221 protein-coding genes and 1 tRNA gene (1 of these 222 only partly in view) are annotated in these 228945 nt (G+C 59.1%); 88 read left to right on the forward strand and 134 right to left on the reverse strand.

Annotation, left to right across the window (positions count from 1 at the left end; translation table 11 throughout):
* Positions 1–183 precede the first annotated feature (183 nt).
* Positions 184–558, reverse strand: a complete 375-nt coding sequence (locus ACR0C3_RS12790) for a hypothetical protein (RefSeq protein ID WP_480758788.1) — start codon at positions 556–558, stop codon at positions 184–186.
* 89 nt (positions 559–647) lie between these two features.
* On the opposite strand from ACR0C3_RS12790, the gene ACR0C3_RS12795 reads away from it, so the two are divergent.
* Positions 648–1406: an alpha/beta fold hydrolase gene (locus ACR0C3_RS12795; RefSeq protein ID WP_170691305.1), complete on the forward strand. Its 759-nt coding sequence runs from the start codon at positions 648–650 to the stop codon at positions 1404–1406.
* A gap of 9 nt (positions 1407–1415) precedes the next feature.
* Here ACR0C3_RS12795 and ACR0C3_RS12800 read toward each other — a convergent pair whose 3' ends face one another.
* From ACR0C3_RS12800 to ACR0C3_RS12820, 5 genes are all read right to left on the reverse strand, one after another.
* Entirely contained in the window at positions 1416–1793 is a 378-nt protein-coding gene (locus tag ACR0C3_RS12800; protein WP_480758790.1) for a rhodanese-like domain-containing protein, read from the reverse strand.
* Between the two features lie 73 nt (positions 1794–1866).
* Entirely contained in the window at positions 1867–3219 is a 1353-nt protein-coding gene (locus ACR0C3_RS12805) for an HlyD family type I secretion periplasmic adaptor subunit (RefSeq protein ID WP_170378100.1), read from the reverse strand.
* A 2-nt stretch (positions 3220–3221) separates the two neighbouring features.
* The gene (locus tag ACR0C3_RS12810) at positions 3222–5438 is read right to left on the reverse strand and encodes a type I secretion system permease/ATPase (RefSeq protein ID WP_480758791.1); all 2217 of its coding nucleotides are present in this window, start codon (positions 5436–5438) and stop codon (positions 3222–3224) included.
* Between the two features lie 38 nt (positions 5439–5476).
* A complete protein-coding gene (locus tag ACR0C3_RS12815) occupies positions 5477–7408 on the reverse strand; it encodes a type I secretion protein (RefSeq protein ID WP_480758792.1) in 1932 nt (643 codons plus the stop codon).
* A 132-nt stretch (positions 7409–7540) separates the two neighbouring features.
* Positions 7541–10123, reverse strand: a complete 2583-nt coding sequence (locus tag ACR0C3_RS12820) for a hypothetical protein (RefSeq protein WP_170554455.1) — start codon at positions 10121–10123, stop codon at positions 7541–7543.
* 569 nt (positions 10124–10692) lie between these two features.
* On the opposite strand from ACR0C3_RS12820, the gene ACR0C3_RS12825 reads away from it, so the two are divergent.
* Together ACR0C3_RS12825 and ACR0C3_RS12830 are read left to right on the forward strand one after the other, a co-directional pair.
* Positions 10693–11478, forward strand: a complete 786-nt coding sequence (locus tag ACR0C3_RS12825) for a response regulator transcription factor (protein ID WP_480758793.1) — start codon at positions 10693–10695, stop codon at positions 11476–11478.
* Positions 11453–11968, forward strand: coding sequence for a hypothetical protein (locus tag ACR0C3_RS12830; protein WP_170691295.1), 516 nt, complete (start codon positions 11453–11455; stop codon positions 11966–11968). The genes ACR0C3_RS12825 and ACR0C3_RS12830 overlap by 26 nt, the downstream gene beginning before the upstream one ends.
* 11 nt (positions 11969–11979) lie before the next feature.
* Here ACR0C3_RS12830 and ACR0C3_RS12835 read toward each other — a convergent pair.
* The 5 genes from ACR0C3_RS12835 to ACR0C3_RS12855 all read right to left on the reverse strand — a co-directional run bounded on the left by ACR0C3_RS12835 (position 11980) and on the right by ACR0C3_RS12855 (position 15894).
* A tRNA-Leu gene (locus ACR0C3_RS12835) sits at positions 11980–12065 on the reverse strand.
* A 120-nt stretch (positions 12066–12185) separates the two neighbouring features.
* Positions 12186–13304: an alanine racemase gene (locus ACR0C3_RS12840; protein ID WP_480758795.1), complete on the reverse strand. Its 1119-nt coding sequence runs from the start codon at positions 13302–13304 to the stop codon at positions 12186–12188.
* A complete protein-coding gene (locus tag ACR0C3_RS12845; protein ID WP_480758796.1) occupies positions 13301–14548 on the reverse strand; it encodes a D-arabinono-1,4-lactone oxidase in 1248 nt (415 codons plus the stop codon). The genes ACR0C3_RS12840 and ACR0C3_RS12845 overlap by 4 nt, the downstream gene beginning before the upstream one ends.
* 88 nt (positions 14549–14636) lie before the next feature.
* Positions 14637–15158, reverse strand: a complete 522-nt coding sequence (locus ACR0C3_RS12850; protein ID WP_480758798.1) for a DUF2478 domain-containing protein — start codon at positions 15156–15158, stop codon at positions 14637–14639.
* A gap of 70 nt (positions 15159–15228) precedes the next feature.
* Complete coding sequence (locus tag ACR0C3_RS12855) at positions 15229–15894, reverse strand: NnrU family protein (protein WP_480758799.1); 666 nt, start codon at positions 15892–15894, stop codon at positions 15229–15231.
* Between the two features lie 141 nt (positions 15895–16035).
* Between ACR0C3_RS12855 and ACR0C3_RS12860 the strand changes: the two genes are divergently transcribed.
* Positions 16036–16722: a hypothetical protein gene (locus ACR0C3_RS12860; protein ID WP_480758800.1), complete on the forward strand. Its 687-nt coding sequence runs from the start codon at positions 16036–16038 to the stop codon at positions 16720–16722.
* A 4-nt stretch (positions 16723–16726) separates the two neighbouring features.
* On the opposite strand, the gene ACR0C3_RS12865 is transcribed toward ACR0C3_RS12860, so the two are convergent.
* Entirely contained in the window at positions 16727–17131 is a 405-nt protein-coding gene (locus ACR0C3_RS12865) for a c-type cytochrome (RefSeq protein WP_480758801.1), read from the reverse strand.
* A gap of 98 nt (positions 17132–17229) precedes the next feature.
* On the opposite strand from ACR0C3_RS12865, the gene ACR0C3_RS12870 reads away from it, so the two are divergent.
* Positions 17230–17667 carry a DMT family transporter gene (locus ACR0C3_RS12870; RefSeq protein WP_480758802.1) on the forward strand — a complete coding sequence of 146 codons (438 nt, stop codon included), beginning with the start codon at positions 17230–17232 and terminating at the stop codon, positions 17665–17667.
* On the opposite strand, the gene ACR0C3_RS12875 is transcribed toward ACR0C3_RS12870, so the two are convergent.
* The 3 genes from ACR0C3_RS12875 to ACR0C3_RS12885 form a co-directional block, all read right to left on the reverse strand.
* Positions 17651–18337 (reverse strand): ABC transporter ATP-binding protein, encoded by a 687-nt coding sequence (locus tag ACR0C3_RS12875; RefSeq protein ID WP_480758803.1) that lies wholly within the window; start codon positions 18335–18337, stop codon positions 17651–17653. The two genes, ACR0C3_RS12870 and ACR0C3_RS12875, sit on opposite strands and share 17 nt — an antisense overlap.
* Positions 18330–19625: a lipoprotein-releasing ABC transporter permease subunit gene (locus tag ACR0C3_RS12880; RefSeq protein ID WP_480758804.1), complete on the reverse strand. Its 1296-nt coding sequence runs from the start codon at positions 19623–19625 to the stop codon at positions 18330–18332. The genes ACR0C3_RS12875 and ACR0C3_RS12880 overlap by 8 nt, the downstream gene beginning before the upstream one ends.
* A gap of 79 nt (positions 19626–19704) precedes the next feature.
* Positions 19705–20781, reverse strand: coding sequence for a DUF6492 family protein (locus ACR0C3_RS12885; protein WP_480758805.1), 1077 nt, complete (start codon positions 20779–20781; stop codon positions 19705–19707).
* Between the two features lie 241 nt (positions 20782–21022).
* Between ACR0C3_RS12885 and ACR0C3_RS12890 the strand changes: the two genes are divergently transcribed.
* Positions 21023–21379 carry a hypothetical protein gene (locus ACR0C3_RS12890; protein WP_480758807.1) on the forward strand — a complete coding sequence of 119 codons (357 nt, stop codon included), beginning with the start codon at positions 21023–21025 and terminating at the stop codon, positions 21377–21379.
* Here ACR0C3_RS12890 and ACR0C3_RS12895 read toward each other — a convergent pair.
* Positions 21376–22257, reverse strand: coding sequence for a glycosyltransferase family 2 protein (locus ACR0C3_RS12895; RefSeq protein WP_480758808.1), 882 nt, complete (start codon positions 22255–22257; stop codon positions 21376–21378). The two genes, ACR0C3_RS12890 and ACR0C3_RS12895, sit on opposite strands and share 4 nt — an antisense overlap.
* Positions 22241–23581, reverse strand: coding sequence for a proline--tRNA ligase (gene proS, locus ACR0C3_RS12900; protein WP_480758809.1), 1341 nt, complete (start codon positions 23579–23581; stop codon positions 22241–22243). Before proS ends, ACR0C3_RS12895 begins: the two co-directional genes overlap by 17 nt.
* A 168-nt stretch (positions 23582–23749) precedes the next feature.
* Between proS and ACR0C3_RS12905 the strand changes: the two genes are divergently transcribed.
* The 5 genes from ACR0C3_RS12905 (at position 23750) to ACR0C3_RS12925 (ending at position 29535) form a co-directional block, all read left to right on the forward strand.
* Entirely contained in the window at positions 23750–25114 is a 1365-nt protein-coding gene (locus tag ACR0C3_RS12905) for an FAD-dependent oxidoreductase (protein ID WP_480758810.1), read from the forward strand.
* Positions 25114–26088, forward strand: a complete 975-nt coding sequence (locus ACR0C3_RS12910) for an isopenicillin N synthase family dioxygenase (RefSeq protein ID WP_480758811.1) — start codon at positions 25114–25116, stop codon at positions 26086–26088. Before ACR0C3_RS12905 ends, ACR0C3_RS12910 begins: the two co-directional genes overlap by 1 nt.
* Before the next feature lie 89 nt (positions 26089–26177).
* A complete protein-coding gene (locus ACR0C3_RS12915; protein ID WP_170378059.1) occupies positions 26178–27251 on the forward strand; it encodes an AI-2E family transporter in 1074 nt (357 codons plus the stop codon).
* On the forward strand, positions 27252–27941 hold the full coding sequence (locus ACR0C3_RS12920) for a P-loop NTPase family protein (RefSeq protein WP_480758812.1): 690 nt from the start codon (positions 27252–27254) through the stop codon (positions 27939–27941). It begins immediately after the preceding gene.
* A 49-nt stretch (positions 27942–27990) separates the two neighbouring features.
* A complete protein-coding gene (locus tag ACR0C3_RS12925; RefSeq protein WP_480758813.1) occupies positions 27991–29535 on the forward strand; it encodes a Ppx/GppA family phosphatase in 1545 nt (514 codons plus the stop codon).
* A gap of 7 nt (positions 29536–29542) precedes the next feature.
* On the opposite strand, the gene ACR0C3_RS12930 is transcribed toward ACR0C3_RS12925, so the two are convergent.
* The 6 genes from ACR0C3_RS12930 to scpA all read right to left on the reverse strand — a co-directional run bounded on the left by ACR0C3_RS12930 (position 29543) and on the right by scpA (position 35028).
* Positions 29543–29917 carry a hypothetical protein gene (locus tag ACR0C3_RS12930; RefSeq protein ID WP_480758814.1) on the reverse strand — a complete coding sequence of 125 codons (375 nt, stop codon included), beginning with the start codon at positions 29915–29917 and terminating at the stop codon, positions 29543–29545.
* Between the two features lie 37 nt (positions 29918–29954).
* Positions 29955–30947: an endonuclease/exonuclease/phosphatase family protein gene (locus ACR0C3_RS12935; RefSeq protein WP_480758815.1), complete on the reverse strand. Its 993-nt coding sequence runs from the start codon at positions 30945–30947 to the stop codon at positions 29955–29957.
* A 3-nt stretch (positions 30948–30950) separates the two neighbouring features.
* The gene (locus ACR0C3_RS12940) at positions 30951–31631 is read right to left on the reverse strand and encodes a TerB family tellurite resistance protein (RefSeq protein WP_170677212.1); all 681 of its coding nucleotides are present in this window, start codon (positions 31629–31631) and stop codon (positions 30951–30953) included.
* Between the two features lie 9 nt (positions 31632–31640).
* Entirely contained in the window at positions 31641–32165 is a 525-nt protein-coding gene (locus ACR0C3_RS12945; RefSeq protein WP_480758817.1) for an N-acetyltransferase family protein, read from the reverse strand.
* Positions 32162–32764: a VOC family protein gene (locus ACR0C3_RS12950; RefSeq protein ID WP_170554499.1), complete on the reverse strand. Its 603-nt coding sequence runs from the start codon at positions 32762–32764 to the stop codon at positions 32162–32164. The genes ACR0C3_RS12945 and ACR0C3_RS12950 overlap by 4 nt, the downstream gene beginning before the upstream one ends.
* A gap of 137 nt (positions 32765–32901) precedes the next feature.
* Complete coding sequence (scpA, locus tag ACR0C3_RS12955; protein WP_480758818.1) at positions 32902–35028, reverse strand: methylmalonyl-CoA mutase; 2127 nt, start codon at positions 35026–35028, stop codon at positions 32902–32904.
* Positions 35029–35193: 165 nt separating this feature from the next.
* Here scpA and ACR0C3_RS12960 point away from each other — a divergent pair, with 165 nt between their 5' ends.
* The gene (locus ACR0C3_RS12960) at positions 35194–35640 is read left to right on the forward strand and encodes a DUF4174 domain-containing protein (RefSeq protein WP_480758819.1); all 447 of its coding nucleotides are present in this window, start codon (positions 35194–35196) and stop codon (positions 35638–35640) included.
* Between the two features lie 76 nt (positions 35641–35716).
* Here the strand turns inward: ACR0C3_RS12960 and ACR0C3_RS12965 are convergent, their stop codons facing one another.
* Together ACR0C3_RS12965 and ACR0C3_RS12970 are read right to left on the reverse strand one after the other, a co-directional pair.
* Positions 35717–37762 (reverse strand): acetyl-CoA carboxylase biotin carboxylase subunit, encoded by a 2046-nt coding sequence (locus tag ACR0C3_RS12965; protein WP_480758820.1) that lies wholly within the window; start codon positions 37760–37762, stop codon positions 35717–35719.
* Between the two features lie 116 nt (positions 37763–37878).
* A complete protein-coding gene (locus ACR0C3_RS12970) occupies positions 37879–38082 on the reverse strand; it encodes a hypothetical protein (protein ID WP_170640259.1) in 204 nt (67 codons plus the stop codon).
* A 701-nt stretch (positions 38083–38783) separates the two neighbouring features.
* Between ACR0C3_RS12970 and ACR0C3_RS12975 the strand changes: the two genes are divergently transcribed.
* Positions 38784–39905, forward strand: coding sequence for a DcaP family trimeric outer membrane transporter (locus ACR0C3_RS12975; protein ID WP_480758821.1), 1122 nt, complete (start codon positions 38784–38786; stop codon positions 39903–39905).
* Positions 39906–39986: 81 nt separating this feature from the next.
* Here the strand turns inward: ACR0C3_RS12975 and ACR0C3_RS12980 are convergent, their stop codons facing one another.
* The 3 genes from ACR0C3_RS12980 to ACR0C3_RS12990 all read right to left on the reverse strand — a co-directional run bounded on the left by ACR0C3_RS12980 (position 39987) and on the right by ACR0C3_RS12990 (position 42591).
* Positions 39987–40337: a hypothetical protein gene (locus ACR0C3_RS12980; RefSeq protein ID WP_170378032.1), complete on the reverse strand. Its 351-nt coding sequence runs from the start codon at positions 40335–40337 to the stop codon at positions 39987–39989.
* Positions 40338–40467: 130 nt separating this feature from the next.
* Positions 40468–40953, reverse strand: coding sequence for a DUF6497 family protein (locus ACR0C3_RS12985; RefSeq protein ID WP_170378030.1), 486 nt, complete (start codon positions 40951–40953; stop codon positions 40468–40470).
* 105 nt (positions 40954–41058) lie between these two features.
* A complete protein-coding gene (locus ACR0C3_RS12990) occupies positions 41059–42591 on the reverse strand; it encodes an acyl-CoA carboxylase subunit beta (RefSeq protein ID WP_170378028.1) in 1533 nt (510 codons plus the stop codon).
* A 181-nt stretch (positions 42592–42772) separates the two neighbouring features.
* On the opposite strand from ACR0C3_RS12990, the gene ACR0C3_RS12995 reads away from it, so the two are divergent.
* Together ACR0C3_RS12995 and ACR0C3_RS13000 are read left to right on the forward strand one after the other, a co-directional pair.
* Positions 42773–43978, forward strand: a complete 1206-nt coding sequence (locus ACR0C3_RS12995; protein ID WP_480758822.1) for a multidrug effflux MFS transporter — start codon at positions 42773–42775, stop codon at positions 43976–43978.
* A gap of 66 nt (positions 43979–44044) precedes the next feature.
* Positions 44045–45445, forward strand: coding sequence for a helix-turn-helix domain-containing protein (locus ACR0C3_RS13000; RefSeq protein WP_480758823.1), 1401 nt, complete (start codon positions 44045–44047; stop codon positions 45443–45445).
* 57 nt (positions 45446–45502) lie between these two features.
* Here the strand turns inward: ACR0C3_RS13000 and ACR0C3_RS13005 are convergent, their stop codons facing one another.
* The 6 genes from ACR0C3_RS13005 to ACR0C3_RS13030 form a co-directional block, all read right to left on the reverse strand.
* Positions 45503–45742: an HP1242/YdcH family protein gene (locus tag ACR0C3_RS13005; RefSeq protein WP_170471799.1), complete on the reverse strand. Its 240-nt coding sequence runs from the start codon at positions 45740–45742 to the stop codon at positions 45503–45505.
* A 79-nt stretch (positions 45743–45821) separates the two neighbouring features.
* Complete coding sequence (gene betA, locus ACR0C3_RS13010) at positions 45822–47480, reverse strand: choline dehydrogenase (RefSeq protein WP_480758825.1); 1659 nt, start codon at positions 47478–47480, stop codon at positions 45822–45824.
* Between the two features lie 82 nt (positions 47481–47562).
* Positions 47563–49071 (reverse strand): choline-sulfatase, encoded by a 1509-nt coding sequence (gene betC, locus ACR0C3_RS13015; protein WP_480758826.1) that lies wholly within the window; start codon positions 49069–49071, stop codon positions 47563–47565.
* Positions 49068–49640, reverse strand: a complete 573-nt coding sequence (gene betI, locus ACR0C3_RS13020) for a choline-binding transcriptional repressor BetI (RefSeq protein WP_170378015.1) — start codon at positions 49638–49640, stop codon at positions 49068–49070. Before betI ends, betC begins: the two co-directional genes overlap by 4 nt.
* A gap of 87 nt (positions 49641–49727) precedes the next feature.
* A complete protein-coding gene (locus tag ACR0C3_RS13025) occupies positions 49728–50636 on the reverse strand; it encodes a DMT family transporter (protein WP_170691254.1) in 909 nt (302 codons plus the stop codon).
* A 40-nt stretch (positions 50637–50676) separates the two neighbouring features.
* Complete coding sequence (locus ACR0C3_RS13030; protein ID WP_480525201.1) at positions 50677–51276, reverse strand: LysE/ArgO family amino acid transporter; 600 nt, start codon at positions 51274–51276, stop codon at positions 50677–50679.
* An 86-nt stretch (positions 51277–51362) separates the two neighbouring features.
* Between ACR0C3_RS13030 and ACR0C3_RS13035 the strand changes: the two genes are divergently transcribed.
* Together ACR0C3_RS13035 and ACR0C3_RS13040 are read left to right on the forward strand one after the other, a co-directional pair.
* Positions 51363–52280, forward strand: a complete 918-nt coding sequence (locus ACR0C3_RS13035) for a LysR family transcriptional regulator ArgP (protein ID WP_480525203.1) — start codon at positions 51363–51365, stop codon at positions 52278–52280.
* 4 nt (positions 52281–52284) lie between these two features.
* Positions 52285–52974, forward strand: a complete 690-nt coding sequence (locus tag ACR0C3_RS13040; RefSeq protein WP_480758827.1) for a nitroreductase family protein — start codon at positions 52285–52287, stop codon at positions 52972–52974.
* A 17-nt stretch (positions 52975–52991) separates the two neighbouring features.
* Here the strand turns inward: ACR0C3_RS13040 and ACR0C3_RS13045 are convergent, their stop codons facing one another.
* A complete protein-coding gene (locus ACR0C3_RS13045; protein WP_480758828.1) occupies positions 52992–54272 on the reverse strand; it encodes an MFS transporter in 1281 nt (426 codons plus the stop codon).
* A 157-nt stretch (positions 54273–54429) separates the two neighbouring features.
* Entirely contained in the window at positions 54430–55170 is a 741-nt protein-coding gene (locus ACR0C3_RS13050) for a YebC/PmpR family DNA-binding transcriptional regulator (protein ID WP_170352472.1), read from the reverse strand.
* A gap of 110 nt (positions 55171–55280) precedes the next feature.
* Between ACR0C3_RS13050 and ACR0C3_RS13055 the strand changes: the two genes are divergently transcribed.
* The 4 genes from ACR0C3_RS13055 to ACR0C3_RS13070 all read left to right on the forward strand — a co-directional run bounded on the left by ACR0C3_RS13055 (position 55281) and on the right by ACR0C3_RS13070 (position 60408).
* Complete coding sequence (locus tag ACR0C3_RS13055) at positions 55281–57053, forward strand: SLC13 family permease (protein ID WP_170462052.1); 1773 nt, start codon at positions 55281–55283, stop codon at positions 57051–57053.
* Between the two features lie 16 nt (positions 57054–57069).
* Positions 57070–57804 carry a glutamine amidotransferase gene (locus ACR0C3_RS13060; protein ID WP_480758830.1) on the forward strand — a complete coding sequence of 245 codons (735 nt, stop codon included), beginning with the start codon at positions 57070–57072 and terminating at the stop codon, positions 57802–57804.
* Between the two features lie 73 nt (positions 57805–57877).
* Positions 57878–58735 (forward strand): bile acid:sodium symporter family protein, encoded by an 858-nt coding sequence (locus ACR0C3_RS13065; protein WP_480758831.1) that lies wholly within the window; start codon positions 57878–57880, stop codon positions 58733–58735.
* An 11-nt stretch (positions 58736–58746) separates the two neighbouring features.
* Entirely contained in the window at positions 58747–60408 is a 1662-nt protein-coding gene (locus tag ACR0C3_RS13070; RefSeq protein ID WP_480758833.1) for an FAD-binding dehydrogenase, read from the forward strand.
* Positions 60409–60412: 4 nt separating this feature from the next.
* On the opposite strand, the gene ACR0C3_RS13075 is transcribed toward ACR0C3_RS13070, so the two are convergent.
* The 3 genes from ACR0C3_RS13075 to ACR0C3_RS13085 all read right to left on the reverse strand — a co-directional run bounded on the left by ACR0C3_RS13075 (position 60413) and on the right by ACR0C3_RS13085 (position 63914).
* Positions 60413–61147, reverse strand: a complete 735-nt coding sequence (locus ACR0C3_RS13075) for a YbaY family lipoprotein (RefSeq protein WP_480758834.1) — start codon at positions 61145–61147, stop codon at positions 60413–60415.
* 98 nt (positions 61148–61245) lie between these two features.
* Complete coding sequence (locus tag ACR0C3_RS13080; protein WP_480758835.1) at positions 61246–63024, reverse strand: SLC13 family permease; 1779 nt, start codon at positions 63022–63024, stop codon at positions 61246–61248.
* A 77-nt stretch (positions 63025–63101) separates the two neighbouring features.
* Positions 63102–63914 (reverse strand): TIGR00282 family metallophosphoesterase, encoded by an 813-nt coding sequence (locus ACR0C3_RS13085; protein ID WP_170377991.1) that lies wholly within the window; start codon positions 63912–63914, stop codon positions 63102–63104.
* A gap of 89 nt (positions 63915–64003) precedes the next feature.
* On the opposite strand from ACR0C3_RS13085, the gene ACR0C3_RS13090 reads away from it, so the two are divergent.
* Positions 64004–64237 (forward strand): putative hemolysin, encoded by a 234-nt coding sequence (locus tag ACR0C3_RS13090; RefSeq protein ID WP_480758837.1) that lies wholly within the window; start codon positions 64004–64006, stop codon positions 64235–64237.
* Between the two features lie 10 nt (positions 64238–64247).
* Here the strand turns inward: ACR0C3_RS13090 and ACR0C3_RS13095 are convergent, their stop codons facing one another.
* The gene (locus tag ACR0C3_RS13095; protein WP_480758838.1) at positions 64248–64805 is read right to left on the reverse strand and encodes a 5-formyltetrahydrofolate cyclo-ligase; all 558 of its coding nucleotides are present in this window, start codon (positions 64803–64805) and stop codon (positions 64248–64250) included.
* Complete coding sequence (mgtE, locus tag ACR0C3_RS13100) at positions 64802–66193, reverse strand: magnesium transporter (RefSeq protein ID WP_475220304.1); 1392 nt, start codon at positions 66191–66193, stop codon at positions 64802–64804. The genes ACR0C3_RS13095 and mgtE overlap by 4 nt, the downstream gene beginning before the upstream one ends.
* 143 nt (positions 66194–66336) lie before the next feature.
* Here mgtE and guaD point away from each other — a divergent pair, with 143 nt between their 5' ends.
* Positions 66337–67626: a guanine deaminase gene (gene guaD, locus ACR0C3_RS13105; RefSeq protein WP_480758839.1), complete on the forward strand. Its 1290-nt coding sequence runs from the start codon at positions 66337–66339 to the stop codon at positions 67624–67626.
* A gap of 61 nt (positions 67627–67687) precedes the next feature.
* Here the strand turns inward: guaD and ACR0C3_RS13110 are convergent, their stop codons facing one another.
* The 3 genes from ACR0C3_RS13110 to ACR0C3_RS13120 form a co-directional block, all read right to left on the reverse strand.
* On the reverse strand, positions 67688–69025 hold the full coding sequence (locus ACR0C3_RS13110; RefSeq protein WP_480758841.1) for an 8-oxoguanine deaminase: 1338 nt from the start codon (positions 69023–69025) through the stop codon (positions 67688–67690).
* Between the two features lie 114 nt (positions 69026–69139).
* On the reverse strand, positions 69140–69931 hold the full coding sequence (gene hisN / locus ACR0C3_RS13115) for a histidinol-phosphatase (protein ID WP_480758842.1): 792 nt from the start codon (positions 69929–69931) through the stop codon (positions 69140–69142).
* Between the two features lie 45 nt (positions 69932–69976).
* Positions 69977–70348 (reverse strand): helix-turn-helix domain-containing protein, encoded by a 372-nt coding sequence (locus tag ACR0C3_RS13120; protein WP_170377978.1) that lies wholly within the window; start codon positions 70346–70348, stop codon positions 69977–69979.
* A 326-nt stretch (positions 70349–70674) separates the two neighbouring features.
* Between ACR0C3_RS13120 and ACR0C3_RS13125 the strand changes: the two genes are divergently transcribed.
* The gene (locus ACR0C3_RS13125) at positions 70675–71631 is read left to right on the forward strand and encodes an NADPH:quinone oxidoreductase family protein (RefSeq protein ID WP_480758843.1); all 957 of its coding nucleotides are present in this window, start codon (positions 70675–70677) and stop codon (positions 71629–71631) included.
* Here the strand turns inward: ACR0C3_RS13125 and ACR0C3_RS13130 are convergent.
* Positions 71628–72509 (reverse strand): LysR family transcriptional regulator, encoded by an 882-nt coding sequence (locus ACR0C3_RS13130; protein WP_170665615.1) that lies wholly within the window; start codon positions 72507–72509, stop codon positions 71628–71630. The genes ACR0C3_RS13125 and ACR0C3_RS13130 overlap by 4 nt on opposite strands.
* Positions 72510–72632: 123 nt before the next feature.
* Between ACR0C3_RS13130 and ACR0C3_RS13135 the strand changes: the two genes are divergently transcribed.
* Positions 72633–72848, forward strand: coding sequence for a DUF1127 domain-containing protein (locus tag ACR0C3_RS13135; protein ID WP_480758845.1), 216 nt, complete (start codon positions 72633–72635; stop codon positions 72846–72848).
* A gap of 178 nt (positions 72849–73026) precedes the next feature.
* Positions 73027–73803, forward strand: a complete 777-nt coding sequence (locus ACR0C3_RS13140; RefSeq protein ID WP_170377970.1) for a Bax inhibitor-1/YccA family protein — start codon at positions 73027–73029, stop codon at positions 73801–73803.
* A gap of 114 nt (positions 73804–73917) precedes the next feature.
* Here ACR0C3_RS13140 and ACR0C3_RS13145 read toward each other — a convergent pair whose 3' ends face one another.
* From ACR0C3_RS13145 to lepA, 3 genes are all read right to left on the reverse strand, one after another.
* Positions 73918–74097, reverse strand: coding sequence for a CTP synthetase (locus tag ACR0C3_RS13145; RefSeq protein ID WP_170477313.1), 180 nt, complete (start codon positions 74095–74097; stop codon positions 73918–73920).
* 441 nt (positions 74098–74538) lie between these two features.
* Positions 74539–75864: a hypothetical protein gene (locus ACR0C3_RS13150; RefSeq protein ID WP_480758846.1), complete on the reverse strand. Its 1326-nt coding sequence runs from the start codon at positions 75862–75864 to the stop codon at positions 74539–74541.
* 4 nt (positions 75865–75868) lie between these two features.
* A complete protein-coding gene (lepA, locus tag ACR0C3_RS13155) occupies positions 75869–77668 on the reverse strand; it encodes a translation elongation factor 4 (protein WP_170766078.1) in 1800 nt (599 codons plus the stop codon).
* A 162-nt stretch (positions 77669–77830) separates the two neighbouring features.
* On the opposite strand from lepA, the gene ACR0C3_RS13160 reads away from it, so the two are divergent.
* The 3 genes from ACR0C3_RS13160 (at position 77831) to ACR0C3_RS13170 (ending at position 80262) form a co-directional block, all read left to right on the forward strand.
* On the forward strand, positions 77831–78931 hold the full coding sequence (locus ACR0C3_RS13160) for a Hint domain-containing protein (protein ID WP_480758848.1): 1101 nt from the start codon (positions 77831–77833) through the stop codon (positions 78929–78931).
* A gap of 2 nt (positions 78932–78933) precedes the next feature.
* Complete coding sequence (locus ACR0C3_RS13165; RefSeq protein WP_480758849.1) at positions 78934–79242, forward strand: hypothetical protein; 309 nt, start codon at positions 78934–78936, stop codon at positions 79240–79242.
* Between the two features lie 66 nt (positions 79243–79308).
* Complete coding sequence (locus ACR0C3_RS13170) at positions 79309–80262, forward strand: LysR family transcriptional regulator (protein WP_480758850.1); 954 nt, start codon at positions 79309–79311, stop codon at positions 80260–80262.
* Here the strand turns inward: ACR0C3_RS13170 and ACR0C3_RS13175 are convergent.
* A complete protein-coding gene (locus ACR0C3_RS13175) occupies positions 80259–80702 on the reverse strand; it encodes a low molecular weight protein-tyrosine-phosphatase (RefSeq protein WP_480758851.1) in 444 nt (147 codons plus the stop codon). The two genes, ACR0C3_RS13170 and ACR0C3_RS13175, sit on opposite strands and share 4 nt — an antisense overlap.
* A 28-nt stretch (positions 80703–80730) precedes the next feature.
* Between ACR0C3_RS13175 and ACR0C3_RS13180 the strand changes: the two genes are divergently transcribed.
* Both ACR0C3_RS13180 and ACR0C3_RS13185 read left to right on the forward strand, forming a co-directional pair.
* Positions 80731–81423 carry an NAD-dependent deacylase gene (locus ACR0C3_RS13180; protein WP_480759072.1) on the forward strand — a complete coding sequence of 231 codons (693 nt, stop codon included), beginning with the start codon at positions 80731–80733 and terminating at the stop codon, positions 81421–81423.
* Between the two features lie 63 nt (positions 81424–81486).
* Positions 81487–82095, forward strand: a complete 609-nt coding sequence (locus ACR0C3_RS13185; RefSeq protein WP_480758853.1) for an HdeD family acid-resistance protein — start codon at positions 81487–81489, stop codon at positions 82093–82095.
* Positions 82096–82192: 97 nt separating this feature from the next.
* On the opposite strand, the gene ACR0C3_RS13190 is transcribed toward ACR0C3_RS13185, so the two are convergent.
* From ACR0C3_RS13190 to meaB, 4 genes are all read right to left on the reverse strand, one after another.
* Positions 82193–82675 (reverse strand): copper chaperone PCu(A)C, encoded by a 483-nt coding sequence (locus ACR0C3_RS13190; protein WP_480758854.1) that lies wholly within the window; start codon positions 82673–82675, stop codon positions 82193–82195.
* Positions 82676–82720: 45 nt separating this feature from the next.
* A complete protein-coding gene (locus ACR0C3_RS13195; protein WP_170766087.1) occupies positions 82721–83071 on the reverse strand; it encodes a hypothetical protein in 351 nt (116 codons plus the stop codon).
* 397 nt (positions 83072–83468) lie between these two features.
* On the reverse strand, positions 83469–83756 hold the full coding sequence (gene rpmB / locus ACR0C3_RS13200; RefSeq protein ID WP_085794823.1) for a 50S ribosomal protein L28: 288 nt from the start codon (positions 83754–83756) through the stop codon (positions 83469–83471).
* Positions 83757–83977: 221 nt separating this feature from the next.
* Entirely contained in the window at positions 83978–84949 is a 972-nt protein-coding gene (gene meaB / locus ACR0C3_RS13205) for a methylmalonyl Co-A mutase-associated GTPase MeaB (RefSeq protein WP_480758855.1), read from the reverse strand.
* A gap of 120 nt (positions 84950–85069) precedes the next feature.
* Here meaB and hrpB point away from each other — a divergent pair, with 120 nt between their 5' ends.
* From hrpB to ACR0C3_RS13220, 3 genes are all read left to right on the forward strand, one after another.
* Positions 85070–87520, forward strand: coding sequence for an ATP-dependent helicase HrpB (gene hrpB, locus ACR0C3_RS13210; RefSeq protein WP_480758857.1), 2451 nt, complete (start codon positions 85070–85072; stop codon positions 87518–87520).
* Between the two features lie 163 nt (positions 87521–87683).
* Positions 87684–88142 carry an NUDIX hydrolase gene (locus ACR0C3_RS13215; protein ID WP_170471870.1) on the forward strand — a complete coding sequence of 153 codons (459 nt, stop codon included), beginning with the start codon at positions 87684–87686 and terminating at the stop codon, positions 88140–88142.
* An 81-nt stretch (positions 88143–88223) separates the two neighbouring features.
* Positions 88224–89702, forward strand: coding sequence for an inorganic phosphate transporter (locus ACR0C3_RS13220; RefSeq protein WP_480758858.1), 1479 nt, complete (start codon positions 88224–88226; stop codon positions 89700–89702).
* 62 nt (positions 89703–89764) lie between these two features.
* On the opposite strand, the gene ACR0C3_RS13225 is transcribed toward ACR0C3_RS13220, so the two are convergent.
* Positions 89765–90739 (reverse strand): 2-dehydropantoate 2-reductase, encoded by a 975-nt coding sequence (locus tag ACR0C3_RS13225; protein ID WP_480758859.1) that lies wholly within the window; start codon positions 90737–90739, stop codon positions 89765–89767.
* Positions 90740–90813: 74 nt separating this feature from the next.
* Entirely contained in the window at positions 90814–91776 is a 963-nt protein-coding gene (locus ACR0C3_RS13230; RefSeq protein WP_480758860.1) for a pirin family protein, read from the reverse strand.
* A 283-nt stretch (positions 91777–92059) separates the two neighbouring features.
* On the opposite strand from ACR0C3_RS13230, the gene ACR0C3_RS13235 reads away from it, so the two are divergent.
* Positions 92060–92539 carry a twin-arginine translocation pathway signal gene (locus ACR0C3_RS13235; protein WP_480758862.1) on the forward strand — a complete coding sequence of 160 codons (480 nt, stop codon included), beginning with the start codon at positions 92060–92062 and terminating at the stop codon, positions 92537–92539.
* An 8-nt stretch (positions 92540–92547) separates the two neighbouring features.
* The gene (locus ACR0C3_RS13240; RefSeq protein ID WP_480759073.1) at positions 92548–93144 is read left to right on the forward strand and encodes a ferric reductase-like transmembrane domain-containing protein; all 597 of its coding nucleotides are present in this window, start codon (positions 92548–92550) and stop codon (positions 93142–93144) included.
* Here the strand turns inward: ACR0C3_RS13240 and argF are convergent.
* A complete protein-coding gene (gene argF / locus ACR0C3_RS13245; protein WP_170471881.1) occupies positions 93141–94067 on the reverse strand; it encodes an ornithine carbamoyltransferase in 927 nt (308 codons plus the stop codon). The two genes, ACR0C3_RS13240 and argF, sit on opposite strands and share 4 nt — an antisense overlap.
* 68 nt (positions 94068–94135) lie before the next feature.
* Positions 94136–95323 (reverse strand): aspartate aminotransferase family protein, encoded by a 1188-nt coding sequence (locus tag ACR0C3_RS13250; RefSeq protein ID WP_170659990.1) that lies wholly within the window; start codon positions 95321–95323, stop codon positions 94136–94138.
* Between the two features lie 302 nt (positions 95324–95625).
* Here ACR0C3_RS13250 and ACR0C3_RS13255 point away from each other — a divergent pair, with 302 nt between their 5' ends.
* Positions 95626–96516 carry a DMT family transporter gene (locus tag ACR0C3_RS13255; protein WP_480758863.1) on the forward strand — a complete coding sequence of 297 codons (891 nt, stop codon included), beginning with the start codon at positions 95626–95628 and terminating at the stop codon, positions 96514–96516.
* On the opposite strand, the gene ACR0C3_RS13260 is transcribed toward ACR0C3_RS13255, so the two are convergent.
* Positions 96498–97301, reverse strand: a complete 804-nt coding sequence (locus tag ACR0C3_RS13260) for an ABC transporter permease (protein WP_480758864.1) — start codon at positions 97299–97301, stop codon at positions 96498–96500. The two genes, ACR0C3_RS13255 and ACR0C3_RS13260, sit on opposite strands and share 19 nt — an antisense overlap.
* A 125-nt stretch (positions 97302–97426) precedes the next feature.
* On the opposite strand from ACR0C3_RS13260, the gene ACR0C3_RS13265 reads away from it, so the two are divergent.
* Complete coding sequence (locus ACR0C3_RS13265) at positions 97427–98002, forward strand: GcrA family cell cycle regulator (protein WP_170719371.1); 576 nt, start codon at positions 97427–97429, stop codon at positions 98000–98002.
* 288 nt (positions 98003–98290) lie between these two features.
* Here the strand turns inward: ACR0C3_RS13265 and ACR0C3_RS13270 are convergent, their stop codons facing one another.
* Positions 98291–98797: a hypothetical protein gene (locus tag ACR0C3_RS13270; protein WP_480758865.1), complete on the reverse strand. Its 507-nt coding sequence runs from the start codon at positions 98795–98797 to the stop codon at positions 98291–98293.
* 298 nt (positions 98798–99095) lie between these two features.
* Positions 99096–100172, reverse strand: a complete 1077-nt coding sequence (locus tag ACR0C3_RS13275) for a DUF2235 domain-containing protein (RefSeq protein ID WP_480758866.1) — start codon at positions 100170–100172, stop codon at positions 99096–99098.
* A 590-nt stretch (positions 100173–100762) separates the two neighbouring features.
* Between ACR0C3_RS13275 and ACR0C3_RS13280 the strand changes: the two genes are divergently transcribed.
* The 3 genes from ACR0C3_RS13280 to ACR0C3_RS13290 all read left to right on the forward strand — a co-directional run bounded on the left by ACR0C3_RS13280 (position 100763) and on the right by ACR0C3_RS13290 (position 105603).
* The gene (locus tag ACR0C3_RS13280) at positions 100763–103924 is read left to right on the forward strand and encodes a valine--tRNA ligase (protein WP_480758868.1); all 3162 of its coding nucleotides are present in this window, start codon (positions 100763–100765) and stop codon (positions 103922–103924) included.
* A 143-nt stretch (positions 103925–104067) separates the two neighbouring features.
* Complete coding sequence (locus ACR0C3_RS13285) at positions 104068–105231, forward strand: benzoate/H(+) symporter BenE family transporter (protein WP_480758869.1); 1164 nt, start codon at positions 104068–104070, stop codon at positions 105229–105231.
* 39 nt (positions 105232–105270) lie between these two features.
* Positions 105271–105603 (forward strand): DnaJ family domain-containing protein, encoded by a 333-nt coding sequence (locus tag ACR0C3_RS13290; RefSeq protein WP_170471894.1) that lies wholly within the window; start codon positions 105271–105273, stop codon positions 105601–105603.
* Here the strand turns inward: ACR0C3_RS13290 and ACR0C3_RS13295 are convergent, their stop codons facing one another.
* A complete protein-coding gene (locus ACR0C3_RS13295; protein ID WP_170377914.1) occupies positions 105604–106386 on the reverse strand; it encodes a crotonase/enoyl-CoA hydratase family protein in 783 nt (260 codons plus the stop codon).
* A gap of 125 nt (positions 106387–106511) precedes the next feature.
* Here ACR0C3_RS13295 and ACR0C3_RS13300 point away from each other — a divergent pair, with 125 nt between their 5' ends.
* Entirely contained in the window at positions 106512–107621 is a 1110-nt protein-coding gene (locus ACR0C3_RS13300; protein ID WP_480758871.1) for a pyridoxal phosphate-dependent aminotransferase, read from the forward strand.
* Between the two features lie 65 nt (positions 107622–107686).
* Here the strand turns inward: ACR0C3_RS13300 and ACR0C3_RS13305 are convergent, their stop codons facing one another.
* The 6 genes from ACR0C3_RS13305 to ACR0C3_RS13330 all read right to left on the reverse strand — a co-directional run bounded on the left by ACR0C3_RS13305 (position 107687) and on the right by ACR0C3_RS13330 (position 116508).
* Positions 107687–108877: a pyridoxal-phosphate-dependent aminotransferase family protein gene (locus ACR0C3_RS13305; RefSeq protein WP_480758872.1), complete on the reverse strand. Its 1191-nt coding sequence runs from the start codon at positions 108875–108877 to the stop codon at positions 107687–107689.
* A gap of 51 nt (positions 108878–108928) precedes the next feature.
* Complete coding sequence (locus ACR0C3_RS13310) at positions 108929–109561, reverse strand: bifunctional 4-hydroxy-2-oxoglutarate aldolase/2-dehydro-3-deoxy-phosphogluconate aldolase (RefSeq protein ID WP_480758873.1); 633 nt, start codon at positions 109559–109561, stop codon at positions 108929–108931.
* Positions 109562–109564: 3 nt separating this feature from the next.
* A complete protein-coding gene (edd, locus tag ACR0C3_RS13315; protein WP_480758875.1) occupies positions 109565–111370 on the reverse strand; it encodes a phosphogluconate dehydratase in 1806 nt (601 codons plus the stop codon).
* 2 nt (positions 111371–111372) lie between these two features.
* Positions 111373–112818: a glucose-6-phosphate dehydrogenase gene (zwf, locus tag ACR0C3_RS13320; protein WP_480758876.1), complete on the reverse strand. Its 1446-nt coding sequence runs from the start codon at positions 112816–112818 to the stop codon at positions 111373–111375.
* Positions 112819–112979: 161 nt separating this feature from the next.
* A complete protein-coding gene (gene ptsP / locus ACR0C3_RS13325) occupies positions 112980–115223 on the reverse strand; it encodes a phosphoenolpyruvate--protein phosphotransferase (protein ID WP_480540011.1) in 2244 nt (747 codons plus the stop codon).
* A gap of 46 nt (positions 115224–115269) precedes the next feature.
* Positions 115270–116508: an aspartate kinase gene (locus ACR0C3_RS13330; RefSeq protein ID WP_480758877.1), complete on the reverse strand. Its 1239-nt coding sequence runs from the start codon at positions 116506–116508 to the stop codon at positions 115270–115272.
* A 165-nt stretch (positions 116509–116673) separates the two neighbouring features.
* On the opposite strand from ACR0C3_RS13330, the gene ACR0C3_RS13335 reads away from it, so the two are divergent.
* A complete protein-coding gene (locus tag ACR0C3_RS13335; protein ID WP_170640361.1) occupies positions 116674–117030 on the forward strand; it encodes a hypothetical protein in 357 nt (118 codons plus the stop codon).
* Here ACR0C3_RS13335 and ACR0C3_RS13340 read toward each other — a convergent pair.
* From ACR0C3_RS13340 to ACR0C3_RS13360, 5 genes are all read right to left on the reverse strand, one after another.
* On the reverse strand, positions 117024–117662 hold the full coding sequence (locus ACR0C3_RS13340; protein ID WP_480758878.1) for an SDR family NAD(P)-dependent oxidoreductase: 639 nt from the start codon (positions 117660–117662) through the stop codon (positions 117024–117026). The two genes, ACR0C3_RS13335 and ACR0C3_RS13340, sit on opposite strands and share 7 nt — an antisense overlap.
* Positions 117663–117665: 3 nt before the next feature.
* A complete protein-coding gene (locus ACR0C3_RS13345; protein ID WP_480758880.1) occupies positions 117666–118121 on the reverse strand; it encodes a DUF1178 family protein in 456 nt (151 codons plus the stop codon).
* A gap of 72 nt (positions 118122–118193) precedes the next feature.
* Positions 118194–118655: an NUDIX hydrolase gene (locus tag ACR0C3_RS13350; RefSeq protein ID WP_480758881.1), complete on the reverse strand. Its 462-nt coding sequence runs from the start codon at positions 118653–118655 to the stop codon at positions 118194–118196.
* A gap of 121 nt (positions 118656–118776) precedes the next feature.
* A complete protein-coding gene (locus ACR0C3_RS13355) occupies positions 118777–119520 on the reverse strand; it encodes an EcsC family protein (RefSeq protein ID WP_480758882.1) in 744 nt (247 codons plus the stop codon).
* A 53-nt stretch (positions 119521–119573) separates the two neighbouring features.
* Positions 119574–120068, reverse strand: coding sequence for a GNAT family N-acetyltransferase (locus ACR0C3_RS13360; protein ID WP_480525268.1), 495 nt, complete (start codon positions 120066–120068; stop codon positions 119574–119576).
* Between the two features lie 72 nt (positions 120069–120140).
* Between ACR0C3_RS13360 and ACR0C3_RS13365 the strand changes: the two genes are divergently transcribed.
* A complete protein-coding gene (locus tag ACR0C3_RS13365) occupies positions 120141–120746 on the forward strand; it encodes a flavin reductase family protein (RefSeq protein ID WP_170377900.1) in 606 nt (201 codons plus the stop codon).
* A gap of 140 nt (positions 120747–120886) precedes the next feature.
* Here ACR0C3_RS13365 and ACR0C3_RS13370 read toward each other — a convergent pair whose 3' ends face one another.
* Complete coding sequence (locus tag ACR0C3_RS13370) at positions 120887–122521, reverse strand: SulP family inorganic anion transporter (protein ID WP_170377898.1); 1635 nt, start codon at positions 122519–122521, stop codon at positions 120887–120889.
* A gap of 218 nt (positions 122522–122739) precedes the next feature.
* On the opposite strand from ACR0C3_RS13370, the gene ACR0C3_RS13375 reads away from it, so the two are divergent.
* Positions 122740–123612, forward strand: a complete 873-nt coding sequence (locus ACR0C3_RS13375) for an S-methyl-5'-thioadenosine phosphorylase (RefSeq protein WP_480758884.1) — start codon at positions 122740–122742, stop codon at positions 123610–123612.
* Positions 123613–123614: 2 nt separating this feature from the next.
* On the opposite strand, the gene ACR0C3_RS13380 is transcribed toward ACR0C3_RS13375, so the two are convergent.
* Positions 123615–124451 (reverse strand): alpha/beta hydrolase, encoded by an 837-nt coding sequence (locus tag ACR0C3_RS13380; RefSeq protein ID WP_480758885.1) that lies wholly within the window; start codon positions 124449–124451, stop codon positions 123615–123617.
* A gap of 167 nt (positions 124452–124618) precedes the next feature.
* Here ACR0C3_RS13380 and ACR0C3_RS13385 point away from each other — a divergent pair, with 167 nt between their 5' ends.
* On the forward strand, positions 124619–125248 hold the full coding sequence (locus tag ACR0C3_RS13385) for a LysE family translocator (protein WP_480758886.1): 630 nt from the start codon (positions 124619–124621) through the stop codon (positions 125246–125248).
* On the opposite strand, the gene ACR0C3_RS13390 is transcribed toward ACR0C3_RS13385, so the two are convergent.
* Positions 125245–125418: a hypothetical protein gene (locus ACR0C3_RS13390; RefSeq protein ID WP_170659968.1), complete on the reverse strand. Its 174-nt coding sequence runs from the start codon at positions 125416–125418 to the stop codon at positions 125245–125247. The two genes, ACR0C3_RS13385 and ACR0C3_RS13390, sit on opposite strands and share 4 nt — an antisense overlap.
* 323 nt (positions 125419–125741) lie before the next feature.
* Between ACR0C3_RS13390 and ACR0C3_RS13395 the strand changes: the two genes are divergently transcribed.
* Both ACR0C3_RS13395 and ACR0C3_RS13400 read left to right on the forward strand, forming a co-directional pair.
* Complete coding sequence (locus ACR0C3_RS13395) at positions 125742–126281, forward strand: adenine phosphoribosyltransferase (protein WP_170477435.1); 540 nt, start codon at positions 125742–125744, stop codon at positions 126279–126281.
* 169 nt (positions 126282–126450) lie between these two features.
* Complete coding sequence (locus tag ACR0C3_RS13400) at positions 126451–126933, forward strand: fasciclin domain-containing protein (protein WP_170377886.1); 483 nt, start codon at positions 126451–126453, stop codon at positions 126931–126933.
* 36 nt (positions 126934–126969) lie between these two features.
* Here ACR0C3_RS13400 and ACR0C3_RS13405 read toward each other — a convergent pair whose 3' ends face one another.
* The 11 genes from ACR0C3_RS13405 to coxB form a co-directional block, all read right to left on the reverse strand.
* Positions 126970–128385 carry an FAD-binding oxidoreductase gene (locus tag ACR0C3_RS13405; protein ID WP_480758888.1) on the reverse strand — a complete coding sequence of 472 codons (1416 nt, stop codon included), beginning with the start codon at positions 128383–128385 and terminating at the stop codon, positions 126970–126972.
* Positions 128386–128423: 38 nt separating this feature from the next.
* Positions 128424–129242 (reverse strand): MBL fold metallo-hydrolase, encoded by an 819-nt coding sequence (locus ACR0C3_RS13410; RefSeq protein ID WP_480758889.1) that lies wholly within the window; start codon positions 129240–129242, stop codon positions 128424–128426.
* A 103-nt stretch (positions 129243–129345) separates the two neighbouring features.
* Positions 129346–129930, reverse strand: a complete 585-nt coding sequence (locus tag ACR0C3_RS13415) for a GNAT family N-acetyltransferase (RefSeq protein ID WP_170378135.1) — start codon at positions 129928–129930, stop codon at positions 129346–129348.
* Entirely contained in the window at positions 129930–131192 is a 1263-nt protein-coding gene (locus tag ACR0C3_RS13420) for a M16 family metallopeptidase (RefSeq protein WP_480758890.1), read from the reverse strand. The genes ACR0C3_RS13415 and ACR0C3_RS13420 overlap by 1 nt, the downstream gene beginning before the upstream one ends.
* Positions 131189–132577 carry a threonine synthase gene (thrC, locus tag ACR0C3_RS13425; RefSeq protein ID WP_480758892.1) on the reverse strand — a complete coding sequence of 463 codons (1389 nt, stop codon included), beginning with the start codon at positions 132575–132577 and terminating at the stop codon, positions 131189–131191. The genes ACR0C3_RS13420 and thrC overlap by 4 nt, the downstream gene beginning before the upstream one ends.
* A complete protein-coding gene (locus ACR0C3_RS13430; protein WP_480758893.1) occupies positions 132574–133251 on the reverse strand; it encodes an SURF1 family protein in 678 nt (225 codons plus the stop codon). Before ACR0C3_RS13430 ends, thrC begins: the two co-directional genes overlap by 4 nt.
* Before the next feature lie 155 nt (positions 133252–133406).
* Positions 133407–134222 carry a cytochrome c oxidase subunit 3 gene (locus ACR0C3_RS13435; protein WP_170377876.1) on the reverse strand — a complete coding sequence of 272 codons (816 nt, stop codon included), beginning with the start codon at positions 134220–134222 and terminating at the stop codon, positions 133407–133409.
* A 22-nt stretch (positions 134223–134244) separates the two neighbouring features.
* On the reverse strand, positions 134245–134820 hold the full coding sequence (locus ACR0C3_RS13440; protein ID WP_170377874.1) for a cytochrome c oxidase assembly protein: 576 nt from the start codon (positions 134818–134820) through the stop codon (positions 134245–134247).
* Positions 134820–134981, reverse strand: coding sequence for a hypothetical protein (locus tag ACR0C3_RS13445; protein WP_170377873.1), 162 nt, complete (start codon positions 134979–134981; stop codon positions 134820–134822). The genes ACR0C3_RS13440 and ACR0C3_RS13445 overlap by 1 nt, the downstream gene beginning before the upstream one ends.
* Positions 134981–135934 carry a heme o synthase gene (cyoE, locus tag ACR0C3_RS13450; protein ID WP_480758895.1) on the reverse strand — a complete coding sequence of 318 codons (954 nt, stop codon included), beginning with the start codon at positions 135932–135934 and terminating at the stop codon, positions 134981–134983. Before cyoE ends, ACR0C3_RS13445 begins: the two co-directional genes overlap by 1 nt.
* Positions 135935–136015: 81 nt before the next feature.
* On the reverse strand, positions 136016–136927 hold the full coding sequence (coxB, locus tag ACR0C3_RS13455; RefSeq protein WP_170471948.1) for a cytochrome c oxidase subunit II: 912 nt from the start codon (positions 136925–136927) through the stop codon (positions 136016–136018).
* A 176-nt stretch (positions 136928–137103) separates the two neighbouring features.
* Here coxB and tldD point away from each other — a divergent pair, with 176 nt between their 5' ends.
* From tldD to ACR0C3_RS13480, 5 genes are all read left to right on the forward strand, one after another.
* A complete protein-coding gene (gene tldD, locus ACR0C3_RS13460) occupies positions 137104–138525 on the forward strand; it encodes a metalloprotease TldD (RefSeq protein WP_480758896.1) in 1422 nt (473 codons plus the stop codon).
* Positions 138526–138764: 239 nt separating this feature from the next.
* On the forward strand, positions 138765–139889 hold the full coding sequence (dprA, locus tag ACR0C3_RS13465) for a DNA-processing protein DprA (RefSeq protein WP_480758898.1): 1125 nt from the start codon (positions 138765–138767) through the stop codon (positions 139887–139889).
* Positions 139890–140069: 180 nt separating this feature from the next.
* Positions 140070–142721: a type I DNA topoisomerase gene (topA, locus tag ACR0C3_RS13470; RefSeq protein WP_480758899.1), complete on the forward strand. Its 2652-nt coding sequence runs from the start codon at positions 140070–140072 to the stop codon at positions 142719–142721.
* Positions 142722–142822: 101 nt separating this feature from the next.
* Complete coding sequence (locus tag ACR0C3_RS13475) at positions 142823–143527, forward strand: CoA transferase subunit A (RefSeq protein ID WP_480758900.1); 705 nt, start codon at positions 142823–142825, stop codon at positions 143525–143527.
* Positions 143527–144153: a CoA transferase subunit B gene (locus ACR0C3_RS13480; protein ID WP_170554670.1), complete on the forward strand. Its 627-nt coding sequence runs from the start codon at positions 143527–143529 to the stop codon at positions 144151–144153. Before ACR0C3_RS13475 ends, ACR0C3_RS13480 begins: the two co-directional genes overlap by 1 nt.
* A 33-nt stretch (positions 144154–144186) precedes the next feature.
* On the opposite strand, the gene ACR0C3_RS13485 is transcribed toward ACR0C3_RS13480, so the two are convergent.
* On the reverse strand, positions 144187–145053 hold the full coding sequence (locus ACR0C3_RS13485) for a lytic transglycosylase domain-containing protein (RefSeq protein WP_170377853.1): 867 nt from the start codon (positions 145051–145053) through the stop codon (positions 144187–144189).
* A gap of 353 nt (positions 145054–145406) precedes the next feature.
* Here ACR0C3_RS13485 and ACR0C3_RS13490 point away from each other — a divergent pair, with 353 nt between their 5' ends.
* The 15 genes from ACR0C3_RS13490 to pdeM all read left to right on the forward strand — a co-directional run bounded on the left by ACR0C3_RS13490 (position 145407) and on the right by pdeM (position 161048).
* Positions 145407–145640: a hypothetical protein gene (locus ACR0C3_RS13490; protein WP_170377851.1), complete on the forward strand. Its 234-nt coding sequence runs from the start codon at positions 145407–145409 to the stop codon at positions 145638–145640.
* A 305-nt stretch (positions 145641–145945) separates the two neighbouring features.
* Positions 145946–146185 carry a pilus assembly protein gene (locus ACR0C3_RS13495; protein ID WP_170378134.1) on the forward strand — a complete coding sequence of 80 codons (240 nt, stop codon included), beginning with the start codon at positions 145946–145948 and terminating at the stop codon, positions 146183–146185.
* A gap of 248 nt (positions 146186–146433) precedes the next feature.
* Positions 146434–147342 (forward strand): Flp pilus assembly protein CpaB, encoded by a 909-nt coding sequence (gene cpaB / locus ACR0C3_RS13500; RefSeq protein ID WP_170719414.1) that lies wholly within the window; start codon positions 146434–146436, stop codon positions 147340–147342.
* 193 nt (positions 147343–147535) lie between these two features.
* The gene (locus ACR0C3_RS13505) at positions 147536–148942 is read left to right on the forward strand and encodes a type II and III secretion system protein family protein (protein WP_170377847.1); all 1407 of its coding nucleotides are present in this window, start codon (positions 147536–147538) and stop codon (positions 148940–148942) included.
* A 17-nt stretch (positions 148943–148959) separates the two neighbouring features.
* The gene (locus ACR0C3_RS13510; protein WP_170377845.1) at positions 148960–149589 is read left to right on the forward strand and encodes an OmpA family protein; all 630 of its coding nucleotides are present in this window, start codon (positions 148960–148962) and stop codon (positions 149587–149589) included.
* Positions 149590–149788: 199 nt separating this feature from the next.
* A complete protein-coding gene (locus ACR0C3_RS13515) occupies positions 149789–151024 on the forward strand; it encodes an AAA family ATPase (protein ID WP_170691136.1) in 1236 nt (411 codons plus the stop codon).
* Between the two features lie 24 nt (positions 151025–151048).
* Complete coding sequence (locus ACR0C3_RS13520; protein ID WP_170377841.1) at positions 151049–152479, forward strand: TadA family conjugal transfer-associated ATPase; 1431 nt, start codon at positions 151049–151051, stop codon at positions 152477–152479.
* Between the two features lie 11 nt (positions 152480–152490).
* The gene (locus tag ACR0C3_RS13525) at positions 152491–153459 is read left to right on the forward strand and encodes a type II secretion system F family protein (protein ID WP_170377839.1); all 969 of its coding nucleotides are present in this window, start codon (positions 152491–152493) and stop codon (positions 153457–153459) included.
* Between the two features lie 10 nt (positions 153460–153469).
* Positions 153470–154444, forward strand: a complete 975-nt coding sequence (locus ACR0C3_RS13530; protein WP_170691135.1) for a type II secretion system F family protein — start codon at positions 153470–153472, stop codon at positions 154442–154444.
* A 67-nt stretch (positions 154445–154511) separates the two neighbouring features.
* Complete coding sequence (locus ACR0C3_RS13535) at positions 154512–155036, forward strand: tetratricopeptide repeat protein (RefSeq protein ID WP_170472275.1); 525 nt, start codon at positions 154512–154514, stop codon at positions 155034–155036.
* A 30-nt stretch (positions 155037–155066) separates the two neighbouring features.
* Complete coding sequence (locus tag ACR0C3_RS13540) at positions 155067–155918, forward strand: tetratricopeptide repeat protein (RefSeq protein ID WP_170471977.1); 852 nt, start codon at positions 155067–155069, stop codon at positions 155916–155918.
* Positions 155919–155921: 3 nt separating this feature from the next.
* Entirely contained in the window at positions 155922–156467 is a 546-nt protein-coding gene (locus ACR0C3_RS13545; protein ID WP_480758903.1) for a prepilin peptidase, read from the forward strand.
* Between the two features lie 117 nt (positions 156468–156584).
* Positions 156585–157892 carry an ATPase gene (locus tag ACR0C3_RS13550; protein ID WP_170377831.1) on the forward strand — a complete coding sequence of 436 codons (1308 nt, stop codon included), beginning with the start codon at positions 156585–156587 and terminating at the stop codon, positions 157890–157892.
* A gap of 40 nt (positions 157893–157932) precedes the next feature.
* Entirely contained in the window at positions 157933–160344 is a 2412-nt protein-coding gene (locus ACR0C3_RS13555) for a ligase-associated DNA damage response DEXH box helicase (protein ID WP_480758904.1), read from the forward strand.
* Positions 160345–160385: 41 nt separating this feature from the next.
* Positions 160386–161048, forward strand: a complete 663-nt coding sequence (gene pdeM / locus ACR0C3_RS13560) for a ligase-associated DNA damage response endonuclease PdeM (protein ID WP_480758905.1) — start codon at positions 160386–160388, stop codon at positions 161046–161048.
* Between the two features lie 24 nt (positions 161049–161072).
* Here pdeM and ACR0C3_RS13565 read toward each other — a convergent pair whose 3' ends face one another.
* From ACR0C3_RS13565 to ruvC, 18 genes are all read right to left on the reverse strand, one after another.
* Positions 161073–161711, reverse strand: coding sequence for a LytTR family DNA-binding domain-containing protein (locus ACR0C3_RS13565; RefSeq protein WP_480758907.1), 639 nt, complete (start codon positions 161709–161711; stop codon positions 161073–161075).
* Positions 161712–162028: 317 nt separating this feature from the next.
* A complete protein-coding gene (gene folD, locus ACR0C3_RS13570) occupies positions 162029–162919 on the reverse strand; it encodes a bifunctional methylenetetrahydrofolate dehydrogenase/methenyltetrahydrofolate cyclohydrolase FolD (protein WP_480758908.1) in 891 nt (296 codons plus the stop codon).
* Positions 162920–162970: 51 nt separating this feature from the next.
* Positions 162971–163276, reverse strand: coding sequence for a chorismate mutase (locus ACR0C3_RS13575; RefSeq protein ID WP_170377821.1), 306 nt, complete (start codon positions 163274–163276; stop codon positions 162971–162973).
* Positions 163277–163336: 60 nt separating this feature from the next.
* Positions 163337–165013 (reverse strand): formate--tetrahydrofolate ligase, encoded by a 1677-nt coding sequence (locus ACR0C3_RS13580; RefSeq protein ID WP_480758909.1) that lies wholly within the window; start codon positions 165011–165013, stop codon positions 163337–163339.
* Positions 165014–165178: 165 nt separating this feature from the next.
* On the reverse strand, positions 165179–165754 hold the full coding sequence (locus ACR0C3_RS13585; RefSeq protein ID WP_480759074.1) for an MOSC domain-containing protein: 576 nt from the start codon (positions 165752–165754) through the stop codon (positions 165179–165181).
* 95 nt (positions 165755–165849) lie between these two features.
* Positions 165850–167766: an ATP-dependent zinc metalloprotease FtsH gene (gene ftsH / locus ACR0C3_RS13590; protein ID WP_170639309.1), complete on the reverse strand. Its 1917-nt coding sequence runs from the start codon at positions 167764–167766 to the stop codon at positions 165850–165852.
* Between the two features lie 76 nt (positions 167767–167842).
* Entirely contained in the window at positions 167843–169102 is a 1260-nt protein-coding gene (gene tilS, locus ACR0C3_RS13595; RefSeq protein WP_480758911.1) for a tRNA lysidine(34) synthetase TilS, read from the reverse strand.
* A complete protein-coding gene (gene ybgF / locus ACR0C3_RS13600; protein ID WP_480758912.1) occupies positions 169093–169917 on the reverse strand; it encodes a tol-pal system protein YbgF in 825 nt (274 codons plus the stop codon). Before ybgF ends, tilS begins: the two co-directional genes overlap by 10 nt.
* A gap of 4 nt (positions 169918–169921) precedes the next feature.
* Positions 169922–170428, reverse strand: coding sequence for a peptidoglycan-associated lipoprotein Pal (gene pal / locus ACR0C3_RS13605; RefSeq protein ID WP_170462258.1), 507 nt, complete (start codon positions 170426–170428; stop codon positions 169922–169924).
* Positions 170429–170512: 84 nt separating this feature from the next.
* Positions 170513–171832, reverse strand: coding sequence for a Tol-Pal system beta propeller repeat protein TolB (gene tolB, locus ACR0C3_RS13610; RefSeq protein ID WP_480758913.1), 1320 nt, complete (start codon positions 171830–171832; stop codon positions 170513–170515).
* Positions 171829–172932 (reverse strand): energy transducer TonB, encoded by a 1104-nt coding sequence (locus tag ACR0C3_RS13615; RefSeq protein WP_480758914.1) that lies wholly within the window; start codon positions 172930–172932, stop codon positions 171829–171831. Before ACR0C3_RS13615 ends, tolB begins: the two co-directional genes overlap by 4 nt.
* Before the next feature lie 15 nt (positions 172933–172947).
* On the reverse strand, positions 172948–173418 hold the full coding sequence (gene tolR, locus ACR0C3_RS13620; protein WP_170472004.1) for a protein TolR: 471 nt from the start codon (positions 173416–173418) through the stop codon (positions 172948–172950).
* Positions 173419–173421: 3 nt separating this feature from the next.
* Entirely contained in the window at positions 173422–174117 is a 696-nt protein-coding gene (tolQ, locus tag ACR0C3_RS13625; RefSeq protein WP_480758916.1) for a protein TolQ, read from the reverse strand.
* Between the two features lie 107 nt (positions 174118–174224).
* Positions 174225–174608 (reverse strand): tol-pal system-associated acyl-CoA thioesterase, encoded by a 384-nt coding sequence (gene ybgC / locus ACR0C3_RS13630; RefSeq protein WP_480758917.1) that lies wholly within the window; start codon positions 174606–174608, stop codon positions 174225–174227.
* Positions 174605–175228 (reverse strand): hypothetical protein, encoded by a 624-nt coding sequence (locus tag ACR0C3_RS13635; RefSeq protein ID WP_480758919.1) that lies wholly within the window; start codon positions 175226–175228, stop codon positions 174605–174607. The genes ybgC and ACR0C3_RS13635 overlap by 4 nt, the downstream gene beginning before the upstream one ends.
* 63 nt (positions 175229–175291) lie before the next feature.
* Complete coding sequence (ruvB, locus tag ACR0C3_RS13640; protein ID WP_480758920.1) at positions 175292–176311, reverse strand: Holliday junction branch migration DNA helicase RuvB; 1020 nt, start codon at positions 176309–176311, stop codon at positions 175292–175294.
* 4 nt (positions 176312–176315) lie between these two features.
* Positions 176316–176993 (reverse strand): Holliday junction branch migration protein RuvA, encoded by a 678-nt coding sequence (ruvA, locus tag ACR0C3_RS13645; RefSeq protein WP_480758921.1) that lies wholly within the window; start codon positions 176991–176993, stop codon positions 176316–176318.
* Entirely contained in the window at positions 176990–177487 is a 498-nt protein-coding gene (gene ruvC / locus ACR0C3_RS13650; protein WP_480758922.1) for a crossover junction endodeoxyribonuclease RuvC, read from the reverse strand. The genes ruvA and ruvC overlap by 4 nt, the downstream gene beginning before the upstream one ends.
* A 332-nt stretch (positions 177488–177819) precedes the next feature.
* Between ruvC and ACR0C3_RS13655 the strand changes: the two genes are divergently transcribed.
* Entirely contained in the window at positions 177820–178035 is a 216-nt protein-coding gene (locus ACR0C3_RS13655) for a DUF1127 domain-containing protein (RefSeq protein ID WP_170472013.1), read from the forward strand.
* A 98-nt stretch (positions 178036–178133) separates the two neighbouring features.
* On the opposite strand, the gene ACR0C3_RS13660 is transcribed toward ACR0C3_RS13655, so the two are convergent.
* The 4 genes from ACR0C3_RS13660 to ACR0C3_RS13675 form a co-directional block, all read right to left on the reverse strand.
* On the reverse strand, positions 178134–178478 hold the full coding sequence (locus ACR0C3_RS13660) for a hypothetical protein (protein WP_170472014.1): 345 nt from the start codon (positions 178476–178478) through the stop codon (positions 178134–178136).
* A gap of 108 nt (positions 178479–178586) precedes the next feature.
* Entirely contained in the window at positions 178587–179459 is an 873-nt protein-coding gene (locus ACR0C3_RS13665; RefSeq protein WP_170766257.1) for a 50S ribosomal protein L11 methyltransferase, read from the reverse strand.
* A 66-nt stretch (positions 179460–179525) separates the two neighbouring features.
* Positions 179526–180758, reverse strand: coding sequence for an MFS transporter (locus ACR0C3_RS13670; RefSeq protein WP_170766259.1), 1233 nt, complete (start codon positions 180756–180758; stop codon positions 179526–179528).
* A gap of 80 nt (positions 180759–180838) precedes the next feature.
* Complete coding sequence (locus ACR0C3_RS13675; RefSeq protein WP_480758923.1) at positions 180839–183034, reverse strand: primosomal protein N'; 2196 nt, start codon at positions 183032–183034, stop codon at positions 180839–180841.
* Positions 183035–183122: 88 nt separating this feature from the next.
* On the opposite strand from ACR0C3_RS13675, the gene fsa reads away from it, so the two are divergent.
* The 4 genes from fsa (at position 183123) to ACR0C3_RS13695 (ending at position 186401) form a co-directional block, all read left to right on the forward strand.
* The gene (gene fsa / locus ACR0C3_RS13680) at positions 183123–183776 is read left to right on the forward strand and encodes a fructose-6-phosphate aldolase (protein WP_480758924.1); all 654 of its coding nucleotides are present in this window, start codon (positions 183123–183125) and stop codon (positions 183774–183776) included.
* Between the two features lie 198 nt (positions 183777–183974).
* Complete coding sequence (locus tag ACR0C3_RS13685) at positions 183975–184682, forward strand: DUF484 family protein (RefSeq protein ID WP_170719443.1); 708 nt, start codon at positions 183975–183977, stop codon at positions 184680–184682.
* Positions 184679–185599: a tyrosine recombinase XerC gene (locus ACR0C3_RS13690; protein WP_480758926.1), complete on the forward strand. Its 921-nt coding sequence runs from the start codon at positions 184679–184681 to the stop codon at positions 185597–185599. Before ACR0C3_RS13685 ends, ACR0C3_RS13690 begins: the two co-directional genes overlap by 4 nt.
* 88 nt (positions 185600–185687) lie before the next feature.
* The gene (locus ACR0C3_RS13695) at positions 185688–186401 is read left to right on the forward strand and encodes a CDP-alcohol phosphatidyltransferase family protein (RefSeq protein ID WP_170377777.1); all 714 of its coding nucleotides are present in this window, start codon (positions 185688–185690) and stop codon (positions 186399–186401) included.
* On the opposite strand, the gene ACR0C3_RS13700 is transcribed toward ACR0C3_RS13695, so the two are convergent.
* The 7 genes from ACR0C3_RS13700 to ACR0C3_RS13730 all read right to left on the reverse strand — a co-directional run bounded on the left by ACR0C3_RS13700 (position 186386) and on the right by ACR0C3_RS13730 (position 194271).
* The gene (locus tag ACR0C3_RS13700) at positions 186386–186853 is read right to left on the reverse strand and encodes a hypothetical protein (protein WP_170377775.1); all 468 of its coding nucleotides are present in this window, start codon (positions 186851–186853) and stop codon (positions 186386–186388) included. The genes ACR0C3_RS13695 and ACR0C3_RS13700 overlap by 16 nt on opposite strands.
* Positions 186854–186929: 76 nt before the next feature.
* Complete coding sequence (locus tag ACR0C3_RS13705; protein WP_480758927.1) at positions 186930–187385, reverse strand: methylated-DNA--[protein]-cysteine S-methyltransferase; 456 nt, start codon at positions 187383–187385, stop codon at positions 186930–186932.
* A gap of 137 nt (positions 187386–187522) precedes the next feature.
* The gene (ileS, locus tag ACR0C3_RS13710) at positions 187523–190435 is read right to left on the reverse strand and encodes an isoleucine--tRNA ligase (RefSeq protein ID WP_480758928.1); all 2913 of its coding nucleotides are present in this window, start codon (positions 190433–190435) and stop codon (positions 187523–187525) included.
* A 216-nt stretch (positions 190436–190651) separates the two neighbouring features.
* Positions 190652–191362: a VIT1/CCC1 transporter family protein gene (locus ACR0C3_RS13715; protein ID WP_480758930.1), complete on the reverse strand. Its 711-nt coding sequence runs from the start codon at positions 191360–191362 to the stop codon at positions 190652–190654.
* A gap of 59 nt (positions 191363–191421) precedes the next feature.
* On the reverse strand, positions 191422–192411 hold the full coding sequence (locus tag ACR0C3_RS13720; RefSeq protein ID WP_480758931.1) for a YcjF family protein: 990 nt from the start codon (positions 192409–192411) through the stop codon (positions 191422–191424).
* Positions 192404–192859 (reverse strand): N-acetyltransferase family protein, encoded by a 456-nt coding sequence (locus tag ACR0C3_RS13725; RefSeq protein ID WP_480758932.1) that lies wholly within the window; start codon positions 192857–192859, stop codon positions 192404–192406. Before ACR0C3_RS13725 ends, ACR0C3_RS13720 begins: the two co-directional genes overlap by 8 nt.
* The gene (locus ACR0C3_RS13730; protein WP_480758934.1) at positions 192856–194271 is read right to left on the reverse strand and encodes a YcjX family GTP-binding protein; all 1416 of its coding nucleotides are present in this window, start codon (positions 194269–194271) and stop codon (positions 192856–192858) included. The genes ACR0C3_RS13725 and ACR0C3_RS13730 overlap by 4 nt, the downstream gene beginning before the upstream one ends.
* Positions 194272–194378: 107 nt before the next feature.
* On the opposite strand from ACR0C3_RS13730, the gene truA reads away from it, so the two are divergent.
* Positions 194379–195143: a tRNA pseudouridine(38-40) synthase TruA gene (truA, locus tag ACR0C3_RS13735; protein WP_480758935.1), complete on the forward strand. Its 765-nt coding sequence runs from the start codon at positions 194379–194381 to the stop codon at positions 195141–195143.
* Between the two features lie 6 nt (positions 195144–195149).
* Here truA and ACR0C3_RS13740 read toward each other — a convergent pair whose 3' ends face one another.
* From ACR0C3_RS13740 to ACR0C3_RS13755, 4 genes are all read right to left on the reverse strand, one after another.
* On the reverse strand, positions 195150–196112 hold the full coding sequence (locus ACR0C3_RS13740; RefSeq protein WP_480758936.1) for a nickel/cobalt transporter: 963 nt from the start codon (positions 196110–196112) through the stop codon (positions 195150–195152).
* Positions 196097–196744, reverse strand: coding sequence for a DUF1007 family protein (locus ACR0C3_RS13745; RefSeq protein WP_170640439.1), 648 nt, complete (start codon positions 196742–196744; stop codon positions 196097–196099). Before ACR0C3_RS13745 ends, ACR0C3_RS13740 begins: the two co-directional genes overlap by 16 nt.
* A gap of 73 nt (positions 196745–196817) precedes the next feature.
* Positions 196818–197621, reverse strand: a complete 804-nt coding sequence (locus tag ACR0C3_RS13750; protein WP_480758937.1) for a thioesterase family protein — start codon at positions 197619–197621, stop codon at positions 196818–196820.
* Positions 197622–197629: 8 nt separating this feature from the next.
* Positions 197630–198865 carry an acyl-CoA dehydrogenase family protein gene (locus ACR0C3_RS13755; RefSeq protein WP_480758938.1) on the reverse strand — a complete coding sequence of 412 codons (1236 nt, stop codon included), beginning with the start codon at positions 198863–198865 and terminating at the stop codon, positions 197630–197632.
* A 126-nt stretch (positions 198866–198991) separates the two neighbouring features.
* Here ACR0C3_RS13755 and ACR0C3_RS13760 point away from each other — a divergent pair, with 126 nt between their 5' ends.
* The gene (locus ACR0C3_RS13760) at positions 198992–199927 is read left to right on the forward strand and encodes a 2-hydroxyacid dehydrogenase (protein ID WP_480758940.1); all 936 of its coding nucleotides are present in this window, start codon (positions 198992–198994) and stop codon (positions 199925–199927) included.
* Between the two features lie 6 nt (positions 199928–199933).
* On the opposite strand, the gene ACR0C3_RS13765 is transcribed toward ACR0C3_RS13760, so the two are convergent.
* Positions 199934–200284 carry a hypothetical protein gene (locus ACR0C3_RS13765; protein ID WP_480758941.1) on the reverse strand — a complete coding sequence of 117 codons (351 nt, stop codon included), beginning with the start codon at positions 200282–200284 and terminating at the stop codon, positions 199934–199936.
* A 210-nt stretch (positions 200285–200494) separates the two neighbouring features.
* Between ACR0C3_RS13765 and ACR0C3_RS13770 the strand changes: the two genes are divergently transcribed.
* The 4 genes from ACR0C3_RS13770 (at position 200495) to ACR0C3_RS13785 (ending at position 207994) form a co-directional block, all read left to right on the forward strand.
* Entirely contained in the window at positions 200495–200818 is a 324-nt protein-coding gene (locus ACR0C3_RS13770) for a hypothetical protein (RefSeq protein ID WP_480673934.1), read from the forward strand.
* A 54-nt stretch (positions 200819–200872) separates the two neighbouring features.
* A complete protein-coding gene (locus tag ACR0C3_RS13775; protein ID WP_480758943.1) occupies positions 200873–201859 on the forward strand; it encodes a type I glyceraldehyde-3-phosphate dehydrogenase in 987 nt (328 codons plus the stop codon).
* A 253-nt stretch (positions 201860–202112) separates the two neighbouring features.
* Positions 202113–203918 carry an autotransporter assembly complex protein TamA gene (locus tag ACR0C3_RS13780; protein WP_480758945.1) on the forward strand — a complete coding sequence of 602 codons (1806 nt, stop codon included), beginning with the start codon at positions 202113–202115 and terminating at the stop codon, positions 203916–203918.
* Positions 203915–207994 (forward strand): translocation/assembly module TamB domain-containing protein, encoded by a 4080-nt coding sequence (locus ACR0C3_RS13785; protein ID WP_480758946.1) that lies wholly within the window; start codon positions 203915–203917, stop codon positions 207992–207994. The genes ACR0C3_RS13780 and ACR0C3_RS13785 overlap by 4 nt, the downstream gene beginning before the upstream one ends.
* A gap of 4 nt (positions 207995–207998) precedes the next feature.
* Here the strand turns inward: ACR0C3_RS13785 and ACR0C3_RS13790 are convergent, their stop codons facing one another.
* From ACR0C3_RS13790 to ACR0C3_RS13810, 5 genes are all read right to left on the reverse strand, one after another.
* Entirely contained in the window at positions 207999–208520 is a 522-nt protein-coding gene (locus ACR0C3_RS13790) for a thioesterase family protein (RefSeq protein WP_480758947.1), read from the reverse strand.
* A gap of 11 nt (positions 208521–208531) precedes the next feature.
* Positions 208532–209317, reverse strand: a complete 786-nt coding sequence (locus ACR0C3_RS13795) for a cyclase family protein (protein WP_170691092.1) — start codon at positions 209315–209317, stop codon at positions 208532–208534.
* A gap of 111 nt (positions 209318–209428) precedes the next feature.
* Positions 209429–212215 (reverse strand): formate dehydrogenase subunit alpha, encoded by a 2787-nt coding sequence (gene fdhF / locus ACR0C3_RS13800; RefSeq protein WP_480758948.1) that lies wholly within the window; start codon positions 212213–212215, stop codon positions 209429–209431.
* A gap of 14 nt (positions 212216–212229) precedes the next feature.
* Positions 212230–213933, reverse strand: a complete 1704-nt coding sequence (locus tag ACR0C3_RS13805; protein ID WP_480758949.1) for an NAD(P)H-dependent oxidoreductase subunit E — start codon at positions 213931–213933, stop codon at positions 212230–212232.
* Positions 213934–214018: 85 nt separating this feature from the next.
* Positions 214019–214900 carry a LysR family transcriptional regulator gene (locus ACR0C3_RS13810; protein ID WP_480759076.1) on the reverse strand — a complete coding sequence of 294 codons (882 nt, stop codon included), beginning with the start codon at positions 214898–214900 and terminating at the stop codon, positions 214019–214021.
* Between the two features lie 159 nt (positions 214901–215059).
* Between ACR0C3_RS13810 and ACR0C3_RS13815 the strand changes: the two genes are divergently transcribed.
* A complete protein-coding gene (locus ACR0C3_RS13815; RefSeq protein ID WP_480758951.1) occupies positions 215060–215416 on the forward strand; it encodes a YybH family protein in 357 nt (118 codons plus the stop codon).
* A 22-nt stretch (positions 215417–215438) separates the two neighbouring features.
* Here ACR0C3_RS13815 and ychF read toward each other — a convergent pair whose 3' ends face one another.
* On the reverse strand, positions 215439–216536 hold the full coding sequence (gene ychF, locus ACR0C3_RS13820) for a redox-regulated ATPase YchF (RefSeq protein ID WP_480758952.1): 1098 nt from the start codon (positions 216534–216536) through the stop codon (positions 215439–215441).
* 199 nt (positions 216537–216735) lie between these two features.
* On the opposite strand from ychF, the gene ACR0C3_RS13825 reads away from it, so the two are divergent.
* From ACR0C3_RS13825 to ACR0C3_RS13860, 8 genes are all read left to right on the forward strand, one after another.
* A complete protein-coding gene (locus tag ACR0C3_RS13825; protein WP_170640459.1) occupies positions 216736–217224 on the forward strand; it encodes an acyloxyacyl hydrolase in 489 nt (162 codons plus the stop codon).
* Between the two features lie 79 nt (positions 217225–217303).
* A complete protein-coding gene (gene trpA, locus ACR0C3_RS13830; protein ID WP_480758953.1) occupies positions 217304–218095 on the forward strand; it encodes a tryptophan synthase subunit alpha in 792 nt (263 codons plus the stop codon).
* 133 nt (positions 218096–218228) lie between these two features.
* Entirely contained in the window at positions 218229–219395 is a 1167-nt protein-coding gene (locus ACR0C3_RS13835; RefSeq protein ID WP_480758954.1) for an alpha-hydroxy acid oxidase, read from the forward strand.
* Between the two features lie 236 nt (positions 219396–219631).
* Positions 219632–220285: a 50S ribosomal protein L25/general stress protein Ctc gene (locus ACR0C3_RS13840; RefSeq protein ID WP_170472082.1), complete on the forward strand. Its 654-nt coding sequence runs from the start codon at positions 219632–219634 to the stop codon at positions 220283–220285.
* Between the two features lie 137 nt (positions 220286–220422).
* Entirely contained in the window at positions 220423–221106 is a 684-nt protein-coding gene (gene pth / locus ACR0C3_RS13845; protein ID WP_480758955.1) for an aminoacyl-tRNA hydrolase, read from the forward strand.
* A gap of 81 nt (positions 221107–221187) precedes the next feature.
* Complete coding sequence (locus ACR0C3_RS13850; protein ID WP_480758956.1) at positions 221188–222351, forward strand: serine hydrolase domain-containing protein; 1164 nt, start codon at positions 221188–221190, stop codon at positions 222349–222351.
* A 10-nt stretch (positions 222352–222361) separates the two neighbouring features.
* On the forward strand, positions 222362–222739 hold the full coding sequence (locus ACR0C3_RS13855; RefSeq protein WP_170659902.1) for a DUF2237 domain-containing protein: 378 nt from the start codon (positions 222362–222364) through the stop codon (positions 222737–222739).
* A gap of 84 nt (positions 222740–222823) precedes the next feature.
* Positions 222824–223036 carry an antibiotic biosynthesis monooxygenase family protein gene (locus tag ACR0C3_RS13860; protein ID WP_480758958.1) on the forward strand — a complete coding sequence of 71 codons (213 nt, stop codon included), beginning with the start codon at positions 222824–222826 and terminating at the stop codon, positions 223034–223036.
* Positions 223037–223192: 156 nt separating this feature from the next.
* Here the strand turns inward: ACR0C3_RS13860 and trpB are convergent, their stop codons facing one another.
* From trpB to ACR0C3_RS13895, 7 genes are all read right to left on the reverse strand, one after another.
* Entirely contained in the window at positions 223193–224440 is a 1248-nt protein-coding gene (gene trpB, locus ACR0C3_RS13865) for a tryptophan synthase subunit beta (RefSeq protein WP_480758959.1), read from the reverse strand.
* A gap of 68 nt (positions 224441–224508) precedes the next feature.
* Positions 224509–224844 carry a hypothetical protein gene (locus ACR0C3_RS13870; RefSeq protein WP_480758960.1) on the reverse strand — a complete coding sequence of 112 codons (336 nt, stop codon included), beginning with the start codon at positions 224842–224844 and terminating at the stop codon, positions 224509–224511.
* Between the two features lie 47 nt (positions 224845–224891).
* Positions 224892–225533, reverse strand: a complete 642-nt coding sequence (locus tag ACR0C3_RS13875) for a phosphoribosylanthranilate isomerase (RefSeq protein ID WP_480758962.1) — start codon at positions 225531–225533, stop codon at positions 224892–224894.
* Positions 225534–225542: 9 nt separating this feature from the next.
* Positions 225543–225893, reverse strand: a complete 351-nt coding sequence (locus ACR0C3_RS13880) for a lipopolysaccharide assembly protein LapA domain-containing protein (RefSeq protein WP_170378121.1) — start codon at positions 225891–225893, stop codon at positions 225543–225545.
* 7 nt (positions 225894–225900) lie between these two features.
* Positions 225901–226185: an integration host factor subunit beta gene (ihfB, locus tag ACR0C3_RS13885; RefSeq protein WP_008758048.1), complete on the reverse strand. Its 285-nt coding sequence runs from the start codon at positions 226183–226185 to the stop codon at positions 225901–225903.
* 269 nt (positions 226186–226454) lie between these two features.
* Positions 226455–228131: a 30S ribosomal protein S1 gene (rpsA, locus tag ACR0C3_RS13890; RefSeq protein WP_170377709.1), complete on the reverse strand. Its 1677-nt coding sequence runs from the start codon at positions 228129–228131 to the stop codon at positions 226455–226457.
* Between the two features lie 278 nt (positions 228132–228409).
* Positions 228410–228945, reverse strand: the end of a protein-coding gene (locus ACR0C3_RS13895) for a tryptophan halogenase family protein (RefSeq protein WP_170377706.1). It continues 1150 nt past the right edge of the window; only the last 536 of its 1686 coding nucleotides appear in the window; its start codon lies beyond the right edge, outside the window; it ends in the stop codon at positions 228410–228412.

The following is a 228945-nucleotide window of genomic DNA, read 5'->3' on the forward strand; positions in this document are numbered from 1 at the left end:
GTCGACGGTCTCGCCGCCAATGGCGAAGACGGCAATGCCGAGGTCGAAGCCAAGGTCAAAGCCGAAGTCGCAGACCTCTGCGCCCGCTTCCCGATCTATCCGAACCTGTAATTCTTACCGGAAACCGAAAAAGAAAACGGCGCCAGAAAAATGGCGCCGTTTTTATTTGCAATATCGTTTTGGTCAGATGTACCCGCGCCAGCGCAGCACAATCATCGCCAATGCCGCCAAAGCGATCAGGCCCAACGCGACCGAGCCAAGAAAGCTCAGAAACCAACCCAATCGACGGTCCGCCAAATTGATAGCGTTCAGATGGCTCTGCACTTCATCCGAGGCTTTCTCAAGCTTCGGCCCGTCCAGAACCAGACGCAGTTTCGGATGTTCTGCCATCTGCTCGGCCTGCGCCAACACCATGGCCTGCTTGTAGACTTTGCGTGGCAAACGCCGCTTGGCGCGGCGGACCGAGGCGATCAGCGTCTTGTCCTTGACCCCCAGTTTCTTGCGCAGCAACTGAATGGTCTGCGCGATCTGGGTCTGGATATCTGTTTCCTGGGTCATCTGCGCCTCCTGACGGGACAACTTAACCGCCCTGCACTGGGGCGACAATGGGGCTGGTTGTTCGGTGCAGTCGCGCGTATCACAAGACTATGCTGAATACGATCATCCATGGCGACCCGACGGACACCCCTCCTCTGTTGATTGCACACGGGCTTTATGGCTCGGCCCGCAACTGGGGCGTCATCGCGCGGCGTCTTTCCGACGAGCGGCAGGTGATTGCTGTCGACATGCGCAACCACTCGCAGAGCCTGTGGAGCGACCAGCACGACTATCCCGATCTCGCGTCCGATCTGGCGGAAGTGATCGATAGCCTTGGTCGATCAGCCGATGTGGTGGGGCATTCGATGGGGGGCAAGGCGGCCATGATGCTGGCTTTGCAGCATGGAGGTCTGGTCCGCAAACTGGTGGTCGCTGATATTGCGCCGGTGACCTACAGCCATAGCCAGATCCAGTTCATCGAGGCGATGCGCGCAGTCGATTTCTCGCGGGTTACGCGCCGGTCGGACGCGGCGGAGCAGCTGGCAGAGCAAGGGGTTGATCCGGCGTTGCAGAGCTTCTTTACCCAATCGCTGGATATCGAGGGGAAACGCTGGCTTTTGAACCTTGATGCCCTAGCGTCCGAGATGCCCAAGATCATGGGGTTCCCTGAGGTGGACGCCCAGTGGGACGGCCCAGCGCTGTTTCTGGCCGGGGCCAATTCCGATTATGTTCTGCCCGAACACCGCGACAAGATCAAAACTCTGTTTCCCGCCGCGCGTTTTGCCAAAATCCCCGGGGCCGGGCATTGGCTGCATGCCGAAAAGCCCCGTGAATTTGAGGCCGCCGTCCGGGCGTTCCTGAACGCATAACCTGCGCCTTCAGGCGGACTCGGTGTCGCCGCCGCCATTGACCCAATCCGCCAGGCCGCCAAGGTTATAGACCTCGTCATAGCCCATATCCCTAAGGAGCTTCCCTGCCAGCGCCGCGCGCCCTCCGGCAGCGCAGTAGAGGATCACAGCCCGGTCTTTGCGCAGCTCGGGGTCATGGGATTTCAGCGTGTCATCGGCACGGAACTCAAGCATGCCGCGTGGGATGTGATGCGCGCCGGTTGCGCGACCCGACTGCTGAAGCTCGACCATGTCGCGGACATCCAGCAGAAGCGCTCCGCCCTCGATCAGCGCCTTGGCCCGATCCACTTCGATGCGCGCGACCACCGCATTGGCCGCCTCCATCATGTCCTTCACTGTTAGTGGCATTTACACCGCCCCCCATTTTGCCTACACATGCGAGGATTAGCATGCGACGACGGGTTGGTGTAGCCAAATCAAACTATTGCTCGCGAAATGCCCGAGACATGCTGTCTGAGACTGGTTTGGCGATATAGGCGGCAAAAGTGCGTTCTTCGGTCTGGATCATGATCTCGGCCGGCATGCCCGGAGTGGGTACAAACCCCCTGACACGTTTTAGCTCTTCAGGTGTTAGAGAGATGCGCGCCAAATAGACCTCTTGCGGGACGCCCTGGGAGTCCTCGACCAGCGCGTCGGCTGAGACATAGAAGACCTGCCCGCTCAGAACCGGGGTTGTGCGCTGATTGAGCGCAATCAGGCGCACGGTCGCGTCCTGTCCGGTGACGACGCTGTCGATCTCGGTGCGGGGAATTTGCGCTTCGATGATCAGCGGAGCGTCGGCGGGCAGGATCTCGGCGATGGGCTCGCCGGTTTCGATCACGCCGCCGGGTGTGTGGTAGTGCAGGCGCACGACGGTTCCAGTGACGGGCGCGCGCACGACCGCGCGGGCCAGAACGCTGCGGGCTTGTCGGGATTTCTCGCGCACACTTTCAAGGTCGGCTTCGATCACACCCAACTCGTCCAGCGCGGCCTCACGATAGGCGGAACGGGTGCGTGAGATCTGTTCCTCGTATTTCAACAGCATCTGGTTGATCTCGGCGGCTTCGGCCTGCAGGCGGGCCTGCTGACCATCGGCTTCGGCCTGAACGCGGCGGATCGTGTTGAGATCGCCTTTGCGCACCAATCCTTTTTCGAACAAGGCTTCTTTTGTCTCGAACTCTTCTTGCAGGATCTCCGAGCGTCTCTGCATGCTTTTCAACTGAGCCTCAAACCCGCTGGCGCGGATTCTTAAGGCCTCCATGTTGCGCGCCAGAAGCGCGACATCGTTCAGCAGCGTTTTGCGCGAGACATCAAAGCTGAGACGTTGGCCATCGAGGATCGTCATCACCTCAACATCATTTGATGCCTCGATCAGATCGGGGGAGAAGTTGAGCTTTTCGCGCTCGCCATATTCCGCCAGCAATCGCTCGGTCATGGCTTGCAGGCGGATTTTGCGGATAAACAGCTCTCTCTCATTGGCCTCGGCCGAGGTCTGATCCAGCGTCATCAGGACCTGACCGGCCTGCACGGCCTCACCTTCCGAGACTTTGATATCCTCGATTATCCCCCCCTCAAGGTGTTGGACGATCTTGTTGCGGCCGGTGGCAACAAAGCTGCCCTGCGCGATGACGGCCGCCGCCAACGGCGCGCTGAAGGCCCAGACGCCGAAGCCACCGAAACACACGACAAGCATCACAAACCCCACCACGATCAGACGGTTGATTGAGCGCGGAACCTCGGAATACCAGACGGTTGGCTCGGAAGGAGACGTGTTGACGGGTACGATATCGTTCATGATCAGCCCCCCTGCTGGCCTTCAATGCCGGGTTGTTTTCGTGGCGCATTCAGTTGCTGCAGCACCTGTTCACGCTGGCCGAACAAGGCGACGCGCCCGTCGGTCAGCAGCATGATCTTGTCCACCACATTCAGAAGTGTTGGCTTTTGCGTGATCACTACGACTGTGATCTTGCTGTCTTTGGCCTGCGCAATCGCCCGTGCCAGCGCCTGATCCCCCGCCACGTCGAGGTTCGAGTTCGGCTCGTCCAACACCACCAGACGCGGGTTGCCAAAGAAGGCGCGCGCCAAAGCAATACGCTGTTTCTGCCCGCCCGACAGGGGCGATCCGTCAGCGGCGACCACGGTTTCATAACCCTGCGGCAAGGTTGCGATCATGTTGTGGACATCGGCCAGAACGGCAGCGTCGTGGATTTGTTCGTCCGTCGCATCCTCTCGCATCCGGCCGATATTGTCCTTGATGGTGCCGGGGAACAGCTGCACGTCCTGCGGCAGGTAGCCGATGCTTTCACCAAACTGGCGCGGGTCCCAGTTGCGGATATCCATCAGGTCCAGCCGCACACTGCCCGAGGTCGGCAGGATCGAGCCCACAAGCGTCTTGCCCAGCGTCGTCTTGCCCGCGCCGGAATTGCCGATGATCGCCAGCGTCTCACCGGGATTGAGCGCGAAGGTGATCCCGTTCAGCACGACGCGTTTGGTCCCGCCCGGCACATAGAGAAGGCGTTCAACATCCAGCCGCCCTTCGGGACGCGGCAGACGCAGCTTTTCGAACTGAAGCGCGGAGTTAGACAGCAGTGCGTTGATCCGCCCGTAAGCCCCGCGGGTCAGAAGGAAGCCGTTCCACCCCTCAATCGAGCCTTCAATCGGTGCAAATGCACGCCCGGCGATAATCGAGGCTGCAATGACCATGCCTCCGGTGATCTCACCTTGCAGGGCCAGAAATGCGCCCCACCCAAGGATCGCGATCTGGGTCAGCAGACGTACGGCCCGCGAAATAGCAGCAAAGATCACATTGCGATCCTGCGCACGCACCTGCCATGTCAGAGATTGCGCGGTGTCGCGGCCCCAAATCCGAACGGCCTCAGGAATCATCGCCAGCGCATTGATGATCTGGCTATTGCGCGACATCGAATCCAGATGCTGGTTCGCCATGGACTGGGCTTTGTTCGCCTCGGCAAACGGTTTGGCGGTCGTTTTCTGGTTGATCAAGGCAATCGTCATCAGCAGTAGGGCCGTCACGACCACGATCATTCCAAGTTGTGGATGTACCAAGAAGATCATCAGGATGAAAAGCGGTGCAAAGGGCACATCCAGAAATGAGATCAGCGTGCCCGAGACCAAAAACCCGCGCACCTGCTGCAGATCCCCAAGGGTCTGATACTCGCGACCGTTGCCGTGCAATGAGGCATGGGCCGCAGCACTCAGCACAGGGGCGCCCAGCCGCGCGGCCACTTCGACCGCCGTGCGCATCAGCATGAACCGACGGACCGCATCAAAGGCCGCCTGAAAAATCACCGCTCCGGCAACGATCGTGGTCAGCATGATCAGCGTATCCAGGGATCGGCTGGTCAGGACCCGGTCACTGATCTGAAAAAGGTAGATCGGAATGGCGAGGATCAGAATATTGGTGGCACAAGTCAGCACCAGAACGAACACCAGATTGCGGTAGATCGCGCGCATCGAGACCCGCAACGTGCGCCGGAAATCCTCGGGCGGGGTTCGCTTGTGAAAGGTGTGGGGTGGCCCATTGCCGTCACCACCGCCAGATTTGGTCGGCGGCAACGGCTCGTTTGCCTTGGCCTCAATCGTAGTGCCTATGCGATCCCCACCATCTGTGCGCGCAGAGGGGGTCTTACGCGCTTTGGGTATATTGGTGTCAACAGGATCAGAGGCCTCGGTTTCGGCCACCCCAGCGCCGCCACCTTCAGGAGTCGTATCTTGCGAAGGTTGCGGCTGTTCGCGCCGAAGGGGAGAATCGGCGCGGTGAGTGTTCTTCGGTTCTGCAGTACAGTTTTCAGCTGCTACTTTCTCCTTGTGTTTCAAGGCTTCAGGCGTATCGACGCGCAGCGCATCATGTAGCAGAAGCAGGGCTGAATCTTTGGGTTCTTTCGGCGTATTCGATCCCTTTTCGGTACGCGGCGCTTCGGACACGGCAACGCCGCCATTTCGATCCAAAGGGCTGGAACAGATGGAGCGGCGCGACGAAAACACAATCGACATAAACTAACCTTCCGGTCACTCGCTAAAATTACAGGAAATCAGGCCAGCATGGTCTGCAGGCCATCGTCAGCGCCCGCCAGCTCGGTCGGGGCTGTTTGTTTGGCGACGGTTTCGTGGATCTTGGCCAGTTCGCTATTGGCCTCTTCCATCAACACAGCGATGGCATCATTTGTCAGATCCGAGACGCCCTCCTGATCCGGCACATCATACAGGCTGGCCTGATGCAGAAGCAGGTCCGAATAGGTCTCCTCAGCCGCCATCACCACCGAGTCGACCCCGGCCTTGGCAACATTTGCCGCATTCAGCAGGGCATTGCTGCCCGCGATGATTTCCGTTTCGGCAGCCTTGGGCCCGGACACATGCACATCGTCCTGATCCAGCAGCATGGTAACCTGTTCCATGATGTTGACCTGTAGCAGATCGCCCTCAATTTTCAGGGCACGTATCTGCTCCATCCCAGCGAACATGGGATCGTTAAGCAATGCGTCTTCAAGCGCGTCCATGTCTGCTTCACCCAGCGCCATGGCATTGGCCATATCCTGGTGCAGCACCTTGTGGCTGTCCTCGCCCGTTTTCGAAACGGAGGCCTCGTTCATGACAAGGTTTTCATCACCCTGCGCCGAGATCGAGCCGCCCGATACGATATCGTCATCCATTAACACGTTGGTCTGGAAAAGCATATCGACGGATATCATGTTGCCGCCGATCATGATCACATCATAGTAGCTGCCCAGCTGGACAATATCGGTGACATTGACCATCTGATTGTCGCCCATCGCATAAAGCGTCGTGCTGGCCGAGATTTCGGCCTGGATGTGGTCGATATCCGTGGCGTCGATCTCTTGCTTGATGAAATTCGCAACGACCAGATCGCCACTGATCCAATCGACCGAGGCAAAGGCGGGTTGTCCTTCGGCCCCCTCAGCCTGGTTCAGCCAATAGGCGGCTTTCGCCTCAACGCCGACCGAGGCTGACTGCACCACCTTGGTTCCGCTGCTCCCGCCTTGTTCGATCTGGTCCCAATCGGAAATCACAGCGACCTGGCTGATCACAGTCAAATCCATCGCCTTGCCGCCTACGGCTATGTAGGGCGCATCAATCCAGGCAATCGTTGCCGCCACTTCGTTGACCGCAAGATTTCCGCCCGCGATGACCATATGGCCGTCGGCAAATTCTTCATCATCCGAGCGATCCCATTCTGCGGGCAGCATATCCGGCGTTTCGGTTTCCTCATCTGGTTGGTGATAGGCCGGAAGCAGGTCGTCCCATTCCAAAGCCTCTTCAACCTTTTCGCCGTTTATGATCACACCAACGGCGTCTTCGCCGTGGAATTGGTGAACCGTGACACCTTCGATCTCGGAGTTCATCGGGTTCACAATCTGCTCGGCAATCTCAGAGAGCAGTTCAAGCGAAGCATAGTCGGCCAACGCAAAGGACGGCGCCGCCACCGCATGGAATGTCAGGGCGGTCTCGAGCATGTCCTGCCCTGCACTGATCAGGGCGTCGACATCGCGGAACTCCCCTTCTCCGACGACGTCATTGTCGCGCAGGAACAGTGTCTGGAACGTGTAGGTGACTGCTGATCCAATCAGTTCGTTCTGAAACTGGAACAGCATCAAAGGCGGTGCTTCCGACGGACCCAATGCCGCCTCGCGCACCGCCTCAGAAGGACCCTCTGGTGGGTCGAGGAAAATGTTTGTCTCATAGTTCGGGCCGTTTGCCGGGGGTGGTGGCGGCAACTCGGCCGGAGGTGTGTTGAATTTGAAAGGGATCGGGGCATAGTTACCCGGATCGGCCTTCAACGTGGCCTTGACCTCAATTCTTGTGGGGTCTGACAGATCTTCAAGTTCGACTTTCCGCCGCAGCGCGGTGAACTCTTCATACTGGTCTCTCAATCGTCCTTGTTCGATTGTCAGCTCAAAAGTTCCAACAAAATGTGCAATCGTTTCAGTAATACTGTCGAGGGACATATTAAGGTTCCTTGTCACCCGCTACGGCCGAAAATTTCCGCTTTGGGTTTGCTAAGCCGGGGCCACGTGGCGCGCCCCCGGCGGTTTTGAAAAAAGCTCGGGCTCTGAAAATGGCAGAGCCCGAAACGGGTCTTAGACCTCGGTATCGTCGCTGGCGTAGGATGACGTCATCGAGCCGCCCACCATGGTCGTATCGACCGAGTTACCAAGGACGTTTGCGCCCATGACGATCGACTGGTTGAACGCCGCCGTATCCACAACAGCCGCAGCCGAGGCATAGGATTCGCCGTTCACGATGCCATCGCCACCGTTGTCAGAGCCCCAGGTACCGGCGTTTCCGCCTGCACCACCTGCGCCAGAATTGGCGCCCGAGGCCTCGCCACCGGTATTGGTTGCACCGTTTGTCATGCCGCCGGTCGAGCTTCCCATGACCGCGCCGCTGGTGCCGCCAGCCGCTGTGGCCGCTCCACCATAGCCGCCATCACCGGACATGGCCGAACCTGTCGCGCTGCCGGTACCGGTTGAGGTCGCATCATTGTCAGCCGACCCTGCACCGCCATATCCGGCAATCGCTTCGGCCAGACTGTCAGCGGTTCCATCGGTGTCAGCTTCTGCAAACACCTCGTTGTCACCACCATCGCCAGCTGTGTTGGTCGCATCCGCAGATCCAGCGCCACTACCGGCCGAGCTCGATGTGGGCGAGGTCATGCCACCTGCGCCGCCAGTACCTTCGGCAGTCGATTCACCAGTTCCGGTTGCTTCGGCCGTGCCATCGGTCGCATTGCTGCCACCGGCGCCGCCCGATCCATCCGGAGTTTGCAGGTTGTTGGTCGCACCGGTCACATCACCCGGGCTTTGCGAGATGTCAGGACCTGTCGCAGACTGGTCGCCAACGCCTTGCGCGTCCGAACTTGTGTCAACGCGGCCACCGCCTGCACCACCAGCACCTGCACCGCCGGGACCATTCCCGCCCATGCCTGTGCCACCAGTGCCTGCACCGCCCGGACCATTGCCGCCCGAACCCGCACCGCCAGGACCATTGCCGCCGGCACCTGTGCCGCCCGGACCGTTGCCGCCAGAGCCTGCGCCACCGGGGCCATTGCCGCCAGAGCCTGCTCCGCCAGATCCGGCGCCACCGGTTCCAGTTGCATCTCCGGCTGTGCCGCCACCGCCCGTTGTCGGATCAGGATCGGCCAGATTCAGACCAAGACCAAGATTCTGCTGGTTCAGCGCAGAAAGTGCGCCCTCGGCTGTTCCAGAGGCTCCGCCAGAGCCTGTGCCACCTGGGCCAGCACCACCCGGACCATTACCGCCGGAACCTGTGCCGCCTGGTCCGTTACCACCGGTGCCCGAACCACCCGGTCCGTCACCACCAGTGCCGGATCCGCCCGGTCCGTTACCGCCGGTCCCGTCACCACCCGGCCCATTACCACCAGTCCCAGTACCACCGGAGCCGCTACCGCCCGGACCATTGCCGCCATCTGCGTCATTGGCCCCCATAGCGCCAGCACCCGCGATCCCAGCAGCATTGTTGCTGCCAGCGGTCGCGCCGTTGGCCTGGTTGCTGCCAGAGCTTGTGTTGTCGGCACTACCGCTGGATTGTGCATTGCCGTCGCCAGCGTTCGAGCCTTGTGCAGACGCATCAGTGCCCGCCAGACCAAGGCCAGTTCCCATCGAATCGGAGGTATTGTCGCCGCCATCCGCATTGCCGCTCGCGTTCGACCCGGACAGACCAAGACCAACACCAAGACCCAGAGATCCAGCCGCGCCGCCTTCTCCACCATCGCCAGAGCTGCTTGCACTGGACGTTCCGGAGTTCGTCGCGTTCGAGGTGCTGTTGGCGTTGCCGCCAGCGGCGCCAGTACCGTCACCATCCGACTGCGCCCCTGACAGGCCTAGACCGATGCTGCCGTTATTCGCTTCGCCCGAGCTTGCGCCCGCTCCACCGGTTGCCGCGCCGTTCGCATCTCCGGAGTGGCCACCGAGGGCCATCGAAGTGCTGCCATGGGTATCACCCCACGCATCACCGCCATGGCTGGTGCCACCGCTGCCAGACGCTCCACCATCGGACGATGTGTCGATACCCTCTTCTGCAGTCGCGGTGCCGCCATTGGCATCACCATTCTGTTCGAAGGTACCGGAGTTGGACACGGTCGCACCGTTCAGCGTGTCATTGTCCGTCAGGCTGGCATACTGGTTGTTGAACGAGGCCATGTCATTGCCTTCGCCGTTCAACGAAATATCCAGATTCAGATCGTCACCGGGATCATAGTTCACGTCGTCTCCGGCCGTGATCACGTCACCGGTCGAGGCATCGTCGCCGATGTCCACGTCGACCTTGTCATCGTCGCGCGGAATCCACTCGCCTTCACCAAAGTCGATATCGACCCGGTTCACGTTGTCATTGGTGCTGTTGCCATTGTCGCGAACGGTATTGCTGTCGTTACCACCATTGGTGTTGCTGTCATTACCACCGTTCGTGTTGCTGTCGTTTCCGCCATTGGTGTTACTGTCGTTGCCACCATTGGTGTTGCTGTCGTCACCGCCGTTTGTGTTGTCGACAGACTGTTGTTGTTGCTGTTGCTGCTGTTGGGCGTTTTCAGCCATCTCCAATTCAGGATCTTCAACACCCGGGTCTTCAACGACCGGGTCCATATCTTCAACATCAATTTCTTCGACGGTTGTGACTGGGGATAGAATTCTACGGTCAGACATATTGCTTTCCACTCTATTGGCGCACCTGACCACCATTCATCTCAAAGGTGGTTACTCGTGCGGTTGAAACAAAAATCCGCGCGGTATGCCTGAACGCATAACCCTGCGGTCTGTTGGTTCCGAGCTTTCTGCACCTCCTTTCCCGGCTAAGCCGACGTCCCCGCTGAAAAGAGATTCGCGAAAATGCGCGAAAAGCGGGCGTTAAAGGAAAAACCTTCGCAATCTGAAGTAGGGGAAGCGTCGCAGCCTTTGACAAAGCTGCCTAGCTATCGAAAAGCTCTAGAACGGCTAGCCTGTTGATATCCGGGGATATTGCGGGAGTGGTCGGAGTTTTCGTTAAATTACCCGACCTAAAACCCTACCGATTGGGCCTAGACGAAAGAAGCCTTTGAATTCCCTCTACTTACCCGAAATCACCGGAACACAACCCTAATCAATGGTTCTAGGACCAAGTATCAAATCCGAATATCCGGTTGCTGACCCCCTTCATTTCATCTACAATAAGTCTATATTTTTAAGACTATTTCGGCTTTCGAACTGCCCGAATTACTTGTGTGAAAAACTGCGAATTGCAGTTCGGTTTTTTAGTGGGGGGGACAGTAATGATTGACTCGTCTGAGCGAGGCTACGCCTACCAGAATATCAAGACCGAAGACCTTTCAATTCACTTCATTGGTCGAGAGCTTTTTCTCTCCAATCAAACCCTCAGAAGCGTCCAGAACGAGTTTGACGTTCGCGCATCTCGTTTCGATTCACTGGACGACCTAACATCTACCAAAGCAAAGGCTAGCCGCGTTCTCGTCGTAGATCAGGTCATGCTGGAGGATCTGCTGGAACGGCCAAGTAAATACGCGGCACAGGTTCCGTTTGGATGCCTCGCGTTTTCTTATCGCAAGGACGCCGCAGCACGGCATCTGTTTGAACGCTGGGATCGCGGCCGGTACGGCGAGATCGGCTTTCTGCCTATGAACGTCGCCCCTGACGTGTGGCGATCAATCTTGAGGCTGCTGATGCATGAGCAGCTTCACCTGCCCAGCTTCCTCGCGGATTGTGTCGCGGGCCCCCAAGCGAACCCCTGCAAGGCACCGGCATCATCTGTAACGCCCAAGCCCGCCGACACACAACAGGTTGAACTCTTCGGCAGGCTGACAAAACGGGAAAAAGAAGTCCTCAGGTTGGTGTCTCAAGGTCAGAGCAACAAGGTCATTGCCGCCGGGTTGGGGATAACGGAACATACCGTCAAGTTGCATATGCACAATGTGGTCGGCAAAATCGGGGTCAGCAACCGGACCGCCGCCGCTCACTTCTATTTCGAGGTTGCGCCTTTTGATGCGCAAAGCCCCCGTGTTGGCTGATCTCGTGGAAGAACGGTTTGACCGGCTTATCCTTTTGGTGGGGCGGTTAAATTATATGTGGACCAACACCGAAAGCCTGTTGATCCACCTGATTGCCGGTCTGGCTGGAACCAGCAAAGACTCTGCCGTTATCATCTTTCTGACCCTGAACACGACCCGCGCCCGGATTGATCTGGTTGAGCGGCTCGCGAAAATGGATGGCCGCCCCGAGGGCATTCGGGACCCGATCCTGGAGCACACAAAACGGCTTGGGAAACTATCCGGCATTCGCAACCGGTTCAATCACTGCATTTATTCGTTTGACCCAGAAAGCGGCAACCCCAAGACCATTCTGATGCGCATTGCGGACCGGAAAACAGACATCAAAATGGGTCGCACGGATACTCTAGATGGTGAGGCCCTGCGCGAGATCGAACAGGTTGTCGAAGACCTGTCCACTCTGAACCGAGATATCTGGCAGCTGATCACAAGGCTCGACTACCCGGTCTAAGGAGCTGTGTGTGGTACCCGCGGCCGGACTCGAACCGGCACGGCCTTCCGGCCCAGAGATTTTAAGTCTCTTGTGTCTACCATTCCACCACGCGGGCAAGCTGTGTCGACACGCGGTCGGCACGCGTTGAGACCTACGCCCATAGCCTTGCGAATTCAATGCGCTTCGCGCTGAAAAACGGTCGAAAAATTGCACAAGTATCGCTGTGCTATCGGAGTCAATTCGGCAAGCATGGCCATTCCGCGATCACCTGCCCCTCTCGCACCGCCAAAACCGATCCGAACAAGTTCAGAACAGCCTCGCTCTGGCTCGGTCGGATCAACGCGATGTCACCGGGTTTGACGGCATGGCTAGAGCGGCCGGTCCAAACCTCCTGATTGCTCGACCGCCCGAAGACCGAGGAATAGGTGAACCCGCCGGGGTGAACGGGTTGGCCGGGGAAATACCCTCCGAAGATCGCGATATGGGTTTTGCGCTGGGGCAGGAACTCCAATCCGGGCAACGGGTTCGCGTGCATGGACTTGAGAACAGGGCTGGCCAGAAACGCCGCCGGTTTAAAGCCAATGGTGCTCGCGTGGTCGAAATCGGATGGCTTCAGGAGGATCGATCCAAACGCAACCTCGGTGGCTGGGCCAGGTGCGCGGTAGCTCTGAAAGGTCAAGCTACCGCCGGTGTTCAAGCAATACCCCGCGCCTTCTGGCAACGCAGCCACGGCATGTTCAAACGCTTTGGCGCTGGCCTTCGTTGCCCGCGACTTCAGGACACCGGGCAGCTTCGCCAAATGCGCCTCATACCCCATAAGCCCGCTTAAACGAGCGTTTGGATGCGCCGAGATAGCTCGCGCGAGTTCGGCAACCTGATCCACCTTCAACCCACCGCGATGCAGGCCGATATCCACCTCAAGCGACAAACGCAGAGCCGTTTGGCTTGTCTCCGCCAAAGCCAGATACTCGCGCAGGCGTTCTGGGGTGTCAATCAGCCATTGCACCCGATCTGCCGCGTCCGGGCAGGTCTGCAAAACACGCGCGGCAGAGGTGACGGGCAGCGGTTTTCCGATCAGATGGTTCGTGTCTTGTTCCGCTTGCAGTAGCTCCATTAGCATCGGTTCGGAGAAGCTCATCAGGCCTGAGCTGGGGATCAGCCCGCGGATGTGATTCAGCAACGGTAAGCAAGGCAGGGATTTTGCGACCAAGCGCCGGTCCAGTCCGGGGTCAGCTACGGCCCGAGCCGTCCGGCAATTTGCCTCGACCCGGTCCAGATCTATTGCGACGACCGGCTGGTCGACCCCGTGGGTGCGCAGAGTCTCTGATAGTTGGGTGAAGTAGGGATCGCTCATGGCCGGAACAACCGAGCCAAGGCGGGCGTCAGGAATTTGCCCTGCGGATCCAATTCCTCACGCAGAGCGCAGAACTGGTCGAAATCCGGGTACAGGCCGGACAAGTCTTTGTATGAAAGACTGTGCATTTTGCCCCAATGCGGGCGCCCTCCGGCCTCAAGAAACAGCGGCTCCAGCGCGTTAAAATAGCGGCTGTGATCTTCGCCCGCATCCGTGTGCAGCGCGATCGAGATCCGTGGGCCACCCTGAAACGGCGACAGGCAGGCCGTGTCACCTGCCGTCTGGCGCACTTCGATCGGGAAATAGATGTCCTTGTGGTCACGCTCCAAACGGCGAAAGACCTCGGCCAACACATCACCGGCAACGTCAGCTGGCAGATGATACTCCATCTCCTTGAACCGAATATGTCTGTCGCTGCACAGCACCCGCCAGCTTTCGCCGACGTAATCCTCATCCGATTGGGCCAGCGTAAGCAGGCTCAGCAGCAGCTTGCGCAGACCGGGACTTAAGCGTCCCGCGTTGCGGGCAAGTTTCAGTACCTTGACCGCCAGCATATCCAGATCGCGCGGTGCTTTGCTTTCGGGGGCATCGGTGAGCGCGTGGCGTAGTTCGACCGCTTTGCCGGTGAAGGGGATGTAGAAGAACTCAAAATTTCGGTTCTCGGCCCAATTCTGATGCATGTTGGCCAAGACATCCGGCAGATCGGTCAGCGTGACTTGACGGCGCAGATTGTATTTCGGCACGACATTGATCCGCGCCTCGGTCAGAATACCCAATAGGCCCAGCGTCACCTGCGCCATCTCCAGCGGGATTTGCGAGGTGGTCAGTATATCCCCGGTCGCACCGATGAACTTGGCATCTGTAATCTCGGCCGCAAGACAGGGCAGAGTGCGCCCAGTGCCGTGGGTGGCCGTGGATGCAGCCCCGGCCAAAGACTGCGTGTTGATGTCACCCAGATTGCGAAACGCCACACCCTGCTCGGCCAAAGCGGGCGAAAGATCACGCAGACGCGCGTTAGCATTGACCCAGACCTGCCCATCTTTCACCGGCCCAACCGTAGGCAAATGCAACTGTGACAGATCCAATATCCGCTCGGCGCCACCTACGATTGGGGTAAAGGAATGCCCGGCCCCGACGACCCGCAGGTTTTCAGGTTCCGCAACCGCTGCCCGCAGCTGATCCAACCCCAAAGGGCGCGCAATCGGAACGGTGGCGGTTTCGTTCCCGGCCCAGTTTGTCCACATGCCTATCATCCTCCCTGAACGAGGATTGCAGCCAAGGCACCGCCAAACAAGTCAGGATATCAGTGCATTACGCTACGTGAGGCTGCCTTCAGGCGGCATCCGCCCGCTGGGCTGAGACCTTTTCGAACCAGCTGACAATCGCCTCAAGATCCGGGGATAGCTGTTCTGCCGCGCCGCCCGTGAAGGCCTGAAACTTCTCATCATTCAACCCGTTGACGCCCAGCAAAACGGGGATGTCCTGCGCCAGCGCCTCGGCGATGACAGGACGGAAACCGCGCCCGTCGGCCTCATGCTTGCCGAATTTGTTGATGATCATCAACTGCGGGTCATTTGCAAGCGTTGCCGTGACCTGTCCCACAGCCTGCTCGAGCGCCGCAGGGTCCAGACGGCAGCCGCGCGCATGCTCGCCTAAGGATTGCGAGATACGGATGGTCTCGCCATCGGGTAGTACCTGCACATCCATATCGCATTTGCTGCTATCGGTGCATTCCGTGTTGGTCTGCACGACCCCCGCCAGTTTGGCACCACGCGCCAGCAGGTGTGCGGCGACGGCGCTTAACAAGCGGTCGGTCGCGCCGCGATCGGTGGTGGTAACATAGGCCAGATGCATTTTTGGACCTCGTAAGTCAAACTTCAGCGTATCAGATAGCACGGTACTCGCGGGTCGACCACTCCTTGCTTCACGGAAGTGGAGAGACACCGATCACAGCACCGTGCAAACCGATCAGAACGGCAAAGACGGCAAACGAGGCAAGCCACACGTGAAGGGGCGGCCACGGTGAGGGCGCGCGCAGCGAAAACCGCGCCGTATTACGCGATAGCTGCGGCCAATCTGCTCCCAAAGACCGGGTCGTGCGGCGGTCGATCAGCGCCATGCCCAGTGCGGCAAAACCGGCGAACAGGCCAAATAGGATCACATGAGACAAACTGCCATTCGCCAGAAGGTGCGCCCCGGCCCACAGCATCAGCGCCGCCAGAAGCGGATGGCGGGTGGTGCGCAGAATACCGGGGCGGTCCGGATCAAAAGCCGCCATTCCAAGCCCACCAAAGGAAAACGGGTTGGTGATGGTCAGTCCGGCCACAGCCAGCCAGCACACAACCGGCATCACGACCATCGGCACCCAGCGCAGCACCGGCCACGGGGGGATGACCTCGACATAGGGTGCGTTCGCTGCGGCCACGATCAGCCATGCAAGGACAATGAGAGACAACAGCGAATACGCCAGCAGATACCCGCTTTGCCCCAAAACCGTGATCAATCTGGCCCGCACCGGTGCCCGCGCGGGAATGGCGTGACTTAGGAAAAACGCTGTCAAAGCCGATATGAATGGCACCCAACTGGACATGGACTCTCCGATAGATGTTTAGACTCGTGTAGCGGTATCGTGCCGATTTGGTCTTGCGCTGAATCAAGTACCGGCTGCGGCCCGGCAACGTCTACGTGAAATCGGCTTGCGCAACGCAAGTGAAGCTCTAGGGTTGATCTCATGGCCTTGCGCATTCTTTTTTTGCTCCTTTTGCTTCTGTCCTCCTGCGGGCGTCCCCTGACCGAGCAGGAGCGTGGCTTTGCAAGCGCGGTGCAGGGCACGACGTTGGATCTGGATAGCGTTCGGCTGGTAAAAGGGGCGCCTGTCGTGCCGGTTACCTATTTCCGCGAAGCCCGACCGCGTGAGGCCTGCCGGGAAAGCATCCTGCCCCCTGTCGAGGCTGGGGTAGTCACCGGAAAACCGGCCGCCGTTGCCTTGTTCAACAAAGTCTATTTCGCGCGCGATTGGTATCTTGAGGACTACATGTCCGACTATCCAGAAGAGATGAACCTGATCGCCGCGATGCTGCTGGCGCACGAACTGACCCATATCTGGCAATGGCAGAACCGCGAGACCACAGGCTATCACCCCTTGCGCGCCGCAGCGGAACATGGCGGGCGCAAAGATCCGTATCTGTTCGATCTGGAAACCTCACCCGATTTCCTGTCCTACGGGTTCGAACAGCAGGGCGCGATTGTCGAGGAATACGTTTGCTGCCGCGCACTGGACCCTCAGGCGCAGCGCACCAAACGGTTGCACGATATGCTGGGCGAACATTTCGATCTGTCCCCGTTGCCACAGACCGGCCGCGAGCGTGACATCGCAATCCCATGGAGCGAGGCAAAGATAGAAGGCATTTGCAGCTGAACGCTTAGCCGTCCTGCAAGGTTTTCAGATATTCCACCAGATCGACAATGGGCTGGCTGGTCAGTATCGGTTGCCCATCGGGCGTTTCGATCGCGGTGTCCTGCCCTTCGAAATACGGGCCATAAACTGGCATCGGACTGCCGTGGCTCACCAACGGATCACGCCCGTCAATCCGCCCCACCACGCGGGCCGTAGGGAAAACACCATCTGCATTTGCCAGTGTCTTCAGGTTGGTCGGCTGAATGACAAGCACTCCGGCCATCGGCCCATGGCCGGTCGCATCAATCCCATGGCAGGTGGCGCAATAGTACTGGTAAAGCTCGGCGCCTTTCTCCGCATCCTGCGCCGAGACGGGGGCAGACATGGCAATCAGAGCTGACGCCGTTGCAAAACAAAGCTTTGTGATCATCGCATCCTCCTACCACAATTGCTGTCAACAGGCTTGCCCGCTGCGCGGCTTGGCGCAATGATCCAGATCAACGAATACGGGTAAAGAGGGTTCGGGCTATGACACAATACGCAGCCATCATGTTGGCCGCCGGGATCGGAGTCCCAATCCTTGCAGCTTTGAACGCGGCGCTCGGCAAGCTTATCGGCTCGCCAACCACAGCGGCTGTGATCCTGTTTGCCATCGCCTTCGGGTCTTCCGCGCTGGTGATGATGGTCTTTCCCGGTTCTGAGGCGCTGTCAAAAGTGGCGCAAGCCCCAAAACACCTGTTGCTGGCGGGCGTTCTGATCGCTTTCTACGTCCTGTCAATCACCCATGTCGCGCCGCATTTCGGCGTCGGCAATGCTGTGTTCTTTGTCCTATTGGGACAATTGATCAGCACTGCCGCCATCGACCATTTCGGCCTGTTCGGCGCGCAGGTCACACCACTTACCCTGATGCGCGCGGGTGGGATAGCGGTGATGGCGATTGGAGTGGCGATCACTCAACTGGCTTGAGCACTCCACCTTCCAACCTGACAATCCGGTCCATCCGTGCAGCCAGGTCCAGATTATGCGTGGCGATCAGCGCCGACAGGCCCTGGTCGCGAACCAGGGTCATCAGAGCCTCGAACACTTGATCCGATGTATCCGGGTCAAGGTTACCTGTCGGTTCATCCGCCAGCAGAACGCGCGGTGCGTTGGCCAGAGCGCGACAGAACGCAACCCGTTGCTGCTCGCCCCCGGACAGCGCCGCTGGACGGTGATCGGCGCGTTGGGCGACACCGACGCGGTCCAACAGGGACATCGCCCTGTCCTGCGCATCCCGCTCGGACACACCGTTGGCGAGTTGTGGCAGGGTGATGTTCTCCAACGCTGTGAACTCGGGCAGCAGATGGTGGAACTGGTAGACGAACCCGACATCCTGACGCCGCACAGAGGTGCGCGTGCGGTCGCCTTTTCCTGCAAGATCCTGACCCGCAATCTCAACGTTGCCGCTGTCCGGCGTGTCCAGCAGCCCGGCGATATGCAAAAGGGTCGACTTGCCCGCACCCGATGGCGCAACAAGCGCGACGGCCTCCCCCGGCTGCAACTCCAGATCAATCCCGCGCAAAACCTGCACCTCACCCGGAGTGCCCTGCAGGTAGGTTTTCGTCAGGCCGTTCAGCCGCAAGCTCACATCATTCATAGCGCAGCGCCTCAACCGGGTTCAGCCGCGCGGCGCGGCGGGCAGGGAAATAGGTGACGAGGAAAGACAGGCCCAGAGACAGGCCAATCGCCTTGAGTACGTCACTGAGGTGAAGTTCGGCGGGCAAGGCGTAGATCCCACGAATGGACGGATCCCAGACACCGCCGCCCATGGCGTAGTTCACAAACGAAAAGATGGGGTCGATATAAAGCGCGAACAGGCAACCCAGGATCACACCCATGACCGTGCCGATGATGCCCGTGAAAGCGCCGCAGATGAAAAACACCCGCAGGACCGAGCCCTCGCTGAGACCAATGGTACGCAGGATACCGATGTCTCGGCCCTTGTTTTTGACCAGCATGATCAGGCCCGAGACGATGTTCATCGCCGCAATGAGGACAAGGATCGACAGGATGATGAACATCACGTTGTCCTCGACCTCCAGTGCCCTCAAGAACCCGCCCGAGGCATCCTGCCACGTCCAGATTTGGCTGCGCTCACCTGCGGCCTCAAGGATCGGAATTAGGATTGGATCGAGGTTTTCGGGGCGTTCGACCATGACCTCGATCTCGTCGGCGACGCCCTCACGATTGAAAAAACTCTGCGCCTGCGAGAACGGCATGTAGACCCGCGTGCGGTCGATATCGTAGCGCCCGGCCGAGAACACGTAGACAACGCGATAGGCGTTTACCCGTGGTGAGGTTCCAAAGGCCGTCTTGACCCCGTTGGGCGAGGTCAGCTTGACGGTGTCGCCAACCGTGGCGCCAATGCTGCGTGCTACGCCGGAGCCGATGGCGATGACGTCTTCACCCGTCTGGAACTGAGCCAGATCGCCAACCGCTTCCTCACTTTCCGCAATACCCGGCAAATCGCGCAGATCGTCCGGTCGCATCCCGAAGACCTGAACCCCACTGCTGCGGTCGCGATTGGTGATCAGCACCTGCCCTTTGACCAAGGGGGCGACCCGTTCAACGCCGGGAACCTGCGCCAAACGCGCAGTACGCTCCTCAAAATCTGCAATGGTCCGGTCAACCCGTCCCTGCGCGTCGATCTCACCCGAGGAATAGACCGTCACATGTGCGTTAGCCCCCAGAATGGTGCCAACGAATTCAGCCCGGAACCCCGAGCGCACCGCTAGGGTCGCAATCAGAGCAAAAACAGCCAGCGTGATCCCGATCAGCGAGATCCAGGTCATCACGCTGACGCCACCCTCGGCCCGACGCGCGCGCAGGTAGCGCCAGGCGATCTTCCATTCAAAAGGGGCGAAAGGCGGGGGTGTTTTGGCCATGCCTGCTCCGGGTTATTTTCTGGTTTGGCGCGACCCTTTCGGCATTTCGCCCGAGGGTCAAGCCGCTTGTCCTTATGGGTCAGCTCGAAAGCGCGGAAGTTTGCTGCAGAACCTCCTTCGTCACCTGGCGATCGCAGATGCCGCGCGTTTCAAGGGCCGCATAGACTTGCCCGCGCAAATCCTCTGGTAAGTTTGCAACCGCCCTGTTGTGCAGCCCGAGGGTCAGCGATCTGTCGTCCTGCAGCCGCGCGACCAGCTTAGCCAGTTCATCCGTGGAATAAGTCGGCCACATCCCAATATGCGCAGGGTCAGCGGGTTCGAACCAGGGCGCATAGCCATCACGTGACTTCAGACAGAACGCGTTCATCAACATGAACTCCGATGGCCGCCGTTTAGACGCGAAAAGCGCCTGAACCGAGCCGTAGCGTGTATTGATCTCATCAAGCAGCGAAAGGATCAGCGTCCGGCGTACCGGAAAGGGCGTTGAAAACGTCGTGGTACGCAGGTCGTCCGTCAGCGTTTGTTCAACACCCAAAGCTTCAAGGCTCTGGAGCAACCATTTGCGGTGATAGTCGCTGTGAACTGGCATGAACTGAATGCGGGCTGGTCCTTGGAGGGAGAAGAACTCGCCTTCTTCGAACGACCGCAGGAACAGGTTCTTGGTGTCGAGAATGACGATGTTCTCGGCCTCTGCCACCCGCGCCACGCCCAGTTTCAGCACCTGCTGCATGCGGTAACCATTGTTGCCTCTCCATCCACCTTTGCGGATCAGGGGAAAGCGATAACGGTTTTCGATCAAGATCCGATCATTTAGCGGTCGTCGAGCAGTGTGCCCCTCGTCCAGCAACACCTGTTCGCCCTTCAGAATCCGCACTTTAGGACGCAGCGGGCCATAGTGCTGAAGTATCGGTTCGATCTTCGCTGCCAACCCGGCCTCATCTACATCGTTCAGAACGACATGGATCGAGGCAACCTGATCCGGTGCAACAAACCGGGCCATAGACATCGCCTGAAGCCTCAGCAGCGGATAATCCTTTGAATAGACAATAGTGGCGAAACTCAGCACGAACCTGCGGCCTTTCTCTGGGGCGTGCCCTCGTCTATCAGCAAATCTGCCGAGGTCAAATTGCACTGCCTCAAGATCGAAACGAATCACTTGCTGGTTCTTTGGCAGGGTAAAAGTAGTCTTACCCGCCAATTGGTTACACCAGAGGTTGTGACGACCTTCACAGACAGGCCGCTATTGTTTCAGCTATGAAGTCAATATCGGCATTGTGTGAGGCACTGAACTCAAAATGCCACAACAATTAAGCAATTTTATTTCGCTTTTTGCTTAATATCAGAAACTTTGTCACCCTGACTTTGGGGGAACACATTTGAAAGAGCGGGGGTCGCTCATGAATATTCAAAATAATACACTTGGGACGGGCCCGATTTTGGCCCACAAACCTTCATCAGATTTGGATTGTGAGACTGCGGCACTGCTTCGTGCGGCGATCCGTCCGATCTTTGCAAGCGCAGTTAGCTGGAACAATTTGGCCGAGGTCCTGAGGGACAAAGGCTATCGCCTTGCCTTTCGCGAAGGGCGTCTTTGCGTAACCGACCGCGACACCGGCGCACGCATCTGCGGGATCCGGTTTCTGGGCTTTGAGCTTCGGGAGCTGGTACGTCGCATGGGGCGTCCGATCGTTGTGGCCCGCGGGAACGATGCAGACGGAGACATTCTGACTGCGCGTCCGATCGTACGGGCCTAGTAGCTACGCCAGAATTGAACGGACCGGCGCAGGGTTTTTGCCAGACTGTGGCGCGCGGCGGTCTTGATCGGCTCGGGTGTTTCGGGTCGCCGTAACAGCTCCCAGATCAGACGAGCAGGCATGTGCCCGCGTTGATAGAACCCGGCGAAATCATCCAGACTGAGGGCTTTTGCGGATTTGAATCCCGCGTAGTAGTTCATCCAGACCCGAGCGTAATCCTTGCCGGTCGCATCCTGATCACTGGTCGCGCCACGATCCCAGAATAGTGAGATCGGCTCATCCATACGCTCACCCTGATAGCCCGAGCCAATCAGGCGCAGCATCAGGTCATAGTCGGCAGCAATACGGAACTGGCTATCGTGCCCGCCCAGCGCCTGAAACACATCACGACGAATGAAAACCGAGTTGTGGCAGAACGGCATGCGCTGCAGAATGGCTTTCAGCGACATCCGCTTTTCCATCGTTTCGCCGCCATCCTTATAGCGGCGCAGCGTTGAGCCATATAGGAAGTCAGGCTTGGTCGCCTCCAGCCGCTCTACGGCTTGGTTGAGAATATCATCCGAGGCCAACGAGTCGTCTGAGTTCAGGAACAAAAGGTACTCACCCTTTGCCGCCTGCGCGCCCTTGTTCATCGCGTCATACAAACCGCCATCCGGTTCACTGATCACAGTCGTGCGCGGCATCCCTTCGGTCAACTCGTGCAGCAGAGCGACGGTGCCGTCGGTTGAGGCCCCGTCTTGAATGATATGCTCGGCCCGTGCGCAATTTTGGCGCTGCATGCAATCAACAACGCCTTTGAAACTGTCCTGCCGCCCTTGAGACAGCAGGTTGTAGGTCGCGGTGATGACCGAGATGAGCGGATCAGGCGATCTGCTCATAAATCCCGGCGATTTTGGTGACGGCGGCTTCGGGGCTCAGCTCTTCACTTTCGCCTGTGCGGCGGCAGGTCAGCTCGACCACACCGTTTTTCAGGCCGCGCGGTCCGACAGTGATGCGCCATGGCAAGCCGATCAGGTCCATGGTGGCGAACTTGCCCCCTGCCCGCTCATTACGGTCGTCGTAAAGCGGCTCAAGACCCAGAGCGGTCAGGGCGCCATAGAGCTTGTCACAAGCAGCATCCGCCTCTTCATCACCTTGCTTCAAGTTGACAATACCGCAATGGAACGGCGTCACACCCTCGGGCCAGATGATGCCTTTGCCATCGTGGCTGGCCTCGATGATCGCGCCGATCAGGCGGCTGACACCAATACCGTGGCTGCCCATGTGAACCGGGGTCGGCTTGCCATCGGGGCCTTGAACGGTCGCGCCCATGGCTTCTGAATACTTGGTGCCGAAGTAGAAGATCTGACCCACTTCGATCCCGCGCGCCACGCGGCGGCGCTCTTCAGGGATCTGGTTGAACAGCGCCTCATCGTGGGTTTCGTCCGTGCGCGCGTATTTTGAGGTGAACTCCTCCAAGATCGCCTGACATTGCGCGCGGTCATCGTAATCGATCTGACGGTCGCCGAAGGTCAGGTCGGTGACGGCGCTGTCATAGAAGACCTCGGACTCGCCGGTTTCGGCCAGTACGAGGAATTCGTGGGTGTCATCGCCACCAATCGGGCCAGAATCTGCACGCATCGGGATCGCCTGCAGGCCCATGCGTTCGTAAGTGCGCAGGTAGCTCACCAGATGGCGGTTATATGCGTGCAGCGCGTCTTCCTTGGTCAGGTCGAAATTGTAGCCATCCTTCATGTAGAATTCGCGCCCCCGCATCACGCCGAAACGCGGGCGGATTTCATCGCGGAATTTCCACTGGATTTGATAGAGGGTCAGCGGCAGGTCCTTGTAGCTGCTGACATGGCCACGGAAGATGTCGGTCACCAGCTCCTCAGCCGTCGGCGTATACAGCATGTCGCGACCATGGCGGTCCTGCATCCGCAGCATCTCTTGGCCGTAGTCATCATAGCGGCCGGACTCGCGCCACAGGTCCGCCGATTGCAGGATTGGCATCTGGATCGCGATATGGCCTGCCCGCGCCTGTTCCTCATGTACAATGTTTTCAAGCTTGCGCAGGACTTTGAAGCCCAACGGCAGCCAGGAATAGATCCCGGCAGCAGCCTGCTTGATCATCCCGGCGCGCAGCATCAGCCGGTGGCTGACGATCTGGGCCTCGGAGGGGTTTTCCTTGAGAACGGGCAGAAAGTAACGGCTAAGGCGCATTGGGTGACCTTCAAAGGTGGATTTGAGCTTTTCAAGGTGATTATGCCAAACCCCCGCCGGGGGCAATCGGCCATTGGTGATTTTGCGACCTCAGGTCCGTCGCATTTTTTATTGACCCGCCAATCAGGAACATAAAGTGTGACGGAAATGTAAAATCATGAGGCACCGATGCAGACAATCTCGGAACCCGCCCGTCAAATCCCTGTTGTTCACCAGACAGATGTTCTGGTCGTCGGCTCCGGCCCCGCCGGGCTGGCGGCAGCCTTGGCTGCTGCACGAGCGGGGGCCGAAGTGTCGCTCGTTGATCGTTTCGGCTGCATGGGTGGAAATATCACCGCCGTGGGGGTCGAAGGATTCGCCTGGTATCGCCACGAACAAACGGTCGAGGCTGGTGGTATCGGCATGGAGTTCGAGACCCGAGCGAAAGACATGGGCGCCGCAGTGCCGGAAAGCCAGTCGCTCAGCTATGAGCTGGACAGCGAAGGGTTCAAGCTAGTGGCCGACAAGTTGGTCGAAGAAGCGGGTGTGCATCCGATGCTGCACCGTCAGTTCGTGGCCCCGATCATGGAGGGGGACCGGATCACCGGCATCATCACCGAATCCAAAGCCGGGCGCGAGGCAATTCTGGCCAAGGTCGTAATAGACGCGACCGGAGACGCAGATGTCGCCCACCGAGCGGGTGCCCCCACCCACAAGACCGCACGCGAGGAAATGATGGCCGCCTCGGTCATGTTCCACTTGGCCGGTGTCGACAAACGCGCCTTTATGGAAGGAGTCAAAGCCGACCCGCAGACCTATAAAGACTGGGGTGGCGGTGGCGAGTGGAACATCGAAACCTCGGGCAAAGAGGACGACATGTTCTCGCCTTTCGTTCACAAGCCTTTCCAGCAGGCAATTGATGAGGGGTTGATCCCGCCTCATCTGAACACGATCGCAGGCACCTGGGGTGCGATGCACGACACGGGTGAGCTTACCTATATGAACCTCATCCATCTGGCTGAAATCGACGGCACCGACCCTGACAGCCTCACAAAGGGTGAGATCGAAGGCCGGCGTCAATCCATGCTCGCCATCGAGGCGCTGCGTCGCTTCATGCCCGGTTGCGAAAACGCTCGGCTGCGGAATTTCGGGATGACCATCGGCATCCGCGACACGCGCAAGATCGACGCGGTCTACAACATGACCGAAGAGGACGCGCGCCATCAGGGCCGGTTCGAGGACACAATAGGCATTTATCCCGAGTTTATCGACGGCTACGGCATCCTGATCCTGCCAACCACTGGCCGCTATATGCAGGTGCCCTACCGCTCGATGCTGCCCAAAGGGATCAAGGGGCTTTTGGTTGCCGGACGTTCGCACGGGGCCGACAAGGTGGCCCATGCGGCCACGCGCAACATGGCGTGCTGCGCGGTCATGGGACAAGGGGCCGGCATTGCGGCGGCCTTGTCATTGAAAAGCAATCAGGAGCTGCACAGCATGAACCTAGCCCCGGTCCACGCTGAATTGGACCGACAAGGCGTCAGGATTCACTGATGGACTACATTCCGACAATCGACCTCAGCCCTCTGCGCGACGCCACGCATCCCGACCGGGACCAAACCGTGCAGCAGATCATGGAAGCCTGCACGGAGATCGGATTTCTGTCCATCACGGGCACTGGCATTCCCCAGGCAAATGTTGACGCGGTGCGCGCTATGGCGCGCGCGATCTTTGCGGTCGAAGAGGCCTCTAAATGGCAACAAGCCATCACCCGCGAGAACTATCGCGGGTTTATCCCAATGGGGTTCTTCACGCCAAATGACGGCTCGGGCAAAGCCGACAAATACGAAGGCTACAAGCTGCATCACGAAGTCGACGCTGATGCTGCGATCCGTCAGGACTGCGGGCTGTACGGCCCAAACATCTGGCCAGTCGAAGTACCGGGGTCGCGCGATGTCATACTGACCTACTGGTCGATGCTGGACGACGTGGCAGACCTTCTGCTCGCAGCGCTCGAAACCGGGCTGGACTTGCCGGAACGCCAATTGCGCGACGCGTTCCGCGATCCGATGACCAACATGACCCTGCTGCACTACCCTCCGCAGGCACCGAATGAGGGCGGCTATGGCATCCACCCGCACAAGGATACGGATGCCCTGACCATCATCGCCCCCGATCCCGTCGGAGGGCTGGAGGTACAAACCCGCACCGGAGACTGGATCACACCCGACTGCCCGCCCGGAGGCTTCGTCGTCAATATCGGCGACATGCTGGAACTGTGGTCGGGTGGTCGATTGAAATCCACGCCGCACCGCGTGGTCAATCGGTCGGGGCGCGAGCGGTACTCGTTCCCCTATTTCGCCGTTCCGCGCCATGATGTTGTTGTTGAGCCTCTGCTACCCGCCCTGCCCGGCTTTGATCGCCCCGCCGTGCATTGCGGCCATTGGTCCGCTGAAATCTGGCGCACCAACTGGCCGGACGAGACCGCGACAGGGGATACTCCGGAACTGGGCACGCTGACCGACTGATACGCAGAAACCGAGGCCCATGAACCGCTTGCATCGCCGCGCGTCATGGGCCAAGAACATGGCAACGCTGTGCAACAAAGGGATGCGCCATGGCTTTGCCGGTGAAGGATCAGCTGAGATACTGGGGCATCGCCACGGTTGTCTTTGTCGTGATCCTGTGGGCCTTGGGCGATGTGCTTTTGCCCTTCGTGATCGGCGGCGCAATTGCTTATTTCCTCGACCCTGTCGCCGATCGGTTGGAAAAGCTGGGGCTGTCGCGGATGGCTGCCACCGGGATCATCACCGTGGTCGGCGTCCTTGGATTTGTGCTTGCGATTCTGATGGTTGTGCCAGCTCTGGTCACACAGTTGATCGACCTGGTTGACATAGTGCCCAGCCTGTTCCAAGAGCTGCGCGCCTTCATCGAGAAGCAATTCCCTTCGATTCTAGACCGCGAATCCAGCTCGCACCAATTCCTTGTCGGGCTGGGTGAGACGCTGAAATCCAAGACCGGGGATGTGTTAGAATCCGTTGTGGCCTCTCTTGGCTCGGCAATCAACGTGGTAGTGCTGCTTGTCATCGTGCCTGTGGTCTCGGTCTACCTGCTGCTGGATTGGGACCGTATGGTCGCCCGGATCGGAGAGCTGCTGCCCCGCGACCACGCCCCTACCATCAAACGTCTTGCCGGTGAGATCGACAACGTACTGGCCTCATTCGTGCGGGGCATGGGCACGGTCTGCCTGATCCTTGGCACCTACTATGCGGTTGCCTTGATGCTGGTCGGGCTGCAATTCGGCCTGATCGTCGGATTCATTGCCGGGCTGGTGACCTTTATCCCCTATCTGGGCGCGTTGATTGGCGGCACGTTGGCTATCGGCCTGGCGTTGTTCCAGTTCTGGGGGGATTGGGCGCATATCGGGCTGGTCGCAGGTATCTTTGCACTGGGACAAGTGACCGAGGGCAACTTCCTGACGCCCAAACTGGTCGGCGACTCGGTCGGATTGCATCCGGTCTGGCTGTTGTTGGCCTTGTCGGTCTTTGGTGCACTTTTCGGCTTTGTCGGGATGCTGGTCGCCGTTCCGGTTGCCGCAGCTTTGGGTGTGCTGGCACGGTTCGGCACGTCGGTTTATCTGGATAGCCGCCTTTATACCGGCCTCGAAAGCCAGGATCAGGACAACGCGTAAATGGCCCGACAATTAAGCTTCGATTTGCCCGCCAAAACCGCGCTGGGGCGTGAGGACTTCTTTGTTTCCCCGGCGAATGCGCTTGCGGTTGCGATGATTTCGGCCACCTCATGGCCCGGCAACAAACTGGTGCTGAGTGGCCCGGCAGGAGCAGGTAAGACCCACCTGGCCCATGTCTGGGCGGCTGAAACCGGCGGGCGCATAATCAAAGCCGAGGCACTTCGGTACGAGGACGTGCCCGATCTCGCGCGCAGCCCGATTGCGGTTGAAGACGTTCCGATGATCGCAGGTGATATCGAGCAGCAGAAAGTGCTGTTTCACCTGCACAACCTCGTTCTGGCCGAGGGCCACGCCCTGCTGATGACGGGTCGTCTGGCGCCGAAATTCTGGCAATTGCCGCTGGCGGATCTGCAAAGCCGGGTCGAGGGCGCGCATCACGTCGCGCTCGATCCACCGGATGACGCGCTGCTCTGCGCGGTGCTTGCAAAACTGTTTGTAGACCGGCAGCTGAACCCCGGCCCCGAGGTGATTGCCTATCTGGTCAAGCACATGGATCGACGCTTTGAGACCGCCGCCGATGTGGTCGCACAGCTGGACGATTTTGCATTGTCCGAGAAACGGGATATCACGCGCGCATTGGCGATCCGCGTCTTGAAAATGGACACGGACGAAGGCGAACCGAATGATTGACCCAAGCGCGCCAATTGCGCATTCTGACAGCGAAATTTCTGGGTAAGACATGGACCAGACCGTCGAAACCGACATTCCTGATTGGGGGCCTTTCGGAAGACCTCTGTTCGACGACCCCGGCACAAGGGCGCTGTCACGTGTGGGCGTGGTCGATGTCGGATCGAACTCGGTCCGAATGGTGGTCTTTGATGGCGCGGCGCGGTCACCTGCCTATTTCTACAACGAAAAGGTCATGTGCGAGCTGGGCGCGGGACTGTCCGAGACCGGCCACCTGAATCCCCTAGGGCGTGAGAGGGCGATGGCCGCCCTGCAGCGCTTTCAGCGGATCGCAGAGGATCTCGGCCTGCCGGGGCTGCATGTCGTAGCCACCGCCGCCGTGCGTGAGGCGAAAGACGGGCCTGAATTCTGTCAGGACGTGAAAGCAAAAACCGGGCTGCATGTGGCTGTGATCGACGGTCAGGAAGAGGCGCGACTGTCGGCCCAGGGCGTTATGCTGGGCTGGCCCGGTGCCTACGGTTTGATCTGCGACATAGGCGGCTCGTCCATGGAATTGGCCGAGATCGGAGGTGGCGATGTTGGCCGCCGCGTGACCTCGGCCCTTGGTCCGCTGAAGCTGCGCGATATCAAGGGCGGGCGTCGTGCGCGCAAGGCCCATATCAAATCCACCATGGAAGAACTGCACAGCCAGATGGGCCAGCAGCGCGACCGGCTTTTTCTGGTCGGAGGCAGCTGGCGAGCTTTTGCACGGCTGGACATGCTGCGGCGGGGCTATCCGCTGAACGTCCTACACGAATACCGCATGACCACTAAACAAGTGCGCGAAACGATCAAGTTCATCGACGCGAACGATCATGACAAACTACGCAGTCAGGCTGGGGTCTCAAGTTCTCGAATGGCGCTGATCCCTTATGCGATGGATGTACTTGCACGGCTGATCCGTACCTTCAAACCCAAGGATATCGCGATCTCAAGCTATGGTATCCGGGAAGGCCTGCTGTACGAACAGATGTCGCAGGAACAGCGTGACCGCGATCCCCTCATTGAGGCCAGCCGTTTTTCAGAGGCGAAAGACGCCCGCCTGCCCGGCATGGGCCGCACGCTGTTCGATTTTGTGATGCCTCTGTTCAAATCTGCGCCTGCGACGCAGGTCCGTCTGATCAAGGCCGCCTGCCTTTTGCACGACGTCAGTTGGCGCGCGCATCCCGACTACCGCGCCGAAGTCTGTTTCGACTATGTCACCCGCGCCAATCTCGGGGGGCTGAAACACTCCGAACGCGTTTTCATCGGCCTTGCGCTGCAACATCGCTATCGCAACAAACGCGAAGGCAACCGATTTGCGCCGCTCTACGAGCTGCTGGATGAAAAGGACCAAAAACAGGCCGAGATTCTGGGCAAGGCTATGCGGTTCGGCGCTATGTTGTGCATGGACAGCGACGCACATGTGGGCAAGCTGCGCTTCTATCCCAAGAAGCGTGAGCTTGATCTGGTGCTGCCCGAATCCGTACGGCCCCTGTTCAACGAAGTGGCCGAGTCCCGCTTGAATTCACTTGCAAATGCTCTGAAATCCGAAGTGCGTGTGGTCATCAAGGGCTGAGCTGCCCCTAGATGTCCGTGGCGCCGTCCGGGGCCTCTGGCAAAGCTTCGGGTGTTTCAGGCGCATCTTCGGTCTGTTTCTTGCGGATAATGATGTCGCCATTGGGCAGGATTTCGGGCATCTCGTAGACGCTCCAATCCTTTACCTCGGCGGCAAGCTCTGCCAGCGCAGGTCCCATTTCCTGCATGAAGGATCGCATCGCGGGACCAAATTGATCGGCAAGGCCCAGCAAATCATCCAAAGCCGGCTCCATCTCGCGGCGCAGGCCCTCAAAAAACAACTCGGCCCCCTGCTCCATCAGCGTTGGGGCATCTTCTTCCTCGGCTGTTGCAGGCAGCGCAAAAGCGGCTGTCATCGCGCCGATCATCAGAATATGTTTCATATGCTGAATGTAGGCCTTTCCGCGCCCGGTTGAAAGGTTACAGCTCAAAATCCAGCGTGACCGGAAAGTGATCTGAAGCGGTCAGAAGGGCCTCGCGCAGGTCAGTTTTGGACCAGCAGGTAGCATCCCGAAACGGATGCCAGATGCGCCAGACAGGTCGCCGGGACTGCAAATCCTCGCTGATCATGATGTAGTCCAGCAACGCCTCAAGGAACGTGCCGTTCTCGGGTCGCGCAAACCGCGCGGTCGCGGGCACAGCTCCGGGACGCGGCCCATACGCCGTAGCCGCATGGGGATCATAGAGACCCGCCTGCAACAGAATCTCGACCGAGGAGCGCCCGAACAGATGTTCGAACTCATCCAGACCGGGCCCGTCATTTAAGTCACCCAACAGGATCACTGGATCATCCTCAGCCAAGTGATGCGCGACCCGACGAGACAACCAGATTGCCTGTGCCAACTGCTTGCGGCGGTTGGCGATCGAGATACGGATCGCCTCATCCCGTGACCCCGCCCCATGCGGAGCCTTGGATTTCAGATGCGCGCCGATCAGGCGAAACTCAAACCCCGCTTTGGTCTGGACCGACAGCTCCATTGGCGGCTTGGAGAACTGTACCACGTCCTGTGTCGCATCCACGTCCAGATCTATTTGAAAATCCGCGTCAAAGCGCGGGGCGTCATCTGCCGCCCGTGGGTCATGGCGCACCGATAGAACGTCTGGATCGTAGAGAAGCGCCAGCTCCTGATGCGTATCATTGGGAAATCCCATGATCGCCTGCGAGGTGCGAAGGTCAAAAACCTCGGCAAATGCCTGCAACGCGCGCACCGTGTTCTGCCGTTTGCCCGTATTCGGCGCTTCGACGACAAGAACCGCATCCGCGTCAATCGCGGTGAGAACCTTGGCGATCGCCTCGACCTGCTGGGCTTTGGTCACGTCATGACGACCGGACCAGCTGTCATCGACGATCAGTCTGTCATTGCGATCAAACAGGTTGGCAAACCACTCGATATTGTAGGTCGCCAGACGCATCGCCTAAACCGTCGCGCCGTTGATCTCGTCCCAGGCACGGTTGATGTCGATCATCTTCTTCTCGGCCAGACGGATCGCCTCCTCCGGGACTCCGCGCGACATCATCGCATCGGGGTGGGTTTCGCGCACCAGCTTGCGCCAGACCTTCCTGATCTCAGCAATAGACATATCGCGCGAGACGCCCAGAACCACATAAGGGTCGTTCGGCGCGTCCGGAACGAACCGCGCACGCAGGGCCAGAAACTGCGCATCCGTCTGTCCGAAGATTCGGCTGACCTCTTCCAGAAACTCGTTCTCATTCGGGTGATAGAACCCGTCGGCCATGGCGATATGGAACAGCCCCTCCATAAGATCGCACAGGGTGGTGCTGTCCTCCGAGAACATCCGCGCGATCTTGCGGGCATAGTCCTGATAGCCCGCCACATCGGTGCGGGCCATGTTGAAGACACGGGCCGCACCCTCTTCATCTTCGCGCGCAATCTGGAACACGTCGCGGAAGGCCGTCACCTCATCCCGTGTCACCTGTCCATCGGCCTTGGCCATCTTGGCCCCCAGCGCGATCACTGCAATTGTAAACGCGACCGAGCGTTCGGGCGGCGAGCGCAGCTTTTCGAAAACAGCGGTCAGGCTCTCACCTTGGGCAAGGGCGCTTAGCGCATCGGATATGCGGGTCCAGATCGACATGGGCGTACACTAGCGTCCCATTGCAGGACTGTCAGGTGCGATAGATCCTTCGGGCGAAAGAATTTTCTGCATCAGCACAAGGTCCAGATACTGACCCCATTTGTGCCCAACTTCAGGCATGTGCCCCACCTTTGAAAACCCCAGCGTTGAATGAAAGGGGATCGCCCCCGGATTGGCCGACGAGATCCCGGCCACCAGAACATGCACCCCTTCGCTGCGGGCCACTTGCTGCAACCGCTCCATAAGGGCGCGCCCAACGCCACGGCCCCGTGCATTGTCTGCCAGCTGAATCGAATGCTCACGGCACTTGGCATAGCCCGGCCCGGATCGGAACGGGGCATAGGTTGCGAAACCAATGACCTGCCTCTGATCCTCAGCCACCAGAAACGCCGCTCCGCGCGCCTGGATATCTCTGGCAATCGACTCTGCGTTCCGTTCATCGGTAGTGAAGGTCACCAATGTGTCGCGAATAATCGCGTTGGTGATCAAAGCGATCTCTGCTGCATCCGCTGGTTGGGCCTGACGGACCCTCATCGCAAAATACGTACCCCATGAGGTGTTTCGATCTCGGCCTGCATAGACGCTGGTCCCGTGTCAAAAACAACCGGATCAAGCGGACCCAGTTGTTCTGCCAAGCGCAGCGCATCCGGGTGATAGACAACCAGACGTCTCAGGTGGCACCCATGATCCTCCAACATACGCGCGGGATGAAGATCCCCCTGCCACTGGATCAGCGCCGGAAACAAGTTGTCGAAGGGCAAACGCCCGTTTGGCGGAACCGCCATCCGCCACCGCAATGCCCCCCGGGCCAAATCAATCGGCGACCCCACACCATCGGGAAACACGGACAGGGAGGCCTCGATATCGGGTACGCGGCATATCCAGTTGGTCAGACGTGGCGCACCCTCGAACCGGTCCAGATCGAACCACCGCGTCCTGTCGGGACGAGGCGCATCCGGATCGATGGCAATCGCCTCCAGATACAGCCCGTCCTTCAGGCCAAGCAACCGATTATGCGTGCCAAATGACTCATGTTTGCCACCGGCCTGAAGACTGACACCCAGCGCATCTTCCACATGCGCCGTGGCCTCTTCCAACGTGGCACCCGCCACCGCAATATGATCCAACTCCATCGCGCCCTCCAAGATGACACCCTACGCACACAACAAAAGGGCGCAAGCCAAACCCGCGCCCTTCTTCTGTTTGAAAATACCTTCGGGGGTGAATTTGCCGTCAGGCAAAGAGGGGGCAGACAGCCCCCTGCCCCGCCTCAGTCCCGCGCGTCGCGGATCAGGCGCAAGATGTCCTGCGCAGCGTCGGGAATATTCGTTCCCGGGCCAAAGATCGCCTTGACCCCGTTGTCATAAAGGAACTGATAATCCTGCTGCGGGATCACCCCACCGCAAATCACGATGATGTCCTCTGCCCCGGCTTTGTTGAGCTCTTCTACAAGTTGCGGTGCCAGCGTCTTGTGCCCTGCAGCCTGAGACGAGATACCTACCACATGCACGTCATTGTCCACGGCGTCCTGCGCGGCCTCGGCCGGGGTCTGGAACAGTGGGCCAACGTCCACGTCAAACCCGATATCAGCAAAGGCGGTTGCGATTACCTTGGCGCCCCGGTCGTGACCGTCCTGACCCATCTTGACCACCAACAGACGGGGGCGACGCCCCTCGACCTCGGCAAAGTCTTCGATGGACTTTTGGATTGCAGCAAAGCCCTCGTCACCCTCATAGGCAGCGCCATAAACGCCCGCCAGAGTCTTCACTTCGGCGCGGTGGCGGCCGAACTCTTTCTCCATAGCCATACTGATCTCTCCTACCGATGCGCGGGCGCGGGCGGCCTCGACCGCAGCAGCCAGCAGGTTTCCGCCTTCTTGTGCGGCCTTGGTCAGCGCGTCCAACGCGGCCTGACAGGCGGCCTCGTCACGAGTGGCGCGTATCTCTTCCAACCGCGCGACCTGAGATTCGCGCACGGCCACGTTGTCGACGTCCAGAATGTCGATCGGGTCTTCTTGTTCTTTGCGGTATTTGTTGACCCCAACGATCACCTCATCGCCCCGGTCGATCATCGCCTGACGCCGTGCGGCGCTTTCCTCGATCCGCAGCTTGGGCATGCCCGAGGCGACGGCTTTGGTCATGCCACCCATTTCCTCGACCTCTTCCATCAGGGCCCAGGCTTTTTCGATCAAGTCGTTGGTCAGGCTTTCCACGTAGTAAGAGCCCGCCAGCGGATCGACCACGTCGGTCACGCCGGTCTCTTCCTGCAAGACCAACTGCGTGTTCCGCGCAATGCGGGCCGAGAAATCGGTTGGTAGGGCAATCGCCTCGTCCAGAGCGTTGGTGTGCAGTGACTGGGTGCCGCCCAGAACTGCGCTCATCGCCTCATACGCGGTGCGGATCACATTGTTATAAGGGTCCTGCTCCTGCAGCGAGACACCTGAGGTCTGGCAGTGTGTCCGCAGCATCTTGGAGCGTTCGGACTTCGCCCCGAACTCGGTCATCACGCGATGCCACAGGGTCCGCGCGGCGCGCAGTTTCGCAATCTCCATAAAGAAATTCATGCCGATGGCAAAGAAGAACGACAAACGGCCTGCGAACTTGTCCACATCCATGCCCGCATCCAGAGCAGCCCGCACATATTCGCGCCCGTCTGCGATAGTATAGGCCAACTCCTGCACGAGGTTCGCGCCGGCCTCTTGCATGTGATATCCCGAGATTGAGATCGAGTTGAACTTGGGCATCTCGTTCGACGTGTACTCGATAATGTCCGAGATGATCTTCATCGACGGTTCAGGCGGGTAGATGTAGGTGTTGCGCACCATGAACTCTTTCAGAATGTCATTCTGAATGGTGCCGGACAGGACCGATTTGTCGTGCCCCTGCTCTTCGCCCGCCACGATAAAGCTGGCCAGAACCGGGATCACCGCGCCGTTCATGGTCATCGAGACCGAGACTTTGTCGAGCGGGATACCGTCGAACAGGATTTTCATATCCTCAACGCTGTCAATCGCCACACCGGCCTTACCGACATCGCCGACAACGCGCGGGTGGTCGCTGTCATAACCGCGGTGCGTCGCCAGATCGAAGGCGACCGAGACACCCTGCTGTCCCGCAGCCAGATTGCGTCGGTAGAAAGCGTTCGACTCCTCGGCGGTCGAGAACCCGGCATATTGGCGGATGGTCCAAGGCCGCCCGGCATACATCGTCGCCTTCACACCGCGCGTGAACGGGCCAAACCCCGGCAGAGTGCCCATATGCGGCAAATCGGAGGTGTCGTCCTGTGTGTAAAGCGGTTTGACGCTGATGCCTTCCAGCGTTTCCTTGGTCAGATCGTCCAGTGGCCGTCCGCGCAATTCTTTCTCGGCCAGCGCGCGCCAGTCATTCTTATCGGTCATCGAGGTGTCCTCTCGTCAGTTCGGCCTGCAGCAGCCTGCAATCCGTGCGTATCGTGGTTCAGCAGATGCCGGGCATGGCCCACGCGCGACAAATTGAGCGTCTTGTGCAAATCGCCGGTCGCATTCGCGCGCGCAGAGGCTATATTCAACGGGACAGGAGGCCCCATGAACAAAACGCTTGCCCTTGTTTTCTCGGCACTTATCCCGCTGGCTGCCTTGGCGGCCGACGGAACAACACCTGCTGATGATGAATATGTTCGCCCTGTTGGCGACAGTGAGTTGAGCGATTTCATGTGGACCCACCGGCCCATTGTCGTCTTCGCCGATACTCCCGCCGATCCCCGTTTCCAGCAGCAGATCGACATGTTGCTGGACGGCGAGGACGCAATGCGGGAACGGGATGTTGTGGTGCTAACGGATACCGATCCGTCCGCACGATCCGCGATCCGGTCCAAGCTGCGCCCGCGCGGGTTCCAGATGGTTTTTGTTGACAAGGACGGCGTGGTCAAACTGCGCAAACCGTCCCCGTGGAGCGTGCGCGAGATCGGCCGCTCGATCGACAAAACCCCCTTACGCGAACGCGAAATCCGCGAACGGCGCGAAGGCGGCTGAACGCTTTTGCCACGCCCCAAACCACCGGCGCAGAACGCCGGTGAGACCTGAGGATATGCCAAAAGCGCGGTCATGATCATTCGAACTCGATGATCACTTCGTCCACGGCAAGGCTGTCGCCCGGACCTGCGTTGATCTTGGCAACGGTGCCCTTCTTCTCGGCGCGCAGGATGTTTTCCATCTTCATCGCCTCGATGGTGCACAGCGCCTGACCCTCCTGGACCTCCTGACCGACTTCCACGTCGATCTTCACGATCAGACCCGGCATCGGGCAGAGCAGCATTTTTGATGTGTCCGGCGGGAGTTTCTCAGGCATCAGCTTGGCCAACTCAGCCTGACGCGGACGGCGCACATGGACCTTCAGGTCCGCGCCCCGGTTGCGAATGCGGAACCCGCCCGAAACCTTACCTACCTTCAGAACCAGAGGGCTTCCATCCACATCCAGCACCGCAAGCTGATCGCCCGGGGTCCAGTCAGATGCAACGCGAACGGTCGAGCCGTCTTCGAATTTGACGGTCGCGCCTTCCTTGTCGGCGTTTACCTGAACGGCCAGCTCGTGGCCCTCCAACGAAACGACCCAGCGCTTGCCGACCTTGCGTTCGTGGTTGTCCATCCGACCCGAAACACGAGTACGGCGAATCTCGGCCACCCGGTGCATTGCCGCGCAAGAGGCCGCGATCCGACGCAGGTCGTCTTCGGGCAGCGTCACGCCTTCGAACCCGTCTGGGTATTCTTCGGCGATAAAGGCAGTGGTCATGTCACCGCTGACGAATTTCGGGTGATCCATCACCGCCGACAGGAACGGTAGGTTGTGGCCAATCCCTTCAACCTCGAAGCTGTCCAGCGCTACGCGCATCGCCTCAATCGCGGCTTCGCGGGTCGGAGCCCATGTGCAAAGCTTGGCGATCATCGGGTCGTAATACATGCTGATTTCGCCGCCCTCATAGACGCCAGTATCATTGCGCACGGCAGCCTCACCCTCGGGCGCGTCGCCTTGCCATTTGCCATTGACCAGCATCGGACCGGCAGCGGTTTCCTGCGGCGGGCGATAGCGGGTCAGACGACCGATCGAGGGCAGAAAGTTGCGATAGGGATCTTCTGCATAGAGGCGGTTCTCGATCGCCCAACCCGTCAGCGTTACGTCATCCTGCGTGATGGTCAGCTTTTCTCCATTCGCCACACGGATCATCTGTTCCACCAGATCGACACCGGTTATCAGTTCCGTGACAGGGTGTTCCACCTGAAGACGGGTGTTCATCTCAAGGAAGTAGAAGTTCTTTTCGCCGTCGACGATGAACTCCACCGTACCCGCGCTGGAATAGCCCACAGCCTTGGCCAGTGCGACGGCCTGTTCGCCCATGGCTTTGCGGGTCTCAGGATCCAAGAAGGGCGACGGGGCCTCTTCCACCACTTTTTGGTTTCGACGCTGGATCGAGCATTCGCGTTCGCCCAGATAGATGCCGTTGCCATGGCTATCGCAGAGAACCTGAATTTCGATGTGACGCGGTTGGGTCACAAATTTCTCGATAAAAATCCGGTCATCGCCAAACGAGTTCGCAGCCTCGTTCTTGGACGATTGGAACCCCTCGCGGGCCTCTTCGTCATTCCAAGCGATCCGCATGCCCTTGCCACCGCCGCCGGCGCTGGCTTTGATCATGACGGGGTAACCGATGTCGTTCGAGATCTTGACCGCCTCATCGGCGTCTTCGATCAGGCCCATATAGCCGGGTACGGTGGAAACACCGGCCTCCTGCGCGATCTTTTTCGAGGTGATCTTGTCCCCCATGCTTTCAATCGCACCAACCGGGGGGCCGACGAATGCCACGCCTTCGGCGTCGAGCGCCTCGGCGAATTTGGCATTCTCCGACAGGAAGCCATAGCCGGGGTGAACAGCCTGTGCGCCGCACTGGCGGACGGCGTCCATGACCTTGTCGATCACGATATACGACTGGTTGGCAGGCGGTGGGCCGATATGGACAGCCTCATCCGCCATCGACACGTGCAGAGCGTTCTTGTCCGCGTCCGAATAGATGGCAACGGTGCCGATACCCATTTTGCGGGCGGTCTTGATAACCCGGCAGGCGATCTCGCCCCGGTTGGCGATCAGGATCTTATTGAACATGGAACGTCCTTTGGCTTGGTGTTCTGGAAACGCAAAAAGCCGCCGCAGGGAGGGCATCCCCACGTCGGCGCAATGCGTGACGACGGACGGGGCGGCTTGCGCCCCGAAAATTCGCGTTAGTTACAGGTGTTCTGCGTCTTACAGTACAGCACGTTGCCTGCGGCCCCGACGGCCGCACCGACCAACGGATCGGCACTGAGAACGGCTGCCCCGACAGCGCCCGCGCCGCCGCCCAGGATGGCCTGTTCGCCGAGAGTATCGCCGCAGGCCGAGAGGCCCGCAAAGGTTGCCAGTGCAAGGAACACTTTTGAAATACGCATGATGTCTGCCTCGTGGTTTTTTGTATTGCTCTTAGAGGCAGATGCAGGAACTCAGCACCGTAATTCAATAACAACGAGGTAAACTCAGCGTTTTGCGCAGGTTTACGCCCATTCAGGCCAGTTTTTTGTGCAAAGAAAAACGCGGACAGGACGATGTGGGGAACACAAGCCTGCCCGCGCAAGGAAGGGGTACGGAATAGTAGGTGCATGTGCGACGCAGGCAAAGTAGTGTCGCACGGCTGGATCAAGATGCACTGCACAATCTTGTCTGCAAACAAGTTATTGTTTCCACCCAAGATTCCGGCCAGAATCTGCCAAACAGGCGAAACTCCGCGCAAATTCATGCCGACATGAGCTGTGCGGTTTTCCTGTGCTGAAGCCGCCCAAACCGTCACAGTTTCGTTACATTCCACTGCCGCTGGCCTGATTTCTGCACCCGCAATATCACGGGCGATCACTCCCGTTCGCAGATTATTTTTGCGCATATGCTGTGGGTTAACCGATCTGTTCACCCTGCCGTGAATCACGACCTTACTTTCAGCACAAATACTTGAGCAAAAACGCGTTTTCCGTCCCTTTTTCGTGATTTCCCTGATCGCTGGGCGCGTGGAACTTTGGCCATGCACACTCGCAAACAAGGAAACACCCACATGTTTACAAAGAGAAAAAAGGCAATCCTGCTCGCTGCCACTGCGTTTAGTGTGACCAGCACGCTTGCCTTTGCTCAGGACGCTCAAACTCAGGCCGAGCTTGACGCTCTGCGCGCTCGGGTCGAAGCGCTCGAGGCCTCCAGCGCCGGTCCTGCGAATGGCGATTTCCGCCTTGGGAACACCAGTCTGGACATTTACGGCTACATCAAGGCAGACTTCTTTTATGATTTCGACTTCGACCAGGGCGACACCGCGTTCGTGAACGTCATCGGCGAGCCGTCGACCGCAACCAGTGGTACCTTCGGCAGCACCGTACGCCAGTCGCGCATAGGACTGCGCACCAGCACACCCAGCGCTCTTGGTGATATCGGCGGTCAGTTGGAGTTGGACCTGTTCGCGTCCAACGGCACGGCCGAACTGCGCCTGCGTCACGCCAACATTACCATTGGTGACAATTGGCTGATCGGTCAGTACTGGACCAACTTCCAGCCGCTGGACACCTACCCTACGTCGGTTGAATTCAACGGCCCGGTTGGCATCGCCTTCGCCCGTCAGCCGCAAATCCGCTACACCAACAGCTTCGGCGCGAACACTGAGTTCAGCGTATCGCTCGAGGAAAACGTCAGCGGCTCCAACTCGAACGACCCGGTTCTGACCGCGGCGGCTGAATACAACGACGGTACCTACGTCGCGCGTATCTCGGGCCTCTACGGTAAAGCCGAAACCAGCGATGGTGCCACCGAAGTGGACCAGTGGGGCGTGACCCTGTCGGGATCGGTTCGCCCATGGGAGGGCGGTCTGTTCCAAGTCAACTACGTGACTGGTCAGGCGATCGGCCCTTACCTGATCGGTCTTGGCAACGCCATCGTCAACGGTGAGGCCAATGACGTCGACGGCTACACGATCGAGCTCCGTCAGGATCTGGGTGAGAAATGGAATGTCGGCATCGCCTATGGTCGGGAAGACTATGATCTGGCGACCAACAGCTTCTCGGACGGCAGCGGATCCCTCAACTTCACCGAGTTGGAAACTATCCACGTCAACGCCTTCTACGAGGCCACCGACAGCCTGACGCTGAGCGCCGAGTACATATATGGGGAGCGCAACGATGCCACGACCGGTGACACCTTCGACGGTAGCCGCGTTCAGGTCGCCGCGCAACTGAACTTCTGACGCCACATACCCGCCCTGCCCGTCTTCGGGCAGGGTTTTGCCCATGCGGGCAAGGATATGAGGCACAGGGTGGATCACTGCTCAGCCCGCTCCGAAGATTTCGGGAAAAGACGCACGTGCCGCGTCCAGATCAATTACCAACAACGCGTCGTAGCTAGCCGGGTCGAACGGGTCTTCGGCTGGCACGACCTCACGCTCAAATAGCCAGCTCAAACGTCCTGCATCCAGATTGCCGCGCTCAAAGGGCTGATCCCCGAAGTTCTGCCAAAGCGCCTCCATAAAGGCGACATCCGCACGACGGTCCGCTGGTTTGCGGTCACGGAACCGTTCTCGCCGGGTGATCGGCGTCACGCCCTTGGGGTTAGCACGGCGGATGGTGAATTGAAAATCCGTACCCGGCAGACGGCCCGGAAAGCCCCGATGTTTCAACATCCTGGCACCTCATTGACCGCTGTCATCGGGAATAAGAATTCGCACCCGAAAGGGGGAAAAGTCATAACGCGCACCTCCAAAGCCGCATCCGTTGTCTGAGACGCTCTGCTATCATGACGACAGATCATGGTCAGAGCCCTTCCCAGATACACCGGGACTGTTCCAGCCGGTAGGCTTCGAAAAACTGAGTTGCATCGGGGGCGGCATCGCCGAATTGGATCGGACGGTCGGACAGTGAAATCACCACCAGGGCCGGGTCCAAATCATGCTGGGAGACATAGGCAACCGCCAGCGTCTGGCACAGATGCTCCATATCGTTCGACGCTACGTCATAGCCGATCCGTCCCACCGTCGCGCCGATCTTCGGGGCAATGAACCGGAACCGCACCCACAGCTCACCGGGGTTGTTGTCCAACAGAACGTCGCTCAGATGCACAGGTTGGCCTGAGGGTACGGGCAGAGAGGTTTCGCCCACTGAAATGCTTGGCAGAGATAGGATGCTAAACATCAGACCCAAGGCGCGACCCCGGACCCGCCAGCGGCAGGCTCCTCCTTCCGGGATCGCGCGCGCAGTGCTATGTGCCCGCGCGGTTCTATGTCTGATGGATCGGATCATTTGACGATTTTTCGCTCGTTGTCAATTCTGCCTTGATTTCGGGCAAATTGCGGAGGAGTACCGCAATTTTCAGCGGATTGGGGTGGGCCGCCCCACCCCGCACGCTCAGAGAGGGATGTTGTCGTGCTTTTTCCACGGGTTTTTCAACTGCTTGCCGCGCAAGCTGGCAAAAGCCCGTGAGACACGACGGCGCGTTGATTGCGGCATGATCACCTCATCCACAAAGCCGCGTTCAGCCGCCACGAATGGGTTGGCGAAACGGTCTTCGTAGTCGGCAACGTGCTGCGCGGTCTTCTCAGCGTCGCTGAGGTCAGCACGGTGGATAATCTCGGTCGCGCCTTTCGCACCCATCACCGCGATCTCAGCCGTGGGCCACGCATAGTTGAAATCGCCACGCAGGTGCTTCGAGGCCATCACAACATAAGCACCACCATAGGCCTTACGGGTAATCACAGTCACCTTTGGCACAGTCGCTTCGCCGTACGCATAAAGCAGCTTGGCACCATGCTTGATCACGCCGCTATATTCCTGCTGCGTTCCGGGCAAGAAGCCGGGCACGTCCACCAGCGTCAGAATCGGGATCTCGAAACAGTCGCAGAAGCGCACGAAACGCGCCGCCTTGCGTGAGCTGTCGATATCCAGACACCCAGCCAGAACCATGGGCTGGTTCGCCACAACACCCACAGTCTGTCCTTCCAGACGGATGAAGCCAGTGACGATGTTCTTGGCGAAGTCTTCCTGAATCTCGTAGAAATCGCCTTCATCCGCAATCTTCGTGATCAGTTCCTTCATGTCGTACGGTGTGTTTGGATTGTCCGGTACCAATGTATCCAATGAGGTTTCGACACGGTTGGGATCGTCAAAGAAAGGCCGAACCGGAGGTTTTTCCTGGTTGTTGAGCGGCAGGAAGTCGACCAGTCGGCGCACCTCGGCCAAAGCTTCGACATCGTTTTCAAAAGCGCCATCCGCGACCGAAGACTTTTTGGTATGCGTAGAAGCTCCACCCAGTTCCTCAGCTGTAACGACCTCATTCGTCACGGTCTTCACCACGTCAGGGCCAGTAACGAACATGTAAGACGAGTCCTTCACCATGAAGATAAAGTCCGTCATCGCCGGGCTGTATACCGCGCCACCCGCACAGGGGCCCATGATCACGCTGATCTGAGGTACCACGCCGGACGCGGTGATGTTGCGCTGGAACACTTCGGCATAACCCGCGAGCGAGGCGACGCCTTCCTGGATTCGCGCACCACCCGAGTCGTTGATCCCGATGATCGGCGCGCCGTTCTGCACGGCCATATCCATGATCTTGCAGATTTTCTGCGCGTGCGTTTCCGACAGCGAGCCACCAAACACAGTGAAATCCTGGCTGAACACATAGACCATACGGCCATTGATCGTGCCCCAGCCGGTGACCACACCATCCCCGGCAGGCTTTTGTTTTTCCATCCCGAATTCGGTGCAACGGTGGCTGACAAACATGTCGAATTCTTCAAAACTGCCTTCGTCCAGCAGCAGCTCGATCCGCTCGCGCGCGGTCAGCTTGCCCCGCCCATGCTGCGCGTCGATTCGCTTTTGCCCACCACCCAGACGGGCCGCGTTGCGGCGTTCTTCAAGCTCGGAAAGGATGTCTTTCATGGCGATAGTCCCCTGTGAAATCTGACCGGACCCTACAGTGAGCTACCCTTCAGCCAAAGATATTTTCGGCAAATTTGCAAAGTTTTGAAAATCTCGTTTGCTCAAACTGTAAATTTGCGAATTTTTACCAACAGCATCAAGCGTCTGGCCTTTGCCTACTCAACAGCTATACAAGCGAACCATGCAGTTCAGAACGTCGTCGGCTTATCGCACACCACCCACAATCGGCACCTTGGTTCTTCTCTCGGGACTGTCGGCGCTGAGCATGAACCTGTTCCTGCCAAGCCTGCCGAACATGGCCCTGCATTTCGACACGCATTACAAGGTCATGCAACTGTCGATCGCCCTTTACCTGCTGGTAAACGCGGTCCTGCAGATCATCATCGGACCAATTGCAGACAAAGCGGGACGGCGCCCGGTTTTGCTTTGGGGACTCGCACTCTTTCTGCTGGCGACACTTGGCTGCATCTACGCACCAACAGCCGAGGTGTTCCTACTTTTCCGCATGTGTCAGGCGGTCGTGGTGGTCGGGATGGTCCTCAGCCGGGCCGCGGTGCGGGACATGTATGATCAGGATCAGGCGGCCTCGATGATCGGCTATGTCACCATGGGAATGGCCGTAGTCCCGATGATTGGCCCGGCCATAGGCGGGTTTCTGGAAGAGAGCTTTGGCTGGAAAGCCAATTTCTGGCTGCCTTTCGCTTTGGGCGCCTTGACCCTTGCCTTGACTTATCTCGATTTCGGGGAAACCTCAGCCAAAAGCGGCAAAACTCTTTTGCAGCAATTTCGCGAATACCCCGAGCTGCTGATGTCTCCCCGGTTCTGGGGCTATTCGCTGTCCTCTGCCTGCTCATCAGGCGCGTTCTTTGCCTATCTGGGCGGTGCGCCCTTTATCGGAACCGAAGTCTTTGGCATGAGCGCGGCCGAAGTCGGGATCTATTTCGGCGCACCTGCTTTGGGCTATTTTCTGGGGAACTTCTTCAGCGGGCGCTATTCGGTCAGGTTCGGCATCAACCGCATGGTGCTTTGGGGCACCTGGTTGAACGCCGCCGGCGTCGCCCTTTCTGCCGCATTGTTCCTGACAGGCTTCGGGACAGCGCTCAGCTTCTTCGGCTTCATGACGTTCGTCGGATTGGGCAATGGTATGACGATCCCAAACGCAACATCTGGCGCCCTGTCCGTGCGGCCACATCTGGCCGCCACCGCCTCAGGCCTCAGCGGCGCAATCATGCTGGGCGGAGGGGCAGGCCTGAGCGCACTGGCCGGAGCCTTACTGACCGTCGAAACAGGCGCAATGCCCCTGCTCTGGCTTATGCTGGTCACCGCGATCCTTGCCATCGCGGCCATTTCCTCGGTCATTTGGCGCGAGCGGCAATTGGGCCTCTGAGACGCCTTGCCCAAGGGGGTTTGCAAAGCTAACGTGCCGAAATAGAAAAGTTGCAAAGGCACGCCCATGGCCACCCAAAAACTCTATGCCGGCGCCAAACTGCGCGAAATGCGCACACGCCTGACGCTGACCCAAAAGGAATTTGCCACAAAACTAGGTGTTTCCCTGCCCTACCTCAACCAAATGGAGAACAACAACCGGCCGATCTCGACCACGGTTGTTCTGGCGTTGGCGCAGGAATTCGGCATGGACGTGACCGAATTGAGCACAGGCGACAGTGAGCGGCTGGTCTCGGATATGCGTGAGGCGCTGGCCGATCCGGTCTTTGCCGACGAAATCCCCCCTCTGGCCGATCTGCGCCTGACCGCCTCAAACGCCCCAGCCCTTGCCCGTGCCTTTATCGAGCTGCACCGAAGCTATCGCCAAACCCACGAACGCCTCGCCTCACTAGACGAAGCGCTAGGCCGCGAAGACTCCCGCACCCAAGCCAGCCCGTGGGAGGAAGTTCGCGACTTCTTCCACTATTGCGACAACTATATCGACGCGGTTGACCGCGCAGCCGAACTGTTCGCAAAACGCGCCGACGGCCCAGGTGGCATCCGCCAGGCCGCGCTGCAAAGCCTGGAAGAGCGCGGTATTCAAGTGATCTTTTCAGACATCAACCCGCTGCGTAGCTACGACAAGGAAAGCAGAACCCTGCGCCTATCCTCACGTGCTGCACCGCAAACGCAGGTCTTTCAGCTGCTGCTTCAGGTTGCCCTGATCAGTCAGGACAAGCTGTTGGAGGCGACGCTCGATTTCGCCAAGTTCCAGAGTGAAGAGGCCCGCGCCATCGCCAAAATCGGCCTTGCCAACTACTTCGCCGGCGCGTCCCTGATGCCCTACAGCGCGTTTCTGGCCGCCGCGCAAGAGGATCGTCATGATCTGGAAATGCTGAGCAACCGCTTTGGCGCTTCAATCGAACAGGTCGCGCACCGCCTGTCCACTTTGCAGCGGCCCGGCGCAAAAGGCATCCCGTTCTTCTTCGTCCGCGTAGATCAGGCCGGAACGATTACCAAGCGCCACTCGGCCACTCGGCTGCAATTTGCCCGCTTTGGCGGTGCCTGCCCGTTGTGGAACGTCCACCGCGCCTTTGAAACACCGGGGCATTTCCTGCGGCAACTGGCGGAAACACCCGATGGTGTCCGTTACATTTCGCTGGCAAGGGATGTCTCAAAACCCGGTGGCTCATTCGGCGCGCCGGTGCGCCGCTATGCCATCGCACTGGGTTGCGAAACCCGCCACGCCGAAGCCTTGGTCTATGCAGACAATCTGGATATCAACAACGCCAGCGCCTATGAACCGATCGGCATTTCCTGCCGCATCTGCGAGCGTGCAAATTGCCACCAACGCTCGGTTCCGCCACTGGAACGGCGGCTGGCCATCGACACTCATACCCGAGGCACACTGCCCTACGAGGTCACTTGATCTTCATCTGGCCAAAAATGTCCCGGGGGTGCGGGGGCAGAGCCCCCGCTGTTGCCTTTAAGCCTTGGACACGATCGCCCAAATCTCATCCTTAAGCGCGGCGCGTTTCTTTCGCATCTCGCCCTCGGCCAGTTCTTCCACCGGCTCGATATTGGTTTCGGCGCGGTGAACGCGGCGGTTGATTTCGTGATACTCTTCAGCCAGCCGCGCAAAATGAGCATCCGTCTGCTTGAGCTGGCTCATCACCTCAACTTTGTCCGGAAACTCTTCGGCCAGTTCATGCGGGGTGTGGGACATTCCTGTTCGCTCCTGAATAAATGTCGTTGCGATTCAGGTTTATCGGATGCCGCCCCACCCCACTTTGACGCGGATCAAATCAGCGCTGCGCCACCTCCCATTGCGGGTGAATCCACGGGCGGTCATTGGCCTTCGGTAGAGCATCCTTGCCCAGTATGTGATCTGACATCTTCTCACCCACCATGATCGACGGCGCGTTGAGGTTGCCATTGGTGATCTGCGGGAAGATCGAGCTGTCAGCCACACGCAAACCATCCACGCCGATAACACGTCCTTCGGGGTCGACCACGGCGTTTTTGTCATCCGCGCGCCCCATCCGGCAGGTGCCACAGGGATGATAGGCGCTCTCGGCATGCTCTGCGATGAAGGCATTCAGCTCCTCATCCGTCTGCACTGAGGCGCCGGGCTGAATCTCTTTGCCCGCATAGGGCTTGAAGGCGTCCTGACCAAAGATCTCACGGGTGAGGCGGATGCATTTGCGGAAGTCTTCCCAGTCTTTTTCATGGCTCATGTAGTTGAACCGGATTACCGGCGCGTCTTCAGCCTTGCTCGACCGCAAAGTCACAGCCCCACGCGACGGAGACCGCATCGGCCCCACATGTGCCTGGAACCCATGCCCCTCGGCCGCAGCCTGCCCGTCATAGCGCACTGCAATAGGCAGGAAGTGGTACTGGATGTCGGGGTATTCGACACCCGGGTTCGACCGGATGAACGCCGCGCTCTCGAACTGGTTCGAGGCCCCAAGACCAGTTTTGGTGAACAGCCACTGCGCGCCAATCAGACCTTTGCTAAACAGGTTCCAGTGCTTGTACAGCGTGATCGGCTGCAGCGAGGCTTGCTGGATATACAGCTCCAGATGGTCCTGCAGGTTCGCACCCACGCCGGGGCGATCAGCGATCACATCAATGCCGTGCTCTGCCAGATGCGACGCCGACCCGATCCCCGAGAGCATCAGCAGTTTGGGCGAGTTGATCGACGAGGCCGCCAGAATAACCTCGCGGCGGGCCCGAATGACCTCTTTCTTGCCGCCACGCACCAGTTCCACACCAACCGCGCGACCCTCTTCCATCACAACGCGCGACGCCAACCCCTTGACGAGGTCGCAGTTGGGACGTTTCAGAGCAGGTCGCAGATAAGCATTTGCCGCCGACCAGCGCCGTCCTTTCCAGACGGTCTGCTCCATCGGGCCAAAGCCTTCTTGCTTCTCGCCGTTATAGTCGCCCGTGACTTCATAGCCCGCTTGCTGACCTGCATCGACGAAGGCTTGGAACAACGGGTTTTTGCGCGGACCGCGTGACACATGCAGTGGACCATCCTTGCCGCGCCATTCCGGGTCACCGCCATGGCCGCCATCATGCCAGTTTTCCATGCGTTTGTAGTAGGGCAGCACATCCGCGTAGGACCACCCATCCGCACCCATATCAGCCCAGGTATCAAAATCCCGCGCGTGGCCGCGCACATAGACCATTCCGTTAATCGAGGACGATCCACCGATCACCTTGCCGCGCGGACAGGCCATCCGGCGGTTGTTCATGTTGGGTTCGGGTTCCGAGCTGAATCCCCAGTCATAAAGCGACATATTCATCGGATAGCTCAGCGCCGCGGGCATCTGAATAAATGGCCCGGCATCCGTGCCCCCATGTTCGATCACCAGAACCGAGGCCCCGGCCTCGCTCAGGCGATAGGCCATCGCACAGCCGGCAGAGCCAGCACCCACAATGACAAAATCTGCTTCCATTTCACGTCTCCATAGATCCGCCGCGACAGGTTTCGAAACCTGCTCTGCCTCCGGCGGGCGTATTTTCAAAAAGATGAAGAGGTCACTCGCCGCGCGGGAACCGCTGGCTTTCCTCGACGATATTCAAGTCCATGTGGTTGCGCATGTAGCGCTCGGATGCCTTTTGCAGCGGCTGGTAGTCCCACGGGTAGTACCCACCCTGCCGCAACGCCTCATAGACAACCCAGCGGCGCGCCTGACTGGCGCGGACATCCGCATCAAACCGGTCCAGATCCCAGCGCGCCTCGGACTTGGCGCGCAGGGTTTGCAAGGTTCCGGCATGCGCGGGATCATCGGCGAGGTTGTTCTGTTCATGCGGGTCGGCCTCAAGATCAAACAGCTGATCGGGATCCAGCGCGCAACGATTGTATTTCCACTTGCCATAGCGCAACGAGACCAGCGGCGCATAAGAGGCCTCGGCCGCGTATTCCATCGCTACAGGGGCTGTCCGCTCCTGCCCTTTGGCCAGAGGCACGAGGTCTTCGCCATCCGTCCATGGGGCAATCTCGGCCATATCAACACCGGCCAGCGCGCCCAGCGTCGGGGTCACGTCGATGGTCGACACAGGTGTTTCGATCAGGCCTGCAGGCAAATCCGGCGCCGAGATCATCAACGGCACGCGCGACGAGCCCTCGAAGAACGTCATCTTGAACCACAAGCCACGTTCACCCAGCATGTCGCCATGGTCCGAGACAAACATGATGATCGCCTCTTGGCGTGTCGTCTCCAGCACTTCGATGATCTCGCCGATCTTGTCGTCCAGGTACGAGATATTGGCGAAATACGCGCGGCGGGACTTGCGGATATCTTCTTCTGTGATGTCGAAGCTGCGCCAGTCGTTGGCGTCGAAAATACGCTTGGAATGCGGGTCCTGATTGTCATAGCCAAGATCAGCGATCTCGGGCAGCAGATGTTCGCAATCCTCATAAAGATCCCAGTATTTGCGGCGCGCGACATAGGGGTCATGAGGATGCGTGAAGCTGACGGTCATAGCCCACGGACGGTCGTCCTTGCCGCGCGCCAGATCATAGAGCTTGGCCTTGGCGTGGTAAGCGACCTCGTCGTCATATTCCATCTGGTTCGAGATTTCAGCAACACCCGCGCCGGTGACGGAACCCATGTTGTGATACCACCAGTCGATCCGCTCACCCGGTTTGCGGTAATCCGGAGTCCAGCCAAAGTCGGCGGGGTAGATATCGGTGGTCAGGCGGTCTTCGAACCCGTGCAACTGGTCGGGACCAACAAAATGCATCTTGCCCGACAGACAGGTGTAGTACCCCGCGCGGCGCAGATGGTGGGCATAGGTCGGGATGTCGCTGCGGAACTCGGCCGCGTTGTCGTAAACCCCCGTGCGTGAGGGCAACTGGCCCGACATGAAGCTCGCCCGTCCCGGTGCGCAAAGCGGCGAGGCCGTATAGGCATTGGCAAAACGGGTGGAGCGTTTGGCCAGTTTCTTCAGGTTCGGCGCGTGCAACCAGTCGGCCGGACCGTCGGGAAACAAGGTGCCGTTCAGCTGATCCACCATCAGGATCAGAATGTTTGGTTTTGTCATTTTTCGCCCTCGAGCAGTGTATTCAGGACGCGCAAGGCGTGATTGGCAGCCAGCTGAGGTTCTTCCGGGGCGCTCAGCGCCGAGTGGATATACAGCCCGTCGATCAAGGCAATCATGGTCTCGGCCGCGTTGATCGGTTCGGCAATTTGGGGGCGCAGCGCATGGATCAGGTTCGAGCGGATGCGCGCCTGATAGACCTTCCACAGCCGCAGAGCATCATCGTTTGTCTGCGCGAGGACATAGAATGTCATCCACGCGGCAATCACGTCCGGGGTGAAGCATGAATGGGCGAAACAGGCGCGGATGATGGCTTGCGCCCGTTGGTCAGGGGCTGCGGCGGCCAGCTCGGTCCGGGCTTCCTTGCCGAAATCCGTCAGGATTTGCCGCATGGCGGCCAGAAAGATCTGATCCTTACCGCCAAAATAATGGTGCGCCAGCGCGCTGGACATGCCCGCGCGTTTGGCGATCTGGCTGACGGTCACATCCAGAGATTTCTGTACGCCCAATTCGGCAATCGTCGCACGAACGATCGCATCACGGCGTATAGGCTCCATTCCGACTTTTGGCATCGCGTCCCCCTGGGCAACAGGATTTCCCGACGACGCTAGGCGCTTTTTATTGACTCGTCAATCAATCTCGTTTTCGGACGCATGTTTTCATGCTTTGGGTGCAAAAGCCGATGGTGTCACATCGCGTTTGTTCAGCACCGCTTCGCGCCAGGAAATGAAGCTGACGGCGGTCAGGATCAGCGTACCGCCAGCCACGACCCAGATGTCAACGCTTTCGTGGAACACCAAGGCTCCGACAGTCGTCGCCCAGATAAGCTGCAGGAAGGTGACCGGCTGGGTCACCGCAACCGGCGCGGCCTGCAGCGCTAGCGTCATGAAATAGTGCCCTGCCGTTGCAAAGCTTGCGACCAGAAACAGTACCCCGATGTCCCGCAGAGTAGGCGGCGACCAGACTGCAATTGCAAAGGGGATCAAAGCCAGCGTCACCCAGATCGACAGATGGGCCACCACGACCGAGGGCGGGATATCCCGCACCAACAGTTTGGCGAGCAGGTAGGACCCACCTAGCGTTAGCGCCGTTCCCAGCATGGCGAGATGCCCACTGGACACCTCGCGAAATCCGGGGCGCAGAATGATCAGTACGCCGATTAGGGCGACCAGAATGGCGGCCAACCGGCGAAAGGCCAGCTTCTCACCCAGAAACAGGGCCGCGCCAAGTGTGACATAGACCGGGGTCATGTAGTTCATGGCCGTCACTTCGGCCAAAGGAATGCGAGTCATCGCGTAAAACCACAGCATGACCGCCACCCCGTGGATGACCCCTCTTAGCCCAAACAGAGAGAGATCGCGCTTGCTCAACCGTGTTGCCAGGATCGACCGCAAGGCAGGCAACAGAAACACCAACCCAAGAACGTAGCGCAAAAACGCGGCCTGAATCGGGTCCATAGTCGAGCCGAGTGATTTCACCAGCGCCGTCATCACCACAAAGGCCAGACCCGCAGCGAACATCCAGAACATTCCCACTACGGGGCGCGAAGGGGCGGAAGCTGTTGTCATGGTCCCGGTTGAACACCGAATTCACCGGCAGAACAACCCGTCACATGACAAGTAACTTCCACGCAATTCCCAGCATCACAATCCCAATCAGCGCGTCCAGCACCTGCCATGCGCGTGGGCGTGCGAAAAACGGCGATAGTATCCTGGCCCCGTAGCCCAGCGTGAAGAAGAAAACAAAGCTTGAGGTCACGGCCCCAATGGCAAAGCTGAACCGGTCGTCATACTGGGCCGAGATCGAGCCGATTAGCACCACGGTATCCAGATAGACATGCGGGTTCAGCCAGGTGAAGGCCAGCACGGTCAGCATCGCCGAGCGCAGGCTTGTGCGTTGGCTCTCGCCCAGTTCCATCGCCGCCCCGCCCTGCCAGGCTGACCGCAGGCTGCGCAATCCGTACCATGTCAGAAACGCGGCGCCGCCATAGCGCATCACCTTCTCAAACCAAGGCGCGGCCTGTGCCAACGTGCCAAACCCGGCGATCCCGGCGGTAATCAGGATCGCGTCCGAAACAGCGCAGGTCAGGCACAAGACAAACACGTGCTCGCGCCGCAAACCCTGCCGTAAGATGAACGCATTCTGCGCACCAATGGCCAGAATCAGACTGAAGCTAAGGACAAAGCCAGCGATGAGGGGGGCGGACATGAAACCTCCTGTCGTTTGAAGGTTTGACTACCGACTTCATCTCGGCCTATCAAATTAAAGATACTGAGTAGGATTAAGTTTGTCTAATGCTGATAGATCCACATCACCTGAACACGCTGGCCGCGATTCTGCGGCATGGGAGCTTTGACGCCGCCGCCTCTGAGCTGTCCGTCACGCCCTCGGCAATTTCGCAGCGGATCAAAGCGTTGGAGGATCGCATCGGCACCAGCCTGATCAATCGCGGCTCCCCCTGCACCGCCACGCCTGCAGGGCTGCGGATTGCCAAACATGCCGAGGATATCGGGCTGCTGGAGTCCCAACTTGCCCGCGAACTGACCTTGGAGAGCGGCCCCGGTCCGGCGCGGGTGCGCATCGCCCTTCCGGCCGATGTTCTGGCCGCGTGGTTCATCGATGTGATGACGCAGGTGCCGGACCTGTTGTTCGATCTGGTGATCGACGATCAGGAGCATTCGGCAGACTGGCTGCGCCGGGGCGAGGTTAGCGCCGCAATCACCGTCGGAGGGCAACCGGTCACCGGATGTGATACGCATGCCCTTGGCGCGATGCGGTATCTCGCGACGGCAAGCCCGGAATTCACCAAGCGCTGGTTCAGTGAGGGATTGACCGCACGGTCGCTGGCAAAAGCGCCCTGCCTTGTCTTCAATCGCAAGGACAGCCTTCAGCGGGTCTGGATGGCGGCCCAAACCGGGCAGAGACTCTCACCGCCTTCGCATTTCGTCCCCTCATCCCATGGGTTTGTCGATGCCGCTATTGCAGGATTGGGCTGGGGCATGAATCCCGAACCCTTGGTGCGCGACGCTTTGCAGGACGGCAGACTTTGCGAAGTCGCGCCAGACGCGCCTTTGGACGTGCCCCTCAATTGGCAGGTTGGTCGCGTGTTGGCATCGACTCTGACCCCCTTGACCAAGGCCGTAAAACGGGGCGCTGCAAATGCCTTGATCCCGGATGCCGACCGCCAGATAAACAGCAAAAATCCGGAGTAAGACAATGTTCTCACGCGATGCGCTCAGCTATGATCCGATCCCTCTGCCCGACCGGTGCGAGATGAGCGATGCCGAGATGCAGCAGTCCGCGCAGGCATTCTACGACAAGATGCGACAGCGCCATACCGTTCGAGATTTCATCGACCGCCCCGTTGATCGCGAAGTAATTGAGACCTGCTTGCGGACCGCAGGCACCGCGCCATCCGGGGCCAACCACCAGCCATGGCATTTTGCCGCCATCGCTGACCCGGCTTTGAAACAGCGCATCCGTGAAGAAGCCGAAGAAGAAGAACGTCGTTTCTATGCTGGCGGCGCAGGGGATGAATGGATCAAAGCGCTAGAGCCCATCGGGACCAACGCGGTCAAAGAACACCTGACCATTGCCCCCTGGCTGATCGTGGTTTTCGCCCAGCGCTGGGGTGAGTTCGAGGATGGAACGCGGTACAAAAACTACTACGTCCCCGAAAGCGTCAATATTGCGACTGGCTTTCTGCTCGCTGCCCTTCATCACGCCGGGCTTTCGACACTGACGCACACGCCGAACCCGATGAAATTCCTGAATGACGCGCTGGAGCGCCCAGCATCGGAAAAGCCCACAATGATTATCGCCGTTGGTCACCCATCAGAGGCCGCGACTGTCCCCTCCGTTGCCAAGATGAAGAAACCTCTGGACGAGATTTCGTCGTTCTTCTGATTGGGCTTCTGGTGACTTCAGTCGCCCTGCAAATCAGGTGTCGCTGGCTTGGGCAAGACAACCATGTAACAGGCCGCGGCTGCGACCAGACTGCACAGCACAATGAACGCAACCGCCAGCGAAACCTCATGCATATGCGCGACCGCTGCCAAAGCCGCTGACATGGCAACGGCGGTCAGGCGTGCGACGCTTTTGATCGCGGCAGAGGCCTGAACCCGCTGCTCTTTCGGAGCGACGTCCAGAAAGTAGAGCTTGCGCGCGCTGCTGATCCCCGTGACGGCAACCGTTGCGATGAACAGGGCAATCGCATGCAGGTGCACTTCGTGGTCGATGCCCAGATAGTGAAACGCCAAAAGGACGATCCCCGTGATCGCCACCATCAAAGTCCCTGCGACCATGACGGTACGATGGGATTTCATGTTTAACAGCTGCCACAGCGGGGCCGAGACCAGATAGCCAGACGCCGAAGACACAATCATCGCGGTCAGTCCCTTGGCCGAGCTATGATGCGCCTCGGCCGCAATCAGAGCGAAAAACGGCACCGACAAGGACACCACGACAAGCGGCATACGCATGACCAGGTAACGGCGAAACCAAGCATGTTCGAACATGCTGAAAATGGACATGATATTGGCCTTCAAAGACAGCCCTAAGTGTTTGGCTTCATTGGATTCTGAACTATTGGCCTTGCGGATTTCAAACATCGCCAGGATCGACAGGGCAGACAGTAAAAAGAACGTGGCGGACACCGCGATGACGACCGAGTGGCGCGAAAACGGCGGCTTGTCTTTGGTCAGTTCATGCAGCAAAAGCGCCAACCCTATGGCGCCCAGCCCACCGGCCCCCAATTGCAAATACTGCATCATCATTCGCGATTTCGAGTGCACATGATCGCCCAGTAGATCGGTTAACATGAGGTTCTGCACCTCATCGATAAGCCCGATCAGGAAAAAGACTGCGATGAAGGCAATGGCGATCAGCGGCACGATGCCTGTGGCGGCTACCCCCATGGCGACCAAAAGGCAGGTTCCGATTGCAATTTCGGTCATCGCGATCCCGCGTTTCTTCTCGCGCCGCGCGGCAATCGAACGCGCCAGAAAGAAATCCGCGATCATGCTGCCGACCATGCGAACCGAGACCAACGCCCCGGCGATGAACATCGGCAACTCGAACGAGACCGCCAGAAACGGTAAAACCACCGACGGGCTGCCTAAGGTCCACGCGACCTGAGACAGAATGCTCTGCCCGGCCAGGACCGGGACATTGCGTTTTGCCAGATCTGACGGGTCACGCGCCATGTATCACTCTGGCATCAAAGCCAGCCTTTTTGTTTTCTCGCCCACATTTCAAAGAGTAATCGCTTGAGTCGGATCAGCCAAGCTACACTTCAGAAGCTGAAATAACAAAAGCCCGACCAAACGGGCCGGGCTTTCAGGTACCAGTTGTCGAGTGCAATCAGAGCTGCGCCATGACCTCATCAGTCGCTTCGAAATTGGTTGTTACACGCTGAACGTCATCGTCATCTTCCAGCGCATCGACCAGCTTCATCAGCTTTTGCATGTCTTCCAGACCCAACTCTGTGGTCGTGGTGGGTTTCCAGACCAGCTTGGTGGATTCGGACTCTCCAAGCGCCTCTTCCAGCGCATTCGATACATCGTTCAGATCGGTATCGGCGCACCAGATGATGTGACCATCTTCCGAGCTTTCGACATCCTCAGCACCCGCCTCGATCGCAGCTTCAAAGATAGTATCCGCATCGCCTGCATCCGCCTGATAGACCACCTCACCCTTGCGGTCGAACATGAACCCGACCGAGCCGGTTTCGCCCAGGTTTCCACCGTTCTTGGAAAAGGTCGAGCGCACGGTCGAGGCCGTCCGGTTGCGGTTATCCGTCATGGTCTCGACGATCACGGCCACACCGTTAGGGCCGTAACCCTCGTACCGGATTTCTTCGTACTCGTCGCCTTCTCCTGCAACCGATTTCTTGATCGCGCGGTCGATCACGTCCTTCGGGACCGAGTTTGACTTGGCCTCTTTCACCGCCAGACGCAGGCGCGGGTTCTTGTCGGGATCGGGGTCGCCCATCTTGGCGGCCACGGTGATCTCTTTCGACAGTTTGGAAAACAGTTTGGACCGCGCGGCGTCCTGACGTCCCTTGCGGTGCTGGATATTGGCCCATTTGGAGTGGCCTGCCATGGTGCGTCCTCGTCATCATGTTAGCGTATTCGGCGCTCATATAGACGTTTGCGGGGCAAAGGATCAAGAGAGCGGCTTGCGAGACGCCCATCTGAGGGTAAGGTGGCCGCATGACGACCGATCAAATCATTCTGTTTGCGCTTTTCATTACAGTCTTTGGAATGCTCCTTTGGGGCCGTTTCCGGTATGACCTTGTGGCTTTCACAGCCCTTATGATCGGGGTCACGCTGGGTGTTGTGCCAGTCGACAACGCCTTTGCCGGGTTCGGGCATCCTGCAACAATCATCGTTGCCTTGGTGCTGGTAGTTTCGGCTGGGCTGGTCCGATCCGGGGCCGTATTCCTGATCACGCGCACCCTCGTGGATGCCTCGCGCGGTCTTGGCGCCCATATCGCACTGATGGGCGGGATCGGCGCAGTTCTGTCGGCGTTCATGAACAACGTCGCCGCACTGGCCCTTCTGATGCCGGTTGACATACAGACTGCGCGCAAAGCGGGGCGCGCTGTGGGGCTGACGCTCATGCCGCTCAGTTTTGCGACGATCCTGGGTGGCATGGCGACCCTGATCGGGACACCGCCAAACATCATCATCGCCTCGATCCGGGCCGAGACCTTGGGCGAGCCGTTCAAGATGTTCGACTTCGCCCCCGTCGGCGGAATCGCGGCCATCGCCGGTTTGGCTTTCGTCTCGCTGATCGGCTGGCGGCTGATCCCAAACCGAGGCGCGCAGGAAGAAGCCTCGGAAGCGCTGGCCGAGTACATCGCCGAACTCACCCTGCCCTCCGAGTCACCCCATATCGGCAAGCGCGTCAGCGAGCTATACGAGGATGCCGAGAAGTCCGACGTGGCAATCATTGGCCTGATCCGCGACGGCAAACGGCGCTATGGCCGATCTGCCCACGCTACTCTGAAAGAGGGCGACGCGCTGGTACTGGAAGCGCGGCCCGAAGCGCTGGATGAATTCCGCGCAGCGCTAAAGCTGGATTTCTCGGACACTCGCCGGCAAGAGATGCTGACGGCAGAAGGCGACGGGCTTGAGGTGATCGAAGTGGTCGCCACGGAAAGCGCGCGCATCACCGGCCGCACCGCGCAGGGGCTGGGTCTTGCTTGGCGACAAAGCACAGTTCTGATGGGCATCTCGCGCCAGGGTCGCCGCATCACCGAACAGGTCCGTAAGACCGAGGTCGAGGCCGGCGACATCCTGCTTCTGCTCTGCCCCCGCGACCGGGGTGCCGACGTGACAGAATGGCTGGGCTGCCTGCCATTGGCGCAGCGGGGCCTAAACGTAACAGCCAACGAAAAAGCCTGGCTCGCCATCGGCCTGTTCGCCACTGCGGTTTTGGCGGCCAGCATAGGGTTGATCTACCTGCCCATCGCGCTGGGTTTTGTTGTCGTGGCCTACGTTCTGACTAAAATCATGCCGATCAGTGACATCTATAATCACATCGAATGGCCTGTTGTGGTGCTGCTCGGCTCGATGATCCCTTTGGGCAGCGCGCTGGAGACCTCAGGCGGCACCGAATTGATCGCCAATGCCCTGATCCAGCTGACAAATGGCCTGCCCGCCTGGGCCATCCTCACCGTTCTGATGGTTGTGACGATGACGCTGTCGGACGTACTGAACAACACGGCCACGGCCATTGTCGCCGCCCCCGTGGGCATCCAGATGGCCCGCACGCTCGAGGTCTCTCCCGATCCGTTCCTGATGACGGTGGCCGTTGCCGCCTCGGCCGCGTTCCTCACGCCGATCGGGCACAAGAACAACACGCTGGTTCTGGGGCCCGGAGGCTATCGGTTCGGTGACTATTGGCGCATGGGTCTGCCGCTTGAAATCCTGATCATCGCGGTCTCGATCCCCGCGATCCTTGTCTTCTGGCCGCTTTGACAGGTAAAGCCCCACTATGAAACGCTTTCTGATCCTCCAATTGCGCCCCGAGGCTGATGCATCGGACGCCGAATATGCCTCGATCCTCGACAAAACCGGCCTGACGCCCGAGCAAACTCACCGCATAAGGCTGGATTGCGAGGATCTGCCCAAAGGCTTGAATGTCACCGACTATGCGGGTGTCATCGTTGGCGGAGGCCCTGGCTGCGTCAGCGACGATCCGGCAACGAAATCCGAGTTGGACACAAAGATCGAAAACGCGGTCATGGGGCTGATGCCGCAGATCACGGAACAGGATCATCCCTTTATGGGCTGCTGCTATGGCTTAGGCGTTCTGGCCGCGCATTTGGGCGGCGACGTCGGCAAAGCCCGTTTCGGCGAGCCGGTCGGCCCCTCGGCCTGCCGCCTGACAGAGGACGGCGCCGCTGATCCCTTGACTGCAGGCCTTGCGCCCAAGTTCGACGCCTTCGTCGGCCACAAAGAAGCCGTCCAGACTCTGCCCGATGGATGCTTGCATCTTGTCGCCTCGGACCCCTGCCCATTTCAGATGATCCGCTGGGGGCAGAACGTCTATGCAACGCAGTTCCATCCGGAGGCCGATGCCAAAGACTTTGAACAGCGTATCAACATCTACAAGCATCACGGCTATTTCCCGCCCGAGGACGCCCAGCGCCTGATCGACATCTGCAACGCCGCAGACGTCACTCAGCCCGGCGAAATCCTGCGCCGGTTTGTAGAACGCTATAGATGACCTAACGACGCGGTTGCCTGACGGTTTCCCCCTCGCTTAGTCTGCATTCAAACGACTTTGGGAGGAGTTGTTCTTGGATTTTCTAATCAATGTCGGCCTGCCTGTTTCGCTCGCCATCATCATGCTGTCTTTGGGTATCGGGCTTGAGATCGCCGATTTCCGGCGTGTCCTTACCCGCAAATACCCGTTTGCAATTGGTGCGCTCTGTCAGGTCGTGCTGCTGCCAATCGCCGCGTTTGCAACCGTCAAACTGCTAGGTCTGCCGCCGGAGATTGCCGTCGGTTTCATGCTGCTCAGCTTTTGTCCGGGTGGTGTGACCAGCAACATCCTAACAAAATTTGCCAAGGGCGATGTGGCGCTTTCGGTCAGCCTTACCGCGGTGATCAGTATCCTGTCGATCCTGACTGTGCCGATCCTGGCTGCCTGGACCATCGCGCATTTCATGGGCGAAGACGCGCCCGAAGTGTCCATCACTGGGCTGGCGATCGCCATGTTCCTGATCACGACCCTGCCCGTCGCCATCGGCATCACGGTTCGCAGGTTTGCGACGGGGTTTGCAAACCGGATCGAGGGCGGGTTGTCCAAACTGGCTGGCGCTCTGTTCGTGCTGATCGTCATCGCCGCCGTGGCCGGGAACTGGCAGCTCTTTATTGAGAACCTTGGCATCATGGGTACCGGGCTGGTGTCTCTGAATATCGCGCTGCTTCTGATCGGTCTGGGTGTCTCGCGCGCCGCGAACCTGTCCTGGGCCGAGTGTAAAAGCATCTCGATTGACACCGGCATCCAGAACTCGACCCTCGGGCTGACCTTGGCGGCATTGATCACGGGAACCGAGACCGGGTTCAGCACTCTGGCTTTGCCCTCGGCGGTTTATGGCGTCACTATGTATGTCGTTGTGTTCCCCTTCCTCCTTTGGTTTCGCAAACGCTGAAAGGACCTGACATGGCCAATAACACGGCAGATGCGATCGTCGTCGGAGGCGGACTGGCCGGGCTGGCGGCTGCGGCCGAGCTGGGTGACCGGGGCAAGACGGTGATCGTTGTGGATCAGGAACCCGAGAGCTTCTTGGGCGGACAAGCGTTCTGGAGCCTCGGCGGCCTCTTCATGGTCGACACGCCCGAGCAGCGCCGGATGGGCATCAAAGACAGCCACGATCTTGCGCTACGCGACTGGATGGGCAGTGCGCAGTTTGATCGCGACGACGATCTGTGGCCCCGGAAATGGGCCGAGGCCTATGTCGAGTTCGCCGCAGGGGAAATGCGTCCTTGGCTGCATGACATGGGTCTGCGCTGGTTCCCGGTGGTCGGTTGGGCCGAGCGTGGAGGCTCCTATGCGAACGGGCATGGCAACTCGGTCCCGCGGTTTCACATCACTTGGGGCACCGGCCCCGGCGTGCTGGAACACTTCATCCGCCGCGTGAAGGAACATGTCAGCGCCGGGCTGGTCCAGCTGAAGTTCCGCCATCAGGTCAGCCACATCATCATGCAAAACGGCTGCGCCAAAGGTGTCTCGGGCGAAGTTCTGGCCGAGGATACAGCCCAACGCGGCGCCAAAACCAACCGCGAAGAGCTGGGCGAGTTCGAATATTACGCCCCTTCGGTCATCGTCACTTCGGGCGGGATCGGCGGGAATTTTGAGATGGTTCGAAAGAACTGGCCCCGCGACCGTCTGGGCGAGCCTCCGCAAGACATGGTTGCAGGCGTCCCGTTTCACGTCGATGGGCGCATGATCGCGATCAGCGAAAAGGCGGGCGGCCATGTGATCAACGGCGACCGCATGTGGCATTATACGGAAGGCGTCCGAAACTGGGATCCGATCTGGCCCGCACACGGAATTCGGATCCTGCCCGGTCCAAGCTCGATGTGGTTCGATGCCAAGGGCAACCGCTTGCAACCGCCCTGCTTGCCTGGGTTCGACACGCTAGGGACGCTGCGCGAAATTCTGAAAACAGGACACGAGTACAGCTGGTTCGTTCTGACTCAGAAGATCATCAAAAAGGAATTCGCTCTGTCGGGGTCGGAACAGAACCCCGATTTCACCTCGGGCAGTTGGAAAGAGGTCATCCGCCAGCGCATCCTGTCGGGCAGTAAAGCCACAGCCCCTGTTGAGGCTTTCAAGGAAAAGGGTGAGGACTTCATCGTCGCGAACACTCTGACCGAGCTGGTCAGCGGCATGAACCAGTTGGGCGGAGGTCTGATTGATGAGGCCCATCTGAGGGCGCAGATCGAGGCGCGGGACTCTCAGGTCGACAATCCGTTCTCGAAAGACGCTCAGATGATGGCGATTCTGGCGGCACGCAACTACCGCGGTGACAAGCTGATCCGGACGGCCAAACCGCACAAGTTCCTCGATCCCTCAAACGGCCCGCTGATTGCGGTCAAGCTGCACGTGCTCACCCGCAAGACACTTGGCGGGCTGCAAACCAATCTGGACAGTCAGATGATCGGAGAGGACGGGCAAGTGGTGTCCGGCCTGTTTGCTGCCGGCGAGGTCGCCGGTTTCGGCGGCGGAGGCTATCATGGCTACAACGCGCTTGAAGGCACCTTCCTTGGCGGCTGCATCTTCTCAGGCCGCAACGCAGGGCGATCCCGCGCTGTGGCCTGATGCGTCACTGCTTGCGGACGAGTTTGATGACCGGCTCGCCCGCCTTATCCAGAAGGGCCAACGCATCGCCCTGCACGGCGAAGGTGGTGACGCTCTGCATTGTTTTCAGGAAGGCGCGTTCGATCTCGTCCAAAGGTGGCGGGCAAGCCATGAGGGTGGCCGCCATATTGTCGGGAAACTCGATGCGGTTGCCTGAGATCTCGGCCTGACCGGTGAACCGATTGCATCCGCCGGTGCCCGAGAACGCGCCACCTTGGCCAAAGATCAGCTCCGGCCGTCTCTCCGTTTCGATGGGCTCACCGTTTAGCGATGCAGCGATCCAATCCGAATTCTCCAGCATTGTAGCCCCCTGCGCCTGAACTTGCACGAGCATCAAATCGACGGAGTTCCCGGTCTCATCAGAGATAACCGGATAGACCGTGTCCGTCGTAAAAAGCAGCTTTTGCCCCTGAGTAATTGTCGCCCTTACAGAGTACTGTTGCCCGTCCTTGATCAGGGCGTCGTCATAGCTCAGCTTGAACGGAGCAGGAACGGCTGACAGAGCGTAGCGCTGCGCCGCCAGCGTCACGGCTGGCGCATCAGCAAGCGAAACATCCTGCAGCTCAACAAACAGGGTTGCATCGGGCGGAACGGCGATCCTTTCGCGATAGCTGGCCGAGCCTTCGACTGTTCCGGCAAAGCCAGTGCTCGCCATCATCGCGCAGGCGATCGCGGCAATTGCGGTTCCTTTTGCAGGCATGATCCAATCCTCTTGTCGCAAAATACATTCATAAAGCTTTGTGTATCGGCCAAGATTTGCAAGAGGCACCGCAAAATGACGGCGGGTCAGCGCCGATCTTACAGAGGCCAGAACAACGGAATGAGAAGTGATGCCAACAGTCCAACGGTCAGGTTCAGCGGAATACCCACTTTCATGAAATCCGTGAACCTATAGCCGCCGGGGCCATATACCATCATGTTGGTCTGATACCCGATCGGCGTCGCGAAAGAAGCCGAAGCCGCAACCATGACAGCAACCACAAGTGGACGCGGGTCTATCCCAACGGCTTGCGCCAGACCAATTGCAATCGGCGTGACAACTACGGCGACCGCGTTGTTTGAGACCAGCTCGGTCAGAACCGAGGTCAGCAGGTACACCGCCCAGATGATCAGGAACGGAGGCAAAACACTCAGCGACGGCGCGACCGCTTCGACAATCAGGGACACCGCACCCGACGCGTCCAAGGCGGCCCCGATGGCCAGCATGGCAAAGATCAGCGCCAGCAGGCGACCCTCGACAAAGGAAAACGCTTCATCCGCGTCGATGCAGCGCGCCAGAAGGACTGCAGCGACAGCTAGGATGGACAGCAGCAAGATCGGCGCAATGCCGAGAGCCGCCAGAACCACGATCCCGACCAGAGAACCAATCGCAATCGGCGCATGACTTCGTCGGAAGGCCCGCGCTGACGGTTGGGTGACATCGACCATATCCATATCGGCGGCCAGCTTCTGAATGTCAGCCGGCGACCCTTCGAGCAGCAGAGTATCCCCCACCCGCACCACAAGTTCATCGAGCTGCAATCCGATATTCTGGTTCCGCCGATGCACTGCCAGAACATAGACACCATAGCGGCGGCGCAGACGCATTGTTCCCAGCGCACGCCCCACCATACGACAGCCCGGAGTGATCAGAACCTCGACCGTTTTGGTCTCAACAGCCGAAAGCTGATCAACCCGCTTGAGCTCCTTGTTGCTCTGCAGGCTCAGCAGCTCAGTCATTTCGGTGCGCAGAACCACCCGGTCGCCGACATTCAGCGTCACCCCTTTGAGGTTTCGCCGCAAGGAATCGTCGCCGCGCAGCACGTCGATCAGGCGCACACCCGGGCGCTTGAATAGCTGTACGCCGGTGACCTCGCGCCCGATCAGGTTACTTTCCGGGGGAATGACGGCCTCGGTAAAGAATTTCATCTTGGACCGGTCGCTCAACATCGAGGCCATGCTGTCCCGTTCCGGCAAAAGGCGCGGCGCGATGAAGCGCAGGTAAAACATGCCATAGATCACCAGCACGATACCCAGCGGCGTGACTTCGAAAATCGTGAATGCCTGCATGCCCTGCGCCCGGGCCACACCATCCACCAGCAAGTTGGTCGAGGTCCCGATCAGGGTCAGCGTGCCGCCCAGAATGGCCGCGTAGCTTAGTGGGATCAGCAGCTTCGACGCAGGCACGTTCAGCGTGCGGGCGATCTGAACAAAAACCGGGATCATCACAACGACCACCGGCGTATTCGACACCACCGCGGACGCCACCACCACAAACCCCATCAGCAAGGCAATCGCTATGCGCGGGTTCACCTGTGCTTGCTTTTGGGCCGTCGAGGTGAATGCATCCAGCGCTCCGGTCCGCACCAACGCCCCCATGATGATGAACATCGCGGCAATCGTCCAAGGCGCGGGGTTCGACAGTACGGCCAGTGCGCTTTGGTACGGCAGAATGCCCGTCACAAGCATCAATGCGACGCCACCAATGGCCACGACCTCGGTCGGGTAGACCTCGCGCAGGAACATCACGAACATGCCCGCGACCACCAAAAGCGCCAGTATCGCGCTACCCGTGTCTGTCAGTGAGAGGAATTGCATTCGTGGTTTTCAGTCCGAACCCTAGGCCCAAGCGCCTTACACCCAGTTTCCCGCATTGCGATGATCAGGGCAAGCATTTACGGCCCAGCCTGCTCCAGCCGACCGCCCACGCGGACCATGCGCACTGATTTTGCGCTGCCATCCTGATCATTGGTCTCGACGAACACTCCGCTGAGGGTTGCCTCGCCATTGGCCGGGGAAAAGCGCGCCTTGGGCATACCAGTGATGAACCGACGCATCGGCTCGACCTTGTCCATGCCGATGACCGAGTCATAGTCACCGCACATCCCTGCGTCCGTCAGATAAGCCGTACCGCCGGGCAGAATCTGCGAATCCGCCGTCGGAACGTGCGTATGCGTGCCCACCACAAGGCTGGCACGCTTGTCGCAATAGTGGCCCATCGCCATTTTCTCAGAGGTCGCTTCGCAATGCATATCCACGATGATGGCATTGGCCTGTCCGCCGCGCGGGTGAGACTTCAGGATCGGCTCGACCGCCGAGAACGGATCATCAAAGGGTCGCTTCATGAAAACCTGGCCCAGAACCTGAACCACCAGAACCTTGCGCCCTCCGGGTGCGTTGAACAGGCGATGACCCCGCCCCGGCGCGCCTTTGGCAAAGTTCACCGGGCGCACGATGCGCGACTCTTTCTCGATGTGTTGCAGCATGTCTTTCTGGTCGAAGGCATGATCGCCCAGCGTCACGCAATCCGCGCCCGCATCAAGCAGCAGTTTGGCATGATCCCCGGACAGCCCCATCCCGTTCGAGGCGTTTTCGCCATTGACCACAACAAAATCCAACCGCCATTCGTCGCGCAGACGCGGCAGATGCTGTTGGATGGCCGTGCGTCCCGCGCGGCCCATGACGTCACCCAGAAAAAGTATCCTCATCCCATTGGTCGTAAGTCTGGTCAACGCGAAGCACAAGTGGTTATGCTGCCGTAATAAACCGTCAAAGCCCTTTAGATCGGAGAAACTTGATGTCGCGTATCCTATTGTCTGCCCTTGGCCTCACTGCGCTTGCCGCTTGCGATCAGGCGGGAACGAGCAACTCCAACACGCAGATTGCGAACCCTGCGGCCACATTCTGCGTGGAAAGCGGTGGCAAATATGAAATTCGCGACGGTGCCGACGGGCAAACAGGCGTTTGCATATTGGCCAGCGGCCGCGAGGTAGACGCTTGGGAATACTTCCGCGAAAACCACTCGATCTAACGAGGCAGCCTTAGAACGTCAGAATCCGGCTTTCCGTGATTACCATATCCAGCGACTGATCGGTGGGCTCCAACGGCAGTCTTTCGGCCTCTTGCGCATCGAAGGCAAAGCCGATCGCCAGGGTTGGGCGTTTGGCGCGCAGCCCTTCCAACGTGCGGTCGTAGAACCCGCCGCCATAGCCCAGACGGCCACCCTTGGCGTCAAAAGCCACCAACGGAACAATCAGGATTTCGGGATCGAAGTAGTCATCGATCTCGGGCACTTTCGCCCCGAACGGCCCGTCCTTCAAAGAGCCCTCAGGCGTCCAACGCGAGAATTTCAGTGGCTGCCCCGCGGCCTGAATCACCGGCACACCAACGGGACCGTAAGCTGTGGCCTCAGCCATTGCAGGCAGCGGGTCAATCTCGGTCCGAATTGGCATGTAGCCGGACATGGGCACGCCCCGATGGCCTGCCAGTATCTCGGACAAACGGCCCGCAGCACCCGGCACAGAAGCGTCAAACGCCGCTTTGCGACGGGCAAACGCCGCTTTGCGTGCCATCGCCTTGATTTCAGTCAGATCGGTCACAGAAGCACCACGCTGGCAAGTCCCAAGAAGATGAAGAAGCCCATGACATCCGTTGTGGTTGTCACAAACGTCCCCGATGCCAGCGCCGGGTCAATGCCCATTCTGTCCAGCAAGACCGGTACTACCGTACCTGCAAAGCCCGCGATGATCATGTTCACGACCAAAGCAGACCCGATCACGACCCCAAGCAGCGGCGAATCGAACCAGAGCATCCCCACGGTGCCCAGAACGATCGCAAAACACAGGCCGTTCAGCATGCCCACCAACAGCTCTCGCCGGATCACACGCATTACGTTCGAGGCGGTCAGGTCGCGCGTGGCCAATGCCCGCACCGCAACCGTTAGCGATTGCGTCCCCGCATTGCCACCCATCGAGGCGACAATCGGCATCAGGATCGCAAGCGCCACCAGCTGATCAATCGCAGCCTCGAATTGTGAAATCACCAGCGAGGCACAGATCGCCGTACACAGATTCACGGCAAGCCACGGCAAACGCCGACGGCTGGTCGCTGCGACGCTGTCCGAAATCGAGCTTTCGTCGCTCACACCCGCCAGGCGCAGAATGTCTTCCTCATGTTCTTCGTCCAGAACCACCATGGCGTCATCGATGGTGATGACACCGACCAAACGGCCATCGGCATCGACCACTGGGGCCGAGATCAGGTGGTACTGGTTGAAAGCATAGGCCACATCCTCTTCGTCCTGATCGACGGGGATGATGTGGAATTCCTCTTCCGCCAGGTCTTTCAGCGGCACTTCGCGCCGCGCGGCCATCAGCTTGCCCAAGGTGATCTGCGCAACAGGCTTCAGGCGCGGATCTACCAGTACGACGTGATAGAACTGTTCCGGCAGGTCATCATTGGCGCGCATGAAATCAATGGCCTGCCCCACCGTCCAATGCTCGGGGGCCATGACGACCTCACGCTGCATCAAACGACCAGCCGAGTTTTCGGGATAGGAGAGCGCCTGCTCTGCCGCGACCCGTTCGGAGTCCTCAAGCGCGTCCAGAATCGTCTCCTGTTGCGGCTCTTCAAGATCCTCCAGCAGGTCAACGACATCGTCGCTGTCCATGTCCCGAACCGCTTCGGCCAGAACGTCGGGTTTCAAGACACCAATGACCTCTTCCCGGACGGCCTCATCCAATTCCGACAGGATGTCGCCGTCGAACTCTTTGTCATAGAGACGGATCAGGCGGGCGCGGTCATAGGGATTGATCTGTTCCAGAAGGTCGGCGATGTCGGCGGCGTGCAGCGGCTCCATCAACTCGACCAACTTGTCGCGATCATCCACGTCTACGGCAAACAGGATCGCTGCAACGGTGCGGCGGTCCAGCGCGTAGACGTCTTCGTCAGCGGAGTCGGTTACGGGATCATCAATGCCTGTGGTCATGTGCTGCTCCCGTTCTTAGTCATGCCATTGGCCCCTAATTAGAAGAAGCAGCTACCGGAAAACAATGACAATGCGCCGATTTACCCTCATCTTTCGCACGCATATGCTGATGAACGGGCTCAAACAGCTAAGGAACAAGGCGAATGGCGCAAAAGACGCTTTTGAAAGGGCGCGTTCTGAGTTTTGACGGCTCCCCTTTTGAGGGAGAGCCAACGGATTGCACCAAACTCGATGAAGCGGTCGTGATCGAGAATGGGCGTGTTCGGGCCGTTGGTGCGCTGGATCGCTTGCGTGCCGTGCATCCGGATGCTGAGGTTACGGACTACGGCAAGCACCTGATCATGGCCGGGTTCGTTGACCCGCATGTGCATTTCCCTCAGACCGCCATGATCGCGAGCTGGGGCAAGCGGCTGATCGACTGGCTGAACACCTATACCTTCCCCGAAGAGATGAAGTTCGGCGATATCGATTACGCCACCGAGATCGCCAACCGGTACCTCGACCTGACAGCCGCGCATGGAACGACGACCATGTGCAGTTTTTGCACGATTCACCCCGAAAGCGTCGATGCCTTTTTCTCGGCCGCCCAACAGCGCGGTCAGCGGGTTGTTGCAGGCAAAACCTGCATGGACCGCAACGCGCCAGAGGGCCTACGGGATACAGCACAAACGGCCTTTGATCAGTCTCAGGCCTTGCTGGAGAAATGGCACCGCGTGGATCGTCTGTCTTATGCGATCACACCGCGGTTCTCGCCCACCTCTACACCCGAACAGCTTGAGGCTTTGGGCGCACTTTGGGCGGAACATCCGCATTGTCTGATGCAAACCCATCTGAGCGAGCAAACTGATGAGATTGAGTGGGTCCGGTCCCTGTTCCCGGATGCGCGCGACTATCTGGATACCTATGAGAAATTCGGCCTGCTGGGACAGAATGGCCTCTACGGTCACGTCATTCATCTGGAAGATCGCGAGCGGGATCGGCTGCGCGAGGTGGACGCCGGTTTAGTGCATTGCCCGACCTCAAACACATTCATCGGATCAGGCCTGTTCGACATGAACGGGCTGATCCGGGACGGCCACCGCGTTGGCCTGGCCACCGATACCGGTGGCGGGTCCAGTTTTTCGATGCTGCGCACCATGGCAGCTGCTTATGAGATCGGCCAGCTGCGTGGCCGCCCCCTGCACCCGGCACAATTGCTGTGGCTGGGTACAGTCGGGTCGGCGCGAACGTTGCGGATGGACGACTGCATCGGCAATGTCGCCCCGGGGATGGAGGCCGATCTGGTGGTGATCGACCTAGCCTCGACCCCAGCCATCGCCCAGCGCGAGGCCCATGCCGATGATCTGTGGGAGGCCGTGTTCCCCACCATCATGATGGGCGACGACCGCGCTATCGCTGATGTCTGGATCGGAGGGGCGCAGGTCGCCCGCTGAATGCGCCTTCGGCACATGCCTCCGGCGTGGATATTTTTAGCCAGATGAAGGGCGGATTCCGCTATTGGGCAAGTGCGCGGGCCAGACGGTTTTGGTCCTCGATGGTGCGCGGCAGGTCAATCGTCGTGATCTGACCGTCGCGCACGATCTGGCGGCCTTCAACGAACAGATGTTTGACCTGCATTGGACCCGCCAGAAGCAAGGCTGCCGGGTCCCAACTGCCCGCGCTTTCGAGGCTTGTGCGGGTATCCCAGACGGCAATATCGGCCCGTTTGCCCGGCATCAGTCGGCCGCAATCGGGGCGCCCAAGCACGTCGGCTCCGCCCCGTGTCGCGATCTCAAGCGCTTCGCGAGCGGACATGGCGTCTGCGCCATTCACCACGCGTTGCAGCAACATAGCTTGCCGCGCCTCGAGCATTAGGTTGCCGTTGTCATTGCTAGCCGACCCGTCCGCGCCCAGCCCCACCTTCACGCCCTGATCCCGCATGGTCCTTACTGGTGCGATGCCAGACCCAAGACGACAGTTCGAGCAGGGGCAATGGGCCACGCCGGTTCCAGTTTTTGCAAACAGGTCAACCTCGACCCCATCCAATTTGACGCAATGGGCATGCCAGACATCTGCTCCGGTCCAGTCCAGCTCCTCGGCATATTGGCCCGGACGACAGCCGAATTGGGCTTCGGAATAGGCGATATCTTCGTCATTCTCGGCCAGATGCGTATGCAGCATCACCCCCTTGTCGCGCGCCAGCAGTGCTGCGTCTCGCATAAGGTCGCGGCTGACGGAAAAGGGCGAACACGGGGCCAGACCCACCCGGCACATCGAGCCCTCGGAAGGATCGTGAAACGCGTCCACCACGCGGATCATGTCGTCGAGAATGTCCTGTTCGCGCTCGACCAGACTGTCGGGCGGTAGGCCTCCGTCACTTTCGCCGATACTCATCGCCCCGCGCGTGGGATGAAAGCGCATCCCTAATTCCGAGGCGGCGGCAATCGTGTCCTCGAGCCGTGCTCCGTTCGGGTAGAGGTACAGGTGATCGGAACTGAGTGTGCAGCCCGACAAGGCAAGTTCGGCCAGACCGATCTGCGCCGAAGTGAACATCTCATCCGGTCCGAACCCCGCCCAGATCGGGTAGAGCGTCTGCAGCCAGCCGAACAGCAAAGCGTCCTGCCCGCCCGGAACCGCCCGTGTCAGCGTTTGGTAGAGATGATGATGCGTATTCACCAACCCGGGTGTGATGACGCAGCCCGAGGCATCATGGACCTCTCCGTTTGTGGTCAGATCCTGGCCAATTTCGGCAATCTGGCCGTCCCGGATCAGGATATCCGCGCCGTGCAGCTCTTGGAGATCATCATCCATTGTCAGGATGGTATCGGCGTTTTTGATCAGTATTTCGGGCATTTCACGCTCCTGCTTCTGCCCGTCTCAAGCAAGGAGTGCATCAGCCAGCGGAAAACGGGCGCAAGAACCGGCTCAGGCCAGTTTACCTACGCGCGGCCAATACGGCAACGACATTCAATAGTTACGCAGGATTTCCAAGGCCGCGGCGTGAACTTCAGCGTTGGCGGCTGCCAAGGCCCTTCCGCCATTGTGGGCCGGGCCACCCTGCCAATCGGTGACGATACCGCCTGCGGCTTCGATCACCGCAATCGGCGCCTGAATATCATAAGCGTTCAACCCGGCCTCGATCACCAGGTCTGCCTGACCGGCAGAAAGCAGGGCGTAGGCATAGCAATCCATGCCATAGCGGGTCAGTTGAACCAACTCAGCGACGGCCTGAAAACCTGCACGATCCTCTGACGTACCAACCTCAGGGAAGGTCGTGAACAGGGTTGCCTGCTCTAAGACCTGTGTGCCGCGCGTTTTCAACGGAGTTGTGCCCAAAGGCCCAGTCAGTTGAGCGATGCCTGATCCGCCAACAAAACGCTCACCGATATAGGGCTGATCCACCACGCCCATGATTGGGCCGTCCTGCGTTGACAGAGCGATGAGAACACCCCAGGTCGGTGTACCGCTGACGAACCCTCGGGTGCCGTCGATCGGATCAAGCACCCAGGTCCTGCCCGAAGACCCCTCAACCTGCCCGAATTCTTCACCTAGAATGCCATCGTCTGGCCGACGCTGTGCCAGAACCGCCCGCATGGCTTGTTCCGCCGCGCGATCAGCCACAGTAACAGGGTCATACCCCCCTGCCAGCTTGTTGTCGGTTTCGAGGTCAGTTTGTCTAAAATACGGAAGAATGGCTGCGCGCGCGGCGTCAGCCATTTCTTCGGCAACTTCAAGGTCGGTTAGGTCGGTCTGGCTCATGCAGCACAGGTGCTGCGAACACAGACCGGTGTCAAGCCATGGAGATTAGGCAACGTCGCTGAGAACGCGTGCCAGTTCAAACAAGCGGCGACGCTGGTTTTCCGGGATCGCGTAGTAAGAGCGCACCAGATCCAGAGCTTCCTTGTCACCCATCAGGTCAGCAGGAAGAGCGCTCTTGTCGGATTTCTCTTTTTGGCCTTCTTCAAGACCTTCAAAGAAAAAGCTGACCGGTACGTCCAGCGCATCGGCAATGTCCCACAGACGGGAGGCACTGATTCGGTTCGCCCCGGTTTCATATTTCTGGATTTGCTGAAACTTGATACCAACTTGCTGCGCCAACTGCTGTTGGGTCATGCCAATCAGCCAGCGGCGATGTCGGACACGCTTGCCCACATGGACATCGACGTGATGAGTCATTGGTATTCTCCTCTACTACACACACATCTGTTGCGGGACTTCGCGCCGTTCACATAAACAGAAGTTAGAGAAGTCCCCGTAAGCATCCCCCAACCAGACATGTGCGATCCCCCGATACAGCACTGCCGTCCAATATTGCCGCTTTTTACTTTTTTTTCAAGTTGGTTGAATTGGAATCTCTGTACATTGGTTTATGGTTGTGCATCTCTGGGATTTTGGCGGCACGGTCTAACCAAACTGTCTTCGTTAGCGCGCCCAATTAGCTGAACGCATTGACAATTTCGCTAATACTGCGACCTATTCCCTGAAAACCGAGATGAACCATCATGCTTGCATATCGCATTGAATCCAAAGGCGCCGACGCGCGAATTGTCGAATTACCCACGCCGACACCTGCCAAGGGACAGGTCAGAATCGCCATTAAAGCATGCGGCCTGAATTTCGCTGATTTGCTGATGCAGAAGGGCACGTATCAGGATACGCCTGACCCTCCCTTAACTTTAGGCATGGAAATCGCCGGCGTTGTCGAAGAATTGGGGCCAGAAGTCTCAGGTTTGAAGGTTGGAGATCGTATCGCCGTGTACTCGGGCCAGGACGGGTTGGCTGAGTACGGCGTGTTTGACGCGGGTCGGGCCATCCCCATCCCGGAAGAGACCAGTTTTGAAGAGGCCGCCGCCATTCAGATCGCCTATGGGACCAGCCATCTGGCACTAGACCATCGCGCCCGGTTGCAGTCGGGTGAAACTCTGCTCGTGACCGGAGCAGCCGGTGGCGTCGGGCTAACCGCAGTGGAGATCGGCAAACTGATGGGGGCAACCGTCATCGCCCAGGCGCGCGACGCTGAAAAGCTGGCAGTTGCACAGGCTGCCGGGGCAGATCACTTGATCGACGCCTCTGAAGACCTGCGCGCCCGCGTCAAAGAATTGGGAGGCGCCGATGTGGTCTATGACGCGATTGGCGGCGACGTGTTCAAAGCCGCCTTCCGCGCCACCAACCCCGAAGGTCGTCTGCTGCCAATCGGCTTTGCTGGTGGCGAAGTTCCTCAAATCCCGGCCAACCACCTGTTGGTCAAGAACCTGACGGTAATCGGCTTCTATATCGGCGGCTACCTCAGGTTCGGCCCCGATATCGTGCGCAACAGTTTTCAGACGTTGTTCCAGTGGCATGCCGAAGGGAAGATCACGCCTCATATCAGCCACACCCTGCCGTTGAACGAAGTCGAACACGGCCTCCGCCTTTTAAAAGAGCGCAAATCCACCGGCAAGATCGTGATTACGCCCTAGCCCACCACGGCCCGAAGGGGCGTGCTGCCCAGCATGCGGAAATTCTGGCGCACCAGTTGCGCCAACGCCTCGATGACTGCATCGCGCCCCGGCTCTCCTCCGTAGAGGTTGATCATATGCGCGGGCAGCTCGGGCAAAACACCACCCGAGTCGATCTGTTCAAGGTGTGCAGCCTCGGTGCCATCTAGCATTGCGTGAATCGCAAGATCAGCGCTGACCGTGGCTTCGATGGTGCGGTCATTCTCGGTTTCGACGGAAAGCTCCCACGGGATACCCGCGGCATCCAGCGCCGCGATAACCTGCGGACGGAACATGCAGCGCCGCCCCAGCGCAATCGGCACCGGATTCTTGCGCCAAGCCGACCCACCCGGTGCCCCGATCCAGCGCAGCGGAAGCTCGGCAATGGTCTCAGACCCGTCTGATGAGGAAGGCTCGGTCGTCAGGATCAGGTCACATTCCCCGCGCTTGAACATATCCTTAAGCTGCAGCGAATAGGACGAGATCAACTGCACCCGCACACGCGGGAAATCGGCGTTGAACCGCTGAAGAACACGCGGGATCGCCGGGTAGACAATGTCATGAGGGACACCCAGAACCACCTCTCCTTCAAAGGCCTGATCCGTGAGTTTCGAGATCACCTCATCATTCAAAGCGATCATGCGACGCGCATAGGCCAGTAACTGCTCGCCCGAGGCGGTCAGCGCGATGGTCCGCCCGCTGCGATCCAGAAGCTCCAGATCCAAAAGCTCTTCAAGGCGTTTCAACTGCATGGAGACGGCTGATTGCGTCAGATGCAGAAACCCCGCCGCGCGCGTAACGCCACCCTGATCGGCCACAGCCACAAAGGATCGCAATGTGGTGATGTCCAGATTTCTCATGTTCACGAATCCTTATGCATCCAATCAAAAATATTCGTTTTTAAAATGTGCCCTAACTCGCCATATAAATCAAGGAAGTTGATGCGACCAATTCAAACCATCTGAAAAACGAAAGGATAGACCATGAACTCGATCGCCCTGAACCGCCCCTGCCCCCAGCACAAACAATCCCTGTTTGCGCGTATACGGTCCGTCCTGTCCGTACGACGTCAGCGCCAACAACTGGCTCGGCTGGATGCCCGCGCCCTAAACGACATCGGCATCACCCGTGCCGAGGCCGACTCCGAGGCCCGCCGTCCCATCTGGGATGCCCCGCAGTTCTGGAAAAGCTGTCTTTAATACTCATGTTTTTTCAGCGATAGGCGATCTGCGGCAGCAGGTCGCCGTTTTTGTTGCGTATTTTAGGCGGAAATACCGCAGAAACTCTTGAAACACAGCTTACAGTTGCCGATATTCAGCAGGAAAGTGGCCAATACTTACGGGCCGCACGCAGATACGTTTAGGGAGACCTTTGTAAATGGCACAATTCGATACGATTCGGACGGCCGCAGGCGCACGCGCCGCCGAGATTGATGAGGGCCTTCGCGCCCATATGAACAAAGTCTACGGCACGATGTCCGTGGGTATGTTCATCACCTTCCTCGCAGCCTGGGCGATCTCGGGTCTGTCGATCACCACCGATCCGTCGGCGGCCGTGGCGCAGCTGAACGCGAACACCTACCTGACCGCGCTGGGTCATTCGATCTATGTCTCGCCGCTGAAATGGGTGATCATGTTCGCACCGCTGGCCTTTGTGTTCGGCTTCAGCGCCATGATCAACCGCATGTCAGCTGCGGCTGCGCAGCTGGTGTTCTACTCGTTCGCCGCCGTGATGGGCTTGTCGATCAGCTGGATCTTCATCGCCTTCACCGGTCAGTCGATCATTCAGGTCTTCCTGATCACCTCGATCGCCTTTGCTGGCCTGTCGCTTTACGGCTACACGACCAAGAAAGACCTGTCGGGCATGGGCACCTTCCTGATCATGGGCGTTATCGGCCTGATCGTCGCGATGGTGGTCAACATCTTCCTGGCCTCTTCGGCCATGGCCTTCGCGATCTCGGTCATCGGCGTTCTGATCTTCGCCGGCCTGACCGCCTATGACACGCAGCAGATCAAGAACACCTACCTGCAGATGGCACATGCCGGTGATCAGGAGTGGCTGGGCAAAGCCGCCATCATGGGCGCGCTGAGCCTGTACCTGGACTTCATCAACATGTTCATGTTCCTTCTGCAACTGCTGGGGAACCGAGAGTAAACCTCTCCCCCACTGCAGAAACCATTCAAACCTGCCAAGACCCGTTCTTGGCAGGTTTTTTTGTTTCCGGAGTTTGCGTAACGGAACCTGTAGCTCTCAGGCGATGGCCGAGCGTCACCCCTCCAGCTTGCGCGCCACCAAATACGAGGCCGGAAAGGCCGCTACAAACCCGATCACCGCAGCCAGCACGATCGGAAGGACTGCGGTGTATCCCATCACCAGAACAGCAATCACGGCTGTGCCTGCGAGGGTAGAGCCAAGGAAGATATGAACGATCAACATAAGGGGGAGCATTGCGACCTCATTCAAGTATTCAACTGTGCGGAAACACTAGCGCATTGCTCGAATTCGGTCCTTGATCTGGGTCAGAGGTTTGGGGGTCGCAGATCACTTGCAGCGACCCGTGTGTATCAGTTCGAGGAAACGCGCGGAGCGTCTGAATGGGGAGAGAAGAACCGCGACCGACCCGAGTGGATGAGTGGCGTCCCAGAATTCATCCAGCATACGAACTCATCCGCGAAAGAGCGGAACCCCGAGGCGCAAAAGCACTTTCAACCGTTGATAAGTAGAACTGAGGGCAGCGCCGACCCGAAGGGTGGCGCAAACGCGCCGCCCCATGGGGGCGGGTCGGCGCGGCCCGGCGGTGCCGCCGGGCGGGTGAGCTACATTTGGTTTTTTTTGACATAGATAGCATCCAAGCTGCGGACAGTATTCATAAGTGTCGCTTAGTGCCGATCACTCCAGTTCCTTGCGAACCTTCCAAGCATAATAGTATGAACTATCTTGCAACTCTGGCGGTTCGGTCACAAGTTTTCTGATGTTAGGCACCATACTCTTCGCAAAGTGACCACCACCCAATGCGGCGGCGATTCCAGAAAGCACGTTGGAAGCTCCAGCAGTAGCGACTGAGGCTAAGATTGAAGCAACTGACAATCCAACATTGTCTATGAGATCACCCTTTAACTTCGTTCGCGAACGACGGATGATCTTTTCTAGCTTAATAAATTCCGGCAGAACTTCTGAGCGGTAAACCTGTTCAAGTGTCGCATCGGTTTCGCTAACGTTGGTAGCAATCTGTTGGATTCTGTCTCTATATTCTTCAAAATGATGCCACTCATTTTCTCTTATCTTCAGGACACTACTTAGATTCTTTGATGCCACGTAGGGTAGCTCAACTGGGAAACTCTTTCTTAAAAAACTCTCGCCAAACGATTTCTCCAAAGCCCTTACTTCGATTTCTGACGAAGCTAAATTCTTGACTCCGGATCGCTCAATCAATGAGTTTTTGATTACAAAGTCTGAGCTAAAGAACTCACTGAGTTTTCTCATTAGCCCCAACCTGTGCACATCATCGTGGCTCAAAATATCCCCTTTGGAAAACGGGAAATCTGGGTCACTAAGCGCGTCAGGAGTGTTGGGAGCCAAGTAATAGTGAGCACCACCGTGTTCAGGATAAAGCTCCGAAGAATCTGCAGTAAACACAAAGTGTTCGTTAAAGACCCCATCGTAGCTAACCGTTACTGAGTTAATAATCTCTTTGTAAATTTCTACTATCGGAAATTTCTCGGCATCGGGCATCGTTTCGCTATACAGTTTTGCAAAACAATCCTGACAAACAGCTTCAGGAGAGAAATCCTCAAAAACGACTATTCCCGCTTCGTATAGCGGTTTCAGGATTTGGACCTGATGGATTGCAAACAGCAACTCGTCAATATGATCTTGATTGATTTCGCTACAAATCGAAATCGAAAAGAGAGCGTGTGAGATGGGATTCGGGACCACTACCCTATCAGCGAACAAAGCTGAAAACGATGCGGTCTCTATCAATTTTGCATTTCGGCAGGACCACATTCGACAACTGGTTGGAAGACCCGCCATTTCTGAGGTGGCAACGTATTGCCACCCGCCATCCATCTTGTCCGCCGCAGGAAGGCTGCCGTCTAATTCTACAGCAATATCAATTGCGTATCCCGAGTCTCCAGCCTCAAACCGTTCTACCTCCACAAAGTCTGACAGACTGTTGAGGTCCGACACGCTAGGACTTCCGGTAAAGTCACTCAAATATTTAACCGTCCATTTTCAATGCAGAGATGAATGCCTCCTGAGGTATATCAACCTTCCCGAACTGACGCATCTTCTTTTTACCCGCCTTCTGCTTGTCCAGCAGTTTGCGTTTCCGCGTGGCGTCGCCTCCGTAGCACTTCGCGGTCACGTCCTTGCGCAGGGCCGAGAGGGTCTCGCGGGCAATGACCTTGCCTCCGATGGCGGCCTGGATCGGGATTTTGAACATATGGCGCGGGATCAGGTCCTTGAGCTTTTCGCACATCGCCCGGCCCCGCATCTCGGCCCGGTCGCGGTGAACCATGGTCGACAGCGCATCGACCGGTTCGTCATTCACCAGCACCGACATCTTGACCAGATTGTCCTCGGTATAGCCGGTCATCTGGTAGTCGAACGAGGCATAGCCCTTGGTCACCGATTTCAGGCGGTCGTAGAAGTCAAAGACGACCTCGTTCAGCGGCAGATCATAGACGACCATGGCGCGGGTGCCCGCATAGGTCAGGTCCAGCTGGATGCCGCGACGGTCCTGGCAGAGTTTCAGCACGTCGCCCAGATATTCGTCGGGCACCAGAATGGTCGCCTTGATGCGCGGCTCCTCGATATGATCGACCTTGGAGGGGTCGGGCATGTCGGCGGGGTTGTGCAGCTCGATCATCTCGCCGTCTTTCATGTAGACGTGATAGATCACCGACGGCGCGGTGGTGATGAGTTCAATATCATATTCGCGTTCGATGCGGTCGCGGATGACCTCAAGGTGCAGCAGACCCAGGAAGCCGCAGCGGAAGCCAAAACCAAGGGCTGCCGAGGTTTCCATTTCGAACGAGAACGAGGCGTCGTTCAGGGCCAGTTTGTCGATCGCATCGCGCAGGTCTTCGAATTCGGAACTGTCGACGGGGAAGAGGCCGCAGAACACCACTGGCTGCGCAGGTTTGAAGCCGTCCAGCGCGTCCTCAGTTCCGTTACGGTCATTGGTGATGGTATCCCCGACGCGGGTGTCGCGGACCTGTTTGATCGAGGCGGTCAGAAAGCCGATCTCACCGGGGCCGAGGCTGTCGACCATCTCCATCTCGGGCCGGAAGACGCCAACACGGTCGACATGATGCAGAGTGCCGTTCGACATGAACTTGACCCGCATGCCCTTTTTCAGCGTGCCGTCCATGATGCGGACCAGAACGATGACGCCGAGATAGGCGTCGTACCAAGAATCCACCAGCATCGCCTTGAGCGGTGCGTCGAGATTGCCCTGCGGTGCGGGCAGTTGTTTCACGATGGCTTCGAGCGTCTCATGGATGCCCTGCCCCGTCTTAGCGGAGACCTGAATCGCGTCCGTCGCGTCGATGCCGATCACATCCTCGATCTGTTCGGCCACGCGATCACAATCGGACGCGGGCAGGTCGATCTTGTTCAGCACCGGCACGATCTCATGATCGGCGTCGATGGCCTGATAGACATTGGCCAGCGTCTGCGCCTCGACCCCTTGGGTCGAGTCCACGACCAGCAGAGAGCCCTCAACCGCGCGCATGGACCGGCTGACCTCATAGGCAAAGTCCACGTGGCCGGGCGTGTCGATCAGGTTCAGCACATATTGCTCACCATTATCGGCGGTATAGTCGATGCGGACCGTGTTGGCCTTGATGGTGATGCCACGTTCCCGCTCGATATCCATGCTGTCGAGCAGCTGTTCCTTCATGTCGCGATCCTTGACCGTTCCGGTCTCTTGGATGAGCCGGTCAGCAAGGGTGGATTTGCCATGGTCGATATGCGCGACGATGGAGAAATTGCGGATATGAGCGAGGTCTGTCATGGATTGGGATATGTCCGGAGTTTGTGGTCTCGTCAAGCGCTGAAGCGTTGCAAAAAAGGCCATCCTCGCAGCTTTCTGACCAGTAGCATTTGCCGGATTCTAGCCAATGGGTAGAATGACTAAAGCGACTGATCCGAATAAGAACCAGAAAGCAGCTATCAGGTGGCCGACTATTCTATCTTCGTTTTGGGCGAAAGCCAGTTAACGGTTTCGGTCGCGCAAGGGCTGGACGGCCTCACCCAGGGCACCGGCATCCATCTGATTGGCGAAACAATCACGATCAACACTCTAGCTGTTTCAGAAGTCTTCATCACGGACGCAGGATCAGACACGAGCTTTGCAGACAATGATGGCAATCAGCGCTTGGACGGTGACCAAACAATTGATGGGACCCTGTTTTCCAGTGGTACGCGGGTTGAGGCCGAATATGGAATTACCCTGACGGATGGAACCAATACCTACCAGGCTATTGCCTTCAATGTGAATAACTCCTCCCCTGCCTTTGGTACAGTTGAAGGAATAGCTTTCATCGGCGGCCCGGGCGAGTTTCCTCCGTCAGGTATCCCACTGACCGTCGTCAGCACACAAGAGGGTCCGAGCTTTGAATCCTCAGATTATGTGAGCCCCATCTGCTATTGCAGCGGAACACTCATAGAGACCCCAGAGGGTGCTATCCCGATTGAGAAGCTTCAGGTGGGCGACCTGGTTTGGACGAAGGATGACGGGCACCTGCCGATCACTTGGGTCGGATCACAAGATGTCATCGCAAGTGGCAGCTTTAGAGCTGTTGAAATCCCAACTGGTCCACTACAAAATCCAATTGCACTGAGCATTTCACAGCAACATCGCCTGCTGATCACGCATCCTGCGGCTGAGCTAATGTTTGGGGCACCGGACGTTTTTATTCCTGCAATCAGCCTTGTTGATGTTGGCCTTGCCCGCTTCTCCGATGTACGCGCCGCTTGCTATCATCACATCTTGCTTGATCGACATAGCATCTTAAAGGCCAACGGGATTGAGTCGGAAAGCATGTTTGTTGCGAAGGCACCTCGGGACGCAGAGCCCGACGCTTTGTTTTTTCAGAATCTCGCCCCCCTAACGACCGGGCCGATGCAGATCGCGCGGATGCCGCTAAGACGTCGTGAAGCCACGGTCTTGCTTTGTGAAGTCCTACGTATTGATCCCAACCCCCGTTTGATTCATACTCCCGCGCAGATTGAGAGGGGCGCAAGATCCCTCCAAGCAGGCAAAAACGAGGCATGAGCATGAAACAGTTCCTCCTAATCGCATTTTGTGCGGCGTTGCTGACGACAGTGGCTCCGGTTGCGGACGCATCGCAGATCAAGCGGGCGTGTTTGGCGTCGGATCGTCAGGCGGCGACGCGGGCACGGTGTTCGTGCATCCAGCGCGTGGCAGATCAGGCGTTGACGCGCAGTGATCAGAAGACCGTCTCGAAATGGTTCACAGACCCCCATCAGGCGCAGCAATTAAAGATGTCTCAGACGGCGCGCGATGACGCGCTGTGGGATCGGTATCAGAACTTTGGCCAAATGGCGCAGGCGATCTGTAGCTAAGCCGTTCTGAAACCTTGACCTGATGCCCGCTGCGCCCCAGAAAAGGCGCAGCGAAAGGTGTATCTTATGGTGATGAAAGGGCTGACCCTGCGGGGCCTTGAGGTGTTTGAGGCGCTGGCCCGGACAGGATCGGTGGCGCAAGCGGCCGAGATTACGGGGCTCAGCCAGCCCTCGGTTTCTCAGCAATTGCGCAATCTGGAAAAGGCCATCGGCACCGATCTGGTGGACCACGGGCGCAGGCCAATGCGGCTTACGCAGGCAGGGCGCAGTTTTCTGACCCGCGCGCAGGCGGTTCTGTCAGAGCTGCAGATGGCCCAAAGTGAGCTGACCGTGATGGATCTTGGGCATCTCACGACGCTCTCGATCGGGTTAATTGACGATTTCGATAATGACCTGACACCGCGGCTTGCGACCCTTCTGGCCGACAGCCTGACGCGCTCGAAATTCAAGCTGATCACCTTGCCCAGCCTTGATCTGTTTTCCGAGCTTGAAGCACAGCGCCTGCATATGGCCGTCTCAGCCCATAGCGGCGAGGTGCTAGAGGGTGTGGTAGAGTATCCTCTGGTGCAGGACCCCTTCATTCTGGTCGCGCCGAGCAGCGTCAGCAATGGAACCGAGGCCGTCGAGAAACTGCCCTTCCTGCGATATGCGCGCGAGCAGCTGATCAGCCGTCAGATTGAGAGCCATATCGCCCGACAACAGATAGAGTTCGAAGAGCGGTTCGAGATCGGCTCACACCTGGCCCTTATGGCGATGGTAGCGCGTGGCTTGGGCTGGGCGATCACCACACCGCTGGGATATATGCGCGCAGCCCGATTCCACGAGGACCTGCAGGCCCATCCCTGCCCCCTCGGGGCGTTTTCGCGCATGATTTCGCTGTTCACCCGCACCGACTGGTCCGATCAGGTCCCGCAAGAAGTCTCGGGCATGATGCGACGGCTGATGCAAAGCCAGATGATCGATCCAGCCATTGCCAAGCTGCCCTGGCTCAGCGGACAGTTGAAGGTGATGGACAGCTAGCCCTCAAGATGCGTGGCAAGCCCTTCAACTGCGGTTTCGATCAGATCCAACGCGCTGTCGAAATCCCGCGTGTAGTAGGGATCGGGCACGTGATCAGCGCCGGTCTGAGGCGCGAAATCAGTCAATAGACGCACTTGGGTCTGATTGCCGACGGGGCGCAGGGCCTCAATATTCGCGATGTTCTCAGCGTCCATTCCAACAATCAGGTCGAACCGTTCGAAATCTTCAACCACGAATTGCCGGGCTCGCAGATCGTCCAGCTTGATATCCCGCGCTTTGGCTGCGGATTGCATCGGGCCGTAAGGCGGTTTGCCGATATGCCAGCCCGCTGTCCCTGCGCTGTCGGTTGCGTGATGGGGCGCACGGGCGCGAAACACACCCTCGGCCGCAGGAGACCGACAGATATTGCCCAGGCAAACAAAGAGGATACGATGTGTCATGGGCCAATCTGTAACGCGTGAGGGGCATATGGAAAAGATCGTCATTCTGACCGGGGCCGGGATTTCCGCCGAAAGCGGCCTCAGCACCTTTCGCGATGAGGGCGGCCTATGGGCGCAACACCGGATTGAGGATGTGGCAACGCCGGAAGGTTTCGCCCGTGACCCCGCCTTGGTTCAGGGGTTCTACAACGCCCGCCGCGTGCAGGCCGCCAAGGTGGAACCCAACGCAGCGCATAAGGCGCTTGCCCGGCTGCAACGGGACTCTTCGGGCGAGGTTGTGATCGTCACGCAGAATGTTGACGGGCTGCACGAGGCCGGCGGCGCGCAGGATGTGATCCACATGCACGGGATACTGTCCGGTGCGCTCTGCGCATCCTGTGGCCACCGCTGGACAGCACCGCCGGAGATGGAGGTGGGCGAACCCTGCCCGGCCTGCAATGCCCCCACCGCGCGCCCTGACGTGGTCTGGTTTGGGGAAATGCCCTATCATATGGAGGAGATTTTCGATCACCTTGCCTCCGCCATGATCTTCGCTGCGATCGGCACATCAGGCCAAGTCTATCCGGCGGCGGCTTTTGTCCACGAGGCTCAAGCGGTTGGGGCGCGAACTATTGAGATCAATCTTGAGCCGACAGGCGGAGGCTTCGACGACCGACTGCTGGGCAAAGCGTCCGAAACTGTGCCAAAATGGGTCGATCGCTTACTACAGATGCAAACCTAGTGCGAACGACATAGCGGGACTACCTCGCTCTATTTCAACAAGGTTTTTTCAAGAGGCCGTAAAATGACCGACCAAAACCCACAAACCGGCGAGATCCTGGACGGTGACAGCATGACAGAGCGAGATAGGCTGAGCGCGCAGCTCTCAAGCCTGTGGTGGACGTTCCTGATACGTGGGGTGCTGGCGGGTGCGGTTGGTATCGCTGCGCTTTTCTGGCCGTCCGGTAGCATCGCGCTGTTGCTAAGGCTGGTTGGGGCACTGTTGATCATCGACGGCGGGTTGACTCTGTTGGGGGTTGGTCGTCGCGGGTTGTTGGGCGGGGCGGCCATCGGCGCTGTTCTTATCGGCCTGGTCCTGTTTATTTGGCCGGAAGGCACCGTCAAGCTGGCCTTCTTCTTGCTGGGCGCTTGGGCATTGATTATTGGCATCGGCTCATTGGCCGCTTCACAGCAAATGAATGAGCGCGACCCTCAACGCGGCTCGATGCGTGTATCAGGGATCGCAGCCCTTATCATTGGACTGGTGCTGATGATATGGCCAGCCGTTGCATTGATCGCACTGGGATGGGCCATCGCCTTTTCAGCACTTGCGATTGCAGCCGTGATGTTCTGGCTGGCCACCCGTCTGCACAACGCCAGCGACCGGGTCGGCATGAAAACCATCAATCGCTAAAGTGCCAACACCAGCCTAGGGACGCAAAAGGCCGGGCTCTGTGCCCGGCCTTACACATGGATGACGGCCGCAATGCGGCCCGAAGACAGGCATTCACCTAGTTCGAATGCGACCCGTGGTTGTAATGGCCGTGCTTGTCCTGGCGTTCCAGATCAACCGGAATCTCAATCACGACCTCACCTGCTTTTTCAAAAACCAAGGTAAGAGGCAGCATCTCGCCTTGCTCAAACGGGTCCTTCAGCCCCATGAACATCACATGGGCGCCCCCGCGTTTGAGCGCTAAGCTCTCACCCGCTGGAATCACAAAGCCTTCCTCGACATGCACCATCTTGGCCACGCCCGCATCGTCGATCATATGAGTGTGCAGCTCGACCCGAGCCGATACGTCCGAAGTCGCACTGATCAGGCGATCATCGGTATCACTGGTGTTCTGTATCACCATAAAGGCCGCACCCGCCTTGGCTGCCTTACCAGACGACCGAGCGTATGCGTCGTCTACAACGATGATATCGGCGGCAAAGGCTGGAACGGCCAACACACAACCGGCCAGTGTTGCGAACAGAGTGGATTTGAGGGACATCGCGCCTCTCCTATTTCTTTTGGTCTGATTTGTATCGAAAGGGAATCAGACCTTCACCGGAGGGGCCCGCGCCGGTTTCCGCGGCAAAGGCAGCGCGATCAAGTTTTCATCGCGGCTGAGCGGCTGAACACCACGCATCAGCGGCGCATCAGGTACGACCGGAGGATGCGGATGAACTGCCCCAAGCAGAGCCAAAGCATAGTCCGGACAATAGTGCGGAGGCGCTGTCGGCTGCCCCTCCTCATCCATATAGACGACAACGGGTCCTGTGCCCGTACACAGCACCATTTGGCCTACTGCGCGGTCAACTCCGCGCGAAACGGCCAATCCCTGCCCTGTCAGAACAACCAACAGGCACATCACAACTGGAAGGATTCGAGGCACGAAACGTTTCATTCGGCCTCGATATAGGCCGCTGCGCAAACAAGCTTCAAGCGCCAAACCGTCGCGCCCGAAATCGCTTCAGTATTCCAGACCGCGCCGCTTTACAGTTCCCTTTGTGAGGCTGGTATGAGACCGGTTAACCCGGCGCTGCATCCGGGAACATGCGGAAATTGTCTTACTTGCCAGCTTACTCAGCAAAAGAAAGAAATAAAAACTCTTAAATGACATTGGACAACACTCGTTGTTGATAAACCAATAACGTCAAAAATAGGGCGGCTTTGTCTGTGAACAAGATCACTCAAGAGGATTTTGTTTCCCGGACGGGCACAACCGTCGCCAATCGTTTCCAAATGAAAAAGCCCCGAACCGGCTAGGTTCGAGGCTTTGGAATTCTGTTAAGTGTAAGGACTTAGGCCGCGGCTTGGGCCTTAGCGATTTCCTTTTTCACTTTCAGAGCGTTTGCCGACAGCTCTTCGTCCTTGGCTTTCGCCAGGAACGCGTCCAGACCACCACGGTGGTCGACCGAGCGCAGGGCAGCTGCCGAGATGCGCAGCTTGACGCCGCGACCCAGGGTCTCGGACTGCAGGGTAACGTCGTTCAGGTTCGGCAGAAAACGACGACGAGTTCTGTTTTTGGCGTGGCTGACATTGTTGCCAGTCATCGGGCCTTTTCCGGTCAGTTCGCAACGGCGCGACATGGTTTCTTCCTTTGTTTCTGGAGGCCCGGCAAAATACCTGCGGCCAAATCACAAGGGGCACAACCCGAAGTCGCGCCCGAAAACTGGTTGGATGCGTGTAGTGGGAATCGCGGGAAGGGTCAAGACACGGCGGACGGATTCTTTTCCCAAACCTCTTGCAACGGAACGGCCCGCCGAGCCGTGCCTGTGGCACGCGTATTTTGGAAAAGGTGAAAGCACCTTTAGACCAGGCTCGCCAGCATTTTCTCGGCCGCGGCGGCAGGGCTGAGGCGACCTTGGGATACCTCGGCATCAAGCTGCGCCATCTGCGCCTTGGCTTGGGCCGTTTCGAGGCGTGCAAGCAGCGAATGCCGCACTTCCTGATCGAACCAATAGCGGGCTTGTGCGGCGCGGTTGGATTGCCAATGACCCGCCTCGCGCCGCCAATCGGTCAGACTCTGAATTTCCGCCCATGCCTTGTCCAGCCCATGTTCCTCAACCGCTGACACCGGCATGGCCTTCGGGAAACCTTCGGGGTCCTGAGGCCGCTTTCGCAACAGGCGTAGGGCACCGGCGTAGTCGGCGCAAGTGCGGGTCGCGGTCGCTTTCAGGTCTCCGTCGGCCTTATTGATCAGGATGATGTCGGCCATCTCCATGATACCGCGCTTCACGCCTTGCAACTCATCCCCGCCTGCCGGGGCCAGCAGCAGCAGGAACAGGTCCGACAGCTCCGAGACCACGGTTTCGGACTGGCCGACGCCCACTGTTTCGATCAAAACGACATCGTAGCCAGCTGCCTCGCACAGGACGATGGCCTCGCGAGTGCGGCGGGCGACGCCGCCAAGGTGGCTCTGGCTGGGAGATGGCCGGATAAAGGCATTTTTCTCGCGGCTCAGACTCTCCATCCGGGTTTTGTCGCCCAGAATGGACCCACCCGAGCGGGCCGAGCTTGGATCAACAGCCAGAACTGCAACACGCAGCCCCTGCCCGATCAGCATCATACCAAAGCTTTCGATGAAGGTGGACTTGCCGACTCCCGGCGTGCCGGACAGGCCGATCCGCAGGGATTGCCGCCCGGATTGCGCCAGATGGGACAGCAACTCAGTCGCTTGCGCCCGGTGATCTTCCCGCTGGCTTTCGACCAAGGTAATCGCACGCGCCAAAGCCCGACGCTCACCCTGCAATATCCTGTCGCCCAAGTCAGCTATGTCCATCCGTCCGGTCCCTCTAGAATTCGCCCTAGATGAATGTGCAGCGCGGGGTTTGTCCAGAGGCCCTGCGGGATTAACTGCGCTGCTTCTGGACGTCGGGTCCCGCTTTGGCGATAAGGTCGCATGAGCCGTTTGCCAATAGATGACGCCCTTCCGGACTTGCTGGACGCCCTGAGAACCCATGGCCGCGCCGTGCTGCAGGCCCCACCGGGTGCGGGCAAGACGACGCGGGTGCCTCTGGCGATGCTAGAGGCCGGACTAAGCGCCGGTCGGATCGTAATGCTCGAACCCCGGCGGTTGGCCGCCCGCGCCGCTGCCGAACGAATGGCCGAGACGCTGGGCGAACGCGCCGGGCAAACGGTCGGCTACCGTGTCCGGGGCGATGCGAAAGTGTCCAAGTCCACCCGGGTCGAGGTGGTCACCGAAGGCATCCTGACCCGCATGTTGCAATCCGAGCCCGACCTGCCCGGCATCGGTGCGGTGATTTTCGACGAGTTCCACGAACGCTCTCTGAACGCCGATCTGGGGCTGGCCCTGTGTCTTGAGGTGAACGGAGCCCTGCGCGATGATCTGATCCTATTGGCCATGTCTGCAACGCTGGATGCAGACCCTGTTGGGAGGTTGATGGAGGCGCCGCTGGTGACCTCGGAAGGCCGCAGCTATCCGGTTGAAACGCGATGGTTGGAGAAACCACTGGGTGCGCAGGCCCGGCGGTTGGATGCATTGATTGATCTCGTCGTAAAGGCCGAGCGGGACAGCCGCGCCATCGGTGGCGGTATCCTCGTGTTCCTCCCGGGCGAGGGTGAGATCCGCCGCGCAGAAAGCGCACTGTCCGGGCGACTGCCACAGGATTGCGTTGTGCGTCCGCTCTTTGGGGCCATGCCCTTTGCCGCCCAGCGCGCGGCCATTGCGCCGGTTGAGAGCGGGCGGAAGGTGGTGCTGGCAACCTCGATTGCCGAAACCTCGCTGACGATTCCCGATATCCGCGTCGTGGTCGATATGGGACAGGCACGGCGGGCGCGGTTCGATCCTGGCTCGGGCATGTCGCGGCTGGTGACGGAACGAGTCACGCGCGCCGAAGCAACCCAGCGCGCCGGTCGGGCGGGTCGGGTTTCAGACGGGCTGTGCTATCGGCTGTGGTCGAAAGGCGAAGAGGGCGCATTGGCCGCCTACCCGCCTGCCGAGATCGAGGCCGCCGATCTGACCGGGCTTTCGCTAGAGCTGGCGCTCTGGGGGGCCGAAGCCGGAGAGCTGGCATTTCTGACGGCTCCGCCCGACGGCGCTCTGGCTGAGGCGCAGGCGCTGCTGACTCTACTGGGCGCTCTGGATGACAAGGGGCGGATCACGGATCATGGGCGAGCGCTGGCTGCCCTGCCCCTACATCCCCGCTTGGGTCATATGCTGGTTACGGCAGGGGCGCAGGCAGCCCCTCTGGCCGCACTGATGGCGGAACGTGACCCGCTGAAGGGCGCTCCGGTCGACTTGTCCTTGCGGCTCGAGGCACTGCGCGGCGCCCGCGCGTTTCAGCGCAACCGGGTCTGGCAGGTCAATATGGGCGTGTTGGACCGGGTCAAGGCCGAGGCCAAACGGCTACGAGCGCAGGCCGGATCTGTGGCTGAAAACCTCAGCCCCGCCTACCTGGCCGCGCTGGCCTATCCCGACCGCATTGGCCAAAGGCGCAAGGGCGAGGCACCGCGCTATGTGCTGTCCGGCGGTAAGGGTGTTGTGCTGGACAGTGGCGATACGCTGTCAGGCGCGCCCTATTTGGTGGTCATAGATACGGACGGCAATCCGCGCGAGGCGAAGGCGCGCATGGCCGTGCAGATCAGCGAAAGTGAAATTCGCGCCATGTTCGCAGATCAGATCGGATGGAAGACCACCTGCGTCTGGTCAAAACGCGACCGAAGGGTCATTGCAAGGCGGCAAGAACGCCTCGGCGCTATCACGCTAGAGGACCAGATCTGGAAAGACGTCCCCGACGACGCGATCGCCCGTGCCATGTTGGACGGGGTTTGCGATCTGGGGCTGGGGCTGGAAGGTGCAGCTGCCCGGCTGGCCGCGCGGGTCGAACTGGTGCGTGCCGATGGGGTCGACCTGCCCGACTTCTCGGACCAAGGGCTGATCGACACGGTGGAAGATTGGCTGCTGCCCATGCTCTCGGGCGCGCGCAGCGCAGAGGACTGGAAGCGCTTTGACCTACTGCCCGCGCTGCGGGCCCGTCTGGACTGGGCGCAGACGCAAGAGCTGGACCGCCGCGCGCCGGGATTCTTCGTTACCCCACTGGGCCGCAAAGTCTCCATCGACTACGGCGGCGATGCGCCTGAAATCTCGGTGCGCCTGCAAGAGCTGTTCGGTGTCACGCGCCATCCGGTGGTCGGAGGTACGCCACTGAAGATCACCCTGCTGTCTCCCGCACAACGCCCGATCCAGATCACCCGCGACCTGCCAGGGTTCTGGGCTGGCTCTTACGCGGATGTGCGCAAGGACATGCGCGCGCAATACCCCAAACACCCCTGGCCCGAAGACCCAACTCAGGCCGATCCGACGTTGCGAGCCAAACGAAGGCCCGGCTGAGGCATCAGCAAGCGCCTGATTTTGTCTAATTACCCCCAAATTGCGACAAAATTGCCGCCAAACCCCTAAGAAAAGCCGTTTTTTCGGGGTTACGTTGCATTCATCTATTCCGACGACTATCTGAACATGCATTGAGGTAAAATGTTTTCCGAGCGGCAGAAGAATGAAAGCGCAGTTGCAGAGAATCTGGGATGAGGTCGGACGACCTATGATACAGCGACCTAAGCGCGTGCAGGTGGCCGCCCTCTGTACGCGTCAGACCAAATCAGGCCACGAGGTTCTTTTGGTGACCAGCCGCGATACCGGGCGCTGGATCATTCCCAAAGGCTGGCCGATCGACGGACTGGACGGTGCCGGAACTGCCCTGCAAGAGGCCTGGGAAGAGGCCGGCGTGCGCGAGGCCAAAGCCAAAAAAGAGCCGGTGGGTCACTTCACCTATGACAAGGTTCTCAAAGACGGCTCGGTCGAGGCGGTGTTGACCAGCGTCTACCATCTGCGCGTGACGAAACTGTTGGACGACTTTCCCGAAGTTGATCAGCGGCAGCGGAGCTGGGTGACGCCGAAGATTGCAGCTGAACGTGTGGATGAGCCTGAACTCAAGGCCCTGCTAAGGCATCTTTAAAGGTCAAGTGGCGTCATGGTTGCCCTAAGGTCGTGAAACCTGTAGGGACCGGCGTCAATCTTTTTGGACCTTATCACACCCATGTCGAACACGAACTCCAAACCGCGCTGGAAGGCGCTGGACAGCGACCTGCATCGCATCTCGCGGGTCGAGACGGCAAATGCGCATGTCGCCCGCCCCTTGCTGGCGCCGGGCATCGCTCTGGCCTTCATGGCAATGGCCGGGTTGACGGCGGCGGTTCTGTTCGGACAGGCGGATGGCGGCGTGATCGTCGTCGCAGCGGCGGCGTTCGGGGCTTATATGGCAATCAATATCGGTGCCAATGACGTGGCCAACAACATGGGCCCGGCCGTGGGTGCAAATGCCCTGACTATGGGCGGCGCGATTGCCATCGCGGCCATTGCCGAAAGCGCAGGCGCTTTGCTGGCGGGCGGTGATGTGGTCTCAACCATCTCCAAGGGGATCATTGATCCGGCCTCGGTCCAGAACAGCAATGTGTTCATCTGGGCGATGATGGCGGCGCTGATCTCCTCGGCCATGTGGGTCAACCTTGCGACCTGGCTGGGCGCGCCTGTTTCGACCACGCATTCCGTCGTGGGCGGAGTCATGGGTGCTGGCGTTGCCGCGGCAGGGCTGAGTGCGGTCAGTTGGGGCACCATGGGGGCGATCGCGGCCAGCTGGGTGATCTCGCCGGTTCTGGGAGGCGTGATTGCAGCTGTGTTTCTGGCGCTTATCAAGGCCAAAATCCAGTATCAGGACGACAAGATTGCAGCCGCCCAGCGCTGGGTGCCCATCCTCGTGGGGCTGATGGCCGGTGCGTTCGCCACCTATCTGGCGGTGAAGGGACTGAAGAAGATCGTCGCGATTGATCTGAACACAGCTGTTCTAATCGGTTTGGCCGCCGGCCTGCTGGCATGGGCCGTGACGGTGCCTTGGGTGCGCCGTCGCTCGCAAGGGCTGGAGAACCGCGCGCGGTCGCTGAAAACCCTGTTCGGGTTGCCTCTGGTGATTTCAGCGACCTTCCTCAGCTTTGCGCATGGAGCCAATGATGTGGCGAATGCGGTCGGCCCTCTGGCCGCTATTGTGCACGCAGCCGAGTTCGGAGATTTTGCCGCCAAAGTCACCATTCCCACATGGGTCATGGTGATCGGAGCCTTTGGGATTTCTTTCGGTCTGTTCCTTTTCGGGCCGAAACTGATCAGAATGGTGGGCAGTCAGATCACCAAGTTGAACCCGATGCGCGCCTTTTGCGTCGCGCTGTCTGCCGCGATCACCGTGATCCTGGCCAGTTGGTTGGGGCTGCCAGTCAGCTCGACGCACATCACAGTGGGCGCCGTTTTTGGCGTGGGTTTCTACCGCGAATGGCATTCCGACCGACGCTGGGCAAATTCCAACCGCCAACGCCCTCCCGAGCAGCGCCTGGCGCGGGAAGAGCATCAGCGGCGCAAGCTGGTTCGCCGGTCGCATTTCATGACGATCGTGGCCGCTTGGGTGGTGACCGTTCCGGCAGCGGCTGTGTTGTCCGCAGTGATATTCTGGATGCTGACCGCGTTTGGGTAGGCTGGGGACTCGCGAGGCTCTGCCTCGCGCTCCGGGATATTTTTAGCCAGATGAAGAGCGGATTAGGGTCTGATCTGGGCAGGCCGCATGGGTTCTGTGGGGGTTGCGCGGATCAATTCGGCAACCCGGCTGTTTATCGGGGTTGGTTTGTTCAGGGACTGGCCAAGACGGATGATCTCGCCTTGCAGACTCTCGATTTCCGTAGGGCGACCTGCGCTGAGATCATAGGCCATCGAAGTTCGCGCGCTGGGGTCGATGGTCAGCATTTTAGAGGCGATGCGCTTGAACAAAGGTGTCGGCATGCGCAGGATATGCGGCGTCATCCAAGCGGGTAGTGGTGTGGTCGAGGCGACCGGATGACCGGCGGCTTTCAGAACTGAAAGCGCCTCGGCCATCTGATCGGCCATAAGGCGACGCCAATTGCGGTCCGTCAATTGTTCAACCAGAGTGAGGCCCGATAGTGCATTCAGCGCGTTGTTGAGGTTGATGACAAGCTTGCCCCATTGAACGGCCTCGATCTGGTCGCTCTCGGTGATTGGAAACTGAGCGCTGGTCAGCTGTTCGGCCAAGGATCCAGCGCCCGCCTGGATGACGATATCTCCGGACGTGGCGCGATGATAGGTAGCCGGGCCGGTTGGAACCACGTTGAAAGGCACCATCCCCGCGCGGACATCGTGGTCGGGCAAGTTGGAGCGCAGAGTTCGGGCGTTCTCCATCCCGTTTTGCCACGAAAAGACCAGAGCCGACTGCGAAGCGTGCGAAGCGATCAGCGCCGCCATGTCTTCGGTCGCGCCAGATTTCACAGTGACGATGATCAGATCGGCTTCGGCCAGACAGTCAGGATCTGTGCTGAGCATCAGAGATGCGGCCGGAACCGTGCGGTTGAGTCCCGAGAAATCGGTGACCGTCAGCCCCTTCTCTCGGATCGGGTCCACGACGCGGGAGCGGCCGAACATAGTGACCGTGTGCCCGGCATCAGCCAGCAACGCACCGCAATAGCAACCGATACTGCCCGCACCTGCAATGACGATCTTCATGGCGATCCCTCCGTTGCCGGAAGGATCACCGGGTTGGCGTGTCGGGGCAAGCCCAGAGCGGGGTAACGTGGCGTTCAGCGGGCCAGTCTGGGTTTGGTGCGCTCCAGTTCCGGCGAGATTGGAATGAACTCCTTATCATCGCCGGGGGGTAGGTGGAAAGCTCCGTTCGCCCAGTCCGCGTTCTTCCATTCGCGTGTTGCGTGTTCGATCTTTTCCTTCGACGAGGATACGAAATTCCACCAGATATAGCGCTCTTCGTTGAGGGTCGCGCCGCCGAGCAACATAAGCCGCGCGCCCATCGGCCCGGCCGTGACCGAGAGCTTGTCGCCCGGACGGAAAACCATCATGCGCCCTGCCTCGAATTTGTCGCCCGCAATCTCGACCGAGCCTTCGGTGACATAGACGCCCCGATCCTCATGATCGTCCGGCAGCGGGAACGAGGCACCAGGGTCCAGTTGGACATCCACATAGAAGGTCTCGGACAGCATGGTGACCGGGCTTGTCTCACCATAGGCCGAGCCGAGGATCAGGCGGGCGCTGACGCCTTTGTCCTGAATATGGGGCAGCGCGCCTTGTTTGTGATGCTCAAAATCCGGTGCCATATCCTCATGCGCTTCGGGCAAGGCGATCCAGGTCTGGATCCCGAATAGCTTGTTTTCGCGGGCGCGCGTCTCAGCACTTGTGCGTTCAGAGTGGGTCACGCCGCGACCGGCGACCATCCAGTTGACCTCACCGGGGTAGATCATTTGGTGGGTGCCCAGACTGTCCCGATGTTCGAACTCGCCCTGATACAGATAGGTCACCGTCCCCAGCCCGATATGAGGATGCGGGCGGACGTCGATGCCGCCTTCGGTGATGAACTCGGCTGGACCCATCTGATCGAAGAAGATGAACGGCCCGACCAGTTGGCGTTCGACCGATGGCAGCGCCCGGCGCACTTCGAACCCGCCCAGATCGCGGGCACGCGGGATGATCAACGTCTCAAGCGCCGGGTTTTCAGTGACGCAGTCGGGGGTGTGAGTCGGGTTCCAGCTCATGCCTGATCTCCTTTGGTCGGACGGGCTCACTTTCTAACGTTCCTGAATGCACTGTAGCGCAGAGTTCACGACATGTATCGCGCAACCATGCACATACTTGGTGCGGCGTCTGGTTCGTTGAAGCACGGTGGGCCATGTACCCTCACATAGCCGTGAACATTAAATCGTCCACGCTTGGACGGCGCGCGCTCGGTTTTCCAATCAAGCGTGCTATATTTTGGGATAGGCGAGCCCCGCCTGTCAGGTCGGGGTAGAATGTGGGCCACATGACAGGAGAGTTTCCATGACGCGCCTTCAAATAACCCGCCGGTCTCTTCTAGTCGCCGGCATTGGCACCCTCGCGACGGGTTTATCCGGGGGAGCGCATGCCAGCGGGCTTGCTGCGACCCCTTCGATGCGCGGCGGGTCCAACAACTATCGCCCCGGCGCGCCGATCGTCGACAGGATCGGTGGCGGAGGGTTCTGGATGACAGGCTCCGTGCGACGCGCCGGAGACGGAGCGCCCCTGCCCGGTCAACGCATCCAGATCTGGGCGCACACGACCGAAGGGCACGAGCGCGATCCTCACAGTCACGGAGCGACCTTGACCGACGCCAATGGCGAGTTTCGGCTGGAGATGCCGCAGATCGTGCCTGCCTTCGGGCAACCGCATGGGCATCTGGCCTATGACAGCGGTGAGTTCCAGACGGTGTTCCTGCGGCCCGTGATGTCTAGCGCGAAAGATAAAACTCTGGCCGCACATTTCGTGCTGCAACCTGCCTGAACCACGTGATCCGCAACGCTCTGATTTGGCTGGGGATTGGGGCGGCGTTGTTTGCTCCATTGATCGCGGCTGCGACCAGCCCATATCTGGCTTGGCGTGACCCCATCTACATCCTAGCAGGGTTTGCCGGGGTCCTGAGCCTTGGGTTACTATTGTTGCAACCATTACTGGCGGCCAGAATTTTGCCAGGGCTTGCCCCGATGACCAGCCGTCGCGCGCATAGGTGGGTTGGGATTGCGTTGTTCGTGGCAATCATCATCCATGTTGGCGGCCTTTGGATTACCAGCCCTCCAGATGTGGTGGATGCGTTGCTCTTCGTCTCGGCGACCCCGTTTTCCGCTTGGGGAGTGATCGCGATGTGGGCGGCTTTTTTCGCGGCGCTTCTGGGTATCTACCGTCAACGTCTGACCTTGCGGTTTCGCGTCTGGCGGCTAACGCATACTACGCTGGCTTCTGTGACAATCGTCGGAAGCGTTGTGCACGCTATGCTGATCGAGGGCACGATGGAGATCACGACCAAGACCGCCCTCTGCGTGTTGGTGCTATTGGCGAGCGGGCGGGCGCTCGCCAAACTGCGTGTTTGGGACGTGAGGAGGCGGGCTTAGACGCCCAGACACCACCGCATCACTGCTTTCTGGGCGTGAAGGCGGTTCTCGGCCTCATCAAAGATAACTGAGTTCGGGCCGTCCATCACCTCGGAGGTCGCCTCTTCCTCGCGGTGGGCGGGCAGGCAGTGCATGAACAGCGCGTCCGGCTTGGCATGGGACATCAGCTCAGTATTGACCTGATAGGGGCGCAGCATGTTGTGGCGACGCTCTTTCGCGGATTGGCTGTCATGCATCGAGACCCAGGTGTCGGCAACCACCAGATCTGCGCCCTCAACGGCCTTGTAAGGATCACGTTCAACGACGATTTGCGAGCCCTTCTGACGGGCAAAACCCATGAACTCTTCCTCGGGGTCAAACTGTGCCGGGCCGGTGAACGTCAGGTCAAAGCCGAACTGCCCTGCCGCGTGAAGGAACGAGGCGCAAACGTTGTTGCCGTCACCGGTCCAGACCACCTTTTTACCCGCAATCGGGCCGCGGTGTTCTTCGTAGGTCAGGATATCGGCCATGATCTGGCAGGGATGCGTGCGGTCGGTCAGGCCGTTGATCACAGGTACGTCCGAGTATTCGGCCATCTCGGTCAAAACGGTCTCGTCAAAGGTGCGGATCATGATCATGTCCACATAGCGTGACAGAACACGGGCCGTGTCGGCGATGGTTTCGCCATGCCCCAACTGCATGTCCTTGCCGGACAGAACCATGGTCTGACCGCCCATCTGGCGCACACCGACGTCAAAGGACACGCGCGTCCGGGTTGAGGGTTTTTCGAAGATCAACGCGACCATGTGGTCTTTGAGCGGCTGTTCATCATCCAGCGCGGCTTTTGGCCGTCCAAGGCGGGCCTGTTTCATCGCGCCCGCTTGATCAATCATGTTGCGCAGGTCGGCTGCGCCGGTTTTGTGGATATCAAGGAAATGGTTCATATCGTTTCGCTTTTGGCTATCAACGGTCGGGGGCGCTGCCCCCGAGGTATTTGTGAACAGAAGAAGGATCAGACGGTGTCGAGGTTGGCTTCGATTTGCGTCGCGGCCTTGTCGAGGCGGATCATCGCCTGGGCGATATCGTCTTCGGTCAGGGTCAGTGGCGGCAGCAGGCGAATGACGTTGTCGGCAGCGGGAACCGTGATGACCTCGTTATCGTAGCCCGCGTTGACGACGTCGATATTGGTCGCTTTGCACTTCAGGCCCAGCATTAGGCCGGCGCCGCGCACCTCTTCGAAAACCTCGGGGTGATCGGCGACTAGGCCTTCGAGTTTCTGGCGCAGTAAGCCAGCCTTACGGTTGACACCTTCGAGGAAGGCGGGCGTGGCAACTTGGTCGATCACGGCGCAGCCAACGGCGCAGCCCAGCGGGTTCCCCCCGTAGGTCGAGCCATGGGTGCCTGCGGTCATGCCGCTGGCGGCCTCTTCCGTGGCCAGCACCGCGCCCAGAGGGAAGCCTCCGCCGATGCCTTTGGCGACCATCATGATATCGGGCGTGATACCCGCCCATTCGTGGGCAAAGAGCTTACCGGTCCGGCCCACGCCACACTGGACTTCATCGAGGATCAGCAGAAGGCCGTTTTCGTCACAGATCTGACGCAGTGCTTTGAGTTCGGCGTCGGGAACGGGGCGGATGCCGCCTTCGCCTTGAACCGGCTCGATCATGATTGCCGCTGTTTTTTCGGAAATCGCGTTTGTGACGCCATCGAGATCTCCGAACGTCAGATGCACGAAGCCCGGCAGCAAGGGGCCGAAGCCTTTGGTCATCTTCTCGGACCCGGCGGCGGCGATACCAGCCGAAGACCGGCCGTGGAACGAGCCATCGAAGGTGATGATCTCGACCTTCTCGGGCTGGCCTTTGTCATAGAAATACTTGCGGGCCATTTTCACGGCCAGTTCGCATGACTCGGTGCCCGAGTTGGTAAAGAACACCGTGTCGGCAAAAGTATGTTCCACCAGCTTGTCGGCCAGCGCCTGCTGCTGCGGAATGTGGTAGAGGTTCGAGACATGCCACAGCGCATGCGCCTGCTCGGTCAGCGCGTTCACAAGCGCCGGATGCGCGTGGCCCAGCGCGTTCACCGCGATGCCCGCTCCGAGGTCCAGAAAACGTCGGCCATCCGCCTCGGTCAGCCAGGCGCCTTCGCCCTTCACGAAAGTCAGAGGCGCACGGTTATAGGTCGGCAGAACGGACGGGATCATCGGATCATCCTTTTAAGATAGCTTAAGCCCTGTGAGTGATACACCGGGGCCATGGTCGTCAACTGATTTGGTGGAGAATGCGCGGATTTGGACAGCGCAAATAGATCAAACGGGCCGGTTACGCGGTCAGGCGTCGGCGTCGGAGGCGCAGGATATGTGCGGTTTTGATCATGGCGGCTCGTATAGCGAGGTTCGATCTGTCTGGGAAGACCAATAATTGGAAAGCCCTGAATTTTCATAATGAGATGAGAAGCCGCCATTTCACGCTTGCTATTTCAATTCCTGTGGCGCACCGCTTGGCCATGACGCCTACACCTCAGAATCCGCCCCTTGCGGCCCTGTTGATCTTTGCCGCCAGCGCCTTGCTGGCAGGGACAACATTGCTGGCCAAAGCGTTGGGGACAGACACGCTTGGCCCTGCGTTGCATCCGATGCAGATCAGCCACGGGCGGTTTCTGTTTGCTTTTGTGGTGATCGTGACCGCCACAGCTGTTCTGCGCCCGGCGCTGAGGCGCCCTCATTGGGGGCTGCATATCGGCCGTACAAGTTTCGGATGGCTGGGGATCACGCTAATGTTTGCATCCGTCGCTTATATCCCGATCACGGACGCCACGGCGATTTCCTTCCTGAACCCGGTTTTTGCGATGGTTCTGGCCATCCCGCTGCTAAAAGAAGGTGTCGGCCCTTGGCGTTGGCTGGCCGCAGCGGTGGCTTTGACCGGGGCACTGATTCTCTTGCGCCCGACGCCGGCCAGTTTTCAACCGGCCGCCCTGTTGGCGCTGACGGCGGCCGCGGTGATCGGGATGGAGCTGATTTTCATCAAAAAACTCTCAGGCCGCGAGATTCCGATCCAGATTCTGTTGGTGAACAACGGATTGGGTCTATCCATCGCCTCGGTCGCGGTGATTACAGTATGGCAGGCGCCGACCCCTGCACAATGGGCAGCTTTGGCCGGAATCGGGGGGGTGATGGCCTGCGCGCAGGCCTGTTTCGTCAACGGAATGGCCCGCGCCGATGCCTCGTTCGTTGCGCCCATCAGCTATGCCACATTGATCTTCGCGGCGTTCTACGACTTTGTGATCTTTAACGTGATCCCGGATCGGATCAGCATCATCGGCTCATCCATCATCCTGACAGGCGCGTTGATTCTGGTCTGGCGCGAAACTATTCACCGTCAGGCCTTGAGCCGGTAGCCTGTGCGCAACATCTGCCAGGTCACGGCACCGACGAACAGCGTCGCCCCGGTGCAAACTGCCATTCCCAGCCACGGAGAGCTGTCGGACACTCCGATCATCCCATAGCGCAGACCGTCAATCAGATAGAAAACCGGGTTCAGATGGCTAAGTTTGTTCAGCATCGGAGGCAGCGCCTCGACCGAGTAGAAGGTACCCGACAGGAAGGCCAAAGGCGTGACGATAAAGTTGGTGATCGCCGCCATCTGGTCGAATTTATTGGCAAAAATCCCGGCAAACAGGCCCAGCGCGCCCATGAAGGCCCCGCCCAGAATGACAAATATTAAGGTGATAAACAGGTTCTGCGGCGCAATCGACAGAAACACCAGAAACGCGAGGGCCACGACACAAGCGATCAGAAAGCCGCGCGCAATGCCGCCTGCAAGATAACCCAGCAGGATCTCCAGTGGGGAAAGCGGTGGCATCAGCGTATCCACAATGTTCCCCTGCACTTTCGAAATCACCATCGAGGACGAGGTATTGGCAAAGGCATTCTGGATCACCGTCATCATCATGATACCGGGCGCCAGAAAAATCAGGAACGGCACACCCATCACGTCAGGCCGGCTCGGGCCGATGGCAATGGTGAAGATCAGCAAGAACAATCCAGCCGTCACCAGCGGGGCCAGCAGGGTCTGGGTCCACACCGCCATAAAGCGCAGGGTTTCGCGTTTGGCCAGCGTGTAGAGGCCCATCCAATTGACCGCGCTAAACCGGCGCGCGTCCTGATCCATAAGATTCTGCATGAGAGCCTCTTAACTGATTCGAAGACCGCTTGTAACTCGGCTCGCAGTGACTAGAATAGGGCGCTGAGACGAATTCCCAAGGCGGCCCGAATCCGGGGCCGCTTTCCGCTTTTGAAAGGCAACCGATGTCCTGGACTGACGAGCGCGTAGAACTGCTGAAGAAAATGTGGGGCGAGGGCCAGTCGGCCAGCCAGATCGCCAAGGAACTGGGCGGCGTGACCCGCAACGCGGTAATCGGCAAGGTCCACCGTCTGGGCCTGTCCAACCGCGCTACCGGAGCAACGCCCGCCAAGGCTGAGCCAAAAGAAAAACCGGCACCCGCGCCCAAGGCCGAGGCGAAACCAAAGCCCGCCCCCAAGACCGAACCCGCGCGTCCGGCCCCTGCCCCGGCAGCGGAGACGAAGCCCGCGGTTCCCGCCCGTCGTCAGATTATCCCGGCGGGTCAACCTCTGCCGCCGCAGCCTTCGGCGAATGAGATCAGCCCCGAGGCGCTGGCCAAGGTCAACGAGGTTGAGAAGAAAGCCAAAAAGCTGACGCTGATGGAGCTGACCGAAAAGACCTGCAAATGGCCCGTCGGCGACCCCGCGACCGAGGATTTCTGGTTCTGCGGCCTGCCGGTTGAAGCGGGCAAGCCCTACTGCGAGGCGCATGTCGGTGTGGCCTTCCAACCCATGAGCTCGCGCCGCGACCGTCGGCGGTGATTGGGAACGCCAGAACCGTATTTTTATTCTGGAGTGTAGGAAAGGTGCGGCGGTTCTCCGAGCCTCTTATCAGAAGTGTTGCGAAGTCAAAAACGCTATGCGTATCAGGCGTTTACGCGAAAAACACCCTCGCAGCTATCTGCAAGGGTGTTTTAGATCGGGGCGTCGGATGCGCAGACGAAGTTGCTGTTCGTTGCGGCGGTGTAAATGGTTGCCTTGATTTAACAGGCCCAGCGTGCAGAGGTCGGCTGATCGCAGCCAGAATTACACAGCTATTGTAGGCATGCATCAGTGTTCTACGAGTCTTTGATCTCTCATCTTCTTCATTCGCAAACTACATTCATTGTCAGTCCTCGTGTTCTTGTAGGTGGCGAAAATGTACCCTCCCGCCAACCGGGTCGAACCTGACACCTCAATGAAATAACCTTCGCTGACTTGCTCAAAAAACTCGAAACTTGTGGCGGAAAAGCTTCCGGTTACCAAAAAACCCGTTATGTCTTTGACGCCAAAGCTCACACCCTGTGATTTACCGGAAAGCCTGCCGTTTCGAGTTTGCTCAAAATAGTAGATATAACGACCAGACCCAAAACTACATCGAAGGGTCGCATACCATTTCCCGGATAAATTGGGCACCTGGGGCTTGTAGCCGTTCGAAGTAGAGAATTGAGAAATTATGACGTCATCTGGAAACGACGTTGACTGTGTTCTTTCAACTTCCGCCACAAGATGGCCGTACCCGATTTCACAAAATGCGCAGATCGAAAAGACGAAACCCACGATCGATCCTGCAAACACCTTGCTTGCTCCATAACTCTTGTCTGTCTACCTTCGTACCATATTTGTAGCGTAGGGTAACGACAGCTTCTCTATTCCCTGCCATCCGCGTCCAACCTAAACGACGAAGTGATGTTTATCGTCAAAACGGTCGGAAAGTCTTGTGCTACAAACCTTGGGCAAACCAAGGTTAGTGTCATCATGTCTACTTTCCGAGTCGAACACCGAACCTTCGTGCATTGTTGCATTAGCTAGAAAGGGTTCGAACCTGAAATTGAAGTGTCAGTGATCTTGGAGCCGCGGGCACATGATCGGCATTTTACTGCGCCGGATGGGATGGTAGGTCTGGTTCAGGTTGCCACCCAGGCACATCCTCGGGCGCGACCGAGGCGTGGAGGTGTTCGGACTGGTCCTTGCCCACTATCCGTCTTTTGCGCAGAAGAAAAATCTTGCCCCACCCGCGCCACGTTCCAACCGACGCCCCCTGAGCATTGGTCGGAAAACGAGCGCGCCATCCCTCCGGCAGCGGCAGCCCATGCCGCTCGGCCTTGTCCAGCATCCAGATGAGAGAGATGTTGCTGAGGGCGCGTGCTTCTTCATAGCCGTTCAACTGACCACCCACATCGCCATGGGTGCCCCGAAACCAAACCTGTTCGACGTGGCCTTTGAACTCGGGCGTGCATTTCCACAAGACAGGCTCATAAACCTCGCGGGTCTCGTTCAGGGCCATCGCGTGATATCCGTGGCGGATCGCCCGGCCCAGTTGATGATTGTGGAACGCGTGCTTTTCCTCGGCCCAACGCCAAAGCAGCGGCAGGCGCAGACCCAGCGCTTTGACCGTGTCCCACACCCCGACCATCTCAATCGCCACATCCTCATGGCAAAATTTGCGGCGGAAATCGCGGGCCGCCGTGCCACTCGGGTTGCATTCATAGTGGCGGTAGGCCTGCTTGATGTTCCGCTCGGTCGCGTGTTCCGCCTTCAACAAGCCGATCATGTCGATCACACCCGCAAGGCTGCGAACACCGTAGGCCCCACGGGAATACCCTATAAAGTAAATCCGGTCTCCGGGTTTGTAGCGCGAGGCCAGATAGCCATAGGCCCGACGGATCTGCCGATTGATCCCCCGCCCCATCATCACATCGAGCGAAGACTTCCAGCTTTCCCACTGCACGCCAGCCTCATAAAACACGGAAACCTGAGTCCCCATTTCCTGACACAGGCGAAACGTCTGCCCGGCATGGGTCTCAAAGCCGGGTTCCAGCGTCGACATTGTTCCGTCCAGAATGACAACATGGCTTATCGGCTCACGGTGCAGCGCTTCGGCGGAATGCTCAGAGCGTAAGGGCCGCCCGAGCCATCCAAGTACCTTTCTGCTTAACCGTGACAGAATCATATCTCAGCCACTCCTGTACTCTTCGAGGGTGCGCGCGCGTCTCAGCATTGCGCCGCCCTGGCCTTCACGGTGCATCGGCAACTGAGGCCCATGCGCCCATATCCCGCCTCCGTTCGACTGCCGGCCCATCACTTGCCCGCGCGCCGGTAGAGGCGAGGTATACTCAAGGATGGGTATCATCCGCATGCCGGACAAGAGATCCAACGAAACCGTGAGACGTTGAAGCATAGCTGCAAGCCTAAGCGGGCATTTGGGCATCATCATGACTAAGGCGTGCGGCATGCGTGACCTCATCGTTACAGCCACCATATGTCTGAGTATATTACGAAAGCTCAAACGCATTGCAAAATTCCCGAAACCGTCTGACGACAGATCACGAAACGAGCAGTGAAGCCGCATCTTATCGGGTCGCACCGTCTCGTGACTGCACGCTACAAGTGTAGCTGAACAACCCACTGGCCGTCTGTGGCCTGGTTCACGGTCCCGGCGGATCGAATGCCCTTGTGGATTTGAGCGCAAAGCCTTCCCCTTTTGCCATCCTTTCGCTATTGCACGCACTAACCCAAGATTGATGACGCAGGACGCACCCCATGGCGATGGAAAAGACATTCAACGCGGCCGAGGCCGAGGCCCGCATCTACGAGGCCTGGGAACAGGCCGGAGCCTTCAAGGCAGGCGCGAACAAATCGCGTGACGAGAGCTTTACCATCATGATCCCGCCGCCCAACGTGACGGGTGCTTTGCACGTGGGTCACGCGTTCAACAACACGCTTCAAGACATCCTGATCCGTTGGCACCGGATGCGCGGCTTCGACACGCTCTGGCAGCCCGGCCAGGACCACGCGGGCATCGCCACGCAGATGCAGGTTGAAAAGATGCTTGCCGCCACGCAGCAGCCGGGTCGGCGCGAACTGGGTCGCGAGAAATTCCTTGAGAAAGTTTGGGAGTGGAAAGGCGAATACGGTGGCACGATCATCGAGCAACTGAAGCGCCTCGGCTCCTCCTGCGACTGGTCGCGCAACGCCTTTACTATGGCCGGGGCGGCAGGCGATCCTCGCACAGGGCATGAGAACTCGGCCAATTTCCACGATGCCGTGATCAAGGTTTTCGTCGACATGTACGAAAAGGGCCTGATCTATCGCGGTAAGCGTCTGGTCAACTGGGACCCTCATTTCGAAACTGCGATCTCGGACCTCGAAGTCGAGAATATCGAAGTCGCGGGCCACATGTGGCACTTCAAATACCCGCTGGCCGGGGGCGAGACCTACACCTATGTCGAGAAAGACGAGGACGGGAATATCGTGCTTGAGGAAGAGCGCGACTATATCTCGATCGCCACGACCCGACCTGAGACCATGCTGGGCGACGGCGCGGTCGCGGTTCATCCCTCGGATGAGCGCTATGCGCCCATCGTCGGCAAGCTTTGCGAAATCCCGGTTGGTCCGAAAGAGCATCGCCGTCAGATTCCGATCATCACCGATGACTACCCTGATCCCGATTTTGGCTCGGGCGCGGTGAAGATTACCGGCGCGCATGACTTCAACGACAACATGGTCGCCAAGCGCGGTGGCATCCCGATGTACCGCCTGATGGACACCAAAGGCGCGATGCGGTCAGATGGTGCGCCCTACGCGGAAGAAGCGGACAAGGCGCAGGAATACGCGCGTGGCCGTGAGTTCACCGAAAACGAAATCGACGCGATCAACCTGATCCCCGACCACCTGCGCGGCCTCGACCGGTTCGACGCGCGCGCGAAGGTTGTCGAAGAAATCACTGCGGACGGTCTGGCCGTTATGACCCGTGCGGATGATCCGCGTCTGGGTTCAACCGCTCTGAAGCCCGATCATGAGGGCGCGGACAAGCTGGTCCCGCTGGTTGAGAGCAAACCAATCATGCAGCCGTTTGGCGACCGCTCAAAAGTGGTCATCGAGCCGATGTTCACCGACCAATGGTTCGTTGATGCCGCAAAAGTCGTCGGCCCCGCGCTGGATGCGGTAAAGGACGGCACGGTCAAGATCATCCCCGAGTCGGGCGAGAAAACCTACTACCATTGGCTGGAAAACATCGAGCCCTGGTGCATTTCGCGCCAGCTGTGGTGGGGCCATCAGATTCCGGTTTGGTATGGCCTCGATCTCTCGGCTGAGAACTTCAAGGACGACGAAAACGACGGCGACCTTGATCTGGTCGAATTGGGCCGTTTGCTGAACGAAGGCGGCATGTTGCATCGTGGCAATGTCATGGAATGCGCTGCGAGCCTTGAAGCTGTCACCGAGAAATTCCTCGATGACAACGCAAACATCCCCAGCCCGCTGAGCCATGCGACGGTTGTCGAAGTCGCCGACAAGCAGGAAGCGATCCATCAGTTCGCTGAAAGCCTTGCTCAATACGCGGTCGATCAAGACCCGACCAAGCTGGTCTATCCGGTTTGGCGCGACCCGGATGTGCTCGACACATGGTTCTCCTCCGGCCTCTGGCCCATCGGTACGCTAGGCTGGCCCGAACAGACCGAGGAACTGGAACGCTATTTCCCGACGGACGTTCTGGTTACCGGTTTCGACATCCTGTTCTTCTGGGTCGCCCGGATGATGATGATGCAACTGGCCGTGGTCGATCAGATCCCGTTCCGCACCGTCTACCTGCACCAGCTCGTCCGTGACGAGAAGGGCAAGAAGATGTCCAAGACCACCGGCAACGTCATTGACCCGCTGGAAATCGTGGACGAATTCGGCGCCGACGCGCTGCGCTTTACCAACGCCTCGATGGCGGCGATTGGTGGTGTGCTGAAACTGTCCCGCGAGCGCATCACCGGTTACCGGAACTTCGGCACAAAACTGTGGAACGCCGTCCGCTTTGCCGAGATGAACGAGGTCTTCACCGACGCCGTCCCACAACTGGACGTGGCCGACCTGAAGCCCAAGGCGGCCGTGAACCGCTGGATCATCGGTGAAACTGCCCGCGTGCGGGAAGAGGTCGACGCTGCGCTAGAAAGCTATCGTTTCAACGATGCCGCGAATGGGCTTTATGCCTTTGTCTGGGGCAAAGTCTGCGATTGGTATGTGGAGCTGTCAAAACCACTGCTGCAAGGCGACGACACCGAGGCCCAGGCCGAGACCCGCGCCACCATGCGCTGGGTTCTAGATCAGTGCATGGTCCTGCTGCACCCGATCATGCCCTTCATCACCGAGGAGCTTTGGGCGCTGACCGGCACCCGCGACAAGATGGTTGTCCACGCCGACTGGCCGACCTACGCCGCTGCTGACTTGATCGACACCGACGCGGATCGCGAGATGAACTGGGTGATCTCGGTGATCGAAAACACCCGCTCGGCCCGTGCGCAGATGCGGGTTCCTGCTGGCCTCTATGTGCCGATGCTGGTGACCGAGATTGACGACCACGGCCAAGCCGCATGGGACCGCAACGAAGCGCTGATCAAGCGCTTGGCGCGGATTGATAGCCTGACCAAGGCCGACGAGTTGCCAAAAGGCACGATTTCGATTGCTGCTCCGGGCGCGAGCTTCGGTCTGCCTCTGGCGGATATCATCGACATCGGCGCCGAAAAGGAACGGTTAGAGAAAGCCAAGGGCAAACTGGCGAAAGAACTCGGCGGTCTACGAGGACGTCTGAACAACCCCAAATTCGTGGCCTCGGCCCCGGAGGAGGTGGTTGAAGAAGCCAAAGCAAACCTCGCTGCGCGCGAAGAAGAAGAGGCCAAGCTGAACGAAGCCCTCGCTCGTCTGGCCGAACTCGCCTGATCTTCTTCTCGTTCCAAATACGGAAATCCCGACCTCATCACCCGAACCGGTGGTGAGGTTTTTCTTTACCTTCAGAGCTTTCCCCTTGTTCGCGCCAGCCCGCGCTTGTTAGCACTTCGGAATATCAACTCTCCGAGGCCCCTATGGCACGACCTTTCCCTCCGATGCAGACCGTCTCAACCGGACTGGTAGTCGCCATTGTCGGGTTCTTCAGCTCATTTCCCATCGTGCTGCAAGGGCTGGCTGCGATGGGCGCATCGGCCGCCCAAGCAGCCTCGGGACTGATGAGTGCTGCAATTGCCATGGGGCTGGCCGCGATTGTTCTCAGCCTGCGCTACCAGCAACCCATCAGCGTGGCCTGGTCTACCCCCGGAGCGGCACTACTGGCGGTTTCAGCCACCCCGGCCGCAGGCTTCTCCGGCGCAATCGGAGCCTTCCTCTGCGCCGGAGCCTTGACGATTCTGGCCGGGCTTTGGAAACCCTTGGGGCGTCTGGCCGCTGCGATCCCGACCACTCTGGCACAGGCGATGCTCGGCGGTGTTCTTTTACCCCTTTGCATTGTCCCGTTCAAAGCAGCTGTTGAGCTACCTTGGCAGGCACTGCCCGTGATCCTGACATGGTTCATCGCCGGACGTCTGAACCGGCTGTTTGCCGTTCCCGCAGCCGTCGTAGCCGCAGCTCTCATGGTAGTGTTCAGCGCCGAAGGTGCATCCGTCCGGCCCGAGGCTTATCTGGCCGCGCCCGTCTGGACGATGCCGTCATTCTCACTTGCGTCAGCTATCGGCATCGGCCTGCCGCTGTTCGTCGTCACAATGGCAACCCAAAACATCCCCGGCATCGCCGTGATGCGCAGCTTTGGCTACACACCCGCACCTGGCAAGCTGTTTTCCTCCGTCGGAGGGGCAAGTATGTTGTCAGCCCCATTTGGAGCTCCCGCCACCTGTCTGGCGGCCATCACCGCCGCGATGTGTTCGAACGAAGACAGCCACCCGGACCGTACTTTGCGCTATTGGTCGGCAATCATGGCAGGCGTGTTCTACTGCGTCTTCGGTATCTTCGCCGTGGCAATCACAGGCTTTGCCGTCCATGCCGACCCGCTTCTGATGGGTACGCTGACCGGCGTGGCCCTGATTGGCGTTATGGCCAACGCCACCTTCGCAGCACTCGAAATACCCGCCGAGCGCGAAGCTGCGATTCTGACCTTCGCCATCACCGCCTCTGGGATCACGGTGTTCGGTCTGGGCGCGGCGGTCTGGGGCTTGATGGCTGGGGGCGTCGCCTATCTCTTGACCACCAAACTGCGATGATCCCTTTCTCCCCGAGCCTGAAAAAGCTATCCTTCGCCCATGTTCGGATCGCTTGGAAAACTGGTGGAACGCCAGATCAAGAAGGCTCAGGCCGAAGGCCAATTGCAGGGTCTTGAGGGCGAAGGCGCGCCTCTGCCTGATCGCTCAGGCGAAGCACAAAGCGATCCCGCCATTGCGGCCGGTCATCGGATCATGGCGCAGGCCGGGGTACTGCCCGAGGAGTTCGACATCAAAAAACAGTTGGACGAGGCCCGCAAGGAATATGCCGGACTGACCGATCCCGAGGCCCGCAAAGCCACGATGTCTAAGATCGCCGATCTCGAAATGCGCTACAACATGGCCCGAGACGCGCGGCGTGCCTTCATGCGGTGATCACTTGAACTCGGGCTTTCGGCCCTGCATCTGTGCCATCACAACCTCCATCTGGTCAGGCTTTCCAATCAGATCCACCTGTTCCGAGGACTCGGCCAGCAACACATCGGCGCGCGGATTGGTTTCGGCAAAGTCTATGAGGCGCTTAGCGGCGCGGATGGCTGAGGGGCTTTGCGAGGCGATGTTTTCAGCCAATGCAAGTGCTTCGGTCTGTGGATCATCGGACAGCTTGGTAACCAGGCCCCACTCGGCCGCCTGTGCAGCCCCAATGGGACGCGCGGTATAGGTCAGCAGCCGCAAAACATCCGAGCGGACCAATTTCGGAAGCAGAACCATGCCCCCCATATCGGGAATGATACCCCATTTCATCTCCATCACCGCTAGCTTCGCCTCGGGGTGAGCGATGCGGATATCCGCGCCCAGGGCGATCTGCAGGCCGCCCCCATAGGCCGCGCCTTGGATCGCGCAGATGACAGGAACGGGGATGCGCCGCCAGATCAGCGCCAGTTCCTGCATCTCATTGGCGTCTTCATGGCTGCGGGTCATCAGCCATTCGGTCGGGTCCATATGGGCCATTTTCGCGAAACTCGCCATGTCGAGACCGGCGCAGAAGCTTTTGCCTTCACCCGATAGGACAACAGCGCGGGCGTCCGAGGCGGCAACCTCTTGCCCGGCGGCCAGCAGCGCCTTGATCATCGCCTCGTCCAGAGCATTCATCTTGTCACCGCGCGTCAGCGTGACATGAGCGATGTGATCCTTGTACTCGACAGATACGCGCGCCATTCCGGACCTCCTTGTTTTGCAGTCTTAACAAGACTGCCCCGAATGCGAGTGCAGTTCCACCGCGACGTTGAGGCATGTTGAGGCGCGGGCTTGCAGCAACCCGCGTGGTGGGCTTATCTGCGCCTATGACCAGACCTCGCTACACATCGCTCGCCCAATCCTTGCCCGCAACCGTCCCGTTTGTGGGGCCGGAAACGCAGGAGCGCCAACGCGGTGCCCCCTTCAAGGCGCGGCTTGGTGCGAACGAAAGCGTGTTTGGCCCCTCGCCTCGTGCAATTGAAGCGATGCAACGGGCCGCCAGTGAGATCTGGATGTATGGTGACCCCGAGAATCACGATCTGCGCCATGCGTTGACTGGGCATCACAAAGTTACCCCCGAGAATATCGTGGTGGGCGAAGGCATTGACGGGCTGTTGGGCTACTTGGTGCGACTATTGATCGGGCCGGGCGACGCGGTGGTGACTTCAGACGGGGCCTATCCCACATTCAACTACCATGTGGCGGGCTTTGGAGGGGTTTTGCACAAGGTTCCCTATCGCGACGATCACGAAGACCCAGCCGCTTTGTTTGCCAAGGCCGCAGAGGTTGATGCCAAGCTGGTCTATCTGGCAAACCCCGACAACCCGATGGGAAGCTGGCATTCGGGCGCCGATATCGTGGCCGCGATGGAGGCTCTGCCCTCAGGATGCATGCTGGTTCTGGACGAGGCCTATGTCGAATGTGCGCCTGACGGCACTGCTGCGCCTGTTGCCGCCGATGATCCCCGTGTGATCCGGATGCGGACGTTCTCCAAGGTGTACGGGATGGCAGGCGCGCGGGTGGGCTATGCTATCGGTGCCCCCGAATTGATTGCGGCGTTCAACAAGGTACGCAACCATTTCGGCATGAACCGGGCTGCGCAAGCCGGGGCGCTGGCGGCACTTGAGGATGGCGACTGGCTGTCAGAGGTGCAGGCTCGGATCACTGAGGCTCGGCATCGTATCGGACGCATTGCGCAGGCCAACGGTTTGATCCCGTTGCCTTCGGCCACGAATTTCGTTGCGATTGACTGCGGGCGTGACGGGGTGTTTGCGAAGGCTGTTCTGGACTCGCTGGTCGAACAGGGTGTGTTTGTGCGGATGCCATTTGCGGACCCGCAGAACCGCTGCATCCGGGTGAGTTGTGGTGCAGAGGCAGAGATGGCGGCTTTTGAAGCGGCCCTGCCATTGGCCTTGGCGCACGCTCGGGCGGTATAGGGGGGCTGTCTGCCCCCCTATACCGCCAGAGGATATCTTGAGCCAGATGAAGAGGCGGATCGGCGCTATGTGGCCAATATCGCGGCGGCGGCTTCCAGCGCGCCTTGGCCGCGGGGGATATCAAGTGCCGCCATGGCGGTTTCCATGCCACCCAACATCGCCATGATCATCTGCGCGTTGACGTGCCCCATATGACCCAAGCGGAAGCAACCGTCCCAGTCCTCCATCCCCAAGCCGATGCCCAGCGTCAGACCAAGCTGGTTTTCGGTGTAGTTGCGCAGCAGAGTGCCACGCCCCTCGGTCAGGCGGAGGGCGGTGACGGCGTGGCTGCGATGGGTCGGGTCGGCGACGTTGAAATGAAGCGCACCGCCTTGCGCCCAGACATCGCAGGCGGCCCAGATGGCTTTGGCGAGACGCTCATGGCGGGCCCAGACGTTTTCGAGACCCTCACCGTGGATCAGGTCCAGCGCGGCGCGCAGCCCGTATAGGTGATGGGTGGGCGCGGTGCCATTGAAATACTGATAGAACAGTTCGGGGTTGGCGCGCGGTTGCCAATCCCAATATTGCGAAACGCGGGGCATTGCAGCACGTTTCGCCTGCGCTTTGTCGTTGAAGAAGACAAAGCCGGTGCCCGCCGGTGTCATCAGGCCCTTTTGGCAGGCTGTGACTGTGACATCGACACCCCAAGCGTCCATCTCGAACCGGTCGCACCCCATTGAGGCGATGCAGTCAGCCATGAGGAGTGCGGGGTGGTTCAAGTCATCCAGCAAAGCGCGCAAACCCGGAATGTCATTCCGAATCGAGGTGGAGGTATCCACGTGGACGGCAAGCACAGCTTTGATTTTGTGCTCATTGTCGGCGTTCAGCGCCTCGGCGATACGGTCGAGATTCCAGGGTGAGGACAAGCCGAAGTCTATCAGGTCAACCTTTGCGCCGATCCCCTCAGCCATTTCGGCCCAGCCATGAGTGAAACGACCCGAGGCCGGGGCCAAAACGGTTTCTCCGGGCGCGATCACATTCGATAGCGCGGCCTCCCACGTGCCGTGGCCGTTGGCGATATAAATGGCGACGTCGTGCTGGGTACCAGCCACGCGCTTGAGGTCCTGCGTCAGCGCGGGCATCATCTCGATCAACGCGCCATCGTAGATGTTGGGAGACGGGCGGTGCATAGCCTGCAGCACCGCGTCGGGCATCACCGAAGGGCCCGGAATGGCCAGATACTCGCGCCCATGCACGAGGGAGGTTTGGTTTGTCATGAGGGTAACCTGCTTAACTTGTGGCCTACCCTAGCGTTTCGCCTTGCGGCGTCAATCCGTCAGGTGGGTCGCCTCACGCGCAAGCGCTTCGATCCCGGACCAGTCGCCCTCTTGAACCATCTGCTTTGGCGCGACCCAGCTGCCACCGGCGCAGACCACGTTGGACAACGAAAGGTAGTCGCGGGCATTTGAGGGCGATACTCCGCCTGTGGGGCAGAAAGTGATCTGAGGCAAAGGCGCCCCTATTGCTTTCAGGGCCGGTGCACCGCCCGAGGCCTCGGCGGGGAAGAATTTCAGCATGTCGTAGCCCTTTTCCAGCAGGGCCATGGCCTCACTCGCGGTGGCCGCGCCGGGCAGAAGGGGCAAGCCTTCGGCTTCGCATGCCGCGATCAGGACATCGGTCGCGCCGGGCGAGACGCCGAACTGCGCGCCCGCCTCTTTGGCGGCGCGGACGTCTTCGGGAGTGACCAGCGTGCCTGCGCCCACGACGCCTCCGGGTACAGCGGCCATGGCGCGGATCACGTCCAGCGCGGCAGAGGTGCGCAGGGTGACTTCGAGCGCGGGCAGACCGCCTGCGACCAGCGCCTCGGCCAAGGGACGGGCGTGGGCGACGTCATCCACGACGAGCACCGGAACGATGGGGGCCAGCGCGCAGATCTCGCGGGTGCGTTGGGTTTTGGTCATGGGTTAAACTCCGAAAATGCTGGCACCTGTGTCGGCGGACCCGACATTCTGGCGGAACGCGCCGAAGAGGTCGCGGCCGACGCCGTGCTGGTTGGCAGACAGATCAGCGGTCGCTGGGCTGCGGTCGAGGACGCCGGGTGTGAGGATTTCAAGCTCACCCTTTGCGGCATCGACGCGCAGCAGATCACCGTCTTGCAGATAGCCGATGGCACCACCGTCCAGCGCCTCGGGGCAAACATGGATGGCGGCGGGAACCTTGCCCGACGCTCCAGACATGCGGCCATCGGTGACCAAAGCGACCTTTTGGCCTCTGCCCTGAAGGATCGACAGTATCGGCGTCAGCGAGTGCAGCTCGGGCATACCGTTGGCCTTCGGACCCTGGAACCGAACAACGACGATGACATCATCAGTGAACTCTCCGGCCTTGAAGGCGGCTTTGACATCGTTCTGGTCGTGGAACACACGGACGGGCGCTTCGACCACCTGATGTTCGGGTGCCACGGCCGAGACCTTCATGACGCCGGTGCCCAGATTTCCGGTCAGGCGCGACAGACCACCGGTAGGCTGGAACGGATCCTTGGCTGGGCGCACGATCTTTTCATTCAGACTGTGACCCGCACCGTCTTCCCAGACCAACTCGCCGTCTTTCAGCTTGGGTTCCTTGGTGTAATTGTGAAGACCCTGCCCCGCAACGGTCAGTGTGTCGGGGTGCAGCAGCCCATCATCCAACAGTGTGCTGATGGTAAAGCCCAAGCCCCCGGCGGCATGGAAGTGGTTCACATCGGCCAGACCGTTGGGATAGACCCGCGCGACCAGCGGGACCACGGCGGAGATGTCGGAAAAATCCTCCCAATCCAGAACGATACCACCCGCGCGCGCCATGGCGATCAGGTGGATCAGCAGGTTGGTCGAGCCGCCTGTGGCCATCAGGCCAACGATACCATTGACGAAGGCGCGTTCATCAAGGATCTGACAAACCGGCGTGTAGTGATTGCCCAACGCGCTGAGAGACAGGGCGCGGCGCGCACCTTCCTCGGTCAACGCATCGCGCAGAGGCGTGTTGGGATTGACGAAGCTGGAGCCCGGCAGGTGCAGGCCCATGAACTCCATCAGCATTTGGTTGGTGTTGGCGGTACCGTAGAAGGTGCAGGTGCCGGGGCCATGGTAAGCTGCCATTTCAGCCTTCATCAAGGCGTCCCGACCCACTTCTCCGGCAGCAAATTGCTGGCGGACCTTGGCCTTTTCGTCGTTGGGCAGACCGCTGGTCATCGGACCAGCCGGCAGGAAGACGGCCGGCAGATGGCCAAAGGCCTGCGCGCCGATGATCAGTCCGGGCACGATCTTGTCGCAGACCCCCAGAAACACAGCCGCGTCATAGGTGTTGTGGCTGAGAGCCACGCCCGTCGCCAGCGCGATCACATCGCGCGAGAACAGCGACAGCTCCATCCCCGCCTCGCCTTGCGTTACGCCGTCGCACATGGCGGGAACCCCACCTGCGACCTGCGCTGTGCCACCTGCCGAGCGGATCGCCTGACGGATCAGCTCGGGATAGCGCTCGAACGGTTGGTGGGCCGAGAGCATGTCGTTATAGGCGGTGACGATGCCGAGGTTCCCAGCCGTACCGGTCGCCATCGAGTTCTGATCTTCACCCGCACCGGCATAAGCATGCGCCTGACCGCTACAGGACAGATGCCCACGGGCGGGGCCTTTGGATTTGGCCTGTTCCATCCGCTCAAGATGCGGGCCGCGCAGGTCAGCGCTGCGGTCGATGATGCGTTTGGTGACGTCGGAAATAACTGTATTGACCATGATTACCCTCCGATCTGACGCCAGCGGCGTCCATCGCGATGCATCAGCATCAATGCTTCTTCGGGCCCTGAACTGCCCTGATCGTATTTTGCGGGCTTGTCGCCACGCTCTTCCCAGCCGCGAATAATGGGATCAACCCAGGCCCAGGCGGCCTCGGCCTCATCGCCGCGCATGAACAGGGTCTGATCGCCGCGGATCACATCCATGATGAGGCGTTCATAGGCGTCGGGCGATTGCGCACCATCGCCCAGCGCATCGGCAAAGCTCATGTCGAGCGCCACGTCAGATAGACGGAACCCGCCCTGCCCCGGTTCCTTGATCGTGGTGCGCAGAGTGATGCCCTCGTCCGGCTGCAGACGGATCACCAGCACATTGCCGTGCAGAGGCCCAACGTTGGGAAAAATCGTATGCGGTGGGTCGCGGAAAAACACCGCTATCTCTGACTCGCGAGCCCTCAGGCGTTTGCCGGTGCGCAGGTAGAACGGCACGCCCGCCCAGCGCCAGTTACCGATATGAGCCTTGAGCGCAATGAAGCTTTCGGTGCGGCTGGCAGGATCCCCGACATGATCGAGGTAACCGTCGCCCCCCTTGTCTGTGCGATACTGACCGCGTGCGATATCCTTCGGCTCGACCGGCTCCAGCGCTTCGATCACCTTGACCTTCTCATCTCGTACCGCGTTGGGCGCGAATTTCGAAGGCGGCTCCATCGCGGTCAGACAGAGAAGCTGCACCAGATGGTTCTGAATCATATCCCGCATCGCGCCGGATTGGTCGTAGTATGCACCGCGCCCCTCGACACCGACAGTCTCGGCCACAGTGATCTGCACGTGATCGACATGGGTCGCGTTCCACAGCGGCTCGAACAGCGAATTGGCAAAGCGCAGCGCCATCAGGTTTTGTACGGTTTCCTTACCCAAGTAGTGGTCGATCCGGTAGATTTGATGCTCTTCGAAACAGGCGCGTAGCCCCTCGTTTAGTGCCTTGGCCGAGGCCAGATCATGACCGAAGGGCTTTTCCACCACGATCCGACTGTCAGGCGTGGCAAGCCCGTGATCATTCAGACGCTGTGCAATGCCTGAGAACAGGCTGGGACCCACAGACAGATAAAAAGCCCGCACCACGTCAGGCCTCAAGGCTTTGGCCAGATCAGACCAGCCCGCATCGCCCAGCGCATCCACCGGCACATAGTCAACATGCGTCAGAAATCGATCCAGAGTGTCCTTGTCGTAGCTTGGCGCGAATTTGTCCATCGACGCGCGCAACTGGTCACGAAACCCGTTACTGTCCATATCGGACCGGGCGGTCCCGATGATCCGCGCATCCTCCGGCATTTGGCCCATTTCAAACCGGTGATACAGCCCTGGCAAGATCTTGCGCTGCGCCAGATCGCCCGTCGCGCCAAACAGCACGAGGTCGAACGGGTCTACCGGGATGACGCGTGAAACCATGATCAGCTTCCTTTTGTGCTTCCTGCCTCAAGAAGCAGAATCTCAGTCGCGATGGGTGTCGCTGGTGCGACCACGAATGTTATCGCTAACATTTCCACGGTTGGATACGGAACCTTGAAATAAAAATCAAGCCCGGAATCCCCAATAGGCCGACTGATGGGTCACGTTTGAGACCGCAACCACTCCATAACCGCCGGGCGCACGGATTGCTCACCGCGATGACGTGCATCCGCGATGATCTTGCGGACGTCCTGCAGGTTCGATCTCAGCAACAGGCTTTTGACTGGGCCGATCGAAGCCGGACGCATGGACAAGGTGCGGATACCCATCGCAGCCAGACACAGTGCCTCAACTGGGCGACCGGCATCCTCACCACAGAAACTCAGCGGCGTATCCGAGATGTTGCAACGCTCTACGATCCGTTCGATGAAGCTGAGGAAACTGACGTTCAACGTGTCATATCGACGGCGCACCAGCTCGTTTTCACGGTCGGCGGCAAAGAAGAACTGTTTCAGGTCGTTGCCCCCGATCGAGATGAAATCCACCTCGTCAAAGAACTTTTGCGGTGAGAACGCCAGCGACGGCGTTTCCAGCATCGCCCCCACTTCGAGCGTTTCCGGCAGGATATGGCCAAGACGCTTTTCACGCTCGATGGTTTTGTTGACCTCCCATCGGGCCTCGCGGAACTCCTCGGCCTGCGCAACGAAGGGGAACATGATGGTCAGTGGGCGGCCATTGGCGGCGCGCAACAGGGCCTGCAACTGCATCCGCATCACGCCGCGCTTATCCAGACCAACGCGGATCGCACGCCAGCCCAGCGCCGGGTTCGGTTCCGCCACGTGCTTCATGTAGGGCAGAACCTTGTCAGACCCGATATCGAGGGTCCGGAACACAACGCGCTTTTCTCCGGCCGCGTCCAGAACCCGCTGGTATTGGGTCACCAGCTCAGACCGTTTCGGCATCTGGTTGCGGATCAGGAATTGCAGCTCGGTCCGGAACAAGCCAACCCCTTCCGCGCCCGAGTTCCCGAGCGAGGGCAGATCGGCCATCAGGCCTGCGTTCATCGCCATGTTGATCCGCGCGCCATCCTGCGTAACCGTCGGCGTCTCCCGGATCGAGGCATAGCGTTCCTGCGCCTTGGCCTGCATCGCGATCTTGTCGCGAAACGCGCTGACCACCGAGTCTTCGGGACGCAGATGGACAACGCCATTGTCCCCATCGACCAGAATGTGGTCGCCGTTCAGAGCTTCGGTCGTGATCCGCCCGACATGCACGACCAAGGGGATCGCCAATGCGCGGGCAACAATCGTGGCGTGGCTACCCACCGAGCCTTCCTCGAGCACGATCCCCTTCAGGGACCGGCCATATTCCAACAGGTCTCCGGGGCCGATGTTGCGGGCGATGAGGATCGGATCGGGCGGCAGATCGGCGCTGTCAGTCTTGCCCTGCCCCGTCAGGATGCGCAGCAAGCGATTGCTGAGGTCATCCAGATCCGCCAGCCGTTCCCGCAAATAGGGATCGGTCACCTGCCCCATACGGGCACGGGCCTGCGATTGCTCTTTCTCGACCGCGGCCTCCGCGCTGAGGCCGAGGGCGATGTCTTCCTCCATCCGCCGCATCCAGCCCTTGGAATTGGCGAACATGCGGTAGGCTTCCAGAACTTTCAGCTGCTCTTTGTCGCCGTTCTGCGAGATTTCGAGCATCTTGTCGACGCCGACACGCAGCTCCTCGACCGCCTCATTCAACCGCTCGCTTTCACGGTGCGGGTCTTCGGCAATCGGGTTGGTCACGACGACGCGCGGCTCATGCAGCCAGACATGCCCTTCGGCAGACCCTTCCTGCGCCGGACCGCCAGTCAATTGCACCGATTGCTGGTGCAAGGGAGAAAGGGCCGCGCCTTCGCCAACGAACGCGCCCAGTTCGGCCATCTCAGCCAGAACCATCGCGACGACTTCCAGCGCATAGATCTCATCCGCGGAGAATTCACGCGCGTCACGGGACTGCACCACCAGAACGCCCAGTTTCTGACCGAGCCGCTGTACCGGCACCCCGAGGAATGAGGAAAAGCGCTCCTCGCCCGTTTCCGGCATGAACCGGAAGCCTTTGGCCGCGGGCGCATCCGCCGTGTTCACAACCTTGCCGGATTTGGCCACCCGGCCCACGAGACCTTCGCCCAGACGCATCCGTGTCTGGTGGACGGCTTCGGGCGATAGGCCCTCGGTCGCGCAAAGCTCAAGGGTTTCTTCGTCACGGAACAGGTAGATCGAGCAGACCTCGCAACGAATGCTATCGGCAATCAACTGCGTGATGCGGTCGAGACGCTCCTGACCGGCCGCCTCGCTCGCCATTTCCTCGCGCAGCCGAACCAGCAGCTTGCGGGATTCTGTTTCCGTACCGTCCGCCATGGCCCAACCCAATTAGTGCGTCAGGCGAAACCTTTGGCCGATGAGCTTAGGCCGCCTTGTCCAGTTCAAAGGCATCATGCAGTGCCTGAACAGCAAGTTCCATGTATTTCCTGTCGACAAGGACGGAAATTTTGATCTCGGAGGTTGTAATGACCTTGATGTTGATCCCCTCATCCGAGAGAACCTTGAACATCTTGGCCGCAACACCCGATTGCGAGCGCATGCCGATGCCCACAACCGAAACCTTGCAGACGTCTTCGTCGGCCACCAGCTCGGCATAGTTCAGCTCACCCGCATCCTTGATCGCCAGCAGCGCTTTTTCGGCGCGCGCAACCTGATCGGTTGGGCACGAGAAGGTCATATCCGTGCGCCCCTCATCCGAGATGTTCTGGACGATCATATCCACATTCACGCCCTCATCGCTGAGCGCGGTGAAGATGATCGAGGCGATGCCGGGGCGGTCGGCCACGGAAACGACGGTCATCTTGGCTTCGTCACGGGAATAGGCCACACCGGCCACAACATTGGATTCCATGATATCCTCCTCGTCGCAGACCAGCGTACCGGCCTCGTCGGATTGTTCTTCGAAACTTGAAAGAACGCGCAGTTTCACCTTATAGCGCATCGCCAGCTCGACCGAGCGGGTTTGCAGCACTTTCGCGCCTAGCGACGCCAGTTCGAGCATTTCCTCGAACGAAATCCGATCCAGCTTGCGTGCCTTTTCGCAGATACGCGGGTCGGTCGTGTAGACGCCATCGACATCAGTGTAGATATCACAGCGCTCGGCCTCGAACGCGGCAGCAAAGGCCACAGCAGTCGTGTCCGAACCGCCACGGCCCAGCGTCGTGATCCGGCCTTCGGGGCTGATGCCCTGGAAACCGGCAACCACGGCCACTCTCATGCCTTCGCCGAACTTCTGGTTCAGGTTTTCGGTCGGAATTTCCTCGATCCGGGCCGTGGAATGCGCTCCATTGGTCAGCAGCGGCACTTGCCAGCCCTGCCAGCTGCGCGCCGGAATTTCCATCTCCTGCAACGTCAGCGCCATCAGACCCGCAGTGACGTTTTCGCCAGACGACACCACAGCATCATACTCGCGGGCGTCGAACAGCGGCGAGGTCTCGTTCACCCACCCCACCAATTCGTTGGTTTTGCCGGACATTGCCGAGACGATGACAATGACGTCATAGCCCTTTGCCACCTCAACGCCGATGCGTTTCGCCGCGCGGCGGATGCGGTCAAGATTGGCAACCGATGTGCCACCGAATTTCATCACGAGTACGGGCATGGGGGCAAGTGTCTCCGCGCCTTGGATTTAAAGTCCCGAGCCTCATATGCGAGGGGGACACCAAGAGCAAGGGGCGCTGCATAACAGATATTGCGTCAAGGGGCCGCTTTACTTTCCGAAAACGCAATGTCAGCCTAGCGCTAAAGCAATTCCAAGAGGTTATTCATGCTTCGTTTCGCAACCGTCCTTGCCGTGATCGCATCCCCAGCCCTGTCCCAGCAGGCCAGCGTGGCTGGCACCGATGGACAGAACGCGCTGGGTACGGTTCCCTGCGCCGGCAGAGCCGGAGATCCGCTGCAAAGCTGCAATGCCGAACTGCGCCGCCGCGATGATGGCACCGCAACATTGGCCGTAATGTTGCCCGGCGGTGATGTTCGCAGAATTTACTTCACCGATGGCATTCCGGATTCCAGCAGCTCGCCCTCACCGATCAACCATGAAGTTCGGGGCGATATCATGGTGATCTTCATCGAACCCGGTGAGGTCTATGAACTGCCCAAGGCCGCGCTGAGCACTCAGTAAGCGTGGGGTTTGCCATCATAGGTTTCAAAACAACCTGTGTTGTCCAGCGACAGCGCGTCGAAACGCTTCATCAGGCCAGCGACGGCCTGATCCACATGGATGTCCGCCGCTGAGCCACCCATGTCGGTCTTCACCCAACCGGGGTGATAAATGCCCACTGCAATCCCATCCGCCTTTAAGTCGGCCGCCAGATTACGCCCCAAATTCAACGCCGCCGCCTTGGAGGCGCGGTAGATGTAGCTGCCGCCCGGCGCGCGGGTGTGCGAGGCCATCTGAGACGACATGATCGCAATTTGCCCCCCTGCCGCGCGCAGATTGGGCAGCAAAGATTGAACGGTCAGGAAAACGCCGGTGACATTGGCCGCAAAACTCTGCGCCCACATCTCGGCGGGGTAGTCATCAATGCCGTGACCTTTGTCCAAATAAACGCCGGCATTGCAAATCAACAGGTCGACCGGCTGCCCTTTTAGCTGGTCCACCATCGCCGCTTGCTGCGCCGGATCGGCTACGTCCAACTGAATCTCGGCGCTGCCATCCCGCGCAGTTCCCGTAACCTTACGACCCTGCGCGCGATACCGCTCCGCCAGAGCCCATCCAATTCCCCGATTGGCTCCGGTAATCACGATATGCATGGGTCAGTTTGTCTTTCTGCTGGGAATAAAAGGAAGTGGCGCAACCGGTACCCCGTCTTCGATCAGGGATTTCGCCTCATCCGGTTTCACTTCGCCATAGATCGAGCGCTCGGGTGCCTCGCCCAGATGCATCTTGCGCGCCTCCGAGGCGAAGTCATGGCCCACATAGTCCGAGTTTTCTTCGACCTTGCGGCGCAGTTCGGCCAAGACACGTTCAACTTCAGTAGGGTTGCTGGTCACGTTGATATCATCCGACGACGGTTTTGGCATTTGCGCCGTCTTCTGGGCATCCCGCGCAGGCCGGACACGCGGAGTCATGATTGCCTTTTCAACATGCGCACATCCACATACCGCGCATGTCACCATGCCCGAGGCTGCCAGCTTGTCGTAGGCTTCGGCAGATTGGAACCAGCTGTCGAAACTATGGCCCTTGCTGCACTTCAACGCGTATTGAATCATGGTCCTTCCAGAATGTCGGTTGGCGAATAGATACCGACCGAAACTCCAATATCAAGTCTCTCAGTATTAAGTTTAGTGTATCCGGGGCGCGAATTTGCGCAAAACAGCGGCAAGATCGGGCGAGTTGACTTTCGATGCGGCCTTTTGAAGCGTACACCATTTGCGTTTCCGCTGCCCTGTCTCGGGAAACTGATTCTGAACCTGATCCACATGCAGCGGGTAAACGTCCACCACGCAAAGAACCGGTCCACGCTTGGTGCAGGTTTTGGCCATCGAGAACTGGCCAAGCTTGACCGGCACACATGTGCCAATCACACCCGCCTCTTCCCACGCCTCCTGAGCCGCGGTTTCCGAGGCGCTTAACCCATCAATCAGCCACCCTTTCGGGATGATCCAGCGCTGCGCCCTACGGGAGGTGATCAACAGAACCTCAGGACGACCCCGCGCCAGCCGATAGCACAACGCGGCTGCCTGAGGCAGGACCGGTACCTGCCCCACATCGAGGCCTAGACTGGACGCCCGAGAAACTTTCATCGCGCCGCACTCACTTTCGCATCAGATCAGTGCCTATATACCGCGTCTTCTGTTAAGCTTTTATATCGCGGCCTGTTAAACTTAGTATACCACATGATGCGGCAGCGACCAAATTTAACCGCTACATACGCGCGCTGAGCCTGCGAACCAGAACATCGTGCGAGATATCCGCGTCCATCGCCAACCGGCGCAAACCAAAGTGAACATGGGCGATCTGCTGGTAGTAGCGGGTGTAGATGTAGTTCGTCCCGCCCCCGGCAAGCGCCCCCAGAACCGGTACGGATTGCGCCGCCAGTTTCTGACCCAACACAACCGAGAGCTTTGGCGCCACAGCCGCAATCAGTTTGTGCATGGCAGGACCTGTCAGCGTGAGGCGCACGGAAAAGAACCCCAGATCCGCTCCGTCATCGTGTGACAACGGACCCGCTGCCGCCAACACCCGAACACAGTCGAATTTCACGTTTTCTTCAGCCGGATCAAAGCCTTCGCGCGCTGCCGCGCCCTGGATTGAGCGCAACAGCATGGCCGTGGTCGCTGGCAGCTCAACCAAAGCGGTAGACACGCCACCCAATCCGCCCGCAGCGCCCATCGCCGTTGTCACGGCAGTGTTCACCCAAGGGGCCTGATCGGGCACGATCTGCCGCGAACCTTGTGCCGCCTGCATCGCCATCCAAAGGGCTTGTTCGGTCGCTCCGGTCAAGCCGTCGCGCAGGGGTTCGGGCAGTTGGTCCAGCAGGGATTCCGCCGACCCGCCCAAAGCGTTGAGCAGTTTGACACCCGCCCCACCGGCCGAGCGGTAGTGTTTCGCCAAGCGATCCAATTCCGCATCCGCGTCGACACTGTCGATCAGTATAACATCCTGCATCCGAACCCTCCGTTCCTTGAAAGATCGGTATTTCGGCGCGGTGTTTCAATAGCTCAGCGCGTCCAGCGGGTTACGGCTCCGGTAATATTGTCCCACTTTCCGGGGCTCAGAGCCATGCCCAAAACACGCTCTGGGTTGGTTGGCGGCGGCATCTCAACCCCCGTCAACGGCGTGAACCCAAAACGGGCGTAATAGGGCGCGTCGCCGACCAGCATGACCCGGTCCCACCCCTTTTCCCGCCCCGTTTCAACGCCGGAATGGATGAGGTAGCCGCCAAGCCCCTCGCCCTGATGCGTGGGGTGAACTGCAACAGGACCCAATAGCAAGGCGTCATGATCGCCAACATGAACAGGCCAGAACCGGATCGCTCCGGCCAGTATTCCTTGCCCGTCACGCGCAACCAAAGACAAACCCGCCACCGGAGGTACATCATCGCGCAAACGGTAAGAGGAAAGCGCCTCGCGCCCCGGCGCAAAGCACAGATCATAGAGGGCTTCGACCTCCCACCAATCCTGCGGCTCTTCCGGCCTGATCGCGAATTGCTGCACGCCTGCCCTCTTTTCCTAGCTGGCAATCGCCCTAGCACTTCGTTACGCCTTGGGCAAACGCTTGGAGACCATATGTTCTATCGCCCCGAAGACGGCCACGGCCTGCCGCACAATCCGTTCAACGCCATCATCACCCCGCGCCCCATCGGATGGATTTCGTCGCGCGACGCAAATGGGATCAACAACCTGGCCCCCTACTCATTCTTCAACGGGGTTGCCTACACCCCGCCACAGGTGATGTTTGCCACAACCGGAACCAAGCACGACCAGGACGGCGGCAAGGACAGCATCGCCAATATTGAGGCAACGGGCGTATTCTGCGTGAACATCGTAGCCTTTGCCCACCGGGATGCGATGAACGCCAGTTCAGCCGGACTGCCAAAGGAAACCGACGAATTTGCCCATGCCGGCCTGACGGCGGTCGAGTGCGAAACCATCGCTTGCTCACGCGTTGCAGATGCGCCTGCTGCGCTGGAGTGCAAGCTGACCGAGATCACGACCCTACCCGGTGAGGCAAACCGCGTTGTCTTTGGCGAAGTGACCGGGGTCCATCTGCGTGACGATTGCCTGAAGGATGGCAAATTCGACGTGACAACCTTCCAGCCTTTGGCGCGGCTTGGCTACCGAGACTATGCAGTTGTCACCGAGTTGTTCTCATTGAATAGGCCTGATGATTGAGGCCTGTCCTTAGGGGGCGCTGCCCCCACCGCCCTGCGGGCGACTCCCCCGAGATATTTCTAGCCAGATGAAGCAGAGGGATCCTTCATTCATCTGGCCAAAGAATACCTCGGAGCGCGAGGCAGAGCCTCGCAAATGATTCAGTGGCCGCCCAGGATGCCGGTACGGACCGAATAGTCCACGGCTAAGCCGTAATCCGGGTCATCGTCGCTATCGACCATCAAGTGGCCCGCTTTGTTCAGCAGCTTGTGGCAGTCGTGGCTAAGATGGCGCAGCATCACACGTTTGCCCGCAGCCTCGTATTTTGCAGCGACGTTTTCGATGGCCTGCAGGGCGGATTGATCGACCACGCGGCTTTCGGCGAAATCCACAATGACCACGTCGGGATCGTTCGGAACGTCGAACAGTTCGACAAATCCGTCTGACGAGCCAAAGAACAACGGCCCCTGAATTTCATAGACTTTCGCGCCCTTTTCCGTCTCAGAGTCGCGGGTGACAGCATGGATACGTTTGGCGTTGTTCCAGGCGTAGGCCAGGGCCGAAACGATCACGCCGACGACAACCGCAACCGCAAGGTCTTCCATCACAGTAACGACAGTCACCAGAACAATCACGAAGGCGTCCATCAAAGGCACCTTGCGCATGATCTTAAATGAGTTCCAGGCGAAGGTCCCGATCACTACCATGAACATTACGCCAACCAACGCAGCCAGCGGGATTTGCTCGATCAGCGGCGAGGCGAACAAGATGAAGATCAGAAGGAACAGGGCAGCCGCGATACCCGCGATTCGGGTGCGGCCGCCGGACTTCACGTTGATCATCGACTGACCGATCATGGCGCAGCCACCCATGCCTCCGAAGAAGCCGGTGGCGACGTTCGCGACACCCTGCGCGATGCATTCCTGCGAGGCACCACCGCGTTTGTTCGTGATCTCGCCCACAAGGTTCAGAGTCAGCAGCGATTCAATCAGGCCAATTGCGGCCAGAATGACCGCATAGGGCAGGATGATCTCAAGCGTTTCAAAGTTCAGCGGCACCATCGGGATGTGGAAGGCAGGCAAGCCCCCCTCGATCGAGGCCAGATCACCGACACGCGGCACATCCAGACCAAAGCCGATCACCAGCGCTGCAACGACCAGAATACCCGCCAGAGGGGCCGGAATGATACGCGTGATCCGCGGCATGACCCAAATAACCGCCATGGTCAGCGCGACGAGGCCCAACATGGTATAGAGCTGTACGCCCGAGAGCCACTCGCCCCCGCTCATCCCGTGGCCGGTGTTTTCCATGGTTCCGGGGACTTTGAACTGGCCCATCTGCGCCAGGAAGATAACAATCGCCAGTCCGTTCACAAACCCCAGCATCACCGGATGCGGTACAAGGCGAATGAAACGCCCCCAATGCATCGCACCAGCTATTACTTGCAGAATGCCCATCAAAACCACGGTTGCGAACAAGTACTCGACCCCGTGCTGCGCGACCAGAGCCACCATCACGACCGCCAGCGCGCCCGTCGCGCCCGAAATCATGCCGGGGCGGCCTCCGATCAACGCGGTGATCAGGCCGACCATGAAGGCCGCGTAGAGACCGACCAGAGGATGCACGCCCGCGACAAAGGCAAAGGCCACAGCCTCGGGCACCAGCGCCAGGGCAACGGTCAAACCTGACAGCAGCTCAATCCGCAGGCGCGATACGGTCAGACCCTCATCAGGCACCCAACGGAGATCGGGCTTGGCAATACGGTTGGCAAAGCTTGCCAGCATGGCTCGGGGCATGGGACGGTCCTGTGGGTCTTTGTGTTCGCGCGAAAGGGGGCCTTTTACCTGTCAAAGCACCCAAGAGATACCGCGCTCAGCGGGACCCTGATATGCGTCAATCGCATAGCTTAACAACACAACTCGCGACGAAATGGTGCAAATGGCTGAGACCACTTGCCAATTTCGCCTGTGACCCGCAGAGTTTGCCCGCATGAATCGAGCAGCGGAGACCCAACGTGACCCAAACAAAAATTGCCGTCATCGGCGGATCAGGCATTTACGACATCGACGGGCTGGAAAATGCAGAGTGGGTCCGGGTTGATACGCCTTGGGGGGCGCCCTCCGATCAGGTTCTGACCGGATCATTGGATGGTGTCGATATGGTGTTCCTACCCCGCCATGGGCGCGGACACATCCATTCACCGACCGAAGTGCCCTATCGCGCCAATATCGACGCTCTGAAGCGGCTGGGGGTGACGGACGTGATCTCGGTCTCGGCCTGTGGGTCGTTCCGCGAGCATATGGCACCGGGTGATTTCGTGATTGTGGATCAGTTCATCGACCGCACATTTGCACGCGAGAAAAGCTTTTTCGGAACCGGCTGCGTGGCCCATGTCAGCTTGGCGCATCCGACCTGCCCGCGCTTGTCGAATGCCTGCGAAGAGGCCGGATTGGCCGCTGGCATCACCGTGCATCACGGCGGCACCTATCTGGCGATGGAGGGGCCGCAGTTTTCGACCCTGGCCGAGTCCAAGATGTACCGCGAACAGTGGGGCTGCGATGTGATCGGCATGACCAATATGCCTGAGGCGAAACTCGCCCGCGAGGCCGAGCTTTGCTATGCCTCGGTCGCGATGGTCACCGACTATGACAGCTGGCACCCCGATCATGGCGAGGTCGACGTGACCTCGATTATCGCAACCCTGACTGGGAACGCCGAAAAGGGCCGGGCTTTGGTCAAAGGGCTGCCAGGCTTGCTGGGCCCGATCCGCACGCCCTGCCCGCATGGGTGTGACCGGGCTCTGGACCACGCGATCCTGACGGCCCCGGAAAATCGTGACCTGACCGTTCTGGCAAAATTGGACGCGGTGGCGGGCAGGGTTCTGTAGCCTTACAGTTGGGGTAGATTGTCTTGCACCGTCTGCCACAAGCCATGCGTCCAGAGATCATTGTGGGTGCCACCGTCAATCATGAACAACTGCGCCGCGCCTCCGGCGGAAAGCGCTGTTGCGTGATGCGGCGGGACCACGACGTCCTCGGTGCCGTGGAAGATCAGTGTCGGCACCTCTATCTGGCCGACTATGTCGCGGGTGGCGAACTTGTCGTGCATGAGAAGTGAGACGGGCAGCCAAGGATAGCGCTCGGCCGCGACATCAACGGTTGCGGTAAACGGTGCCTCCAAAACCAGCAGCTCCGCGTCGGGGCGCTGCGCGGCAACAGCCGCTGCGACGCCGGTTCCAAGGCTCTGACCGTGGAGCACAACGGGTTGGCCCTGCGCACTTAGTTGGTCATAGAGGGCCAGACCGTCAGCGACGAAAGCGGCCTCGGATGGGGTGCCATCGCTGCCGGGGAACCCGCGATAACTTGGCGCGAGCAGACCGAAGCCGCTGTTCAGTATTTCGCGCAGCCGGTCGGCGCGATCCCCAAGATTGCCGCTTTGCCCGTGGAAAAACAGAACGGTCGGCGCACCCTCAGCCACTGCAGGCGCGGACCAGACCGCCAGGTCGGTGCCATCCGGCATGGGCAGCGACAGGACCTCGACATCCGCCAAACCGACCGCGCTGGGTTCAGGCAACATGCCGGATGGTTTGAACAGCATATCGCGCTGATTCACATACATATAAACCACGGCCAACACATAGAGCACCGCGATCACCGCGATCAGCACAAACGCGCCTTTTCTCAGCCGCGCTGTGTTGTCGTGCGTCATTTTCTGAGTCTGCTCCATCGGGGCCTCCGTTCATCCGTCTTATCAGTCTGGGCATCGATGCGCGGGATTCAAGAGAGATGTATCAGGCTTAATCCGACCTTTAGAATTTCTTGGCGAGGCTGAAACCGCTTGACGCCTGCCCAGTGTGAGGGCTTGCTGCGAGGCGAACAGGAACAGGATAACCCATGTCTTTAGAACTCTGGCTGGCTTTCGTGGCCACATCGACCGCGTTGCTGCTGATCCCCGGACCGACCGTGCTGCTGGTTCTCAGCTATGCGCTATCAAAAGGGCGCAGCGTGGCGGTTGCCTCGGCCACCGGGGTTGCCGTTGGTGATCTTGTCGCGATGACAGCGTCTCTGCTGGGTTTGGGCGCTTTAGTTCTGGCCTCTGCCACGTTGTTTTCTGTGTTGAAGTGGATCGGGGCCGCCTATCTGGTCTGGTTGGGCATCAAACTGTTGCGCAGCGCGCCATCGGGTGGGTTGAACCCGGTTGAAACAGGGCGTGATGTTACCGCTCGCGGGGTTTTCGGACATGCGGCAGCAGTTACCGCCCTGAACCCGAAATCAATCGCATTTTTCATCGCCTTCGTCCCGCAGTTCCTGCGCCCAGCCGAACCCCTGGGCCCTCAATTCGCGATCCTGATTGCGACCTTCGTGGGCCTCGCCTGGCTGAACGCGCTGGCTTACGCGCTTCTGGCCGATCGACTGCGGCTCATGATCGGGCGCGCTGGCGTGATCAACGCAATGACACGGTTCGGAGGGCTGGCTCTGATCGGAATGGGCGTTGCGACGGCTGTTCTACGGCGGCCCGCCTAGTCGTCTGCGTTTTCTTTCATGAACCCGCGGATAAAGCGGCGGATTTCGCGTGCAGCTGACGTGTCCAGCTCTTTGCACAATTCGACAAAGGCATCACGTTCGTCCTTGTCCAGACGCAACACCAACTGACTGTTTTTCTTGGTAGAACCCTTACCGTCTTTCTTCGCCACGCGCCTTAATCCCGCAAACTACTTGATTCTCTCCGCGATGCAATGTATATACATAGCATATAGGATGTAGATATCGGGCACCTAACAACAAAAAAAGGATTTTGGCAATGAACCTTCATGCGGCTCAAGCATTTCTTTTGAGAGACCAGCGCAATTGGCGCAAACCTCACCTGTCGTGGCTGCCCGCCACGCTGTACCGGTACTTCGGGTTATCAAAGGCCGTTCCGAACCGGCGCAGATAGGAGCAGGCGGCATTCTATCCTTGCAAGGTTGACGCCAATGGGCCAAACACCCCGCGTGTTCTGATGCCAAAGGGGTGCCACATGTCCAGAAACAACTCGGTCAAGGATTACATCCGAACCATCGTCGATTTCCCTCATGAAGGGATCATGTTTCGCGACGTCACCACCCTGTTTGCCGATCCTCGCGGATTTCGCATGGCCATCGACCAGATGCTGCACCCCTATGCGGGCGAGCGGATCGATAAGGTCGTCGGGCTTGAAGCGCGCGGTTTTATTCTGGGCGGCGCTATTGCACACCAGTTGAGCGTCGGTTTTGTTCCCATCCGCAAAAAGGGCAAGCTGCCCGGCACCACGATCAGCCAAGACTACAAGTTGGAATATGGCGAGGCGATCGTCGAGATCCACGATGACGCCATCCAAGCCGGCGAAAAGGTCTTGGTCGTCGATGACCTGCTGGCAACTGGCGGCACCGCTGGCGCTGGCATCAAACTGATCGAACGGTTGGGGGGCGAGATCATCTCTTGCGCGTTTATTGTGGACCTCCCGGAACTGGGCGGGCGCAAAGTGCTTGAGGATATGGGCATGGATGTTCATGTCCTATGTGAATTCGAAGGCCTGTGAGCCGAAAAAACTCACATATTATTGTATTGAAATTTGAAACAGCGTTGGCTTAGCGCTGTTTCGCGACTGTTCAAGGCAATTCTTTGCGCAAAACGCGTGATCCGTATGCGCAGATCGCCGTATCCCGATTGATGCTGCTTGAAGCATTTCTAATTTGGGAGACCACAAAATGTTCCGCAAACTTGCAGTCGCTAGCGTCGCAACGATCCTGTTGGGCACATCCGCAATGGCAGACGGTCATGGCAAAGACATCGTCGATACCGCCGTCTCAGCCGGTAGCTTTGAAACTCTCGTCGCCGCCGTTCAGGCCGCCGAACTGGTTGACACGCTGAAAGGCGAAGGTCCGTTCACCGTGTTCGCCCCTACGGATGAAGCGTTCGCAGCTCTGCCTGAAGGCACAGTGGCCGACCTGCTGAAGCCCGAAAACAAAGACCAGTTGGTCGCCGTGCTGACCTACCATGTGGTGCCGGGCAAAGTGATGTCGGGCGATCTGTCTGACGACATGACCGCAGCCACGGTACAGGGCGGCGATATCACGATTGATCTGGACTCTGGCGTGATGGTGAATGACGCCAACGTTGTTCAGGCCGATATCGAGACATCAAACGGCGTGATCCACGTGATCGACAAAGTCATTCTGCCCGCGTCGTAAAGCAATCAGACACGGTCCGGACTGCTCGGGCCGTGTCTACGCCTTCAGGATCGCTCCGGGATTCATAATTCCTTTTGGGTCCAACGCAGCCTTGATCCCTCGCATTGCCTGAAGTTTGACGGGATCGCCATAGCGCTCCAGATCATCTACTTTCAACCGCCCCACCCCGTGTTCCGCGCTGACCGAGCCGTCAAACGCGTGAACCAGATCGTGAATCGCGCTCTTCACCGCTTTGCGCTGATCCTCAAAGGCATCGCGGCTGTGGCCCTTGGGCGGGAAGACGTTGTAGTGAAGGTTGCCATCGCCCAAATGCCCGAAACAGTTGATACGGAACGGACTTAACGCGCCGATCACCTCGGCACCTTGCCGAATGAATTCGGGGATGGTCGAGATCGGGACAGATATATCATGGCTCGAAACGGACCCGATCAGGCGGTTGGCCTCAGGGATACGCTCACGAACAGCCCACAGCGCGCGGCGCTGCGCCTCGCTCTGGGCAATCACGCCATCTTTGACAAGGCCCCGAGGCTCCGCAGCGGCGAATATTGCCTCCAAACGCTCAGACGCGGTCTGCCCGGCTGCCAATCCAAGTTCGATCAGTACGCTCCAATCGGGCGGAGTATCGAATGGCTGGCGCACATCGGGCAACACCTCGGTCAGGAAATCCAACCCCTGCCGGTGGATCAGTTCAAACGAACTGACCGTCTCGCCCACCAAATCGCGCGTAAGGGCCAGCAGGTCGATCGCGGCCTCGGGCGAGGTCACCTGAAACATCGCCGTTCCAACCTCAGCCGGACGTGGAAACAGCTTCAGCGAAGCTGCGGTGATAATCCCAAGGGTCCCCTCGGACCCGATCAACAGATTGCGCAGATCATAGCCCGTGTTGTCTTTTCTCAACCGGCTCAGGCCATGCCAAATTTCACCGCTGGGCAACACCGCCTCAAGCCCAAGGCACAGATCACGCGCATTGCCATATCGCAGCACATTGACGCCCCCGGCATTGGTCGCCAGATTGCCACCGATCCGACACGATCCCTGCGCGGCCAGAGACAGGGGAAACAGCCTTTCCGCCGCCTCTGCTGCGGCATGCACGTCCTCAAGAACGGCCCCGGCCTCGGCAATCAACACGTTTTCAGTTGGATAAACCGCGCGAATGGCGGTCATACGCTCCAGCGAGATCAACAAAGGTGCCGGACCAGAGGTCATGACCTGACCGCCGACCAAGCCCGTGCCGCCGCCATAGGGCACAACCGGCACGCGCACATCCGAGGCAAGCCGTACTAGCGCCGCCACGTCCTGCGCGTTACGCGGCAGGGCTAACAGCCCAATTTCGCCCGCAAATCGGTTGCGCGGCTCTTCCAGGTAACGTTCAGAAACCGGACGCAACACATCATCGCCCAATTCAGCGCGAATGGCGTCAGCAAGCTTGGCATCTGCGGGGTTCAAATCCATACGCCTTCCTTGCCCAACATGCGCGCGACCGGCAAGCCTTATTCTAGATCGATCAGATATTGCGGCTCTAGCACGACAACTGTGGGCCGATCCGGCAAACTGCGCAGCGAGACGGTCAGCTCTGACACACCTTCGCGTACAACCGGGAAGTCATTGCGAATATCGACGAGAAAGCGATCCAGCGAGAAACCGGAGAACCAATGCATGGGAATAATCACCGAGCTTTTCAGCCGCTTGAGAACTGAGATCATCTCGGGCAGCGGCATGGTCGTCCCGCCATCCACGGCTGCCATCACAACATCCAGACGCCCCAAAGCAGCAAACTGTTCGTCCGAGGGCACGTGATGCAAATGCCCCAAGTGACCGATGCACAGCCCTTCAACCTCGAACACGAAAATCGAGTTCCCCTTCTCCTCGACCCCACCATAGGACGACCGGATATCGGTCGAGACATTGCGCACCAGCATCTCGCCCAGATCCAGATGATGGTCGATCCCCTGCCCGAACTCACCCCACCCTGGCAGCACATGGGGAATGGCCGGGTCCGGATGCGCCGTCCAATGCGTACTGTGTGCGTGGTTCATCGTCACGACATCGGGGATCAGATCAGCGCTGCCGATGAACCCGGTGAAATCCGTGACCGCGTTCAGCCCACCCGCAGTCTGGATTAGAAAGGACGCATGCGCGACATAGCTGATCCGCACCGAAAACTCCGGCACCGGGTCCTGCCACGCGGCTTTTTGCAGATATTCAATCCCAGGTGCTGCGTCGGCGATGGCAATGCAATGGCTCGGCCGCCGCTCCTGCGCAGCAGCCGCACCCGAGAGAAATATCAATACAGCCACAATCCAGCGCATAGAGGGGAGTGTAGCGCATCACACCGCCAAGTCATGCCCCTTGTTCATCTGGCCAAAAATATCCCGGGGGAGGCGCGGCTTGCCGTGACGGGGGCAGAGCCCCTTAGCCTGCGTCCGTCCTGCCCCGCCGGTCCGACCGCAAGCTGGCGTAAAGAACATGCGTCCGCCACCGCCCGTTGATCTGCAGATATGACTGCGCCACGCCTTCGTACTTAAAACCCGAGCTTTCCAGCAGCCCGCGAGAGGGTTTGTTTTCAGGCAAGCAGGCCGCCTCAATCCGGCTGAGGTCCAGACGGGTGAACGCGTGATGAACGACTGCGCCGATGGCCTCGCGCATATAGCCGTTGCGCGCAAAACTCTGACCAGTCCAATAGCCCAGCGTTCCAGCCTGCGCAGGGCCGCGGCGGATGTTGTCCAGCGTGATTGCCCCCACCAGCACGTCGTCTGAACGGCGGAACAGAAACAACGGTATTGCGGTTCCGCTAGCGACTGAGCGCTGCGCCCAGTAGACCCGGTTGGTGAAAGACTTGCGGCTTAAATGATCCTGCGCCCAGATCGGCTCCCAAGGGGTAAGGTACTCCTCTGAGGCGCGGCGCAGAGCGGCCCATTCGTTGAAGTCGGAATGCACAGGCGGGCGCAGCCTCAGCCGCGCGGTTTCAAGTTTCAGCTTGCGCCTGCCCAACAGCATCACGCCACACGCCTCTCCTGCAAATCTGCCAGCGTTGGCGCGCCCGAAACCGGACCGTATAGCGCCAAAGCGGCCGGGGCCTGAACGGCCATACGTTCGGCGAAGGCCCGGACATCCTCGGTACTGACCGCATCAATTTTGGCGACGGCATCCTCAAGTGAAGGTACCCGTCCCCAGATCTGCACCAGACGCGCCAAACGCTCAGCCCGGTTTGAGGGGCTTTCCAGACCCATCAGCATCCCGGCTTTCATCTGCGCACGAGCACGAGCGACCTCTTCTTCGCTCATGTCTTCGGCAGCGCGCTTCATCTCGTCTATCGTGATGGTTGCAAGCTCGGCGACCTGATCGGCAGACGTACCCGCGTAAATCGTGGTTGTCCCGGTATCCGCGTAGGCCCCAGTCTGCGCGAAGATCGTGTAGCAGAGCCCGCGCGACTCGCGCACCTCCTGGAACAAGCGCGAGGACATGCCGCCGCCCAACGCTGTCGAATAGATCTGAGCGGTATAGATCTCATCGTCGCGATAACCGGGGCTTTCCAGCGCCAGAGCAAAATGCGCCTGCTCCAGATCTTTTTCTTGCCGCGCCTCACCGCCAGTGAAGCGGGCAGCTTCCGGGATCAGGCCCTTGCGCGGTTGCAAGTGGCCAAACATCTCTTCGGCCATTTTCATCAGCGCGTCGTGATCCACAGCACCCGCCGCAGACAGGATCATTTGCTCAGGGCCATAATGCTCAGCCACGAAGCCGGAAAGATCCTCTCGCGAGAAGGAACTCACCCGCTCGGTCGGCCCAAGAATGGTGCGGCCGAGTGGCTGATCGTGATAGCTTTGTTCCTGCAGCCAGTCGAAAATCACATCGTCGGGCGTATCGTAAGCCTGCCCGATTTCCTGCAGGATCACGCCACGTTCAACCTCAATCTCGCGCGGATCAAAAACCGGGTTCAGAACGATGTCGCCGATCACATCCATCGCCAGCGCCACGTCGTCTTTCAGGACGCGCGCGTAATAGGCCGTCACCTCGCGCGAGGTATAGGCGTTGATATAGCCACCCACATCCTCGATCGCCTCTGCGATTTGCAGCGAAGAACGCCGCTCGGTTCCCTTGAACGCCATATGCTCAAGGAAATGCGCGATCCCGTTCTGTTCGATCCGCTCATGCCGCCCGCCGGCGGTCACCCAGATGCCGATGGCTGCCGATTGCAGCCCCGGCATATGTTCACTGATGATACGAAAGCCGTTCTTCAGCTGGTCTTGTCTGACTGTCACTCAGCGATATGCCTTCTGATATGATCCTCAAGGGCACCCAGATCATTGGCAATCCGCGTCACCCGTTCCGGACGTTCATACAGATCAGACATGCGGGATGGAAGAGGAGGATGTTCCCCGCTCGCCTTCTCGACCGCTGCCGGGAATTTCGCCGGGTGTGCGGTGGCCAGAGTGATCATCGGCACATCCACCGCGCGGTGATCCTCGGCCACTTTGATGCCGATGGCCGAATGCGGGCAGACCAGCTCGGCGCTGTGGGCCAGAGTGTGTTTGATCGTCTCAAGCGTCTCATCCTCGGACACGCGGCCCGAATCAAAGCTCTCGCGCAGGGCCTCCATCGCGCCTTGGCTGACGTTGAAGCCGCCGGATTTCAGCTCATCCATCAACTGAGCGACCGCGCTGCCATCCTCGCCATAGGCATAGTACAGGGCGCGTTCGAAGTTTGAGCTGACCTGAATGTCCATCGACGGGCTGATCGAGGGGATGGTCTCGCCTTTGAAATAGCCCTCACCCGATAGACAGCGGTGCAGAATGTCGTTCTGGTTGGTCGCCACGACCAAACGGTCGATCGGCAAACCCATACGTTTGGCCAGATAGCCTGCGAAGATGTCCCCGAAATTGCCGGTGGGCACGGTGAAGCTGACTTTGCGATGCGGCGCGCCAAGGCTGACAGCCGCCGAGAAGTAGTACACGATCTGCGCCAGAACGCGGGCAAAGTTGATCGAGTTTACGCCCGCCAATTTGACCTCATCCCGGAAGTCGAAATCGTTGAACATATCCTTCAGTGCGGCCTGACAATCGTCAAAGTCACCATCCACGGCGAGCGCATGGACATTGCTGTCCGCTGGCGTCGTCATCTGGCGGCGCTGCACCTCGGACACCCGTCCATGCGGATAGAGGATGAACACATCCACCGCATCCAGCCCCCGGAATGCCTCAATCGCGGCCGAGCCGGTATCGCCACTGGTCGCGCCAACGATGGTCACGCGGTCATTGCGGCGTTTCAGGGCCACCTGGAATAGCTGGCCGATCAACTGCATGGCGAAGTCCTTGAAGGCCAGAGTGGGCCCGTGGAACAGTTCCAACAGGAAGTGGTTTTCGTTCAATTGCTTCAAAGGCGCGCGGGCGTCGTGGCCGAAGACTTCATAGGCGCGGGCGATGATCTGTTTGAACTCATCCTCTGCGAAGGACCCGCTAACATAGGGCCACATCACGCGGAACGCGATCTCCTCGTAGGAAAGCCCGGCCATGGCGGCGATCTCATCATGGCTGAGCGTTGGGATTTCTGCGGGTAGGTACAAGCCACCGTCACGGGCCAGTCCAGTCAGCATCGCCTCTTCAAAGCTCAGTTCAGGCGCTTGGTCACGGGTCGAGATGTATTTCATTGCGAGTCACTCTCAGAAGGGGCGCGATTGCGCCACAGGAAGTATCCGGTCATCGCGGCCCAGACGAGGGCCAGTCCAAACCATGTGATTGCATATTGCAGGTGGTCATTGGGAATTCCGGCCGAGTCGACCGGCAGCGGCGTCACGCCCGGATCGGTCTGAGACCGGGCGATCAGCAGAATCGGCTCAGCCCCCAGCGCGGCAGCCAGATTGGGCACGTCGCGGGCGAACCAGATGTTGCTGTCGATATCGGCCTCAGGCGTATAGCTGTCGATCTCATCGGGCCAATGCAGGTTGCCTGTCACCTCCATCGGGCCGGTCGAACGGTCGGTCTGTTTGGCCGTTGTGGGGACAAACCCCCGGTCCACCAGAATGGTGCGATCTTGGGTGCTGAACGACTGGATGATGCGATACCCGGCTCCGACCTGCTTAACCGAGACCAGAACGTGGATCTCACCCGGCTCCATATCACCCGAAATCGTCACGGGCAGGTATTTGTCTTCATCCTCTGACACCTGTTGCGGCAGCGGAACTGGTTCGGCGGCGATGCGGCTGTCAATCTCGGACAGGATCTCTTGCTTCCACGCCAGACGCTGGACCTGCCACGTACCAAGCCACAGCAAGACGCCCAAACCGGCGAGACTGAAGATCAGCAGAAACAGAGTGCGGCGCATGGCAGGACTATCGCTCGTTGCAGGAACCGGCGTCTTGTTAAGGGGGGCAAGCACGGGAATGCAACCACGCAATTGTATGGGGCGCAATCTTGCCCTCGAAAATGCGAAAAAGCCGCCCCTAAGAGCGGCTTTTGCAGTTCAAAAACCAGTGTCGCTTAGAACAGCGGCGCCTGTCCCCAGATGTAGACTGCGAAGAACAGGAACAGCCAGACCACGTCGACGAAGTGCCAATACCATGCTGCCGCCTCGAAACCGACGTGTTTCTCGGGGGTGAAGTCCCCTTTCAGCGCACGGATCAGACAGACTGTCAGGAAAATCGTACCGATGACCACATGGAAGCCGTGGAAACCGGTTGCCATGAAGAAGTTCGAGTAAAACTGGTCACCGCCAAACTGCCAGTCCTCATGAGCGAGCAGTTCGTAATATTCAAACGCCTGAAGCGCCGTGAACAGGATACCCAGCACGATACCGATGGCCAGACCGTTGATCAGCGCCTTGCGGTCGTTGTCGTGAACCAGAGCATGGTGCGCCCAAGTGATCGCACAGCCGGATAGCAGCAGGACCAGGGTGTTGATCAGCGGCAGGTGGAACGGATCAACCGCGTGGATATCCGGCTGGATGTATTCGGTGCCGGCATAGTCGTACATCGGGTACATGCGATGTTTGAAGAACGACCAGAACCAGGCGAAGAAGAACATCACCTCGGACATCACAAACAGGATGAAGCCATAGCGCAGGCCGATGCGCACAACCGGCGTGTGGTCGCCCTGACGGCTTTCCACGACAACTTCGGACCACCAGGCGAACATGGTGTAAAGCACGGCAACGAGACCGGCCCAGAACAACCACGGCGTCACACCGTGCATCCAAAGGACGGCTCCGAACAGCATCACAAAGCCACCGACAGCGCCGATCAGCGGCCAGATCGACGGGGCCAGAATGTGATAATCATGGTTTTTTGCGTGTGCCATCAGCGTCCCTCACCTAAAGGCGTTAGTTCGTGTTTGTGTCTTCCTGCGTTTCAAGGGCGGCATAGCCCTCGGGCAGGTCAATTTCGTAGAATGTATACGACAGAGTAATCGTATGCACATATTTCGCTTCGAGGTCTTCGACCATTTCCGGATCAACAAAGAAGCTGACCGGCATCTCTACCCGCTCACCGGGTTGCAGAACCTGCTCTTCAAAGCAGAAACAGGCAATCTTCTGGAAATACCCACCTGCCGAGTACGGCGCGACGTTGTAGGACGCCTGTCCGGCAATCGGGCGATCGGTCGGGTTGTAGGCCTCGTAAAAGGCCAGCCCGGTTTCACCGATGCGAACCTCCATCTCGCGTTCGACTGGTTTGAACTCCCACGCCATGTCCTTGGCTTTGGACGCGTCGAAACGGACCGTCACTTTGCGGTCGAGGATATCATCAGGCGCGGCTTCGGCGACGCCGGTGGTGCCCCCGAACCCGGTGACACGACAGAACCAGTCGTAAAACGGCACAGCCGCCCAGGCGAGGCTACCCATCAGGACAACAACACCCACGGTTTGCACAACAGTTTTCTGAGGACCGGACAGAGCCATCAGTTTTGCACCTCCTGCACGGGTTGTCCCAGGCTGGTGCCCGAGACCTTGACGATTGTGAGGCCGAAGATGATCACGATGAAGGCCGCAAGTGTCAGGCCAACACCCAGATTTCGGCTGAAACGACGTTCGTGAATTTCGTGGCTTTTGCGCAGGCTCATCACCACCCTCCCAAGCCGTAGGGTTTCAGCAGTGCCTCAACCAGAATCGCGCCAAAATGAAGGAACAGGTACAGCAGAGACAACTTGAAAAAGCTCCGCTCGACCTTGAAATTGTCTGCTTCCGCGTCGTCTTCGGTACGGCGCGAGATCTGCCATGCGCCGCGCAGGAACAGGGCGTTCAGAACCAAGGCCACCGCCAGATAGATCGGTCCACCGATGTCTGAGAACGCGGTGCCAACGGCCAAAACAGCCAGAAGGCCGGTGTAAACGAGAATATGCTTACGGGTCGCGCGACGACCATGGGTCACGGTCAACATGGGCACGCCCGCATCGTCATAGTCCGAGCGCATGAATAGCGCCAGCGCCCAAAAATGCGGAGGCGTCCACATGAAAGTCAGAGCGAACATCAACCATGGCTCAAGCGTCATCGACCCGGTTGCGGCAACCCAGCCGATCACCGGAGGGAACGCCCCTGCCGCGCCGCCAATCACGATGTTCTGCGGCGTCGAGCGCTTCAGCCACATCGTGTAGACCACAACGTAGAAGAAAATGGTGAAACCCAGAAACGCGCCGGCGAACCAATTGGTCGCAAGGCCCAGCATGATAACCGACAGGCCGGACAGCGCCAAACCCAGCGACAGCGCCTCGCCTTCCTGTACCTTACCAGCGGGAATCGGGCGGCCTTTGGTCCGCGTCATAACCCGGTCGATATCCGCATCCCACCACATGTTCAGTGCGCCTGACGCGCCGCCACCGATGGCGATGAACAGGATCGCGCAGAAGCCCACGAAAGGATGCACCGACACCGGAGCGGCCAGCAAACCGACCAGAGCCGTAAACACGACCAGAGACATCACGCGCGGCTTCAGCAGGGCGAAATAATCGCCAAAGCTGGCCTCATCCGCGTATGCCTTGGCGGTCGATGTGCTGGCATTGATGCTTGCGTCGGTCATCTCGGGTCCTTTTGGGGCGAAAGCTGCGCGGTTTCGCGCGCAGCTAACGAGTATTCTAAGGCGCGAACGCCCAGTCTACGCTCAGTTCGAGGCCACCTGGAAGTTCTGCGGCGTGCCCGCATATTCTTCGATCGCGCCATTCAGCCACTGTTCGTAGGCCTCTTCGCTGACCACTTTTACGGTGATCGGCATATACGCGTGGTCCTTACCGCAAAGCTCGGAGCACTGGCCGAAATAGACGCCCTCTTTATCAGCTTCGAACCACAGCTCGGCCAGACGACCGGGAACGCCGTCCTGCTTCACACCGAAGGACGGGATCGTCCACGAATGGATCACGTCAGATGCGGTAACCTGCATCACGATGACCTTGCCGACCGGAACCACAACGGCGGTATCGGTGGCCAGCAGCCATTCGTCGTCGCTATAGCCCGCATCAGCCAGTTTGGCGCGCATGGCGTCATCCAGAACGAAGGGGGTCACATCCGCGTCTGCAGGGCGTGCGCCTTCATCCAGCGTGGCGGGGTGGCCAAGCAGGTAGCTGTCGAATGCGAAATCGTGATCAACATATTCGTAGGTCCAGTACCACTGGTTGCCGACCACTTTGATAACCACGTCACCTTCGGGGATTTCCTGCTGCTTGAACAGAACCGGCAAAGAGAAAGCGCCGATGAACACCAGAATCAGGATCGGACCCAAAGTCCACGCGATTTCAACCGGGGTATAGTGCGAGAACCGCGCCGGTGTCGGGTTGGCGCGTTGATTGTAGCGCACGATGCAGTAAACCAGCAGCGCAGCAACAAACAGGCAGATCACGGTGATGATCACCAGAATCATCGCGTCCAGCCTGTGAATCCCGTCTGCAAGGCTGGTCGCTGCGGGTTGAAAGCCCATTCCACCGTCAACCGGCTTGCCAATTATCTCAAGCTCCTGAGCCATGGCGGGAAGGCTGGAGAGGGCCGTAGCAAGCCCGGAAAGCATCAAAGCATTCTTCATGTCTTGTCCTGATCGTTTGATCTTTGCGTCTCTGGCGAAAAGGTATGAATCGGTGAAACCACACCCGTTGTCTTTGGCCGCGTTAAAAACCATATTCCTGCGGGTAGATAAAGCAAAATGCTTGCGTCAAACAGACGCTATTTTTGATCTGGATCAAACCGGAAAGGTCACAACCCATGACTCAGGCCCCGTTTCGCCCTTTTGAAAGCGCTCTTCCGCATGATGAAGCACTCTCCATTTTGCAATCGGCGACCGCCGGGGCCGAGGACGGAGAATTGTTTGTCGAACGGCGGAAATCCGAGTCTCTGGTCTTTGACGATGGTCGGTTGAAGACCGCATCCTACGATGCGTCCGAGGGATTCGGGCTGCGGGCCGTTCAGGGCGAAGTAGCGGGCTATGCACATTCGACAGACGTTTCGATTCCCGCGTTGAAACGCGCGTCCGAGACCGCTCGGCTGGCCGTTGGCGACGGAGGGGGCACCTTGGCCGAGGCCCCTATGGCAACAAACAAACGCCTCTATACCGATGAAGATCCCATCGAAACCGCCAGCTTTCCGGTCAAAGTCGAGACCCTACGCGAGATCGACGCCTTCACGCGTGATCTGGACCCCCGCGTCGTGCAAGTCAGCGCGACCATCGCCGCCGCGGTGCAAGAGGTCGAGATCCTGCGCCCCGACGGTGTGCTGGTGCGCGACGTGCGCCCGATGACTCGGGTCAATGTCTCAGTCATCGTCGATCAGAATGGCCGCCGTGAAAGCGGCTCGGCGGGCGGTGGTGGCCGTGTGGGTCTGAGCGGGCTGATTGATCCCGCCGACTGGCAGAACAAGGCGCGTGAGGCCTTACGGATCGCACTGGTCAACCTCGAAGCTGTCCCTGCCCCTGCCGGAGTGATGGAGGTCGCCTTAGGCCCCGGCTGGCCGGGCATCCTGCTGCACGAGGCCATTGGGCACGGGCTGGAAGGGGATTTCAATCGCAAGGGCAGCTCGGCCTTTGCAGGTCTGATGGGACAGCAAATTGCCTCCAAGGGCGTGACCGTAGTGGACGATGGCACGATTGCTGACCGGCGCGGCTCGATCACTGTGGATGACGAGGGAACGCCAAGCTCTCGGACCGTATTGATCGAGGACGGTATCCTGACTGGGTACATGCAAGACCGCCAGAACGCACGCCTGATGGGCGTCGCCCCTACCGGCAATGGACGACGGCAAAGCTACGCGCACAAACCGATGCCGCGCATGACCAATACGGTGATGCTGGGCGGCGATTCCGACCCAGCCGCTCTGGTTGCTGATATCAAGGACGGTATCTGGGCCGTGGGTTTCGGTGGCGGTCAGGTCGACATCACCAACGGTAAATTCGTCTTTTCCTGTACCGAGGCCTACCGGGTCGAAAACGGCAAGATCGGCGCTCCGGTCAAAGGCGCGACGCTGATCGGGGATGGACCCTCTGCGCTAAACCGCATCCGAGGACTGGGCAACGACATGGCGCTGGATCCGGGAATGGGAACCTGCGGCAAGGATGGTCAATGGGTGCCCGTGGGTGTTGGCCAACCGACAGTTCTGATGGACGGACTGACCGTCGGAGGCTCTGCTGCCTGAGTCGGAATCACCTGAAGTTGGAAAGGCACAGGGTTAACGCTGCGCCTTTTTGCCAGAGGGGCCGAGGTCAATTGGAAATTCAACCCACGCATCTTAGTGAGGCTTTTGTTTATATAGTTCATATAGTTAGCGGCGTTCCCCAAGGAACTCACTAAGAAAATTGCATCTAATTTTCGACGATTTACAGGCTGTTAACCCCGACACCCGTAAACCAGTTCTGCAATCAGGCGGAGCATCGGATGACCGAGGAGCAGCATTCTTCCAATCACCCCCCACTCCCACCCACCACGGAAGAGGATCGGTTTTCGTGGCTCCGCCTATTGCGCTCACGCAAGGTTGGTCCGGCGACGTTTCGTCGGCTGCTAAGCGAACATGGCTCAGCGCAGAACGCGCTGGCCGCGCTGCATGAAATGGCACGCGCTGCCGGAATAAAAGGGTATGAAATCTGCCCCCCCGGCGTGATTGAGGCGGAACTCAAGGCCGCACAAGCCGCCAAAGCGCGGCTTGTGTGCCTTGGGTCCACAGATTTTCCAAAAGCTTTGCAGGATGTATCTGACGCGCCGCCGCTTCTATGGGCGGTTGGCGATCTTTCCATGCTGCAAAAACCCGCAATCGCGATGGTGGGCGCGCGTAATTGTTCCTCACTTGGCGCGCGCATGGCCCGTGGTCTGGCGAAAGAACTCGGGGATCTCGGTCATGTTATTGTCTCTGGTCTTGCCCGAGGGATCGACACTTCGTCCCACCTGGCCTCGCTTGACACCGGCACTATCGCCGTGATGGCCGGAGGGGTCGATGTCATCTACCCTGCCGAAAACACGGATCTGGCGCTTAAGATCGGCGAGGCCGGTCTGCGCCTGTCAGAGCAACCTATGGGAATGACGCCACAAGCCCGCAACTTTCCGCGCCGCAACCGGATCATTTCAGGATTGGCGCAAGCGGTCGTGGTGGTTGAGGCCGCGGCTAAGTCAGGCAGCCTGATCACTGCAAGGGACGCGCTGGACCAAGGGCGCGAGGTCCTCGCCGTTCCCGGCCATCCGTTCGATGCACGGGCCTCTGGCTGCAATTTGTTGATTCGGGACGGCGCGACCTTGATCCGGTCTGCGGAAGATGTGATCGAAGCCCTGCCCAAGGGAGAAAACCGCGCCCAAACGCGCGATGAGCCCCCTGCTCCGCCCACACCGACACCCGCTGCTGCGCTACACGATCAAATCCTGCAACGACTCGGCCCTTCCCCCATCGCTGAAGACCAACTGCTGCGCGATATTGCGGCTTCGGCCGGTGATCTTGGACCCGCTTTGGTAGATCTGGAACTTGAGGGCCGAATCCAGCGTCAACCCGGTGGGCTTTTGTCGCTAGCAAGCTGAAATGGACGTATCGCAACGCGGCACCCCTATTAGGCTTCGCCTGCCCCAAAGGCATATAGGGCGCTGAAATCTAGGGATTTTTCACGCTGCAAAAGGAACGCATTGACATTCCGGCCTTGCCCCACACATTTTGCACGACCATAACAGGCGCCCTATTCGTCGAGCGAGGTTTCCCCTTAAATGCCCGTAGTTGTTGTAGAATCTCCGGCCAAAGCAAAAACAATCAATAAGTATCTCGGCCCAGACTACACGGTTCTGGCCTCCTATGGCCATGTGCGGGACCTGCCGCCCAAGGACGGATCAGTCGATACCGACCATGAATTCGAGATGAAGTGGGAGGTCGGCAACGACAGCAAAAAGCACGTCAAGGCGATTGCCGATGCGCTGAAAGAAGACAACGCCCTGATCCTCGCAACCGACCCCGATCGCGAGGGTGAAGCGATAAGTTGGCACTTGCAGGAAGCGCTGACCAAGCGGCGCTCGATCAAGAAAGATACCCCAGTTAGCCGCGTGACCTTCAACGCGATCACCAAAGAGGCCGTCACCCAGGCGATGCAGAACCCGCGCGAGGTCGACATGCCGCTGGTCGAGGCCTATCTGGCCCGCCGCGCGCTGGACTATCTGGTGGGCTTCAACCTGTCGCCGGTTCTGTGGCGTAAATTGCCCGGCGCGAAATCGGCAGGCCGCGTCCAATCTGTCTGCCTGCGGCTGATCGTCGAACGCGAGATGGAGATCGAGGCCTTTAAGCCGGTTGAATACTGGTCGGTCAAGGCCCTGTTCGAAACACCACGCGGTCAGACCTACGAGGCGCGCCTGGTCACCTATGCCGGCAAAAAGCTGGACAAGCACGATCTGAAAGACGCGACGCAGGCAGAGCTGGCTGTTCAGGCCATCACCAGCCGCGCGCTAAGCGTGACCTCGGTCGAGGCGAAACCTGCGGCACGCAACCCCAGCGCGCCCTTCATGACCTCGACCCTGCAACAGGAGGCCAGCCGCAAGTTCGGTATGGGTGCGCGGCACGCGATGCAGGTGGCGCAACGCCTCTATGAGGCGGGCTACATCACTTATATGCGAACCGACGGCATTGACATGGCCCCCGAAGCGGTGGCCGCCACCCGCGACGCCATTTCGGACCGTTTTGGCGCAGAATATGTGCCGGACAGCCCGCGCATCTACAAGAACAAGGCCAAGAACGCGCAGGAAGCGCACGAATGTATCCGCCCGACGGACATGACGCGCGATGCAAAAGAACTGAAAGTGACCGATGAAGATCAGCGCAAGCTCTACGATCTGATCTGGAAGCGCACGATTGCTTGCCAGATGGCTGCTGCACGCCTGGAACGCACAACCGTTGAAATCGGCAGCGACGACGCTCAGGTCGGCCTGCGCGCGACCGGTCAGGTGGTGTTGTTTGACGGCTTTATGCGCGTCTACGAAGAGGGCCGTGACGATGTGGCAGATGACGATGAAAAGCGCCTGCCTCAGATCATGCAGGGCGATCCGGCGCGGTTTGCCAAGGACTCTCTGATTGGCCAATTCGAAAAGGCGACCGGTGAGGCTCAGGTCACAGAAGGTGCAAAAACCGCGAAAGAAGCGATTCTGTCGGAAAACGAAGCCGTTCTGGCGCTGCAACACCACACTCAACCGCCTCCGCGCTACACCGAGGCCACATTGGTCAAGCGGATGGAGGAACTGGGGATCGGCCGTCCTTCCACTTATGCCTCGATCGTGACCACGATTCAGGACCGCGAATATGTGCGCAAAGACAAGAACCGCCTGATCCCCGAAGAAAAGGGCCGGATCGTTACGATCTTTCTGCTGAACTTCTTCCGCCAATACGTGGGCTATGAGTTCACAGCGAATCTGGAAGAAGAACTGGACGACGTCAGCGCCGGCGATCGCGACTACAAGGATTTGCTGGGCAAGTTCTGGCGCGATTTCTCGGCCGCGATTGGCGAAACGTCTGAACTGCGCATCTCGGAAGTGCTGGACAAGCTGGACGAAGCGCTGGCCCCGCAACTGTATCCGCCTCGTGAGGACGGGTCGGACCCGCGCATTTGCCCGAAATGTGGGACGGGGCAACTGCATCTCAAAACCTCTCGTACCGGCGGGTTCGTTGGCTGCGGCAACTATCCCGAATGCACCTATACTCGCCCCATCGCGGGCGAAGGGGCCGAAGGGGATGAGCGTCTTCTCGGTGAGGATGCAGGCGATGAGATCTGGCTGAAATCCGGCCGGTTCGGTCCCTATGTCCAGCGCGGAGAGCCGACGCCCGAGAACAAGAAACCCCCGCGCGCCTCTCTGCCCCGTGGGTGGAGCAAGGATGACATGGACCTGGAGAAGGCCCTGACCCTGCTGTCCCTGCCCCGCCAAATCGGTGAACACCCCGAAGGCGGTATTATCAGCTCGAACTTCGGTCGGTTCGGGCCGTATATCATGCACCAACTGCCGGAAGAGGCGAAACCAGTCTACGTCAATGTCAAAGACCCCAATGACGTGTTCGAGATCGGCATGAACCGCGCGGTCGAGATGCTGGCAGAAAAACGCGCCAATCCGGGACGTGGTCGGCGCGCGGCGGCAGCCCCCCTTAAAGAGCTGGGCGAACACCCTGATGGTGGTGCCATGCAGGTTCTTGATGGGCGCTATGGGCCTTATGTGAAGTGGGAAAAGGTCAACGCCACCATTCCCAAGGACATTAAGCCCGAAGATGTGACGCAGGAAATGGCCATCGAACTGGTCAATGAACGCGCCGCCAAGAAAGGCACGAAGAAAAAGGCAGCCCCAAAGAAGAAGGCTGCTGCCAAGAAAACAACGAAGAAAACGGCAAGCTAGGGTTGGATAGGTAGAAATACCACCAGCCCCTTGGATTCGTTGACTTCCCCCTGACGCGGCGGCACAACCTGCCCATCACCATGTCATTGGGGGAGTTTTCCATGAAGAAAATCTATGCCAATGCCTCTGACGCGCTCGACGGAGTGCTTTCGGATGGCATGATGATCGCGGCGGGCGGTTTCGGCCTGTGCGGCATCCCAGAACTGCTGCTTGAGGCGATCAAGGAATCGGGTGCTCAGAACCTGACCTTTGCGTCAAACAATGCAGGCGTCGACGAGTTCGGTATCGGCATCCTGCTGCAAACCAAGCAGGTCAAGAAAATGATCAGCTCATACGTCGGCGAAAACGCGGAATTCATGCGTCAGTACCTGGCCGGAGAGCTTGAGCTGGAATTCAATCCACAGGGCACTCTGGCCGAGCGGATGCGCGCAGGTGGCGCAGGCATCCCCGGCTTCTATACCAAAACCGGCGTGGGCACTGTGATCGCCGAGGGCAAGGAACACAAAGACTTCAACGGCGAGACCTACATTCTGGAAGAAGGCATCTTTGCCGATCTGGCCATTGTCAAAGCCTGGAAGGCCGATGACACCGGCAACCTGATCTTCCGCAAGACCGCCCGGAACTTCAACGTGCCTGCCGCGACCTGCGGCAAGATCTGCATCGCCGAAGTCGAAGAGATTGTCCCCCGCGGCTCAATGGACCCGGATGCGATCCACCTGCCGGGCATCTATGTGCATCGGATCATTCAAGGCGATCACGAAAAGCGCATTGAACAGCGCACCACCCGTAAGAAGGAGGAAGCATAATGCCTTGGGATCGAAACCAGATGGCCGCCCGTGCGGCGCAAGAGCTTGAAGACGGCATGTATGTGAACCTCGGCATCGGTATTCCGACGCTGGTGGCAAACTATGTGGGCGACAAGGACATCACCCTGCAATCCGAGAACGGCATGCTGGGCATGGGCCCTTTCCCGTTCGAAGGCGAAGAAGACCCTGACCTGATCAACGCGGGCAAGCAGACCATCACCGAGCTTTCACGTACCGCCTATTTCGACAGCGCCACCTCTTTCGCGATGATCCGGGGCGGCAAGATTGCTGCGGCGGTTCTGGGCGCGATGGAAGTAGATGAAGAAGGTGACCTTGCCAACTGGATGATTCCCGGTGTTCTGGTCAAAGGCATGGGCGGAGCGATGGATCTTGTGGCGGGTGTCGGCCGCGTGATCGTAGTGATGGATCACACCAACAAACACGGCAAATCCAAGCTGCTGAAAAAGTGCACCCTCCCGCTGACAGGGAAAAAGGTTGTGAATCGCATCATCACCAACCTCGGGGTTCTGGATGTGGTCGAAGGCGGTCTGAAGATCGTCGAGATCGCAGAAGGCGTCACCGAAGACGAGATCCGCGCCGCAACTGAGGCGAACATCGTCAACTAAACAAAGATCAGGGCCTGCTGCGACAAGCAGGCCCTAGTTCAGCGTCTGGAATACGCACCCATCCGAGGCATAGACCGGCGGCGTTGCGCAGAGAGCACGCGCGACCTGAAAAGCCGCGAGCACCTTGGGCACGTAGTCCCGCGTCTCTGCATAGGGCGGCACACCGCTGTGTTTGCGAACGGCCCCCTCACCGGCATTATACCCGGCAAGCGCCAATATCGGGTCATTGTCGAACTCACCCATCAGCCAATCCAGGTATTTGACCCCACCCGAGATATTCTGAGAGGGCTGGAAGCTGTCCTGCACGCCAAACCGCTCGGCGGTAGCTGGCATCAGCTGCATCAATCCTTGTGCCCCGGCTGAGCTGACCGCGTCGGCCCGTCCAGCTGATTCCACCGAGATGACCGCCAGCACGAGCGCAGGTGAAACATTGGTGCCAATGGTCGAGCGTAGGATATCGCGCCCTTGGTTGTTCACGATACCCTGCAGGGTCTGCAAACGGGGTGTCGAGACGCTTGTAGCGGCCAGGGCGTTGATCGCCGAATCTAGCCTACCTGGTCCGGCTTGTGCCAGTTCGGGCGAGATTTTCTCCCAAAACGCTTTATACGCGCCTTTCGGCGGCGCCTTGGACGCAACTTTGGGCGTGGTCGACGGCGGCACTTTGGCACGTTTGATGATATCGGGGACCACAAGCTCTGATCCCGTGCTCGGGGCCGAGGGTCTGGATGCATGTTCTTCGGCCGAAATCTGGATGTTGATCTTTGGCCGCTGACCCGGCTGGGGCGCCTTGATCCTTTTATAGACACCACGCGGTTCGACCTCATCGGCGCGTACAGTGTCTGGCGTGCATACCAGAAACGCCAATACGCCGGCGCATGTAACTGCGTCCCGGAGATTCATTTGCCTGCCTCATGTTTTCGTTTTGATTGATTTGAACCCCGAATCTTCGCGTAAGGCCAGAAAAACCAAGCAAATTGGGGCAGTTTCGCCTCATTTGCCGCAAATTTGCATCGCTCTGAGGGTGTCTCAAAAAACCAAGATCATTTTTAAATTTTTATTTTCAATAACTTACCAATTTGATGACCAAAAAGTTAAGCCTCGAGCAAAATTTTCCCTGTTTGGCCCAATTCCTGCCACGCACAACAGGCAAACATAGATGCATACCGAGACGATCGGGAGCGGACTGAGAGAGAAAGCTCTGAAAGACGCCGAGGTTTAGACCACTTTTTTTGATCCTTTAGGAGGGACGTAACATGATCAAGTTCATCAAGAACTTCCGCAAAGACGAAGACGGCGCAGTAACAGTTGACTGGGTTGTTCTGACCGCAGCAGTCATCGGCCTGGGCACCGTTGCTTACACCCAGATTTCGGGTGGCGCAGTTGGCCTGGCAACAGACGTCAACACCGCTCTGTCGGGCGCAACCATCAGCACCGGTACAAACAGCGGTACCGCAGGTGGTATCACCGCAGCAGGCACAAGCAACTAATTCAAGACGTTTTAGTCTTCGAAATCGAGCGTCGCGACGTCCTTCGTCGCGACGTTTTCTTTTTCCAACACTCCATTTCATTGGAAACCATTAAAGAACGCTTCAGGTGTCTTACGCACGACAAACGCGCCCTCCCTATTTCGACGCTAATGTAAAACAAGCAGAAAATGCGGCATAAAAATCACTTTTCCGCCCAACTCACGCCATTGCGGCGCAGCTACAATAGTGAAAGTTGCCGATCGGGACACCTGTGAATGTTCTCTCGCAAGGCAAAGCCATGACTCGACGGCCTTAATAGGTGTATGATGAAAAAGATACTTGGAACATTTAAGACCTCAGAAGAAGGTGCGGTCACCGTCGACTGGGTCGTTTTGACCGCGTTGATCATAGGCCTGGCAACGCTTCTTTATTTTGCAATTTCAACCGCAACCGTCGGCCTGAGCGGGAACACGAACACGGCCCTTAGCAGTTCTGTCGTCAGCACCGGCACATCGGCAGGTGGCAGTGGCGGTTTTACCACTGCTGGTACCGCAGGCGGCAACTGACCGCACCAAACACGGCAAGACGTCTAAGCCAGACAATCGCCATCAAAGGATGGCGATTTTGTTTGTTTTGTATGGCTTGTTGGGATGGTTGTTTGCAAACAGATACAGGCGTGTCCCGACCTCAAAAATCTGCACGAAAAGTCTGATTTGTCCCACATTTCGACACAATTAGCCCTTACCCATACAATGAACAAATTTGATCCTCTGGTTTTTGGAAGCAAAGCCAGACAGAAATATGAGGTGGATGTATGCGAGCGGTATTCGGACTTGTCCTTATTGTTGGGCTAGCTCTGGCTGGCGGCGCTGTCTACATGGCGCGGAACTATATCGCTGCCTATCAGGACGAACTCGCCCGTGAGCGACAAGCTGCGGCAGCAGCGTTAGAGGCAGCTGCAGCAGAAAACGCGGCTATCGAAGTGATTCCAACCGTAAGTGTCGTTGTATCAAACCGAACCCTGAAATACGGAGAGCGTCTGGTAGAAGACGACGTGCGCGTCGTTGATTGGCCAGAAAACGCGATCCCAGAAGGCAGCTTCACCGATCTGGCTGTTCTGTTCCCTGAGGCTGCTGGTAAAGACCGTTTTGTTCTTCGCACGATGGAAAAAGACGAAGCACTAATGGAAGTTAAAGTCACCCAACCCGGCGAAGGGGCAGGTCTAACGTCTCAATTGGACAAAGGCATGCGCGCTTTCGCGATTCGGGTTGACGTGGCTTCGGGCGTTTCCGGCTTCTTGCGCCCTGGGGACTTTGTCGACGTCTACTGGACCGGTTCGCGTCGCGGGACTACCGCCGAAGCGAACGGCGAGATCACTCGCTTGATTCAGCCCCGAGTTGAACTGATCGCCATTGACCAAATCGCAGGCACAGATGTAACCGGAACGACAATCGCGCGTACGATCACCGTTGCGGTCACACGTGAACAGGTTGCAGTGCTCACTCAGGCGCAGAACACAGGTCGCCTTACGCTTGCCCTTGTCGGAATCGAAGACGAAACCGTGTCATCCGAAGTTATTGAGATCGACCAACGCGCTTTGCTCGGGGTTGTCGAGGAAGAAGCTGCCCCGGTCCCAGAACGCGTAGAACAACCGGTGTGTAAAACTCGAATCCGTCGCGGCGGCAGTGACATAGCAGATGACGTAATCGCCTGCACAAACTGACGCCTATTCAGGACCTTACACCTGCTGAGCCGCGCATTAAGCGCGGCTCGTTTCATTCTTATGTTGCCAATTGCCCACATAAGGAAACTTCCGGAAACCCTTGATTATTGCAATAAATTCCGTTTTCGCGCAGAGTTTCGCCTATAGGGCATAAGACCCATAAAAACGAGGCGTGATCGGAGAGGCAGGTCACATGAAAATACGTTCCTGGATCAGCGCAACCCTGCTGGGGTTGTCGCTCGTTGTAAGCCCAGTCGGCGATGCCGCTTGGGCCGAAACTCTTCGCGTGGTGAAGAAGGGCACAGTGGAAACGCTGGAAGTACCTGTAAACCGCGCGATCGTTGTTGAAAGTGAAGAGCCGTTTGCCGAACTGAGTATCGCGAATGCCGGCATTGCTGACATCTCGTCGCTTTCAGATCGCACGATTTATGTTTTGGGTAAGGCGCCTGGTCTGACGACGCTTACTCTGTTCGATGGCGCGGGCATGCTTCTGGCCAATGTTAGGGTGCGCGTAGCCCCAGACATTACAGAGTTCAAAGAACGCCTGCGGCAGATTCTGCCTAGTGAGCAAATCGAAGTGCGCACAGCCAATGATGGAATCGTTTTGTCCGGGACAGTCTCGGGCTCAGCCAAACTTGCGCGTGCTCTGGAACTGGCGGAACGCTATGCCCCGGATCGGGTGTCAAACCTGATGTCGGTTGGCGGCGTTCAGCAAGTCATGCTGAAGGTGCGCTTTGCGGAAATGAACCGCTCGGTTGCGAAAAACCTGTCGACATCGCTTGGCTTTGGCGGCGGTGACGTTACAGCGGGTTTCAACACCCTCAACACTCAGGGTGCGTTGAGTAATGCTCTGGCAAACAACATTCCGATTTCGCAATCCAATACTGGTGCAATTCTGTTCGGTTTTGGCGCCGGATCAACACAAGTGCGACTGCTGATTGAAGCCCTTGAAACCAAGGGATTGGCACGTACTTTGGCAGAACCGAACCTGTCCGCCCTTTCGGGTCAGCAGGCGACCTTCCTCGCAGGTGGTGAAGTCCCAATTCCAGTTCCTCAGGATGACGGTGTTGTCGCCATCGAATACCGTGCGTTCGGTGTTGAAATCGATTTCATTCCGCGCGTGGTCGACGGTGATCTTATCAACCTGGAACTTGGCACAGCGGTATCGAGCATTGATGAGTCTTCGGACTTTACGATCAACGGCGACTCGGTTCCAAGCTTCATTACCCGCCAGACCTCAACAACCATTGAACTACGCGACGGTGAAAGCTTTGCGATCGCGGGCCTCATTCAGGATGACTTCGCAGATCTGAGCAATCAGGTGCCATGGTTGGGCGACGTTCCTGTTCTGGGCACCTTGTTCCGGAGCGCACAATACCAGCGTGAACAGAGTGAGTTGGTTATCATCATCACCGCGCATCTGGTCACGCCGACCCGTGGGGAAACACTTGCTTTGCCGACAGATCGAGTAAAACCCCCCAGCGAGTTTGACCTGTTTATCAACGGTCGCGTCGCTCGGACCGAGCGCGCAGGCGCAGGTGGCGCATCGGAAGTGGCCAAGCAAGATTTTGGCAGTTCCTATGGCTATATTCTGGATTGATGAGGAGGTTAGGACCAATGAAAACGTTGATACTCACCTTAGGTCTTTCGGTCGCAGTTACCGCATGTACACGCGAAGCCGGGTATGAAATTGATGCGGGTACCTTTGGCAATGCGACGCTGAATAACTCACAGGTCATGAACGGCGAACTGACATACGCTCAGATTCTGAGCCGTCGGTTCGCCTCTGAAGTGCCTAGCCAGGTGAACTTTGCCTTCAACAGCTCACAACTGGATGCATCGGCCCAGCGAATTCTGTTGCAGCAGGCGGATTGGATCAAACAATTCCCCGAAGCACGTTTTCGTGTTTATGGCCACACGGACGCAGTTGGCTCCGCCAGCTACAACAAGAGCCTTGGCTTGCGTCGGGCACAGGCTGTTGTGTCCTTCTTTGCCCAACAGGGAATCTCGCGGTCTCGACTAGAGGCGGTGGTTTCTTTCGGCAAAACGCGTCCGCTGGTTGCAACAACGAATCGCGACCGCCGGAATCGCCGGACGGTGACCGAGGTTTCGGGCTTTGTGGATCGCGTACCGCAGACGCTGGATGGCAAGTACGCCGATATCATCTACCGCGAATACGTCGAAAGCGCGACTTCGATATCAGCTATCCAAGAGGTCGAAGCCACAGGCGGCGACAGTGGTGGATAATCCCATCTGAACGGGCGACATCGTCGCCCGTTTCCCTACAATTGGTTCTTTTGCGCCAAATTCTCGCCCAACTTCCAAGCAACATTGTGAACAATAGGGTGACCTGCGGGCAAAATTGACCGCATTGGGGCGACAGCAAATCTACCCGAGCGTACACGTTCGCATGAAATGCCAAGCCCTCTCTACGAGGATTGTGTATATGAGTAGCGCGACGCCGCAAGACAACGACTCGGGAATTCTGGCCTGCACTATCAGCCGGGATGTCCAGAACTTTGATCTATTGATCGAAGACATGGAAACCATTCTGGGTGAACGTTGGGGCGATCTTGGCTTTGCCGAAGCTCTCGCGTTTTTCAGCCAACCCGAAGCGGAAACACTGGAATTCGTTGCCCTGGCCATTGATGGTGAAGATGAAGACAACCTCTCGCTGATGGGCGAAATCATCACCCAGGCAAAAGACAAGAAGATCAAAGTGGTGCTTATTGCCGAGGACGTGACCCCCGCCTCGCTACACCAGCTTCTGCGCAAAGGCGCGGATGAGTTCGTCCCCTACCCGCTTCCCGAAGGCGAACTGAGCGAAGCGATCGAGCGTATGAACAAGCCCGATCCTGTCGTTGCAGCACAAGCAGCCGCTGCCTCTCTGACCAGTGGCGAATCAAAAGAAGGCGCTCTGTTCGTTGTACAAGGTTTGGCGGGCGGCGTTGGTTCCACGACACTGGCTGTGAATCTGGCTTGGGAACTTGCCACGATCTCGGACAAGGACGCGCCTTCTGTATGTCTGATCGACCTGGATCTGCAATACGGCACGGTCTCGACCTATCTGGACCTGCCACGCCGTGAAACCGTTTTCGAGATGCTGTCCGATACAGCGTCAATGGATGATGAGGTCTTCTCGCAAGCCCTTCAAAGCTATGAAGAAAAAATGCAGGTTTTGACTGCTCCATCCGATATGGTGCCGTTGGATCTGATCACGCCCGAAGACATCCAGCGCGTGATAGATACGGCGCGCAAACATTTCGACTATGTGATCGTGGACATGCCCAAGACATTGGTTTTGTGGTCAGAAACCGTTCTTCAAGCTGCACATGTCTATTTCGCCATGATCGAGTTGGACATGCGCTCGGCTCAGAACGCATTGCGTCTGAAACGCGCCTTGCAGGCCGAAGAGCTGCCGTTCAACAAATTGCGCTTCGCCCTAAATCGGGCCCCCAAGTTCACCGATCTAAACGGCAAGGGGCGCATCAAACGTATGGGCGAAAGCCTCGGAATTTCAATCGACCTGCAATTGCCCGATGGGGGCAAGCCGGTGATGCAAAGCGGCGATCATGGCCTGCCATTGGCCAGTTCAGCCGCTAAAAACCCGCTGCGCCGCGAAATTGCAAAGCTAGCAAAATCGCTCCACAGCCTCGGCAGCAACGACGCCGAGGCCGCATAACACAACCCCAAGGGAAGAGCCGCCATGTTTTCCAGATATAAGAAAGCGTCTGATGCGCAGCCGGTCGAGACTCCGGCCAAAGCGCCCGAAGCGGCCCCTGCAGCGCCAACGGCAACAGCTGTTGCACGCAAGCCCGTTCAGAAGAAAGCTGGCGAGGTTACGAGCGCCGACCGCGACCGCAAACGGAAAGAGCGCCTGAGTGAGATCAAGATTGAACTGCACCGGGAGCTACTTGAAAACCTGAACCTCGCCGCCCTTGAAAACGCGGGTGAGGCCGAGCTTCGCACCGAGATCAGCGCTATCGCCAGCGAGGTTCTGGAAGCCAAAAGCATCGTTTTGAACCGAGACGATCGCACTCAGCTGAACAAAGAGCTTTATGACGAGGTCACAGGCCTCGGCCCGCTTGAAACCTTGCTGCGCGACGAAACGGTCAACGATATTCTAGTGAACGGCCCGCAACAGATTTTTGTCGAACGTGCGGGTAAACTGGAACTCAGCGACATTACATTCAAAGACGAAAAACACCTGATGCGGATCATCGACAAAATCGTGTCCGCTGTGGGTCGTCGTGTTGATGAATCCAACCCTTATGTTGACGCCCGTCTGGCCGATGGCTCGCGTTTCAACGCGATGGTCCCTCCGATCGCTGTTGATGGCTCGCTGGTCTCGATTCGTAAGTTCAAAAAAGACAAGCTAGGTATCGATGATCTGGTCAATTTCGGTGCGTTCACCGAAGAAATGGCCGCCTATCTTCAAGCCGCCGTTTCGACACGCCTGAATATCATCGTCTCGGGCGGTACGGGTTCCGGTAAAACCACCACTCTGAACGCGCTTTCGAGCTTTATTGACGACGCTGAACGTATCTTGACCATCGAGGATACGGCGGAACTTCAACTGCAGCAGACTCACGTTGGCCGTATGGAAAGCCGTCCGCCAAACGTTGAGGGAAAAGGTGAGGTCAGCCCCCGCGACTGTCTGAAAAACGCCCTGCGGATGCGTCCCGACCGCATCATCGTGGGTGAGACTCGTGGCGCCGAGGTGATCGACATGCTGCAGGCCATGAACACCGGCCACGACGGCTCGATGACCACAATCCACGCAAACTCGGCAAGGGATGGTATCTCGCGTCTCGAGAACATGATCGCGATGGCGGGGATCGAAATGCCGATCAAGGCGGTTCGCAGCCAGATCTCAAGCGCTGTGAACCTGATCGTGCAGGCCAGTCGTTTGCAGGATGGCTCGCGTCGCATGACCTCGATCACCGAAATTACCGGGATGGAAGGCGATGTGATTTCGATGCAAGAAATCTTTCGTTTCCAACGCGTTGGCTTGACACCCGATAACAAAATCATTGGTCATTTCACCGCCACTGGCGTGCGCAGCCACTATTCCGAGCGCTTCCGCCTGTGGGGCTTTGACCTGCCCTCGTCCATCTACGACCCAACCACAATGTAGGAGATTACGACATGCAATTGCCTATGGAGGCTCTCATCTATGTCGCCATCTTCGTGGGTGTCCTTGCCCTGGTAGAAGGCATCTATCTTGTGGCGTTCGGCAAATCCATCAGCCTGAACAGCCGGGTCAACCGTCGTCTGGACATGCTCGACAAGGGCGCGGGCCGCGAGCAAGTTCTGGAACAGCTGCGCAAGGAAATGCAGCAGCATATGAAAACGCAGAGCATCCCTCTGTATTCGCTACTTGCTGACAAGGCCCAAAAGGCTGCCATCGCGTTTACGCCAAGACAACTGATCATGATCATGGGTCTTGTTTCGGCTGCGGCTTTTGTAGCTCTGAGTATTGGTACGGCAACAGATACGGTCTTGCGCACAGCTATTTCTATTGCCATCGGCGTCGGCGCTGTTTTCATGTGGGTCAGCAGAAAAGCCAATAAACGCATGAGCATGATCGAAGAGCAGCTTCCCGACGCGGTTGAGCTGATGGTCCGCTCGCTGCGGGTCGGTAACCCTTTCGTATCTTCGGTTCAGATCGCGGCGAACGAGGTTCAGGATCCCCTTGGGACCGAACTGGGCATCATCGCCGATGAATGCGCCTATGGTCGAGATGTGGGCGAGGCGCTCAAAGACATGGCCGAGCGTTTGGACATGCAGGATTTGCGCTTTCTCGCGGTCGCAGTCGGTATTCAGCAACAGTCAGGTGGTAACCTAGCTGAAATTTTGGCCGGCCTGGCACAGGTGATCCGCGCCCGTTTCCGCTTATTCCGCAGGGTCAAGGCAATCACCGCCGAGGCGCAATGGTCCGGAAAGTTCCTGTCGGGGTTCCCAGTAGCGTGCCTCGTCTTCATTCTGGTCAAAGACCCCGGCTATTATGACGAAGTTCTGGATCACCCGTGGTTCATACCGCTGTGTTTCTTTGTCGGCATCATGCTGACACTGAACCTGATCGTCATGAAGATCATTACCAACATCAAGGTTTGAGGTCAGTTCAATGGAATTCCTAACCTCCATCAACAATGTCCTAACGCAACACCTTGGTGAGTTCGGCCCTCTGATCGTGGTCGGTGTACTTGGTTTCGTGTTGATTGCCGTAGCCGTTCTGCTGATGCTGAACCAGCCAGAAGATCCACTAAAGAAGCTGCAACGCAGCACGACGGCTCCGCGGAAAGAGAAAAAACCCAAAAAAGACCAACTGCGAAACGGCGGGCGGAATGAACAGCTCGAGAAATTCGCCACCTTTCTAGAGCCCAAAAGTGAAGAAGAACTTTCCGCTGTTCAATTGACAATGCGGCAGGCTGGCTACCAGTCGAAAGATGCCGTTCGTTTCTATCACTTTGCGCAGTTCGCGCTTGGCATACTAGGCATTTTGTTCGGAGTGCTGTGGGTAACGGTGTTCTCAGGCGGTCAGGAATTCACCGGAACTCAATTGTTGATCCGCGTTCTGATCCCCGGCGCGATTGGCTACTATATCCCCAAGTATTGGATCACACGCCGCGTTGAGGAGCGGAAACAGGCCATCACAGCGGCCTTTCCGGACACGTTGGACTTGATGTTGGTCTGTGTCGAAGCTGGCCAATCCCTGGATCAGGCTATCGTTCGAGTGGCGTCGGAAATGAAAAGCTCCTACCCCGAGATTTCTCAGGAATTCGAGGTTGTGGCATACGAGATGAAAGCCGGTAAAGACAAAGACACGGTCCTGCGTGATTTCGGAACCCGCTGCGGTGTTCAAGATGTAAGGGCGTTTGTGACCGTGATGATCCAGTCGGCGACATTCGGTACTTCCATCGCCGAAGCCCTGCGGGTTTATGCCGGTGAAATGCGTGACAAACGCGTGATGCGCGCGGAAGAAGCGGCTAACAAGTTGCCTACCAAGATGACTCTGGTCACAATGATGCTGACGGTACCGCCGTTGCTGGTTATTCTGGTCGGACCGTCTGCAGGTGTGATTGCGGAATTCGGAAAGTGAAGTAGCTTCGATGCAACCAGAAAAAGGCTGTGCCTTGCGTAGGCTTCGCCGAAGTTTTCAGGCCATCATGGTTTTCGCCATGGTGGCCTCTTGCACGGAAGGGAGCCTGTCGGATGACCTCGATGCGCCGGGCATAGATCCGACGGGACAGGCCGAAGACAACATCACCGTAGGAAACCGCCTGATGGCCGCCGGAGAATATGAGCTGGCCCTCGACAGCTTTACCCGCGCCGCGCTGGAACAGGGGATGACGCCGCAGGTTCTGACCTCATTGGGAACGGCAAATCTGGGGCTGCGTCGTTTGGGGCAGGCAGAAACCCTTCTGCGCCGCGCGGTCGAGGATGACACGGACTGGCCCATCGCCTGGAACAATTTGGGTGTCCTGCTGATGGAAACGCGACAATACCCCGAAGCGGAACAGGTGTTTCGACGGGCGTTTGCCTTGGACAATGGCGAAAGTGACGCAATCCGCGACAATCTTCGCTTAGCTATCGCAAAAATGGAAAATCCTGTTAATAATACTGACCAAGAACAAGAATATACGCTGGAGCAGCTAGGCGACGGGCAATTTTCGCTACGCAAAATCCAGTAACCGAGGCAAGAGCAGTAAAAGGACGCAAAAATGCGCCAACAATTCTTGATTCCGTCACTCGTGGTCACTGGGTTGATCCTGTCCGCCTGTGCAAAAGAAACCGAAGAGGAAAAGGTCGAACGTACATTTCAGGAAGTGAACGTCATTGACGAAACCAACCTGAACGACGTTCTTCTGACCGCAGCCGACCCCAACGAGGCGGTCACCTATTTCCATAACGCAGCCGCCAAGAACCCCGACCGGATCGATCTGCAGCGCGGGCTTGCGATTTCGCTGGGTCGCGCCAAACGCTCGACCGAAGCTGCCGCCGCGTGGAAACGCGTGACGACCATGAACGGTGCCAATGCGGCCGACCGGGTCGAATACGCGGATGCGCTGGTGCGCAATGGGGATTGGAACACAGCCCACACCGTTTTGAACTCGGTCCCGCCGACTCATGAGTCGTTCAAGCGCTACCGGCTTGAAGCCGTCGTCGCGGATTCCCGCAAGGAATGGAAACGCGCCGATCACTTCTATGAAACGGCCGTGGGCCTGACCACGCGCCCGGGTGGTGTGATGAACAACTGGGGCTATTCCAAGTTGACCCGTGGACAATATGCCGAGGCCGAACGCCTGTTCACCGAAGCCGTCCGCCAGGACAAGAGCCTGTTTACAGCCAAGAACAATCTGGTTCTGGCCCGGTCGGCGCAGGGGAATTACAGCCTACCAGTGGTGCCCATGACACAGGTTGAGCGCGCCCGGCTGTTGAACACGATGGCAATTTCCGCGGTGAAACAAGGGGATACGGCAACCGGCAAGAACCTCCTCCGCGAAGCGATTGCGACCCATCCCCAGCATTTCGATGAAGCCGTCCGCTCGCTTCGCGCACTTGAGGAAAGCTGACACATGGCAATACCGGCCTATGTGGCAGCTTGGTTTCTGCCCTTTGTGCTGCCGATCTGCTTTTACGTCGCGTTCACGGATATGCGTGAAATGAAGATCAAGAACCACGCCGTCACGGCGCTGGTTCTGGTCTATATCGTCGTTGGACTGTTTGTGCTGCCTCCGTGGTCAACGGGGCTGATCGCTGGCAAGATCGGGCCGCTCGATATCGCATTGCCGATCTATGTCTGGCAATTTCTGCACGTCTTCATCATTCTCCTTGCCGGTATCATCCTGAACGCCGCTGGAGCGATGGGCGCGGGCGATGCCAAGTTTCTGGCCGCCGCCGCTCCGTTCATCTGGTTCGCAGATGTGATTCTGCTCATGGCCATTCTGATGGCCTGTACTTTGGGGGCCGTAGCGACCCACCGTTTGGCGAAGCACACAAGGCTGCGCACGATTGCCCCACATTGGGAAAGCTGGGACAAGGGCAAAAAGTTCCCGATGGGGCTGGCCCTGTCCGGTTCGCTTGCCATGTATCTGATTCTTGGGACTGTTCTCGGATCGTAAACTATCATCTGCGCGCCTTGTCCCTGCCTTGGTCCCGCCACAAAGCTGCGCCAGATTTCACACAACTGGCCCGCTTTGGGGCCTTTGGTGTGACATCAGAACAGACGAGTCCCGCTCATGAATATGCAGACCTCCGCAGTTATGGCGCCCCCTGCCCCGAAGGGCCTGGGTGAAATGCAGCTCCCGCTGGTGATGATGCGGGACATTTTGCTGAAGACGATATTTCGCAAGAACGCCAGCACCGTGACCGAAGTGGCCGAGGCCATCTGCCTGCCCGGTTCTGTCACGCAGGAACTGATCGACATTGCGCGTGACCAAAAACTGCTTGAGGCCACAGGCACTCTGAACGCCAATAGTGGCAATGAAATGGGCTATCAGCTGACCGACGCTGGCAAGGCCCGTGCGTTGGACGCGCTCAGCCAGTCGGAGTATTTCGGTGCGATGCCCGTACCACTGGATGTGTATCGCGAGCAGGTCAAACGCCAGTCGATCCGCAATATTCAGGTTACCCGGGACCAGCTGACCAATGCGATGGGCCATCTGGTGCTGCCCGACAGCCTGCTGGATCACCTCGGCCCCGCGGTCAGTGCAGGCCGTTCGATCCTGATGTATGGCCCTCCGGGGAACGGTAAATCCTCGATCTCGAACGGTATTCGGGATGCGTTGGGTGACAATGTCTATGTCCCCTACGCTATCGAATATGCCGGTCAGGTGATCACCGTCTATGACCCGATCGTACATACCGCGATTGAGCAGGAGCCTGACGACCCCAACAGCCTGCGCCGCCGCAAGAGGTTCGATTCGCGCTATGTTCAGTGCGAACGCCCAACCGTGGTGACCGGTGGTGAACTGTCGCTCAGCATGCTGGACTTGGTCTACAACCCCACCGCGCGGACCTATCAGGCCCCGCTGCAGCTGAAATCGACCGGTGGCATCTTCATCGTGGACGACCTTGGACGACAGGCCGAACCCCCTCAGGCCCTCGTCAACCGCTGGATTGTTCCGCTGGAAGAGAACAAGGATATTCTCGGTCTGCAATCGGGTGAAAAGTTCGAAGTCCCCTTCGACACGCTGGTGATCTTCTCGACCAACTTCCACCCGAATGAGATCTTCGACCAAGCGGCCCTGCGCCGGATCTTCTTCAAGATCAAGATTGATGGCCCGAACCAAGAAAACTTCCTGAAGATCTTCGCAATGGTCGCCCGCAAACGCGGCATGCCGCTGGATGAGGCCGCGTTGGTGCATCTGTTGAAGGTGAAATACCCGACCATCGACAACATCTATGCGAACTACCAGCCGATCTTCCTGATCGACCAGATGATCTCGATCTGTGAGTTCGAGGGCATTCCGTATCAGATGAGCCCCGACCTGATCGACCGCGCCTGGGCCAACATGTTCGTCAAGGACGAGAAAATCGTCAAATAACGCCGTGCCATTTTCGGGATGACAGGGGTAGTCTGCGCATATGACGCAGATTCCCGCCCGGATCGGCACTTGGTTCAGCACCAAGGGCTGGACCATCCACCCACATCAGCAGGACATGTTCGACCGGGCGCAAGACCCGGCCACTTTGCTGATTGCGCCCACGGGCGGCGGCAAAACGATGGCGGGGTTCCTGCCCTCATTGGCGGAACTGGCGGACGGTAAGCATAGCGGGCTGCACACGATCTACGTCTCGCCCCTCAAGGCCCTTGCAGCGGACATCAAACGGAACCTGCGCACGCCCGTGGAAGAGATCGGGTTGCCCATCCGCATTGAGGACCGCACCGGCGATACCTCGGCCACGCAGAAAAAACGACAGCGCGCTGACCCGCCGCATATCCTACTCACCACACCCGAGAGTCTTGCTCTACTGACCTCATATGAGGACGCTCCGCGCATGTTTGATGGGGTGCAGCGTGTGATCGTCGATGAAATCCACGCGTTGGCCGAAAGCAAACGCGGGGATCAACTGATGCTGGCGCTGGCGCGGCTTCAGACTCTGTGCCCGAACATGCGCCGTGTGGGCTTGTCGGCCACGGTCGAGGACCCTCAAGCCATTGCCCGCTTTCTGGCCCGTCACCCCGATCAGTGTCACATCATTCAAGCCGATCCCGGCCCCGATCCCGACATCGCGATGCTGGAAACTGCAGAGATGCCGCCATGGTCGGGTGGAGGCGCGGCCTATGCGATCCCGGCGGTGCTGGACCAAATTCGCCGACACAAAACGACTCTGGTCTTCCACAACACCCGCGCGCAGGCCGAAATTTTCTTTCACAATCTGTGGCTTGCAAACGAGGACAGCCTGCCCATCGGAATCCATCACGGCAGTCTGGATCGCCAGCAACGCGAGAGGGTCGAGGCCGCCATGGTCCGAGGTGATCTGCGCGCCATCGTCTGCACCGGCTCTCTCGATTTAGGCATCGACTGGGGTGACGTTGATCTGGTCATCCAGATCGGCGCGCCCAAGAACGTCAAGCGGCTGGTGCAGCGAATCGGTCGGGCAAATCACCGCTACAACGCGCCGTCCAAAGCCTTGCTGGTCCCTGCCAATAGGTTTGAGGTGGTCGAATGCGTGGCCGCCCTTGAGGCCGCAAAAGCCCATGAACTGGACGGAGAGCCGCGCGGTGCCGGCCCCCGAGACGTGCTGTGCCAACATATCCTGATCGCAGCCTCTGCGGGGCCATTCAATGCAGATGCACTGTTTACCGAGATGACCTCGGCCGGGCCGTTCGCGCAATTGACACGGCCCGAGTTTGACGACTGCCTCGATTTCTGCGCGACCGGCGGCTATGCCCTCCGAGCCTACGACCGATGGCAACGGTTGCAGCAACGCGCCGACGGTTTGTGGCAGCTAAGGGACCCCCGCGCTGCGGCCCGGATTCGGATGAACCTCGGCACAATTCAGGACAGCGATACCCTGAAAGTCCGCCTGAAGCGCAACCGGGGCGGTAAGCCACTGGGCGAGGTGGAGGAGGCTTTTGCAGCCACTTTGACCCCCGGCGACACCTTCCTGATCGGCGGTCAGATCGTGCGCTACGAAGGCCTGCGCGAGCTCGTGGTCGAAGTCAGCCGCCGTGCCGACAAGACGCCCAAAATCGCCACTTTTGCGGGGACCAAGTTCGCCACCTCAACGCAGCTGAGCGACCGTATCCTGCGCATGTTCGCGCAGACCGACTGGCCTCAGCTGCCGCAACACACGGCCGACTGGTTGAAGTTGCAGCGGCATGTCTCTCGCCTGCCCCAACGCAACCGCCTGCTGGTCGAGAGCTTTCCCAGCGACGGGCGCGAGCATATTTGTGTCTACGGCTTCGCCGGACGCAATGCGCAACAAACCTTGGGCCTACTCCTCACCAAACGCATGGAGGAAACAGGCCTTGCCCCTCTCGGATTTGTTGCGACCGACTACGCGACCCTGATCTGGGGCTTGGATGCAGTGACCGATCCGACGCCTCTGTTTCGGATCGATGCGCTGCGCGGCGGGTTGGACACATGGCTGGCTGGGAATGCCGTCATGAAGCGCACCTTTCGCGCCTCGGCCACCATCGCGGGCCTGATCGAGCGCAACACCGGCGGGCAACGCAAAAGCGGGCGGCAAGCCACGTTTTCGTCAGATATCCTGTACGACACGCTGCTGAAATACGACCCTAACCACCTTTTGATGCAGATCACCCGAGAAGAAGCGATGCGCGGCCTCGTCGATTTTGGCCGGATCGAGGCTATGGTGGAACGGATTGGCGACCGCATTGATCTGGTTCGGCTGGACCGAGTATCGCCTCTGGCCGCGCCCTTGTTCCTTGAAGTTGGCAAAGTTCCGGTCAAAGGGGCCGCCGAAGAACGCTTGCTGGCAGAAGAAAGCGCGCGATTGCTGCAGGCGGCTGGGCTGGATACGCTCTGATCCACCTTGCGCAGGCGCGCAAAACGCGCGAAGAACGTTCCATGAACAAGGTTGAATTTTCCTTTGCAGGGCAAAACCTGAGCGCCCTAACCTCAGGCGCATTGTGGTGGCCCGAGCGGCAATTGCTGTGCGTCTCCGACCTACATCTTGGCAAGTCCGAACGCATGGCCCGGCGCGGTGGCGCGGTCCTACCGCCCTATGACAGTCAGGACACGTTGGACAGGTTGGCCAACGATTTGGAGCGTACGGGCGCCGCGACCGTGATCTGCTTGGGGGACAGCTTTGATGATCTGGATGCCTCCCTGTCGCTGCCCGGCCCCGAGAGGCTGCGTATTGCAACCCTGCAAGCCGGGCGTCGCTGGATCTGGATCGAGGGCAATCACGACCCCGGCCCGGTAGAGCTCGGCGGCGCGCATTTGGCCGAGTGGACCTGCGACGCGCTCACCTTTCGCCATATCGCGCAGTCCGAGGCAAAAGGCGAGATTTCGGGTCACTATCACCCAAAGGCCACGCTGCGCGCGCGTGGCCGCAGCATTACACGCCCGGCTTTTCTGTTCGATTCAAATCGTCTGATCCTGCCAGCCTTTGGCACCTACACAGGCGGGTTGCGCAGCTCGGATCAGGTTCTGACCGATTTGATGGAGCCAAAGGCGCTGGCAATCCTGACGGGTTCTAAACCGCAGATGATCCCGATGCCTCGCTAAGAAGGTCGAGCGTCGTGCAGCGCCTCAGATCAGGCCGTCCTCTTCCAGCATCGGCCGGTACTTACGGCTGACCGGAACAAGATTGCCATTAACGAGACGCAGGAAGACCTTGCCCCCGGACCGCTCAACACCCGCCACGGCCTCATCGCACACCCAATGCGACCGGTGCGAGCAATGGCCCGCAACAGGCTCCATCTCCTCTATGGCATCGGTAAAGCGTGAGCGGATCGTAAAAGTCCCCTCGGATGTAACGACGTCTACATTGTGGTCGCGCACGGTCAGACGGTAGAACTCACCGTGAAAACTCTCGGGCAAACGGCGCGCGAGCCGGGGCATAGTCTTTGGCTCAGGCTCGGCTTCGACCTTGCCATCGTGCCATTCGGCCCGACGCACCAGCAACAGGCCTGTCGCAAACAATATCCCGTAACTGGCAACAGTCACCATCTCAGGCGCCATATGACCACCCCAAGTGAACAGCAACCATGCCAAAAGCCAGAGGGTCGGAGTGAACATCGCAAGAATCACAACCGCATATGCCAGGTCGCGCGCGGGCAGTTGCTCCAGTATCTGATGTCGTTCAATCACATTCCGCGCGGCCCAAATGGCGGCCAAAGCCAAAACCAAAACGCCGAACCAGAACAGCAAACGCAGGGGAAAAGGCAAATCCGCAGCCAAAAAAGGTGGAAATACGTAGGCCAGCAAAGGCAAGAAAACGACGCCAGCGACCACCCGCTGTGGGGTACAATGAGAACGCAATCGCGCGAGGTTTAACTTCATACTTACAGAACAGCGGCCCAAGACCCAGTCAGGACATCTTGGACGGTCACGATGTTTACTCGGCAACTGACTGGGAAATAACGGATATCATGAATTGTGATCCTGTAAAACACAATTCATGCATAGGTTTGGGCGCAGGCCGCTGATCCGGCCGGCGTCTCGTCAGGGTCGGACCGCACAGAACGGTCCGACGAAGTCGTGGATCAGGCTGTCAGGCCTTCGGGCTCTGGCAGGCCGTTGGCGCGGCAGCACGCGGTCAGAGTGTTGGCCAGCAGGCAGGCGATGGTCATCGGACCCACTCCACCCGGAACCGGAGTGATCTCGCCCGCACGCTCAGCGGCACTGGCGTAGTCGACATCACCGACCAGCTTGTTCTTGCCGTCGCGCTCGATGCGGTTGATGCCCACGTCGATCACGGTCGCGCCTTCTTTGATCCAGTCACCCGGAACCATCTCAGGGCGGCCTACAGCTGCGACAACGATGTCAGCGCGGCGCACGACGTCCGGCAAGTCCTTGGTGCGCGAATGCGCGATGGTTACGGTGCAGCTGTCACCCAGCAGCAGTTGAGCCATCGGCTTGCCCACGATATTCGAGCGGCCAATCACAACCGCATCCATACCCGACAGCGAACCGTGATAGTCGCGCAGCATCATCAGGCAGCCTAGGGGGGTGCAGGGAACCATCGACTTCTGACCGGTACCCAGCAGGCCCACATTCGAGATGTGGAAGCCATCAACGTCCTTGGCCGGATCGATCGAGTTGATCACCAGGTCTTCGTTCAGGTGCTTGGGCAGAGGCAGCTGCACCAGAATACCGTGAACCGCAGGATCGTTGTTCAGCTTGTCGATCAGCGCCAAAAGGTCCTCTTCCGAGGTTTCTGCGTCCAGCTTGTGCTCGTAGGAGTTCATGCCGACCTCAACGGTCTGTTTACCCTTTGAGCGCACATAAACCTGGCTTGCAGGGTCTTCGCCCACCAGAACCACTGCCAGACCGGGCGTGATGCCGTTTTCTTCTTTCAGCTTTGCAACCTGATCGGCCACTTGCGCGCGCACTTTCGCCGCAAAGGCTTTGCCGTCGATAACCTGGGCTACCATCCTGTGATCCCTTCTTTCCAAAAACGGATCGGGCGCAGAGCGCCCGGGTGTTCAGTCAGGGCCAATCACGCGCTCTTCGCGGGCAATCGACCAGTCAATCAAAATGCGCCAGAGCTTTTCAGCCAGATCCGGGTCCATCCCCAACTGATCCGAGCTTGCGCGCACACGTTGCACCACCTCTTCGACACGGTCCGGGATGCGGGCCGGAAGGCCTTCGCCTGGCTTCAACTGCGAGGCGCGATCAATGTATTCCGCGCGCGTCACCAACATCTCGATCAGTTGGCGGTCCAGCTTGTCGATCTGAACGCGCAAGTCCTGCATCGTCTCACAGTCTTGCGGCGGTGTCAGAGTGGGCATCGTGATCTCCTCATGGCCCGGGGTGTAATCCCCGGACCACGAGATGGTTCAAAAATCGGCTTAGAACAAGCCCTCAATCTGACCTTCTTCGTTGAGACGGATTGTCTCAGCGGCAGGTTTGCGCGGCAGACCCGGCATGGTCATGATCTCACCGCAGACAACCACGATGAAGCCAGCACCAGCGGACAGGCGAACTTCACGTACCGGAACCGAGTGGCCAGTAGGCGCGCCACGCAGGGTCGGGTCGGTCGAGAACGAGTACTGGGTTTTTGCCATGCAGACCGGCAGGTTGCCATATCCGGCGGCTTCCCATTCCTTCAGCTGGTTGCGGATCTTATTGTCTGCCAGAACCTCGTCCGCACGGTAGATGCGCTTGGCGATGGTTTCGACTTTCTCGAACAGAGGCATGTCGTCAGGGTAGATCGGCGAGAAGTTCGCGGTGCCACCTTCAACGATTTCAACAACTTTCTCAGCCAGAGGCGCCGAGCCTTCGGAGCCCAGTTCCCAGTGACGCGACAGAACCGCTTCTACACCGTGATCGGCGCAGTAGCTCTTTACCGCTTCAACTTCGGCGTCGGTGTCGGTGACGAAGTGGTTGATGGCGACAACAACCGGCACACCGAAGGACTTCACGTTCTCGATGTGACGGCCGAGGTTGGCACAACCAGACCGAACCGCGTCGACGTTTTCGGCACCCAGATCGGCTTTGGCAACGCCGCCGTTCATCTTCATCGCGCGCACGGTGGCAACCAGAACAACGGCCGACGGTGCGATGCCGGCTTTGCGGCACTTAATGTTCATGAACTTTTCGGCACCCAGGTCGGCGCCAAAGCCCGCTTCGGTCACGACGTAGTCAGCAACTTTCAGAGCGGTTTTGGTCGCGATGACCGAGTTACAGCCGTGTGCGATATTCGCGAACGGGCCGCCGTGGACGAAGGCCGGGTTGTTTTCCAGCGTCTGCACTAGGTTCGGCTGCATTGCGTCCTTCAGCAGAACGGTCATTGCGCCTTCTGCCTTGATGTCGCGACAGTAAACCGGGGTCTTGTCGCGGCGGTACGCAACGATGATGTCGCCCAGACGCTTTTCCAGGTCTTTCAGGTCGTTTGCCAGGCACAGGATCGCCATAACTTCGGACGCAACGGTGATGTCAAAGCCTGCTTCACGCGGGAAGCCGTTCGACACGCCACCCAGCGAGGCAGTGATCTGACGCAGAGCGCGGTCGTTCATGTCGACCACACGGCGCCATGCGACGCGACGGACGTCGATTTCAGCTTCGTTGCCCCAGTAGATGTGGTTGTCGATCATCGCAGACAGCAGCGAGTGCGCCGAAGTGATCGCGTGGAAGTCACCTGTGAAGTGCAGGTTCATCTCTTCCATCGGAACAACCTGCGCGTAACCGCCACCAGCAGCGCCGCCCTTCATGCCGAAGTTCGGGCCAAGCGAAGCTTCACGGATACAGATCATCGCGTTTTTGCCGATGCGGTTCAGGCCATCGCCTAGACCCACGGTGGTGGTCGTCTTGCCTTCACCCGCAGGGGTCGGGTTGATCGCGGTGACCAGGATCAGCTTGCCATCTTCACGGTCTTGAACCGAGTTGATGAAGTCCTGGCTGACCTTCGCTTTGTCGTGGCCGTAAGGCAGCAGATCGGCAGATTCGATACCGATCTTTGCGCCGATTTCCTGAATCGGCTTCTTGTTCGCTTCGCGCGCGATTTCGATGTCAGATTTGTAGCTCATTGGGCAGGGTCCCTGATTGAATGCCGTGCAAAACCGACGCGGCGCGTCGGTGCTGTCAAACCCATACAGTTGCATACCCAAGCAGTGGCTAAAGATTCCGACATATTCGTGCCGCGAAACGGCGTCGCTCAATTTCAAGCGTTTCCAATCGGAAACGAATGAGCGCTATGGCTGCCAGAGCGGCTGATCGGGAACAAACAGCTTCAAACGATCGCCGATATGCAGAGCTCCGGGCCGTTCGACCCATCCCGTGATCCCCCGCCGCCCCTGCGCGGCCGGTTTGAAGGCGGCACCGTAGCCGCTGTGATCCACCTCGATCTCACGTCCGGGTAGGACACAAGGTGCGTTTTCCAAATCGACGGTAATCGTCAAATCCGCCTCGGACCGAAGGCGCGAAGACGGCGGGATATGGGAAAAATCAGGGATGCCCTTCAACACGATTGAAGCTCCCAGGTAAGTCGGATCAAGATGGTCCAGCTCCATCGCGGCGGCAATCTCCGACAGCTCCTCGGCTGACAGAACCGACACCTGACGGACATTCCGAATCTCGATTCCTTTCGGGTAGACATTGCTGACACGCACGCATGAAGCACGGTTGAGCCCCTCGTGCCGTTCGCCCTGCACCCCGACAAAGCCAAATTCCAACGTCTCAACGGGCTCAGCGCGCAGCGACTGACCGGCCGGGACGCGCCCCAACCAGACGACCTCGGCAGAGTATTCGGTTTCACGCAGGAACGCCATGGGGTTTTCCTTCTTCATCCATTTGCCCGCATAATGACCAGCAGGTGGCGGATGAAAAGAAAAAACCCGAGGTCTGGACCTCGGGTTTCTCTTGTTTATGCGGTTGGCTCCGGCTCCATCCCACCTTCGGGCGGAGACTTTTTGGGTTTGGTCTTAGGAATGGCCGTGACGCTGGGCGCGCTGCCCTGATCCGGGCTGTCGCCCTCGTCATCGCCTTCGGTCGGCGCATCGCCATTCATGACCCGCTTGATCTCGTCGCCGGTCAGGGTTTCGTATTCCAACAGGCCCTGCGCCAGGCGCTCCCATTCCTCACTCTTGTCGGTCAGGATCTGGTGGGCGCGCTCATAGCCCTGTTGGATCAGGCGCTTCACCTCTTCCTCGATCAGCTCTTTGGTATGGGCAGAGACCGAGAAACCAGCGGTGTTGCCCGAATACCCCTCATGGGCTTCGGCATAGTCGATATTGCCGACCTTGTCCGACATACCCCAGCGCATCACCATGGCGCGCGCCAGTTGGCTGGCCTGCATGATGTCACCCGCCGGGCCGTTCGAGACATGGTCTTCGCCATATTTGATGACTTCGGCCGCTTTGCCCGCCATGGTCATGGCCAGCTTTTGCTCACACTCATCACGGTGATAGTTCAGGCGATCCATTTCCGGCAGCGAGACAACCATACCCAGCGCGCCACCGCGCGGAATGATCGTTGCCTTGTAAACCGGGTCGCACATCGGCAGTTCCAGACCAACAACGGCGTGGCCGGCCTCGTGATACGCGGTCTTTTCCTTCTGATCCTGGGTCAGCACCATCGAGCGGCGCTCAGCCCCCATCATCACCTTGTCCTTGGCGTTCTCGAAGTCCTCCATGGTGACAAAGCGGCGGCCCACACGGGCGGCCATCAGCGCGGCCTCGTTCACAAGGTTCGCCAGATCGGCACCCGAAAAGCCCGGAGTACCTCGCGCGATGATGCGCAGGTCAACATCAGGGCCCAGAGGCGTCTTGCGCGCATGCACGCCCAAGATCTTCTCGCGGCCTTTGATGTCGGGGTTCCCAACAGTCACGTTCCGGTCGAAACGGCCGGGACGCAGCAGAGCCGGGTCCAGAACGTCTTTGCGGTTGGTCGCGGCCAAAATGATCACACCTTCGTTGGCCTCAAACCCGTCCATCTCGACCAGCAATTGGTTGAGGGTCTGCTCGCGCTCATCATTACCACCGCCATAGCCGGCACCACGATGGCGACCAACAGCGTCAATTTCGTCGATAAACACGATACAAGGCGCGTTCTTTTTGGCTTGCTCGAACATGTCACGGACACGGCTCGCACCGACACCCACGAACATCTCAACGAAGTCAGAGCCTGAGATGGTGAAGAACGGCACGCCCGCCTCACCCGCAATCGCACGGGCCAGCAGCGTTTTACCAGTACCCGGAGGGCCAACCAGCAAAGCGCCCTTCGGGATCTTACCGCCGAGGCGCGAGAATTTCTGCGGGTTGCGCAGGAACTCGACGATCTCTTCCAACTCTTCCTTGGCTTCGTCGATGCCAGCAACGTCATCAAAGGTCACGCGGCCGTGCTTTTCGGTCAGCATCTTGGCCTTGGATTTGCCAAAACCCATCGCGCCGCCTTTGCCGCCACCCTGCATCCGGTTCATGAAGTAGACCCAAACGCCGATCAGCAGCAGGAAGGGCAGCAGAGTGATCAGGAAAGATTGGAAGCCTGATTGCTGCTGCTTGACCGCTTCGACCGGGATCTGTTCGTCGATCAACAGTTTCGTGACCTCGGCGTCACCGGGTTTGATCGTGGTGTAATTCGCGCCGCTTTGTGTCGTGTAGCGAATTTGCTCACCATCCAGCGTGACGTTCTTGACCTCACCGCTTTGAACGGCGCTGACAAAGTCGGAATAGGTGCGTTCATTGCCCTGAAGTGTCCCGCCCGGTCCGCTGAACAGGTTGAACAGTGCAAGGATCAGCAGGAACAGAACGACCCAGAAGGCGATATTACGAGCGTTGCCCAAGGAAATTCTCCTAAAAGATTTCGGCAGACAAGGACCTGCCGGGTTGCTTCTTAAAATAGAGAGGATTGGCTGAGGTTCAATGCGATAAAAAAGATGCGTGAAACTCAGGCCAAGCAGGGGCCAGATCAGCGCGCCAGCCATTGGCGAATCCGGCTAGGGGTGCGGCCTCAAGAGTGTCGCCTCTCCAAACCGCTGGGGACGCTTGCAAAGCAAGCCGTGGACGCCCCGTGGCACGCCAGTCCGGCAATATCTGCAGCCCGTTTTCACCCAAAGCCCGAATCTCGGTCCCCGGAATATCGGGGCCGGACAGCACCCAGCGCGCGTCCCATGTACCCGTGATTTTCGCGGTCAGGTCGTCAACCGCGTTGAATTCCCTGCAGATCCACTGTTTTTCCGCCTTAGAAAACAGCAAACAGCCCCCAATTGCGCCAGAACCCCCATTCAGAATAGCCTGCAACGCCTGATCCACAGTCGATTGGCGCGGCGGATAGCCGGGGCCTGCGATCCATGAAACAGCGCCGACCAGAACCCGTCGGCGGATTTCTTCGGGCAGCGCGGCAAAGCCGTCGCGATCCAGCACAACGGACCCGGCATCGACAGTGGCAACCCGTTGGGCGGAGTCCTGCGCATAGCGTTCCAGCGCCTCACGCGCTTGTGTGAGGTTGTCGGCGACGCGCGTCAGGGTTTCGGCCGAAATACCAAGCGGCTTTAGATCAGACATGGCTTGCCGCGCCTTGATCCGGTCAAAGCGGGTGTCCTGATTCGAGGGGTCCTCGACCCACTGCGCGCCGATCTCGGTCAAATAGGACCGCAGCCTGTCTCGAGTGATCCCTAGCATAGGGCGCAACAGGTCGATCCCATCGTGGGTTCGACTGCTTGGCATACCCGACAGTCCCGTCACCCCGGCCGAACGGGCCAGTCGCATAAGAAGTGTTTCGGCCTGATCATCCGCCGTATGACCCAACGCAATCGCGCTGATGTCGTTGCGCTTTGCCCACTCAGTCAGCAAGGCATACCGCGCCTGCCGGGCGTGATCTTGCAGATTGCCTGCACCGTCCCACCCCTGCCAATGCAAGGTATCATGAGGCATACCCAGCGTGGCGGCCTGTTTTGCAACCGTTCGGGCCTCATCCGCCGACTCGGCGCGCAAACCGTGGTCGACCGTGGCGGCGAACAGTTCCACCCCCTCATCCGACGCAATGCGGTGCAAAAGGTGCATCAGGGCAACCGAGTCCCCTCCGCCCGAGACCGCGATGCCCAGACGCTCCGGCAAACGTTCAGGCAACCGGGCGCGCAGATCGGATGTCAGTGTGTCGAGTGGCGGGGTCAAGAACACCCCAAGGAGGCCATTTCCTGCACCGCACTTGAGGCTTGACCCGAGGACGGGAAGCGCACGCCAACCTCGGACAAGGTGATGCAGGCTTGATCGGTCTGGCCCAAACGGCCCAAAGCTGCGCCAAGTTCGAACAGAGCTTCGGGCGCCACGGCACCTTCGGAATCTCCGGTGAAGCTGGCGAGGAATGCACGCGCGGCCTCGCGCGTATCCCCGAGCCCTTCGAGCGCTTTACCGCGGTTCAAATGCGCCTCGGGTGCAAGCGGGCTACCGGGATATGAAGTGTCAAATTGTGCGAACATCGTGGCAGCAGTCTGGAAATCACCATCGGCCAGCGCCTGCGACGCATCGTCAAAATCCGCTCGCTCGCCAACGGCCAGCTCGCCCTGGTCCGAAGTGTTCGGCTCCGTCGGCGCGGGTGTTACCGCAGCGGTGGATTCCCCTTCACCACCCAAAGTCGAGGTCTCACCCAGTGTCGATAGATCGCCGCCTTCCAGCTCAACCAGACGGAACTCAAGATCGCCGATCCGGTTGGTGCCGTCGGTCACGATGTTCTGGACACGCTGGTTCAGTTGCTCGGTCTGACGGGTCAGGCGCTGCAGCTCGGCCTCTATCGCATCGACCCGTTCAAGGATCGAGCTTCCGGACAGGTTCGGCGCGGGAGAGCCGGTGGTCGAAAACTCACGCTTAAGGCGCTGTATCTCGACATGAAGCACCGTCAGCTCCTGCCGGATATCCGCCAGGGTCTGCTGATCCTGTGCTTGCGCCACGCCCGCTGTTGCCACAACTGCGGCCAGAACACATCCTGCAACTCTCATCGTCTTACCCCAAGGTTGAACCGGTCAGCACCGTCACCGCACGGCGGTTTTTGGAATAGCAGTCCTCGGTGCTGCAAATCTCGATCGGGCGTTCCTTGCCAAAGCTGACGGTCGTCAGACGGTTGCCCGCCACGCCACGCGAAATCAGGTATTCGCGCGCCGCATTAGCCCGACGTGCGCCCAGCGCAAGGTTGTACTCCCGCGTGCCCTGCTCATCCGCGTGACCTTCGATGGTTGCCACGTAATCCGGGTTGGCCAGCAACCATTCCGCCTGCCCTTGCAGAACCGTCTGCGCCTGCGGCGATAGAGTGGACTGATCGACCGCGAACAAAACACGATCCCCGACCGTCTGCTGGAAATACGCGGGCGAGCGCGGATCACTAGGAGAACCCGCGACGATCGAGCCGCTACCACCTGCGCCGCTGCCACCCAAAGCCGAAGGATCATTGTTTGTACAGGCCGCGACCACGCTCAGCGCGCCCAAGGCCAGGATTTTGCCCAATACGTTCATCTCAAGTGCCTCGTTGTTTTGTTTGTTGCCGCCTGTCTATCACAGCGACTGTTTCTTGTGAACTTTGCCGCGCATTGGCGGCGATCAATTCTGCAATGGCCCCCAGGACGGGTCGCTGCCGCCATCCGGCGTGCGCACGGGGCGCAGGTTTCGACCCGAGATATCCACGGAATAGAGCGTCGCCCGACCGCTTGCGCCCTGTGTTTCGCGGGTGAACATGATGACGCGGCCGTTTGGCGACCACGTCGGGCCTTCGTCGAGGAAGGACGATGTTAGCAGGCGTTCCTCGCTGCCGTCGGTGCGCATTACGCCGATATGGAACCGACCTTTGTTCTGCTTGGTGAAGGCAATCAGATCACCACGCGGCGACCAGACCGGGGTACCATACCGTCCCTGACCAAAGCTGATCCGCGTCGCCTCACCCCCGTTGGCGGGCATGACATATAGCTGCGGCGTGCCTGAACGGTCGCTTTCAAATACGATCTGGCTGCCATCCGGCGAATAGCTGGGCGCGGTTTCGATCGCAGGCGTGTTGGTCAGGCGTGTACTCTGACCCGAGGCCAGATCCATCCGCCACAGATCGGTGTTGCCACCCTGAATCAGCGAATACACAATCGACCGCCCGTCCGGCGAAAAACGCGGAGAAAAGCTCATAGTGCCGTCCTGGGTCCGCAGCTCGCGCCGCTGCACACGACCGACATCCAGAATATAGATCCGCGGGCTACCGCTTTCGTAGCTGGTATAGAGCAGTTGCTCGCCAGTCGGGGAAAAGCGCGGGGCCAGAACGATGGCAGCGCTATCCGTCATGTACTGAACGTTGGCCCCATCATAATCCATGATTGCCAAACGCTTGAGGCGCTGGTTCTTCGGGCCGCTTTCTGAAACGAACGCAACGCGACTATCAAAATAGGCGCCTTCACCGGTGATACGGCTGTAAACCTGATCTGCAACTTTATGCGCCATGCGCCGCCAGCCATCCGTGGTGCCCGCCAGCTGCAGACCGTTCCCAAGCTCTTGTCCAGAAAACACGTCCCAGACCCGGAACCGAACCGTCAGCCGCTTGCCCGAGACATTCACCGCCCCTGTCACCAAAGCCTGCGCGTTGATCGCTTTCCAGTCGGCAAACTGGACCGGAGCGTCAAAGCTGCTGACTCGGCTGATGAATGCGTCCGAGGAGATTTCGCGGAACAACCCCGTTCCGGTCAGATCCGCCGCAACAACACGCGAGATATCGTTAGCGAACTGCGTCGCCGCCGGGCCGTCGGGCACGAAGTTGGGAACTGCAAAGGGCATCGGCTCGATGATGCCTTCGTCGATTTCCAACCGCAGGGGGCTGTTCTGAGCGTAAACCGGAGCTGACACCAAGGTCAGCCCAAGAAAGAGGCTGGTCAGAAGTTTCATCATTTGATCCGCATCCTCTCGGGATTGAATGTAATCTCAATATCCTGCCAGTGATCGTATTTGTCAGCAGGCAGATCATATCCACGCGCGCCACAGCGCAAAATTGCGCGTCGGGCCGCCTGATAGGCTTGATTTTCGGCACCCGAAGCACCGCCAGAGCTGTTCAGCAACCGAATGCTCTCGCTGATAATCGTGCCATCACGATTGAGCGAGAACGCAACCGTCACCACCACGTTCAGCGCATCGGTCGACAGCGATCCGACATTCCAGCACCGCGATACGGCAACGCGCATCGCGTCCTTTTCACCGCTGGTCAGCGGTGGGCCGGAGGGTTCAGTTCCACCCGCCAATGCCTCGGACAATGCGTCATTGATGGCGTCGCTATTGTCCGGCGCAGGCGTTGGTGTGGGGGTTTCCGGGGCCGGTTCCGGGGTTTCCGCGACCTCAGGCGCGGGTTCAGGGCGGTTGGGCCGCACACGCGGACGTGGCGAGGTCAGAGGTGCTGGCTCGTCGGTCTCTTCGGCCTCAGTCACGATCTCGGGCGCGGCTTCTTCAGGGGCCGTCTGATCTTGTTGCTCTTGCTGCGTCTTAGCGCCCTCGTCCAGTGAGACCGGGGGCGTTTCCACCTCATCCGGTTCAGCCTCGGGCGGAGGCGGCGCGATGGCCTCGGGGGCGACACGCTCAGCCGGGCTGGGTTGGGCTTCAGGTCCCGGCGGCACCGGCAAGGCGGCCGTTTCCGGTTCCATCAATGTCGGAGGTTCTTCGGGCAACTCAGGTTCAGGCGGAACCTCGACCGTTTCGGGGATAGTTTCGGGCTCCGGCTCTGCGGGCGTCACGGGCTCGGGGCGCGGCTGTTCTTCCGGGGTCACCTCAGGGGTGCTGACCTCAGGCTCTGGCGCCTCGGGTTGCTCCAGAGTACCCGGAGACTCCGGCAGCTCAGGCGCATCGCGCTGCGCGGTGAGCGCTGCGAATTGCTCAGCCGAAATCACGGAAACATCCTGCACTTGTGTCGGCAGCGGCTCGGACCGGAAGGTGCCGCCGAACAACGCCCAGCCGATCAGGCTGACATGCGCAATCGCTGAAATCTTGGTGCCGGTATCCACCGCGCGACCCCACCTTTACCCATCGTCCAGCGTCGGCCCGCCGGTATCCGTCACCAGACCCACATTCGAAAACCCGCCCGCATTCAACGCGCCCATAACCTGCATCACCTGCGCGTAGGGGATCGCCCCATCCGCCCGCAGGAAGACACGATCACTGCTGCGTTCTGCCGCGATGGCGCGCAGCCGTCCAATCAGCTCTTCGCGCGCGATGTCCGTAGTCTGGATCTGAATACGGCCATCGGCGGTCAGCGTGACGGTCAGCGGTTCCTCACTATCGCCAGGCAAAGCGCTTGCGGCAGTCTTGGGCAGATCGACCGGCACACCAACGGTCAGCAGAGGTGCTGCGACCATGAAGATGATCAAGAGCACCAGCATGACGTCGACAAACGGCGTGACGTTGATCTCAGCCATAGGCTGAGCGCGACCGCGCCGCCGTCCGCGCCTGCGTCCGTTCCCGCCCGAGCTTTGCTGAACCGCCGCACCCATCGCTTAGCTGTCCAACTGGCGCGACAGGATGGTGGCGAATTCATCGGCAAAGGCCTCATAGCCTCCAACGATCCGGTCACTATCCGCGCTAAGCTTGTTGTAGAAAATCACCGCCGGGATCGCGGCCAACAGCCCCAAACCAGTAGCCAACAGCGCCTCGGCAATGCCGGGGGCAACAACGGCAAGGTTGGTATTCTGCTGCTCGGCAATCTCGATAAAGGCGTTCATGATGCCCCAGACTGTGCCGAACAGACCAATGAACGGAGCGGTTGAGCCGACGGTCGCCAGGATCGGCAGACCTTTCTGCAGTGTCTCCGCCTCTTTCGCGATTGCCACATCCATGGACCGGTCGATCCGAGCCGTCGCCCCGGCGATCAAACCGCCATCCGTACGGTGCGACCTGCGCCATTCGATCATGCCGGCCGCAAAAATCTTCTCGGAACTGCCATCGGGCTGCGAGCCGATCTGCTCAAACAACTCATCCAGAGGGTTCCCGGACCAAAAACTCTCATCAAATTTCTGCGCCTCACGCCGGGCCGCACGGTAGTTGATGAGTTTCTGGATAATGATGCCCCAGGACCAGATCGACGCCGCGATCAACATCAGCATCACCAGTTTTACGATAAAGGTCGCGCGGGAATACAGCCCCCACATGGAGAAATCGATCTCCTGCGCCAGCGCCAGCGTTTCAGCTTCCATGAACCTGCTCTTTTTTGCCTGATGGCCGTTTGTTTGGCCTTGTTTTGCCAAACGCTAACGCAGTTGGGGTTGAAAAGCCAACAGAACCACCCCCGGCTGCGAAAATGTTACATCAATGCGCGAATCTCTGCCGGGAGGCGGATCGGCTTTCCGTCTTTGTTGATGCAAACCGCCGTGACCGAAGCGCGGAAAATATCGGTATCACCCCGTTTCACCAGTTGCGCCATGGTCAGGCGCACGCCGGAAATCTCGGTCACTTCTGTTTCGACGATCAATTCGTCATCAAACTTGGCGGGCGACAGGTAGTCCGCCTCGACCCGCCGTACGACCCAAACGATCCCCTCATCCCGCATAGCATTCTGGTCATTGCCCAAACGGCGCACCCAGTCCGAGCGCGCCCGTTCGATATAACGCAGGTAGTTCGCGTGATAGACGACACCGCCCATGTCGGTATCCTCATAGTAAACGCGAACCGGAAAGATGTGCTTCATTGCGGCGGCTCCAACCGGGCAAACAGGCGTAGCGCGTGCGAGGCGTCCTGCGCCGCCCCCGGCAAGATCGGATCGTAAGCGGCCCGGATCAGGCCTGCAATATCCGGGCGCAGGATCGTCGCCTCACCCGCCACAGCCAGAGGCGATTGCTTTCGAAACGCCGTATCCGACCAGAGCAGAATGGTCTGCACCACTTGACTGAGCGCCAGAGTCTCGGCCGGGACTTTGGACAATTCTTTATCCATGCGCAGAAACACAAAGGCTGCGCGGATCGCGCCATCTTCTTCGAACCGGAAGATGCGGTACTGATTGGCATCCGCCGCAACCAGACGCTCTACCAAAGGTGCCAGATCGGGGACAAGACGATCCAGATCCGGAACCTCCAGCAGTTCCTGCCAGTCACGGAAAAAAAAGACCATGCAATTGGCACCCAGCTCTGGGTCCGTTTCGGCCATCTTGTGACCGGCCAGTGTCACCACCGCCTCGAACGCGCCTTTGACGGTTGCCAGCGTCTCATCCTCGACACCGAAAACGATCGGTACGATAGGGCGACCCCACCGCGCAAACAGGAACTCTCCGCTTTCGCGCGTAAACAGCGCCTCGATCTCGTCCGGTGTCACGCCCAGCCTTTCATCTTTTTAAAAATGCTCTCACTGAAGGCTTAAAATCTCTGGGTGCTGCCTTCAACCAAACAGATCGCTCTGACCCTTTGGTGCCGCCATGCCCAAATGCGTCCACGCCTTCTGCGCCAGCATCCGCCCGCGTGGCGTGCGTTGTATCAGTCCTTGCTGCAGCAAATATGGTTCGATCACTTCCTCAAGCGAGTCGCGACTTTCCGACAAGGCCGCCGACATCGTCTCAATCCCAACAGGACCACCGCCATAGTTCTCTGCGACCAGTTTCAGATACCGGCGATCGGCTCCGTCCAACCCGAGATGGTCCACGCCCAAGCGTGTCAGCGCGCCATCGGCCAATTCTCGTGTAATCCGCCCGTCGCCTTCGACGATAGCAAAGTCCACCACTCGCCTCAGCAAACGGCCTGCGATCCGAGGCGTCCCACGCGACCGGCGCGCAATCTCACGCGCGCCGTCATCATCCGCAGGCGCACCCAGTTTGCGCGCGTTGCGGGTAACGATCTCGTGCAACTCATCGACCGTGTAGAACTGCAACCGGGTCGGGATACCAAAACGGTCGCGCAGCGGCGTGGTCAACAGGCCCATCCGCGTGGTGGCTCCAACCAGCGTAAACGGCTGCAACTCAATTCGAACAGTTCGCGCCGCTGGACCTTCGCCAATCACCAGATCGAGTTCGAAATCCTCCATCGCAGGATAGAGAACTTCCTCAACCGCCGGGTTCAAGCGATGGATTTCGTCAATAAACAACACATCCCGCGCTTCCAGATTGGTCAGGATCGCTGCCAAGTCGCCCGCCTTCGCCAGAACCGGACCAGAGGTCATACGGAAGTTCACGCCCAACTCGCGCGCCATGATCTGCGCCAACGTGGTTTTCCCCAAACCCGGGGGACCATGGAACAGCGTATGATCCATCGCCTCACCGCGCTGCTTGGCGGATTGGATGAAGATGCGCAGGTTTGCACGCACCTCGGCCTGACCGATGAACTCATCCAGCCCCTGCGGACGAAGGGCACGGTCATTGTCCTCTGGCAGAGGGTCCGGCCGCAGCGTAGGATCGGCGTCTACCATTCAATCACCCTTTCGGAGCCAGCAGCTTGAGCGCCGCGCGGATCAATTCAGCCTCACCCGCGTCGGGCAGATTGGCAGCCGCCTCCGCCACGGCCGAGGCCGCCTCGGATGGGCCATACCCCAGATTCGACAAGGCCGACAACGCCCCCGCCGAGGCCGCCGCCGACCCCGAGGCCGGTTTTGCGGTCCGTTTCGATGCTGGCTGCGGCTCGACGGTTTCAACAACTTCCAACGCTGGGCCGTCCATCGCCTCGGTCACGGTGCCGCCCATCGCCATAACGCCCGGAGCCTTGTCCTTCAGGTCCAGCACGATGCGCTGAGCGGTCTTCGGACCGACCCCCTTGGCAGCCTTCACCGCGCCCCAATCGCCCAGAGCAATCGCGCGGCTTACCCCATCCGGTCCCAACGCGCTGAGAATGGCCAGCGAGACCTTGGCCCCAACGCCCTGAACCGAACACAGCAGTCGATGCCATTCCTTCTCGATCAAGGAGAGAAACCCGTAAAGCTGCATCAGATCTTCACGCACGACCATGTCAGTATAAATTGAGACCGCCTCACCCACGCCCGGCAACGCAGCCATGGTCCGGTCAGAGCAGTAGACGATGTAGCCCACGCCCCGCACGTCGATCAGGATGTGGTCTGCGGCGCGGTAGTCCAGACGCCCTGTCAGTTTGCCGATCATGCCCTCACCTCTTTCACACGCGGCTGTTGTGTCTTGCCGTAATACGCATGACAGATCGCGATCGCCAATGCATCCGCCGCATCCGCACCCTTGGGCAAACACCCTGGCAGCTGCAGCTTGACCATGTGCAGGACCTGCTCTTTCTCGGCATGCCCAACGCCAACGACGGTTTTCTTGACCCGGTTCGGAGCGTATTCCCCCACAGGCAGCCCGGCCTGCGCCAGCGTCAGCAAGGCCACGCCACGCGCCTGACCGAGTTTGAGCGTCCCGGCACCATCCTTGTTCACGAAAGTCTGCTCAATCGCAGCTTGGTCGGGCCTGTATTCGGCGATGACCTCGACAATCTGATTGTGCAGAGAAAGCAGTCGCTCACCCAGATCATCCCCGTCAGATTTGCACAAACCGTTCGAAACGTGGCTCAACCGACTGCCATTTGATTCGATGACGCCCCATCCCATGGTCCTAAGACCCGGATCAATGCCCAGAATTCGCATGCTTCGCCTCAGCCCGCTCGGGTTTTGTGATCTTTTTTCAACGGATAGCACGAAGCGTGAACATTTTCCAAGCGAATTGACCCTAAGTCTGAAAACGACACGGCAATCCTGCGCGCGACACAAAGGGCGGTTTGCGACTTCGGAAAGTCTGAAATCGACACTTTTATGAACCCGTTTTAACCATGTTTTTAAGGTGCCTACAGAATCAGCAAGCGTTGCAAAAACTGCATAGGACACATGCAAAAAACGCTATTGCGCGGGCAAATCTTCGACACTAGATGCCGCTCAGATCGCAAGATCAAATGTTCACACAAACCAGAAGGAAACAGGATATGGCTGCACTGGACTCGACCCGCATCGCCACCACTGGCTCATTCGGCCTCGTTGGCCGTATCGGCGCATTTTTCACATCGGTTGCACATGCCGCCGTCGATTGGAATGACGCCCGCGTAACACGCAACGTGCTGACCGGTCTGAGCGACCGCGAACTGGATGATATCGGCCTGTGCCGCGGCGACATCGACGTGATCGCCGAAGGCCGCCGGTAAAACGACCCCCTCACGATACGCCCCTTTCTCCTCCCTGTAGGGGCGCAAAGAAACACCGCGAGCCGAAAGGCCGCGGTGTTTTCTGTTTCAGCTTGTGCTTAGTAGAGAACTTTGTTGAGCTGAACCGAGAGGAACTGTGAAACCGGGTCGATCTGCATGATCCAAGCGCCTGCCTGTTCGACTTGGGTGCCTTCTTTCAGGCTGTCGATGCGGTATTGATATCCTGAGGGGCCAAGGCTGGACAAAAGAAACGCCTTGAAGGCAAAAACCGCAAGCAGGGTAAACACCAATACTTTAGCCGGAACCGCTGAGCGAACCCTTTGCGGCTTCATCACCACCAAGCCATCTTTGCGCATCGTTGCGCGATAGCCTTTGCTGAGCTTCGAGTGCTTCTTGTTCAGACGCTGAACGCGCTGATCAAATTCCAGTTGTTTTCCCGCCATGGCAGCCTCCACAAAACCGCCCCCCATCAAAATGATTAAAAAAGGGTAAGCATAGATTGCGACAAAAACGTGGCGCGACTCTAGAAAACTCCTGTAAATGGCCCTGATTTAGCCCTGTTTACTTAAGATTAGCGTCGTCCATTCACCAATCTCACCTCGATGATGCAGATTGAAGCCATTCTGGGAATAAACATTCACCACATCATCGGCCTGTTCGTTCAGGATTCCCGACAGGATTGCATAGCCCTCCGCCCGCAGATTCGCCGAGATTTCCGGCGACAGAGCGACCAGCGGACCCTTCAGGATGTTGGCGAAAATCAAATCATAGGGCGCGTGCGCGTTCAGGTCCGGGTGATCGAAGCCAGCGGCCTCGACACAGTGAACCTGGCCGTACATGCCATTGGCCTTCAGGTTCGCTTCGGCCACATCTACGGCAACTTGATCAATATCACTGGCGATGATGTCGCCTTCCCAGACACGCGCAGCCGCCATGGCCAGCACGGCAGTCCCACACCCGATATCGGCAACCTTGCTGGCCGAGAACCCTTCGTCCAGCAACTGATCCAGCGCCGTTAGACAGCCCAGAGTGGTTCCGTGGTGGCCGGTACCAAAGGCCATCGCGGCCTCGATCAACAGAGGGATACGGCCTTCGGGCAGTTTGTCGGCGTCGTGGCTGCCATAGACAAAGAAACGGCCCGCCTCGACAGGGGCCAGTTCACGGCGCACATGGGCGACCCAATCGGTTTCGGGCAGCTCGGACACCACAAAGGGCTTGGCCTCAAAGGCCGCGGCCAGTACGGCCAGCGCCGTCTCATCGGGGGCTTCGGTGAAGTACCCGCCAACCTCCCACAGGCCCGAGCCATCTTCGACCTCAAATACTCCAACGCCAGTGGGTTCGGGATCCAGACGCTCCATCGCTTCGCCAAGGCCTTCGGCGGGTTTCTTGCCGGTCAGCGTGGTAAGAGCGGTGAATGTGGGCATGGAGGCCTCCTGTCTGGGTCAGGACAGCGCCTAGGGCGTGGGCCCGCCAAGGTCAAGCTCTTGCGCCTATTCGGCGGGTGCCGGCGCGTATTTGGTCAGGATCGTCTCATTGCCCGGCTCAGGATGGCGCGGGATCAACAGAGACAGAGCAAGCGAGATCATCGCCATCGCCGCCGCCAGCGCAAACACTGCGCCGGGTGAGGCCACCCAAAGCAACCCAAGCAGCGCGGGCAGGAACACGGCCGCGATATGGTTGATGGTGAACGCCACAGCGGCCGTTGGTGCGATATCGGCGGGATCGGCGATTTTCTGGAAATAGGTCTTCAGAGCCAAAGCCAGCGCGAACAGTACATGGTCGATCACATAGAGTGTCGCGGCTAAAACCACGCCCCACCCAAACCAGTAGATGCCACCATAGGCTGCGAAAACGATGGCCAGCCCGGCATATTCGAAGATCAGCGTCCGACGTTCACCAAATTTGGACACCGCTTTGCCCAGCATCGGAGCCGCGGCCATATTGATCACGAGGTTGATCAGATACAGGCTGGTGAGTTCGTGCACCTCGAACCCGAATTTCTCGACCATCATGAATCCCGCAAACACCACAAAGATCTGACGGCGCGCGCCCGCCATGAATTGGAGCGCGTAATACAGCCAGTAGCGTTTGCGCAGGATCAGCTTTTTGGTCTGCGGCGTCGGCGCGTCGAATTGCGGATAGGCCAGCAGGCAAAACAGAGCCAAAAGCGCCGTCGCACCGCCTGCCATCATGAAGACGAAGTTGTAGGACAGGTCGAACCGATCCCATGTCAGGACGATCAGCCCATAGACCACTGCCGTCGCCGCCGAGCCCATTGCCACAAGCCATCCCAGAATCTGCGGTGCTCGGTCCTTTGGCAGCCATTGCAACTGCAGCGACTGGTTGACAGTCTCGTAGTAGTGAAAGCCGATCGAGCTGAAGAGTGTTACGAACAACAGCCCGCCAAGGCTTGGGAACCACGCAGTCACCGCCGTCGCCACACCCAGCATCATCAGCGAGATCATGGCCAGCACCTGTTCGCGCACAAAGATGATCACAGCGATCACGCCGACGGCCAGAAAACCCGGTATTTCCCGCACCGTGTGCAGCAAGCCGATATCCGCGCCATCGAAATTCGCCACTTCGATGACGAAGTTGTTCAACAGCGCGCTCCACCCATTGAACGCGATGGGCATAGTCAGCGCCATCATGAACAGCAGCGTGATCGGGCGACGCCAGAACGGCAGGCTTTGCGCCTCGGAAAGTGGAATGGGTTTCAACATGCGACTCCCTCTACGCCGATTTTTGCGCTTTGGCGAGAGGAGAGATCCCGCCGCACATCCGCTCTGCGCCTGTGCAGAGGTCAGTAGAAGTTCTGCGGGTCGATATCGACCGTCAGGCGGATATCCCCTTTCAGGCGTAGCGGCGCGATCCAGCGGGCGATGGCGTCCTGAATGGGGGCGCCCTTGGGGGCCTTGACCAAAAGGCGCACGCGATGCCTGCCTCGGATGCGGGCAATCGGTGCCGGGGCCGGACCAAAGACCTGACCTCCAATCTCACGCAACGGCGCATCATTGCGCGCCATCGCGTTGCCGATATCAAAGACCGGAGCGACCTCGGGACCAGAGAGCACGATCCCGGCCATGCGCCCATAGGGCGGCACACCAGCGGCTTGGCGACTGGCAGCCTCGGCCTTCCAGAAGCCTTCCTCATCACCCGACAGAATGGCCCGGATGACCGGATGCTCGGGCTGAAATGTCTGCAACAACGCCTGCCCTGGCTTATCCGCGCGCCCCGCACGCCCCGCCACCTGTCGCATCAGTTGGAACGTCCGCTCAGCCGCGCGCAAATCCGCGCCATGCAGGCTGAGATCGGCATCAATGACCCCCACCAGCGTCAGCTTGGGAAAGTTGTGCCCCTTGGCCACCAGCTGCGTGCCGATGACGATATCTGCATCGCCCTCGGCAATTTCCTCGATCTTGGCTTTCAGCGCGCGGGCCGAGCCGAACAGGTCGGAGCTGAGCATCGCGATCTTGGCCTTGGGGAAAGTCGCCTCGGCCTCTTCCGCCAGCCGTTCGATCCCCGGTCCGACCGGGGCCAGTTTCCCTTCGACCCCGCAAGAGGGGCACGTATCTGGCATTGGCTTGGTCTCGCCGCATTGATGGCACATCAGGCGCTTGAGGAATCGGTGCTCTACCATCCGCGCGTCGCAGTGATCGCAGGCGATCTGTTCCCCACAAGCCCGGCACAGTGTCACCGGTGCGTAGCCCCGGCGGTTGATGAACAGCAGTGACTGTTCACCCTTTTCGATCCGTTGCCGCACTGCCTGCCGCAAGGACGGAGAAATCCATGTCCCGGTCTGCATTTGCTCGGCCCGCATGTCGATCGGCTTCATCTCGGGCAGCACCGCCGCCCCGAAACGTGAGGTCAGGTCCAGCCGCTCATATTTGCCCGCCTCGGCATTGGCCCAGCTTTCCAACGAGGGCGTCGCGCTGGTCAGAATCACTCGCCCGCCACAAATGGCCGAGCGCAAAACCGCCATGTCCCGCGCGCTGTAGTGTACACCGTCTTCCTGTTTGTACGAGGTATCGTGTTCCTCATCGACCACAACCAAGCCCAAATCACGGAATGGCAGGAACAGGGCCGAGCGCGCGCCCACCACCAGTTGCGCATCACCCTGCCCGACCATCCGCCAGACCCGGCGGCGTTCGGTCATCGTGGCCCCTGAGTGCCACTCGGCCGGACGGGCACCAAACCGGGCCTCGACGCGGGTCAGGAATTCTGCGGTCAGTGCAATTTCGGGCAGAAGAACCAGAGCCTGCCGCCCCATGCGCAGTGCTTCGGCGACGGCATCAAGATAGACCTCAGTCTTGCCCGAACCTGTCACACCCTTCAACAGCGTTGTACCGTAGTTGCCCGTCCGCTGGCCCGCCTGCAGCCGCACCACGGCCGCCGCCTGATCCTCGGTCAGGTCTTTGCCGGGCAACTCGGGATCGAGAAAGGGATATGGCAAATCGCGCGGGCTGTCCTCTTCCCGAACAGCGCCCAGTTTAACCAAGCCTTTGACGACAGAGGTGGTTACCCCGGCCTGCTCGGCTAGTTCCTTCAAGGTGAAGGCCAGCCCGCCATATTCTTTCAACACCTCAAGCACCCGGGTGCGTGCATCGGTCATCCGGTCCGGTTCAGACGTACCCAACCGGTAGACCTTGCGCATCGAGGGCGGATCCCCCAAGCCCGGCGCGCGAGTCGCAAGCCGCAGCATCGCAGGCATCGGAGTCAGCGTGTAGTCCGCTACCTTTCCCAGAAACACCCGCATCTCGTCGCGCATGGGCGCTACCTCTAACACCCGGATTACGGACCGCGCCTTGGCCAGATCGAACCCGCCCTGCCCCGGCCCCCAGACCACGCCCAGCACCTTGCGCGGCCCCAATGGAACCTCGACAAACGCACCCAGAAAGCACCCGCCCTCGGGCGCTTTGTAGTCCAACGTCCGGTCCAGAGGCTGCGTGGTCAACACCGCAACCAGCTCTCCTTCGTCGAAAAATCCGTTAGCGCTCACAGCATATCCTATGCAGGGGGTTCCAGCAGGGGTCTCTTTGAGGTAAAGCCATCCGCGACCAAGGCCAACCCATCAAAGGACTGCCCGCATGAAATTCTTCGTAGACACTGCCGAGATCGACGCCATTGCCGAACTGAACGAACTGGGCATGGTGGACGGCGTCACCACCAACCCTTCGCTGATCCTGAAATCAGGCCGCGACATTCTGGAAGTCACCAAAGAGATCTGTGATCTGGTCGACGGCCCCGTGTCCGCCGAAGTTGTCGCCACCGAGGCCGACGACATGATCGCGGAAGGCCGCAAGCTTGCCAAGATCGCGCCAAACATCGCGGTCAAAGTACCGCTGACTTGGGCCGGTCTTAAAACCTGCAAAACCCTCAGCGACGAAGGCCAGATGGTCAACGTTACCCTGTGCTTCTCGACCAACCAGGCGCTGCTTGCTGCAAAAGCAGGCGCGACCTTCATTTCACCTTTCATTGGTCGTCTTGATGACATCAACCTCGACGGCATGGATCTGATCGCCGATATCCGTCAGGTCTATGACAACTACGGGTTTGAGACCGAAATCCTCGCCGCCTCGATCCGTACCGTGAACCACGTGACCGACAGCGCGCGCATCGGTGCCGACGTGATCACCGCACCGCCCGCCGTCATCAAGAAACTGGCCGACCACCCGCTGACGGACAAAGGCCTGGAAACCTTCTTGTCAGACTGGGCCAAAACCGGTCAGAAAATCCTCTGATCCTTTGCACGACCGCGCGGTGCGAACAGGCACCGCGCCCGGCCCAACCGTGTGGCGCTGATCTCAGATCAGCGCCACACAAGCGGGAGCGCTCCGGACACAGCGCAAAACGAAATCCACCCAGACGTGCATTTTTCCCAAGGTAATTCCGGTTGGCCGTGCTATAAGCCGCCAAAACAAAAAACGACCGGACGGGACATGAGCAGCAACCCAAAACTCGAGGACAACCTCCGAGCCGCGATTCTGGCCAAGCCTGATGCTTTGCTGGATGACAAAGATCTGATGCAGGCACTGGTGGACGCCAATGAACAGGCCCGAGGCGACAACGTCATCGACCTGCGCGGCATCGCCATGCAACGGCTCGAAGCCAGACTGGACCGCTTGGAAGACACGCACCGGTCCGTCATCGCCGCAGCCTATGAAAACCTTGCCGGGACCAATCAGGTCCACCGCGCCATTCTGCGTCTTCTGGAACCGGTCGATTTCGAAGACTTCCTGCGCGTGCTTGGCCAGGATATCGCCGAAATCCTGCGGGTCCAGCGCATCACTCTGGTGCTGGAAACCACCGCCCTTATGGACGACCCCGCGATCGACAAGCTGGGTGGCACGCTGACCGTTGTCGAACCGGGCTTTGTCGACCAATACCTCACCTATGACCGCGGCGGTCCTGCTCGCGATGTCATCTTGCGCGAAATCGATAGGCCCAACCAACGGGTATTCGGTACTCTTGCCGCTCAACTCAGGTCAGAAGCCTGCCTGAAGCTAGATCTCGGCCCCGGTCGCCTGCCCGGTCTGATTATCATGGGGGCCTCGGATCCGAGGCATTTCACGCCGCAACTTGGAACCGATCTACTGTCGTTCTTTGCTGGCGTGTTCGAACGCTCGATGCGCCACTGGCTGTCGTGAGCCTGATTTCGCCAGCTTGCCGAGACGCCCTCCAAAACTGGTTGGAGAGCCTCGGCGCGCTGGCGGGGCGGTCCCAAAACACCCAAACCGCCTATCGCGGGGATGTCATCGATTTCCTCTCGTTCATGACCCTCCACCATGGAGACCGCCAAGGCATCGCCGCGCTCGAACGCATCACCGTCTCGGACATGCGCGCCTGGATGGCCGATCAGCGCCAAAGCGGCGTGGGCGCGCGTTCGCTGGCCCGAAAACTGTCAGCCGTCAAAAGCTTCTACCGCTGGCTGGCCGAGCGTGAAGGCTTCGAGCCAACTGCCGTCCTTTCAACCCGCGCGCCGAAATTCACCAAAAAGCTCCCCCGCCCTCTGGCCGAGGACGCAGCTCGCGCCATGATTGAAACGGTTGAGTTGCAATCCAGCAATGACTGGGTCTCGGCCCGTGACGTGGCTGTTGTCACGCTGCTCTACGGCTGCGGATTGCGCATCTCCGAGGCGCTGTCTCTGACCGGTGCAGATGCCCCCCTGCCGGCAACCCTGCGCATTACAGGCAAAGGCGACAAAGAGAGGATCGTCCCTGTCCTTCCTGCCGCCCGCGAAGCGGTGGACCACTATCTCCAACTCTGCCCGCACCCGAAATCAGACAACCTTGCCCTATTTCGCGGTGTCCGGGGTGGAGCGCTCAATCCCCGCGCGATCCAAGAGGTCATGTCGAAGGCCCGCATGCAGCTCGGCCTGCCCGCGACCGCGACGCCACATGCCATGCGGCACAGTTTTGCTACGCATCTGCTCTCAGCCGGTGGGGACCTGCGCGCGATTCAAGAGCTTCTGGGCCACGCCTCTCTATCCACCACCCAGACCTACACGGCCGTCGATACTGCCCGCCTGATGGAGGTGTACAACCGCGCCCACCCAAAGGCCTGAGGTTCAAAAGCACGGCATCCTCAATGTCCTTGCAACCAAACTGTCTTTTTGCTTTGCATCTGCCCCCCACATCCTTCATGACACGGGCATGACACTTAGATTCAAAGCGCTTGCCGTTCATCTTTTCACCGCAACCGGAGCCGTTTTCGCCATGCTCGCCATGCTGGCGGCGGTGGATGAAAAATGGAGCCTGATGTACCTGTGGCTTGTGGTGTCCTTCATCGTCGACGGCATCGACGGCCCCTTGGCCCGCCACTATCACGTCAAGAAAAACGCGCCCGAGTTTGATGGTGTCCTATTGGATCTCATCATCGACTACCTGACCTATGTGTTCATACCGGCCTACGCGCTGTTCAAATCCGGCCTGATGGATGGCTGGACCGGCTGGTTTGCGATCATCGTCATAACATTCGCCAGCGCCATGTACTTTGCGGACACGCGGATGAAGACCAAGGACAACTCATTCTCCGGCTTCCCCGGATGCTGGAACATGTTCGTCATCGTAATCTTCGCGCTCGAGCCAAACTTCTGGGTCAGCCTCGTTCTGGTAACCCTTTTGGCCGTCGCAATGTTTCTGCCCCTGAAATTCGTCCACCCCGTCCGCACCGAACGCTGGCGGAGCGTGACCCTGCCCATGGCTCTGGCCTGGACCTTCTTTGCCGGTTGGGCAGCCTGGGTCGATTTCCACCCTGAAAGCTGGGCGCATTGGGGGCTTGTTGTGACCAGCCTGTATCTGGTCTTCGCAGGCATTGCGCAGCAGATCATTCCGCAACGCAAAAGCGCGGACTACAAAACGTCCTGAACCTCAAACTCGGTCCCGTTATGGGTGAAGACGTCGCCCGCCTGCAGGCCAATCATGGCCAGATAAATCGGGCTCTGGGTTGAGATACCCATATAGGTCTTGCCGTCCACATCGAACCGAGTGGTCGAGACGCAAACAACAAAACGGCGATTGTTGAACTTGATGACCGCACCGGGCTGAACCGTGTCGGTGATACCGAAATTGGTGTTCTCGATCACGTCGATCTTGGCATGATGCGCATGTACTGGCGCATCGAACGCCGCTGCAAGGTCCGCATTCTCGCGCGAGGCTGCGATATCATCCTTGTCATGCCCCTCTCGATCATCCAGTTGGGCATCTTTCAGAAAGGCGTCGTAGTGGGCCTGGGCTGTAGCCAGTTCCTGCGCCTCCAGCGACATTAGACGGTCTATGATGGCTTTCTTTTCTGCGGCGCGTTCTGCTTGGTCGGTCATTCAATGGGATCCTTCGAACTCTCCTTTTGAAACAAGGTGAGGCCCGAGACGTTGGAATGCAACAGGTTTTCACCGATCAGATCAACAGACCCGCCGCCTTTTCGTGCAGCAACAGGGCCACTTTGGTCTCAACCCCGCCGTCGCCTGAGAACCCGCCCAACCCATTGGCGGCAAGAACACGATGGCACGGAATGATGACAGGGATCGGGTTCGCCCCACAGGCCTGCCCCACCGGCTGAGGCGGCTGCCCCAGTTCCCTGGCGATATCCCCATAAGTGCGGGTCTCGCCGAGCGGGATCGCGTACATCAAATCACAAACCTGCCGCTGAAACTCGGACCCTGAAATATGATAAGGCAGATCGAACCGCTCAAGCCGCCCGTCATCATAGGCCTTCAACTGTGCCGCCGCTTCACGCAACAAAGGAGTCTCGGGCCCGTCGCTCACGCCGCCCCAGACAAGACGCGTAATCGCCCCGTCCTGTTCCTCAACCCCAAGACACCCAAACCGGGTCCGTACTGCAATCGTTGGCATGAGCCAAGGCTGCCAGTCTTTGCAGGCAAAGCGCAACCCATAACGCGCCGCGCTCGCCTTTTCTTCTGTTTAAAAATACCTCGGAGCGCGAGGCAGAGCCTCGCAAAAGACTCAGCCCACCGCACTCAAGAGGCACTTCAGTTCAGTGCTTCATCACAGCGCCCACAGACGCCCGCATGACTATGCCGTCCCACGTCGGGCAGAATCTTCCAGCAGCGCTGGCATTTGTCGCCTTCGGCCTTTTCGAATACCACACCAACGCCCTCAATCTCGGGCACGCGGAAGGCTTCGGCCGGGGCCGGGTCCTTGGAAACAGTCAGGCCCGAAGTGATGCACAGATCGTCCACATCAAACGTCGCCAACAGCGCAACAGTGTCCTGATCTTCGACATGCACGATCGGAGCAGCCTCGAGGCTTGAGCCGATCACCTTGTCCTGACGCTGAACCTCTAATGCGGCGGTCACGGCGCGGCGTACACGGCGGACCTTGGCGACAGCCTCTTCCAACTCGGCACCACGCCAATCTGCGGGTGTTTCCGGGAAATCCACCAGGTGGACCGAGCTGTCGTCGCCGGGGAACCGCTCCAACCAAACCTCTTCCATGGTGAAGACCAGAACAGGTGCCAGCCATGTGGTCAGGCGGTGGAACAGGATATCCAGCACGGTGCGCGCAGCGCGGCGACGCAGGCTGTCGCCATCGCAATACAGCGCGTCCTTGCGGACGTCGAAGTAGAAGGACGACAAATCAACCGTGGCAAAGGTGAAGACCGCGCTGAAAACGCCTTGGAAATCGAACTCTGCGTAGCCTTTTCTTACCTGCTCATCCAGATCGGCCAGACGGCTGAGGACCCAGCGTTCCAGACGCGGCATATCCTCGGGCGCGACACGGTCGGCCTCGGTGAAGTCGGCCAATGATCCCAGCATGAACCGCATTGTGTTGCGCAGACGGCGATAGCTGTCGGCGGTGCCCTTCAGGATTTCCGGCCCGATCCGCTGGTCGGCGGTATAGTCGGTTTGAGCCACCCAGAGGCGCAGGATATCGGCGCCGTATTGCTTGACGACCTCTTCCGGCACGATGGTGTTGCCCAGCGATTTGGACATCTTGTTGCCCTTGGCATCCAGCGTGAAGCCATGGGTCACCACGTTGCGGTAGGGCGCACGGCCTTTGGTCCCGCAGGCCTGCAGCATCGACGAATGGAACCAACCGCGATGCTGGTCGGTGCCTTCCATGTAGACATCGGCGATGCCATCTTCGGTGCCGTCCTCACGGTCGCGCAGAACGAAGGCATGGGTGGACCCAGAGTCGAACCACACGTCCAACACGTCGAAGACCTGATCGTAGTCATCCGGATTGGCGATGCCGTCAAGGATCTTCTCTTTGAACCCGTCAGTGTACCAGATATCCGCGCCGTCTTTCTCGAACGCCGCCTTGATGCGCGCGTTCAGATCGGCATTGCGCAGCAGGTAATCCGCGTCGGTTGGCAAAGCACCTTTCTTGGTGAAGCAGGTCAGCGGCACACCCCAGGCGCGCTGACGCGACAGAACCCAGTCCGGGCGCGCCTCGATCATCGAATACAGACGGTTACGGCCTGTCTGCGGCGTCCATTTCACCAGCTCGTCGATGGACCGCAGGGCGCGTTCGCGGATGGTGTCGCCCATCTCGCCCATGCCGTCGTCCAGCTTGCGGTCTACGGATGCAAACCACTGCGGCGTGTTGCGATAGATGATCGGAGCCTTCGAGCGCCACGAATGCGGATAGCTGTGCTTGATCTTACCACGCGCCAGCAACCCGCCAACCTCGACCAGCTTGTCGATGACCGCTTTGTTCGCGTCACCTTCACCACCCTTGCGGGACAGGATGTATTTGCCGCCAAAGAACGGCAGATCAGCGCGGAACGAGCCGTCGTCCATCACATTGTAAGTAATGACCTGCTCAAGCATGCCCAGATCGCGATAGAGTTCGAATTCCTCCATCCCGTGCGACGGCGCACAGTGGACAAAGCCGGTGCCTTCGGTATCGGTCACGAACTCAGCTGCGCGGAAGTCGCGGATGTCGTCCCATTCGCCGTTGCCGCCCTCGGCCCCGGCCAGCGGGTGGGTCAGTTGCACGCCTGCCAGCTCATCGCTGGTCACTTCACGGACGCGGGTCCACTGGTCGTCGTTCAGACGCGCGCGGCCCAGCACATCCGCGGCCAGATTGTCAGCCAGCAGGAACTTGTCACCAACGGCGGCCCAGCATTCCTCGGGCGCGCCGATGACTTCGTAGAGGCCGTAAGAGATGTCCTTGCCATACACGACCGCCTTGTTCGACGGCATGGTCCAAGGGGTCGTGGTCCAGATCACAACAAATGCGTCATTCAAATCACCGGCATTCACGACCTTGAACTTCACCCAGATGGTGAAGCTTTCCTTGTCGTGATACTCAACCTCGGCCTCGGCCAGAGCGGTCTTTTCGATGGGCGACCACATAACCGGCTTCGAACCCTGATAGAGCGTGCCGTTCATCAGGAACTTCATAAACTCGTCGGCGATCACCGCCTCGGCATGGTAGTCCATCGTGATGTAGGGATCGGGCCAGTTGCCAGTGATGCCCAGGCGCTTGAACTCTTCGCGCTGGATGTCGATCCAGCCTTCTGCGAACTTGCGGCACTCCTGACGGAAGTCGACGATGTTCACCTCGTCCTTGTTCTTGCCCTTCTTGCGGTACTGTTCCTCGATCTTCCATTCGATGGGCAGACCGTGACAGTCCCAACCGGGCACATAGCGCGCGTCGAAACCCATCATCTGATGCGACCGCACGATCATGTCCTTGATCGTCTTGTTCAGCGCGTGGCCGATATGCAGGTGACCGTTCGCGTAGGGTGGGCCGTCATGCAGGGTGAAAGGCTTACGGCCTTCTTTCTCGCGCAGGCGGTCGTAGACGCCGATCTTTTCCCAACGCTCCAGCCATGCGGGTTCGCGCTTGGGCAATCCAGCGCGCATGGGGAATTCGGTCTTGGGTAGGTTCAGCGTGTCTTTGTAGTCGGGTGTCTGGATCGTGTCGGCGCACATTGGGGGCGTCCTTTGGATGATCTGGTCGTACTAGGATCGAAGCGGTCGGTGCGAAGTCTCAAACACCTTTGCCCGGCGTCTCAGAGGGTCAGAGCGCCGGGGATATAATTCGAATAATGATGGCCATCCGGTCATACATGGAGGCGCTTATAAGCCGCCCATCCCCGATGGTCCAGAGGCTCCGCCCGATGCGACGAATGGCGCTTCATCATCGGGCTAAGGGTGAAACAACGACCCCACGAAATAGGCAATCATGGCCGCCGCACCGCCGATGGCAAACGTCTCAAGCCCCGAGCGCCACCACGGAGTCAGCGACCACCGGCTTTTCAGGGCTCCGATGGCGAAAAACACCCCCATGGTCATGCAGACAGAGAGAGTAAAAGCGTTGTCCAGAGCCAGCAAAAACGGTAGCAAGGGAACCATCCCAGCCACCAGAAAGGCCAGAAACGTGGCCATCGCAGCCTTCACGGGATGCGGATCGACGCTGCCAAGCCCATATTCGCCCTCAATCATCAGGTTGATCCAGTTTTCGCGGTCCGCGGTGATAGCCTCTGTCGCATCCTCCAACACCTGCCCAGACAAACCTTTCTGCGCAAGGATCTCGCGCACCTCATCGCGTTCGCCATCTGGGAAAAGCGCGATGTGACGCTTTTCGATGGCTCGAATTCGTTGGATATTGTCCAATTCGGCCTTGGTGCCCGAATAGTTACCAACGGCCATCGAAAACCCGTCAGCCAGTACATTTGCCAAGCCCAGAGCGACAATTACGAACGAGGACAACCCGGCACCTGCAACACCAGCAACGATCGCGAATGTGGTGACTGAGCCGTCGATGCCTCCGTACACGATATCACGCAAAACGCCCCGCCCGGGCGGGTCGCTAATTCTCTGTTCGATTTCCTGCTGGCTGTGACCGTGATCTGTCATGGCTCGCTTTCTGTCACATTCACTGTGACGAATGGCGTGCCATACCGCTTTGCGTCAGATCAAGTCTTACTGAACAGCCCCTGCAACGCCCTTTTGATCATTGTGCGGACCGACGGTTTGTGACGATCTGAGAAGGGCAAGGGTCGACACACTTCCATCGCGGCCACCCCGACGCGGGCGCTAAGGGCACCGTTCACCAACCCTTCGCCAAAGCGTCGCGACAGTTTACTGAGGACCGATCCACCCAGAACAGGCTCCAGCAGATCGTCGCCGACGGCCACCGCACCGGTCGCCACGAGATGCACGAAAACGGCGCGCGTCAGGCGCCAGCTTCCCAGAAACCCGGCCCGCCCACCATAAATCTCGGCCACCCGCCGGATCATTCGCAACGAGGCCGCAAGGGCCGTGACCACATCCGCAAGGGCCAGGGGCACCAAGGCCGTGACCGTGGCCACCCGACGGGCAGCAGCCTCAACCTCACGGCTTGCGGCGGCGTCCAACGGGGCCAGCAGTTCATCCTCGGCCAAAGCCAACAGGCCAGAGGCGTCGAATTGTTCTGACATACGTTCGGACAGCCGATCACGGCCCCATTTGGTCTCATCCCGGCCTTTGTAGAAGGCAATCAGGCGGGTCGTGACCTCGCGCGCCTTGGTCAGATCAGCATCCGCCAAGGCCTCATCCGCTGCGCGGCGCAATCCGTCAACGCGGGACAGGCGGCCAATTGCAGCCAGTTCCTGGACGGCGATGATCAGCGCAACAAGGACCAAAGCTGCGATCAAACCGGTGACAACCCAGCCCAGAATGGGCGCGCGTGCGATCAGCGAGGTCGCGAAATCCCATGCGGCGACCGAAATCGCAGCCCCGACTACCGCCAGCGCCAACCCCCAAAACCAACGCGCCAAGACCGAGGGTTTGCGGGCAGCAAATCGCGCCGCGCTTTGCATGGCCTGCCCTTGAGGTACCGTCAGATCGGGCACCGGAGGGGCCTTGGCCACGTCGGCGGCGGGTTCGTCTGTTTCGAGGTCGATCAGGACCGGGCCTTTAGCCATTCTCTGCCCCTTCACTACGCCAGACGAATTTGATGTCTGGCAGGTTTTCATCGTTGTCCGCCCCGTCGCTTCGGGCGACCTCGGCAAAGCCGTTGCGTTCATAGAACCTGCACGCGCCGGTGTTGGCCTGAAAGGCAAACAGCGTCAGCCGCGAGTGCTGCGCCTTCGCATGATCGAGCAACCGCTTGCCGATCCCCTGCCCGCGCGCAGCGGACGTCAAGTACAGTGAATGCACATCCGTTCCGTTCAGGGCCAAAAATCCAACCACTCTGTCAGAGACCTCGGCAACGGTAACCCAGCTTTGATCAATCATACGGCCGCAAAAGGCGATGGTTTCGGCACAGCTGTGGAGTTCAGGCATCCAGTCGTTTTCGCGCGAAAACCCGTGCAGGATTTCCCCGGTCGCACCGGCATCTGTGCTGCGGGCGGGGCGGAGGGTAACGGTCACAGCCGGTCTCCGATCAAAAACTGCGCGGCCCGGTCCAACCGGATATGCGGCGGGCCGTCGCCAGGGCGCAGCGTCAACTGGGCCGGAGCGAAGGACATGAAACCATAGTCGTCGCCAAGCCAAGCCTCGGCCCCGTTCCGGGCGGGTCCGAGCAGGTGGGATGGATCATCCGGCAGCTCTCCGGGGTAGAACGCGGCTTGTTTACCACTTTCCAGCAAGGTGCCCCGAACGCAGGGAAGCTCGGTTCCGTTATGGCTGCGCATCTCTTCGGTCGTTGCACGCAGCGAGGCCAGCGACAGGGCTGCCGTTTCAGCACCAGCGAAGCTCGCCCGATCCCGCGCCTCACGGGTCAGAGCCTCCATGATTGCGGTCAGGCGGGGGTGTTGCGTGTGGTGCAGGTGGTCGGCCTTGGTGGCCGCAAACAGAATGCGTTCGACCCGTTTGCCCAGCAGCAACTGGCTGAGCCACGCGTTGCGCCCCGGGCGGAAGGCCGAGAGGATATCGCCCATGGCGCGGCGCATATCCTCGACCGCTTGCGGGCCTTTGTGGATTGCGCCCAACGCATCGACCAGCACAACCTGACGGTCGATGCGTGAGAAATGATCGCGGAAAAAGGGCTTCACCACTTGAGATTTATAGGCCTCGTAGCGCCGCTCCATCTCGCGCTGCAGGGTGCGACGGCGCGAGGGTTCGGACACAGGCAAAGGCGCAAAGGTCAGAACCGGAGAGCCTGCCAGATCGCCCGGCAACAGAAAACGACCCGGCGTGCAATCGTAGAAACCAGCATCCCGCGCTGTGTTCAGATAGGTCGTGAACGCAGCGGCCAGAGCCTGCGCGGTAGGCTCGTCATGCGTTGCTGTCAGATCAGTGCCACGGGCCTGCGCCAGAAACTCGGCCGCCTCGGGACGGTTTTCGATGCGCGACAGCGTCTCCTGCGACCAGTCGGCGTAGGATTTGTCTAGCAGCGCGAGGTCCAGAAGCCACTCGCCGGGATAGTCCACGATGTCCAGATGAACGGTGCGCGGTCCCTGAAACCCTGCCAGCAATCCGGCCGGTCGCGCCTTGAACGACAGGCGCAACTCGGACACGGCGCGGGTGCTTTCGGGCCAGTGCGGCCGTGGGTCTGTGAGGTCGGACAGGTGGGATTCGTAGTCGAACCGCGGGACCGTGTCGTCCGGTTGCGGTTGCAAGTAGGCTGCGTTGATGCGCCCCTCTTGCTGCGCGACAAGGCCGCTCATGCGGCCCCGGTCCAGCAGGTTTGCCACAAGCGACGTGATAAATACCGTCTTACCGGAGCGCGCCAGGCCGGTGACGCCCAGACGGATGACCGGCTCGAAAAACGTCTCGGACACGCTGTCGCCGATGGATTCGACGCCGCGCACAAGACTGTCTGCCAGGGATGAGATGACCAAATTGTCGCCCCGCAATAATCGTTTCGCCCAAGATAGGTAGCCGCTGCCTGACATGCCAGCGCTTTCGCCCCCTTGCCCGTTCGCGCGCCGCGCGCTACCAGCGGCCCATGCCCAGATATGCTTTGAAAGTCGAATACCAAGGGGAGCCGTTTGCCGGATGGCAGCGGCAGAAAAAGTTGCCCTCGGTGCAAGGGGCCATTGAGCTCGCTCTGTCCCGCATCCAGCCGGGTGATCATACCATTGCTGCCGCCGGGCGCACCGATGCGGGTGTGCATGCGTTGGGGCAAGTGGCGCATTGCGATCTGGTCAAGGAATGGGATCCGTTCCGTCTGTCCGAGGCGTTGAACTATCACCTCAAGCCGCAGCCGGTGGCGATTGTACAGGCTGCACGGGTCGATGACGACTGGCACGCGCGCTTTACGGCGGTTGAGCGTCAATACCTGTTCCGCATTCTCATGCGCCGCGCGCCTGCGACCCACGACAAAGGGCAGGTTTGGCAGATCAACCATCCGCTGGATGTCGAGGCCATGCAGGCGGGCGCGGATATGTTGATCGGGCGGCATGATTTCACCACTTTCCGATCCTCAATCTGTCAGGCGGCCAGTCCGGTGAAAACTCTGGATGAGTTGCGGGTGGAGCAGGTGCAGGGCTTCTCTGGCCCCGAGGTGAATTTTCACGTGCGCGCGCGGTCATTCCTGCACAATCAGGTGCGCAGCTTTGTGGGAACGCTTGAACGTGTTGGCGCAGGGGCGTGGTCGCCCGAGGATGTGCGTGACGCGCTAGAGGCCGAAGATCGCGCCGCCTGCGGGCCGGTTTGCCCGCCGCAAGGGCTGTATCTGGCGCGGGTCGGTTACCCTGATCCGGTTTTCTAGATCGCTTTAAATCGCGCGCAACAACAGACCGCTGGCAATCACGACAATCACTAGCCCGGCCACCAGTTCGATGGTCGGGGCCAGTATCGAGGCAAATCGCGTGGCCGAGGCCGAGGCAAGCAAACCGCCGCGCAGTCCAAAGGACGTCCAGCCGACCAGCGTTGTGACAGTCGCGGTGCCCAGCGCCATCGCAAAGGCTCCGGCGATACCGACCATGGCGATTCCCATCTGCCAGGTCAGGATCAGCACGAACAATGCCCCAGTACAGGGGCGCGCGGCGATACCCGCGATCAGCACGAGCGCCTCACGCAATGACCCGACATTGGCGACCTCTTCCACGCTTGGACCGTGGCGATGGCCGCAATCCGAGCAGACCTCATCACGGTGATCATGATGGTGGTGGTCGTGTTCCTCATGGTGGTGGTCGTGGTGATGTTCATGGTCGTGAGAATGCCCATGCGCAGCATCGCTGCGGGACCGTCGCGCGAAACTGCGCATCCCGCGAAAAACCAGCCACAAACCAATGGCCGCGATGGCCGCATAGCTGATCGGTGCCATAACCTGCTCGGTCGTGCCCACCAGTGTCTCACGTGACAACTGGAATATCAGAACCCCGGCATAGACCAGAACAACCGCCGTTACGGCCTGCCCGAGGCTCGACAGCACACTGATCGCAGACAAGCGCCAGAACGCGACCTGACGGCCCAGACCGTAGCCTCCGATCAGGACCTTGCCGTGCCCCGGACCGATGGCATGAAAGAACCCGTAGGCGAAACAAACGGTTAGCAGAGTTGCCACCGCCTGAGGTTGTTCGGCGCGGGCCGCCCGAAGGGCACGCGCGATCTGATTCTGAAATTCCCGCTGTTCGCCAGCCGCCCAGGCGGCAAGGCTGTCAAAACCGCCACTGCCCCAGAACCATAAGAGAAGGCCAAATGCGATAGCGACGGGAACAATCAGGTATTTGGACATGAAATCAGAATCTCGGTCGCAAAGCTTTCGCCGACAAGCGGGATATCGTTTTCCTCAAGGTCGTATTCTGCATCGAGGGTCAGCAGAAAGGCCTGCATCTGCGCCAATTGGCCGTCGATATCCGGATCAATCCGTTCGAGCAGGCAAGTTGCCGGGCCAGACACTGTGACCGGGCGGGTGACGTCGTAGGCTGTGTAATAGGTTTCATCGAAGGCTTTTGCCGAAATCGCCTCGGCCGGGACAGATCCGCCTTCGACAGCGCGTAGGTGAGTTGTGACGATGCGACCATCTTCGGTCGTGGCATGCGGCTCCAACGGGCCCGACAAGGCAACCGGGGCACCGCTGGCGGTCACAACCAGATCACCGTTATAGCCTTCCATCCATTGCGCATCGAAACCGGTCAAGAACTGCTGCTCACTATCGGTCAGCGCGCCGTCACCATCCTGATCCAACCTCATGTCCTCCAGTTGCAGCAGCGAGAACAGCTCGTCATAGGCCCAGGTCACGCGGACATGAGTCAGCTGTCCGGCCTCATCCACGATGAACTCCAACCCGGTGTCGATGAAGACATGCGGGTGGGCCAAGGCCGGGATCGGCAGGCAGCAGGTCAGGAATGGGAACAACCATCGCATAAGGGCAAGATAGGCGTCGAAGTACGCATCGGCAACGCGATTTCCGGTCAAGATGCAGAAACTGGCCGACCGATCACTTGGGCGGGAACAGAACAATAGTTTGCAGGGCCGTTCCGATAGGCCCCTGCCTGTCATGCAGCACCGACTGAGACATCCCGATCCCTGAGGGCTGCCAATGTGAAATTGATTGCGAGGCCAACCAGTCCGAGGTGGGCTCCCGGTGGATGTTGATGGTCAGATCGGTGTTCATGAACCCCATTTCAGCCGTTGGGGCATTCCATGAGATTCCATTGCCGCAATCCCCCAAGGCACAGATCGATTGGATCGGAGACTGCACCTCACCCTCCAACAGGTTCGGGGTCCGCATCCACACGGTTTTCGGTCCTACTCCATGCCTGTCCCCCGCCCCGTATCTAATGTTGCTATAGTGCGCGAAACCGGGCAGGTCATGCCGCAGCTCTCCGATCGGGAAAGGGCCTTCGACCGCATCTTCGAACCGCAATGGCGGCGTTTTGACATTGGGCACAACGCCCAAGTCCCGCCGGACAACATGCATCGTGGTTGCCGTTGCGCACAGGGTGTCGTCCAGATCATGCACCGTCACCCGTGTGGTCGCGAGCGTTCTAGTATGGCGCGTGGTCTCAGCCGCCACGCGCAACCCGGCAAGGGGCAAAGGACGCAGCAAATCGACGGTCAAGCGAGTCAGCATCTTCTCGGGCCCGACCTCGGTTTCTGCCGCGCGCACGATTAGGCCGCTCACCGGCCCTGCGTGACAATGCACTTCCGACCAGGGACCGCGCGCCGGGTCATTGCCAACAAAAGCCCCGTCTTCTCGCTGATGAAAATAGGCGAGATTTTCGAAATCATAGGTAGCCATCCGGGGCGTCAGACCTTTTCCTGAGTGTATTTCCTAAGCTCCGCACGCGCGACCTGACGGCGATGTACCGCGTCCGGCCCATCGGCAAGGCGCAATGTGCGGACATGGGTCCAGGCATTGGCCAGGGGGGTATCCTGACTGATCCCCTGCGCCCCGAACATCTGCACCGCCTCGTCAATCACTTTCAGGGCGACCTGAGGCGCAATCACCTTGATCTGGCTGATCCAAGGCGCCGCCGCACGCGCGTCGCCCTGATCCATGTACCAAGCTGCCTTCAGGCATAGCAGACGGGCCATTTCAATCTCCATCCGGCATTCCGCGATGATGTCGTAATTGGCCCCAAGCTGCGCCAACTTCTTGCCGAACGCCTCACGCTGCAGCGACCGTTTGCACATCTGCTCAAGCGCGCTTTCGGCCTGCCCGATCGCGCGCATGCAGTGGTGAATGCGACCCGGTCCCAACCGACCTTGCGCGATTTCGAACCCGCGCCCTTCACCAAGCAGGATGTTTTCGGCGGGGACGCGGACGTTGGTGAACCGGATGTGCATATGCCCATGGGGTGCATCGTCGTGACCATAGACCTCCATGGGCCGCAGGATCTCGATCCCCGGTGTATCAGCTGGCACCACGATCATGGACTGGCGCTGATGCTTCGGCTGATCCTCGCCACCCGTTTTGACCATCACGATGTAAACCTTGCAGCGCGGATCTCCCGCACCCGAGGACCACCATTTCTCACCCTTGAGAACATAGTCATCCCCGTCCCGCACACAGGACATCGACACATTTGTCGCGTCAGATGAGGCCACGTCTGGCTCTGTCATCAAATAGGCCGAGCGAATCTGCCCTTCGAGCAAAGGCTTCAACCATTGCTCTTTCATCTTCTCGGTGCCGTAACGCTCGAACACCTCCATGTTTCCGGTGTCGGGGGCCGAGCAGTTGAATACCTCGGCCCCAAGGGGTGTCTTACCCATCTCTTCGGCGAAATAAGCGTATTCGACCGTTGTCAGACCAAAGCCCTTTTCGCTGTCGGTCAGCCAAAAATTCCAAAGCCCGGCGGCCTTGGCCTTGGCTTTCAACCCCTCAAGAATTTCCGCCTGACGGTCGGTATACTGCCAACGGTCGCCCTTGCCGATTTCGGCCTGATACTCCTCTTCCAGCGGCATGATCTCATCGCGGATCATATCTGCGACACGCTGCAAAAGGGCGCGGTTTTCCTCGCGCAGGCCGAATGACATGTTCATGAACGCTCCTCCGTTGCCCATCGGTTCGGGCTTTACCTTCGCCTGAAGAATGGCTTAGCTGCCCGGACCCTGTCCAGTTCCGTGACGGAACGTCACCTCCATCTATTTCCAATACATGAGGCACCCATGGCACTTTTGATCGAAACCGGCCTGTCCAACTGGATCAGCGATGCGGATTTGGCCAAAGAGGTCCTGCACCAGTCGCCCGACGCTGATGTCCGCACACCAGACACGATCGGGAATCCGACTGAAATCACCATGGTGGCGGTCAGCACGCTGCAGGATGCTCATATTGAGCGCCTGCCCAACCTCAAACTAGTGCAAAAACTGGGCGCTGGCGTGGAAACCATCGTCGGCAACCCAAAATTGCCCGATCATATCCGCGTCGCACGCCTGAGGCCGGACGCCCCGGCACAAGAAATCGCCGAGTGGTTTCTGGCCCATATCCTCCGCGCCCAGCGCCATTTGGGAGACTACGAAGCCGCCCAGCGCCAGTCTGAATGGTCGCCAAAAGCGCCGCGCATCACGTCAGACACAAAGGTCGGTGTACTGGGTCTTGGCACTATCGGTACGCGCACGGCCCTCATGCTGAACGGCCTTGGCTTTCAGGTCATGGGATGGAGCCGGTCACCCAAGCAAATTGACGGCGTGACCTGCCTACACGGTCAGGATGCCCTGCCCGAACTGCTTGGTCAGTGCGACTACGTCTGCGCCATCCTACCCTCGACCCCGCAAACCGTTGGACTGTTTGGTGCCGACATATTGGCAGCGATGAAGCCCGGCAGCCATCTGCTGAACGCAGGGCGCGGCGATCTGATCGACGAGACCGCATTGATCGCTGCATTGGACGCGGGCACGCCCGGCCATGCCGTTCTGGACGTCACCTCTCAGGAGCCTCTTCCGAAGGACAGCCCCCTTTGGCAACATCCCGGCGTAACAATCACGCCGCATGTTTCGGGCTGGCATCTGGGGGACGCGCTTGCAGACGTTGCTAGGAATTTCGAACGGCTATCCTCCGACCGGCCGCTGCTGCACGAGATCGACCGAGGCAGAGGCTATTGAAGCGAATCAGGGCGTCAGCAACCAGTTCCCACTGGCGTCCTTGCACCTGCGCGTTCGAATCTGCCGGTTCTGCTCATCTCCGCCAGGTTCAACGGAATGCTGCAACGAGACACAATTCCCCTGTACCGCAGCGATACGCACGGTGCCTTTCGAACCAGTTGCATCGTTGGTCCATGCGCGTTCTTGCCCAACGGTCGGAGCGCCGCTAGTCAACAACGCGGTCGAGGCTGCGCTCAACACTTCGAAATCCTGCGGGCTGAGGCCCATTTCCGCAATAATCCGTGACAGAGGTTTGGCCTGAACCGCCCCAACCGTCAGAACTACAGCTGCCAAAATCAAAGAAATCCGGGCTTTCATCTGTGCCTCACATGACTGAAATCAATTTGTCCTCAAGGATATACCCCAGCGCGGGCCGGGCCAAGCCCCGAGCGGTTGCACCTTCAGAAAATCCAAATTGAGCGCCTGAAACGCGCAAAGGTTCTGCGAATTTGACCCGAAAGGGTTCACAGCAGCGCCTAAATCTGGTGAAATCAGGGAAATTCTCATTTGAATGTAGGAGTTTGCATTATGACCCTGCGCCTGCCCCTTCTGGCCCTCGCCGCGGCTGCCACTTTGACCGTCGCGCCAAGCGCCCCCGCCGTCGCCAAGGAAGAGACCAAGTCGGTCGTGGTTCTCAGCCGCACATGGGCGGTGACCCAAGTCGCAGACGAGCCGGTGATCTATCGCGCCACGCGGGACAACAACAACCTCAACCCGTTCGGCCCGCCACCGCGCCTGCGGACCCTGCAGGCCATTGCTGCAATTCAGCAGGCCACTGGCTGCAGACCCATCGTGGCAAGCATGTATCAGAACATCTCGGGCCAGTTTTTCTCGCAGGTCAGCTGCAACTGAAATTGGTACAATACTTTCATTGAGGTCGCCTGAGACGCCTGCCATAGCTTGCGCATGAAACTCGCGATCAATGGATTCGGCCGTATTGGCCGCACGATCCTGCGGCAGGTTCTGGCCTTGCTGCAAGGATCGGATATTGAGTTGGTGCTGATCAACGACATCGCACCGCTTGCAACCTGTGCTTACCTGTTCAAATACGACAGCACCTTCGGCCCCTATGCCGGGGACGTCTCGGAGGGAAACAGCGCACTGGTCGTGGATGGGCAGGCCATCCCCATGACCCACAGCTCTGATCTCGCAAATATCGACCTGTCTGGCGTGGATGTCCTGCTGGACTGCACCGGCATCGCGCGGACATCCGACGTGGCACGGCGCGGATTGGCCGCCGGGGCGGGCAAAGTGCTGATCTCCGGCCCCTCTCCCGCCGCCGAGGTGACCGTGGTCCTTGGCGCCAATGAGGATCAATTGGGCGGCGCTCATGTCGTCTCGAACGCGTCCTGCACCACCAACGGGCTGGCGCCTCTGGTCCGGGTTCTGGATGACATCGGCGGGATCACTACAGGCCACATGACGACCATCCACTGCTATACAAACAGCCAACCGATGGTGGATGCCCCGCGCGGTGACCTTGCCCGCTCGCGTGCAGGCGCGCTGTCGATGGTCCCAACCACGTCAAGCGCGATCCACCTGATCGACGTCGTGCTGCCGCATCTGGCAGGGCGCATCTCAGGCGCGGCGGTACGGGTGCCAACGGCCAGTGTTTCGGCTATCGATCTGATCGTAACACTGGACCACGGCCTTGACGCAGAGACCTTCGAAAAGGCTCTGCGCGATCGCATCGACGCGTCGCCTGTTCTGGGATGGACCGATATGCCGTTGGTCTCCTCCGATCTGCGCGCCCGTCCTGAGTCGCTGGTCATAGCTGGACCAGAGACCCGCATGGTCGGCGCGAACCAGGTCCGCGTCTTTGGCTGGTACGACAATGAATGGGGCTTCTCCGCCCGTATGCTGGACGTCGCCCGTTTGATGACCGCCGCCTGACCCGTCGCAACCGCAGCGCGCCCCGCGCGCTGCCTGGCCCAACCGGGTCGGGTGCATCTACGATGCGACCAAACCGGGCGGGAGCCGCCCCAAGCCGTCGACCCCGACGCAACACAACTACGGACCTTATTCACTAGCCACACATCAAAAGCCTTTTCCTGAACGGCCTCAAATGCTCTAACATGAATTTAATCGACCGCGATCCGACAGCGCGGTCGAATAGTATTCGAGTTGAGGCAGTTGGAGCCATTTGATGCAGGGCAGCAGACCGCAACGCCGTCTGACGGGTTGGCTTTTGGCCGCTATGACAGCTTTGGCCCCAACCGGCCTGATGGCCCTTGAAACCAGTCTTGTCGCACCAGGGGCCTCAAAAGAGTTAAGAGAACGCATTGAGGAGACTTCGTCCGTCACGACCGCCGACTCCCGTGGTCTGGACACACCTCTGGAAATCCTCTCGGCCGCCCTGTCCGATTATCGCACCATTGTTCAGATTCTGTACGACGAAGGCTATTTCAGCCCCGTGGTCAGCATCAAACTCGACGGCAAAGAAGCGGCAGACCTCAGCACCCTGAGCGTTCCAGCGCAAATCAATCGCGCCGTGATCACCGTCGAAACTGGCCCAAGCTTCCGGTTCGGCAAAGCAATCGTTCAGCCCGTCGCCCCGGACACGGTGCTGCCGGAAGAGTTCGCGCCGGGCAAACTGGCCACTACAGGGGCCATCCAACAGGCAACCTCGGCCGGGTTGCAGGGGTGGAGAGACGCTGGTCACGCAAAGGCCGAACTTGCGAACCAAACCATTATCGCCCGCCATGCGCAGGCGCAGCTGGACGCACAGATTGATCTGGATCCGGGGCGTCGCCTGACTTTCGGCAGAATGTTCATCAAGGGCGACACTGACGTCAAACACCGTTCAATCGAAGACATCGCTGGCTTCCCAAGTGGCGAGGTCTACTCTCCGGCCAAAATCCAGAAAGTCGGCACGCGCCTGCGTCGGACCGGTACCTTCAGCGTAGTCTCGATCACAGAGCGCGAGACCCCCAACCCCGATGGAACGCTGGATTTCGATGCCACCTTCGAAGACCTGCCCAAACGCCGCCTGACCTTTGGGGTCGAACTGGCCTCTCGCGATGGGTTGGATGTGACGGCCACATGGACTCACCGTAACGTTTTTCGCCGGGCCGAGCGGCTACGATTTGAAGCCGCCCTGCGCAACATTGGTGGGGCCGAGGATTTGGACGGGCGGATCGGTCTACGACTGGACCAACCCGACCGTTTGGGACCCGATGACAACACGTTCTGGAACGCTCTGCTGGAACGACGCAACACGGAAAACTACAACGTCACCGTCGCCTCATTGGCCTATGGTGCGCGGCGCACGTTTTCAGACAGGCTCTATGCCGAAGCGTCTGTCGGTTTTCAGTGGTCGGATGCCGATGACGCCTACGGAGATGGGCGGAAATTCCGATACTTCATAATTCCCTTTCGGTCAGAATGGGACGAGCGCGATAGCAAGATCAGTGCGACACGCGGGTTTTATCTGGACGCGCAGGCCACCCCCTTCGCCGGGCTCTCCGGAACCGAAAGTGGCATTCGCCTCTTCGGAGACGGACGGGCCTACACCAGTCTGGGTACTGGCGGAAAACTGGTCTTGGCCGGGCGCGTTCAAATCGGGTCTGTCATTGGCCCATCAGCAGATGGGGTAACGCCGGACTTCCTGTTCTTCTCGGGCGGCGCGGGAACCGTACGCGGGCAGCCGTTTGAAAGCCTCGGCATTCCGGTAGGTACCGGCATCGCAGGCGGAAAATCGTTTCTGGGCTTTTCTGGTGAGGTACGCGGCAAAGTCACGGAAAACCTGTCACTGGTCGGGTTCTATGACTACGGTACAGTGGATACATCGTCGTTCATTGGCAGCGATGCAGAGAATCACGCCGGTGCCGGTCTGGGCGTGCGTTATGATCTTGGCGGGTTCGGACCGCTACGATTTGATCTGGCCTACCCGGTTCAGGGCGACACCGGCAACGGCATACAATTCTATATCGGGATTGGACAGGCATTTTGAAACGCTACCTCGCATATCCGCTGCTGATCGGCACGCTGACCTGTGTGCCCCCAGCCCTGCACGCCCAAGAGGACGAAGGCGGCAGCATGATCGAGCGGTTCCTGCAGGATACGCTGTCGGGTGATGACCAGAACGTCACCGTCACGGGCCTACAAGGCGCGTTGAGTTCCCGTGCCACCATTGCCGAGATCACGGTCGCCGATGATGAAGGCGTCTGGCTGACCATCAAAAATGCCGAGCTTGACTGGAACCGTCTGGCGCTGATCCGGGGGCGGTTCTCGGTCAACGCGTTGACCGCACAGGAAATCGACATCGCCCGTGCGCCCGGCACCACGACCGAGGAGGCCCCGCCCCCTTCGGCCGAGACCACACCGTTCCAACTGCCCGAACTGCCCGTTGCGATTGAAATCGGAGAGCTTCGGATTGATGAGTTGTCCTTGGGCGAGCCCTTGATCGGCGTTGCCGCTGACCTGAACGTCACCGGCAACCTGTCGCTGGCCGATGGAACATTGGATACCAGCCTCGACATCACCCGCCTTGACCGCGCCGGAGACGAAATCACCCTCAAAGCCGGCTTCCAGAACGCCAGTAGCCAGATTGACCTGGACCTAAGCGTTGTCGAGGCCTCAGGCGGCCTCATCTCAAACGCGCTGGAAATCCCCGATAGCCCTCCTATCGGATTGACGGCCAAAGGCTCTGGCCCGGTGACGGACTTCACCGCAGATATCAGCCTGAGCAGTGACAGCCAGCCGCGCGTGACGGGTCAGGTGCGTCTTCGTGCCGCCGAAAGCGGTGCAGCGGATGGGATCGCGTTCACCGCCGATCTGGGCGGTGACCTGACGCCCTTTGTCGCCAGCGATATGGATGTGTTCTTTGGCTCCGACACGCGCCTCTTTGTCGATGGCCAGACCCAGCCGGAAGGCGCGCTGAACATCAGTGATCTGGAATTCACGTCTCAGGCACTGAAACTGGAAGGTCAGTTGGAACTGGCCTCGGGCGGCACCTTGCAACTGGCCGCTCTGCAGGGGCGCATCACCCCACCTGAGGGCGACAAAGTGGTCTTACCTGTGTCAGGCGGGGGCACTTCGATCGAGGCAGCTCAAATCTCGGCACTGTTTGACCAGCAGAACGGCAATCTATGGGACCTGAGCCTGACGGCCAATGGGCTTACCACAGATCAAATCAGCTTGCGGCGTGCGCAAATCGCGGCTCAGGGGAGCTTGGAACAGGGGGATGCGCTCAGCCTGGATGGTGATCTGCAAGCCGCGCTTGACGGATTAGATCTGTCCGACCCCGCCCTGAACACCGCGATTGGCGACCGGATCACATTGGACGGCGTGTTCGAATATGGCAGCGACGAGACGCTGAACCTTTCCGGGTTTGAGTTGATCGGGGCGGACTACACGCTTGATCTCGACGCGCTGATCAGCGGGCTGACCAGCGGCCTGAACATCGACGGTTCGGCGAAGCTTGACGCCTCCGACCTTTCGCGGTTCTCGGATCTGGCCAAGCTTGACCTCGGCGGCGAGGTCTCGGCCACCGTCGAAGGCAGCGGCTCTCCGCTTGAGCGCAGTTTTGACGGGAAAGTCACCGTCAAAGGCCGCGATCTGTCCACGGGACGAGACGACATCGACCCGGTGATCACGGGCGAGACCACGATCACGCTGGATGCAAAACGCGGCTCGGACGGTGTGACAATCCGGGACTTCACTTTGATCGCAAATGCCGCCCGGGCACAGGCTGCAGGAACCGTGACCACGCCCGATGGGAACCTGTCCATTGACGGGCAAGCCACGGTCAGCGCGCGGGACTTGTCGGTTTTCTCGGGCCTCGCCAAGCGAGATCTGGGTGGTTCGGTACAGGCCAGTCTGAACGGCAAAGGCACAGTCCAGACGCTGGAGTTTGACGGCACGGCCAGCGTGACGGCGCGGGATATCAAGATAGGGATGGATGATTTGGATCCGCTTCTGGCTGGTCAGACCTCAATCGAGTTCGATGGTGCACTGTCGCAAGAGCAGATCGAGATTCGTCAGGCCACGATCAACGGGCGCGCTCTGACGGCCGAAGCCGCTGCGACGATCACAGATCCCACCGGCGATCTGGCCGTCGACGGACAAGCCAAGGCGAACGTGCCCGACCTGTCGCTGTTCTCGCGCCTTGCGGGGCGGGATCTGGCTGGGTCTGTGAAGGCCGATATGCAAGGCAAAGGCGCGATGGGCAGCAAGCTGTTCGATGTGCAGGGCACGGCCGAGGCCAATGACATCCGCACTGGGATCGACCAATTGGATGCACTGATCTCAGGTCGCACGACTCTGAATGTGGATGCTGAAAACACCGACGCAGGCATGAACATCCGCACGTTCCGGCTGAACGGGACGGCGCTGACGGCAAATGCCTCGGGCCAGCTTGATCGTGAATCAGGTGGGCTGAACTTTTCGGCGATGTTGGATGACCTCAGCCGCCTATCCACTACGTTGTCTGGTCCTTTGAAATTGGATGGCAACGTCGCACCTACTCAGTCGGGGCTCGAAGGCACGGCACGTCTGCAAGGACCTGACAGCTCGTATCTTAACGTTGCCGGAACGGTCGAGACGGATGGCTCGGCAGATCTGGACTACGAGGCCAAGTTCAACCGGATCGAACGCTTTGTGCCGGACTTCCCCGGCACAGTGACGGCCGAAGGTACTGCGAAACGCGACAATGGAGTCTGGACGATTTCGTCAAACGCGACAGGGCCCGCGGATCTCAGCACCGAGCTGTCCGGCACGTTCGATGAGGGTACGGGTCTGGCAGATGTAACTGCCCAAGGTGGGATCAATCTGGGTATCGCCAATGCATTCATCACGCCCAACAAGATCGAAGGCTCGGCCCGATACAATCTGGTGCTCAAGGGTCAACCCGGGCTGGAGGCTCTGTCGGGGACGATCACAACCTCGGGCACGTCCTTTGCGATACCGACTGCAGGGCAAACGATCACTGGGATTGGCGGGTCAGTCGATCTGGCACAAGGCCGTGCCACGATATCGATGAACGGGGCCATGCGTGCTGGAGGAGGGTTCACCGTCAGCGGACCCGTCGACCTGACCCCGCCATTCAATGCTCAGATCACAACGACGTTGAACAACCTCGTGCTGACCGACCAGTTGCTCTACGAGACCACACTGAACGGTCAGATCGTGCTGGCGGGCGCTCTGACGGGCAATAGCAGCCTGGCGGGGCAGATCACATTTGGTGAAACCAACATTAACCTCGCCGCCGCATCGGGTGCAGTCGGCGCAGCACCGATCCCCGAAATACAGCATATCAATGAAAGCCGCCTGGGCTATGTCACCCGTGAACGGGCGCAACTGATCCCCAAGGAAGAGAAAAGCAAAAGCAACTCGCGCATTGCGCTGGATATCAGCCTTCTGGCCCCCAAGGCCGTTTTTGTAAGGGGGCGCGGCGTAAACGCGGAACTGGGTGGGAACATCTCAATCGGCGGCACAACGACATCGGTTGTCCCTTCGGGCCAGATCGAACTGCTGCGCGGCAATCTGGACATTCTGGGGCGCAGGCTGACCCTGACCAAAGGCATCGTCACGCTGCAAGGGGACCTGACGCCCTATATCGAGTTCGAATCTTCGAGCAGCACATCAGACGGAACCGCCACGATCGAGATCGCTGGGCCTCTGGATTCGCCCGAGGTCAATGTTTTCTCGGACCCCGAACGCCCGACCGAAGAGGCGCTGGCCATGCTGTTGTTTGGCAACCGGTTCTCGGAACTCTCACCTTTTGTCATCGCACAGATGGCGGCCTCTCTGGCGCAACTCAGCGGGGCTGGCGGCGATGCGACCAAAGGCCTGCGGGACTCGACCGGTGTTGACACGGTGGATATTGGTGCGACCGAAGGCGGCGCGGGTCGCTTTGGAGCAGGAGCATATCTTGGGGACAATCTGTACACGGACTTCACCGTCAACACAGACGGCGATACCGAGGTGAACCTGAACCTGGACGTCACGGACAGCTTCACTGTCCGGGGCACTGTTGACGGGCGCGGAGAAACCGGGATCGGGCTGTTTTTCGAGCGCGACTACTAACAGGCTACTTTCGGCGAATACCAATCGGTTGGCCGATTTGTGGTGCCAGAGGAAGCGCCTTGTGATCGGCGACCATCCTCGCCAGCCGCCTGACCGCCCAATCCGGGTAAGGCGCAGACCGCCCCGTCGCGTGGCTAACATTTATAAACAGTACCTCTTGCGTGGCACACACCGTTTCATCCGGCATTGAGACCATCTGCCCGAAATAGTGCCCTCGTTTCTGATCTGCATCCAGCAGCCGAAACCGAAAGTGGATCGTCATGTCCGGGGTGACCTCAATCAGGAACTGCATATGCGATTGCAGCACATAAGGCCCCTGCCCCATCGCAGCGACCTGTGGCTCACCCAGACCCAGATGATCGACCAGCAGACGTTCAAAGGCCATGTCGAACGCCACGCCATAGTAGCCGACATTCATATGCCCGTTGTAGTCGATCCAGTCCGGCTGCAAGGCAAAGCCGTGGATTTCAACCGGTGCATCATACGGGCCATCTTGGCCGCCAAGGGGTTGTGTATCTTGCGACATGTTGGTGATTTTCACTCCTCGGGGTCCTCAAAGATCGCGACAGCGCGGATGAATCCGGCTGACGCGCCTTTGATCTTGAAGGGAAAACAAGAAATCTCAAACCCCGTCGCGGGCAAAGTTTCGAGATTGGTTAGTTTCTCCATGTGGCAATAGCCGATCTCCATCGAGGCGCGGTGCCCCTCCCAGATGATCGAGGCATCTTTGGTTTCCGCATATTCCTGTGCGGTCAACGGGAAGGGCGCGTCCCAACTCCAGGCATCCGTGCCTGTGACGCGCACGCCGCGTTCTGTCAGATAAAGGGTTGCTTCGCGCCCCATACCGCAGCCCTTCATCAGATAGTCGGGCTGGCCATATTGCGTCCCGGCAGAGGTGTTGACGACCACGATATCCAACGGTTTCAGCGTATGGCCGATCCGTTTCAGCTCGGCCTCGACATCCGCTGCTGTGACCACGTAACCATCCTCGAAATCGCGAAAATCTAGTTTAACGCCGGGATTCATGCACCACTCCAGCGGCACCTCATCGATGGTGATCGCCCGCTCACCTTTGTCCATTGTGGAATGATGATGATAGGGCGCGTCTAGATGGGTCCCGTTATGGGTCGCGATTTGCAATCGCTCGATAGCCCAACCCTCTCCGCCAGGTAGGTCATCCTTTTGCAGGCCGGGAAAGAACGACATGACCTGCTCTGCAGTCTGGTCATGGGTCATGTACTCGATCTCAGGCAGCATGATCGGCGGGTCCGACACGATCCCGGTTTCCAGCGGAACGGACAAATCGACGAAACGGCGTGGCATCGGCAACTCCATCATGAATGACGGTGACAGGGTTGGCCGCGTGTAAGCCGCTGTCAAGACGCGAAAAAGGCGACCCAATGGGCCGCCTTTTCCGAGCGTCTGGAATGGAGTTTACTCTGCCGCGATGGCGTCTTCGATCTTTTCGACCCGGATTGCCGAGAACTTGAACTCGGGGATTTTGCCATAGGGGTCGATGGCCGAGTTGGTCAGGATATTCGCCGCGGCCTCGACATAGGCAAACGGGATGAACACCATATCTTCGGCAATCGCACGGTCGGCACGAACCATGATCTCGATCGAGCCACGACGTGTGGTCAAGCGGATCATCTCGCCCGGTTCTATCCCCATCAGTTTCAGCGTCCGCGGGTTCATCGAGCAGTTCGCCTCTGGCTCAACCGCGTCCAAAACCTTGGCGCGACGGGTCATCGACCCAGTGTGCCAATGCTCCAGCTGACGACCAGTGGTTGCGATCATCGGGTATTTGTCATCCGGAGCCTCATCCGGCGGGATGACGCTGGCCGGGGTAAACCGGGCCTTGCCGTCCGCACGTGGGAAACCGTCACCGAACACGATCGCCTGACCCGGGTCTGTCTCGGACAGGGACGGATAGGTGATGGTCTCGGTCTCAAGACGCTCCCACGTGATGTTGTTGAGCGAGTTCATCGTCAGCTTCATCTCGTTGAACACCTGAGACACGTCGGTGTAGTCCCAGTTCAGCCCAATCCGCTGCCCAAGTTCGACGGTGATCTTCCAATCCTCACGCGCTTCACCCGGAGGGGTCACGGCCGGACGCACACGCTGCACCTGACGGTTGGTGTTCGACACGGTGCCGTTCTTCTCATAGAGCGCCGAGGCAGGCAGGATGATGTCGGCATAGTTCGCCGTCTCCGTCAGGAAGATATCCTGCACGATCATCAGCTCCAACTTGGCCAGAGCATCGCGGGCGTGACCAACATCGGGGTCGGACATGGCCGGGTTTTCGCCCTGGATATACATCCCCTTGATGTTGCCCGCATAGGCCTGATCAATGATCTCGGTGACGGTCAGGCCCTTCTCGTTCGAGAAGTCACGCTCGTCATTCCAAACACTGTTGAACTTGGCTCGAATGTCATCGTCCATGACCGACTGATAGTCCGGCAGGAACATCGGGATCAGACCGGCGTCCGAGGCCCCCTGCACGTTGTTCTGACCCCGCAGAGGGTGCAGACCCGCGCCGGGTTTGCCCACATTGCCGGTCATCAACGCAAGGCTGATCAGGCAACGAGAGTTGTCGGTCCCGTGAATGTGCTGGCTGACGCCCATACCCCAGAAGATCAGGCCGGCCTTGGCCTGCGCAAAGGTGCGCGCGACGCGGCGTAGCTGCTCGGGTTCGATGCCACAGATCGGCGACATCGCCTCGGGAGTGAACTGGCGCAGATGCTCTTTCTCGGCTTCCCAGTTCTCGGTCCAGCGGTGGATATACTGGCTGTCATACAGCTCTTCCTCGACGATCACATTCATGATCGCGTTGAGCATCGAGACATCGGCCCCCGGACGGAACTGTAGCATTTCGTCGGCGAACTTGCGCATACCAACACCGCGCGGGTCCATAACGATCAGCTTGCCACCGCGTTTGGCGAACTGCTTGAAGTAGGTCGCCGCGACGGGGTGGTTCTCGATCGGATTCGAGCCGATGATGATCGCCACATCTGCGTTTTCGATCTCGTTGAAAGTCGCGGTCACCGCGCCCGAGCCCACGTTTTCGATCAGGGCCGCAACCGACGAGGCGTGGCACAGACGGGTGCAGTGATCGACGTTGTTGTGGCGGAAGCCCTGACGGATGAACTTCTGGAACAGATATGCTTCTTCGTTGGTGCATTTGGCCGAGCCAAAGCCCGCGACGCTGCGCGGGTCTTCTTCGCGCAGGGCCATCAGCTTGGTGGCGGCCAGATCCATCGCCTCTTCCCAGGTCGCTTCGTGGAAATGGGTCGACAGATTGCCCGGATCGACGTTCAGACCCTTTTCAGGCGCGTCTTCACGACGGATCAGCGGCGTGGTCAGGCGGTGCGGGTGGTGGATGTAGTCGAAACCAAACCGGCCTTTGACACACAAACGGCCTTCGTTTGCGGGGCCGTTGATGCCCTCGACATATTTAACCTTACCGTCCTTGACCTTCAGCGAGACCTTGCAGCCCACACCGCAGAACGGGCAGACGCTTTCGGTCTCAGAGTCGTAGTCCTTGCTGTCACCCTTTTGTTGGTCGTCCAGCACAGTAGCGGGCATCAGTGCGCCGGTGGGACAAGCCTGAACACACTCACCACAGGCCACACAGGTCGAATCGCCCATCGGGTCGTTCTGGTCGAACACCACCTGAGCCGTATGGCCACGACCGGCCATGCCAATCACGTCATTCACCTGCACTTCACGGCAGGCACGGACGCAGAGGTTGCAGTTGATACACGCGTCCAGATTGACACGCATCGCAACGTGGCTGTCATCCAGCAGCGGGATCTTTTCAGCCTCTTTCGCCGGGAAACGGCTCTCGCTGACACCGTTCAGCTTGGCCATGTCCCAGAAATGGCTGGAGGTGTCATGGGCTTCTTCGGGCTGATCGGCAACCAGCAGTTCCATAACCATGGCGCGCGATTTCTCGGCCCGGTCGCTGTCGGTCTTGACGACCATACCGTCTGCGGCAGGGCGGATGCACGAGGCGACCAGCGTGCGCTCGCCTTCCACCTCAACCATACAGGCGCGGCAGTTGCCGTCCGGGCGATAACCCGGCTGCGGCTTGTGGCACAGGTGCGGGATGGTGAACCCCTGGCCCTTGGCGGCTTCCCAGATGGTCCACCCCTCGGGCACGGTGACATCTTCGCCGTTCAGGTTGAAGGTGACGGTCTTGGTTGGGCTTGCGTCTAGCATGGCTCTGTCTCCCCTCAGATTTCGTCAGCGAAGTGTTTCATGACAAGGCGGATCGGGTTCGGAGCAGCCTGCCCCAGACCGCAGATCGAGGCGTCGCCCATGACCTGACACAGATCTTCCAGCAGATCAGTGTCCCACTTGTCGGCTTGCATCAGTTTCACCGCCTTTTCGCAGCCGGCACGGCAGGGCGTACACTGGCCACAGCTTTCATCTTCGAAGAAGCGCAGCATGTTCAGCGCCGCATCGCGGGCGGTGTCCTGATCGGACAGAACCACTACGGCCGCCGAGCCGATGAAGGTGCCATGCGGTTGCAGCGTGTCGAAGTCCAACGGGATATCATCCATCGACGCAGGCAGCAGGCCCGAGGATGGACCGCCCGGCTGGTACGCTTTGAACGTCTGCCCTTCGGCCATGCCACCGGCAGCTTCAATCACATCCAAAATGGTCGAGCCAGCGGGCAGGAGGTATACACCCGGCTTCGCCACACGACCCGAGATCGAGTAGCTGCGCAGGCCCTTGCGGCCATTCTTTTCAACCGAACTCAGGATCTGCGGCCCTTCGCGGCAGATTTTCGAGACCCAATACAGCGTCTCAACGTTGTGAACCAAGGTCGGGCGGTTGAACACACCGACCTGCGCCACGAACGGAGGACGGTGGCGGGGCAGGCCCTTCTTGCCTTCGATCGACTCGATCATCGCGGATTCTTCACCGCAGATGTAGGCACCAGCACCCCGGCGCAGGTCGATGTAGCCTTCTTCGACAATCCCTGCCTGCTCCAACGCAGCAATCTCGCGACGCAGGATTTCCAGCACGGCGGGGTATTCGTCGCGCATGTAGATGAAGCAGGTCTCGGCCTCGACGGCCCATGCGGCGATCAGCATACCTTCCAGGAAGACATGCGGCGTGCGTTCCAGATAGTAGCGATCTTTGAATGTGCCGGGCTCGCCCTCATCGCCGTTCACGGCCAGATAGCGCGGGCCTTCATTCATGCGAACAAAGCCCCATTTCTTGCCCGACGGGAAGCCCGCACCGCCCAGACCACGCAGGCCCGAGGACAGAACGTCTTCCTGCACCTTCTCCCAATCGCCGCCGTCGCGCAGCTCTTTCAGTTTGGCGTAGCCGCCTTCGGCCTCATAGGTCGCGAAGGTTTCGTAGTCAGGCAGATGCGCATGGGTATCATCGGCAGCAATTGCAGCCTGCACCTTTTCGGGGGTCGCATGGTCGATATGGTTGTGACCGATCTCAAGCACCGGGGCGGTATCGCAGCGGCCCATGCAAGGGGCGCGGACAACACGAACCTCGGACGGGTCCAGACCGTCCTCAAGCGCTTTTTGCAATTGCTGGGCGCCGGCCATCTCGCAGGACAGGGAATCACAGACGCGGATCGTCAACGCCGGAGGAGGCGTCTCACCCTCTTTCACCACATCGAAATGGGCATAGAAGGTCGCGGTTTCATAGATCTCTGCCTGACCGATGCGAATCTCGACCGCCAAGGCGGCGATGTGGTCGGCGCTGATATGGCCGTGCGCATCCTGAATCAAATGTAGAAATTCGATCAGCAGATCGCGGCGGCGCGGGCGATCCCCCAACAGGCGCGCAATCTCCGCCTGTGCCTCATCCGTGAACTGACGGCCTTTGGGCGTGTGCCGCCCTTTGCCTTTACCTGACTTCCAAACGCCCTTGGGTACGCCTGATGGCTTGGTATCTAATGGTGCCATGATGCCCTCCGATTGAGGCTCCGTGTCTCATCAGAGGAGGATATCGTCAAATCGTCTTACACAATCGCACGATAACGACACCTTATCACCGCAAAGACGTCACAACCGCCCTCAGGGCCTCGACCGTTGGCAATTCCGGATCTCGGATCAGGGTCGCCAGGCAAATCGGTTTGCTGACCACGGGGTCAATCAAGGGAAGCACTTTGGTCCCCTTCAGATCGCCCAGAGATCGCAGCAGAACACGCGGAACCACAGTGGCCGCCAACCCCTCACGCGCCATCACCATCGAGGCGGTAAAGCCGCTGGTTTCGGCCACCACATCCGGGTGCAGCCCCTGATCCAGAAAGATCCGATCCAGAATACGCCGGTTCTGCATCTGCGGAACCAGCAGGCTGAGGGGGAAATCAGCGACCTTGGCCCAAGGGATCGGGCCGGTGTCCTCGACCATATGCGCAGGGGCCAGTAGGACATAGGTTTCCTCATAGAGAGGCTGCACCTGCCGCAGATCGGTGCCGATACTGTCGCCATAAGTCACGCCCGCATCCAGGCTGCCTTCGTCCAACCGATGCTGAATGGCCGAGGCTGACATGGTCTCGATCCGGGTCACGATCCGCGGATGCGCCTGACGCAAATGCTTCGTGAGCCGCCCAGTAAAAGCGATGGCGGTCGGGATCACACCCAGCATCAACGTTCCGGTGATCTCACCCTTTGCGGCCTGCACCTGCTGCTCCAGCGCTTTGGCATCATCCAGAATGCGCCGCGCGCGCAGGACGATCATCTCACCCTCTTCGGTCAGACCCTGAAACCGGTTGGCACGCCGGACAATCGAGACACCCAGCCGGTCTTCAAGATTGCGGATGCGCATCGAGAAGGCAGGCTGGGAAATCCCGCATTCCTCAGCCGCTTTGGCAAAATGCCGATGCCGCGCGAGGGCACTGAGGAGTTGGAGGTCTCGGATTTCGATCATGCGCTGGTCGTCCACTTTGAGGCTCAGGGTCGCTCAAGCCGTTGTAGCCTAAAGAAAGAGCGCCGTCTGCTCGTCCGTCGATGGGACGGAATTGCGTTGTTGTCGCGCAGGTTCACGGAGACTTATATTGAAAAGGATTGCAAATTGGCGAGGTTCAAAATGGAAGCCAAAGACCTTTTTCAACAGGTGTTTGACGGATACGTTCAAAGTTACCGGTCCAAGGATGCAGCAGGATGTGCGTCGTACTTTACGGACAATGCGGAACTCTATTCGCCTTATGGCCCCGCAGCTATCGGTCGGCCAGCAATCGAGACGACGCATGAGGAGTGGGTTGAAGAAGAAGGCGAGGACAAAGCAATCGAGGTCCTGCAAGCGGATGCTGAAGGCCGCTTTGGCTGGTGTCTCGCTCGCTTTAGTGAAGGAAGTGCCGCCAGCGGCACATCCCTAAACGTTTTGTATCAACAGGCAGATGGCAAGTGGTTGATCGCCCAGTGCAGCTTGAACGAAGCGCTTTGAAAACCTACCGTGACCTACTGACTTACGTGTTGAAAAGGAAGTGCATCACATCGCCATCTTTGACGATGTATCCCTTGCCCTCAGCCCGCATCTTTCCGGCCTCTTTCGCGCCCTGCTCGCCGTTGGCGGCGACGTAGTCGTCATAGGCAATTGTCTCGGCGCGGATGAAGCCTTTTTCGAAATCCCCATGGATGACACCTGCGGCCTGCGGCGCGGCGGTACCCGTACGGATGGTCCAGGCGCGGGCCTCTTTCGGGCCTACAGTGAAATAGGTTTCCAGCCTGAGCAGGTCGTACCCAGCGCGGATCAGACGGTCGAGACCGGGTTCTTCCAGACCCATCTCGCCCAGGAACATCTCGGCTTCGTCCTCTTCCAACAGGCTGATCTCTTCTTCGATCTTGGCGCTGATGATGACGTGCGCGTTGCCTTGCGCGGCGGCCATTTCGGCCACCTTGGCCGAGTATTCGTTGCCCTCGGCGGCTTCTTCCTCGGACACGTTGCAGACGTAGAGCACAGGCTTTGTCGTCAGAAGCTGTAGCATCTTCCAGGCCTTGGCATCTTCGTCCGAGACCTCAACCAGACGCGCGGGCTTGCCGTTTTCCAGCATCTCCTGCGCCTCAGCCAGCAGACGGTCCTGCTGCTGCGCCTCTTTGTCATTGCCCTTCAGCTTGCGCACCAGATTGGCGCGGCGCTTTTCGATGCTTTCCAGATCAGCCAGCATCAGTTCGGTCTCGATCGTGTCAGCGTCGGCCACCGGATCGACCCGGCCGTCCACATGGGTCACATCGCCGTCTTCGAAACAGCGCAGCACATGGGCGATGGCGTCGGTCTCGCGGATATTGGCAAGAAACTGGTTGCCCAGCCCTTCACCTTTCGAGGCCCCTTTCACCAGACCGGCGATATCCACAAAGGTCATCCGCGTCGGGATGATTTGTTTTGAGGCAGCGATCGCCGCCAACTTGTCCAACCTGTCATCAGGAACGGCCACGTCGCCCACATTGGGTTCGATGGTGCAGAACGGGAAATTCGCGGCCTGGGCGGCTGCGGTTTTGGTCAGCGCGTTGAAGAGGGTCGACTTGCCCACATTCGGCAAACCCACGATTCCCATTTTAAAGCCCATGACGGTCTCCTGATGCTTTTCGCGGCTGCTTCTAGGCGGGTCGGGGTGAATGCGCAAGCCAATGTGGGTGATGGGCGCCCTTCACCCTCACGCTGGTCTCACGGTTTTGTTCCACTGTTGTGTTCTTGGGCGCATTGAAAAGAGGCCGTTGGAATAAGCACGTGAAAAGGAACATCGAAGACCAAACGGAAATGTTCCTATGAAGAAAATCCTCGCTTTGTCGGCTGTTCTGGCCATATGCGCCGGCATGGCACATGCCCAGTCCATTATTCTAGGGGCTGGTTTCGCAGATTTCTCGGACAGCGACTCGGACGATCATGCGCTTATCGCGCTGGAATATCAGCACCGCCCGTTTCGTCAGGCGACCCGGTTCAGCGTTGGGTGGGGCGCAGCCCTGTCGATCGACGAAGCGGGCGATACCCATATCGGCGTGGGTCTGGTTGGTCTCTATTCTCTGAACGATCGCTGGTTTCTGGAAGGCAGCGTCATGCCCGGCTACTTTTCCGAGGCCGATGAGCTGAACGATCTCGGCGGTAGCTTTCAGATCCGCAGCCTTTTTGGGGTGGGATACACACTGGACAATGGAAACAAGGTGTCGATGGCCATCACCCACAAATCCAACGCCAGCACGCAAGAGGATAATCCGGGCGTCAACGCCCTGCTTTTCCGCTATCACTTCGCGTTCTGAGAGTTTGCGGCCGCGGCGGGATTGATTTTCGGCAAAACTTTCTGCACATCAGGTCCGAACCTGACTGCAAGGACATGCCATGACCCGTATCGACGCCAAGTTTGCCGCTCTGAAAGCCGAGGGGAAAAAGGCCTTTGTCGCCTATGTGATGGCAGGCGACCCAGACTATGAAACCTCGCTTGAGGTTGTCAAAGGGCTGCCCGGCGCGGGGGTGGATGTGATCGAGCTTGGCCTGCCCTTCACCGACCCGATGGCAGATGGGCCGACAATCCAGCTTGCAGGTCAGCGCGCCTTGGATGGCGGTATGACCCTGCAGCGCACGCTGGATCTGGCGCGCACATTCCGGGAAACCGATGACACGACCCCGATTGTTCTGATGGGCTACTACAATCCGATCTACAACCGTGGCGTCGATGCGTTTCTGGAAGAGGCCAAAGCTGCGGGCATCGACGGCTTAATCGTCGTCGATCTGCCGCCCGAAGAAGACGAGGAGCTTTGCCTGCCCGCCCAAGCCGCGGGTCTGAACTTCATCCGCCTCGCGACACCAACCACCGACGACAAACGCCTGCCGCGCGTGCTGCAGAACACCTCGGGCTTTGTTTATTACGTCTCGATCACCGGAATCACCGGAGCGGCGGAGGCGCAGGCCACCAATGTCGGCCCTGAAGTCGCCCGGATCAAATCCGCCACCGACCTGCCGGTCATCGTTGGCTTTGGCATCAACACGCCAGAGAAATCGCAGGCCATCGCCTCAGTCGCGGATGGGGCGGTTGTTGGGTCGGCCATCGTCAGCCAGATCGGCGCGGGCAAGCCAGTGTCCGAGGTACTGGATTTCGTGAAGTCCCTCGCGGATGGTGCCCATTCTGCGTAAGCCTCGACGATCAGGTTGCTTTTAAGACGCGGCTGACCTGGAACAGCCGCGTTTTTTGATTGCGCGATAGCGTTGCGAAACTGCCCTCTGGCCGGTTACACAGTTCGGGTCAACTTAAGGAAGGTTCCCGAACATGCCCGTGATTACGACGATTGAAGACCTGCGCCGGATCTACGAACGCCGTGTGCCGCGCATGTTCTACGACTATGCGGAAAGCGGCAGTTGGACCGAGCAGACCTTTCGCGAAAACAGCTCGGATTTCGAGAAAATCCGCCTGCGCCAAAGGGTGGCCGTTGATATGGCAGGCCGGTCGACCGCGTCGCAGATGATTGGTGAGGACGTGGCGCTTCCGGTTGCGCTTGCGCCTGTCGGCTTGACTGGCATGCAACACGCGGACGGGGAAATGAAGGCCGCCAAAGCTGCCGAGGAATTCGGCGTTCCTTTCACTCTTTCCACAATGTCGATCAACTCAATCGAAGATGTGGCGGAATACACAAACAAACCGTTTTGGTTTCAGCTCTACACGATGAAGGACGAAGACTACGTCAGCCGCCTGATCCAGCGGGCCAAGGATGCCAAGTGCTCTGCACTCGTGATTACGCTGGATCTGCAGATTCTGGGTCAACGCCACAAAGACCTGAAGAACGGCCTTTCTGCCCCGCCGAAACTCACACCCAAAACCATCGCCAACCTGATGACGAAATGGTCGTGGGGAATCGAAATGCTGCAAGCCAAGCGGCGTGAGTTTGGCAACATCGTTGGCCATGTCGAAGGTATCTCTGACGCCTCATCGCTGGGCGCGTGGACGGCTGAGCAATTCGACCCCAGCCTCGACTGGACAAAGGTCGAAAAGCTGATGGAGCAATGGGGCGGCAGAGTGATTCTGAAAGGCATACTCGACGCCGAAGATGCCAAGATGGCCGCCAAACTCGGCGCGGACGCCATCATTGTGTCGAATCACGGGGGCCGGCAACTGGACGGTGCGCTGAGTTCGATCCGCATTCTGCCCGAGATCATGGACGCTGTCGGCGGCGATGTCGAAGTGCATCTGGACAGCGGCATCCGCTCGGGTCAGGACGTCCTCAAGGCTTTGGCGTTGGGGGCAAAGGGCACCTATATCGGCCGCGCTTTCGTCTACGGACTGGGCGCGATGGGTCAATCTGGCGTGACGACCGCCTTGGACGTCATACAGAAGGAGCTTGATACCACAATGGCCCTGTGCGGCGAACGCAATGTTGCAGATCTGGGTCGCCACAACCTGCTCGTACCCGAAGATTTCGGCGGTCGCTGGCAAAGCTGAACCGTCCCAGGGGGCGCTACCCCCCACCGCCCCTGAAGGGGCGACTCCCCCGAGGTATATTTGAACAGAAGTAGCAACGGGCGCTTCGCATCTTCTTCTGTTTGAAAATACCTCGGAGCGCGAGGCAGCGCCTCGCAAAATACTACTTTCCAAACCGTAAGAAACAAGCTAAGGACGCGGCTTCACGCGGGCATACAGCCTTGGAGGATGCCCGCCCTAACATTGGAGAATATATCATGGCTGGAGAGATTCCTGATCTCGTAGCTCTGGAACGTACGGGGACAGGCAAGGGCGCCGCTCGTCAGACCCGCCGCGAAGGCATGGTTCCGGGCGTTGTATTTGGTGGCGACAAAGATCCGCTGGCAATCAAGATCCCGTTCAACGAACTGTTCAAGCGCCTGAAAGCAGGCCGGTTCAAGTCGACCCTGTGGAACCTGAAGGTTGAAGGCCACGAAGACGTACGCGTCATCTGCCGTGACGTTCAGCGTGACGTCGTCAAAGACCTGCCGACCCACCTGGACCTGATGCGCCTGCGTCGGACCACCAAGATCGCGCTGTTCATCCCGGTTGAGTTCGTCAACGAAGAAGCGGCCCCCGGCATCAAGAAGGGCGGCGTTCTGACCGTTGTCCGTCCGGAAGTCGAACTGATGTGCACCGCTGGCGACATTCCTGAAAAGATCACTGTTGATCTTACAGGCATGGAGATCAACGACGTTGTCACTATCTCGTCGGTTGACCTGCCCGCAGGCACTAAGCCGACCATCGACCGTGACTTCGTGATCGCCAACGTTTCGGCACCGACCGGTCTGTCGACCAGCGACGACGAAGAAGGCGAAGAAGTGGCCGCAGACGAAGTTGAAGTCGTCGGCCAGGAAGAAGCTGAAGAATAAATCCGAACTCGAATTGTCGAATTGTGAAACGGGGCCTAATATCGGGCCCCGTTTTCTTTTGGCACCGGGCTAGAAAACGGATGCCATTTCATGCCATCACCCCTCTGCGCTGAAGGCATGCGAAAGAGGATTGTGGCATGAAGCTATTTGTCGGATTGGGGAACCCGGGATCGAAATATGCCCGCAACCGGCACAATATCGGCTTCATGGCGCTGGACCGAATTGCCGATGATCATGGTTTTGGCCCATGGAAATCCAAATTTCAGGCCGAGATTGCCGAGGGGCGTCTTGGGCACGAAAAGGTGCTTCTGATCAAGCCGCAGACCTTCATGAATCGCTCGGGTCAATCCGTGGGCGAGGCGATGCGGTTCTACAAGCTCGACTCAACCGACGTGACCGTTTTCCACGACGAATTGGACCTTGCGCCCGGCAAAGTGCGGGTCAAGGCGGGCGGCGGCCATGCTGGGCACAATGGGCTGCGATCCATTCATGAGCATATCAGCCCGGCCTATGATCGGGTGCGTTTGGGCATCGGACATCCCGGGCGGAAAGAGATGGTCTCGCCCTATGTTCTGGGTGACTTTGCCAAAGCCGATGGGGACTGGCTAGAAGACGTACTGCGCGGCGTTGCAGACGGTGCGGGCCATCTTGCGGATGGTGACGGCGGCAAGTTCATGAATGCGGTGGCTTTGCGTACTGCGCCGCCCCGCTCTTCCACCTCGCCAACGCCCGAAAAATCGGCCCCAAAACCTGAGGCGAAGCCTGTGCCCGAAGAAGACAACCGCTCGGCCATGCAAAAGCTTTTGGACAAGTTCAAATAACCTACGCCCTTGGTGCCGTAAGGTCTTGATTGCGGAATGCGGCGTCTCGCGCTCCTATACCAACCGAGAGGGAGGCATTTCATGAAAGCTCTGTTCAAATGGGTGTTGCGGATCACTCTGGCACTGGTCCTGGCCGCAGTGCTTGTTGGCGTCTGGAAACGCGAAGAAATTCAACGCCTCTTGGCCGTGAACTCTCTGTTTTCCGAAGAGAAAATCGTCCAGAATTTCTCTCACATGGATGAGGCTTTCCTAACCGCCAATCTGCCCCGAGGCAACGGCCCGACGTGGGAGCTGCCTTACGGCCCCGGTTTTGACCTGCCCGAAGGGACCGATGACTGGATTGAGGATCGCGCGGTCACCTCACTTCTGGTGATGCAGGACGGTCAGATCAGGTTCGAAGAATACTATCTGGGGACAGGTCCCGACGACCGTCGCATCTCATGGTCGGTGGCCAAAAGCTATCTTTCGGCGCTTCTAGGGATTCTGCTGGACGAAGGCGCGATCACATCGCTGGACGATCCGGTGGTGAAATACGCGTCCAACCTGACCGGCAGCGCCTATGAGACCGCCTCGATCCGAAATGTGCTGAACATGGCCAGCGGGGTGGTCTTTGATGAGGACTATTTTGACCCGAACTCCGACATCAACCGGATGGGCCGCGTTTTGGCCCTCGGAGGTGAGTTGGATGATTTCACCATAGCGCTTCAGGACAGCTTCATCGTACCCGGAGAGAGCTGGCAATATGTGTCGATCGACACCCATGTCATCGGCATGGTGATCCGGGGCGCCACAGGGCGCAGCGTCACGGAGCTGATGACCGAGAAGATCGTGCAGCCCTTGGGATTGGAGCGCGACGGCTACTATGTCACCGACGGGGCTGGCGTGGCTTTTGTGCTGGGTGGTCTGAACTTCACCACGCGCGACTTTGCGCGCTTCGGCCAAGTGATCCTGCAAGGCGGAGAGCATGACGGCGAGCAGCTCGTACCCGCTGAATGGATCAGGGAATCGACCTGGCCAAGCGCCCCGACCGAGCCGGGAAAAATCGGCTACGGCTATCAGTGGTGGATCCCCATTGGAGCGCATGAAGGAGAATTTCTGGCCCGCGGGGTCTATGGGCAATATATGTATTTCGACCAGCCTCGTGGCGTTCTGATCATGACAACCGGTGCGGATCGCAAATTCCGTGATCCGGGTGTCAACGAACAGAATGTCGAAATGTTCCGCAGTATTGCGCAAAGCCTTTAGGGGGAGCCTCATGCAGAAAGAAGACAGCATCAATGTTCTCGGCGGGATTCTGGCCGATTGCTCGAAAGACCCTTTGACCGGGTTCTTCCGCGACGGGGCCTGCAACACCTGCATCGAGGATCAGGGCAGTCACACCGTCTGCGCCGTCATGACGGCTGAGTTTCTGGCCTATTCGAAATACGTTGGCAACGACCTCAGCACCCCTCGACCCGAGTTCAACTTTCCGGGCCTCAACCCCGGGGACAGCTGGTGTCTCTGTGCCGGTCGTTTCCTTCAGGCGCATGACGAAGGCTGTGCGCCCAAGGTGCATCTTGAGGCCACGCATCAGCGGGCACTTGAGATCGTGCCGCTGGACATCCTGCGCCAACACGCAGCGCGCGCCAATTAAGGGCGGACGGGGAATACTCTCTATGCCAACAGCCCGCCGACATTTCGTTTCGCCAGCCTGAAACACGACAGAATGGGGAAAGCCATGAGCTTTATTGCAATGAACCGTTTCAAGGTCCGGCATGGCAGTGAAGCCGATTTTGAAAACGTCTGGAAGGAACGACAGAGCCGTTTGAACGAGCTGAAAGGGTTTCAGGAATTCCGCCTACTCAAAGGGCCTGAAGGCGACGGATCCCGCCTGTATTCCAGCCATGTGATCTGGGACAGCCGCGAAGATTTCGAAGCCTGGACCAAGTAAGAACAGTTCCGCGACGCACATAAAAATGCAGGGAACAGCAAGACCCAATCCGCCCTGATAGGTTCCCCGCAGTTCGAAGGTTTCGAAACCGTCCTGCAAGAAGGCTAAAGAAAAACCGGCCCTTTCTGGGGCCGGCGCCATTCGCTTGACCGAATATTAGTCTGCCGTGCGGCCCTCAGTATCCGACATGTCGAAGTTCAGATATTTCGCCACAGTCTGCACGTCCTTGTCACCGCGTCCGCACATATTCATGCAGATCAGGTGATCCTTCGGCAGATCCGGTGCGATCTTCATCACATGGGCCAGCGCGTGGCTGGGCTCCAGCGCCGGGATGATGCCTTCGGTGGCACAGCAGAGCTGGAATGCCTCAAGCGCCTCTTTGTCGGTGATGGCGACATAGTTCGCGCGGCCGATATCGTTCAGCCAGGAGTGCTCGGGCCCGATGCCCGGATAATCCAGACCGGCAGAGATCGAATAACCTTCGAGGATCTGGCCGTCATCGTCCTGCAGCAGATAGGTCCGGTTACCATGCAACACGCCCGGACGACCACCGGTCAATGAGGCGCAATGCTCCATTTTCTCGTTCACGCCTTTGCCGCCGGCTTCGACGCCGATGATGTTGACCTCTTTGTCGTCGAGGAACGGGTAGAACAGGCCCATCGCGTTCGAGCCGCCGCCAATGGCAGCGATGATCGTGTCGGGCAGACGGCTTTCGGCCTTCATCATCTGCTCTTTGGCTTCCTTGCCGATAATCGACTGGAAGTCGCGAACCATAGCCGGGTACGGGTGCGGACCGGCCACGGTGCCGATGCAGTAGAACGTGTCGCGCACATTGGTCACCCAGTCGCGCAGCGCGTCGTTCATCGCGTCCTTCAGCGTTCCACGGCCCGAGGTCACCGGAATCACCTCGGCCCCCAGCAGACGCATGCGGAACACGTTGGGCGCCTGGCGCTGCACGTCATGAGCACCCATGTAGACGATACATTTCAGGCCAAACTTGGCGCAGACGGTCGCTGTGGCGACCCCGTGCTGCCCTGCCCCGGTTTCGGCGATGATCCGGGTCTTGCCCATACGACGCGCCAGAATGATCTGGCCCAACACATTGTTGATCTTATGCGCGCCGGTATGGTTCAGCTCATCACGTTTGAGGTAAATCTTCGCCCCGCCCAAATGCTCGGTCAGGCGCTCGGCGTAGTACAGAGGCGACGGGCGACCCACATAGTTCGCCCACAGATCATCCATCTCGGCCCAGAACGTCGGATCATCCTTGGCTTTGTTATATTCCTCTTCCAGCGACAGGATCAGCGGCATCAGCGTCTCGCTGACAAAACGCCCACCGAAAATGCCAAAACGCCCCTGTTCATCAGGGCCGGACATGAAGGAATTGAAAAGATCGTTGGCCATGGAAGTCTCCCGCGTCGTATCCGTTGTTCATAGGAGGTAGCGGCAGGTTTTGCCATGGGCAAAACGCCTCATTCGGCAGCCAGGGTATGATGCCGCCAAAGCTCAAGCGCTTGCTCAGCCGTTGGGATGCCTATGCAAGGAAAATAGTGGAACTGGTTCACATCTGCCAAGCGGTTCGCCTCCTGCATCAGGCGACGGTGCGGGCCTGATTGGGCGAAGGTCAGCATCGCCTCGATATCGTGCCAAACGCTAAGCGAGAAATAGAGACCGTCTTGACGGAAAGTCGCCGCGTGCAAGCATAGCGGATCACCCCGCGCCTGACGCAAAGCTTGCCCTGCTCGCCAGAAAAACTCTGGCGCGTTGTACCAGTGTTTCAGAGAAACGCCGCCTATTGCCGCCAGCATGTTTTGTACCCCTCCGTCGAGAGATACGGCGCATATACGAGATCAGATCACTGCGTCGCGTCAATAAATGCCTTCATCAGCGTGGCATCTTTTACCCCCGGCGCGCTTTCGACGCCGGATGCGACATCAACCTGACGCGCGCCGGTCATACGGATCGCCTCGGCCACGTTTTCGGGGGTCAGACCACCGGCCAGCATCCACGGCTTGCGCCAGTATTTGCGTCCCGCCAGCAGACGCCAGTCAAACGCCAAGCCATTGCCGCCGGGCAAAACGGCATTCTTTGGCGGCTTGGCGTCAATCAACAACTGATCCGCCACGTCACTGAACGCATCAATCGAGGCAAGGTCAGCCTCATCGGCCACCCCGATCACCTTCATCACCGGCAAGCCATACCGGTCCTTGATCTGCTGTACGCGTTCAATCGACTCGCCCCCATGCAGTTGCAGGATATCGAACGGAGCGTTCTGCGTTATGTCGTCCAATACCTCATCCGGGGCATTCACCACCAACGCCACCTTGGCCACGCACGTCGGCACATGGGTCGCCAACTCGGCGGCCTGCTGGGGCGAGACATAGCGGGGGGATTTGGCGAAGAAGTTGAACCCCAGATACCGCGCGCCTGCATCAACAGCAGCGCGCACGTGATCAGGGGCGGTCAAACCGCAGATTTTGACAGACACATCAGGCATTGCTTTGGCTCAGCTTGCCTCATCCAGAATGGCGAGAACCTCGTCCTTGCCTTCATTCTGCTTCTTCTTGAGCTTCTTGACTTCGCGCTCAAGCTTGCGCACTTCACCTTTTTTGACGGTCGCATCACGGCGATGCTTATGCTCGCGCATCCATTCCCACAAGAACCCGATAACCAGACCGGCCACAACACCGCCCAGCACCACCAGAAATAGCGGTAGTGAGGTAGACAGGTTGAATCCCAATAGCTCGGCCAGAGGGTCGGGCATCAGCTTGAGTTCAACGGATTCTACGTTGGCAAGGGAGACCGAGACCAAGATGATCCCCAGTGCCCCCAGGAAAGCATATCGAATGTAGCGCATCATAATGTCAGGCTTTACCGTTCAATCGGTCCCTAAGCAACTTACCCGTCTTGAAAAACGGCACACATTTTTCTTCGACCTGCACAGTTTCGCCGGTGCGCGGATTGCGACCCACGCGGGCGTCGCGCTTTTTCACCGAGAACGCGCCAAATCCGCGAAGCTCGACCCGGTCGCCACGCGACATTGCGTCGGTGACTTCCTCGAAAACTGTATTCACAATCCGCTCGACATCGCGTTGATACAAATGCGGGTTTTCATCAGCAATTTTTTGAATCAATTCAGAACGGATCATGCGCGCTACCCTCCCAGGCGACCGGTTTACCATCTCTAGTGTTCTGGACAGTATAGAAAAAAACCCGGTTCGGGGGAACGTAAACTCTGTGTGTTGTAGCTGCTATTTCGGGCAATCTCGCATGATTTTTCGCTTGAACACCCAAAATCCCGTTCATGCACATAGTATGTACATTTTAGCGCCCAATTTGGGAACTTGTTGATTCGCAACAAAAACGGCCCCGCACACATGTTCGGGGCCGTTGAATTGTATCGGGTCAGAGACCGGATTTAGTCGCCGGATTTCAGCGCTGCACCCAAGATATCGCCCAGCGATGCGCCCGAGTCGGAGGAGCCGTACTGTTCCACGGCCTCTTTCTCTTCGGCGATTTCGCGTGCTTTGATCGACAGGCCCAGACGGCGGGTCTTGCTGTCGACATTGGTGACGCGGACGTCGACCTTGTCGCCGGTGTTGAAGCGCTCAGGACGCTGTTCGGCGCGGTCACGGCTCAGGTCCGAACGACGGATGAACGATTTCATGCCTTCGTACTCAACCTCGATGCCGCCATCTTCGATTGCGGTCACTTCGACGGTGATGACCGAGCCACGCTTCACGCCGCCCACGGCTTCGGCGAACTTGTCACCGCCCAGGGCTTTGATCGACAGCGAGATACGCTCTTTTTCGACGTCAACTTCCGAGACAACGGCCGAAACCATGTCGCCTTTGCGGTAGTTCTGGATCGCATCTTCGCCACGCTCGTCCCAGGACAGGTCGCTGAGGTGGACCATGCCGTCGATGTCGCCTTCGAGGCCAATGAACAGACCGAATTCGGTGATGTTCTTGACTTCGCCTTCGACTTCGGTGCCCTCGGGGTGTGTTTCTGCAAACACTTCCCATGGGTTGCGCTGAGTCTGCTTCAGGCCCAGAGACACGCGACGCTTGGCGCCGTCGATTTCCAGGACCATGACGTCGACTTCCTGGCTGGTCGAAACGATCTTGCCGGGGTGGACGTTTTTCTTGGTCCAGGACATCTCGGAGACGTGCACCAGACCTTCGACACCAGCTTCCAGCTCGACGAACGCGCCGTAGTCGGTGATGTTGGTGACGCGACCCTGATGGACCGAACCCAGCGGATACTTGGCAGCAACCAGATCCCACGGATCTTCCTGCAGTTGCTTCATGCCCAGGCTGATGCGGTGGGTCTCTTTGTTGATCTTGATGACCTGAACCTTGATGGTTTCGCCGATCGTCAGGATCTCGGACGGGTGGTTCACACGGCGCCATGCCATGTCGGTGACGTGCAACAGGCCGTCAACGCCACCCAAGTCAACAAATGCACCGTATTCGGTGATGTTCTTGACAACACCCTCGACGGTCTGACCTTCGGACAGGTTGCCGATGACTTCGGCACGCTGTTCGGCACGCGATTCTTCCAGGATAGCGCGGCGCGACACAACGATGTTGCCACGACGACGGTCCATTTTCAGGATCTGGAACGGCTGCTTCAGACCCATCAGCGGGCCAGCGTCGCGCACGGGGCGAACGTCAACCTGCGAGCCGGGCAGGAACGCAACTGCGCCACCCAGATCGACGGTGAAGCCACCTTTGACGCGACCGAAGATTGCACCTTCGACGCGCTGGTCGTCGGCATATGCTTTTTCCAGACGGTCCCACGCCTCTTCACGGCGGGCCATCTCACGCGAGATGACAGCTTCGCCACGGGCGTTTTCTGCGGCGCGCAGGTAAACTTCGACCTCGTCACCAACAGCGATTTCAGGGGCTTCGCCGGGATTTGCGAATTCTTTCAGATCAACGCGGCCTTCCATTTTATAGCCTACGTCGATGATGGCTTGGCCGGCTTCGATCGCCAGAACCTTACCTTTGACAACAGAACCCTCTTCGGGCGTGTCCATTTCGAAGCTTTCATTCAGGAGGGCTTCGAATTCCTCCATGGATGCGTTAGCCATGTGGCGTTGTTTTCCTTTACATACGTTTTTGCTGGCCGAGCGGTTGTTTCCGCCGGTCTTGTTTCATGATGTCTTAGGGCGTGACCCGGTGCGCATCTGACTACACAAACACAAAGGGCCGAGGTAACCCGGCCCTGCTCAGATACGTCATCCGGACGTTAACCGCCCTTGTTCAGACAGCGCGCGTATAGGCTGTTTCAGCCAGATACGCAAGGGCAAAGCCTAAATCTCGGCACCGCAACAGGTGTCGAAGATTACTTTGCCCAATTCTATGCGCCCTAGAACAATTGCAGGTCCTTCGCACCGCTTTGGATTTCGGCCAGGTTCGGCATGTTCTGCACCACAACAGGAGTCGGCTTTGCGCCCGGCATGGCCACAGTAGGCTTCACTGCAGCCGCCTTGCCAAAAGCTGGCTTCTTCAACTCACCCCGAATATCGCGCAGAAGCGTTTTGTGATCCGGCATTGTTTGCAGAATCTCATTGAGATGCATGCGCGCGCCCTTCCACCAGTGGAACCAGATCGGTTTTTTCAACGGACGCAGTCGATCACGGATGCCTTCGCCATAGCCCGTATCATAGACCTGTTTGCCCAGCAGAACCGTTTGATAGACGCGGTGATCGAATAGGGATACGAACTCGATATCATGCTCCATCGGCAAGCGATGCTGCCAGAGTTCAAGGTTCTCGGCCAACCTGTCAGGCAGTTTCATTTCGGTCCGCGCGTCGATCCAGTATTGGTCATCGGTGCGGTTACCAAGGCGGTAGTGCAAACAGATAAACTCCAAAACTTCGTTGTAGAGCTTGTCCATCTGCC

This window comes from Ruegeria sp. CK3, assembly GCF_056536565.1.

Coding starts and splice junctions, on each gene's coding strand:
- ACR0C3_RS13825 (WP_170640459.1), top strand. CDS start 216,736: ATGAAGAAAATCCTCGCTTTGTCGGCTGTTCTGGCCATATGCGCCGGC.
- ACR0C3_RS12790 (WP_480758788.1), bottom strand. CDS start 558: ATGACCCAGGAAACAGATATCCAGACCCAGATCGCGCAGACCATTCAG.
- ACR0C3_RS12870 (WP_480758802.1), top strand. CDS start 17,230: ATGACACAATACGCAGCCATCATGTTGGCCGCCGGGATCGGAGTCCCA.
- ACR0C3_RS13055 (WP_170462052.1), top strand. CDS start 55,281: ATGACGACCGATCAAATCATTCTGTTTGCGCTTTTCATTACAGTCTTT.
- ychF (WP_480758952.1), bottom strand. CDS start 216,536: ATGGGCTTTAAAATGGGAATCGTGGGTTTGCCGAATGTGGGCAAGTCG.
- ACR0C3_RS13255 (WP_480758863.1), top strand. CDS start 95,626: ATGACGCCTACACCTCAGAATCCGCCCCTTGCGGCCCTGTTGATCTTT.
- ACR0C3_RS13305 (WP_480758872.1), bottom strand. CDS start 108,877: ATGACAAACCAAACCTCCCTCGTGCATGGGCGCGAGTATCTGGCCATT.
- ACR0C3_RS12995 (WP_480758822.1), top strand. CDS start 42,773: ATGCAGTTCAGAACGTCGTCGGCTTATCGCACACCACCCACAATCGGC.
- ACR0C3_RS13740 (WP_480758936.1), bottom strand. CDS start 196,112: ATGTCCAAATACCTGATTGTTCCCGTCGCTATCGCATTTGGCCTTCTC.
- meaB (WP_480758855.1), bottom strand. CDS start 84,949: ATGGACATAGCTGACTTGGGCGACAGGATATTGCAGGGTGAGCGTCGG.
- ACR0C3_RS13445 (WP_170377873.1), bottom strand. CDS start 134,981: ATGAGCCTGCGCAAAAGCCACGAAATTCACGAACGTCGTTTCAGCCGA.
- betC (WP_480758826.1), bottom strand. CDS start 49,071: ATGACAAAACCAAACATTCTGATCCTGATGGTGGATCAGCTGAACGGC.
- ACR0C3_RS13555 (WP_480758904.1), top strand. CDS start 157,933: ATGACGCAGATTCCCGCCCGGATCGGCACTTGGTTCAGCACCAAGGGC.
- ACR0C3_RS12915 (WP_170378059.1), top strand. CDS start 26,178: ATGGCTTTGCCGGTGAAGGATCAGCTGAGATACTGGGGCATCGCCACG.
- ACR0C3_RS12965 (WP_480758820.1), bottom strand. CDS start 37,762: ATGTTCAATAAGATCCTGATCGCCAACCGGGGCGAGATCGCCTGCCGG.
- ACR0C3_RS13040 (WP_480758827.1), top strand. CDS start 52,285: ATGTTCTCACGCGATGCGCTCAGCTATGATCCGATCCCTCTGCCCGAC.
- ACR0C3_RS13085 (WP_170377991.1), bottom strand. CDS start 63,914: ATGAGGATACTTTTTCTGGGTGACGTCATGGGCCGCGCGGGACGCACG.
- ACR0C3_RS13135 (WP_480758845.1), top strand. CDS start 72,633: ATGAACTCGATCGCCCTGAACCGCCCCTGCCCCCAGCACAAACAATCC.
- ACR0C3_RS12935 (WP_480758815.1), bottom strand. CDS start 30,947: ATGCGTCTGGCGACCTACAATATCGAGTGGTTTGCCAACCTGTTTGAT.
- ACR0C3_RS12930 (WP_480758814.1), bottom strand. CDS start 29,917: ATGAAACATATTCTGATGATCGGCGCGATGACAGCCGCTTTTGCGCTG.
- ACR0C3_RS13860 (WP_480758958.1), top strand. CDS start 222,824: ATGAGCTTTATTGCAATGAACCGTTTCAAGGTCCGGCATGGCAGTGAA.
- ACR0C3_RS13495 (WP_170378134.1), top strand. CDS start 145,946: ATGAAAAAGATACTTGGAACATTTAAGACCTCAGAAGAAGGTGCGGTC.
- ruvB (WP_480758920.1), bottom strand. CDS start 176,311: ATGGTAGACGCCGATCCTACGCTGCGGCCGGACCCTCTGCCAGAGGAC.
- ACR0C3_RS13480 (WP_170554670.1), top strand. CDS start 143,527: ATGCCTTGGGATCGAAACCAGATGGCCGCCCGTGCGGCGCAAGAGCTT.
- ACR0C3_RS13070 (WP_480758833.1), top strand. CDS start 58,747: ATGGCCAATAACACGGCAGATGCGATCGTCGTCGGAGGCGGACTGGCC.
- ACR0C3_RS12960 (WP_480758819.1), top strand. CDS start 35,194: ATGAACAAAACGCTTGCCCTTGTTTTCTCGGCACTTATCCCGCTGGCT.
- trpA (WP_480758953.1), top strand. CDS start 217,304: ATGACCCGTATCGACGCCAAGTTTGCCGCTCTGAAAGCCGAGGGGAAA.
- ACR0C3_RS13345 (WP_480758880.1), bottom strand. CDS start 118,121: ATGATTCAATACGCGTTGAAGTGCAGCAAGGGCCATAGTTTCGACAGC.
- argF (WP_170471881.1), bottom strand. CDS start 94,067: ATGAACCATTTCCTTGATATCCACAAAACCGGCGCAGCCGACCTGCGC.
- ACR0C3_RS13225 (WP_480758859.1), bottom strand. CDS start 90,739: ATGAAGATCGTCATTGCAGGTGCGGGCAGTATCGGTTGCTATTGCGGT.
- zwf (WP_480758876.1), bottom strand. CDS start 112,818: ATGGTTTCACGCGTCATCCCGGTAGACCCGTTCGACCTCGTGCTGTTT.
- fsa (WP_480758924.1), top strand. CDS start 183,123: ATGAAATTCTTCGTAGACACTGCCGAGATCGACGCCATTGCCGAACTG.
- ACR0C3_RS13350 (WP_480758881.1), bottom strand. CDS start 118,655: ATGAAAGTTTCTCGGGCGTCCAGTCTAGGCCTCGATGTGGGGCAGGTA.
- ACR0C3_RS13300 (WP_480758871.1), top strand. CDS start 106,512: ATGACCAGACCTCGCTACACATCGCTCGCCCAATCCTTGCCCGCAACC.
- edd (WP_480758875.1), bottom strand. CDS start 111,370: ATGGTCAATACAGTTATTTCCGACGTCACCAAACGCATCATCGACCGC.
- ACR0C3_RS12895 (WP_480758808.1), bottom strand. CDS start 22,257: ATGAGCAGATCGCCTGATCCGCTCATCTCGGTCATCACCGCGACCTAC.
- ACR0C3_RS13510 (WP_170377845.1), top strand. CDS start 148,960: ATGAAAACGTTGATACTCACCTTAGGTCTTTCGGTCGCAGTTACCGCA.
- ptsP (WP_480540011.1), bottom strand. CDS start 115,223: ATGGCGGACGGTACGGAAACAGAATCCCGCAAGCTGCTGGTTCGGCTG.
- ACR0C3_RS13790 (WP_480758947.1), bottom strand. CDS start 208,520: ATGTCGCAAGATACACAACCCCTTGGCGGCCAAGATGGCCCGTATGAT.
- ACR0C3_RS13130 (WP_170665615.1), bottom strand. CDS start 72,509: ATGAGAAATCTGGACATCACCACATTGCGATCCTTTGTGGCTGTGGCC.
- coxB (WP_170471948.1), bottom strand. CDS start 136,927: ATGAAGAATGCTTTGATGCTTTCCGGGCTTGCTACGGCCCTCTCCAGC.
- ACR0C3_RS13030 (WP_480525201.1), bottom strand. CDS start 51,276: ATGTCCGCCCCCCTCATCGCTGGCTTTGTCCTTAGCTTCAGTCTGATT.
- ACR0C3_RS13550 (WP_170377831.1), top strand. CDS start 156,585: ATGAATATGCAGACCTCCGCAGTTATGGCGCCCCCTGCCCCGAAGGGC.
- ACR0C3_RS12880 (WP_480758804.1), bottom strand. CDS start 19,625: ATGGCCAAAACACCCCCGCCTTTCGCCCCTTTTGAATGGAAGATCGCC.
- cyoE (WP_480758895.1), bottom strand. CDS start 135,934: ATGACCGACGCAAGCATCAATGCCAGCACATCGACCGCCAAGGCATAC.
- ACR0C3_RS13035 (WP_480525203.1), top strand. CDS start 51,363: ATGCTGATAGATCCACATCACCTGAACACGCTGGCCGCGATTCTGCGG.
- ACR0C3_RS13000 (WP_480758823.1), top strand. CDS start 44,045: ATGGCCACCCAAAAACTCTATGCCGGCGCCAAACTGCGCGAAATGCGC.
- ACR0C3_RS13875 (WP_480758962.1), bottom strand. CDS start 225,533: ATGCCTGATGTGTCTGTCAAAATCTGCGGTTTGACCGCCCCTGATCAC.
- ACR0C3_RS13765 (WP_480758941.1), bottom strand. CDS start 200,284: ATGAAAGCCCGGATTTCTTTGATTTTGGCAGCTGTAGTTCTGACGGTT.
- ACR0C3_RS13585 (WP_480759074.1), bottom strand. CDS start 165,754: ATGGCGTTCCTGCGTGAAACCGAATACTCTGCCGAGGTCGTCTGGTTG.
- ACR0C3_RS13370 (WP_170377898.1), bottom strand. CDS start 122,521: ATGCCCCGAGCCATGCTGGCAAGCTTTGCCAACCGTATTGCCAAGCCC.
- ACR0C3_RS13430 (WP_480758893.1), bottom strand. CDS start 133,251: ATGCGCCGCACTCTGTTTCTGCTGATCTTCAGTCTCGCCGGTTTGGGC.
- ACR0C3_RS12925 (WP_480758813.1), top strand. CDS start 27,991: ATGGACCAGACCGTCGAAACCGACATTCCTGATTGGGGGCCTTTCGGA.
- ACR0C3_RS13440 (WP_170377874.1), bottom strand. CDS start 134,820: ATGGCTCTGTCCGGTCCTCAGAAAACTGTTGTGCAAACCGTGGGTGTT.
- ACR0C3_RS13335 (WP_170640361.1), top strand. CDS start 116,674: ATGCTTCGTTTCGCAACCGTCCTTGCCGTGATCGCATCCCCAGCCCTG.
- ACR0C3_RS12845 (WP_480758796.1), bottom strand. CDS start 14,548: ATGTGGACAAACTGGGCCGGGAACGAAACCGCCACCGTTCCGATTGCG.
- ACR0C3_RS13045 (WP_480758828.1), bottom strand. CDS start 54,272: ATGGCGCGTGACCCGTCAGATCTGGCAAAACGCAATGTCCCGGTCCTG.
- ACR0C3_RS13755 (WP_480758938.1), bottom strand. CDS start 198,865: ATGAACATGTCATTCGGCCTGCGCGAGGAAAACCGCGCCCTTTTGCAG.
- ACR0C3_RS13125 (WP_480758843.1), top strand. CDS start 70,675: ATGCTTGCATATCGCATTGAATCCAAAGGCGCCGACGCGCGAATTGTC.
- ACR0C3_RS13880 (WP_170378121.1), bottom strand. CDS start 225,893: ATGCGCTACATTCGATATGCTTTCCTGGGGGCACTGGGGATCATCTTG.
- ACR0C3_RS13400 (WP_170377886.1), top strand. CDS start 126,451: ATGTTCCGCAAACTTGCAGTCGCTAGCGTCGCAACGATCCTGTTGGGC.
- ACR0C3_RS12945 (WP_480758817.1), bottom strand. CDS start 32,165: ATGAGGGTCCGTCAGGCCCAACCAGCGGATGCAGCAGAGATCGCTTTG.
- proS (WP_480758809.1), bottom strand. CDS start 23,581: ATGCGCCTTAGCCGTTACTTTCTGCCCGTTCTCAAGGAAAACCCCTCC.
- ACR0C3_RS13145 (WP_170477313.1), bottom strand. CDS start 74,097: ATGCTCCCCCTTATGTTGATCGTTCATATCTTCCTTGGCTCTACCCTC.
- ACR0C3_RS13700 (WP_170377775.1), bottom strand. CDS start 186,853: ATGACCGACCAAGCAGAACGCGCCGCAGAAAAGAAAGCCATCATAGAC.
- ACR0C3_RS13745 (WP_170640439.1), bottom strand. CDS start 196,744: ATGCGATGGTTGTTCCCATTCCTGACCTGCTGCCTGCCGATCCCGGCC.
- ACR0C3_RS13110 (WP_480758841.1), bottom strand. CDS start 69,025: ATGCCCGAAATACTGATCAAAAACGCCGATACCATCCTGACAATGGAT.
- ACR0C3_RS13280 (WP_480758868.1), top strand. CDS start 100,763: ATGGCGATGGAAAAGACATTCAACGCGGCCGAGGCCGAGGCCCGCATC.
- ACR0C3_RS13580 (WP_480758909.1), bottom strand. CDS start 165,013: ATGAGCTACAAATCTGACATCGAAATCGCGCGCGAAGCGAACAAGAAG.
- ACR0C3_RS13175 (WP_480758851.1), bottom strand. CDS start 80,702: ATGACACATCGTATCCTCTTTGTTTGCCTGGGCAATATCTGTCGGTCT.
- ACR0C3_RS13685 (WP_170719443.1), top strand. CDS start 183,975: ATGAGCAGCAACCCAAAACTCGAGGACAACCTCCGAGCCGCGATTCTG.
- ACR0C3_RS13525 (WP_170377839.1), top strand. CDS start 152,491: ATGCAATTGCCTATGGAGGCTCTCATCTATGTCGCCATCTTCGTGGGT.
- ACR0C3_RS12905 (WP_480758810.1), top strand. CDS start 23,750: ATGCAGACAATCTCGGAACCCGCCCGTCAAATCCCTGTTGTTCACCAG.
- ACR0C3_RS13805 (WP_480758949.1), bottom strand. CDS start 213,933: ATGGCACCATTAGATACCAAGCCATCAGGCGTACCCAAGGGCGTTTGG.
- ACR0C3_RS13760 (WP_480758940.1), top strand. CDS start 198,992: ATGGCACTTTTGATCGAAACCGGCCTGTCCAACTGGATCAGCGATGCG.
- rpsA (WP_170377709.1), bottom strand. CDS start 228,131: ATGGCTAACGCATCCATGGAGGAATTCGAAGCCCTCCTGAATGAAAGC.
- ACR0C3_RS12840 (WP_480758795.1), bottom strand. CDS start 13,304: ATGAGCGATCCCTACTTCACCCAACTATCAGAGACTCTGCGCACCCAC.
- ACR0C3_RS13715 (WP_480758930.1), bottom strand. CDS start 191,362: ATGACAGATCACGGTCACAGCCAGCAGGAAATCGAACAGAGAATTAGC.
- ACR0C3_RS13655 (WP_170472013.1), top strand. CDS start 177,820: ATGGCTGCACTGGACTCGACCCGCATCGCCACCACTGGCTCATTCGGC.
- ACR0C3_RS13665 (WP_170766257.1), bottom strand. CDS start 179,459: ATGCCCACATTCACCGCTCTTACCACGCTGACCGGCAAGAAACCCGCC.
- ACR0C3_RS12855 (WP_480758799.1), bottom strand. CDS start 15,894: ATGTCCAGTTGGGTGCCATTCATATCGGCTTTGACAGCGTTTTTCCTA.
- ileS (WP_480758928.1), bottom strand. CDS start 190,435: ATGTGCGCCGACACGATCCAGACACCCGACTACAAAGACACGCTGAAC.
- ACR0C3_RS13265 (WP_170719371.1), top strand. CDS start 97,427: ATGTCCTGGACTGACGAGCGCGTAGAACTGCTGAAGAAAATGTGGGGC.
- ybgF (WP_480758912.1), bottom strand. CDS start 169,917: ATGAGAGTTGCAGGATGTGTTCTGGCCGCAGTTGTGGCAACAGCGGGC.
- ACR0C3_RS13520 (WP_170377841.1), top strand. CDS start 151,049: ATGTTTTCCAGATATAAGAAAGCGTCTGATGCGCAGCCGGTCGAGACT.
- tolB (WP_480758913.1), bottom strand. CDS start 171,832: ATGATGAAACTTCTGACCAGCCTCTTTCTTGGGCTGACCTTGGTGTCA.
- ACR0C3_RS13515 (WP_170691136.1), top strand. CDS start 149,789: ATGAGTAGCGCGACGCCGCAAGACAACGACTCGGGAATTCTGGCCTGC.
- ACR0C3_RS13530 (WP_170691135.1), top strand. CDS start 153,470: ATGGAATTCCTAACCTCCATCAACAATGTCCTAACGCAACACCTTGGT.
- ACR0C3_RS13250 (WP_170659990.1), bottom strand. CDS start 95,323: ATGATCCCGTCCGTTCTGCCGACCTATAACCGTGCGCCTCTGACTTTC.
- ACR0C3_RS13705 (WP_480758927.1), bottom strand. CDS start 187,385: ATGCCAACGATTGCAGTACGGACCCGGTTTGGGTGTCTTGGGGTTGAG.
- ACR0C3_RS13340 (WP_480758878.1), bottom strand. CDS start 117,662: ATGCATATCGTGATTACCGGAGCCAATCGGGGAATTGGATGGGCTCTG.
- ACR0C3_RS12920 (WP_480758812.1), top strand. CDS start 27,252: ATGGCCCGACAATTAAGCTTCGATTTGCCCGCCAAAACCGCGCTGGGG.
- ACR0C3_RS13410 (WP_480758889.1), bottom strand. CDS start 129,242: ATGCGCTGGATTGTGGCTGTATTGATATTTCTCTCGGGTGCGGCTGCT.
- ACR0C3_RS13050 (WP_170352472.1), bottom strand. CDS start 55,170: ATGGCAGGCCACTCCAAATGGGCCAATATCCAGCACCGCAAGGGACGT.
- ACR0C3_RS13380 (WP_480758885.1), bottom strand. CDS start 124,451: ATGGAGCAGACTCAGAAAATGACGCACGACAACACAGCGCGGCTGAGA.
- ACR0C3_RS13075 (WP_480758834.1), bottom strand. CDS start 61,147: ATGCCTGCAAAAGGAACCGCAATTGCCGCGATCGCCTGCGCGATGATG.
- ACR0C3_RS13180 (WP_480759072.1), top strand. CDS start 80,731: ATGGAAAAGATCGTCATTCTGACCGGGGCCGGGATTTCCGCCGAAAGC.
- dprA (WP_480758898.1), top strand. CDS start 138,765: ATGACCGAGGAGCAGCATTCTTCCAATCACCCCCCACTCCCACCCACC.
- ACR0C3_RS12950 (WP_170554499.1), bottom strand. CDS start 32,764: ATGGAGTTGGATCATATTGCGGTGGCGGGTGCCACGTTGGAAGAGGCC.
- ACR0C3_RS13235 (WP_480758862.1), top strand. CDS start 92,060: ATGACGCGCCTTCAAATAACCCGCCGGTCTCTTCTAGTCGCCGGCATT.
- ACR0C3_RS12910 (WP_480758811.1), top strand. CDS start 25,114: ATGGACTACATTCCGACAATCGACCTCAGCCCTCTGCGCGACGCCACG.
- betA (WP_480758825.1), bottom strand. CDS start 47,480: ATGGAAGCAGATTTTGTCATTGTGGGTGCTGGCTCTGCCGGCTGTGCG.
- ACR0C3_RS13220 (WP_480758858.1), top strand. CDS start 88,224: ATGTCGAACACGAACTCCAAACCGCGCTGGAAGGCGCTGGACAGCGAC.
- ACR0C3_RS13165 (WP_480758849.1), top strand. CDS start 78,934: ATGAAACAGTTCCTCCTAATCGCATTTTGTGCGGCGTTGCTGACGACA.
- ACR0C3_RS13810 (WP_480759076.1), bottom strand. CDS start 214,900: ATGATCGAAATCCGAGACCTCCAACTCCTCAGTGCCCTCGCGCGGCAT.
- ACR0C3_RS13230 (WP_480758860.1), bottom strand. CDS start 91,776: ATGAGCTGGAACCCGACTCACACCCCCGACTGCGTCACTGAAAACCCG.
- ACR0C3_RS12805 (WP_170378100.1), bottom strand. CDS start 3,219: ATGAACGATATCGTACCCGTCAACACGTCTCCTTCCGAGCCAACCGTC.
- ruvA (WP_480758921.1), bottom strand. CDS start 176,993: ATGATCGGCAAACTGACAGGGCGTCTGGACTACCGCGCCGCAGACCAC.
- thrC (WP_480758892.1), bottom strand. CDS start 132,577: ATGAAATACATCTCGACCCGTGACCAAGCGCCTGAACTGAGCTTTGAA.
- tolR (WP_170472004.1), bottom strand. CDS start 173,418: ATGGGTGCGGCGGTTCAGCAAAGCTCGGGCGGGAACGGACGCAGGCGC.
- pdeM (WP_480758905.1), top strand. CDS start 160,386: ATGAACAAGGTTGAATTTTCCTTTGCAGGGCAAAACCTGAGCGCCCTA.
- ybgC (WP_480758917.1), bottom strand. CDS start 174,608: ATGAAGCACATCTTTCCGGTTCGCGTTTACTATGAGGATACCGACATG.
- ACR0C3_RS13575 (WP_170377821.1), bottom strand. CDS start 163,276: ATGCCCACTCTGACACCGCCGCAAGACTGTGAGACGATGCAGGACTTG.
- fdhF (WP_480758948.1), bottom strand. CDS start 212,215: ATGCTAGACGCAAGCCCAACCAAGACCGTCACCTTCAACCTGAACGGC.
- ACR0C3_RS13505 (WP_170377847.1), top strand. CDS start 147,536: ATGAAAATACGTTCCTGGATCAGCGCAACCCTGCTGGGGTTGTCGCTC.
- topA (WP_480758899.1), top strand. CDS start 140,070: ATGCCCGTAGTTGTTGTAGAATCTCCGGCCAAAGCAAAAACAATCAAT.
- truA (WP_480758935.1), top strand. CDS start 194,379: ATGCCCAGATATGCTTTGAAAGTCGAATACCAAGGGGAGCCGTTTGCC.
- trpB (WP_480758959.1), bottom strand. CDS start 224,440: ATGGCCAACGATCTTTTCAATTCCTTCATGTCCGGCCCTGATGAACAG.
- ACR0C3_RS13815 (WP_480758951.1), top strand. CDS start 215,060: ATGGAAGCCAAAGACCTTTTTCAACAGGTGTTTGACGGATACGTTCAA.
- ACR0C3_RS12850 (WP_480758798.1), bottom strand. CDS start 15,158: ATGCATCTGGCCTATGTTACCACCACCGATCGCGGCGCGACCGACCGC.
- ACR0C3_RS13005 (WP_170471799.1), bottom strand. CDS start 45,742: ATGTCCCACACCCCGCATGAACTGGCCGAAGAGTTTCCGGACAAAGTT.
- ACR0C3_RS13295 (WP_170377914.1), bottom strand. CDS start 106,386: ATGGCGCGCGTATCTGTCGAGTACAAGGATCACATCGCTCATGTCACG.
- ACR0C3_RS13490 (WP_170377851.1), top strand. CDS start 145,407: ATGATCAAGTTCATCAAGAACTTCCGCAAAGACGAAGACGGCGCAGTA.
- ACR0C3_RS13365 (WP_170377900.1), top strand. CDS start 120,141: ATGTTCTATCGCCCCGAAGACGGCCACGGCCTGCCGCACAATCCGTTC.
- ACR0C3_RS13695 (WP_170377777.1), top strand. CDS start 185,688: ATGACACTTAGATTCAAAGCGCTTGCCGTTCATCTTTTCACCGCAACC.
- ACR0C3_RS13090 (WP_480758837.1), top strand. CDS start 64,004: ATGTCGCGTATCCTATTGTCTGCCCTTGGCCTCACTGCGCTTGCCGCT.
- ACR0C3_RS13080 (WP_480758835.1), bottom strand. CDS start 63,024: ATGCAATTCCTCTCACTGACAGACACGGGTAGCGCGATACTGGCGCTT.
- ACR0C3_RS13775 (WP_480758943.1), top strand. CDS start 200,873: ATGAAACTCGCGATCAATGGATTCGGCCGTATTGGCCGCACGATCCTG.
- ACR0C3_RS13415 (WP_170378135.1), bottom strand. CDS start 129,930: ATGCTGTTGGGCAGGCGCAAGCTGAAACTTGAAACCGCGCGGCTGAGG.
- hisN (WP_480758842.1), bottom strand. CDS start 69,931: ATGAGCCAGACCGACCTAACCGACCTTGAAGTTGCCGAAGAAATGGCT.
- betI (WP_170378015.1), bottom strand. CDS start 49,640: ATGCCAAAAGTCGGAATGGAGCCTATACGCCGTGATGCGATCGTTCGT.
- ACR0C3_RS12875 (WP_480758803.1), bottom strand. CDS start 18,337: ATGAATGATGTGAGCTTGCGGCTGAACGGCCTGACGAAAACCTACCTG.
- ACR0C3_RS13120 (WP_170377978.1), bottom strand. CDS start 70,348: ATGACTCATCACGTCGATGTCCATGTGGGCAAGCGTGTCCGACATCGC.
- ACR0C3_RS13405 (WP_480758888.1), bottom strand. CDS start 128,385: ATGGATTTGAACCCCGCAGATGCCAAGCTTGCTGACGCCATTCGCGCT.
- ACR0C3_RS13170 (WP_480758850.1), top strand. CDS start 79,309: ATGGTGATGAAAGGGCTGACCCTGCGGGGCCTTGAGGTGTTTGAGGCG.
- ACR0C3_RS13025 (WP_170691254.1), bottom strand. CDS start 50,636: ATGACAACAGCTTCCGCCCCTTCGCGCCCCGTAGTGGGAATGTTCTGG.
- scpA (WP_480758818.1), bottom strand. CDS start 35,028: ATGACCGATAAGAATGACTGGCGCGCGCTGGCCGAGAAAGAATTGCGC.
- ACR0C3_RS12990 (WP_170378028.1), bottom strand. CDS start 42,591: ATGAAAGACATCCTTTCCGAGCTTGAAGAACGCCGCAACGCGGCCCGT.
- rpmB (WP_085794823.1), bottom strand. CDS start 83,756: ATGTCGCGCCGTTGCGAACTGACCGGAAAAGGCCCGATGACTGGCAAC.
- lepA (WP_170766078.1), bottom strand. CDS start 77,668: ATGACAGACCTCGCTCATATCCGCAATTTCTCCATCGTCGCGCATATC.
- pth (WP_480758955.1), top strand. CDS start 220,423: ATGAAGCTATTTGTCGGATTGGGGAACCCGGGATCGAAATATGCCCGC.
- ACR0C3_RS13485 (WP_170377853.1), bottom strand. CDS start 145,053: ATGAATCTCCGGGACGCAGTTACATGCGCCGGCGTATTGGCGTTTCTG.
- ACR0C3_RS13720 (WP_480758931.1), bottom strand. CDS start 192,411: ATGGCTAAAGGCCCGGTCCTGATCGACCTCGAAACAGACGAACCCGCC.
- pal (WP_170462258.1), bottom strand. CDS start 170,428: ATGAACGTATTGGGCAAAATCCTGGCCTTGGGCGCGCTGAGCGTGGTC.
- ihfB (WP_008758048.1), bottom strand. CDS start 226,185: ATGATCCGTTCTGAATTGATTCAAAAAATTGCTGATGAAAACCCGCAT.
- hrpB (WP_480758857.1), top strand. CDS start 85,070: ATGAGCCGTTTGCCAATAGATGACGCCCTTCCGGACTTGCTGGACGCC.
- ACR0C3_RS13355 (WP_480758882.1), bottom strand. CDS start 119,520: ATGCAGGATGTTATACTGATCGACAGTGTCGACGCGGATGCGGAATTG.
- ACR0C3_RS13475 (WP_480758900.1), top strand. CDS start 142,823: ATGAAGAAAATCTATGCCAATGCCTCTGACGCGCTCGACGGAGTGCTT.
- ACR0C3_RS12795 (WP_170691305.1), top strand. CDS start 648: ATGCTGAATACGATCATCCATGGCGACCCGACGGACACCCCTCCTCTG.
- ACR0C3_RS12940 (WP_170677212.1), bottom strand. CDS start 31,631: ATGTCGATCTGGACCCGCATATCCGATGCGCTAAGCGCCCTTGCCCAA.
- ACR0C3_RS13310 (WP_480758873.1), bottom strand. CDS start 109,561: ATGACCAAAACCCAACGCACCCGCGAGATCTGCGCGCTGGCCCCCATC.
- tldD (WP_480758896.1), top strand. CDS start 137,104: ATGACTCAGGCCCCGTTTCGCCCTTTTGAAAGCGCTCTTCCGCATGAT.
- ACR0C3_RS12820 (WP_170554455.1), bottom strand. CDS start 10,123: ATGTCTGACCGTAGAATTCTATCCCCAGTCACAACCGTCGAAGAAATT.
- ACR0C3_RS13660 (WP_170472014.1), bottom strand. CDS start 178,478: ATGGCGGGAAAACAACTGGAATTTGATCAGCGCGTTCAGCGTCTGAAC.
- ACR0C3_RS13395 (WP_170477435.1), top strand. CDS start 125,742: ATGTCCAGAAACAACTCGGTCAAGGATTACATCCGAACCATCGTCGAT.
- ACR0C3_RS12980 (WP_170378032.1), bottom strand. CDS start 40,337: ATGTTGAAACATCGGGGCTTTCCGGGCCGTCTGCCGGGTACGGATTTT.
- ACR0C3_RS13185 (WP_480758853.1), top strand. CDS start 81,487: ATGACCGACCAAAACCCACAAACCGGCGAGATCCTGGACGGTGACAGC.
- ACR0C3_RS12890 (WP_480758807.1), top strand. CDS start 21,023: ATGAATATTCAAAATAATACACTTGGGACGGGCCCGATTTTGGCCCAC.
- ACR0C3_RS13780 (WP_480758945.1), top strand. CDS start 202,113: ATGCAGGGCAGCAGACCGCAACGCCGTCTGACGGGTTGGCTTTTGGCC.
- ACR0C3_RS13060 (WP_480758830.1), top strand. CDS start 57,070: ATGAAACGCTTTCTGATCCTCCAATTGCGCCCCGAGGCTGATGCATCG.
- ACR0C3_RS12860 (WP_480758800.1), top strand. CDS start 16,036: ATGGCCTTGCGCATTCTTTTTTTGCTCCTTTTGCTTCTGTCCTCCTGC.
- ACR0C3_RS13835 (WP_480758954.1), top strand. CDS start 218,229: ATGCCCGTGATTACGACGATTGAAGACCTGCGCCGGATCTACGAACGC.
- ACR0C3_RS13435 (WP_170377876.1), bottom strand. CDS start 134,222: ATGGCACACGCAAAAAACCATGATTATCACATTCTGGCCCCGTCGATC.
- ACR0C3_RS13870 (WP_480758960.1), bottom strand. CDS start 224,844: ATGCTGGCGGCAATAGGCGGCGTTTCTCTGAAACACTGGTACAACGCG.
- ACR0C3_RS12865 (WP_480758801.1), bottom strand. CDS start 17,131: ATGATCACAAAGCTTTGTTTTGCAACGGCGTCAGCTCTGATTGCCATG.
- ACR0C3_RS13140 (WP_170377970.1), top strand. CDS start 73,027: ATGGCACAATTCGATACGATTCGGACGGCCGCAGGCGCACGCGCCGCC.
- cpaB (WP_170719414.1), top strand. CDS start 146,434: ATGCGAGCGGTATTCGGACTTGTCCTTATTGTTGGGCTAGCTCTGGCT.
- ACR0C3_RS13260 (WP_480758864.1), bottom strand. CDS start 97,301: ATGCAGAATCTTATGGATCAGGACGCGCGCCGGTTTAGCGCGGTCAAT.
- tolQ (WP_480758916.1), bottom strand. CDS start 174,117: ATGGAAGCTGAAACGCTGGCGCTGGCGCAGGAGATCGATTTCTCCATG.
- ACR0C3_RS13215 (WP_170471870.1), top strand. CDS start 87,684: ATGAAAGCGCAGTTGCAGAGAATCTGGGATGAGGTCGGACGACCTATG.
- ACR0C3_RS13750 (WP_480758937.1), bottom strand. CDS start 197,621: ATGGCTACCTATGATTTCGAAAATCTCGCCTATTTTCATCAGCGAGAA.
- ACR0C3_RS13795 (WP_170691092.1), bottom strand. CDS start 209,317: ATGCCACGCCGTTTCGTCGATTTGTCCGTTCCGCTGGAAACCGGGATC.
- ACR0C3_RS13545 (WP_480758903.1), top strand. CDS start 155,922: ATGGCAATACCGGCCTATGTGGCAGCTTGGTTTCTGCCCTTTGTGCTG.
- ACR0C3_RS12815 (WP_480758792.1), bottom strand. CDS start 7,408: ATGTCCCTCGACAGTATTACTGAAACGATTGCACATTTTGTTGGAACT.
- ACR0C3_RS12830 (WP_170691295.1), top strand. CDS start 11,453: ATGCGCAAAGCCCCCGTGTTGGCTGATCTCGTGGAAGAACGGTTTGAC.
- ACR0C3_RS12800 (WP_480758790.1), bottom strand. CDS start 1,793: ATGCCACTAACAGTGAAGGACATGATGGAGGCGGCCAATGCGGTGGTC.
- ACR0C3_RS13855 (WP_170659902.1), top strand. CDS start 222,362: ATGCAGAAAGAAGACAGCATCAATGTTCTCGGCGGGATTCTGGCCGAT.
- mgtE (WP_475220304.1), bottom strand. CDS start 66,193: ATGACCACAGGCATTGATGATCCCGTAACCGACTCCGCTGACGAAGAC.
- ACR0C3_RS13770 (WP_480673934.1), top strand. CDS start 200,495: ATGACCCTGCGCCTGCCCCTTCTGGCCCTCGCCGCGGCTGCCACTTTG.
- ACR0C3_RS13850 (WP_480758956.1), top strand. CDS start 221,188: ATGAAAGCTCTGTTCAAATGGGTGTTGCGGATCACTCTGGCACTGGTC.
- ACR0C3_RS13290 (WP_170471894.1), top strand. CDS start 105,271: ATGTTCGGATCGCTTGGAAAACTGGTGGAACGCCAGATCAAGAAGGCT.
- ruvC (WP_480758922.1), bottom strand. CDS start 177,487: ATGCGAATTCTGGGCATTGATCCGGGTCTTAGGACCATGGGATGGGGC.
- ACR0C3_RS13840 (WP_170472082.1), top strand. CDS start 219,632: ATGGCTGGAGAGATTCCTGATCTCGTAGCTCTGGAACGTACGGGGACA.
- ACR0C3_RS12985 (WP_170378030.1), bottom strand. CDS start 40,953: ATGATCCGATCCATCAGACATAGAACCGCGCGGGCACATAGCACTGCG.
- ACR0C3_RS12810 (WP_480758791.1), bottom strand. CDS start 5,438: ATGTCGATTGTGTTTTCGTCGCGCCGCTCCATCTGTTCCAGCCCTTTG.
- ACR0C3_RS12970 (WP_170640259.1), bottom strand. CDS start 38,082: ATGCGTATTTCAAAAGTGTTCCTTGCACTGGCAACCTTTGCGGGCCTC.
- folD (WP_480758908.1), bottom strand. CDS start 162,919: ATGGTAGCCCAGGTTATCGACGGCAAAGCCTTTGCGGCGAAAGTGCGC.
- ACR0C3_RS13195 (WP_170766087.1), bottom strand. CDS start 83,071: ATGAAACGTTTCGTGCCTCGAATCCTTCCAGTTGTGATGTGCCTGTTG.
- guaD (WP_480758839.1), top strand. CDS start 66,337: ATGGCGCAAAAGACGCTTTTGAAAGGGCGCGTTCTGAGTTTTGACGGC.
- ACR0C3_RS13190 (WP_480758854.1), bottom strand. CDS start 82,675: ATGTCCCTCAAATCCACTCTGTTCGCAACACTGGCCGGTTGTGTGTTG.
- ACR0C3_RS13385 (WP_480758886.1), top strand. CDS start 124,619: ATGTCTTTAGAACTCTGGCTGGCTTTCGTGGCCACATCGACCGCGTTG.
- ACR0C3_RS13275 (WP_480758866.1), bottom strand. CDS start 100,172: ATGATTCTGTCACGGTTAAGCAGAAAGGTACTTGGATGGCTCGGGCGG.
- ACR0C3_RS13540 (WP_170471977.1), top strand. CDS start 155,067: ATGCGCCAACAATTCTTGATTCCGTCACTCGTGGTCACTGGGTTGATC.
- ACR0C3_RS13285 (WP_480758869.1), top strand. CDS start 104,068: ATGGCACGACCTTTCCCTCCGATGCAGACCGTCTCAACCGGACTGGTA.
- ACR0C3_RS13535 (WP_170472275.1), top strand. CDS start 154,512: ATGGTTTTCGCCATGGTGGCCTCTTGCACGGAAGGGAGCCTGTCGGAT.
- ACR0C3_RS13670 (WP_170766259.1), bottom strand. CDS start 180,758: ATGTTGAAACCCATTCCACTTTCCGAGGCGCAAAGCCTGCCGTTCTGG.
- ACR0C3_RS13330 (WP_480758877.1), bottom strand. CDS start 116,508: ATGCCCGTACTCGTGATGAAATTCGGTGGCACATCGGTTGCCAATCTT.